At 64.6% G+C, this 220577-nt stretch carries 220 protein-coding genes, 3 tRNA genes, 5 pseudogenes and 1 riboswitch (2 of these 229 only partly in view); of the genes and pseudogenes, 109 read left to right on the top strand and 119 right to left on the bottom strand.

The features are described from left to right. On the bottom strand, window positions 1–183 hold the 5' end (the start) of the coding sequence (dnaK, locus tag ACVIN2_RS20675) for a molecular chaperone DnaK (protein WP_027566215.1). 1719 nt of this gene lie to the left of the window's left edge; the window shows 183 of its 1902 coding nt (coding positions 1–183); it begins with the start codon at window positions 181–183; its stop codon lies beyond the left edge, outside the window. Window positions 184–579: 396 nt separating this feature from the next. Between dnaK and ACVIN2_RS20670 the strand changes: the two genes are divergently transcribed. Together ACVIN2_RS20670 and pncA are read left to right on the top strand one after the other, a co-directional pair. Next, window positions 580–1521, top strand: coding sequence for a hypothetical protein (locus ACVIN2_RS20670; protein ID WP_456766947.1), 942 nt, complete (start codon window positions 580–582; stop codon window positions 1519–1521). Window positions 1522–1666: 145 nt separating this feature from the next. After that, window positions 1667–2389 (top strand): bifunctional nicotinamidase/pyrazinamidase, encoded by a 723-nt coding sequence (pncA, locus tag ACVIN2_RS20665; protein ID WP_456769772.1) that lies wholly within the window; start codon window positions 1667–1669, stop codon window positions 2387–2389. 141 nt (window positions 2390–2530) lie between these two features. Here the strand turns inward: pncA and grpE are convergent, their stop codons facing one another. Next, complete coding sequence (gene grpE / locus ACVIN2_RS20660; RefSeq protein ID WP_456766946.1) at window positions 2531–3145, bottom strand: nucleotide exchange factor GrpE; 615 nt, start codon at window positions 3143–3145, stop codon at window positions 2531–2533. A gap of 95 nt (window positions 3146–3240) precedes the next feature. Continuing rightward, complete coding sequence (gene hrcA, locus ACVIN2_RS20655; RefSeq protein WP_007598483.1) at window positions 3241–4329, bottom strand: heat-inducible transcriptional repressor HrcA; 1089 nt, start codon at window positions 4327–4329, stop codon at window positions 3241–3243. Window positions 4330–4509: 180 nt separating this feature from the next. On the opposite strand from hrcA, the gene rph reads away from it, so the two are divergent. The 3 genes and pseudogenes from rph to hemW all read left to right on the top strand — a co-directional run bounded on the left by rph (window position 4510) and on the right by hemW (window position 7073). Further along, window positions 4510–5223 (top strand): ribonuclease PH, encoded by a 714-nt coding sequence (gene rph / locus ACVIN2_RS20650; RefSeq protein ID WP_027514789.1) that lies wholly within the window; start codon window positions 4510–4512, stop codon window positions 5221–5223. 11 nt (window positions 5224–5234) lie between these two features. Continuing rightward, window positions 5235–5872, top strand: a pseudogene (rdgB, locus tag ACVIN2_RS20645) (RdgB/HAM1 family non-canonical purine NTP pyrophosphatase). 16 nt (window positions 5873–5888) lie between these two features. Further along, window positions 5889–7073, top strand: a complete 1185-nt coding sequence (gene hemW, locus ACVIN2_RS20640) for a radical SAM family heme chaperone HemW (RefSeq protein WP_456769771.1) — start codon at window positions 5889–5891, stop codon at window positions 7071–7073. Between the two features lie 147 nt (window positions 7074–7220). Here hemW and ACVIN2_RS20635 read toward each other — a convergent pair whose 3' ends face one another. After that, window positions 7221–8474, bottom strand: coding sequence for a penicillin-binding protein activator (locus ACVIN2_RS20635; RefSeq protein ID WP_456766945.1), 1254 nt, complete (start codon window positions 8472–8474; stop codon window positions 7221–7223). A gap of 346 nt (window positions 8475–8820) precedes the next feature. On the opposite strand from ACVIN2_RS20635, the gene rsmI reads away from it, so the two are divergent. The 7 genes and pseudogenes from rsmI to ACVIN2_RS20600 all read left to right on the top strand — a co-directional run bounded on the left by rsmI (window position 8821) and on the right by ACVIN2_RS20600 (window position 15898). After that, complete coding sequence (gene rsmI / locus ACVIN2_RS20630) at window positions 8821–9771, top strand: 16S rRNA (cytidine(1402)-2'-O)-methyltransferase (RefSeq protein WP_456766944.1); 951 nt, start codon at window positions 8821–8823, stop codon at window positions 9769–9771. Beyond that, window positions 9758–10159, top strand: a complete 402-nt coding sequence (locus ACVIN2_RS20625) for a YraN family protein (protein ID WP_456766943.1) — start codon at window positions 9758–9760, stop codon at window positions 10157–10159. Before rsmI ends, ACVIN2_RS20625 begins: the two co-directional genes overlap by 14 nt. 10 nt (window positions 10160–10169) lie before the next feature. Further along, window positions 10170–11114: a glutathione synthase gene (gshB, locus tag ACVIN2_RS20620; RefSeq protein WP_456766942.1), complete on the top strand. Its 945-nt coding sequence runs from the start codon at window positions 10170–10172 to the stop codon at window positions 11112–11114. A 373-nt stretch (window positions 11115–11487) separates the two neighbouring features. Then, the gene (gene cpaB, locus ACVIN2_RS20615; protein WP_456766941.1) at window positions 11488–12291 is read left to right on the top strand and encodes a Flp pilus assembly protein CpaB; all 804 of its coding nucleotides are present in this window, start codon (window positions 11488–11490) and stop codon (window positions 12289–12291) included. Between the two features lie 10 nt (window positions 12292–12301). After that, window positions 12302–13819, top strand: a complete 1518-nt coding sequence (locus ACVIN2_RS20610) for a type II and III secretion system protein family protein (protein WP_456769770.1) — start codon at window positions 12302–12304, stop codon at window positions 13817–13819. 57 nt (window positions 13820–13876) lie between these two features. Beyond that, window positions 13877–14612 (top strand): annotated as a pseudogene (locus tag ACVIN2_RS20605) (CpaD family pilus assembly protein). Continuing rightward, window positions 14609–15898 (top strand): AAA family ATPase, encoded by a 1290-nt coding sequence (locus ACVIN2_RS20600; RefSeq protein ID WP_456766940.1) that lies wholly within the window; start codon window positions 14609–14611, stop codon window positions 15896–15898. The pseudogene ACVIN2_RS20605 and the gene ACVIN2_RS20600 overlap by 4 nt, the downstream one beginning before the upstream one ends. A 23-nt stretch (window positions 15899–15921) precedes the next feature. Here ACVIN2_RS20600 and ACVIN2_RS20595 read toward each other — a convergent pair whose 3' ends face one another. Both ACVIN2_RS20595 and ACVIN2_RS20590 read right to left on the bottom strand, forming a co-directional pair. Then, the gene (locus ACVIN2_RS20595) at window positions 15922–16707 is read right to left on the bottom strand and encodes a tetratricopeptide repeat protein (RefSeq protein WP_456766939.1); all 786 of its coding nucleotides are present in this window, start codon (window positions 16705–16707) and stop codon (window positions 15922–15924) included. A 79-nt stretch (window positions 16708–16786) separates the two neighbouring features. Further along, window positions 16787–17032 carry a PilZ domain-containing protein gene (locus ACVIN2_RS20590; protein WP_007598461.1) on the bottom strand — a complete coding sequence of 82 codons (246 nt, stop codon included), beginning with the start codon at window positions 17030–17032 and terminating at the stop codon, window positions 16787–16789. A gap of 226 nt (window positions 17033–17258) precedes the next feature. Between ACVIN2_RS20590 and ACVIN2_RS20585 the strand changes: the two genes are divergently transcribed. The 6 genes from ACVIN2_RS20585 to ACVIN2_RS20560 all read left to right on the top strand — a co-directional run bounded on the left by ACVIN2_RS20585 (window position 17259) and on the right by ACVIN2_RS20560 (window position 23987). After that, entirely contained in the window at window positions 17259–18797 is a 1539-nt protein-coding gene (locus ACVIN2_RS20585; RefSeq protein ID WP_456766938.1) for a YifB family Mg chelatase-like AAA ATPase, read from the top strand. 53 nt (window positions 18798–18850) lie between these two features. Continuing rightward, window positions 18851–19192 carry a hypothetical protein gene (locus ACVIN2_RS20580; protein ID WP_456766937.1) on the top strand — a complete coding sequence of 114 codons (342 nt, stop codon included), beginning with the start codon at window positions 18851–18853 and terminating at the stop codon, window positions 19190–19192. A gap of 118 nt (window positions 19193–19310) precedes the next feature. Continuing rightward, the gene (locus tag ACVIN2_RS20575; RefSeq protein WP_456766936.1) at window positions 19311–19778 is read left to right on the top strand and encodes a hypothetical protein; all 468 of its coding nucleotides are present in this window, start codon (window positions 19311–19313) and stop codon (window positions 19776–19778) included. A gap of 140 nt (window positions 19779–19918) precedes the next feature. After that, window positions 19919–22144: an ATP-binding protein gene (locus ACVIN2_RS20570; RefSeq protein ID WP_456769769.1), complete on the top strand. Its 2226-nt coding sequence runs from the start codon at window positions 19919–19921 to the stop codon at window positions 22142–22144. A 102-nt stretch (window positions 22145–22246) separates the two neighbouring features. Continuing rightward, the gene (locus tag ACVIN2_RS20565) at window positions 22247–22876 is read left to right on the top strand and encodes a histidine phosphatase family protein (RefSeq protein WP_456766935.1); all 630 of its coding nucleotides are present in this window, start codon (window positions 22247–22249) and stop codon (window positions 22874–22876) included. 52 nt (window positions 22877–22928) lie between these two features. Next, window positions 22929–23987, top strand: coding sequence for an AI-2E family transporter (locus ACVIN2_RS20560; protein ID WP_456766934.1), 1059 nt, complete (start codon window positions 22929–22931; stop codon window positions 23985–23987). 61 nt (window positions 23988–24048) lie between these two features. Here the strand turns inward: ACVIN2_RS20560 and ACVIN2_RS20555 are convergent, their stop codons facing one another. From ACVIN2_RS20555 to hisB, 8 genes are all read right to left on the bottom strand, one after another. Continuing rightward, window positions 24049–24288: a hypothetical protein gene (locus ACVIN2_RS20555; RefSeq protein ID WP_456766933.1), complete on the bottom strand. Its 240-nt coding sequence runs from the start codon at window positions 24286–24288 to the stop codon at window positions 24049–24051. A gap of 105 nt (window positions 24289–24393) precedes the next feature. After that, window positions 24394–25350 carry a type I pantothenate kinase gene (gene coaA / locus ACVIN2_RS20550; protein WP_007598451.1) on the bottom strand — a complete coding sequence of 319 codons (957 nt, stop codon included), beginning with the start codon at window positions 25348–25350 and terminating at the stop codon, window positions 24394–24396. Between the two features lie 20 nt (window positions 25351–25370). Then, window positions 25371–25697 (bottom strand): phosphoribosyl-ATP diphosphatase, encoded by a 327-nt coding sequence (locus ACVIN2_RS20545; protein ID WP_007598445.1) that lies wholly within the window; start codon window positions 25695–25697, stop codon window positions 25371–25373. A gap of 99 nt (window positions 25698–25796) precedes the next feature. Beyond that, entirely contained in the window at window positions 25797–26573 is a 777-nt protein-coding gene (gene hisF, locus ACVIN2_RS20540) for an imidazole glycerol phosphate synthase subunit HisF (RefSeq protein ID WP_007604055.1), read from the bottom strand. A gap of 10 nt (window positions 26574–26583) precedes the next feature. Continuing rightward, window positions 26584–27324: a 1-(5-phosphoribosyl)-5-[(5-phosphoribosylamino)methylideneamino]imidazole-4-carboxamide isomerase gene (gene hisA, locus ACVIN2_RS20535; protein ID WP_456766932.1), complete on the bottom strand. Its 741-nt coding sequence runs from the start codon at window positions 27322–27324 to the stop codon at window positions 26584–26586. Next, window positions 27312–27962 carry an imidazole glycerol phosphate synthase subunit HisH gene (gene hisH / locus ACVIN2_RS20530; RefSeq protein ID WP_354064986.1) on the bottom strand — a complete coding sequence of 217 codons (651 nt, stop codon included), beginning with the start codon at window positions 27960–27962 and terminating at the stop codon, window positions 27312–27314. The genes hisA and hisH overlap by 13 nt, the downstream gene beginning before the upstream one ends. Beyond that, on the bottom strand, window positions 27959–28489 hold the full coding sequence (locus ACVIN2_RS20525) for a DUF2628 domain-containing protein (protein ID WP_247285043.1): 531 nt from the start codon (window positions 28487–28489) through the stop codon (window positions 27959–27961). Before ACVIN2_RS20525 ends, hisH begins: the two co-directional genes overlap by 4 nt. Before the next feature lie 66 nt (window positions 28490–28555). Further along, a complete protein-coding gene (hisB, locus tag ACVIN2_RS20520) occupies window positions 28556–29149 on the bottom strand; it encodes an imidazoleglycerol-phosphate dehydratase HisB (protein WP_456766931.1) in 594 nt (197 codons plus the stop codon). 202 nt (window positions 29150–29351) lie between these two features. Here hisB and hslV point away from each other — a divergent pair, with 202 nt between their 5' ends. The 5 genes from hslV to ACVIN2_RS20495 are packed head-to-tail and all read left to right on the top strand — an operon-like array spanning window position 29352 to window position 33523. Continuing rightward, complete coding sequence (gene hslV, locus ACVIN2_RS20515) at window positions 29352–29912, top strand: ATP-dependent protease subunit HslV (RefSeq protein ID WP_456766930.1); 561 nt, start codon at window positions 29352–29354, stop codon at window positions 29910–29912. Window positions 29913–29915: 3 nt separating this feature from the next. Beyond that, a complete protein-coding gene (locus tag ACVIN2_RS20510; protein WP_456766929.1) occupies window positions 29916–30401 on the top strand; it encodes a GNAT family N-acetyltransferase in 486 nt (161 codons plus the stop codon). Continuing rightward, entirely contained in the window at window positions 30398–31015 is a 618-nt protein-coding gene (locus ACVIN2_RS20505) for a DUF2585 domain-containing protein (protein ID WP_456766928.1), read from the top strand. Before ACVIN2_RS20510 ends, ACVIN2_RS20505 begins: the two co-directional genes overlap by 4 nt. 50 nt (window positions 31016–31065) lie before the next feature. After that, a complete protein-coding gene (gene hslU, locus ACVIN2_RS20500) occupies window positions 31066–32370 on the top strand; it encodes an ATP-dependent protease ATPase subunit HslU (protein ID WP_456766927.1) in 1305 nt (434 codons plus the stop codon). A 28-nt stretch (window positions 32371–32398) separates the two neighbouring features. Next, complete coding sequence (locus ACVIN2_RS20495; RefSeq protein ID WP_456766926.1) at window positions 32399–33523, top strand: hypothetical protein; 1125 nt, start codon at window positions 32399–32401, stop codon at window positions 33521–33523. On the opposite strand, the gene ACVIN2_RS20490 is transcribed toward ACVIN2_RS20495, so the two are convergent. Genes ACVIN2_RS20490 through ACVIN2_RS20480 form a run of 3 tightly spaced genes read right to left on the bottom strand, consistent with a single transcriptional unit; the run spans window position 33520 to window position 36306 of the window. Next, window positions 33520–34110: a Smr/MutS family protein gene (locus ACVIN2_RS20490; RefSeq protein ID WP_456766925.1), complete on the bottom strand. Its 591-nt coding sequence runs from the start codon at window positions 34108–34110 to the stop codon at window positions 33520–33522. The two genes, ACVIN2_RS20495 and ACVIN2_RS20490, sit on opposite strands and share 4 nt — an antisense overlap. Next, window positions 34107–35633: a murein transglycosylase A gene (mltA, locus tag ACVIN2_RS20485; RefSeq protein WP_456766924.1), complete on the bottom strand. Its 1527-nt coding sequence runs from the start codon at window positions 35631–35633 to the stop codon at window positions 34107–34109. The genes ACVIN2_RS20490 and mltA overlap by 4 nt, the downstream gene beginning before the upstream one ends. Then, the gene (locus ACVIN2_RS20480) at window positions 35611–36306 is read right to left on the bottom strand and encodes a Tim44/TimA family putative adaptor protein (protein ID WP_456766923.1); all 696 of its coding nucleotides are present in this window, start codon (window positions 36304–36306) and stop codon (window positions 35611–35613) included. Before ACVIN2_RS20480 ends, mltA begins: the two co-directional genes overlap by 23 nt. Window positions 36307–36720: 414 nt before the next feature. Here ACVIN2_RS20480 and secB point away from each other — a divergent pair, with 414 nt between their 5' ends. Further along, on the top strand, window positions 36721–37203 hold the full coding sequence (gene secB, locus ACVIN2_RS20475) for a protein-export chaperone SecB (protein WP_007598595.1): 483 nt from the start codon (window positions 36721–36723) through the stop codon (window positions 37201–37203). Here secB and dnaQ read toward each other — a convergent pair. From dnaQ to ACVIN2_RS20455, 4 genes are read right to left on the bottom strand one after another with little or no spacing between them, the layout of a single operon-like run. Then, window positions 37200–37916 (bottom strand): DNA polymerase III subunit epsilon, encoded by a 717-nt coding sequence (gene dnaQ, locus ACVIN2_RS20470; RefSeq protein ID WP_018459637.1) that lies wholly within the window; start codon window positions 37914–37916, stop codon window positions 37200–37202. The genes secB and dnaQ overlap by 4 nt on opposite strands. Window positions 37917–37944: 28 nt before the next feature. After that, a complete protein-coding gene (gene coaE, locus ACVIN2_RS20465) occupies window positions 37945–38544 on the bottom strand; it encodes a dephospho-CoA kinase (RefSeq protein WP_456769768.1) in 600 nt (199 codons plus the stop codon). Between the two features lie 23 nt (window positions 38545–38567). Beyond that, window positions 38568–39176 carry a Maf family nucleotide pyrophosphatase gene (locus tag ACVIN2_RS20460; RefSeq protein ID WP_456766922.1) on the bottom strand — a complete coding sequence of 203 codons (609 nt, stop codon included), beginning with the start codon at window positions 39174–39176 and terminating at the stop codon, window positions 38568–38570. Between the two features lie 31 nt (window positions 39177–39207). Beyond that, complete coding sequence (locus ACVIN2_RS20455) at window positions 39208–40047, bottom strand: pyruvate, water dikinase regulatory protein (protein WP_027514822.1); 840 nt, start codon at window positions 40045–40047, stop codon at window positions 39208–39210. 66 nt (window positions 40048–40113) lie between these two features. Here ACVIN2_RS20455 and ACVIN2_RS20450 point away from each other — a divergent pair, with 66 nt between their 5' ends. The 8 genes from ACVIN2_RS20450 to ACVIN2_RS20415 all read left to right on the top strand — a co-directional run bounded on the left by ACVIN2_RS20450 (window position 40114) and on the right by ACVIN2_RS20415 (window position 49138). Next, complete coding sequence (locus ACVIN2_RS20450; protein WP_456766921.1) at window positions 40114–40329, top strand: hypothetical protein; 216 nt, start codon at window positions 40114–40116, stop codon at window positions 40327–40329. Window positions 40330–40506: 177 nt separating this feature from the next. Continuing rightward, on the top strand, window positions 40507–40941 hold the full coding sequence (gene hemJ / locus ACVIN2_RS20445) for a protoporphyrinogen oxidase HemJ (protein WP_456766920.1): 435 nt from the start codon (window positions 40507–40509) through the stop codon (window positions 40939–40941). Between the two features lie 247 nt (window positions 40942–41188). Further along, window positions 41189–42454: a transcription termination factor Rho gene (gene rho / locus ACVIN2_RS20440; protein ID WP_007598612.1), complete on the top strand. Its 1266-nt coding sequence runs from the start codon at window positions 41189–41191 to the stop codon at window positions 42452–42454. Between the two features lie 311 nt (window positions 42455–42765). After that, window positions 42766–44124 (top strand): tRNA uridine-5-carboxymethylaminomethyl(34) synthesis GTPase MnmE, encoded by a 1359-nt coding sequence (gene mnmE, locus ACVIN2_RS20435; RefSeq protein ID WP_456766919.1) that lies wholly within the window; start codon window positions 42766–42768, stop codon window positions 44122–44124. Between the two features lie 442 nt (window positions 44125–44566). Beyond that, the gene (mnmG, locus tag ACVIN2_RS20430; RefSeq protein WP_456766918.1) at window positions 44567–46447 is read left to right on the top strand and encodes a tRNA uridine-5-carboxymethylaminomethyl(34) synthesis enzyme MnmG; all 1881 of its coding nucleotides are present in this window, start codon (window positions 44567–44569) and stop codon (window positions 46445–46447) included. A gap of 139 nt (window positions 46448–46586) precedes the next feature. After that, window positions 46587–47228, top strand: coding sequence for a 16S rRNA (guanine(527)-N(7))-methyltransferase RsmG (gene rsmG / locus ACVIN2_RS20425; RefSeq protein ID WP_456766917.1), 642 nt, complete (start codon window positions 46587–46589; stop codon window positions 47226–47228). A 29-nt stretch (window positions 47229–47257) separates the two neighbouring features. Next, complete coding sequence (locus ACVIN2_RS20420; protein WP_007598621.1) at window positions 47258–48112, top strand: ParA family protein; 855 nt, start codon at window positions 47258–47260, stop codon at window positions 48110–48112. A gap of 141 nt (window positions 48113–48253) precedes the next feature. Beyond that, window positions 48254–49138 (top strand): ParB/RepB/Spo0J family partition protein, encoded by an 885-nt coding sequence (locus tag ACVIN2_RS20415; RefSeq protein WP_456766916.1) that lies wholly within the window; start codon window positions 48254–48256, stop codon window positions 49136–49138. Between the two features lie 149 nt (window positions 49139–49287). Here the strand turns inward: ACVIN2_RS20415 and holA are convergent, their stop codons facing one another. Genes holA through leuS form a run of 3 tightly spaced genes read right to left on the bottom strand, consistent with a single transcriptional unit; the run spans window position 49288 to window position 53526 of the window. Next, entirely contained in the window at window positions 49288–50316 is a 1029-nt protein-coding gene (gene holA / locus ACVIN2_RS20410) for a DNA polymerase III subunit delta (protein ID WP_456766915.1), read from the bottom strand. Between the two features lie 47 nt (window positions 50317–50363). Beyond that, window positions 50364–50915, bottom strand: coding sequence for an LPS assembly lipoprotein LptE (lptE, locus tag ACVIN2_RS20405; RefSeq protein ID WP_456766914.1), 552 nt, complete (start codon window positions 50913–50915; stop codon window positions 50364–50366). Next, window positions 50902–53526, bottom strand: coding sequence for a leucine--tRNA ligase (gene leuS / locus ACVIN2_RS20400; RefSeq protein ID WP_456766913.1), 2625 nt, complete (start codon window positions 53524–53526; stop codon window positions 50902–50904). The genes lptE and leuS overlap by 14 nt, the downstream gene beginning before the upstream one ends. Before the next feature lie 192 nt (window positions 53527–53718). On the opposite strand from leuS, the gene ACVIN2_RS20395 reads away from it, so the two are divergent. Next, a complete protein-coding gene (locus ACVIN2_RS20395) occupies window positions 53719–54765 on the top strand; it encodes a GGDEF domain-containing protein (RefSeq protein ID WP_456766912.1) in 1047 nt (348 codons plus the stop codon). A 3-nt stretch (window positions 54766–54768) separates the two neighbouring features. Here ACVIN2_RS20395 and ACVIN2_RS20390 read toward each other — a convergent pair whose 3' ends face one another. Further along, complete coding sequence (locus ACVIN2_RS20390) at window positions 54769–56466, bottom strand: diguanylate cyclase domain-containing protein (RefSeq protein ID WP_027566259.1); 1698 nt, start codon at window positions 56464–56466, stop codon at window positions 54769–54771. A 108-nt stretch (window positions 56467–56574) separates the two neighbouring features. Between ACVIN2_RS20390 and ACVIN2_RS20385 the strand changes: the two genes are divergently transcribed. Then, window positions 56575–57264 (top strand): YggS family pyridoxal phosphate-dependent enzyme, encoded by a 690-nt coding sequence (locus ACVIN2_RS20385; protein WP_456766911.1) that lies wholly within the window; start codon window positions 56575–56577, stop codon window positions 57262–57264. A gap of 192 nt (window positions 57265–57456) precedes the next feature. Here the strand turns inward: ACVIN2_RS20385 and ACVIN2_RS20380 are convergent, their stop codons facing one another. Further along, on the bottom strand, window positions 57457–58230 hold the full coding sequence (locus ACVIN2_RS20380; RefSeq protein WP_456766910.1) for a 2-keto-4-pentenoate hydratase: 774 nt from the start codon (window positions 58228–58230) through the stop codon (window positions 57457–57459). A 6-nt stretch (window positions 58231–58236) separates the two neighbouring features. Then, complete coding sequence (locus ACVIN2_RS20375; RefSeq protein WP_456766909.1) at window positions 58237–58773, bottom strand: L,D-transpeptidase family protein; 537 nt, start codon at window positions 58771–58773, stop codon at window positions 58237–58239. Window positions 58774–59008: 235 nt separating this feature from the next. Between ACVIN2_RS20375 and ACVIN2_RS20370 the strand changes: the two genes are divergently transcribed. Further along, a complete protein-coding gene (locus ACVIN2_RS20370) occupies window positions 59009–59695 on the top strand; it encodes a response regulator transcription factor (protein WP_007598630.1) in 687 nt (228 codons plus the stop codon). A 58-nt stretch (window positions 59696–59753) separates the two neighbouring features. Further along, a complete protein-coding gene (locus ACVIN2_RS20365) occupies window positions 59754–60197 on the top strand; it encodes a cyclic nucleotide-binding domain-containing protein (protein ID WP_456766908.1) in 444 nt (147 codons plus the stop codon). A gap of 94 nt (window positions 60198–60291) precedes the next feature. Here the strand turns inward: ACVIN2_RS20365 and xth are convergent, their stop codons facing one another. The 12 genes from xth to ACVIN2_RS20305 form a co-directional block, all read right to left on the bottom strand. Further along, entirely contained in the window at window positions 60292–61107 is an 816-nt protein-coding gene (gene xth / locus ACVIN2_RS20360) for an exodeoxyribonuclease III (protein ID WP_456766907.1), read from the bottom strand. 153 nt (window positions 61108–61260) lie between these two features. Further along, complete coding sequence (locus tag ACVIN2_RS20355) at window positions 61261–62016, bottom strand: outer membrane lipoprotein carrier protein LolA (protein WP_456769767.1); 756 nt, start codon at window positions 62014–62016, stop codon at window positions 61261–61263. 152 nt (window positions 62017–62168) lie between these two features. Next, on the bottom strand, window positions 62169–64646 hold the full coding sequence (locus ACVIN2_RS20350; RefSeq protein ID WP_456766906.1) for a DNA translocase FtsK: 2478 nt from the start codon (window positions 64644–64646) through the stop codon (window positions 62169–62171). Window positions 64647–64655: 9 nt separating this feature from the next. Next, window positions 64656–65870: an aminotransferase class I/II-fold pyridoxal phosphate-dependent enzyme gene (locus ACVIN2_RS20345; RefSeq protein ID WP_456766905.1), complete on the bottom strand. Its 1215-nt coding sequence runs from the start codon at window positions 65868–65870 to the stop codon at window positions 64656–64658. Between the two features lie 284 nt (window positions 65871–66154). Continuing rightward, window positions 66155–66559: a GFA family protein gene (locus ACVIN2_RS20340; protein WP_456766904.1), complete on the bottom strand. Its 405-nt coding sequence runs from the start codon at window positions 66557–66559 to the stop codon at window positions 66155–66157. Between the two features lie 208 nt (window positions 66560–66767). Then, window positions 66768–68216 carry an ammonium transporter gene (locus tag ACVIN2_RS20335; RefSeq protein WP_027514843.1) on the bottom strand — a complete coding sequence of 483 codons (1449 nt, stop codon included), beginning with the start codon at window positions 68214–68216 and terminating at the stop codon, window positions 66768–66770. 38 nt (window positions 68217–68254) lie between these two features. Continuing rightward, the gene (locus tag ACVIN2_RS20330; protein ID WP_007598642.1) at window positions 68255–68593 is read right to left on the bottom strand and encodes a P-II family nitrogen regulator; all 339 of its coding nucleotides are present in this window, start codon (window positions 68591–68593) and stop codon (window positions 68255–68257) included. Window positions 68594–69028: 435 nt separating this feature from the next. Next, entirely contained in the window at window positions 69029–69631 is a 603-nt protein-coding gene (locus tag ACVIN2_RS20325; protein ID WP_247405217.1) for an ATP-dependent Clp protease proteolytic subunit, read from the bottom strand. 42 nt (window positions 69632–69673) lie between these two features. Further along, window positions 69674–70030 carry an SRPBCC family protein gene (locus ACVIN2_RS20320; RefSeq protein ID WP_456766903.1) on the bottom strand — a complete coding sequence of 119 codons (357 nt, stop codon included), beginning with the start codon at window positions 70028–70030 and terminating at the stop codon, window positions 69674–69676. Beyond that, a complete protein-coding gene (locus tag ACVIN2_RS20315) occupies window positions 70027–70341 on the bottom strand; it encodes an ArsR/SmtB family transcription factor (RefSeq protein WP_247285017.1) in 315 nt (104 codons plus the stop codon). The genes ACVIN2_RS20320 and ACVIN2_RS20315 overlap by 4 nt, the downstream gene beginning before the upstream one ends. 43 nt (window positions 70342–70384) lie before the next feature. Continuing rightward, a complete protein-coding gene (locus tag ACVIN2_RS20310; RefSeq protein ID WP_456766902.1) occupies window positions 70385–71686 on the bottom strand; it encodes an ammonium transporter in 1302 nt (433 codons plus the stop codon). Between the two features lie 125 nt (window positions 71687–71811). Beyond that, window positions 71812–72150 (bottom strand): P-II family nitrogen regulator, encoded by a 339-nt coding sequence (locus tag ACVIN2_RS20305; RefSeq protein WP_007598647.1) that lies wholly within the window; start codon window positions 72148–72150, stop codon window positions 71812–71814. Between the two features lie 239 nt (window positions 72151–72389). Here ACVIN2_RS20305 and ACVIN2_RS20300 point away from each other — a divergent pair, with 239 nt between their 5' ends. Beyond that, on the top strand, window positions 72390–73280 hold the full coding sequence (locus tag ACVIN2_RS20300) for a DUF4339 domain-containing protein (protein ID WP_456766901.1): 891 nt from the start codon (window positions 72390–72392) through the stop codon (window positions 73278–73280). Window positions 73281–73320: 40 nt separating this feature from the next. On the opposite strand, the gene tesB is transcribed toward ACVIN2_RS20300, so the two are convergent. After that, complete coding sequence (gene tesB, locus ACVIN2_RS20295) at window positions 73321–74184, bottom strand: acyl-CoA thioesterase II (RefSeq protein ID WP_018459668.1); 864 nt, start codon at window positions 74182–74184, stop codon at window positions 73321–73323. A gap of 149 nt (window positions 74185–74333) precedes the next feature. Between tesB and ACVIN2_RS20290 the strand changes: the two genes are divergently transcribed. Further along, the gene (locus tag ACVIN2_RS20290; RefSeq protein WP_456766900.1) at window positions 74334–75554 is read left to right on the top strand and encodes a ubiquinone biosynthesis hydroxylase; all 1221 of its coding nucleotides are present in this window, start codon (window positions 74334–74336) and stop codon (window positions 75552–75554) included. A gap of 118 nt (window positions 75555–75672) precedes the next feature. On the opposite strand, the gene ACVIN2_RS20285 is transcribed toward ACVIN2_RS20290, so the two are convergent. Together ACVIN2_RS20285 and ACVIN2_RS20280 are read right to left on the bottom strand one after the other, a co-directional pair. Continuing rightward, on the bottom strand, window positions 75673–75870 hold the full coding sequence (locus tag ACVIN2_RS20285; RefSeq protein WP_027514851.1) for a Trm112 family protein: 198 nt from the start codon (window positions 75868–75870) through the stop codon (window positions 75673–75675). 61 nt (window positions 75871–75931) lie between these two features. After that, window positions 75932–76462, bottom strand: coding sequence for a TetR/AcrR family transcriptional regulator (locus ACVIN2_RS20280; RefSeq protein WP_456766899.1), 531 nt, complete (start codon window positions 76460–76462; stop codon window positions 75932–75934). Between the two features lie 107 nt (window positions 76463–76569). On the opposite strand from ACVIN2_RS20280, the gene ACVIN2_RS20275 reads away from it, so the two are divergent. The 3 genes from ACVIN2_RS20275 to ACVIN2_RS20265 all read left to right on the top strand — a co-directional run bounded on the left by ACVIN2_RS20275 (window position 76570) and on the right by ACVIN2_RS20265 (window position 78075). Continuing rightward, window positions 76570–76920 carry a hypothetical protein gene (locus tag ACVIN2_RS20275; RefSeq protein WP_456766898.1) on the top strand — a complete coding sequence of 117 codons (351 nt, stop codon included), beginning with the start codon at window positions 76570–76572 and terminating at the stop codon, window positions 76918–76920. A gap of 219 nt (window positions 76921–77139) precedes the next feature. Next, complete coding sequence (locus tag ACVIN2_RS20270) at window positions 77140–77418, top strand: PepSY domain-containing protein (RefSeq protein WP_456766897.1); 279 nt, start codon at window positions 77140–77142, stop codon at window positions 77416–77418. Window positions 77419–77481: 63 nt separating this feature from the next. Continuing rightward, entirely contained in the window at window positions 77482–78075 is a 594-nt protein-coding gene (locus tag ACVIN2_RS20265) for a cytochrome b/b6 domain-containing protein (protein WP_456766896.1), read from the top strand. 19 nt (window positions 78076–78094) lie between these two features. Here ACVIN2_RS20265 and ACVIN2_RS20260 read toward each other — a convergent pair whose 3' ends face one another. Continuing rightward, window positions 78095–78772: an LON peptidase substrate-binding domain-containing protein gene (locus tag ACVIN2_RS20260; RefSeq protein WP_027514858.1), complete on the bottom strand. Its 678-nt coding sequence runs from the start codon at window positions 78770–78772 to the stop codon at window positions 78095–78097. A 31-nt stretch (window positions 78773–78803) separates the two neighbouring features. After that, window positions 78804–79727 (bottom strand): thioredoxin, encoded by a 924-nt coding sequence (gene trxA, locus ACVIN2_RS20255; RefSeq protein ID WP_456766895.1) that lies wholly within the window; start codon window positions 79725–79727, stop codon window positions 78804–78806. Between the two features lie 275 nt (window positions 79728–80002). Here trxA and ACVIN2_RS20250 point away from each other — a divergent pair. The 4 genes and pseudogenes from ACVIN2_RS20250 to ACVIN2_RS20235 all read left to right on the top strand — a co-directional run bounded on the left by ACVIN2_RS20250 (window position 80003) and on the right by ACVIN2_RS20235 (window position 83583). Then, window positions 80003–80077, top strand: a tRNA-Gly gene (locus tag ACVIN2_RS20250). A 76-nt stretch (window positions 80078–80153) separates the two neighbouring features. After that, complete coding sequence (locus ACVIN2_RS20245) at window positions 80154–81140, top strand: NAD-dependent epimerase/dehydratase family protein (protein ID WP_456766894.1); 987 nt, start codon at window positions 80154–80156, stop codon at window positions 81138–81140. Between the two features lie 374 nt (window positions 81141–81514). Then, complete coding sequence (locus ACVIN2_RS20240; protein ID WP_456766893.1) at window positions 81515–82795, top strand: PQQ-dependent sugar dehydrogenase; 1281 nt, start codon at window positions 81515–81517, stop codon at window positions 82793–82795. Between the two features lie 193 nt (window positions 82796–82988). Beyond that, window positions 82989–83583 (top strand): annotated as a pseudogene (locus ACVIN2_RS20235) (c-type cytochrome). 78 nt (window positions 83584–83661) lie between these two features. On the opposite strand, the gene panE reads toward ACVIN2_RS20235, so the two are convergent. From panE to ACVIN2_RS20215, 4 genes are all read right to left on the bottom strand, one after another. Continuing rightward, a complete protein-coding gene (gene panE / locus ACVIN2_RS20230; protein ID WP_456766892.1) occupies window positions 83662–84585 on the bottom strand; it encodes a 2-dehydropantoate 2-reductase in 924 nt (307 codons plus the stop codon). Between the two features lie 187 nt (window positions 84586–84772). Continuing rightward, complete coding sequence (locus tag ACVIN2_RS20225; RefSeq protein ID WP_456766891.1) at window positions 84773–85387, bottom strand: 2-hydroxychromene-2-carboxylate isomerase; 615 nt, start codon at window positions 85385–85387, stop codon at window positions 84773–84775. 86 nt (window positions 85388–85473) lie between these two features. After that, a complete protein-coding gene (locus tag ACVIN2_RS20220) occupies window positions 85474–86823 on the bottom strand; it encodes an MATE family efflux transporter (protein ID WP_456766890.1) in 1350 nt (449 codons plus the stop codon). An 88-nt stretch (window positions 86824–86911) separates the two neighbouring features. Then, on the bottom strand, window positions 86912–87508 hold the full coding sequence (locus tag ACVIN2_RS20215) for a DUF2239 family protein (protein WP_456766889.1): 597 nt from the start codon (window positions 87506–87508) through the stop codon (window positions 86912–86914). Window positions 87509–87658: 150 nt separating this feature from the next. Between ACVIN2_RS20215 and ACVIN2_RS20210 the strand changes: the two genes are divergently transcribed. After that, window positions 87659–88324 carry a glutathione S-transferase family protein gene (locus ACVIN2_RS20210; protein ID WP_456766888.1) on the top strand — a complete coding sequence of 222 codons (666 nt, stop codon included), beginning with the start codon at window positions 87659–87661 and terminating at the stop codon, window positions 88322–88324. A 10-nt stretch (window positions 88325–88334) separates the two neighbouring features. On the opposite strand, the gene ACVIN2_RS20205 is transcribed toward ACVIN2_RS20210, so the two are convergent. Together ACVIN2_RS20205 and ggt are read right to left on the bottom strand one after the other, a co-directional pair. After that, on the bottom strand, window positions 88335–89630 hold the full coding sequence (locus ACVIN2_RS20205; protein WP_456766887.1) for an MFS transporter: 1296 nt from the start codon (window positions 89628–89630) through the stop codon (window positions 88335–88337). A 112-nt stretch (window positions 89631–89742) separates the two neighbouring features. Next, window positions 89743–91494, bottom strand: coding sequence for a gamma-glutamyltransferase (ggt, locus tag ACVIN2_RS20200; RefSeq protein WP_456766886.1), 1752 nt, complete (start codon window positions 91492–91494; stop codon window positions 89743–89745). A 99-nt stretch (window positions 91495–91593) separates the two neighbouring features. Here ggt and ACVIN2_RS20195 point away from each other — a divergent pair, with 99 nt between their 5' ends. After that, window positions 91594–92979, top strand: coding sequence for an MFS transporter (locus ACVIN2_RS20195; RefSeq protein WP_456766885.1), 1386 nt, complete (start codon window positions 91594–91596; stop codon window positions 92977–92979). Window positions 92980–93079: 100 nt separating this feature from the next. Here ACVIN2_RS20195 and purH read toward each other — a convergent pair whose 3' ends face one another. The 3 genes from purH to ACVIN2_RS20180 all read right to left on the bottom strand — a co-directional run bounded on the left by purH (window position 93080) and on the right by ACVIN2_RS20180 (window position 98060). Further along, on the bottom strand, window positions 93080–94672 hold the full coding sequence (purH, locus tag ACVIN2_RS20190) for a bifunctional phosphoribosylaminoimidazolecarboxamide formyltransferase/IMP cyclohydrolase (RefSeq protein WP_456766884.1): 1593 nt from the start codon (window positions 94670–94672) through the stop codon (window positions 93080–93082). Between the two features lie 25 nt (window positions 94673–94697). Further along, a riboswitch (ZMP/ZTP riboswitch) is annotated at window positions 94698–94779 on the bottom strand. A gap of 59 nt (window positions 94780–94838) precedes the next feature. Then, on the bottom strand, window positions 94839–96557 hold the full coding sequence (locus tag ACVIN2_RS20185) for a heparinase II/III family protein (RefSeq protein WP_247285459.1): 1719 nt from the start codon (window positions 96555–96557) through the stop codon (window positions 94839–94841). A gap of 156 nt (window positions 96558–96713) precedes the next feature. Beyond that, window positions 96714–98060, bottom strand: a complete 1347-nt coding sequence (locus ACVIN2_RS20180; protein WP_456766883.1) for an RsmB/NOP family class I SAM-dependent RNA methyltransferase — start codon at window positions 98058–98060, stop codon at window positions 96714–96716. 187 nt (window positions 98061–98247) lie between these two features. On the opposite strand from ACVIN2_RS20180, the gene ACVIN2_RS20175 reads away from it, so the two are divergent. After that, window positions 98248–98457, top strand: coding sequence for a DUF1674 domain-containing protein (locus tag ACVIN2_RS20175; RefSeq protein WP_456766882.1), 210 nt, complete (start codon window positions 98248–98250; stop codon window positions 98455–98457). Window positions 98458–98514: 57 nt separating this feature from the next. Further along, a complete protein-coding gene (locus ACVIN2_RS20170; protein WP_456766881.1) occupies window positions 98515–99105 on the top strand; it encodes a thermonuclease family protein in 591 nt (196 codons plus the stop codon). Between the two features lie 55 nt (window positions 99106–99160). Here ACVIN2_RS20170 and ACVIN2_RS20165 read toward each other — a convergent pair whose 3' ends face one another. Both ACVIN2_RS20165 and acs read right to left on the bottom strand, forming a co-directional pair. Next, window positions 99161–99676 carry a L,D-transpeptidase gene (locus ACVIN2_RS20165; RefSeq protein ID WP_456766880.1) on the bottom strand — a complete coding sequence of 172 codons (516 nt, stop codon included), beginning with the start codon at window positions 99674–99676 and terminating at the stop codon, window positions 99161–99163. Window positions 99677–100126: 450 nt separating this feature from the next. Further along, a complete protein-coding gene (gene acs, locus ACVIN2_RS20160) occupies window positions 100127–102073 on the bottom strand; it encodes an acetate--CoA ligase (RefSeq protein WP_456766879.1) in 1947 nt (648 codons plus the stop codon). A 390-nt stretch (window positions 102074–102463) separates the two neighbouring features. Between acs and ACVIN2_RS20155 the strand changes: the two genes are divergently transcribed. Then, window positions 102464–103633 (top strand): DNA topoisomerase IB, encoded by a 1170-nt coding sequence (locus ACVIN2_RS20155; RefSeq protein WP_456766878.1) that lies wholly within the window; start codon window positions 102464–102466, stop codon window positions 103631–103633. Window positions 103634–103646: 13 nt separating this feature from the next. On the opposite strand, the gene ACVIN2_RS20150 is transcribed toward ACVIN2_RS20155, so the two are convergent. Next, window positions 103647–104102, bottom strand: coding sequence for an SRPBCC family protein (locus ACVIN2_RS20150; RefSeq protein WP_456766877.1), 456 nt, complete (start codon window positions 104100–104102; stop codon window positions 103647–103649). A 101-nt stretch (window positions 104103–104203) separates the two neighbouring features. Between ACVIN2_RS20150 and ACVIN2_RS20145 the strand changes: the two genes are divergently transcribed. Next, window positions 104204–105298 carry an adenylate/guanylate cyclase domain-containing protein gene (locus ACVIN2_RS20145; RefSeq protein ID WP_456769766.1) on the top strand — a complete coding sequence of 365 codons (1095 nt, stop codon included), beginning with the start codon at window positions 104204–104206 and terminating at the stop codon, window positions 105296–105298. An 81-nt stretch (window positions 105299–105379) separates the two neighbouring features. Here ACVIN2_RS20145 and ACVIN2_RS20140 read toward each other — a convergent pair whose 3' ends face one another. The 3 genes from ACVIN2_RS20140 to tsaD form a co-directional block, all read right to left on the bottom strand. Next, on the bottom strand, window positions 105380–105793 hold the full coding sequence (locus tag ACVIN2_RS20140) for an EVE domain-containing protein (RefSeq protein WP_456766876.1): 414 nt from the start codon (window positions 105791–105793) through the stop codon (window positions 105380–105382). 2 nt (window positions 105794–105795) lie between these two features. Then, complete coding sequence (locus ACVIN2_RS20135; RefSeq protein ID WP_456766875.1) at window positions 105796–106776, bottom strand: NAD(P)H-dependent glycerol-3-phosphate dehydrogenase; 981 nt, start codon at window positions 106774–106776, stop codon at window positions 105796–105798. A 188-nt stretch (window positions 106777–106964) separates the two neighbouring features. After that, window positions 106965–108038: a tRNA (adenosine(37)-N6)-threonylcarbamoyltransferase complex transferase subunit TsaD gene (gene tsaD / locus ACVIN2_RS20130; RefSeq protein WP_456766874.1), complete on the bottom strand. Its 1074-nt coding sequence runs from the start codon at window positions 108036–108038 to the stop codon at window positions 106965–106967. A gap of 164 nt (window positions 108039–108202) precedes the next feature. Between tsaD and ACVIN2_RS20125 the strand changes: the two genes are divergently transcribed. The 5 genes from ACVIN2_RS20125 (at window position 108203) to ACVIN2_RS20105 (ending at window position 112883) form a co-directional block, all read left to right on the top strand. After that, window positions 108203–108949: a uroporphyrinogen-III synthase gene (locus ACVIN2_RS20125; RefSeq protein WP_456766873.1), complete on the top strand. Its 747-nt coding sequence runs from the start codon at window positions 108203–108205 to the stop codon at window positions 108947–108949. 69 nt (window positions 108950–109018) lie between these two features. Continuing rightward, entirely contained in the window at window positions 109019–110275 is a 1257-nt protein-coding gene (locus tag ACVIN2_RS20120; protein WP_456766872.1) for a COG4223 family protein, read from the top strand. 36 nt (window positions 110276–110311) lie between these two features. Continuing rightward, window positions 110312–112111, top strand: coding sequence for a heme biosynthesis HemY N-terminal domain-containing protein (locus ACVIN2_RS20115; protein ID WP_456766871.1), 1800 nt, complete (start codon window positions 110312–110314; stop codon window positions 112109–112111). Between the two features lie 98 nt (window positions 112112–112209). Continuing rightward, window positions 112210–112285 (top strand) — tRNA-Thr (locus ACVIN2_RS20110). A gap of 211 nt (window positions 112286–112496) precedes the next feature. Then, entirely contained in the window at window positions 112497–112883 is a 387-nt protein-coding gene (locus ACVIN2_RS20105; protein WP_456766870.1) for a hypothetical protein, read from the top strand. A gap of 74 nt (window positions 112884–112957) precedes the next feature. Here the strand turns inward: ACVIN2_RS20105 and ACVIN2_RS20100 are convergent, their stop codons facing one another. Beyond that, on the bottom strand, window positions 112958–114004 hold the full coding sequence (locus ACVIN2_RS20100; protein ID WP_456766869.1) for a polysaccharide deacetylase family protein: 1047 nt from the start codon (window positions 114002–114004) through the stop codon (window positions 112958–112960). A gap of 253 nt (window positions 114005–114257) precedes the next feature. On the opposite strand from ACVIN2_RS20100, the gene ACVIN2_RS20095 reads away from it, so the two are divergent. Together ACVIN2_RS20095 and ACVIN2_RS20090 are read left to right on the top strand one after the other, a co-directional pair. Further along, a complete protein-coding gene (locus ACVIN2_RS20095; RefSeq protein ID WP_456769765.1) occupies window positions 114258–114569 on the top strand; it encodes a hypothetical protein in 312 nt (103 codons plus the stop codon). 165 nt (window positions 114570–114734) lie between these two features. Further along, window positions 114735–114947, top strand: a complete 213-nt coding sequence (locus ACVIN2_RS20090; RefSeq protein WP_007604145.1) for a hypothetical protein — start codon at window positions 114735–114737, stop codon at window positions 114945–114947. Between the two features lie 25 nt (window positions 114948–114972). Here the strand turns inward: ACVIN2_RS20090 and ACVIN2_RS20085 are convergent, their stop codons facing one another. Continuing rightward, entirely contained in the window at window positions 114973–116661 is a 1689-nt protein-coding gene (locus ACVIN2_RS20085) for an MFS transporter (protein WP_456766868.1), read from the bottom strand. 149 nt (window positions 116662–116810) lie between these two features. Here ACVIN2_RS20085 and ACVIN2_RS20080 point away from each other — a divergent pair, with 149 nt between their 5' ends. The 7 genes from ACVIN2_RS20080 to ACVIN2_RS20050 all read left to right on the top strand — a co-directional run bounded on the left by ACVIN2_RS20080 (window position 116811) and on the right by ACVIN2_RS20050 (window position 124682). Further along, window positions 116811–118178, top strand: coding sequence for a hydrolase (locus ACVIN2_RS20080; protein WP_456766867.1), 1368 nt, complete (start codon window positions 116811–116813; stop codon window positions 118176–118178). A 34-nt stretch (window positions 118179–118212) separates the two neighbouring features. After that, a complete protein-coding gene (locus tag ACVIN2_RS20075) occupies window positions 118213–119580 on the top strand; it encodes a cytochrome P450 (protein ID WP_456766866.1) in 1368 nt (455 codons plus the stop codon). A gap of 50 nt (window positions 119581–119630) precedes the next feature. Then, window positions 119631–121040 (top strand): DUF5939 domain-containing protein, encoded by a 1410-nt coding sequence (locus ACVIN2_RS20070; protein ID WP_456766865.1) that lies wholly within the window; start codon window positions 119631–119633, stop codon window positions 121038–121040. 291 nt (window positions 121041–121331) lie between these two features. Further along, window positions 121332–121820 (top strand): tellurite resistance TerB family protein, encoded by a 489-nt coding sequence (locus ACVIN2_RS20065; protein WP_456766864.1) that lies wholly within the window; start codon window positions 121332–121334, stop codon window positions 121818–121820. 226 nt (window positions 121821–122046) lie between these two features. Continuing rightward, the gene (locus ACVIN2_RS20060) at window positions 122047–122826 is read left to right on the top strand and encodes an SDR family NAD(P)-dependent oxidoreductase (protein WP_456766863.1); all 780 of its coding nucleotides are present in this window, start codon (window positions 122047–122049) and stop codon (window positions 122824–122826) included. A 127-nt stretch (window positions 122827–122953) separates the two neighbouring features. Beyond that, window positions 122954–123748 (top strand): glutamine amidotransferase, encoded by a 795-nt coding sequence (locus ACVIN2_RS20055; RefSeq protein WP_456766862.1) that lies wholly within the window; start codon window positions 122954–122956, stop codon window positions 123746–123748. A 121-nt stretch (window positions 123749–123869) separates the two neighbouring features. Continuing rightward, window positions 123870–124682 (top strand): enoyl-CoA hydratase, encoded by an 813-nt coding sequence (locus ACVIN2_RS20050; protein WP_456766861.1) that lies wholly within the window; start codon window positions 123870–123872, stop codon window positions 124680–124682. Between the two features lie 122 nt (window positions 124683–124804). On the opposite strand, the gene ACVIN2_RS20045 is transcribed toward ACVIN2_RS20050, so the two are convergent. Next, window positions 124805–124880 (bottom strand) — tRNA-Ala (locus tag ACVIN2_RS20045). 188 nt (window positions 124881–125068) lie between these two features. On the opposite strand from ACVIN2_RS20045, the gene ACVIN2_RS20040 reads away from it, so the two are divergent. From ACVIN2_RS20040 to ACVIN2_RS20030, 3 genes are read left to right on the top strand one after another with little or no spacing between them, the layout of a single operon-like run. Next, a complete protein-coding gene (locus tag ACVIN2_RS20040) occupies window positions 125069–125359 on the top strand; it encodes a YggT family protein (RefSeq protein ID WP_007598721.1) in 291 nt (96 codons plus the stop codon). 19 nt (window positions 125360–125378) lie between these two features. Then, window positions 125379–125723 carry a DUF167 domain-containing protein gene (locus tag ACVIN2_RS20035; RefSeq protein WP_456766860.1) on the top strand — a complete coding sequence of 115 codons (345 nt, stop codon included), beginning with the start codon at window positions 125379–125381 and terminating at the stop codon, window positions 125721–125723. A gap of 10 nt (window positions 125724–125733) precedes the next feature. Further along, a complete protein-coding gene (locus ACVIN2_RS20030) occupies window positions 125734–126618 on the top strand; it encodes a bifunctional methylenetetrahydrofolate dehydrogenase/methenyltetrahydrofolate cyclohydrolase (protein ID WP_456766859.1) in 885 nt (294 codons plus the stop codon). A 169-nt stretch (window positions 126619–126787) separates the two neighbouring features. Here ACVIN2_RS20030 and ppa read toward each other — a convergent pair whose 3' ends face one another. Then, complete coding sequence (ppa, locus tag ACVIN2_RS20025; protein ID WP_456766858.1) at window positions 126788–127324, bottom strand: inorganic diphosphatase; 537 nt, start codon at window positions 127322–127324, stop codon at window positions 126788–126790. Window positions 127325–127501: 177 nt separating this feature from the next. Next, complete coding sequence (locus tag ACVIN2_RS20020; RefSeq protein WP_007598725.1) at window positions 127502–128011, bottom strand: GNAT family N-acetyltransferase; 510 nt, start codon at window positions 128009–128011, stop codon at window positions 127502–127504. Between the two features lie 263 nt (window positions 128012–128274). Here ACVIN2_RS20020 and ACVIN2_RS20015 point away from each other — a divergent pair, with 263 nt between their 5' ends. The 4 genes from ACVIN2_RS20015 to ACVIN2_RS20000 are packed head-to-tail and all read left to right on the top strand — an operon-like array spanning window position 128275 to window position 131373. Next, a complete protein-coding gene (locus ACVIN2_RS20015; protein WP_456766857.1) occupies window positions 128275–129174 on the top strand; it encodes a dienelactone hydrolase family protein in 900 nt (299 codons plus the stop codon). Continuing rightward, entirely contained in the window at window positions 129171–129638 is a 468-nt protein-coding gene (locus ACVIN2_RS20010) for a DUF2269 family protein (RefSeq protein ID WP_456766856.1), read from the top strand. Before ACVIN2_RS20015 ends, ACVIN2_RS20010 begins: the two co-directional genes overlap by 4 nt. A gap of 8 nt (window positions 129639–129646) precedes the next feature. Further along, complete coding sequence (locus ACVIN2_RS20005) at window positions 129647–130966, top strand: DoxX-like family protein (protein ID WP_456766855.1); 1320 nt, start codon at window positions 129647–129649, stop codon at window positions 130964–130966. Then, window positions 130966–131373: a thiol-disulfide oxidoreductase DCC family protein gene (locus ACVIN2_RS20000; RefSeq protein ID WP_456766854.1), complete on the top strand. Its 408-nt coding sequence runs from the start codon at window positions 130966–130968 to the stop codon at window positions 131371–131373. Before ACVIN2_RS20005 ends, ACVIN2_RS20000 begins: the two co-directional genes overlap by 1 nt. 91 nt (window positions 131374–131464) lie before the next feature. Here ACVIN2_RS20000 and ACVIN2_RS19995 read toward each other — a convergent pair whose 3' ends face one another. From ACVIN2_RS19995 to ACVIN2_RS19970, 6 genes are all read right to left on the bottom strand, one after another. Further along, window positions 131465–132709 (bottom strand): flavin monoamine oxidase family protein, encoded by a 1245-nt coding sequence (locus tag ACVIN2_RS19995; protein ID WP_456769764.1) that lies wholly within the window; start codon window positions 132707–132709, stop codon window positions 131465–131467. Window positions 132710–132834: 125 nt separating this feature from the next. After that, window positions 132835–134661 (bottom strand): translational GTPase TypA, encoded by a 1827-nt coding sequence (gene typA, locus ACVIN2_RS19990; RefSeq protein ID WP_007598731.1) that lies wholly within the window; start codon window positions 134659–134661, stop codon window positions 132835–132837. A 256-nt stretch (window positions 134662–134917) separates the two neighbouring features. After that, window positions 134918–135187 (bottom strand): hypothetical protein, encoded by a 270-nt coding sequence (locus ACVIN2_RS19985; RefSeq protein ID WP_247357300.1) that lies wholly within the window; start codon window positions 135185–135187, stop codon window positions 134918–134920. Beyond that, window positions 135184–136614 (bottom strand): radical SAM protein, encoded by a 1431-nt coding sequence (locus tag ACVIN2_RS19980; RefSeq protein ID WP_456766853.1) that lies wholly within the window; start codon window positions 136612–136614, stop codon window positions 135184–135186. Before ACVIN2_RS19980 ends, ACVIN2_RS19985 begins: the two co-directional genes overlap by 4 nt. Beyond that, window positions 136595–137311, bottom strand: a complete 717-nt coding sequence (locus ACVIN2_RS19975; protein ID WP_456766852.1) for a prolipoprotein diacylglyceryl transferase family protein — start codon at window positions 137309–137311, stop codon at window positions 136595–136597. Before ACVIN2_RS19975 ends, ACVIN2_RS19980 begins: the two co-directional genes overlap by 20 nt. A gap of 79 nt (window positions 137312–137390) precedes the next feature. After that, complete coding sequence (locus ACVIN2_RS19970) at window positions 137391–138155, bottom strand: Crp/Fnr family transcriptional regulator (protein WP_456766851.1); 765 nt, start codon at window positions 138153–138155, stop codon at window positions 137391–137393. A gap of 154 nt (window positions 138156–138309) precedes the next feature. Here ACVIN2_RS19970 and ACVIN2_RS19965 point away from each other — a divergent pair, with 154 nt between their 5' ends. Continuing rightward, complete coding sequence (locus ACVIN2_RS19965; protein WP_456766850.1) at window positions 138310–138711, top strand: response regulator; 402 nt, start codon at window positions 138310–138312, stop codon at window positions 138709–138711. 10 nt (window positions 138712–138721) lie between these two features. On the opposite strand, the gene ACVIN2_RS19960 is transcribed toward ACVIN2_RS19965, so the two are convergent. Beyond that, window positions 138722–140263: an alkaline phosphatase D family protein gene (locus ACVIN2_RS19960; RefSeq protein ID WP_456766849.1), complete on the bottom strand. Its 1542-nt coding sequence runs from the start codon at window positions 140261–140263 to the stop codon at window positions 138722–138724. A gap of 106 nt (window positions 140264–140369) precedes the next feature. Next, window positions 140370–141815 carry a TAXI family TRAP transporter solute-binding subunit gene (locus ACVIN2_RS19955; RefSeq protein WP_456766848.1) on the bottom strand — a complete coding sequence of 482 codons (1446 nt, stop codon included), beginning with the start codon at window positions 141813–141815 and terminating at the stop codon, window positions 140370–140372. Window positions 141816–141969: 154 nt separating this feature from the next. On the opposite strand from ACVIN2_RS19955, the gene ACVIN2_RS19950 reads away from it, so the two are divergent. After that, the gene (locus ACVIN2_RS19950; RefSeq protein WP_456766847.1) at window positions 141970–142272 is read left to right on the top strand and encodes a 4a-hydroxytetrahydrobiopterin dehydratase; all 303 of its coding nucleotides are present in this window, start codon (window positions 141970–141972) and stop codon (window positions 142270–142272) included. A gap of 104 nt (window positions 142273–142376) precedes the next feature. Next, the gene (locus ACVIN2_RS19945) at window positions 142377–142766 is read left to right on the top strand and encodes a YkvA family protein (protein ID WP_456766846.1); all 390 of its coding nucleotides are present in this window, start codon (window positions 142377–142379) and stop codon (window positions 142764–142766) included. A gap of 159 nt (window positions 142767–142925) precedes the next feature. Here the strand turns inward: ACVIN2_RS19945 and ACVIN2_RS19940 are convergent, their stop codons facing one another. Continuing rightward, complete coding sequence (locus ACVIN2_RS19940) at window positions 142926–143900, bottom strand: NADPH:quinone oxidoreductase family protein (protein ID WP_027566338.1); 975 nt, start codon at window positions 143898–143900, stop codon at window positions 142926–142928. 230 nt (window positions 143901–144130) lie between these two features. Between ACVIN2_RS19940 and ACVIN2_RS19935 the strand changes: the two genes are divergently transcribed. The 6 genes from ACVIN2_RS19935 (at window position 144131) to argG (ending at window position 150033) form a co-directional block, all read left to right on the top strand. After that, window positions 144131–144970: an SDR family oxidoreductase gene (locus ACVIN2_RS19935; RefSeq protein WP_456766845.1), complete on the top strand. Its 840-nt coding sequence runs from the start codon at window positions 144131–144133 to the stop codon at window positions 144968–144970. Window positions 144971–145087: 117 nt separating this feature from the next. Beyond that, entirely contained in the window at window positions 145088–145750 is a 663-nt protein-coding gene (locus tag ACVIN2_RS19930; RefSeq protein WP_456766844.1) for an invasion associated locus B family protein, read from the top strand. Between the two features lie 207 nt (window positions 145751–145957). Then, on the top strand, window positions 145958–147151 hold the full coding sequence (gene rlmN, locus ACVIN2_RS19925) for a 23S rRNA (adenine(2503)-C(2))-methyltransferase RlmN (protein ID WP_456766843.1): 1194 nt from the start codon (window positions 145958–145960) through the stop codon (window positions 147149–147151). Between the two features lie 123 nt (window positions 147152–147274). Then, a complete protein-coding gene (locus tag ACVIN2_RS19920; RefSeq protein ID WP_027514939.1) occupies window positions 147275–147769 on the top strand; it encodes a hypothetical protein in 495 nt (164 codons plus the stop codon). A 56-nt stretch (window positions 147770–147825) separates the two neighbouring features. Beyond that, the gene (locus ACVIN2_RS19915; RefSeq protein WP_456766842.1) at window positions 147826–148602 is read left to right on the top strand and encodes a phosphatase PAP2 family protein; all 777 of its coding nucleotides are present in this window, start codon (window positions 147826–147828) and stop codon (window positions 148600–148602) included. A 93-nt stretch (window positions 148603–148695) separates the two neighbouring features. After that, on the top strand, window positions 148696–150033 hold the full coding sequence (gene argG / locus ACVIN2_RS19910) for an argininosuccinate synthase (protein WP_007598765.1): 1338 nt from the start codon (window positions 148696–148698) through the stop codon (window positions 150031–150033). Window positions 150034–150181: 148 nt separating this feature from the next. On the opposite strand, the gene ACVIN2_RS19905 is transcribed toward argG, so the two are convergent. The 11 genes from ACVIN2_RS19905 to sdhC all read right to left on the bottom strand — a co-directional run bounded on the left by ACVIN2_RS19905 (window position 150182) and on the right by sdhC (window position 162603). Next, window positions 150182–152371, bottom strand: a complete 2190-nt coding sequence (locus ACVIN2_RS19905; protein ID WP_456766841.1) for an OmpA family protein — start codon at window positions 152369–152371, stop codon at window positions 150182–150184. Between the two features lie 186 nt (window positions 152372–152557). Then, on the bottom strand, window positions 152558–152800 hold the full coding sequence (locus ACVIN2_RS19900) for a hypothetical protein (RefSeq protein WP_456766840.1): 243 nt from the start codon (window positions 152798–152800) through the stop codon (window positions 152558–152560). After that, entirely contained in the window at window positions 152800–153285 is a 486-nt protein-coding gene (locus ACVIN2_RS19895; RefSeq protein ID WP_456766839.1) for a pyridoxamine 5'-phosphate oxidase family protein, read from the bottom strand. Before ACVIN2_RS19895 ends, ACVIN2_RS19900 begins: the two co-directional genes overlap by 1 nt. A gap of 72 nt (window positions 153286–153357) precedes the next feature. Next, window positions 153358–153744 (bottom strand): VOC family protein, encoded by a 387-nt coding sequence (locus tag ACVIN2_RS19890; RefSeq protein WP_456766838.1) that lies wholly within the window; start codon window positions 153742–153744, stop codon window positions 153358–153360. A gap of 21 nt (window positions 153745–153765) precedes the next feature. After that, window positions 153766–154590 carry an FkbM family methyltransferase gene (locus ACVIN2_RS19885; protein ID WP_456766837.1) on the bottom strand — a complete coding sequence of 275 codons (825 nt, stop codon included), beginning with the start codon at window positions 154588–154590 and terminating at the stop codon, window positions 153766–153768. 164 nt (window positions 154591–154754) lie between these two features. Then, window positions 154755–156710 carry an ABC transporter ATP-binding protein/permease gene (locus ACVIN2_RS19880; RefSeq protein ID WP_456766836.1) on the bottom strand — a complete coding sequence of 652 codons (1956 nt, stop codon included), beginning with the start codon at window positions 156708–156710 and terminating at the stop codon, window positions 154755–154757. A 53-nt stretch (window positions 156711–156763) separates the two neighbouring features. Further along, on the bottom strand, window positions 156764–158938 hold the full coding sequence (locus ACVIN2_RS19875) for an ATP-binding protein (RefSeq protein WP_456766835.1): 2175 nt from the start codon (window positions 158936–158938) through the stop codon (window positions 156764–156766). A gap of 189 nt (window positions 158939–159127) precedes the next feature. After that, window positions 159128–159910, bottom strand: coding sequence for a succinate dehydrogenase iron-sulfur subunit (locus tag ACVIN2_RS19870; RefSeq protein ID WP_456766834.1), 783 nt, complete (start codon window positions 159908–159910; stop codon window positions 159128–159130). A 42-nt stretch (window positions 159911–159952) separates the two neighbouring features. Next, on the bottom strand, window positions 159953–161788 hold the full coding sequence (gene sdhA / locus ACVIN2_RS19865) for a succinate dehydrogenase flavoprotein subunit (RefSeq protein WP_456766833.1): 1836 nt from the start codon (window positions 161786–161788) through the stop codon (window positions 159953–159955). A gap of 3 nt (window positions 161789–161791) precedes the next feature. After that, window positions 161792–162208, bottom strand: coding sequence for a succinate dehydrogenase, hydrophobic membrane anchor protein (gene sdhD, locus ACVIN2_RS19860; RefSeq protein WP_456766832.1), 417 nt, complete (start codon window positions 162206–162208; stop codon window positions 161792–161794). Beyond that, window positions 162205–162603, bottom strand: coding sequence for a succinate dehydrogenase, cytochrome b556 subunit (sdhC, locus tag ACVIN2_RS19855; protein ID WP_456766831.1), 399 nt, complete (start codon window positions 162601–162603; stop codon window positions 162205–162207). Before sdhC ends, sdhD begins: the two co-directional genes overlap by 4 nt. A gap of 517 nt (window positions 162604–163120) precedes the next feature. Between sdhC and ACVIN2_RS19850 the strand changes: the two genes are divergently transcribed. Continuing rightward, a complete protein-coding gene (locus tag ACVIN2_RS19850; protein ID WP_456766830.1) occupies window positions 163121–163981 on the top strand; it encodes a sulfite exporter TauE/SafE family protein in 861 nt (286 codons plus the stop codon). Here the strand turns inward: ACVIN2_RS19850 and ACVIN2_RS19845 are convergent. Next, window positions 163974–164483 carry a hypothetical protein gene (locus tag ACVIN2_RS19845; protein WP_456766829.1) on the bottom strand — a complete coding sequence of 170 codons (510 nt, stop codon included), beginning with the start codon at window positions 164481–164483 and terminating at the stop codon, window positions 163974–163976. The two genes, ACVIN2_RS19850 and ACVIN2_RS19845, sit on opposite strands and share 8 nt — an antisense overlap. Before the next feature lie 28 nt (window positions 164484–164511). Next, on the bottom strand, window positions 164512–166041 hold the full coding sequence (locus ACVIN2_RS19840) for a malonate--CoA ligase (RefSeq protein ID WP_456766828.1): 1530 nt from the start codon (window positions 166039–166041) through the stop codon (window positions 164512–164514). A gap of 126 nt (window positions 166042–166167) precedes the next feature. On the opposite strand from ACVIN2_RS19840, the gene ACVIN2_RS19835 reads away from it, so the two are divergent. From ACVIN2_RS19835 to ACVIN2_RS19820, 4 genes and pseudogenes are all read left to right on the top strand, one after another. Continuing rightward, complete coding sequence (locus ACVIN2_RS19835) at window positions 166168–166929, top strand: SDR family oxidoreductase (protein ID WP_456766827.1); 762 nt, start codon at window positions 166168–166170, stop codon at window positions 166927–166929. A 365-nt stretch (window positions 166930–167294) separates the two neighbouring features. After that, a pseudogene (locus ACVIN2_RS19830) lies at window positions 167295–167850 on the top strand (fasciclin domain-containing protein). Between the two features lie 184 nt (window positions 167851–168034). Then, on the top strand, window positions 168035–168664 hold the full coding sequence (locus ACVIN2_RS19825) for a cytochrome b/b6 domain-containing protein (protein ID WP_456766826.1): 630 nt from the start codon (window positions 168035–168037) through the stop codon (window positions 168662–168664). Window positions 168665–168679: 15 nt separating this feature from the next. Then, window positions 168680–169462: a molybdopterin-dependent oxidoreductase gene (locus ACVIN2_RS19820; RefSeq protein ID WP_456766825.1), complete on the top strand. Its 783-nt coding sequence runs from the start codon at window positions 168680–168682 to the stop codon at window positions 169460–169462. Between the two features lie 91 nt (window positions 169463–169553). Here the strand turns inward: ACVIN2_RS19820 and ACVIN2_RS19815 are convergent, their stop codons facing one another. Beyond that, window positions 169554–170741: a YbfB/YjiJ family MFS transporter gene (locus ACVIN2_RS19815; RefSeq protein WP_456766824.1), complete on the bottom strand. Its 1188-nt coding sequence runs from the start codon at window positions 170739–170741 to the stop codon at window positions 169554–169556. A gap of 227 nt (window positions 170742–170968) precedes the next feature. On the opposite strand from ACVIN2_RS19815, the gene leuB reads away from it, so the two are divergent. Beyond that, complete coding sequence (gene leuB / locus ACVIN2_RS19810) at window positions 170969–172081, top strand: 3-isopropylmalate dehydrogenase (RefSeq protein ID WP_456766823.1); 1113 nt, start codon at window positions 170969–170971, stop codon at window positions 172079–172081. A gap of 149 nt (window positions 172082–172230) precedes the next feature. On the opposite strand, the gene ACVIN2_RS19805 is transcribed toward leuB, so the two are convergent. Continuing rightward, window positions 172231–172617 carry a hypothetical protein gene (locus ACVIN2_RS19805; RefSeq protein WP_027566362.1) on the bottom strand — a complete coding sequence of 129 codons (387 nt, stop codon included), beginning with the start codon at window positions 172615–172617 and terminating at the stop codon, window positions 172231–172233. 156 nt (window positions 172618–172773) lie between these two features. Beyond that, on the bottom strand, window positions 172774–173574 hold the full coding sequence (locus ACVIN2_RS19800; protein ID WP_456766822.1) for a hypothetical protein: 801 nt from the start codon (window positions 173572–173574) through the stop codon (window positions 172774–172776). A gap of 116 nt (window positions 173575–173690) precedes the next feature. On the opposite strand from ACVIN2_RS19800, the gene ACVIN2_RS19795 reads away from it, so the two are divergent. Next, window positions 173691–174725 (top strand): aspartate-semialdehyde dehydrogenase, encoded by a 1035-nt coding sequence (locus ACVIN2_RS19795; RefSeq protein ID WP_007598796.1) that lies wholly within the window; start codon window positions 173691–173693, stop codon window positions 174723–174725. Window positions 174726–174839: 114 nt separating this feature from the next. On the opposite strand, the gene ACVIN2_RS19790 is transcribed toward ACVIN2_RS19795, so the two are convergent. Then, the gene (locus tag ACVIN2_RS19790) at window positions 174840–175484 is read right to left on the bottom strand and encodes a carbonic anhydrase (RefSeq protein WP_456766821.1); all 645 of its coding nucleotides are present in this window, start codon (window positions 175482–175484) and stop codon (window positions 174840–174842) included. Between the two features lie 111 nt (window positions 175485–175595). Between ACVIN2_RS19790 and ACVIN2_RS19785 the strand changes: the two genes are divergently transcribed. Further along, window positions 175596–176477 carry an HpcH/HpaI aldolase/citrate lyase family protein gene (locus tag ACVIN2_RS19785; protein WP_456766820.1) on the top strand — a complete coding sequence of 294 codons (882 nt, stop codon included), beginning with the start codon at window positions 175596–175598 and terminating at the stop codon, window positions 176475–176477. Between the two features lie 55 nt (window positions 176478–176532). Here the strand turns inward: ACVIN2_RS19785 and ACVIN2_RS19780 are convergent, their stop codons facing one another. Next, window positions 176533–177504 carry an AraC family transcriptional regulator gene (locus ACVIN2_RS19780; RefSeq protein WP_456766819.1) on the bottom strand — a complete coding sequence of 324 codons (972 nt, stop codon included), beginning with the start codon at window positions 177502–177504 and terminating at the stop codon, window positions 176533–176535. Between the two features lie 269 nt (window positions 177505–177773). Then, window positions 177774–178169, bottom strand: coding sequence for a hypothetical protein (locus tag ACVIN2_RS19775; RefSeq protein ID WP_456769892.1), 396 nt, complete (start codon window positions 178167–178169; stop codon window positions 177774–177776). Here ACVIN2_RS19775 and ACVIN2_RS19770 point away from each other — a divergent pair. After that, window positions 178053–179681: a methyl-accepting chemotaxis protein gene (locus tag ACVIN2_RS19770; protein ID WP_456769763.1), complete on the top strand. Its 1629-nt coding sequence runs from the start codon at window positions 178053–178055 to the stop codon at window positions 179679–179681. The genes ACVIN2_RS19775 and ACVIN2_RS19770 overlap by 117 nt on opposite strands. A 179-nt stretch (window positions 179682–179860) precedes the next feature. Here ACVIN2_RS19770 and ACVIN2_RS19765 read toward each other — a convergent pair whose 3' ends face one another. After that, on the bottom strand, window positions 179861–180616 hold the full coding sequence (locus ACVIN2_RS19765; protein ID WP_456766818.1) for an SDR family oxidoreductase: 756 nt from the start codon (window positions 180614–180616) through the stop codon (window positions 179861–179863). Window positions 180617–180807: 191 nt separating this feature from the next. Here ACVIN2_RS19765 and ACVIN2_RS19760 point away from each other — a divergent pair, with 191 nt between their 5' ends. Next, window positions 180808–181701 carry an AraC family transcriptional regulator gene (locus ACVIN2_RS19760; RefSeq protein ID WP_456766817.1) on the top strand — a complete coding sequence of 298 codons (894 nt, stop codon included), beginning with the start codon at window positions 180808–180810 and terminating at the stop codon, window positions 181699–181701. A gap of 11 nt (window positions 181702–181712) precedes the next feature. Next, window positions 181713–182489, top strand: coding sequence for an N-acyl homoserine lactonase family protein (locus tag ACVIN2_RS19755; RefSeq protein ID WP_456766816.1), 777 nt, complete (start codon window positions 181713–181715; stop codon window positions 182487–182489). A 7-nt stretch (window positions 182490–182496) separates the two neighbouring features. Here the strand turns inward: ACVIN2_RS19755 and ACVIN2_RS19750 are convergent, their stop codons facing one another. The 4 genes from ACVIN2_RS19750 to ACVIN2_RS19735 form a co-directional block, all read right to left on the bottom strand. After that, window positions 182497–182916, bottom strand: coding sequence for a hypothetical protein (locus tag ACVIN2_RS19750; RefSeq protein ID WP_456766815.1), 420 nt, complete (start codon window positions 182914–182916; stop codon window positions 182497–182499). A 271-nt stretch (window positions 182917–183187) separates the two neighbouring features. Further along, a complete protein-coding gene (locus ACVIN2_RS19745) occupies window positions 183188–183973 on the bottom strand; it encodes a hypothetical protein (RefSeq protein ID WP_456766814.1) in 786 nt (261 codons plus the stop codon). Between the two features lie 80 nt (window positions 183974–184053). Next, window positions 184054–184659 carry a 3-isopropylmalate dehydratase small subunit gene (leuD, locus tag ACVIN2_RS19740; protein ID WP_456766813.1) on the bottom strand — a complete coding sequence of 202 codons (606 nt, stop codon included), beginning with the start codon at window positions 184657–184659 and terminating at the stop codon, window positions 184054–184056. An 89-nt stretch (window positions 184660–184748) separates the two neighbouring features. Beyond that, the gene (locus ACVIN2_RS19735; protein WP_456766812.1) at window positions 184749–185150 is read right to left on the bottom strand and encodes a metallopeptidase family protein; all 402 of its coding nucleotides are present in this window, start codon (window positions 185148–185150) and stop codon (window positions 184749–184751) included. Window positions 185151–185305: 155 nt separating this feature from the next. Here ACVIN2_RS19735 and ACVIN2_RS19730 point away from each other — a divergent pair, with 155 nt between their 5' ends. The 3 genes from ACVIN2_RS19730 to ACVIN2_RS19720 all read left to right on the top strand — a co-directional run bounded on the left by ACVIN2_RS19730 (window position 185306) and on the right by ACVIN2_RS19720 (window position 186611). After that, window positions 185306–185587, top strand: coding sequence for a hypothetical protein (locus ACVIN2_RS19730; protein ID WP_456769762.1), 282 nt, complete (start codon window positions 185306–185308; stop codon window positions 185585–185587). 41 nt (window positions 185588–185628) lie between these two features. After that, the gene (locus ACVIN2_RS19725; protein ID WP_456766811.1) at window positions 185629–185886 is read left to right on the top strand and encodes a hypothetical protein; all 258 of its coding nucleotides are present in this window, start codon (window positions 185629–185631) and stop codon (window positions 185884–185886) included. 155 nt (window positions 185887–186041) lie between these two features. Next, window positions 186042–186611, top strand: coding sequence for a hypothetical protein (locus tag ACVIN2_RS19720; RefSeq protein ID WP_456766810.1), 570 nt, complete (start codon window positions 186042–186044; stop codon window positions 186609–186611). A 109-nt stretch (window positions 186612–186720) separates the two neighbouring features. Here the strand turns inward: ACVIN2_RS19720 and ACVIN2_RS19715 are convergent, their stop codons facing one another. From ACVIN2_RS19715 to ffh, 7 genes and pseudogenes are all read right to left on the bottom strand, one after another. After that, window positions 186721–186930, bottom strand: coding sequence for a hypothetical protein (locus ACVIN2_RS19715; protein ID WP_456766809.1), 210 nt, complete (start codon window positions 186928–186930; stop codon window positions 186721–186723). 95 nt (window positions 186931–187025) lie between these two features. Further along, entirely contained in the window at window positions 187026–188432 is a 1407-nt protein-coding gene (leuC, locus tag ACVIN2_RS19710; RefSeq protein WP_456766808.1) for a 3-isopropylmalate dehydratase large subunit, read from the bottom strand. Window positions 188433–188757: 325 nt separating this feature from the next. Beyond that, on the bottom strand, window positions 188758–189144 hold the full coding sequence (gene rplS, locus ACVIN2_RS19705) for a 50S ribosomal protein L19 (RefSeq protein ID WP_007598824.1): 387 nt from the start codon (window positions 189142–189144) through the stop codon (window positions 188758–188760). A 110-nt stretch (window positions 189145–189254) separates the two neighbouring features. After that, window positions 189255–190011 (bottom strand): annotated as a pseudogene (gene trmD, locus ACVIN2_RS19700) (tRNA (guanosine(37)-N1)-methyltransferase TrmD). A 118-nt stretch (window positions 190012–190129) separates the two neighbouring features. Continuing rightward, entirely contained in the window at window positions 190130–190717 is a 588-nt protein-coding gene (gene rimM / locus ACVIN2_RS19695) for a ribosome maturation factor RimM (protein ID WP_456766807.1), read from the bottom strand. Between the two features lie 9 nt (window positions 190718–190726). Beyond that, on the bottom strand, window positions 190727–191059 hold the full coding sequence (gene rpsP / locus ACVIN2_RS19690; protein WP_143842481.1) for a 30S ribosomal protein S16: 333 nt from the start codon (window positions 191057–191059) through the stop codon (window positions 190727–190729). Window positions 191060–191145: 86 nt separating this feature from the next. Then, a complete protein-coding gene (gene ffh, locus ACVIN2_RS19685; protein ID WP_456766806.1) occupies window positions 191146–192693 on the bottom strand; it encodes a signal recognition particle protein in 1548 nt (515 codons plus the stop codon). A 386-nt stretch (window positions 192694–193079) separates the two neighbouring features. Between ffh and ACVIN2_RS19680 the strand changes: the two genes are divergently transcribed. Beyond that, window positions 193080–194144, top strand: a complete 1065-nt coding sequence (locus ACVIN2_RS19680) for an MBL fold metallo-hydrolase (RefSeq protein WP_456766805.1) — start codon at window positions 193080–193082, stop codon at window positions 194142–194144. Between the two features lie 200 nt (window positions 194145–194344). On the opposite strand, the gene ACVIN2_RS19675 is transcribed toward ACVIN2_RS19680, so the two are convergent. Further along, entirely contained in the window at window positions 194345–195061 is a 717-nt protein-coding gene (locus ACVIN2_RS19675) for an SIMPL domain-containing protein (RefSeq protein ID WP_456766804.1), read from the bottom strand. A gap of 5 nt (window positions 195062–195066) precedes the next feature. After that, complete coding sequence (locus tag ACVIN2_RS19670) at window positions 195067–195852, bottom strand: GyrI-like domain-containing protein (protein ID WP_456766803.1); 786 nt, start codon at window positions 195850–195852, stop codon at window positions 195067–195069. A 220-nt stretch (window positions 195853–196072) separates the two neighbouring features. Here ACVIN2_RS19670 and dapF point away from each other — a divergent pair, with 220 nt between their 5' ends. After that, window positions 196073–196948: a diaminopimelate epimerase gene (gene dapF / locus ACVIN2_RS19665; protein ID WP_456766802.1), complete on the top strand. Its 876-nt coding sequence runs from the start codon at window positions 196073–196075 to the stop codon at window positions 196946–196948. After that, window positions 196948–198201: a tRNA (N(6)-L-threonylcarbamoyladenosine(37)-C(2))-methylthiotransferase MtaB gene (gene mtaB / locus ACVIN2_RS19660; protein WP_456769761.1), complete on the top strand. Its 1254-nt coding sequence runs from the start codon at window positions 196948–196950 to the stop codon at window positions 198199–198201. The genes dapF and mtaB overlap by 1 nt, the downstream gene beginning before the upstream one ends. A gap of 162 nt (window positions 198202–198363) precedes the next feature. On the opposite strand, the gene ACVIN2_RS19655 is transcribed toward mtaB, so the two are convergent. Both ACVIN2_RS19655 and ACVIN2_RS19650 read right to left on the bottom strand, forming a co-directional pair. After that, window positions 198364–199473, bottom strand: a complete 1110-nt coding sequence (locus tag ACVIN2_RS19655) for a DUF2336 domain-containing protein (protein WP_456766801.1) — start codon at window positions 199471–199473, stop codon at window positions 198364–198366. A gap of 136 nt (window positions 199474–199609) precedes the next feature. Continuing rightward, window positions 199610–200311, bottom strand: a complete 702-nt coding sequence (locus ACVIN2_RS19650; protein ID WP_247284930.1) for an RluA family pseudouridine synthase — start codon at window positions 200309–200311, stop codon at window positions 199610–199612. A gap of 78 nt (window positions 200312–200389) precedes the next feature. Between ACVIN2_RS19650 and ftsY the strand changes: the two genes are divergently transcribed. Both ftsY and ACVIN2_RS19640 read left to right on the top strand, forming a co-directional pair. After that, the gene (gene ftsY / locus ACVIN2_RS19645) at window positions 200390–201337 is read left to right on the top strand and encodes a signal recognition particle-docking protein FtsY (RefSeq protein ID WP_456766800.1); all 948 of its coding nucleotides are present in this window, start codon (window positions 200390–200392) and stop codon (window positions 201335–201337) included. Between the two features lie 3 nt (window positions 201338–201340). After that, a complete protein-coding gene (locus ACVIN2_RS19640) occupies window positions 201341–201943 on the top strand; it encodes a septation protein A (RefSeq protein ID WP_007598838.1) in 603 nt (200 codons plus the stop codon). A 99-nt stretch (window positions 201944–202042) separates the two neighbouring features. On the opposite strand, the gene ACVIN2_RS19635 is transcribed toward ACVIN2_RS19640, so the two are convergent. The 5 genes from ACVIN2_RS19635 to ccmA form a co-directional block, all read right to left on the bottom strand. Further along, the gene (locus ACVIN2_RS19635) at window positions 202043–202636 is read right to left on the bottom strand and encodes a DsbE family thiol:disulfide interchange protein (protein ID WP_456766799.1); all 594 of its coding nucleotides are present in this window, start codon (window positions 202634–202636) and stop codon (window positions 202043–202045) included. 24 nt (window positions 202637–202660) lie between these two features. Continuing rightward, window positions 202661–202846: a heme exporter protein CcmD gene (ccmD, locus tag ACVIN2_RS19630; RefSeq protein WP_106945552.1), complete on the bottom strand. Its 186-nt coding sequence runs from the start codon at window positions 202844–202846 to the stop codon at window positions 202661–202663. Continuing rightward, window positions 202843–203631, bottom strand: coding sequence for a heme ABC transporter permease (locus ACVIN2_RS19625; protein WP_456766798.1), 789 nt, complete (start codon window positions 203629–203631; stop codon window positions 202843–202845). The genes ccmD and ACVIN2_RS19625 overlap by 4 nt, the downstream gene beginning before the upstream one ends. A 91-nt stretch (window positions 203632–203722) precedes the next feature. Further along, window positions 203723–204391 (bottom strand): heme exporter protein CcmB, encoded by a 669-nt coding sequence (ccmB, locus tag ACVIN2_RS19620; protein ID WP_007598845.1) that lies wholly within the window; start codon window positions 204389–204391, stop codon window positions 203723–203725. Between the two features lie 280 nt (window positions 204392–204671). Next, a complete protein-coding gene (gene ccmA / locus ACVIN2_RS19615) occupies window positions 204672–205274 on the bottom strand; it encodes a heme ABC exporter ATP-binding protein CcmA (RefSeq protein WP_456766797.1) in 603 nt (200 codons plus the stop codon). Between the two features lie 242 nt (window positions 205275–205516). Here ccmA and ACVIN2_RS19610 point away from each other — a divergent pair, with 242 nt between their 5' ends. From ACVIN2_RS19610 to ACVIN2_RS19595, 4 genes are all read left to right on the top strand, one after another. Beyond that, window positions 205517–207685, top strand: a complete 2169-nt coding sequence (locus ACVIN2_RS19610; RefSeq protein WP_456766796.1) for an aconitate hydratase — start codon at window positions 205517–205519, stop codon at window positions 207683–207685. After that, window positions 207636–208238 (top strand): hypothetical protein, encoded by a 603-nt coding sequence (locus ACVIN2_RS19605; protein WP_456766795.1) that lies wholly within the window; start codon window positions 207636–207638, stop codon window positions 208236–208238. Before ACVIN2_RS19610 ends, ACVIN2_RS19605 begins: the two co-directional genes overlap by 50 nt. A gap of 230 nt (window positions 208239–208468) precedes the next feature. After that, a complete protein-coding gene (locus ACVIN2_RS19600; RefSeq protein WP_456766794.1) occupies window positions 208469–209260 on the top strand; it encodes a DUF1223 domain-containing protein in 792 nt (263 codons plus the stop codon). Between the two features lie 623 nt (window positions 209261–209883). Next, window positions 209884–210252, top strand: coding sequence for a DUF2794 domain-containing protein (locus ACVIN2_RS19595; protein ID WP_007598853.1), 369 nt, complete (start codon window positions 209884–209886; stop codon window positions 210250–210252). A gap of 112 nt (window positions 210253–210364) precedes the next feature. On the opposite strand, the gene ACVIN2_RS19590 is transcribed toward ACVIN2_RS19595, so the two are convergent. The 4 genes from ACVIN2_RS19590 to ACVIN2_RS19575 form a co-directional block, all read right to left on the bottom strand. Then, window positions 210365–210895 carry an N-acetyltransferase family protein gene (locus ACVIN2_RS19590; protein WP_456766793.1) on the bottom strand — a complete coding sequence of 177 codons (531 nt, stop codon included), beginning with the start codon at window positions 210893–210895 and terminating at the stop codon, window positions 210365–210367. A gap of 224 nt (window positions 210896–211119) precedes the next feature. Next, a complete protein-coding gene (locus ACVIN2_RS19585; RefSeq protein WP_007598855.1) occupies window positions 211120–211911 on the bottom strand; it encodes a Bax inhibitor-1/YccA family protein in 792 nt (263 codons plus the stop codon). Between the two features lie 270 nt (window positions 211912–212181). After that, window positions 212182–214752 (bottom strand): ABC transporter permease, encoded by a 2571-nt coding sequence (locus ACVIN2_RS19580; protein WP_456766792.1) that lies wholly within the window; start codon window positions 214750–214752, stop codon window positions 212182–212184. Continuing rightward, window positions 214749–215471 carry an ABC transporter ATP-binding protein gene (locus tag ACVIN2_RS19575; protein ID WP_007604314.1) on the bottom strand — a complete coding sequence of 241 codons (723 nt, stop codon included), beginning with the start codon at window positions 215469–215471 and terminating at the stop codon, window positions 214749–214751. Before ACVIN2_RS19575 ends, ACVIN2_RS19580 begins: the two co-directional genes overlap by 4 nt. A gap of 55 nt (window positions 215472–215526) precedes the next feature. Here ACVIN2_RS19575 and ACVIN2_RS19570 point away from each other — a divergent pair, with 55 nt between their 5' ends. Together ACVIN2_RS19570 and thpR are read left to right on the top strand one after the other, a co-directional pair. Next, window positions 215527–216174: an arylesterase gene (locus tag ACVIN2_RS19570; protein WP_456769760.1), complete on the top strand. Its 648-nt coding sequence runs from the start codon at window positions 215527–215529 to the stop codon at window positions 216172–216174. Window positions 216175–216361: 187 nt separating this feature from the next. Then, on the top strand, window positions 216362–216898 hold the full coding sequence (gene thpR / locus ACVIN2_RS19565; protein WP_007598862.1) for an RNA 2',3'-cyclic phosphodiesterase: 537 nt from the start codon (window positions 216362–216364) through the stop codon (window positions 216896–216898). A 26-nt stretch (window positions 216899–216924) separates the two neighbouring features. Here thpR and ACVIN2_RS19560 read toward each other — a convergent pair whose 3' ends face one another. Both ACVIN2_RS19560 and ACVIN2_RS19555 read right to left on the bottom strand, forming a co-directional pair. Then, on the bottom strand, window positions 216925–217329 hold the full coding sequence (locus ACVIN2_RS19560; protein ID WP_456766791.1) for a type II toxin-antitoxin system VapC family toxin: 405 nt from the start codon (window positions 217327–217329) through the stop codon (window positions 216925–216927). Beyond that, a complete protein-coding gene (locus tag ACVIN2_RS19555) occupies window positions 217329–217583 on the bottom strand; it encodes a type II toxin-antitoxin system VapB family antitoxin (RefSeq protein ID WP_456766790.1) in 255 nt (84 codons plus the stop codon). The genes ACVIN2_RS19560 and ACVIN2_RS19555 overlap by 1 nt, the downstream gene beginning before the upstream one ends. A 191-nt stretch (window positions 217584–217774) precedes the next feature. Here ACVIN2_RS19555 and zapE point away from each other — a divergent pair, with 191 nt between their 5' ends. From zapE to sucC, 3 genes are all read left to right on the top strand, one after another. Continuing rightward, a complete protein-coding gene (gene zapE / locus ACVIN2_RS19550) occupies window positions 217775–218959 on the top strand; it encodes a cell division protein ZapE (protein ID WP_456766789.1) in 1185 nt (394 codons plus the stop codon). Window positions 218960–219161: 202 nt separating this feature from the next. After that, window positions 219162–220130 carry a malate dehydrogenase gene (mdh, locus tag ACVIN2_RS19545; RefSeq protein ID WP_007598869.1) on the top strand — a complete coding sequence of 323 codons (969 nt, stop codon included), beginning with the start codon at window positions 219162–219164 and terminating at the stop codon, window positions 220128–220130. Window positions 220131–220347: 217 nt separating this feature from the next. Further along, a protein-coding gene (gene sucC, locus ACVIN2_RS19540) for an ADP-forming succinate--CoA ligase subunit beta (protein ID WP_007604323.1) crosses the window boundary here: on the top strand, window positions 220348–220577 show its 5' end (the start). The gene runs 967 nt beyond the window's last position; the window shows 230 of its 1197 coding nt (coding positions 1–230); it begins with the start codon at window positions 220348–220350; its stop codon lies beyond the right edge, outside the window.

The following is a 220577-nucleotide window of genomic DNA, read 5'->3' as shown; positions in this document are numbered from 1 at the left end:
ATTGGTGACGGCCTGACGCTTGGCCGGCTGGCCGACGAGGCGCTCACCGTCGTCCGTCACGGCGACGATCGAAGGCGTCGTGCGCATGCCTTCGGAATTCTCGATGACTTTGGCGTTCTTGCCATCCATTACGGCGACGCACGAATTCGTGGTGCCGAGGTCGATCCCGATGACCTTTCCCATGGTCCTGTATCCTTGTTTTTGCGGCAGGCTGGCTGGGCCCAGAAGGCACCCGAACCGAAACCCCCTAAGATCAAACATTCGCGATATTGCGATGGTTGGGGGTCATATAGGAGGGGGGGAGGTGCCCGCAAGGACCGAACGCAAGTTTCGGCCGTGAAAACATTGGGTTTTGGAAGAACATATCCGGGCTGCACCGCCCTTGCGGGTGAGGAATTATTAACAGGTGCCGCGATCGGCCGACATCGGCTACCGCATTCCGCCCCGCCCTGTTGCGGCAAGTCCAAACCCGCTAAAAGGCGGGCAGCCGGCCGGGCTCGTCATCGGGCTGCCTCGCGCGACAAAAGGGGCCGGCTGGCCACCATCGAACGGCCTCAATGTGAACCAATCAGAGTGCCCATGAAGCTGATCCGCCCCCTTGCTGCGCTCGCCCTCCTCGTTGCCTCTGCGCTTCCGGCTCTGGCTGCCGACGCCGTTTTCCCACCCGGCTTGCGCCTCGGCATGGTGCCATTGGTCGGTCTCAACACGGCCAAGACCTTTCCCGGCTTCGAGAGCGAGGACGGCAGCGTCAAGGTGCTGATCACAGAGCTGCCGCCGGCGGCCTATGGCGAGGTGGTGAGCGCCTTCAACTCCAATACGGCCGGAGCCAACGGCGTCAAGCAGGACAAGATCGAGACGCCCGCGGGTCTTGCCTATTTCACGACCGAGAGCGGCAAGGCCGGCGAGACCCCGGTTCGGCGCTATTCGATGATCGTGCCGGGGGCCGGCTTCTCCGGCTATGTCGCGGTGCAGATTCCGGAGAATGCGGTCAAGATCTACACCGACGAGGCGGTGCGGCAGATGTTCGCGAGCGTCGTCACCCGCAAGCAGGTCTCGGCCGAAGAGCAGATCGCGCTGATGCCGTTCAAGATCACCGATCTCGCAGACTTCAAGGACGTTCGCACGCTGGCGCCGGGCTCGAGCATCATCTTGGCCGACGGCGACGAGAGCTCCGGCTATGAATCGAAGCCGTTCATCATCCTCGGCGTGATTGGCGCCACCCCGCAAGCCGCCGACGACCGCGCCCGCTTCGCCCAGGAGGCGGCGCTCCAGATTCCCGGCGTGCGCGAGTCCCGCGTCACCATGTCCGAGCCGATCCGCATCAGCGGCCAGCAGGGTTTCGAGACCCGGATCGACGGCGTCAGCGGCAAGGACAAGACGCCGGTGACCGTGGTGCAGTGGATCCGCTTCAGCAGCGGCGGCGCCTCGCTGCGCATCATCGCCAGCGCCCCGCGCGAGCAATGGCCGGCCGCCTTCACCCGCTTCCGCGCAGTCCGCGACGGCATCCAGCCGAAAGGCTAACCCGACACTCATCGTCGTCCCGACGAAGGTATCCGGTCAGCAGCCCAACCACTCACCAAAGCCGGCTGCATTTTCGGGCTTCTGTTCGTATACGAACGGAACTAGGCTCCCCTTCCGTTGAGTTCATCCTGGAGGGAGGCGAATGATGCTGGATCGGCGACAAGTCTTGGCGGCGCTCGGGACGAGCGCGCTCGTGGCGCTCGCGCCAACCGCGATTCTGGCGGCCACATCGATCAAGCCGGACGATGCATCCGCGCTGCTCGTGATCGACGTGCAGAATTGCTTCCTTCCCGGCGGCAGCCTTGCCGTGAAGGAAGGCGAGCGAGTGGTGCCCGTCATCAACAAGATCTCGAAAGCGTTTTCGAACGTGGTGATGACGCAAGACTGGCACACGCAAGGCCATGTTTCCTTCGCATCGGTCCACGCCGGCAAGAAGCCGTTCGAGACCGTCGATCTTCCCTACGGCAAGCAGGTGCTGTGGCCCGACCATTGCGTGCAGGGCACCGACGGCGCCGCGCTGTCGAAAGACCTTGCGATCCCGCACGCCGAGCTCATCATCCGCAAGGGGTTTCACAAGGACGTCGACAGCTATTCGGCCTTCCTCGAAGCCGATGGCAAGACCTCGACCGGCCTTGCCGGCTATCTGAAGGGGCGCAAGATCAAGCGCGTCTTCGTAGTCGGGCTGGCGACGGATTTTTGCGTCGCATGGACCGCGCTCGACGCGCGCAAGGCGGGCTTCGAGGTCTATGTGGTGGAAGACGCCTGCCGCGGCATCGACAATCAGGGTTCGCTCGCAAAAGCCTGGGCCGATATGGCCAAGGCCGGCGTGAAGCGGATCCAGTCCGCGGATATCGCGGCGAGCGCGTAGGCCCGGTCAAAAAACTGCAAGACCCTCATCCTGAGGAGCGCGCATTTTCGCGCGCGTCTCGAAGGATGAAGGCCCCGCTGCAGCAGTTCGGCCCGCATGGTTCGAGACGGCGCTGACGCGCCTCCTCACCATGAGGATCAACTAGTTCGCCGCGCCGTTCGGCTCGTTGCTGTTGGCGGGCGCGGCCTTGGCGCCGCCCTTGGCGACACCGACCAAGGCGGGACGCAGCACGCGCTCGCCGATGGTGTAACCGGCCTGCATGACCTGCACGACGGTGCCCGCGGGCACCGATGCATCAGGCACCTCGAACATCGCCTGCTGGAAGTTCGGGTCGAACTTCTGGCCCAGGGGATCGAACTTCTTCACGCCGTGTTTTTCCAGCGCGCTGAGCAGCGAGCGCTCGGTCAGCTCGACGCCCTCGATCAGCGAAGCGAGGCCTGCATCGGCCGCCGCACGGGCCTCGGCCGGAACGGCATCGAGCGCGCGCTGGAGGTTGTCGGCGATGTCGAGCACGTCGCGGGCAAAGCCCGTGACGCCGTAGAGCTTGGCGTCAGCGACCTCCTTGGCGGTGCGCTTGCGCAAATTCTCCATCTCGGCCAGCGTCCGCAGCATGCGGTCGCGCGCCTCGGCGACTTCCTTCTGCAGGAGCTCGACCGAGCCGGGCTCGGGATCGTCGGGCATGATGTAGGGTTTTGACACCACGGGCTCGCCGGCCGCAGCACTCGTGTCTTCGGGTTGCCGGTCTCGATCGGTCATCGGCTCTCTTTTCGCATTCATCTCAGGGGTTTCTGGCCCGGATATCGTGCTTCGGGCACCGAAAATCAAGCGCCCGTGATCGGGGGAGACGCCGGTCAGCCCCCCAGGAGCCGGCTGACGATGCGGGCAGCGTAGTCCACGGTCGGGATCACGCGGGCATAATTCAGTCGCGTCGGCCCGATCACGCCCAAAACGCCGACGATATGGCCGGCAGCGTCCCGATAGGGCGAGATGATGGTGGACGAGCCCGACAGCGAGAACAGCTTGTTCTCACTGCCGATGAAGATCCGCACGCCTTCCGCGGTCTCGGCCCGCCCGAGCAGGTCGATCACGCCGCGCTTGGTCTCGAGGTCGTCGAACAGCAGGCGAACGCGCTCGAGATCCTCCAGCGCATGCAAATCCTCGAGCAGATTGGCGTGGCCGCGGACGATGAGCTGCCGGTCCTCGTTCTCACCGCCGGACCAGCTGGCGATACCGGCCGAGATCACCTTGTGCGTCAGCTGATCGAGCTCGGTGCGCGCCTCTCCGAGTGCGGTCTCGAGCTCCAGCCGCGCCTCGGCCAGGGTCCGGCCCCGGATCCGGGCATTGAGGAAGTTGCCGGCTTCGGTCAACGCCGAGGATGGAACTCCCGGCGGCAGCGTCAAGACGCGGTTTTCGACCTGCCCGTCCTCGCCGACCAGGATCACCAACGCCTTTTCCGGTTCCAAGCGGACGAATTCGATATGTTTCAGCCGCGCATTGGATTTCGGCGTCAGCACGACGGCGGCCGCACGGGTCAGGCCGGAAAGCCGCGTCAATGCTTCCTCGAGCGCAGCCTCGACCGATTGCGCGTGGCCCACGGAGGTCAACTGGCTCTGGATCGCCTGCCGTTCACTGTCATTGAGGTCGCCGACCTGCATCAGGGCATCCACGAAGAAGCGCAGGCCGAGTTCCGTCGGCAGCCGGCCGGCGGAGGTGTGCGGGGCGTAGATCAGGCCGAGCTGTTCCAGGTCGGCCATGACGTTGCGGACTGAAGCGGGCGACAGCGGCATGGCGATCAGGCGCGAAATATTGCGCGAGCCCACCGGCTCCCCGGTCGCGAGATAGCTTTCGACGATTTGACGAAAGATGTCGCGGGAACGCTCGTTGAGCTGGGCAAGGCCCGCGCGCGGCGCGATCAGATGGATCGGATCGTGATGGGCCACAGACCGTAACTCCTCTCAGATACAGGTAATTTGTCTATCCCTGGGGCTTCTGACAAGCGTGGCGTTCGCGGATTGAAAATCGGGGGTGAATAAGGCCTCGATCTTCCCCCTTGCCGCCCACCCTTACCCCCCCTACAAGCACCGCCAACAGCCCTTTTCCGAGAGTTTTGGAGGATTCCCATGCGGCCAAGCCGCCGTGCGCCCGACGAATTGCGCCCCGTGACGCTGGAGCGCGGCGTGGTCAAATATGCGGAAGGCTCGTGCCTGGTGAAATTCGGCGACACCCACGTGCTGGTCACCGCCACGCTGGAAGACCGCCTGCCGCCATGGCTCAAGGGCCAGGGCCGCGGCTGGGTCACCGCCGAATACGGCATGCTGCCGCGCGCGACGTCGGAACGCACCCGCCGCGAGGCCTCCGCCGGAAAGCAGAGCGGCCGCACCGTCGAAATCCAGCGCCTGATCGGCCGCTCGCTTCGCACCATCATCAATCTCGAAGCGCTCGGTGAGCGCCAGATCACGGTCGATTGCGACGTGCTCCAGGCCGACGGCGGCACCCGCACGGCCTCGATCACCGGTGCCTGGGTCGCCCTCGCCGATTGCATCACCTGGATGAAGGCGCGCAACATGGTCAAAGCCAACGTGTTGCGCGACAACGTCGCCGCGATCTCCTGCGGCATCTACAAGGGCACGCCCGTGCTCGACCTCGACTATGCCGAGGACTCCGAAGCCGATACCGACGCCAATTTCGTCATGACGGGCGATGGCCGCATCATCGAAGTCCAGGGCACCGCGGAACGCGAACCGTTCACGGAAGCCGAGTTCCTGGCGTTGATGGCGCTGGCGCGCAAGGGCGTCGCGCGTCTCGTGGACTTGCAGAAACTGGCGGTAGCGTAGTCAATAGGCCGATGCATCGCCGAATCACCGGAAAGCTGGTCATCGCGACCCATAATCCCGGCAAGCTCGCCGAGATGAAGGAGCTGCTCGCGCCTTACGGCATCGAGGCGGTGTCGGCCGGCGAATTAGGCCTTCCGGAGCCGGAAGAGACCGGAAACGATTTCCGCAGCAACGCCGCGCGATCAAGGCGATCGCGGCAGCGCAGGCGACGAAGCTGCCGTCTTTCGCCGATGATTCCGGCATCGTGGTCGACGCGCTCGACGGCGCGCCCGGCATCTACTCGGCGCGCTGGGCCGGCCCGAACAAGGATTTTGCCGCGGCAATGGCGCAGATCGAACGGCTGTTGCAGGAGCGTGGCGCGACCACGCCCGCCAAGCGCAAGGCGCATTTCGTTTCCGCGCTCTGCGTTGCATGGCCCGACGACCATCGCGAAGAGGTCGAGGCGCGCGTGGACGGCACGCTGGTGTGGCCGCCGCGCGGCACCGCCGGCTTCGGCTACGACCCGATGTTTTTGCCCGACGGCCACAGCCGCACCTTCGGCGAGATGGAGAGCATCGAGAAGCACGGGCTGCCGCCGCTCGGTCTCGGCCTGTCGCACCGTGCCCGCGCCTTCGTGAAACTGGCGGAGATCTGCCTTGAGCCGCGCTAGAGCGTTTTCGAGCGAAGTGGATACCGGTTCGCGCCAGGAAAACGCGTCAACACAAGAATCCGAAGCCTTCGGCGTCTACGTGCACTGGCCGTTCTGCCTGTCGAAGTGCCCCTATTGCGACTTCAACAGCCATGTCCGCCACGCCGCGATCGACGAGGCGCGCTTTGCGTCGGCTTTCGCGCGCGAGATCGCTGCGACCGCCGAGCGCGCACCCGGCCGCGAAGTCACCTCGATCTTTCTCGGCGGCGGCACACCCTCGCTCATGCAGCCTGCAACCGTCGGCGCTGTGCTCGATGCCATCGGCAAGCACTGGATTGTGGCGAAAGACGTTGAAGTCACGCTGGAGGCAAACCCGACCAGCGTCGAGGCTACGCGCTTCGCGGGCTATCGCGCCGCCGGCGTCAATCGCGTCTCGCTCGGCGTGCAAGCGCTCGACGATGCCTCGCTGAAAGCGCTCGGCCGCATGCACAGCGCGCGCGAGGCCCTCGACGCGGTCGCCATCGCGCGCCGCTCGTTCGACCGTTATTCGTTCGACCTGATCTACGCCCGTCCCGACCAGACGCCGGCGATGTGGGCTGATGAATTGCGTCTCGCGATCGGCGAGGCGGCCGAGCATCTGTCGCTTTATCAATTGACGATCGAAGAAGGCACGCCGTTCTTCGGCCTGTATCAGGCCGGCAAGCTGAAAACGCCGGATGAAGCGGTCGCACGCGCGCTTTACGACGTCACGCAGGAGACCTGCGACAGGCTCGGCCTGCCCGCCTACGAGATTTCCAATCACGCGCGGCGCGGCGCCGAGTGCCGGCACAATCTGGTCTACTGGCGCGGCGAGGAATATGCCGGCATCGGCCCCGGTGCCCATGGCCGGCTCGACATCGACGGTATCAGGCACGCGACCGCCACCGAGAAGCGCCCCGAAGCCTGGCTGATGCGGGTCGAGACCAACGGCCACGGCGTCGTCACCGACGATCTCCTCAACAGCGAAGAACGCGCCGACGAATTTTTGCTGATGGGACTACGTTTGGCCGAAGGCATCGACCCCGAGCGTTACAAAGCGCTCTCCGGCCGCTCGCTCGATCCCAAGCGCATCACGCTGCTGCGCGAAGAAGGCGCGATCACGGTGGATGCAACGGGGCGGCTGCGCGTGACCAGCAGCGGTTTTCCGGTGCTCGATGCGGTGGTCGCGGATCTGGCGGCGTAAGGTCTCTCCATCGTCGTCCTGGCGAAAGCCAGGACCCATTACCCCAAAGAGCAGTTGCAGCGTAAAGCTGACAACCACGAGTCTTCGCAAAACCGCGTCCTGTGGTTATGGGTCCTGGCTTTCGCCAGGACGACGTCGAGGAAACAGCTACGCCCCAAAACTCTTCGGCGAGCCCGCCACCGCAACACCGCCGCCCGTCGTCACCTTCATCACCGCGAGGCCCCGCTCGTTGGTGCCGTCGGCGCGGAAGCGGAACAGGCCGTCGATGCCGGCGAATCCGGAAGGATTGGTGAGCACGTCCGGCGAGAAGCGGGTGGTGCCTTGCGTTCGCGCCAGCGCGGCGACGAGGGCAACCGCGTCATAGGCGAGCGTTGCGGTGCGCACTGGCTCCGCGCCATATTTGGTGCGATAGCGGCCGGAGAAGGCGCGGAAGCCGGCCGGATCGGGCGCGGCGTAGAGGCCACCTTGCAAGCTTGGGCTGGCATAGACGCGCGGACTGTCCCACAGGCCGGTGCCGAGCAGCTGGATATTGCGTAGATTCGCCCCCGCCGCGCTCATCGCATCGGCGACCGAGACGACGGCATCGCCATCATCGGCGATGAACAGCGCATCGGCGCTGCCAAGCTGCTGCGCCACGGTCCGGGCCGGCGTGGCGCGGTCGGCGCCGTATTTCTCGAACGCGACGATGCGCCCGCCGCGGCGCGGCACCGCCGCCTTCACCGCGGCCTCGACCACGTTGCCATAAGCATTGTCCGGCACCAGAACGGCGACGGAGCGCTTTCCGATGCTGCCGGAATATTCGACGATGCGGTTGACGTCGGACTCCGGCAGGAAGCTCAGCAGATAGACACCGCGGCCGGCGATGCTGGAATCGGTCGAGAACGCCATCACCGGGATGCCACGCGTGCGCGCGATTTGCGCCACCGCAGGCACCGACTGCGCGAACAGCGGCCCCAGGATGATCTCGGCGCCCTCGTCGACCGCCTGCTGCGCACTCGCCTGCGCGCCCTGCGGGCTGCCATTGTCGTCCTTGATCAGGAGCTGGATGTTGGGATTCTGGAACTCGGCCAGCGCCATCTCGGCGGCATTGCGCATCGACTGCGCGGCGAGGCCGGCATTGCCGGATGCCGAAAGCGGCAGGATCACGGCGACCTTCACCCCGCCGGTGCCGGCAGTCGTCGCCTGCTGCGGCGGGCCGGCCGGCTGGGCCGGAGGCGGAGAGGAACTGCTGAACGGATTGGAGAACTGGCTCAGGCTCTGCTGCACGCCGGCGCAGGCCGACAGCAGCGGCGTGCCGAGCAACAGGCCGAGCGCGCTTCGCCGGGTTGCCCCTGACATCAGGGATCCCTGAACGGGAGACTCCTCCGAAAAGGAGGATCTGGGATCACGTGGGCCCGTCATGACAGTTTTCTCTTCTGACCGACCGTCGCCAGCCGGTCACGACATTCTTTCCACGACACCGGCCATGGATTCAGGCATATTGTCGGCAAATAGTTAACTCAAACAAAAGGATAATGCCCGCTTAACGCGGCTTCCTCTCAAGTTCTGGCTAGCTGCCCGCCGTCCGTCACCCAGCATCAAGGCGGCGTTTCCGCCGCGAATATGGCGCTGACGCTTCATTCCCTGGGGAATGTGATGCCGAATGGATCACATTCCAGTCCTTCCTCGCCCCTTGCCTCGCCCAGGCACGATCTTTTTCCGGGGACCGGTTCCCAGTCCCGGGGATCATGCCTAAGTTCGTCTGATTATGCGCGTAAAGCCGTCCCCGATAAATACACCCGAGACGACGGAGCCCGCCTCGCGCGGTTTCTCCATCGACGCCCATCGGCTTGTCGCGCCGAAGGCCGCGCATGGCCTGCATTTGGTCGCGACCCCCATCGGCAATCTCGGCGACATCACGCTGCGGGCGCTGCAGACCCTCGCCGGGGTCGATGTCATCGCCTGCGAGGACACCCGCATCACGCGGCGTCTGACCGAGCGCTACGACATCTCCGCGCAGCTCAAGCAGTATCACGAGCACAACGCTGAAGCGGCCCGTCCGAAGATCCTGGAGCGGCTTTCGCAGGGCGGCTCGATCGCGCTGGTGTCGGACGCCGGCACGCCGCTGATCTCGGACCCCGGCTACAAGCTGGTGCGCGAAGTCTGCGCCGCCGGCCACGCCGTCTACGCGCTGCCCGGCCCGTCCTCGGTGCTGGCGGCGCTGTCGGTCGCAGCGCTGCCAACCGACCGCTTCTTCTTCGAAGGCTTTCTGCCTTCCAAATCAGCCGCGCGGAAGTCGCGCCTGGCCGAGCTTGCGCGCATCGATGCGACGCTGGTGATGTTCGATTCCGGTAACCGCGTGCAGGACACGCTCGCCGAGCTCGCCGAGATCATGGGGGCCCGTGAAGCCGCGATCTGCCGCGAGCTGACCAAACTGCACGAGCAGATTTCGCGCGCGACGCTGCGTGAGCTCGCGCGCGATGCCGACACGCTGGAGACGCGCGGCGAATTCGTGCTGGTGATCGCTCCGCCTGCGGCGGATGCCGAGATGCTGACATCGAATGCGCTCGACCACGTCCTGCGCGAGCAGCTCGCCGCGAACAGCGTCAAGGATGCGGTGGCGCATGCGGTCGCGCTCTCGGGCCGGCCGCGCCGCGAGGTCTATGCCCGCGCGCTCGAGCTTGCCAAAGATCTGCGGGGCGGCGATGGCGAAGACTGAGGCCCCCGCGGAACCGAAAATCGCCTCGCCCGAGCGCGTCGCCGCGTTCCGCACCGGCATCTCCGCGGAAAGCCGCGCCGCGGCCTATCTCATGGCCAAGGGCTACCGCATCCTCGCCAAGCGCTTCCGCACGCCGCATGGCGAGATCGACATCGTGGCGCGCCGCCGCAATCTGATTGCCTTCGTCGAGGTCAAGGCGCGCGCAACGCTGGACGATGCCGCCTTCGCCGTGACGCCGCGCCAGCAGCAGCGCATCATCGACGCCGCGCAAGGCTGGCTCGTCGCGCATCCCGAGCATGCGGAATTCGAAATGCGATTCGATGCCATGCTGATTGCGCCGCGGTCACTTCCACGCCATGTGTTGGCGGCATTCGACGCCTCGACCTGAAAGGCAGACCATGAAACTGAACGTCGCCGTCCAGATGGACCCCATCGCCCGCATCAACATCAAGGGCGATTCCACCTTTGCGCTGCTCCTGGAGGCGCAGAAGCGCGGCCACGGCCTGTCCTATTACACACCCGACAAGCTCTCGATGGTCGGCGAGGAGATCGTCGCTCCGGTTCAGCTGCTCACCGTGCGCGACGAGCCCGGCGATCATTTCACCCTGGGCGAGCCCAGGCGCGAGGCGCTCAACGGCTTCGACGTGGTGCTGCTGCGCCAGGATCCGCCGTTCGACCTCGCCTACATCACCTCGACGCACCTGCTCGAACGCATCCATCCGAAGACACTCGTCGTCAACGACCCCGCCTCGGTGCGCAACGCCCCGGAAAAGCTGTTCGTGATGAACTTTCCGCAGCTGATGCCGCCGACGCTGATCTCGCGCGATCTCGACGAGATCAACGCGTTTCGCGACAGGCACGGCGCCGTCGTCATGAAGCCGCTGCACGGCCATGGCGGCGCGGCGGTGTTCCGCGTGATGCCGCAGGACATGAATTTCGGCTCGCTGTTCGACATGTTCTCGGTGACATTCAAGGAAGCCTGGGTGATCCAGCAGTTCATCCCCGAGGTAAAGCACGGCGACAAGCGCATCATCCTGATCAACGGCGAGTTCGCCGGCGCGGTGAATCGCGTGCCGGCCGCCGACGACCTCCGCTCCAACATGGTGCGCGGCGGCGCAGCGCAGGAGACCGAGCTCACGCCGCGCGAGCGCGAGATCTGCGCCACCGTCGGCCCGGCGCTGCGCGAGCGCGGGCTGTTGTTCGTCGGCATCGACGTCATCAACGGCAACCTCACCGAGATCAACGTGACCTCGCCGACCGGCATCCGCGCCATCGCGCGGCTCGGCGGACCGGACGTTGCCGCAAAGCTCTGGGACGTGATCGAGCAGAAGCGGGCGAAGTAGGGAGCGGCCCGTAGCTCGTAGCCCGGATGGAGCGCAGCGAAATCCGGGATGCCACACCATGTTCAGCGGCCCCGGATTGCGCTCCGCTCCATCCGGGCTACGTAGTGTATGCGCGGCATCACCTCACCCATCACTAACCACGCATTCACCATGACGCGGCGCGCATCATTCGAACGCACGGGCCGCGACTGCGTGAAACTACGGGGCCAGTGGCCGACCGGCTAACGCGACGTTCACCATCTGCCGAAAGACCACAGCGCGGCCGTCGATCGCATTCGGCCTCGCAACACCGCTTATACTTTTACTGCCTACTCATCGACGTTGGGGAACCCGCCAGGTGCGGTTCGAGTGCCCCGCGTAAGAGTAGAAGCGTATGAACACCGCACGCATTGTCGTTCTCGTCATCGCACTGGGCGCCGGCGGCGTCGCTGCGTATCTGGCGAGCGGCTATGACAACAAGCCCGCGCCCGTTCTCCCCGTCGCCGAGAAGCTGCCGACGGTCGAGGTCCTGGTCGCCAAGAACGACATCCAGCTCGGTCAAGCCGTAAAGCCCGAGGACTTGCAATGGCAGGTCTGGCCGGCGGCGACCGCGAGCAGCGCCTTCATCCGCCGCGACAACAGGCCCGAGGCGCAGATCCAGATCGCGGGCTCGATCGCACGCGTGCCGCTGATGCAGGGCGAGCCGATCCGCGAGCAGAAGCTGGTCAAGGCCGACGGCTCCGGCTTCATGGCCGCGATCCTGCCGTCGGGCATGCGCGCCGTCTCCACCGAGATTTCAGCCGAGACTGCCGCCGGCGGCTTCATCCTGCCGAACGACCGCGTCGACATCGTGTTGACCCGTCGCCTGAAGAATCCCGACGGGGCCGCCGGTAACGACCTCATCCTGTCCGAGGCGATCCTGACCAATATCCGCGTGCTCGCGATCGACCAGGCGCCAAAGGAAAAGGACGGCCAGAACGCCGTCGTCGGCAGGACCGTCACGCTCGAGCTCAAGCCCGACCAGGTCGCCACTCTATCGGCAGCGCGCCAGGGCGGCACGCTGACACTCGCGCTGCGCAGCATCGTCGATGCCAACTCGCTCGACAGCACGCCCGAGGACCAGGCGAGCAAGCGGACCGGCGGGGTCAACGTGATCCGCTACGGCGTACAGGCGCGGCAACTGACGTCACAGAAGTGATGGGGATATGATGAACTTTGGGGATGATCGGACGGGCATGCGCATTCGGGGGAATCGCGCGCGCTCGGTCTGGACGGGGACGATGCTGATCCTGGGGCTGCTCGCAGCCCCCGATGTCGTCAGCGCCGCAGATGCGCCGGTCGGCGACCAGGCGCCCATGCAGGCAGCGGATCTCGATGTGTCGCCGGTCGGGACGATCGCACCGGCGAAGACGCGCTTCCTGTCGCTCGGCGTCGGCAAGTCCGCCGTCATCGACCTGCCGCGCGACGTCAAGGACGTGCTGGTCGCCGATCCCAAGATTGCCAATGCGGTGATCCGCTCGGCCCAACGCGCCTATATCATCGGTGGACAGGTCGGCCAGACCAACGTCGTGTTCTTCGCCGCCGACGGCCAGCAGGTGGCCGCCTACGACATCGCGGTGAAGCGCGATCTCAACGGCATGCGCACGGCGCTGCGTCAGTCGCTGCCGGGCGTGCAGATCGAGGGCGTCGGCGACAGCGTGATGCTCACCGGCTCGGTGTCGAGCCCGGTCGAGGCCCAGCAGGCCGGCGACGTCGCCGCCAAACTGGTCGGCGGCTCCGAGAAGGTGGTCAACAACATCGTCGTGCGCGGCCGCGACCAGGTGATGCTCAAGGTCGTCGTCGGCGAAGTGCGCCGCGATATCGTCAAACAGTTGGGCGTCGATCTCAGCGCCAGCCTGAACGCCGGCACCGCGGTGGTGAACTTCAACAATTCCAACCCGTTCTCGGTCAGCGGCGGACCGATCGTCAGCAACAACGGATTAGGTGTCGCCGGGCTCACCAAGGGCTTCGCGACCGTCAGCGCCACGATGCGCGCGATGGAAAGTGCCGGTGTCATGCGCACGCTCGCCGAGCCGAGCCTGACCGCGATCTCCGGCGAATCCGCCACCTTCATCGCCGGCGGCGAATTCCCCATTCCGTCGGGCTATGCCTGCGATCCCGTCACGCACGTTTGCACCACCCAGATCACCTACAAGAAGTTCGGCATCTCCCTGAACTTCACCCCGGTCGTACTGAGCGAGGGCCGGATCAGCCTGCGGGTGATGACCGAGGTGTCCGAGTTGTCGAACCAGAGCGCCATCACGGTGACCCAGGCGCTGTCGTCGAGCTCGACCAACTCGATTACCATTCCCTCGATCCAGACCCGCCGCGCCGAAACGACACTGGAAATTCCCTCGGGCGGCTCGATGGCGATGGCCGGCCTGATCCAGCAGCAGACCAAACAGGCGATCAACGGCCTGCCCGGCGTCGACCAGGTGCCGATCATCGGCGCGCTGTTCCGCAGCCAGGACTTCGTCAACAACGAGACCGAGCTGATGGTGATCGTGACGCCCTATGTGGTGCGCGCGGTGGCTCAGAAGGAGCTGTCCCGGCCCGACGACGGCTTTGCGCCGGCCTCTGACGCCCAGACGGCGCTGCTCGGCCGCATGAACCGCCTCTACGGCATCGCGCGCCGCGTCGATCCGATCGCGGGCACGCCCGGTGATTTCGGTTTCATCATCGACTGATGACGAACGGACGGCTTGGGGAACGGGACAAGAGACGGGGCACGAGGGGATGAAGCGATGACGAAGACCATGGCCGATCGACGTCGCAAGTTGAGCGTGGCGCTGGCACTGACGGGGCTCTCCGTCATGCTGGGCGCCTGCAACACCACCGGCGAGATCGTCACCCAGACGGTGCCGACCGACTATCGCCAGCGTCACCCGATCGCGGTGCAGGAAGCCAAGAAGTCGATCGTGATCTTCGTCGGCAAGGCTCGCGGCGGCCTCTCGGCCGCGCAGCACGCGGACGTCGCCGGCATTGCCCGGGACTGGGTGCGCGAAGGCACCGGCTCGGTCGTCGTCGACGTCCCCGTCAACGCCGCGAATTCGCGCGCGGCCGCAGCGACCTATCACGAGATCCGGTCCGTGCTCGCCTCCGGCGGCGTACCTGCGCGTGCCATCGTCCAGCATCCCTATCGGCCTGAGGATCCCGGACTGCTGCCCACCATCCGTCTGAGCTATTCCCGGATCGCCGCGGTCGCGGGCCCCTGCGGGCTGTGGCCGGAAGATCTCGGCCCCTCCATCCTCGACCCCGGCTACAACGAGAACGCGGCCCTATTTCAATCTGGGCTGCGCCAGCCAGCGCAACCTCGCGGCCATGATCGACAATCCGGCCGACCTCGAGCAGCCGCGGTCCGAGACGCCGGCCTATAACGCACGGCGCGACATGGCCTTCGAGCGCTATCGCAAGGGCACGCCGGTCGGGACCACCAATCCAGACGCCGACAAGGCAAAACTCAGCGACACAGGCAGATGACACGCGTCCACGACGAAGAAGCGGACGATCCGCAGCACCCCGAGGAACACATTGCGCCGGTTCCTCGTATCTCCGTGCAGGCGTTTTGCGAGACCGAGCAGACGCTCGCCGCGGTGACCGCGGCCGGGCAGGATCGCCGTCTCGCCAAGGCGCACCTCACCGCCAAGGATGGTGGCTTAGCTGCGGCAATCGAAGTCTATGAAACGATGCCGACGCCGAACGTCATCGTGATCGAATCCGACGGCACGCGCGACATTCTCGAGGGCCTCGACGACCTCGCCGGCGTCTGCGACCCCGGCACCCGCGTGGTCGTGATCGGCAATCCCAACGACACCGCGCCCTATCGCGAGCTGGTCCGCCGCGGCGTCAACGACTATGTGGTGGGACCGGTCGAAACGCTCGACGTCGTCCGCTCGATCTGCAGCCTGTTCTCGGCGTCTGAAACCATCATCACCGGCCGCGTCATCGCGGTGGTCGGCGCCAAGGGCGGTGTCGGTGCCTCCACCGTCGCGCACAATGTGGCCTGGACCATCGCCCGCGACCTCGCGCTCGATTCCGTCGTGATCGATCTCGACCTCGCCTTCGGCACCGCCGGTCTCGACTACAATCAGGACCCGGTGCAGGGCATCGCCAATGCGGTGCTGTCGCAGGATCGGCCGGACACGGCCCTGATGGAGCGTCTGCTCTCCAAATGCACCGAGCGTCTCAGCCTCCTTGCCGCGCCTGCCACCCTTGACCGCGTCTACGATTTCGGCGCGGAGGCCTTCGACGCGGTTTTCGACACGCTGCGCATGACCACGCCCTGCATCGTGCTCGACGTTCCCCACCAATGGTCGGGCTGGACGCGGCGTGCGCTGGTCAACGCGGACGACATCGTGATCGTGGCCGAGCCCGATCTTGCGAACCTCCGCAACACCAAGAACATGCTGAACGTGTTGAAGGCGGCGCGGCCGAACGACCGGCCACCGCTCTACTGCATCAACCAGGTCGGCATGCCCAAGCGTGCGGAGATCGAGGTCAAGGCCTTCGCCAAGACCATGGAGAGCCAGCCGATCGCGGTGATCCCGTTCGATTCGAAGCTGTTCTCGACCGCGGCCAACAACGGCCAGATGATCGCGGAGGTCTCCAAGAGCCACCGCACCACCGAGCTGTTCCAGAACATGGCGAACCGCCTCGCCGGGCGCGGCGAGGTGAAGAAGCCGAAGCGCTCGCTGTTCGGACCGCTGCTGAAGAAGCTGAAGGGCCGTTCGGGGCGCGGATCAGCCCCGCATCGCAAGGCGTCGTAACCAAGGCATCCTGACGCGCGCGGTTACTTCTCCGCCCGCTGCTGCTTCTTCACCAGCAATTGCCGCAGCGCCGTGACCTTTGCCGCCGCCTGATCCGGCGGCAGGTCCGCCTTGACGATGGTCTCGGCCTCGGCCTGCTTTCCTTCCAGTCCCAGCACGAGCGCGAGATTGGCGCGCACGCGGAGATCGGCGGGATTGCGCGCGTGCGCCCGGCGCATCGTTTCCTCTGCCCGCGGCAGATTGTTCTGCAGCATGTAGGACAGTCCGAGATTGGACAGCACCGACGGCTCGTCCGGCACGATCTTGAGCGCGGCGGCGTAATATTGCTGCGCTTCCTCGTTGCGGCCGAGCTGATCGAGCGCGGCGCCCTGCGCCGACAGGATATGCCAGTCGGGATCCTCGGGCGAATGCGCGCGGCCGAGGACGTCGAACGCCTGCTGGAAACTGCCGCTGTCGGCGAGCGCGCGGCCGTAGCCTGCCAGCAGCGCCTTGTTGCTGGAATGGGCGAGCACGGCCTGCTCCAGCACCGCGAGCGCCTGCGCGCGCTGACCTGTCTGGCGCAACGCCTTGCCGTATTCGAGCGCGACGTTGGGATCGCCAGGCTTGGCGCGATAGCGCTCGCGCAGCGCGTCCATGTCCGGCCTTGCTTCCGGCTTGGCGTCGGCCCTGCCAGCCGTGTCCGACTTTCCGCCGAGCGCGCCGGTGATGTCCTCAATGCCGGTGGTCTGACAGCCGCCGAGGGCCAGGATCAGAAGCGCGGAAAACAGATATCTCGCCGGAGGAGAGGCGACGGACAAACGCTTGGACATACTCTGATCACTCGGCGACTGATCAGAGATGCTTACCGATTAACGCTAAAGTCCCGTTAAGGCGGGGCGCTTGCGCGGCTCAGTCGGTGAATTCAGCGCCGAACTCGCAGCCGATGCGCCAGCGCAGGCGGCACTGCCGGGAATAGTCGGGCGCGAAGATGATGGTGAATTGCGGCGGCACTTCCAGGAACTCCGCCACCACTTTCACGCCGCCATCCGAAATATCCGTGATCGTGCAATCCCGCGGCAGCGAACCCGCGCCAAAGTGAATCTTGGCGAGCCGCGTGCACATCCGTCGTTCGCTTCTCCGGCGATTTGCAAGCATTTGAATTGTTCACCCGTTAGACCACGGCCCATCCCGCACCCCTAGGAGTAGCGGACATTCGTTGGGATGTGCTGAGCAGAGCAGCTTGCATTCGAGGCGTAGTGTCTTCGTCGCGTTTACGATCGGTTAGGGCCTTGCGGCCCCTGAGCATGTTCCTGTATTGTTCTTGCAAGAACCGGCCCGCTCTGCTACCCCTAATTGTGCAAAAGGGCAGGCTGGTTCGGGCATGGTTCAGCGGGTTTCTACCGTCGCCTTTGAGGGGATCGAGGCCCGCGCGGTCGACGTGCAGGTGCAGGTCGCGCCCGGTCTGCCGGCCTTCGCCATCGTCGGTCTCCCGGACAAGGCGGTGTCGGAGGCGCGCGAGCGGGTCCGCTCGGCGCTGATCGCCTCGGGGCTGGCGCTGCCGGCGCGGCGGATCACCGTCAATCTCGCGCCTGCCGATCTGCCCAAGGAGGGCAGCCATTATGACCTGCCGATCGCGCTTGGGCTGATGGGGGCGATCGGCGCGATCCCCCCGGATGCGCTGACCGGCTTCACCGTTCTGGGCGAACTTGGCCTCGACGGCTCGATCGCGCCGGTGGCCGGTGTTCTTCCCGCCGCGATTGGCGCCAATGTACGCGAGGAGGGGCTGATCTGTCCGGCGGCTTGCGGCTCGGAAGCGGCGTGGGCGAGCCCGGACATCCAGATCATCGCCGCAAGTTCGCTGATCCAGATCGCCAACCATTTCAAGGGAACGCAGGTGCTGTCGCGGCCCGTGCCGAAGGTGCATGAAGCAGCAAGCTCGCCGCTCGACCTGCGCGACATCAAGGGCCAGGAGAGTGCCAAGCGGGCGCTGGAGATCGCGGCCGCCGGCGGCCATCACCTGCTCATGATCGGCGCGCCCGGCGCCGGCAAATCGATGCTGGCGGCACGGCTGCCCTCGATCCTGCCACCGCTGTCACCGGGCGAATTGCTCGAGGTCTCGATGATCGCCTCTGTTGCCGGCGAGATCGAGGGCGGCGCGCTGACGGCGCGGCGGCCGTTCCGATCGCCGCATCATTCCGCCAGCATGGCCGCGCTCACTGGCGGCGGCATGCGCGCACGGCCCGGCGAGATCTCACTCGCGCATCAGGGCGTGCTGTTCCTCGACGAGCTCCCCGAATTCGATCCGCGCGTGCTGGATTCGCTGCGCCAGCCGCTGGAGAACGGCGAGGTCTCGGTGTCCCGCGCCAATCACCGCGTCACCTATCCCGCACGCTTCATGCTGGTCGCAGCAATGAACCCTTGCCGCTGCGGCAATGCGTTCGAGCCCGGCTATGCCTGCAAGCGCGGCCGCATCGACCGCTGCACCGGCGACTACCAGGCCCGCATCTCGGGACCGCTGATGGACCGCATCGATTTGCGCATCGAGGTTCCCGCGGTGACCGCGGCCGATCTGATCCTGCCGCCGCCGGCAGAGGGCTCGGCCGAAGTCGCCGCGCGCGTGGCCGCCGCCCGGGACATCCAGCTCGCCCGCTACGCGGACGCCGGCCTGCCGAAGGTTCGCACCAACGCCGAAGCCCCGGCCTCGGTGCTGGAGGAGATCGCCAAGCCGGATGCGCAAGGCCAGAAGCTGCTGCGCGACGCCGCCGAGACCATGCGGCTGTCGGCGCGCGGCTATCACCGGGTGCTGCGGGTGGCGCGCACGCTGGCCGATCTCGATCGTGCCGACAAGATCGGCCGGCTCCATCTCGCCGAGGCGCTGTCCTACCGCGCGCTCGCGGAGGATGTGCGCCAGCTGGCGTGAGCGATGCGCCGCCGCAGCTTTCTCAACAACATCACCATGCCCGAGATTGAATCATGACCGATGCCAATGCCTGCACCATCAGATTTGTTCGCGCATCCCAATATGCCGATTGGCTGAGGTCGTACGAGCTGTGGGTCAACGGGACCAGCGTTGGGAAGCTTGCACGCAACGATTTGTTGGAGATCACGCTGCCGGCCGGCACCTGCACGATCGATGCGAGCATTGATTGGGGCAGGAGCCAGCCGCTCGTCGTTCGCACCAGTCCCGGCCAAACCGTCGAGATCGAGGTCAGGAACAGGTGGGGTGCCTGGGCGGCGCTGTGGGCGATCAGCTTCGGCAGGAACAGCTATTTGGTTCTCACTGAGGTCGAGCGAAAAACCAACAAAAGCGCCTAACCGACCGAGACTCTCATCCCCCGATACCGGCATCAACCCGGCGGTAACGAGTTTCCTTTACGCTCTGCAAACCATAAGGCCCATCAGTTCCCGCACAGGGCCTGGCGAGTAGCGTGTCATGTTGCGTTTCAAGATCCTGGCCTCGGTTGTTCCCCTGTTGGCGGCCGCGGTGTTTGCCCGCAGCGAGATCGGATCGGTCTCGCATCCCTGCATCGCCCTCGGCGACACCTCGGTCGAGCTGACGTCGCTGTTCTGGACCGCTGGCGTGCATGTCGCCTTCACCGATGATCCCGCGCGCGCCACGGTGCGGGTTCAGATCACCGAGGACGCCGACGCTGCCGACTTCGCCGTCGTCGACGACGGCCCCGGTTCGGAATCGGAGTCCTGCCAGGCCAACCCCTCGACTCGCCTGATCTCGATTGCCGCGCACCCCGTCGACGGCGGTCAGGTGATCTATCTCTCCAGCGAGGGGCCGGCGGATTACCGCGTCTATGTGCGCTCGAAGACCTTCTCCCAGCGCGAGGCGGCGGCGCTGATCGTCGGCGCCCGCGGCGGCCACCGCCACCTCCAGGCCGCTTCGCTTTGAACCGCCTCGCTCTGCACCGTTAACACCTCGTCAACCCTGTTTGGAGGCGGTCGCAGGGCCTCAAACTGTTCGCAAGGTCGGCGGCACATCGTCGTCGACAGCGAGCACAGCGTTTTAAGAAAAGAGTCGGGTCGGTGGCGATGGATCGGACGTTCCGGATCAAGGTGCGCATGCGCCGCTTCAGGCGACAGTACCCCCGAGTCGCCTTCGCGATCCGCTCCACCATGATCTTTTCGGCGACCTTCGGCGGCGCCTATGGTTTCGTCTCCGGCAGCCGGTCAGAGAATTCCGGCTACGATCCCAATGCGTTTGCGATCGGCGTCAGCTTCCTGTTCGCGCTCGCCTGCCTCGGCCTCGCCACGCTCAGCATGCGCCTGCGCTTCGTCAACAAGCGGATGCGTGCGCTGGCTGCCCACAACGAAACGCTGATCGACCGCAATTGGGAGCTGAAGGAAGCGGAAGAACGCGCTCGCAGCCTGTTCGAACAGCAGGGCGATCTGATCGTGCTGCGCGACACGAGCGGCCGCATCACCTTCGCCAACGACGCCTATTGCGCGCTTGCCGGACAGGCGCGCGGCGCGCTGGTCGGCACGCGCTTTGATCTCGACGTACTGGAGCAGGGCGACAGCGCCCGCGAGAGCAACGGCACGCGCATTCACGACCAGAAGATCGCAACCCCGCTCGGCGCGCGCTGGATCGCCTGGCGCGAAGGCTATGTCCGCCTCGACGCCGGCCAACCCGCCGAATTGCAGAGCGTCGGACGCGACGTCACCGACCGCACCGAGACCGAGCGTGCGCTGTCCGAGGCCCGCGATCAGGCCGACGCCGCCAACCGGGCCAAATCGCGCTTCCTGGCGATGGCGTCGCACGAGATCCGCACGCCGCTCAACGGCATCATCGGCATGGGCGGGCTGCTGCTCGACACCACGCTGACACCTGAGCAGTCGACCTACGCCAGGGCCGTGAAGACCTCCGGCGAAGCGCTGATGGCCCTGATCGAGGAGTTGCTCGACTATTCCAAGATCGAAGCCGGCAAGCTCGATCTCGAGCAGCGTCCCTTCGCGCTCTCGGCCCTGATCGAGGACATCACCGAGCTGCTCGCGCCGCGCGCGCAGGCAAAGAAGCTCGAGATCGCCGCCTATGTCGACGAGCGGCTGCCGCTCGAAGTGGTCGGCGACGCCGCGCGGCTGCGCCAGGTGCTGCTCAACCTCGCCGGCAACGCCATCAAGTTCACCGCGAGCGGCGGCGTCGCGCTGATTGTCGAGCCCGGCATCTGGCCGAACGAGATCAGTTTTCTGGTACGCGACACCGGCATCGGCATCGCAGCCGACGCGCAACAGCGCATCTTCCGCGAATTCGAGCAGGCCGACGAACGCGTCGCCCGCACCTATGGCGGCACCGGTCTCGGTCTCGCCATCAGCGAGCGCATCGTCAAGCGCATGGGCGGCCGCATCACGCTCACGAGCGAGCCGGGCAAGGGCGCGACCTTCGAGGTCGCGGTACCGTTGGCGTCATCCCTCGTCGGCGCGGAACAGACGGCATTCCCGAGTCCCGACCTTGCAGGAAAGCCGATCCTGCTGATCGCCGACGGTATCGAAGCCTCGCTGATCGCGCGGCGGCTGGAGCGCTGGGGTGGCCAGACCTGCATGGTGACCGACGCGGCGGTGGCGGAAGCGCTGCTGCCGGAACGCTCATGGCATTCGGTGCTGATCGATCGCGCGCTCGGCGCTGCCATCGCCGACCGCCTCGGCGAAGCCGCACGCAGCCATGCGACGCAACGCCTCGTGCTGCTGACGTCGGGCTCGCGCCACGAGAAACTCTCGCCGGCCTTCACCGGCTTCCTGGTGAAGCCGCTGCGCGCAGCTTCACTCGCCGCACGCCTCGCGCTGCCTCCGGAGGTCGCCTCGCCCGATCTCGCGCCGGAGCCATCGGCCCCATCCGCCGGCGCGGTACCGGCGAAAGGCCTGTCAATTCTCGTCGCCGAGGACAACGAGATCAACGCGCTGTTGATGCGCTCGCTGCTGACGAAACTCGGCCACCGCGTCGTCATCGCCGTCCATGGCGAGGCCGCGCTGGAATCCTGGCTCGGCGCGACATCGGCCGGCACGCCCTATGATCTCGTGCTGATGGACATCCAGATGCCGCAGCTCGACGGCATCGAGACGACCAAACAAATCCGTGCGCATGAGGCAGCCAGAGGCGGCCACCACACGCCGATCCTCGCGCTCACCGCCAATACGCTGGTGGAAGACCGCTACGCCTGCTTTGAAGCGGGGATGAACGGGTTTTTGATCAAGCCGCTCGATCGCGAGAAGCTGGAAGAGGCGCTGGCCGGATTAGCGGCGGCGCGGCAGCTGGCGGTTTGATCCGGATTTCTTGGGAACCCGATCTCGGACGGCGATCGACAATTGAAATCGACCGCGTCACGCGTCACCATCCTCTGGGGCATTTTGAACAGAGGATTTCGCATGAACCTGCTGTGCCGCCTCGCCTTCGTGATCCTTCTCTGTGGTTCAACTCAAGCCACCGCGGCCGATAGCTCGGAACTGATCGCCTCGCTCAAGCAGGGCGGCTTCGTGCTGGTGTTTCGCCACACCGCCACCGACGACAGCCAAAAGGATGTCTACCCTTTCAAGTTCGACGACATGAGTGCCCAGCGTCAGCTCAGTGAAAAGGGCCGCGACATGGCGCGCCAGATCGGGGCAGCCATCAAGGAACTCGCGATTCCGATCGGCGACGTCTACACGAGCAAGCTGAACCGCGCGATCGAGGCGGGCAGACTGATCTCCGGTCGCGAGGTCAAGCCGGTCGATGCATTGACGGACAGCAGCAACGCGAGCGCGTCTGGCATGGCAAATCCCACCGGTGCCAATGCAAAGGCGGGCCAGGCCGTGCGGCAGCTCGTCGATGCGCCGCCCAAGGCCGGCACCAACACCGTCCTGGTCACCCACAAGACCAACATCGCCGATGCCTTCGGCAAGGAAGCCGGGGACGTGCAGGAAGGCGAAGCTTTCGTCTACAAGGCCGGCGGCTCGGGTCCTGCAACCTTTGCAGGACGCATCAAGTTCGCCGACTGGACCGCGAAAGCAGACAAGTGACGGCCCGGAATTCGGGTGAACATGCTCTGGCCACAGAAGGGTTGGCGAACACGTGAGAACATCGGAAGACCGCTCATTCCTCATCTTGCTTGCCGCGATCTCCCTTGCCTTCGGGTGGGTGCTTTGGCCGTTCTCCGGCGCGTTGTTGTGGGCCACGCTTCTGGCGATCATGTTCGCGCCACTCTATCGACGGGCCCTGGAAACGCTTCCGGGAAGGCGCAACTTGGTCGCATCGTTCACTGTCGTCGTCGTGATCGTCATGGTCCTCATCCCGGTGGCGGTCGTCATCACCTCGCTCATCGACCAAGGTGGGGAGCTGTATCAGCGCGCTCAGAGTGGAGAGATCAGTTTCGCTCATCCCCTGCAGCAGCTGAAATCCGCGCTGCCCGCCTGGGCTGCTTCCCTGTCGGATCGCCTGGCCGGCATCGATTTTTCGGCCCTGAAGGAACGTCTGTCGAGTCTGGTCGTCCCTGCCGGCCAACAGCTGGCGGGGCACGCCATCAACATCGGTCAGTTGACGCTGGAGTTCGTCGCAAGCTTGCTCGTGATGTTGTACCTGCTGTTCTTCCTGCTCCGCGATGGTGACGAGCTCAACGCGCGGATTCGCGACGCGCTTCCGCTGCGGCCGAGCCACACCACCGAGATTCTGAATGCATTCACCCTCGCGGTTCGCGGGACGATCAAGGGGATCGTTCTCGTTGCGCTGATTCAGGGAGCGCTTGGCGGGCTGATTTTCTGGGTGCTCGGCTTGACTGCCCCGCTGCTGGCGGGCGCCCTGATGGCGCTGCTCTCGCTTCTGCCCGTGCTCGGCTCTGCGCTAGTTTGGGTTCCGGTCGCGCTCTACCTGCTTCTGGCAGGCTCAGTCACGAAAGGGATCATCCTGCTCGTCTTCGGGATCTTCGTGATCGGTCTTGCGGACAATTTTCTCCGTCCGATCCTGGTCGGCCAGTCGATCCAAATGCCGAGCTATGTCGTGCTGCTCGCTACCGTAGGCGGCCTTGCGGCTTTCGGAGCGAACGGGTTCGTCATCGGCCCGCTCGTCGCCGCGATGTTTCTCACGGCGTGGCACATCTTCATCGGCTCGAAAGCGCGACAGGAGGCCCGGAAATGATCGTCATGTCGAGTTACTATCCGGCGGCCAGCCGAGCGCCGAATCCGGCTACCCCCGAATGCTACGCGGCGTGAGCAGCAAACCGCGGCGCGGACAGCTTGGCCGGCGGCGTTGGCGTGCCCTTGAATTTGGTGTCTGCCTGGGCCGCGCGCTTGCAATGTGGGCACACGAACAGATGCGCGATGATCGGGGCCGGCTCGTCCGCCAGCAGCTCGGAACGGAACCACTTCATCTCGATATGGCAATCCGGGCAGGTCGGTGCTTCCAGCTGCTCGGCAGCGCTTCTGAGACGATCAACCATGGGGCCCGTGTGCGTTTCCGAAAGCCATAATCAAATACCCCTCGCCGGTCTGCAACAAAAGATACTCAGCCCGAAATTTAACAAGGGCTGCGTTCATCAAGGCAGTTACAGCCGCCTGAGCGCCACGCTCGCCACCGTGTGGTCGGCGCCCTTCTTCAGGATCAGGGTCGCGCGGGGGCGGGTCGGCAGGATGTTGTCCTCGAGATTGGCGAGGTTGGTGCGTTCCCAGATCGCGATCGCGGTGGCGGTGGCTTCCTCGTCCGACAACAGCGCGTAGCGGTTGAAGTAGGATTTTGGATTGGTGAACGCGGTGTCGCGCAGCGACAGGAAGCGCCTGATGTACCACTGCCGCAGCGCGGCCTCGTCGGCGTCGATATAGACGGAGAAATCGAAGAAGTCGGAGACCACGGGCACGGCCTTGCCGTCGCGCGGCAGCTTGCCGGTCTGCAGCACGTTGACGCCCTCGACGATCAGGATGTCGGGCTGGTCGATCTCGGCCCATTGGTTCGGCACGATGTCGTAGGTCAAATGCGAATAGACCGGCGCGCGCACATGGCGGCGGCCGGCCTTGATGTCGGAGAGGAAGCTGAGCAGCAGCGGCAGATCGTAGCTCTCCGGAAAACCCTTCTTCTGCATGATGCCCTGCCGCTCCAGCACGGCGTTGGGATACAGAAATCCGTCAGTGGTGATCAGCTCGACCTTGGGACGCGGCGACCAGCGCGCCAGCAGCGCCTGAAGCACGCGGGCCGTGGTGGATTTTCCAACCGCGACCGAACCGGCGACGCCGATGATGTAGGGCATCTTGCGGTCGCGGATATTGAGAAATTGGCGCTCCGCGTAATAGAGCCGCTGCATCGCATCGACATAGATCGACAGCAGGCGCGACAGCGGCAGGTAGATGTCCTCGACCTCCTGCAAGTCGAGGCGGTCGTGCAGCGAGCGCAGCCGGTCGAACTCGCCCGGCTCCAGCGTCATCGGCGTGTCGTCGCGCAGTCGCGACCACTCCTCGCGCGTATAGACGCGGTACGGATTATACTGCTGCTCGGGTGCGCGGATATCCATGACGCGACTCTCCACCTCGGCTAGCTGCCGCCCTTGCGCGACGCCTTTTCTTCCAACCCTGACATATTGGTCCGCTTGTCCAATGCGGCCTCGACCTCTTCCAGCTTTACGCCGCGGGCCTTGAGCAGCACAAGGAAATGATAGAGCAGGTCGGCGCCTTCGGCGATCAGATGCGCGCGATCGTTTTCGACTGCAGCGATTACGGTTTCGACTGCCTCCTCACCGAACTTCTTGGCGCAATGTTCGGCGCCCTTGTCGAGGAGCTTGCGGGTATAGGACGCCTCGCCACCCGCCGCCGCGCGGGCGTCGATGGTCTCGGCCAGATCGTGGATCGTGAAACGCGGCATACAAATACTCGGAAAACGCGCCTCGGCCGGTATTGGCCGTCTATCCGGCGGGATAAGCCGTCCCCACCGATGATGTAGCATTTTTAGGGACGGGAGTCGTCAGGCATCGAGGCGCATGGGCAGCCCGCGCCGGGACATGTGCTCCTTGGCTTCCCGGATGGTGAATTCCCCGAAATGGAAGATCGAGGCGGCCAGCACGGCGGTGGCGTGGCCGTCGCGAATACCGTCGACGAGGTGATCGAGATTGCCGACGCCGCCCGAGGCGATCACGGGAACGGGAATGCTGTCGGCGATCGCCCGGGTCAGCGGGATGTCAAAACCCTGCCGCGTGCCGTCGCGGTCCATCGAGGTGAGCAGGATTTCGCCGGCGCCGAGCGAGACCACCTCCTGGGCGTATTCGATGGCGTCGATGCCGGTCGAGTTGCGGCCGCCATGGGTGAAGATCTCCCAGCGCTCTCCGCCACCGGCGCGCTTGACCCGCTTGGCGTCGATCGCAACCACCACGCACTGCCCGCCGAATTTTTCGGCGGCTTCCTTGACGAACTCACGCCGTGACACCGCGGCGCTGTTGATCGAGACCTTGTCGGCGCCCGCGCGCAGCAGCGTCTTGATGTCGTTGACCTCACGCACGCCGCCGCCGACGGTCACAGGCATGAAGCAGGCTTCAGCGGTGCGCCGGACCACGTCCAGCATGATGCCGCGATTCTCATGAGTCGCGGTGATGTCGAGGAAGGTGAGCTCGTCGGCGCCGGCTGCGTCATAGGCGATCGCCGCTTCGACAGGGTCACCGGCATCGCGCAAATCGACGAAGTTGACGCCCTTGACGACCCGGCCGTCCTTGACGTCGAGGCAGGGGATCACGCGCACCTTGAACATCGGAGGTCTCCTAGGCCGCGGCGCGGATCAGGGTGAGGGCGGACGCGGGATCGAGCCGCCCGTCATAGAGCGCGCGGCCGGCGATCGCGCCGGCGAGCTTTTTCGCGCGCGGCGTCAGCATCGCCTTGACGTCCTCGATCGAGGCGAGGCCGCCGGAGGCGATCACGGGAATCGAGATCGCATCCGCCAGCGCAATGGTTGCATCGAGATTCAGGCCCTTGAGCAGGCCGTCGCGCGCGATGTCGGTGAAGATGATGGCGGCGACGCCGGCGTCCTCGAAGCGCTGCGCGATTTCCAGCACGGTCACCTGCGAGGTCTCGGCCCAGCCTTCGACCGCGACCTTGCCGTCGCGGGCGTCGAGCCCCACCGCGACGCGGCCGGGAAATTTCCTGGCAGCAGCCTTCACCAATTCGGGGTCGCGCACCGCGGCGGTGCCGATGATGACACGGGTGATGCCCTTGTCGAGCCAGGCCTCGACAGTCGCGAGATCGCGAATGCCGCCACCGAGCTGCACCGGAATCGTGATCGTCTTCAGCATCGCCTCGACGGCCTGCGCGTTCACCGGCTTGCCGGCAAACGCACCGTCGAGATCGACGACATGGAGATACTCAAAGCCCTGCGCGACGAAGCTCTCGGCCTGCGCGGCTGGATTGAGATTGAACACGGTCGCGCGCGCCATGTCGCCCTGTTCGAGGCGCACGCATTGGCCGTTCTTGAGGTCGATCGCCGGAAAGAGAATCACGGTTTCCATCGCAAAAAGTTCGAGATCAGGGCCAAACCAAAGCGCTGGCTCTTCTCGGGGTGAAACTGCGTCCCGATCGCCGTATCCTTGCCGACGATCGCGGTGACAGGCCCGCCGTAATCGGCGCGCGCGAGCACGTCCGCCTCGTTGGCGGCGTTGAGGTGGTAGGAGTGCACGAAATAAGCGTGCTGGCCCTTGGGGCCGAGCGGCAGCCTGTCCAGCACCGGATGCTCGCGCAGCACATCGAGCGTATTCCAGCCCATGTGCGGGATCTTGAGGCTCTCGTCGCGCGGCGTGATCTTCTCGACATCGCCGCCGATCCAGTTCAGGCCTTGCGTGATGACATGCTCCTTGCCGCGGGTAGCGAACAGCTGCATGCCGACACAGATGCCGAACATCGGCCGCGCCTTGACCCGCACCGCTTCGGTGATCGCCTCGACCATGCCGTTGACGGCATCCAGCCCGCGCCGGCAATCGGCGAAGGCGCCGACGCCCGGCAGCACCAGACGGTCGGCGCTGTAGGCCTGGTCCGGATCGCTGGTGACGAACACCTTTTGCGGATTGTCCATGCTGCGCGCGGCGCGCTCGAATGCCTTGGCGGCCGAATGCAGATTGCCGGAACCGTAATCGATGATGGCGACGCTCATCTTGACCCTCCCGGTTCTGGAAACAAACCAATGATGCCACCCGCCGGCATCGGCGGCGGGTTGGAGAATTGCTGACCCGGCACGTTGCGGGTCGGCGGCGGGCCGCCGCGATCGACGGCCCATTGATCGTTGACGATGCCGCGCTGCTTCTGGCTCCAGCGCTCGAAGAAGCGGCGCTCGGCGGTGTCCTCGTCGTCGGAAATCACCACGTCTAGCTGCCGCCATTTTCCGCGCGACAGCGTCCAGCGGCGCAGGCTGGAGGCCTCGAATCCCATCAGCAGCGCGACGATGATGTCGGCGAAGAAGATCGACGAACGGCCGACGCCGAGGCTGGACAGCCCGACATTGAACGCGGCAACGAAGATCACCCAGCCGATCAGCGCCAGCCACAGCCGATTCCACAGCAGCCAGAACGGTCCGAAGATCATCGCCCAGAAATGGAAGCCGTCGCGCACGAAGACGAATTTGTCGGTCGCGCGCAGGTCGGCTCCGGCAGGTGAGGGAGCATGAACTGTGTAGACGGACATGGCGATGCCCCGTTCCCTAGGAATTCAGTGATACCGCAAACGGCACGGGCCGCGGGCCGAAAGATTTCAGCCGCCGAGCGAGCCCTTGGTGGACGGGATTTCGCCCACAGCCTTCGGATCGATCGCGACGGCGGTGCGCAGCGCCCGTGCCAGACCCTTGAAGCAGGACTCGGCGATATGGTGGCTGTTATCGCCATATAGGGTCTCGACGTGAAGAGTCACGCCCGCGTTCATGGCGAAGGCCTGGAACCACTCGCGCACCAGCTCGGTATCGAACTCGCCGATCTTATCGCGGGGGAAGTCGACCTTGAACACCAGGACCGGGCGGCCCGAGATGTCGATGACCACGCGCGACAGCGTCTCGTCCATGGGCATGTGCACGCCGGCATAGCGGGTGATGCCCGCCATGTTGCCGAGCGCCTGCTTGACGGCCTGGCCGAGCGCGATGCCGGTGTCTTCGGTGGTATGGTGATGATCGATGTGCAGATCGCCGACCGCCTTGACCGTGAGGTCGATGCGGGAATGGCGGGCGAGGAGATCGAGCATATGGTCGAAAAAGCCGATGCCGGTCGCGATATTGGACACGCCGGTGCCATCGAGGTTCACGGTGACCTCGATGTCGGTTTCCTTGGTCTTGCGCTTGATCGTCGCGGTGCGCATCAAAACTGGCTTTCATCCTCGTTCGGGGCCGAAAACGCCGGTCTTTTAACAGCCAAATGACGCCTTCGCTACTGCGGGAACGGCTGGCCGGGCCTCTACTTCTGCCTATGGTGAGCGAAATTGGGCCCGGAGCGGCCCGTTGTGCGCCAGTTGTCCCCTTGGCCCCGACCGCCTAAATCAGGCCGGACAACGAGGATCATTCATGCAGGACTCCCCAAACAGCTCGCCGGGCTGGCACGGCACCACGATTTTGACGGTCCGCAAGGGCGGCACGGTGGTGGTCGGCGGCGACGGCCAGGTCTCGATCGGCCAGACCGTGATCAAGTCCAACGCCAGGAAGGTCCGGAAACTCGGCAAGGGCGACGTCATCGGCGGCTTTGCCGGCGCCACGGCCGACGCCTTCACGCTGTTCGAGCGTTTGGAAGCCAAGCTCGAGCAATATCCGGGGCAATTGACCCGGGCCGCCGTCGAACTCGCCAAGGACTGGCGGACCGACCGTTATTTGCGACGGCTGGAGGCCATGATGATCGTGGCCGACAAGGACGTCTCCCTGGTGCTGACAGGCACCGGCGACGTGCTGGAGCCCGAAGCCGGCGTGATGGCCATCGGCTCCGGCGGTAATTACGCGCTGGCGGCCGCCCGCGCTCTGCTCGACACCGACAAGGACGCCGAGACCATCGTCCGCCGCTCCCTCGACATCGCTGCCGACATCTGCGTCTACACCAACCGTAATGTTACCGTCGAAGCGCTGTCGGCCGGCTAGGCCATGGCCCTCGCCTACACCTTCCGCCAGATGACCGCGGCCGACCTGCCGCTAATCCGGCGATGGCTGGGCGAGGCACATGTGCGGGAATGGTGGGGCGATCCGGACGAGCAGTTCGCGCTTGTGAGCGGCGACCTCGATGACCCCGACATGGACCAGTTCATCGTGTTGGCCGATGGCAAGCCGTTCGGCTATCTTCAATGCTACCGCCTGACCGCCTGGAATACGGGTCTTGGGCCGCAACCGGAGGGCACGCGTGGCATCGATCAATTCATCGGCGAAAGCGACATGATCGGGCGCGGGCACGGTTCGGCATTCATCCGCCAATTCGCCGACGCGCAGTTGCAGCAGGGCCTGCCCCGCATCGTCACTGATCCTGATCCGCTCAACGCGCGCGCCGTGCGTGCCTATGAGAAGGCCGGCTTTGTCCGCGACCGCATGGTCGAGACGCCCGACGGGCCGGCGCTCCTGATGGTGCGCGAGCCATGACCCTGGCAACCACGCATGAGAGCAGGGCCGGGTTTCCACCGCTCGCCTGGGTCGGCATCGCGCTGCTGCTGCTGGCGATGCAGGCCTCGATCCTGCTCGCGATGGGCCGGGTGCCGATCTGCACTTGCGGCTATGTCAAGCTGTGGCATGGCGTGGTGAACAGCTCGGAAAATTCGCAGCACATCGCCGACTGGTACAGTTTTTCGCACGTCCTGCACGGGTTCCTGTTCTACGGACTGACCTGGCTGCTGTTCGCGCGGCTGCCATTCGTGTCGCTGTCCTGGCCCGCGCGGCTGATCATCGCCATGCTGATCGAAGGTGCCTGGGAGATCGTCGAGAACTCGCCTTTCATCATCGAACGCTACCGCGCCGGAACGATCTCGCTGGATTATTTCGGCGACAGCATCGTCAATTCGGTCTCTGACAATCTGTCCATGATGCTGGGCTTCCTCGCCGCGCGCCTGCTGCCCGTGTCGGTGACCGTCCTGCTCGGGCTCGCCTTCGAAATCATGCTGGCGCTCCATATTCGCGACAATCTGACGCTCAATATCCTGATGCTGATCCATCCGGTCGAGGCCGTGAAACAATGGCAATCGGGCCCGCCGATCATCTGACGCAAAAAAGCGGCTTGTCCCGCCACGCATCTGATCCTAGCTAAGGTCCCATGACAGACTTTTCTCCCCGCGAAATCGTTTCCGAACTCGACCGTTTCATTGTCGGCCAGGCCGATGCCAAGCGCGCCGTCTCGATCGCGCTGCGCAACCGCTGGCGGCGACAGCAGCTCGAAGGCTCCTTGCGCGAAGAGGTGCTGCCGAAGAACATTTTGATGATCGGCCCGACCGGCGTCGGCAAGACCGAGATCGCGCGGCGGCTCGCCAAGCTTGCCAACGCGCCGTTCCTGAAGGTCGAGGCGACGAAATTCACCGAGGTCGGCTATGTCGGCCGCGACGTCGAGCAGATCGTGCGCGATCTCGTCGAGGTCGCAATCGCCCAGGTCCGCGAGCGCAAGCGCAAGGACGTGCAGGCACGCGCGCAGCTCGCCGCCGAGGAGCGCGTGCTCGACGCCCTGGTCGGTGCCAATTCCAGCGCCGCGACGCGGGACTCCTTCCGCAAGAAGCTGCGCGCGGGCGAGCTCAACGACAAGGAGATCGAGATCGAGACACAAGGCGGCGGCAGCGGCTTTCCGATGTTCGAGATCCCGGGCATGCCCGGCGCGCAGATGGGCGCGGTCTCGATCGGCGACATCTTCGGCAAGCTCGGCGGACGCAGCAAGATGCGGCGGTTGACGGTGGAGAGCTCGCACGAGATCCTGGTCAACGAGGAATCCGACAAGCTGCTCGACAGCGATCAGTTGACGATGGAGGCGATCAGCGCCGTCGAGAACAACGGCATCGTGTTCCTGGACGAGATCGACAAGATCTGCGCCCGTGAAGGCCGCGCCGGCGGCGACGTCTCGCGCGAGGGCGTGCAGCGCGACCTGCTGCCGCTGATCGAGGGCACCACGGTCTCGACCAAGCACGGCGCGGTAAAGACCGACCACATCCTGTTCATTGCCTCCGGCGCCTTCCACGTCGCAAAACCGTCCGATTTGTTGCCGGAATTGCAGGGCCGCCTGCCGATCCGCGTCGAGCTGCAGGCACTGACCCGCGACGACATGCGCCGCATCCTGACCGAGCCCGAGGCTTCGCTGATCAAGCAATATGTCGCGCTGATGCAGACCGAGGGCGTCACGCTCGACATCACCGACAATGCCATCGACGCGCTTGCGGACGTCGCGGTCGCCGTCAATTCCACCGTCGAGAACATCGGCGCGCGGCGGCTGCAGACGGTGATGGAGCGGGTGCTGGACGAGATCTCCTTCACCGCCCCCGACCGCAGCGGCGAGACCGTCAGGGTCGACGCCGATTTCGTGCAGAAGCACGTCGGCGACCTCGCCAAGAACGCGGATTTGAGCCGGTTCATTTTGTAATTCCGGGCGGTCGCGCTATGGATGCGGCGTGACCGCACGCATCCTGCAAAACCCCTGGCGCATCCTGCTCGCGGTCAACGCCGCGGTCATCGTCGGCGTGTTCGTTCACAAGATCCAGCTGCCGCCTTACGTCCCCTACATCCACCTCCTCGTCGACTATCATTTCGGCTTCATCAAGCGCGCGCTGATCGGGGCCATCGTCGCGCTGTTCACCGACAAGGTGCCGGTATGGCTGGTGTTCGCGCTCGGCGGCGCGACATGGCTGGCGACGCTCGGGCTGTACGCAAGGCTCTTCCAGACGACGTTCGGCTTCACCGCGAAGACATTGCCGCTGTTCGTCTTCATCGCGGGCTCGCCGTTCTTCCTCAAGAACTTCATGCACACGCTCGGCCATTTCGACATCTATGGCTGCGCGCTGGCAATCATCCTGCTGCTGGTGCCGGCTGGCTCGCTGCTGTTCGTGGCGCTCGCTGCGCTGTTCTCGATCGTTCTCGTCCTGATCCACCACATCCATCTCCTGATGTATGTGCCGACCATCGTCACCATCGTCGTGATCAGGCACTATCTGACGCACGGCTGCGATCGCACCAATGTCGCGTTCGGCATCATTGCCTTGGTTGCCGTCTCCGCGCTGTTCTTCGCCGCGCAATTCTGGGGAACGATGCCGATCCCGGAGGCGGATTTCGTTGCCTACCTGAAGAGCCGGATGGCCGATCCGTCGCGGGCCGACCTGCTGCAGTTCGCCTACATCTGGTATCAGCCGCTGGCGCGGGAGATTTCCGACACCTGGGGCCGCCTGCCCCACAACATTCTCGGCGTGCCCGTGTTCGCGCTGCTGATCTGGCTGCACACACCGCTGTCGCGCTATTTTGCGAATTTGATCGGCGCGCTCGCCAACGACACGCATCGCCGTCTCGTGGTCGCGGCGCTTGCCGGCGTCAGCCTCGCCTGCCTCGTGATGTTCGCGATGGTGTTCGACTATTCGCGCTGGATCTCGAACTGGGCGGTCTGCATGTTCCTGATCCTGCACGCGGTGAAGATGCTGCCCGCCGCGCGCGAGACGCCACTAATTCCGGCCGAGGATCGGAAGACAAATATCTTTGGCCTGATCCTCACCCTGATTCCCCGCGTCGGAATCGTGCGGCCGTTCTAATATCTCGCCCGCCTGATCCGCACGTAAAGCGCGCCCTCGCCGCCGTGGCCGATGCCGGCTTCCTCGAACCCCACGACGAAGGCGCGGAATTCCGGCAGGCTCAGCCATTCCGGCACCTGACGGCGCAGCACGCCGCTTTCGCCGCCGCTTCGGCCCTTGCCGGTGATGACGAGCACGAAGGTCAGGCCGTCATGATGCGCGCGGTGCAGGAAGCCGGTCAGTGCGCGATGGGCGCGCATCTGGGTCATGCCGTGCAGATCGAGCCGCGCCTCGATCTCGCTACGCCCACGCGACAGCTTTGTGCGCTCGCGTTTGCCGAGCGGCGCCAGCGGCGGCACCGCCGGTTTCGCTGCACGCGGTGCCGGGGCAACGGCCATCGGACGTGGCGATGACGCAAGCCGCGTGGCGGGCGCTGCGGGGGAAGGCTCAGTGCGCGGTGCGGCCTGCACCTTGGCGGCACGATGCTTCCTCAGCGGCTTGACCTGCTTGGCGATCGCATCCCACAGCGCGCGCTCTTCCTCGCTCAGCGCGCGACGGCGCGGCGAGGGACGAGGCTCCAGCACGGGCGGACGGGACGATCGCTTCATTGCTGCCGATGGGAACGATTTTTCACCGGCCGCCGCGGCTCCTGAACTGGCTCGATCACGGGACGCGGCACCGGTAGCGGGACTGGATCGGCGACAGCGACGGTCTCGCTCGTGCTCTGCGCCACGGCTGCCGCCGGCTTCTCCTTCGCGGTCTCCGTTTGCGGAAACAGCTTTGCGATCTTCTCCGAAGGCCTGGGGTCCGGCACCGGGAGCCGCGCGCCGCGCGCTGTGGGATCAAGGCCCTTCGGCACCAGCATCACGAAATGCATGGCATGGCGCAGCCGCCCGGAGACGCGGCCGGCCTCCTGACCCGCGCCGAAATAGAGATCGGCGCGCGCGGGCCCGATGATGGCCGAGCCGGTGTCCTGCGCGATCATCAACCGATGGAACGGCGTCTTCGCGCGTTCAGAATCGATCGGCAGCTCGCCTTCGATGAAGAACGGCGTGCCGTAGACGTGCAGCGATTTGTCCACCGCGATCGAGCGGCCGGCCGTCAACGGAATGCCCTGCGCGCCGACCGCCTCCTCCTTGTCCGACAAATTGACCTCGCGGAAGAAGATGTAGGAGCGGTTCTGGCGCCGCAGCTCCTTGGCGCCGTCGGGAGTCTGGGCCATCCACTCCCTGATCTTCTGCATCGACATCTCTTCCTTTGGAATGATGCCGCGCTCGATCAGGATGCGACCGACCGCCGTGTAGGGATAGCCGTTATAGGCATCGTAATTGAGCCGGACCGTGCCGCCGTCGTCGAACTTGATCCGCGCCGAGCCCTGGATCTGGGCGAACAGCAGATCGGTCGGGTCCTTCAGCCAGGCAATCTCGAGTCCGCGGCCGGCGATCTTGCCGTCCTCGATCTCGGCGCGATCGTAATAGGGCACGAGCTTGCGGCGACCGATCTTGCGATAGACCGGGCCCTTGTTGGGCAGGCTGACCGAATCCTGCTTGTAGCCGCGCACGAACAGGTTGGAGGGGCGGCGATAGACCGGGACGTTGTAGACGTCGGTCTGCGTGCGCGATCCCTCGAGCACCGGCTCGTAATAGCCGGTGACGAAACCGTCGGGCTCGCCGAGGCGCGAGATCCGTAGTGGCGCGAAATTCTCTTCGAAGAAGGTTTTTGCCCGAGCGTCGTCGGTTAGCTCGAGCGATTTGGCGACCCGGCAGGGTTCGGCCAGCGAGGCGCCCAAAGCCTTGGGTTCGGGAGCGCCGGTCTGCGCGCTGATCGGACGGCAGCTGGCGCGAAAGGTCTTGTAGGCGGCGAGATGATTGTCGTCGCCCCAGCCCTTCACGTCGGCCCAGGCCAGCGGCAGATATTGCGCGCCGGGAATCTCGAACGGCAGCGGAAGCTGCGGATACGGCAAGGCGCGCGCCGGCACGGCAGGCAATTCCGGGAGATGATGGTGATGGCTGCGATAGTGGCGCCGCGCCGCCTCGGCGCCGAGTGAAAACGACGACAGCGCGACGGCACCTGCGCAAAGCGCCGTCGCGCTGGTCTTCAGGAAAGCCTTAATTCGCGCTTCCGGTGCCAACCAGCTTCCAGTTCGGATCGCGAGAGGTGATGTCGCGGGCGAAAGTCCAGATGTCGGTGATGTCGGCGACCGTGTCGGCGCTGCCGTCGACGATGTTGCCGGACTTGTCTCGGGTGGCCGAGATCATCTGCGAGACGAAGCGGATCGTGAGCTGGGCGGTGCGGTCGCGCAGCTCGGCGCCGACGAGCTCGGCCTTGTCGATCGAGACAAAGCGCGTCTCGGTCTTCTGCTCGTTCTTCTCGCGCTCCTTGATCGCGGCATCGAAGCTGTCATAGACCTCCGACGACAACAGGTCTTTCAGCGAACGGCGGTCGCCATTGGCAAAGGCCAGCACGATCATCTCATAGGCTCCGCGGGCGCCGGAGATGAAATGGCGCGGATCGAAGGTGGAATCCTTTTCGACAATGGAGTCGAGACCCTGGGCGAGCACGGTGCCCGGCTCGGTCAGGCCCTTCCAGCGGTCGGAGGGCGGGGTCGGCTCGGCCGTCGGCGCCAAGGGAGCCTGGTCGATGACCTTGCCCGGCATGGTGACGACGTTCTTGTCCTGGGCACCCTGGAGCGCGTTGCGGTCGAACGGCGGCCGCTCGTTACCGGTGCGCTGCCCCAGCACACTGCGCAGCCTCAGAAAGATGAAGACCGCCAGCGCCAGGAAGATGATGGTGTAGATGTCCACGTCGTATTCGCTTTCTGGTCGTCTGTAGAAGGGGCCGTTCGAAGGGGTCGTGCCGGGAAAATCGATCCGGCCAGTAGACCGTTCCATACCGGAACGGCAAGTCTACATCACCATTTCGGGTCCGCGCGTCAGGTCCGTGGGATGTAGGCACGAAATCTTGCCCGGCCAATGGCGCCTTTTGGCACAGCACCGAGTGTAGCGCGTTTTATGCTTAAGGGGAAACCCGATCCTGCCCGGAAATCGCGCATCTTCAATCGTTTAAGCCGCGGTTACGCAGGATCGACGGGGTGAACGCCATAGTTGTGAGCGTGGCCGGAATTCCCCATCCGGGACCGTTCGTCCTTGTGGAACGAGGTAGCCCTATGTTAGCCAACCGCCGCGAAATTCAGCCCAATCGGGTAAGGAGACACTCTTATGACCAACGGTAACGGCACCCCTCCCGAGGCGGCCCAGGCTCCCCAGCTCAACGTCCTGGCGCAATATACCAAGGACCTCTCGTTCGAAAATCCGAACGCGCCCAGCTCGCTCCAGCAGCAGAGCCAGCCGCCCCAGATCAACATCCAGATCAATGTCAGCGCCAACAATCTCAGCGAACAGGAGTTCGAGGTGACGTTGTCGGTCGAGGGCAAGGCCGAGACCGCCGGCAAGATCATGTTCTCGTTCGAGCTCGCTTATGCCGGCGTGTTCCGCATCTCCAACGTGCCGAAGGACAATTTGCATCCGCTGGTCATGATCGAATGCCCGCGCCTGCTGTTCCCGTTCGCCCGTGAGATCATCGCCACTGCCGTGCGCGACGGCGGGTTCCCGCCTTTGATGCTGGACCCGGTCGATTTCGTCGGCCTCTATCGTCAGAACATGGAGCGGCAAATGGCCGCTCAGCCGAGCGGCCAGGCCTAACCAGCCAAAGGGGCAGCTGGAGCGGGCAGAAACTCGTTCCAGATCGCCTTGTCGCCGAGCGTTGCGATGAAGGCCCGGTGGGCCTCGCGCTCGGCGTCTGAAATCCGCGGGGTGAGCGGCGCCGGCCGTTGCCGCCGAGGCGCATCGGCAGCCCCATTGGCGCGGGTTTCCTCGGATTCCGACGCCAGCAGCAGCTGCGATTGCCGCGCCCCGACCAGGTCGACATAGACTTCCGCGAGCAGCTCGGCGTCGAGCAACGCGCCGTGCTTGGTGCGGCGTGAATTGTCGATCGCATAGCGCGAACAGAGATCGTCGAGCCGGTTCGACACGCCGGGATGCTTGCGCCGTGCCAGCAGCAGCGTATCGACCAGCCGCTCGCGCGGGATCGCCGGGCGCTTGATCCGGTCGAGCTCGGCATTGATGAAGCTGATGTCGAACGAGGCATTGTGGATCACCAGCGGCGCGTCGCCGATGAACTCCAGAAAATCGTCGACGACCTCGTGGAACAGCTGCTTGGTCGCCAGAAACTCGGCCGACAGCCCGTGCACCGCAAAGGCTTCTGCCGGCATGTCCCTTTCGGGATTGATGTAGACGTGGAAGCTTTGCCCCGTCGGCATGCGATTGAGCATCTCGACGCAGCCGATTTCGACCAGGCGATCTCCCCGCAGCGGGTCGAGGCCGGTGGTTTCGGTGTCGAGAACGATTTCGCGCATGATCTGAGAAGCCGTGTCAGGCGGCGAATCAGGTGCGCCGCTGCGGCATCTTAACGACCTCGGCGAGGATGTGCGCGATTTGGGCGCGCACGGGATCGAGTCCATGTGACGTATCCACCACGAAATCGGCACGCTTGCGCTTTTCCGCGTCAGGCGTCTGCTTGGCGATGATGGCGTCGAGCTTGGCCGCGTCCATCGTGCCGCGCGCCAGCACCCGCTCGCGCTGCAGTTCCGGAGACGTCGTCACCACGACCACGGCATCGACCCGCGTCTCGCCGCCCGTCTCGAACAGCAGCGGAATGTCCAGCACCACGACCGGCGCGTTGGTGGCTTCGGCGTCGGCGAAGAATTTTTTCCGGGAAGCGCCGAGCATCGGATGGACGATCTGCTCCAGCTGCTTGATGGCGGCAGCATCGTGCACCACACGCGCCGACAGTTTTGGCCGATCGACCTTGCCGTTCGCGGTGGTGCCGGGGAAAGCGGCCTCGATGGCCGGCGCAGCCTCACCCTCATAGAGCTGATGGACGGCCGCATCAGCATCGTAGACAGGGACACCAGCCTCCGCGAACAATTTCGCGGTGGTGGATTTGCCCATCCCGATCGAGCCGGTCAGTCCCAGGATCCGCATCAGCGCCCAGCCATCTCTGCCATTCACACCGCAACTAGCCGCTCGCGCCGCAGGAACGCAAGCAGCGGCAGCAGCGGCAGACCGAGAATGGTGAAATGGTCGCCCTCGATCCGCTTGAACAAATGGATGCCCAGGCTTTCGAGCTGATAGCCGCCGACGCTGGTGGTGACGGCATCGCCGGCGATGTCGAGATAGGCCGAAAGCTCGGCCTCGGTCATCTGCCGCATGGCGAGGCGCGCGACCGAGACGTCCTCGAAGATGATCTCACCGTCACGTGCGATCGCCACCGCGGAATTCAGCTCATGACTATGGCCGGAGAGATCGCGCAGTTGCGCCAGCGCTTGGGCGCGGCCCGCAGGCTTGTTGAAGAGACGATCGCCAAGCGCCAGCGTTTGATCGGCACCGATGACGGTGCTTCCGGCGTGATGGGCCGAGACTGCCTTGGCTTTTTCGCGCGCCAGCAGCAGCGCAATCTCGCGCGGACCAGAAAGCCCGGAGGCGGCCTGGATGCCGCGCTCGTCGATATCAGCCGTAATCGCCTTGAACTCAAGCCCGGCGTTAGCCAGCAGCATCTTTCGCGCGCTGCTCTGCGAGGCCAGGATCAACGAAGATTTGCCGAGCCACAGACCCATCGCGAAACCATTCCCAAGACTGTTCTCAAGTTTATTCAGAAGGCCGGTTACGCTGACGATCACTATAGAGTTTCATGATCGCCGCGGCGGTTTCCTCGATCGAGCGCCGCGTGACGTCGAGCAGCGGCCAATCGTGCTTGGCGCTCAGCTTGCGGGCAAATGCGACCTCTTCGGCGACCGACTGCTTGTCGGTATAGGTGTCGCTGCTGGAATCCGCGCCCATGGAGAGCAGACGGTTCGTGCGCACCTGAATCAAGCGTTCCGGCGTCGCATGCAAGCTCACCACCAGCGGTCGCGTCAACGTTTCCAGTTGAGACGGCACCGGAATGCCTGGAACCAGCGGCACGTTGGCGGTGCGGATGCCACGGTTGGCAAGATAGATCGAGGTCGGGGTCTTGGAGGTGCGGGAGACACCGACCAGCACCACGTCCGCATCATCGAGCCCTTCGACATGCTGGCCGTCATCGTGGATCATCGTGTAGTTCAACGCGTCGATGCGCTTGAAGTATTCGGCATTGAGCACGTGCTGGGCACCGACCCGGCCGGTCGTGGCAGCTCCGAGATACGCCTCGAACAACTGCATCACCGGGCCGATGATCGACAGGCTCGGAACATTGATCCCCTTGCACTTGTCCTCGAGCCTGGCGACCAGATCCTTCTCGAGCAGCGTGAACAGCACGATTCCCGGTGCTTCCTCGATCTCGTCGAGCACGCGATCAAGCTGTTTCTGGCTGCGCACCAACGGATAGACGTGCTCGACCGGGGTCACGTTGGCGTACTGGGCGGCAACGGCGCGCGCCACCGTGATCAGCGTCTCACCGGTGGAGTCGGAGACGAGGTGCAGATGGAAATAATTGCTCGAGGTCGGCACAAAAGCCCTTTGTATGAAACCGGTGTGGTTTGTGGATTTCTGTGGAGCTTAACCCCTTGGAAAGGGATGTGCGACACCGGGGGCGGGACAAGTGCCAATTTTCTTCACACCACTGCCCCTGAGAACAACTTCGGCGCCCTGCCGAAAGGGAAACGGGATTGCGTCGATAACCCTCTTGATAAGCTGCCGACAGAAACGCGCAAGCCTTTGAAGCTGACCGACTTATCGAAAGCGGACAGAGCGATCAGGGATATGTTGATGGATGTGAACAAGCGCGTGTGAACGGGCGGACGGAAATGTGTGAGTCCAATTCACCGTCACATAGACTCAAACCTTAAGAATCTAAGATTCTTATTGGAGAAGGGCGCTACGGACGGATATGTGTGCAGGCAAGACCTTAACGACTCCTTACTATCCCCAGCGTTCCCCCTCGGCTGGGCAGGAATCCGGACCCCAGACATGTTTGAAGACGTCTACCTCTGGATCAAGGCGCTGCATGTGATCGCCGTCATCTCCTGGATGGCGGGCATGCTCTATTTGCCGCGGCTGTTCGTTTATCATTGCGAGGCCGAGATCGGCTCGAAGCAGTCGGAAACGTTCAAGACCATGGAACGGCGGCTGTTCAAGGCGATCATCAATCCCGCCATGATCGTGACCTGGCTCGCCGGGCTCTACCTGGCCTGGGCTGGACATTGGTTCAGCTTCGGCTGGCTGCACGTAAAACTGGCACTGGTCCTGGCAATGTCGGCGGTCCACGGCTTTTTTTCGCGCTGGTTGAAGGATTTCGCGGCGGACCGGCGTCCCCGAAGCCAGAAATTTTATCGCATTATCAACGAGGTACCGACTGCCTTGATGATTCTGATCGTCATCATGGTGATCGTGAAGCCGTTCTAGGCAGGAGCCGCGAACAATCGCTCAGTGCTTCTGCTTGCGGAGTGTGAGGCGATTTTCTATATTAGCGATATCCCACCCAACGCAGGCGGATGTGGTCGTGTCTGAGCTTTCCAGAGGCCGGACACCCCATCAGGTTTGAAGCCTCACCGGCGCTCTCCTTGCCAGACCTGCGGACCTTACCTTTTCGCGTCCGCATTTCAGAGCCTCCTCGCACCCCCCTCCCAGGTTACCCCACAGGACCACCCCAATGCGGGAAATCAAACTCCAGGACCTCAAGTCGAAGACGCCGGCCGAGCTCGTCTCGTTCGCGGAAGAGAATGGGGTCGAGAATGCCAGCACCATGCGCAAGCAGGAGCTGCTGTTCGCCATCCTCAAGCAGCTTGCGCTCGCCGAGACCGACATCGTCGGCGAAGGCGTCGTCGAGGTTCTCTCCGACGGCTTCGGCTTCCTCCGCTCGCCCGATGCGAATTACCTGCCGGGCCCGGATGACATCTACGTTTCGCCCTCGCAGATCCGCCGTTTTGGCCTGCGCACCGGCGACACCATCGAGGGCCACATCCGCAGCCCGAAAGAGGGCGAGCGCTATTTCGCGCTGCTGAAGGTCAACACGCTTAATTTCGAGGACCCGGAAAAGGCCAAGCACAAGGTCAATTTCGACAACCTCACGCCGCTGTTTCCGAATCAGCGCTTCCGCATGGAAATCGACGATCCGACGCGGAAAGACCTGTCTGCAAGGGTGATCGACATCGTCGCGCCGATCGGCAAGGGCCAGCGCGCCCTGATCGTCGCGCCGCCGCGCACGGGTAAAACCGTGCTGATGCAGAACATCGCGCACTCGATCGCGCATAATCATCCCGAGTGCTATCTGATCGTGCTCCTGATCGACGAACGTCCGGAAGAAGTCACGGACATGCAGCGCTCGGTGAAGGGCGAGGTCGTCTCCTCGACCTTCGACGAACCGGCGGTGCGCCACGTCCAGGTCGCCGAGATGGTGATCGAGAAGGCCAAGCGTCTGGTCGAGCATGGCCGCGACGTCGTGATCCTGCTGGACTCCATCACCCGCCTCGGCCGCGCCTACAACACCGTGGTGCCGTCATCCGGCAAGGTGCTGACCGGCGGTGTCGACGCCAACGCGCTGCAGCGGCCGAAGCGCTTCTTCGGCGCCGCCCGCAACATCGAAGAGGGCGGCTCGCTGACGATCATCGCGACCGCGCTGGTCGATACCGGCAGCCGCATGGACGAAGTCATCTTCGAAGAGTTCAAGGGCACCGGCAACTCCGAGCTGATCCTCGACCGCAAGGTTTCGGACAAGCGGACCTTCCCGGCGATCGACATTTCGCGCTCCGGCACCCGCAAGGAAGAGCTGATCACCGATCCGGTGGTCCTGAAGAAGATGTACGTGCTCCGCCGCATCCTGAACCCGATGGGGACGATGGACGGAATCGACTTCCTGCTCGACAAGCTGCGTTCGACCAAGAGCAATTCGGAGTTCTTCGACTCGATGAACACCTGATTGCGGTGCAGCATGATCAAAGGGCGCCTTCGGGCGCCCTTTTTCGTTGTGCGGCTTTGCTGCAGCGAAGGTGCAGCATGGTGGGGTGTTTGCCGCTTGGAGCGGATCTCGCCTAACATATTGATATGATTTGAAAATAGCGAAATCGAGGGACATATCCCATTCCGTTGGAAGTGGTTCTTGCAGCAGACGCTCGCGAATTTATTGCGTCGCAACATCGGCTTTGCTGCGGGAATTGGTGCAGCATAATCGCGCGATTTGTCTGCCAAAACGGATATTTGCCTTTTCTCTTTCAGCCGGACAAATAGGCCATGCATCCGCGAGACCAGACCATCTTTGCGCTGTCGTCCGGCCGTCCGCCGAGCGCGCTCGCGGTGGTGCGCGTCTCCGGGCCAAGCGCCAGCCTGGTGCTGACGACGCTGGCGGGCAAGCTGCCGGCGCCGAGACAGGCCAGCCGCCGGCTCCTTCATGACGGCGCGGGCCGGCCGATCGACGATTCGGTGGTGCTGTGGTTTCCGGGGCCGGGCAGCGCGACCGGCGAGGACGTCGCCGAATTTCACGTCCATGGCGGGCGCGCGGTGCTGGCCGCACTCTTTGCCGCCATTTCCGTAATTCCGAAAACGCGCGCCGCCGAGCCCGGCGAATTCACCCGGCGCGCCTTCGAGAACGGCAAGCTCGACCTGACCGAGGCGGAGGGCCTCGACGATCTCATTCATGCGGACACCGACCGCCAGCGCCGCCAGGCGTTACGGCAGTTGCAGGGTCTCCTCGGCAATCGCGCGCGCGACTGGCGCGAGCGCATCATCGACGCCTCGGCCTTGATCGAGGCCGGCATCGATTTCTCCGACGAGGGCGATGTGCCCGCCGAGTTGATGGCGCCTGCGGTCAAGGCGATCGGCGCGCTGCATGCCGAAATTGCAGAAGTCCTTGCGGCACAGGGACAAGCTGAACGTTTGCGCGACGGCCTGGTGGTTGCGATTGCGGGCGAGCCGAATGTCGGCAAGTCGACGCTGATCAACCAGCTCGCGCGCCGCGACGTCGCGATCGTCTCGCCGCATGCCGGCACGACACGTGATGTGATCGAGGTGCAGCTCGATCTCGATGGTTATCCCGTCACGGTGATCGACACCGCCGGCATTCGCGAGACCGACGATCCGGTGGAGCAGGAGGGTGTTCGCCGGGCGCGAGCCCGAGCCGAAGATGCCGACCTCGTGTTGTGGCTGGTGGAGGCTGGGCGCGCTGTCGATCCGGCCGCGATACCGTCGCTGGGGAAGTCCGGCAACGCAGGCAGTTGCTCCGGCGGCTCGGTCTGGATCGTGCGCAACAAGATCGATCTCGGCGGCGTCGGGGACGTCCGACCGAGCGGTGAGTTCGGAATTGCGGCGAGCCGGGGGGACGGCATTCCCGAGCTGGTCGATGCCCTCGTGAAATTCGCCGCCGACTTCTTCGGAACGACGGAGGGCGCGTTGGTGACCCGGGCCCGGCAGCGGGATCTGCTGCGCCGGGCGTCGGACAGCTTGCGCCGGAGTCTGGAGCTAGTAGAAGAGGGCGAGGAGCTTGCCGCCGAAGAGCTGCGGGCTGCCGCCTATGCCTTGGGCCGGCTGCTGGGTCGGGTGGATGTCGAGGACGTCCTAGGGGCCATTTTCCAGAAATTCTGTGTTGGAAAGTAGCGCTAGTTCTTCATTGTAGAACTAGCCTTTGTTCCACTTCTTCAGTTTCACGTGAAACAAGGCGGCGCGGTGCCAGATGTTTCACGTGAAACCTCGCCGACTAAGTCGCCGGTTTGTGCGCGGGGGCGCGCTGCGAGCGGTAACACCTTAGGAGCGCGTGCGCGGAAAGATCTTGGATTGCGTCGGTCCGCTCGCAATGCCTTGGGGTACGGTCCTGCCGTCGCGGTCCGATCACTGAGCCGTTTTGGCCTTGGGACTACGCTTTCCCTCGTGACCCGTTTTTCTCTCACAAAAAAACGACAATGTTTCCAAGGGCCACTCTACTGTGCATGGGGTTGTTTTCGCGGAAAACGTTTGGGCTCCGCTTTGCTCCGTTTCACGTGAAACAACGCCTCTCCAGTTTCCGCTTCCGGCTTCCCCGCCTGTGAGTTAGAAGTCCGCCATGCGAACAGAGCGAGAGAGCTTCGACGTCATCGTGATTGGCGGCGGCCACGCCGGCTGTGAGGCCGCTTCTGCCTCTGCCCGGATGGGCGCGGCGACCGCTCTTGTCACGCACCGTTTCTCCACCGTCGGCGCGATGTCCTGCAATCCCGCCATTGGCGGTCTCGGCAAGGGCCATCTGGTTCGCGAGGTCGACGCGCTCGATGGTCTGATGGGCCGGGTCGGCGACGCCGGCGGCATCCAGTTTCGCGTCCTCAATCGCCGTAAGGGCCCGGCGGTGCGTGGTCCGCGTGCGCAGGCCGACCGGAAGCTCTATGCGGCCGCGATGCAGGCGGCGATCCGGGAGACCGAGGGTCTTTCCGTCGTCGAAGGCGAGGCGGACGAGCTGATCGTGGTCGAGGGACGGGTAATCGGCCTGCGCCTGGCGGATGGCCGTGAACTTCGGGCAGGGGCTGTCGTCGTCACCACCGGCACCTTCCTCCGCGGACTGATCCATCTTGGCGAGAAGAACTGGGCGGCCGGCAGGGTCGGCGAGGCGCCTGCGATGGGCCTTTCGACCTCATTCGAGCGCGCCGGGTTCACCCTTGGGCGGCTCAAGACGGGCACTCCGCCGCGGCTGGATGGCTCGACGATCGACTGGTCGGCGGTCGAAATGCAGCCGGGAGACGAGCCTCCGGAGCCGTTTTCCGTGATGACCGAGCGGATCACGACGCCACAGATCCAGTGCGGGATCACCCGGACCAATTCCGCCACCCACGACGTGATCCGGGCCAATGTCCATCGCTCTCCGATGTACTCGGGCCAGATCAAGAGCTCCGGACCGCGCTATTGCCCCTCGATCGAGGACAAGATCGTTCGCTTCGGCGATCGCGACGGTCACCAGATATTCCTGGAGCCGGAAGGGCTCGACGACAGCACCGTCTATCCCAACGGCATCTCGACGTCGTTGCCGGAGGAAGTTCAGCTCGCCATCCTCGCGACCATTCCGGGCCTGGAGCGGGTGAAGATGGTCCGGCCGGGCTACGCCATCGAATATGACCACGTCGATCCGCGTGAGCTCGATCCAACCCTCCAGACCAAGCGTCTGCGCGGCCTGTTCCTGGCCGGGCAGATCAACGGCACGACCGGATATGAGGAAGCCGCCGGTCAGGGCATCGTGGCTGGGTTGAACGCAGCATTGGCTGCGAGCGGCGCCGCGCTGACGGTGTTCGACCGGGCCGACGGCTATCTCGGCGTGATGATCGACGACCTCGTCACCCGCGGCATCAGCGAACCCTATCGGATGTTCACCTCCAGGGCCGAGTACCGGCTGACGCTGCGGGCGGACAACGCCGACCAGCGTCTAACCGAGAAGGGCATCGCGTTGGGTTGCGTTGGGAGCGCCCGGACCGCGCATCATCGCGCCAAGATGGACGCGCTGAATGCGGCTCGAGCGCTCTCGAAGTCCCTGACGATCACCCCGAACGAGGCCATCAAGCAGGGTCTCACGCTGAACCGGGACGGCCAGCGTCGCTCGGCCTTCGAGCTGATGGCCTATCCCGACATCGGCTGGAGCCAGGTCCGTGCGATCTGGCCGGAGCTCGCTGCCATTGATCCCGTCATTGCCACCCATCTCGAGATCGACGCGAAATACGATGTCTATCTGGAGCGCCAGAGCGCCGACGTTGAAGCCTTCAGGCGGGACGAGGGGATGGTGTTGTCGGACGTCGATTACCAGCAGGTCCCCGGTCTCTCCAACGAGGTGCGGGCCAAGCTGGAGAAGGCGCGGCCGTTCACCGTTGGCCAAGCCGGCCGAATCGACGGCATGACGCCGGCGGCGCTCGGCATCCTTGCGGCCTATCTCCGCCGCGAAGCGCGGAAGACTTCCAAAGCAATCGCATAGGTTTCACGTGAAACAGCGCGGGCCGGGCGGCGCCAGATCGTCATCAGAGAAACCCTCGGCGGGTGAGGGCGCCGGTCGTCGCTCCGAACCGGCGCCGACCAGGCCGAAGATCGACAAGGCCAGCGCCAACGATCGATCGTTGGACGCCGTCATCGCGGCCGACAAGATTGCGGCGCTCAAGCTCGCGCCCGTTTCACATGAAACCGAAACCCGGCTCGATCGCTACATCGCGCTGCTGCGGGAGTGGCAGGCCAAGACCAATCTCGTCGCGCCCTCGACATTGCCGCATCTCTGGACCCGGCACATCGCCGACTCGCTTCAGCTCGTCGCCCTCGCCCCGTCGGCCAAGCGCTGGGCCGACCTCGGCAGCGGCGGCGGCTTTCCGGGCGTCGTCCTGGCCTGCGCCATGGTGGGGACGGCCGGGGCGAGCGTCCATCTGGTCGAGCGAATCGCCAAGAAGGCAGCCTTCCTGCGCGAAGCCATCCGCATAACTACATCTCCGGGAGTCGTACATCTCGCTGAGATCGGGGATAATGTGGATAGAATCACCGGCCCGGTCGATTGCGTCACCGCGCGTGCACTGGCTCCGCTACATCAACTCATCGGCTTTGCGGAGCCGCTGATGCGCCAGGGCGCAAAAGCGCTGTTTCTCAAAGGTCAAGATGTAGAGTCTGAATTGACCGAAGCTACTAAATATTGGAATATTCAGCCGCAGCTCCACCAAAGCCGTACAGGTGACGGTTGGATCGTCGAGCTGGCTTCCGTCGAACGGCGCGGGTGAGGCGTCAGGGGCCGAGTGGGGAATTTGCGATGAGCGTGATTGACGAACCGCAGCAGGAACAGACCGCCGCCGTCCCGCAGGGTCATCCGCGCATCCTGGCGCTGGCGAATCAGAAGGGCGGCGTGGGAAAAACAACCACGGCGATCAATCTCGGCACGGCGCTCGCTGCGATCGGCGAACGTGTCCTGATCGTCGATCTCGATCCGCAGGGCAACGCCTCGACCGGACTCGGCATCGATCGCCGCAATCGCTCCTGCTCGACCTATGACGTTCTGGTGGGCGAGGCGAGCCTGCGGGAAGCGGTGGTGTCGACGGCAGTGCCGCGGCTGCATATCGCGCCCTCGACCATGGATCTCTCCGGCCTCGAGCTCGAGCTCGGCACCACGCCCGGTCGTGCGTACAAGCTGCGTGACGCGATCAGCGCGCTCAACAACAACGTCTCGCCCGACGCCGATTACACTTACGTGCTGATCGACTGTCCGCCCTCGCTCAATCTGATCACCGTGAACGCGATGGCGGCTTCCGACGCAATCCTGGTGCCGCTTCAGTGCGAGTTCTTCGCGCTCGAAGGTCTGTCGCAATTGCTCCAGACGGTGGAGCAGGTGCGCTCGACGCTCAATCCGAATCTGTCGATCCACGGCATCGTGCTGACCATGTTCGACTCGCGCAACAATCTCTCGAACCAGGTCGTTGCCGACGTCCGGCAGTTCATGGGCGAGAAGGTCTACAAGACCATGATCCCGCGCAACGTGCGCATCTCGGAGGCGCCGTCCTACGGCAAGCCGGTGCTGGTCTACGATCTCAAATGCGTCGGCAGCGAAGCTTATCTGCGGCTCGCCACCGAAGTGATCCAGCGCGAGCGCGAGCTGCGGACGACGCATTAGAGGTGCTGTAGGGTGGGCAAAGGCGTCTTCGTCGTGCCCACCATCTTCCGCACATGACTAACTGGTGGGCACGCTTCGCTTTGCCCACCCTACGACAATTCAGTTCTGGAGTGCTGCAGCGTGAATCCAAGGGAGCTGGCAATGGCCGACGAAGCGCGTTCGCGACTGGGCCGGGGTCTTGCGAGTCTGATCGGTGACGTCGGCGGTGAGGCTCAGCATGTCGATCGCCCGCGCGCGCAACGCAAGGTGCCGATCGAGTTCATCAAGCCCAATCCGCGCAACCCGCGCCGCACCTTTTCGGAAGGCGAGCTCAGGGAGCTCAGCGATTCGATCAGGCAGCACGGCGTGATCCAGCCGATCGTGGTCCGCCCGGTGAAGGGGGCGCAGGACCGCTTCGAGATCATCGCCGGCGAACGGCGCTGGCGCGCGTCGCAAATGGCCGGGCTGCACGAAGTGCCGATCGTTCCCGTCGACATCAGCGACAGCGATGCGCTGGAGTTCGCGATCGTCGAGAACGTGCAGCGCGAAGATCTCAACCCGATGGAAGAGGCGCTCGGCTATCACGCGCTCGCCAATGAGTTCAAACGCAGCCAGGACGACATTGCCAAAGTCGTCGGCAAGAGCCGCAGCCACATCGCCAACATGATGCGGCTGACGAAGCTTCCCGCCGAGGTGCAAGCCTTGATCACGAGCGGCGAGCTGACTGCTGGTCATGCCCGCGCGCTGATCGGCGTGCCTGATCCGGTCGCCGCTGCCAAGCGCATCGTCGACGAAGGCCTCAACGTCCGCCAGACCGAGGCACTGGCGCATGAAGAGGGCGTGCCGGAGCGCAGGCCGCAGAAGGCACGCACGGGGGGGAAGGAAAAGGACCCCGACACGGTCGACCTCGAGAAGCGCGTCAGCGACGCGCTCGGGCTCAAGGTCACGGTGAGCCACCGCGACCCCGGCGGCTCGGTCCAGATCAACTACCGCAACCTCGATCAGCTCGACGAGGTGATGCGGCGGCTGGCGAAGGGCGCGCTGTAGGCCCTTGGTGTCGTCCTGGCGAAAGCCAGGACCTCATGCCGATCCACACGTCATTGCGAGCGCAGCGAAGCAATCCAGAATCTTTCCACGGAGAGATTCTGGATTGCTTCGTCGCAAGGGCTCCTCGCAATGACGAGGGAGCGCGGTGCTCAGCCCCGCCGCTTCGCGTTCGCGGCGATCGCCATCAGCGTGCGCTGGGCGATGGCGGCGGCGAGAGTGGATTGCTTGCGGGTGTCGAGCGCGGCGGTCGCGAGCTGCTCGATGATGACGGCGAGCCGCGCCACGCTGAAATTACGCAGTGCAGTTTCGACCGCGGGCTTTCGTGAAAAATGCAGGCGCGGATAACCGCTGTCGAGCACGGCGGAAGCCGGCGTGCCGTCGGCGATCGCGAGCGCCGATTTGTGCAGCCACGCCGCCTGGCGCTGCGCCGCGGAGATGATCATGCCAGGATAGGTGCCGGCGATCATGGCTTTGGCAAACTCGTTCTCGACGATCTCGGGCCGCCCGGCGAAGGCGCCATCGACGATCGGATCGAGTTTCAGCTCCGACGCATCGGCGACCACGGCCATCACGTCATCCAGCGTGATCTCGCCCTTGCCGTGGGCATAGAGCGTGAGCTTGCGCAGCTCGTTGCGCGAGGCCTGGCGGTCCCCGCCGAGGAACGACATCAGCGCCGCGCGGGCGTCCTGCGCGATGCGCAAATTGGCGATGCGGAGCTCGTCTTCCATCAGCTTGGCGAGGTCGCGCTCGGTATCGGGATAGCAAGCGATCGCGACGGCCGCCTTGGCGCGTTCGCAGGCCTTGCGCAGTGGCGATTCCGGACGCAGCTCACCGGCCTCGATCACGATGCGGCAATCCCTGACGCCCATCTCCGCCAGCGTGTCGATAGCACTGGCGAAGCTGCGCGAGCCGGCGCGCACGCGGATGGCGCGGCGGCCGCCGAACAGCGGCACCGTCATGGCCTCGTCGACGAGGCGCGACGGCTCGGCGGAGAGCTCGTCGCCATCGACCTTGACCAGCGAGAACGGATCGTTGGGATCGTCAACAGCCGAGGCGATCAGCGCATCGGCGCGTTCGCGGACCAGTCCGGCGTCAGGACCGTAGAGCAGGATGATCGGACGGCCCGCATCGGGGCGGGCGAGATAGGCGTCGATCTCTTTTCCGCGCAGCGCGACCATGGTGCCTGGGATTCGTCAGTCCGGGCGAACCGGGATGACGGGATGAATTAAGTGCCCGCGGTGAAGAACGAGGCGAGGCGAGTCGTGATGTTCTCGGCGATCTCGTTGGCGGCACGATCCTCGGCATCACGTACCGCGCGGTTGCGGCTGAAACGCTGATAGGAGCCGGGCATGTCGTAGGTCACGCGGGAGAAGGTGGTGCCGGTCATCACCGATTTGCCGCTGACGACCTCGATCAGATTGTACTGGGCGTCGAGGCCGTAGTTTTCACTGCTCGGCAGGCCGGTGTTGGGATCGACGATCAGCGACGACTTGCCGCTCGAGAAGCGGATCTCCAGGCGGTGGGTCGGCGGCATGCCGGTGGCGGTGCCATAGAGCTTGAAGGCGAGAGCGTTGCGGACCTCGACGCCGACGCGGGCTTCGCGCGAGGCATTGGACTTGGCGATCGGGGGCAGATCGACCCCCATCAGCTTCTCGCGCAGGCCGGGCGTGCCGTCGGTGTGCTCGGCATACATCGGGTGGAAGCAGCCAGCCGTCATGGCCGCCAGTGCGGCGACCGCCAGCAAGCGGGCTGCGATGCGGATCCTAGCCGACAACATTCACGATCCTCTTGGGGACGATAATCACCTTGCGGACGGGCTTGCCGTCCAGGGCCAGTTTTACCGCATCGAGGGCCAAAACGGCAGCCTCGATTTCCGGATTCTCGGCCGCTGTTGCAACTGTGACCTCACCCCGCTTCTTGCCGTTGACCTGAACCACCAGGGTCACACTGTCTTCAACCAGCAAATCGCGTTCGATTTGGGGCCAATCGGCCTCGGAAACCAGCCCGCTGTGGCCGAGAACCTGCCAACACTCCTCGGCCAGATGCGGCATCATCGGGGAGAACAGCTGGACCAGGATCTGGCTGGCCTCCCGGATCGTCCAGGCCAAATCTGGGGCCGGCTGGCCGGGACGCTGCAATATCTCTGCGAACGCATTGCTGAATTCGCGGATATGGGCGAGGCAGACGTTGAAGTGCAGCCGCTCGATTCCGGTGGTGACCTTGTCCAGCGCGCCATGGGCGGCCTTGCGCAAGGCGATGGCGTCCGGGCCGAAGCTGGCCGGCCGGGCCGCCGGCGCACTCTTGCCGGGTTCCACGGAATCGTTCACCAGCCGCCACAGCCGCTGCACGAAGCGCGAGGCGCCCTGAACGCGCTCATCGCTCCAGATCACGTCCCGCTCGGGCGGGGAATCCGACAGCATGAACCAGCGCGCGACGTCGGCGCCGTAGGTCTCGATGATGTCGTCGGGGTCGACCGTGTTCTTCTTCGACTTCGACATCTTCTCGATCGGGCCGATCTGGATGTCTTCGCCTGACGTCAGCAGCGTCGCGCGGCGGCCATTGGCGCCGGTCTCGACCTTCACCTCGACCGGCTGGACGTAGGTGCCGTCGGCCTTCTGGTAGGTCTCGTGCACCACCATGCCCTGCGTGAACATGCCGGCGAACGGCTCGTCCAGTGCGATGTGCCCGGTCGCCTTCATCGCGCGCGTGAAGAAGCGGCTGTAGAGCAGATGCAGGATCGCGTGCTCGACGCCGCCGATATACTGGTCGACCGGCAGCATCCGGTTGGCGACCTCTGGCGTCGTCGGCGCGTTCTCGTTCCAGGGATCGGTGAAGCGCGCAAAGTACCAGGACGAATCCACGAAAGTGTCCATGGTGTCGGTTTCGCGCTGCGCCTTGCCACCGCATTGCGGACAGGTGACGTGCTTCCAGGTCGGGTGATGATCGAGCGCGTTGCCTGGCTTGTCGAAGCTCACATCCTCCGGCAGCACCACGGGGAGGTCGGCATCCGGCACAGGCACCACATCGCACTTCGGACAGTGGATGACGGGGATCGGACAGCCCCAATAACGCTGGCGTGAAATGCCCCAGTCGCGCAGGCGGAAATTGACCTGACGCTCGCCGACCGGCGCGTTGCCGCGCAGCTCGGTCTCGAGACGCTTCGCCACGTCGTCCTTGGCCTGATCGATGGTCATGCCGTCGAGGAAACGCGAATTGATCATGCGGCCGTCACCGTCATAGGCGGTATCGGTGATGACAAAGCTCTTGGGATCCTGGCCCTCGGGGCACACCACCGGCGTGTTGCCGAGAGCGTACTTGTTGACGAAATCGAGGTCGCGTTGGTCGTGGGCGGGGCAGCCGAAAATGGCGCCGGTGCCGTATTCCATCAGCACGAAGTTGGCGACATAGACCGGCAGCTTCCAGGAGGGATCGAATGGGTGGACCGCGCGGATGCCGGTGTCAAAACCCTGCTTCTCAGCCGTGTCGATGATCTCCTGCGCCGTGCCCATCCGCTTGATCTCGCCGATGAACGCGGCGAGCGCAGGGTTTTTGGCGGCGGCCGCCTGTGCCAGCGGATGATCGGCCGAGATCGCCATGAATTTCGCGCCGAACAGCGTGTCGGGGCGCGTCGTGAAAATCTTCAGCTCGCTCTCGCCGGCCGGCGTCGTCGCCGCGTCGAGCGCGAAGCGGATCAACAGCCCCTCGGACCGGCCGATCCAGTTGCGCTGCATCAGCCGCACCTTGTCAGGCCAGCGATCCAGCGTATCCAGCGCCGACAGCAGCTCCTGCGAGTACTTCGTGATCTTGAAGACCCACTGGTTCATTTCCCGTTGCTCGACAACGGCACCGGAACGCCAGCCTTTGCCGTCGATCACCTGCTCGTTGGCGAGCACGGTCATGTCGACGGGGTCCCAGTTCACCTTGCGCTTTTCGCGCTCGGCGAGGCCTTCGCGCAGGAAATCCAGAAACAGCTTCTGCTGGTGCTTGTAGTAGCTGGGATCGCAGGTCGCGATCTCGCGGCTCCAGTCTAGCGACAGCCCGATCGAGCGGAGCTGCTTCTTCATCGCGGCGATGTTGTCGTAGGTCCAGGCCTTCGGCGCCACCTTGCGCTCGATCGCGGCGTTCTCGGCCGGCAGGCCGAAAGCGTCCCAGCCCATCGGGTGCAGCACGTTGAAACCCTTGGCCCGCATGAAGCGGGCCAGTACGTCGCCAAGCGTGTAATTGCGGACATGGCCGATATGGATGCGCCCCGACGGGTAGGGGAACATCTCCAGCACATAGTATTTCGGCCGCGGATCGTCGTTCCTGGAGACGAAGATCGCCTGTTGGTCCCAGGCGGCTTGCCAGCGCGGTTCGGCGTCGCGGGCGTTGTAGCGTTCGGAGGTCATGGAATCGTTGGGTTTTCGTGGATTTGGCCGTCTAAAGACGGCGGACTAGGCCATAGAAGTCCTCAAGGGGTCAATGGGTTGCCGCAATTTGGGAACCATCGGTGCTGCACCGCATAACTACTGAGGCCGCGTTGGGGTGGGATTAAGGGGGCGATGCGAGTTTGCGACCAACCAGAATTCTCAAGACTTGTGATGGACGCCAGCTTCGACGATCCCGATTACGACTATGCCGCGTCCGTTGCCGAACGGGCGATGCGGAGCATGGCCGAACAGCGGATCCCTGCCACGCCGGCCAATTTCGCCGTCTGGTTCCAGTATTTCGCGGGAAGCCATGACGATCTGCGCAACGCGATCGATCTCCTGATCGATCACAATCGGCCCTTTGACGTCAGGACCAATCAGGATCTGTTCGAGACCTACGTCGCGCCCCAGGTGGGTGCTATCGTCGTCGACACGTCCGAGCGGCTCCACACCCTTATGGGCGCGGCGAAGGATTTTCTTGCAACTGCGATTGCCGAGAATCACTCCCAGATGCAGGCGATCAACGAGGTCGCGGACCAGGGCAAGGCCGGTGTCGATCCCAAAGCGCTGGTCGCCCAGCTCATGAACGAGCTGGGACGCGCGGCGACCCGCGCGACGCGGCTCGAGGCTGGCTTTGCGGAAAAGACCCGCGAACTCGACGTGATCCGCGCCTCCCTTTCCAAATCCGAGGAGCGTGCCCGGACCGATACGCTCACAGGCCTCGCCAACCGCCGGGCGCTCGACGAATTCCTGCGCAAGGCGCAGGCGACTGCGGACTGGGGCGAGCCGCTCAGCATGCTGATGCTCGACATCGATCACTTCAAGACCTTCAACGACAGTTTCGGCCATGGCGTCGGCGACCAGGTGCTGCGCCTGATGGCCAAGGTGCTGCGCGAAAAGGTCCGCGAGCAGGACCTGTCGGCCCGCTATGGCGGCGAGGAGCTGATCGCGGTGTTGCCGGATGCCGATCTCGCCGCCTGCGCCGAGATCGCCGAGCGCATCAGACACGCGATCGCGGAATGCAGGATCACGCGCCGGTCCACCGGCGAGGTCCTGCCCCATATCAGCGTATCGATCGGCGTTGCGCAGTACCGGAGCGGCGAAGCGATCACCGATTTCATCGAGCGCTGCGATCGCGCGCTCTATCTCGCCAAGAACAGCGGCCGCAATCGCGTGGTCACCGAGAGCGAACTCGATGCCGCCGGGGCTGCGGGTTAGCCCTCAACCCGCCATCATCATTTCCGCCGCGCCGTTGTCGATCACCGTGATGCCGTGTTCGACGACGTTGTTGCGACCGCGGTGCTTGGCGGCGTAGAGCGCGGCATCGGCGGCTTCGATCAAATCGCCCGGACGCAGGCTCTCGTTGGGCTTTGTCGCGGCAACACCGATCGAGACGGTGACGATCATGTGGTCGGAGGTGATGTGCGGCAGGCACAGCTTCAGCACGGCCGCGCGCGCCTGTTCGCCGATTTCAACGGCGCGCGCGACGTCGGTGTTCGGCAGCAACAGGCAGAATTCCTCGCCGCCGTAGCGGGCCGCGAAGCCCATCGTGTCGGCGGCGATGCCGGACAGCGATTCGCCGAGCCTGGTCAGGCAGGAATCGCCTTCGAGATGGCCATAGGTGTCGTTGAACAGCTTGAAATGGTCGACGTCGATCATCAGAAGCGCGAGGTCGCTGCCATATTGCTGCGCGCGCATCCATTCGAAATCTAGGCGACTCTGGAAGCCGCGGCGGTTGGCGAGCCCCGACAACATGTCGATCGAGGCCATCACCGTGAGTCGGTCATTGCTGGCCATCAGCTCGCGTTCGCGCTGGCTGAGCTGCGCGGCCATCGCGTTGAACGCACGGGCCAGCGGCACAAACTCGGATGGCAGGCGATTGCGTGCGGCGCGCGCCGACAGATCACCCTCGCCCAGACGCTTGGCCATGTCGGCGAGCATCCTGATCGGCTTGATCACCAGTTTCTCGGCTGCGATCAGTGCGCCGAGCAGCACGAATAGCACGACAAAGGCCAGCTGAAGATAGGCGGTGCGGATGTCGCGGCTCACAGCGGCGGACACCTTGTCCTCGTCGATGCTGGCGATCAGGCGGGCATTGGTCCCGGCGATGCGGATAAAGCTGACCGCGCGGCGGGAGCCGTCGGCTGCGAGGAAAGAGAGTGAACCTTCGTCCTGGTCAGACCTCAGCGCCTTGTCGGCGATCGCGGACATCAGCGGCATGTTATCGAGCGGACGTCCGATCGCGCTGTGCTGGTCGGCCGGTGCGGCCAGCACGGTACCCGCGCTGTCGACCAGCACGGCCGTGATGCCGGCGCGACCACCCAGATTGCTCATGACCTTCGACATCCAGTCGAGGTTGACGGTGGCGAGCACGACGGCATCCGCTACGCCGCTGAAGGCGGACACCGGGTAAACCGCCATGACGGTCGGTGTCGGCACGGGGCGCGACAGGATGAAGTCACTCAGCACGAAGCGGCCGGTTTCCTGCGCCTGCTGGAAGTAAGGCCGGTCACTGAGGTCGAGGCCGACATACATGTTGTTGGTGGCGCACTGGATGCGTCCGTCCTGGCCGGCGATCAGAAGCGTGCGGATCCAGGGGAGATTCGACGGCAGGCTCGCGCGCAGGACGTCGCAGCTCTTGCTGATGCCGCCGGCGGAGGCGCGGATGAAAGCTTCCGATTTCAGGATGGTCTCGACCGACGAGATCACCTCGCGCTGCGCATCGGCGCTGTGCCTTGCAACGGTGGTGAATTCGGTCGTGGCCTGCGCGATCTGCCGCGTGCGCGTGTCTTCGAGCGAGCGGATGCGCTCGAACATCAAAGGCGTCACCAGAATTACCGCGAGCAACGCAAGCCGCGCCCGGATTCCGAGAACCTGCTTGAGTTTCGCTCGTTTGCGGTTGAAACTGACGTTTGCCATCTTCGCTGCCCACCCCGCGGCTAAGGTAAAGCAAAGGGTTCAAAAACTCTTTCTTGAACTCGGTAAAATTAGAACTAGCTCCGCAACAATCAGCTCCGATGCGACATCATGACCGAAGCCAACGCCGCGCCGCTAACCGGCCATTCACCAAACGCGCTCGCCGCGGTCGAAGCCGAAATCGCGCGCGCCTGCAAGGATGCGCGGCGCGAACGTGGCTCCGTGACGCTGATCGCGGTGTCGAAAACTTTCGCCGCGGATGCAATTACCCCGGTCATCGACGCCGGACAGCGCGTATTCGGCGAAAATCGCGTGCAGGAGGCCAAAGGCAAGTGGCCCGCGTTAACTTCTGTTTACCCCGGTATCGCGCTGCATCTGATCGGGCCGCTGCAATCCAACAAGGCGAAAGAGGCGGTCGCGCTGTTCGATGCCATCCATTCTGTCGACCGCCCGAGTATTTGCCAGGCGTTAGCCAAGGAAATCGAATCCCAGGACAAGCACCCGGAATTGTTCGTCCAGATCAATATCGGTGAGGAGCCGCAGAAGGCGGGCATCGCCCCCGGCGAGGCCGATGCCTTCATCGCGAGCTGCCGCGCCACCTATGGACTGACGATCTCCGGGTTGATGTGCATCCCGCCGGTGGACGAGCCGCCGGCCGCGCATTTCGCGCTGACCGCCAAGATCGCCGCGCGCAATGGATTGAAAAAGCTCTCTATGGGCATGAGCGCGGATTATGCGACCGCGATCATGCTCGGCGCCACCCATGTGCGCGTGGGAAGTGCGATCTTCGGGCACCGGTGAGAGCCGGTGAAGTAGCGAAGTTGTTTTGGGTCGTCCCGGCCTAGTGCGCAATTGCGCACGGGGGCCAGGACCCATACCGCGTGATCTCTTGTTGGCGCGCGGTGTTGGTATCGGCGACATTCGCTAACTCCTAGTCTTCGCCAAACCTCTCCCTGTGGTTATGGGTCCCGGCCTTCGCCGGGACGACAGAGATCACTCAAACCCCACCGACACCGTTCCCAGCACGCCGAAATCCGCCACGAACTGATCACCCGCCTGGATCGGCAGCGGCGGATGGCACGTGCCCGTGGTCACCACCTCCCCTGCCCGCAAGGTGATGCCGAGGCCACGCAGCTCGTTGGCCAGCCAGGCCAGGGCAGTTCGGGGATCGCCGAGCACGTTCTTGCCGTGGCCGAGATAACGCTGGCTGCGCAACGTGATCTGCGGCCGCTCCTCGACGAGATCCATGGCGCGCCAGTCCGCATGCGTCGCTGCGCCCAGCACGAACAGATGCGCACAGGCGTTGTCGGCGATCAGCTGCGCCTCGCCGGCGCTGACAAAGTCGGCAAAGCGCGAATCGGGAATCTCGATCGCGGGATGCAAGCTGTCCACGGCGGCGAGCACCTCGTCGACAGTATACGGCGCCGTGCGCGGCGGCAGATCGCGTCCCATACGGAAAGCGAACTCGGGTTCGCCGACGCGCATCGCGTTGCCCTTCATCGAGGCGGTGCCGCCATCGGCGATCACGGTGTCGCTCATGATCCGGCCGGCCAGCGGTCCCGCGACATTGATGTGCTTCTGTCCGGACTCGCTCGTTGCCGCGATCTTCCAGCCGAACAATGTCCCGTTGAGCGCAGCCTGCACGGCATATCCCTCGGCGCGGCTCTGTGGCCGCAACCGTGGCTCCAGCGCATCAAGCTTGGTGCCGTCACGCCAATGTTTGACCAGGACCTGCGAAGCGGCGGCGATCTGATCCCTGTCGAGCATGTGTCCTCACCCGATGATGATTTTTGTTTTTGGTCCCAGCCGCCGCAGCAATTGTCGCATCGCCGCTTGGGTCATCGAGACGCAGCCTGCGGTCGGGCCGAAATTGTCGCGCGCGAGATGCAAGAACACCGCGCTGCCCCGGCCGGCGATCCGCGGCCTGGTGTTGTGGTCGATTTCGATGATGAAGTCATAGAGATGGTCGGCCCGCTTGAGCCGGTCACCGCCCTGCCCCTCGCCGAGGCGGATTCCCTGATTGTAGTGACGGTCTTTGGGATCCTCGCACCAGGCGTCCTCGCCGGTGATGATCCGGGCCGGCAGGAAGGTCTGCGGGCGGCTGTGCCGGTCGCCCCGCCACCACAATCGCCTGGGACGGAAGCTGCCCCTCGGGGTGCCGCCATCGCCCTCGCGCTTGTTCGCCAGAATGCCGCCGCGTCCGAGCGCCACCGGAATCGTCAGCGCTCCGGCGGTCAGCCAGCCCCGGCGCGGATTCCCGGCGGCAGCCTTAACGCGGATCGCCGAGAGCGGCCCGGCGCTTCGGTTCATGGTGTAACTAGCTGAAGCAGCTTTATTTTTCATGCGAACGTGCGATGTCGAATTCATTACAGGACATTCATCAAAACGGCCTGCTATTCTGGGTTAGAGTGGTTCTGGCTTGTGAATCGGTAACAGCCCACTACTTCAAGACGAACAACAATAATAATTTCGACCCCTAAACTTCCCTCTCGGCTGGGTGCAGCATGGATGCGCGCCGCGCCGGACCCCAAAAGGATGACCCCCTATGGCCAATGCCCGCAAGATCCTGATCGTGGATGACGATACCGATCTGCGCGATACGTTGGTGGAGCAATTGTCGCTGCACGAAGAATTTGAAGCCTCCGCGGTCGATACCGGCGCCAAGGGCGCGAGCGCCGCGAAGGCCAATGCCCCCGATCTCGTCCTGATGGATGTTGGCCTGCCCGACACGGATGGCCGCGAAGTGGTCCGTTCTTTGCGCAAGGGCGGGTTCAAGGCTCCGATCATCATGCTCACCGGGCATGACACCGATTCCGACACGATTTTGGGGCTGGAATCCGGCGCCAACGACTATGTCGCAAAACCCTTCCGCTTCGCCGTGCTGCTGGCGCGCATCCGCGCCCAGCTCCGGCAGCACGAAGCCAGCGAGGACGCGGTGTTCTCGGTCGGCCCCTACTCTTTCCGGCCCGGCTCCAAGATGCTGACCGCCGCCAACGCGCGCAAGGTCCGGCTGACGGAGAAGGAAACCGCGATCCTCCGCTTCCTCTACCGGGCCGGCCAGATGCCGGTCTCGCGCGAGACCCTGCTCCAGGAGGTCTGGGGCTACAATTCCGGCGTTACCACCCACACGCTGGAAACCCACATCTACCGCCTTCGCCAGAAGATCGAGAAGGACGCCGCCAACCCGGAAATCCTGGTCACGGAAGCCGGTGGCTACAAGCTGGTGCCGTGATACGCTTCTGGGGCGTGCGAATCGTTTTAGATTGCATGCCCTTGAGCCCCGGACCTGAATGTCAATCGACGACGATGTAGCGCTTCTCGAGCGTGTCCCGACACTGCGCCTGTTGGGAGACGCTTCGTTGCGCATGCTGGCGATCGGTTCCGAGCAGCGTGACTTCGTCCGCGGCGACGTCTTGTTCAATCTTGGCGACGATGCCGATGCGGGCTTCGTGGTCCAGCGCGGCGCCTTCCGGGTCGACGACGGCGCCGGCGCGGAGATGATCGCAAGTCCCGGTGCGCTGATCGGCGAGCTCGCGCTGATCGTGCCGATGAAGCGGCCGTCGAGCGCGATTGCGATCGAGCACGCCTCCGTCATCCGCGTCGCGCGCAGCCTGTTTCAGCGCGTGCTCGAAAGCGACCCCCCCGCCGCCGTTCGTCTGCGCGATGAATTCGCGGTGCGCTCCAGCCAGATCGCCAGCGATATATTGATGGCGGGCGCGAAGCTGACGTCGTGACTGTCGTAGCCCGGATGGAGCGAAGCGCAATCCGGGATTCGTGCCTCCGGAAAAACTGCCCCGGATTTCGCTGCGCTCCATCCGGGCTACAAGATCATACATCGAGCGTCACCGTCACCGGCACATGGTCCGACGGACGCTCCCAGCTCCGCGCCTCGCGCAAAATCCTGAAATCACTGACCGCATCTTTCAGCGCGCGCGAGACCCAGATGTGGTCGAGCCTGCGGCCGCGGTCGCCGACGGTCCAATCGGCGGAGCGGTAGCTCCACCACGTGTAGACCTTTTCCGACATCGGAATGCGCTCGCGCGCGACGTCGACCCACTCGCCGGCGGCGAGCGCGGCTTGCAGCTTCTCGGTTTCGATGGGCGTGTGCGACACCACCTTCAGAAGCTGCTTGTGCGACCAGACGTCGTTCTCATGCGGGGCGACGTTGAGATCGCCGACCAGGATGTGGCGATCCTCGCCGCGCGGATGCAACGGCTCGCACGCCTTCATCTCGTCGAGGAAGCGGAGCTTGTGGTCGAATTTCTCGTTCAGCGCGGGATCGGGAATGTCGCCGCCGGCCGGCACGTAGAAATTATGCACCACCAACGGCTTTGCGATCCCGGCCTTCTCACCGAACGACACTGAGATGTGGCGTGAATCCACCTTGTCGCAGAAGGTGCGAATGTCCTTCGACTCGAACGGAATCTTCGAGACGATGGCGACGCCGTGATAGCCCTTCTGCCCGTTCAGCGCGACATGCTCGTAACCGAGCCGCTTGAAGCGCTTCAGCGGAAAGGCGTCGTCGATGCACTTGGTCTCCTGGAGACACAGCACGTCCGGCCGCGCGCTCTTGAGAAATTTTGCGACCAGATCGATGCGCAGCCGCACCGAATTGATGTTCCAGGTTGTCAGGGAAAAACGCATGAGGGATGCGTCTTAGCATGGATTGGCGCGAGGAAAATGCTTGTCCACAGGGGCGGAATCGTAGGGTGGGTTAGCGCAGCGTAACCCACCATGCTTCCACATTTGCGGACCGAGATGGTGGGTTACGCCTTCGGCTAACCCACCCTACGGCAGCTAGCCCGGCGACGGGCCGTAATTGGTAAAATCGATCTTGAACATGCCGGGATCGAGCTTCTTGCTCGTGTCCAGATTATAGACCGCGATCGTGGTGTCGTAGCCTTGCGGGTCGGTGACGGTCCACTGCTTCAACTGGCCGTCCTTGGCGCCGAACATCAGCAGGAGGCGGCTGGTGCCGACCAGCGCCTGCTTCTCCTCGATGGTGACGCTGACGAAGACGTCGTCGGCCGAGACGTTGACGACGTTGGTGTCCTTCATCAGGTCGATGCGGTCGGACAGCAGGAAACGCAGCGGTGTCTGCGACAGCGGATAGACGTCCTGCGTCGCGAGCTTGCGGTCGCGCACCACCAGCGACGAGCCGTCGGCGACGATGTCGATCGGGCTCGGCGCGTCATATTCGAAGCGCACCTTGCCTGGCTTCTGGATGTAGAAGTCACCTTGCGTCTTGCTGCCGTCGGGGCCGACCTGGACGAAATTTCCGACCAGCGTCGACAATGACGACAAATAGGCGCTGACCTTGGCGGCCTGGGCCTTCTGGTTCGCATCGAAGGTCTGGAAGATGCTGCTCGGCACGTTGCGGCGCGGATCCGGGATCACCGGATTCGGCGGCGTCTGGGTCGCGCCGGTGACAGCGGGTCCTCCACCGGCCGGACCGCCATCGCGGCCCTTCGGCGCGGGCTTCGGCACGGGAACGGTCTGCGCGAACGAGGCCGCACTCACCATTGCGGCGGTGACGAGAATCACGCCGGCCATGCGCGCGCTTCGCGCAGCGACGATGGCAGCGAATCGAATGTCCTTATGTCTGATCAACGCGTCGTCCTGTGTGGCTGGGCGCCCTTTTAGCGTGATTTCGGCCAAAAGCAGATAACGTTTTTGCGTGAAATGGTGGTCTGAGGCGGCTCGCCTCACATATGGCTGTCTTCTTCCTCGACCAGAATCTCGCGCTTGCCGGCGTGGTTGGCGGGTCCGACGATGCCCTCCAGTTCCATGCGCTCCATCAGCGATGCGGCGCGGTTATAGCCGATCTGCAGGCGGCGCTGGATGTAGCTGGTCGAGGCCTTGCGGTCGCGTTTGACGATCGCAACAGCCTGCGAGAACAAATCGCCGCCGCCATCCGCGCCCATGGCGGAGGCGTCGAACACCGCGCCGTCCTCGTCCTCGCTGGGTTCTTCGGCCGTGACGGCTTCGAGATATTCCGGCTGTCCCTGCGTCTTGAGATGGCGCACCACCTTCTCGACTTCCTCGTCCGACGCGAAAGGTCCATGCACGCGGCTGATGCGACCGCCGCCGGCCATGTAGAGCATGTCGCCCTGGCCGAGGAGTTGCTCGGCACCCATCTCGCCCAAAATCGTGCGGCTGTCGATCTTGGACGTCACCTGGAAGGCGATGCGGGTCGGGAAGTTCGCCTTGATGGTGCCGGTGATGACGTCGACCGACGGACGCTGCGTTGCGAGGATCACGTGCAGGCCGGCGGCGCGCGCCATCTGCGCCAGGCGCTGCACTGCGCCTTCGATGTCCTTGCCGGCGACCATCATCAGGTCGGCCATTTCGTCGACGATGATGACGATGTAGGGCAGCGGGTCGAGCGAGAGCTTCTCTTCCTCGTAGATCGCCTTGCCGGTTTCCTTGTCGAAGCCGGTGTGCACCGTGCGGGTCGGCTCTTCGCCCTTGGCCTTCAATTCGAGCAAGCGCGTGTTGTAACCGTCGATGTTGCGCACACCGAGCTTGGCCATGTTCTTGTAGCGCTCTTCCATCTCGCGCACCGCCCATTTCAGCGCGACCACCGCTTTCTTCGGGTCGGTCACGACGGGCGTGAGCAGATGGGGAATGCCGTCATAGACGGAGAGTTCGAGCATCTTCGGATCGACCATGATCAGGCGGCACTGGTCCGGGCGCAGCCGGTAGACCAGGCTGAGGATCATGGTGTTGATGGCGACCGACTTGCCGGAGCCGGTGGTACCGGCGATCAGCATGTGCGGCGTGCGTGCGAGGTCGATGATGACGGGATCACCGCCGATGGTCTTGCCGAGGCAGAGCGGCAGTTTCGCAACCGAATCGACGGTCTCCTTGGCGACCAGCAACTCGCGCAGATAGACCTTTTCGCGATGGGCGTTCGGCAGCTCGATGCCGATCGCATTGCGTCCGGGCACGACGGCGACGCGCGCCGACAGCGCGCTCATCGAACGCGCAATGTCGTCGGACAGTCCGATCACGCGCGACGATTTGATCCCCGGCGCCGGCTCCAGCTCGTACAGCGTGACCACGGGACCCGGATGGGCCTTCACGATCTCGCCGCGAACGCCGAAATCCTGCAGCACGCCTTCGAGCGCGCGCGAATTGGTTTCCAGCTCGGCCTTGCTGAGCGGCTGGCGATCGCCGGCCTTCGGCGCGGCCAGCACCGACACGGACGGAAGCTCGAACTTGTCGGAGGATTTCTTGGAAGCGGCCTTGGGCGCAGCCTTCTTGCGCGGCGCGCGAGCGGCGGGCTCCTCCTCCTCTTCCTCGTCTTCCTCGACCTCTTCGTGCTCGTCGTCGTAGTCCTCGTCCTGGGCCTGCGGCGAGATCGACGGCGCGGCGCGGCCGCCACCGAGCTTCGGCTCCTGGCGGCTGAATGCAACGGCCTTGGTCTTCGGTCCGCTCGAGACCAGCGAGCGGTAGGCCGCGCCAAGCAACCAGATCAGCCGCGCCTTCGTGCTCATCAAGGCGTGGAACAGCCAGCCCAGCGATACCGAACCGCGATCGCCCTCATCGTCCTGGTCGAGCGGCTTGTCGTCGTCCTCGATCTCCGCGAGTTCGTCGTCATGCTCGCGTGCGCCAAGGCCGCAGGCGATCAGGAAGGTCGCCGCCATCGCGGCGAACAGGATCGTGCCGAGCACGATGCGATAGATCATGCCCGGCGGTCCGAAGATCACCGCGGGCGCGCGAACCAAGGCATCGCCGACCACGCCGCCGAGGCCGGTCGGCAGCGGCCAGGCGCCGCCATGTGGCCAGCAGCTGACGAAGCCCGCCGCGATCACCGTGCAGAGAACCCAGGAGCCGAGCCGCAGCGCCTCGCGGTCGAACGGGCGATGGGTCAGCATGCGCCAGCCCCAGACCGCGACCGTCAGGACCAGCATGATCGCGCCGAGCCCGAGGATCTGCATCGCAAGGTCGGCGCCGATCGCGCCGGCATAGCCGAGAATGTTGCGGATCGGCCGCGACGTTGCGTGGCTGAGGCTGGGATCCTGGACCGACCAGGTCATCAGAGCCGCAGAGGCGACGCCCGACAATGCGATCAGGCCGAGACCGCTGAGCTCGCGCACGCGCCGCGCCAGCCCCTCGCGGATCGAGGGCGGCAGATGGCCGACCAGGGGAATGACACGTTCGATTGTCGACATGCTCACGGGCCCCGCCTAACCCAGAGTCTCGACCAGGCGGTGCAGCGCCTGCGCCGTGGTCTCGCCATCCTGCACCAGCGCAAGGCGAATGTAGCCTGCGCCGGGATTGAAGCCGTCGGGCTGGAGCCGCGCCAGATAGCTGCCGGGCACCACGCGCACGCCTGCTTCCTTGAAGAGTTTCAGGCACACAGACACGTCATCGCCGATTTCGGACGTGTTGAGCCAGACGCAGAAGCCGGCGTCGGGCCGGCGATAGCCGTAACGACCGCCGATGATCTGGTCGGCGAGATCGAACTTGATCCGGTACAGCCTGCGGTTCTCCTCGACATGCGCTTCGTCGCCGTAAGCGACGGTCGCGACATGCTGGAGCGGCACCGGCACCTGCGGCGCCGCGATGTTGCGCAGCTCGAGGAACATGCCGATGAGTTTTTTGTCGCCGGCGGCGAAGCCGACACGCAGGCCCGGCAGGTTTGAGCGCTTCGACAGCGACTGGAACGCCACCACGCGGGTGAAATCAGGGCCGGCGCATTCGAGCGCGCTGCCGGGCGCTTCGCGGGTGTAGATCTCCGAATAGCACTCGTCGCTGAGGATCACGAAGCCGTAGCGGTCGGCGAGCTGCTTCAGGCGCGTGAAATAATCGCGCGAGGCGACCGAGCCCTGCGGGTTGGCGGGCGAAGCCAGATAGAACGCCACCGTGCGCGCGAGCGTCGCCTCGTCGATGGCGTCGAGATCGGGCAGGAAGCCGTTCTCGGCCGTGGTCGGCAGGTAGACCGGCTCGCAAGCGGCGGCGCGGGCGCCGGCGCCATAGACCGGATAGAACGGGTTCGGCATCAGGATCGCGGGCTTGCCAGGACGTGGGCCGACATAGCGCGCGGCCGCGATCGCGGCGAGGAACAGGCCTTCGCGGCTGCCATTGAGGACGAGTATCTCGCTCTCGGGATCGAGGGTGCGCGGCAGCTTGAAGCGCGACGACAGCCAAGCGCCCGCAGCCTTGCGGAACGGGTCGGTGCCCTTGTTCGCGGGGTAACGGCCGAAATCGGCGATGTGCTTGGCCAGCACAGGGCCGACGAAGTCGGGCACGGGATGCTGCGGCTCGCCGACGGCAAGCGAAATCAAAGGCTTGCCGGGCTGATGCGGCGCCAGCAGCTCGTTGAGCCGGACGAAGGGAGAGCGTTCGCTATCGGAGCTTCCACTGTCCTGCGGCGCACGGGATGAAGCGGTCATAGCCATTCTGGACGCCAGCACTCTTGGAACAGCCGGTCGCGACCAAGGCGCCGGCGGGAAGCGGTTCAGTTCACCATAGATAGGGCGAGGTTAAGACGCGATTAACCATCGGCAGGCGGGCTCGTCCAGAGCAGGAATAATCAGGCCGGATCACGACGGGATGCGCGGCGCACCTGAGGCTCGTCATGGCCGGGCTTGTCCCGGCCATCCACGGCCTTTCCTGCCGTGCCCAAGAACGTGGATGCCCGGGGGACAAGCCCGGGTATGACGGGCTCTGTGACGAGGCGCGACTAGTGCGCCGGCAGCTTCTCGAAGGTCGCCATGCCCGCGGGGATCGCGTGGAAGTCCTGCTTGTCGCAGGTGTAGATCGCCATCTGCGGATGGAACTGTTTGGGATCGTCCAGCGTGCCGACCTTCAGGATCGCGGCCGGCAATCCGGGAACCCTGGTCACCAGATGGGTGCCGCATTCGCCGCAGAACTCGCGCGTGACCGCGCGTTCGAGGTCCTTGCGCGTGAATTGCTTGGGTTGCCCGGTGATGTAGCTGAAGCCGGCCGCCGGCATCGCGATGAAAGTGTTGGGCGCGCCGCCCGAGATGTACTGGCACTCGCGGCAATGACACTGCGCCTGCATCATCGGGTCGCCCTCGGCGACATACCGCACCTCGCCGCAATAGCATCCGCCTTCCAAACGCATGACGACCTCCCGGTTTGTTATTTGTTGTGGTCGATATTTCTGCGCGGGCCGCCTGGAATGGCAATCTTTTTCTTCAGCTCCGGCCGGACAAAAAGAAAGGGGCTCCAACTTGCGCTGGAGCCCCTCAACGGTCGGGACATTGCCGGGTATGTGCCCCAAACCGTAGTTGTGAGCGCGACCTCCGAGGAGGCCGCGCCCGGGAGGAGACTTACATGTTGTAGGCGCGCTCGGTGTGCTCGGTGATGTCGAGGCCTTCACGCTCGCTCTCGACATTGGCGCGGAGGCCAACGATCACATCGACGACCTTGTAGAGAATCGCCGAACCGATACCCGACCACACCAGCGTGGTGCCGACGCCCCAGACCTGGGAGATCATCTGCGCCGCGAAGTCGTAATCGGCAACCTTCGGCGGGATCGCGGTGTAGTCGATGATGCCCGCACCACCCAGCGCCGGATTGACGAGGATGCCGGTGCCGAGGGCGCCGACGATGCCGCCGACGCAGTGCACGCCGAACACATCGAGGCTGTCATCGTAGCCGAGCGCGTTCTTCACGACGGTGCAGAAGAACAGGCAGACCACGCCGACCACGAGGCCGAGGACGATCGCACCCATCACGCCGGAGAAGCCGGCGGCAGGCGTGACGGCCACGAGGCCCGCGACAGCGCCGGAGATGACGCCGAGCACCGACGGGTGACCCTTGATGATCCACTCCGCGAACATCCACGACAGCGCGGCGGCTGCGGTGGCGACGAAGGAGTTGGTCATGGCGAGGGCCGCGCCGCCGTTGGCTTCGAGGTTGGAGCCGGCGTTGAAGCCGAACCAGCCGACCCAGAGCAGCGAGGCGCCGATCATCGACATCGTCAGCGAGTGCGGAGCCATCAGCTCCTTGCCGTAGCCGACGCGCTTGCCGATCAGCAGGGCGCCGACGAGGCCTGCGATGCCGGCGTTGATGTGCACCACGGTGCCGCCGGCGAAGTCGATCGCGCCCTTCTTGAAGATCCAGCCTGCGTCGGCGTTGATCTCGTCGAGCTTGGCCTGCGCCGCGGTCTTCGCTGCGCCATCAGCCGCAGCAGCCAGAGCCTTGGCTGCGTCCTGGATCATGTCCGGGCCGGGCCAGTACCAGACCATGTGCGCGATCGGGAAGTAGATCAGGGTGACCCAGAGCGGGACGAACAGCGCGAGCGCCGCGAACTTCATGCGCTCGGCGAAGGCGCCGACGATGAGGGCGGGCGTGATCGCCGCGAAGGTCATCTGGAAGCACATATAGATGAGCTCCGAGATGTTGGCGTCGACCGAGAAGGTCGCGGCCTTCGAGTCGGTGGTGACGCCCATCATGAAGGCCTTGGAGAAGCCGCCGATGAAGTCCGAGCCGCCGGTGAAGGTGAGGCTGTAGCCGTACACGGCCCAGATCACGGTGACGACGCAGACGGTGTAGAACACCTGCATCAGGACCGAGAGCATGTTCTTGGAGCGGACGAGGCCGCCGTAGAACAGCGCGAGGCCGGGGATCGTCATCAACAGCACGAGCACTGTCGATGTCAGCATCCAGGCGTTGTCTCCCTTGTTGACCGTTGGCTCGGCGTAGGCTGCGGTCGCAGCGAACAGGCCGACTGCGAGAGCCGCCAATCCCGCGCCATAGGGACGCTTAAACGTCATTTCATTTACTCCTGATTGAATTTTGATTGAGCGCGAAATCAAAGGGCCGCAGCATCGGCCTCGCCGGTGCGGATACGAACCGCATGGTCGAGATTGATGACGAAGATCTTGCCGTCGCCGATCTGCCCGGTTTTCGCGGCGGTCGTGATGGCGTCGATGGTCTTGTCGACCTGGTCGGAGGCGACTGCGACCTCGATCTTGATCTTGGGCAGGAAGCTCACGGCATATTCGGCGCCGCGATAGATTTCCGTATGGCCCTTCTGGCGGCCATATCCCTTGACTTCCGTCACCGTGAGACCGTGAACGCCGATGGCGGTCAGGGCGTCACGGACTTCTTCCAGCTTGAATGGCTTAATAATCGCCATAACAATTTTCATGGGTCCTATCCCCGCTTGGGCCCGGTCCGGACGTGGCCGGGCGTTTCTCGACTGGTTCGCCACGAGGGAGAAAGTTCACTACGCGGGCACAGCCAGGACCCATAGAATCAAATGCCGTGCCAGATCGGGCGTGTTGCCTAACGGACTATGAAAACGGGTGTTTTCGCGTTTGACGCGTATTGCGGTGCAGTGCGCCATTACGCCGCGCTCAATACCTGACCATGGCTGATTAAAATAAAGGCACGTCAAGCTGCCGACACATTGGTGCTCATGCGTCGGGCAGCAGAAAGGTATTTCCGTAAGGCGGACGCCTATTGCAGGGCTTGTCGTGCTGCGAAATATCGGACCCTTCGCACTTGTGCTCACGGAATGCGCGCAACCGGCCAAACAGCCTAAGCGGGGCGAGGCTCGCCCGACGGTTGCAGGCAGAGACCGTCAGGCGGCGCTGCGTTCCGCGAACACCCGGTCGATCAGCCCCCAGTCGACCGCCTGCTGCGCGGTCATGAAGTGGTCGCGGTCCAGGGTCCGTTCCACGTCCGGCTCGGGCCGCCCGCAATGTTGGGCATAGAGCCGGATGATGCGCCGCTTGGTTTCCTGCATCTCGGTGGCATGGATCAGGATGTCGGACGCCTGGCCCTGAAAGCCGCCGAGCGGCTGATGCACGTGAAGGCTCGCATTGGGCAGGGCGGCGCGGTGACCGGGCTCGCCCGCCATCAGCAGGAACGAGCCCATGGAGCGCGCGGTGCCCATGCACAGCGTATGCACCGGCGCCTTGATGAATTGCATGGTGTCGTACATCGCGAGGCCAGCGGTGACCACGCCGCCATAGGAATTGATGTAGAGATTGATCGGCTTGTTCGGATTCTCCGCCTCCAGGAACAAGAGCTGCGCGCAGACCAGTCCGGACATCGCATCATTGACCTCGCCGTTGAGGAAGATGATGCGCTCGCGCAGCAGGCGCGAATAGATGTCGAACGATCGTTCGCCGCGGGCGGATTGTTCGACGACCATGGGGACGAGCTGAAGCATGTCGCGCATCGGCGACCTCCGTTTCTGCGGGGTGATGAAGTGGAGTCGGTGTCAGGCGGCCGCGCGCATCAGGCAGCCATTGCTGTTGGCCGGCTGCGGCAGCTTCATGCCGATCTCGCAGGCTTGCTGGATGATGCGGAAGCGGGTGCCGCCGTCTTCGTTCGGCTCGATCCGGAAGATGACATGGCTTTCGCGAAACGGCGGTTCGGAATCGCGAAGCCGGTAGCGCACCTCTTGGCCTGGGATCGACGTCTCCGGCTCGGCGCCCGCAAGATCGCAATCCGGCAGCCAGCGCTCGCGCAAAGCCGGAATGGTCACCGCGCGCCAGACCTTGGCCGGCGGCGCATCGAATTCATATTCGAGCACGAGCGCTGCGTCGGAGGGATCAGGCTTCACGGCGTCACTCATTGATCCATCTCCTTCAAGAGATCGGCGAGGGCATCCATGCGTTTCGGCCAATAGGCGCGGTAGCGCGCAAGCCAGGTCCCGATGGCGGAGATTCCTTCGGGATCGACCTCGTAATTCACAAAGCGGCCCTGCCGCTGTTCGCGCACCAGGCCCGCCCCGCGCAGCACCGCAAGATGCTGCGACATCGCCGGTTGGCTGATCTCCAATCCGTCGCGCAAGGCGCTGGCATTCAGGCTTCCGCCAGCGAGCTTTTCAAAGACCTTGCGGCGGGTCGGGTCGGCCAGCGCCTTGAAGATGTCGGCTTCGATCATGGCGACACATAAGCATACGCTTATGTGTCGCGCAAGCCCCCGATTACTGCAGCGCCTCGCCGTGCTGCGAAATATCCAGTCCTTCGAGCTCGTGCTCGCGTGAGACGCGCAACGGCACGAACAGGCCGACCAGCTTGAGCAGGACGAAGCTCACGCCCGCCGACCAGGCGAAGGTGACGGCGACCCCATACAGCTGGATCAGAAGCTGCTGCGGATGGCCTTCGAGCAGGCCGGCGGTGCCGCCGATCGCGCTGGTCGCGAACACGCCGGCCAGCAGGGTGCCGGTCAGCCCGCCGATGCCGTGGACGCCGAACACGTCGAGCGAATCGTCATAGTCGAAGCGGTGCTTCAGCCAGGTGCAGGCCCAGTAGCAGACGAGGCCCGCGATCACGCCGATGACGATACCGTGCCAGGGCGCCACGAATCCCGAGGCCGGCGTGATGGTGCCGAGGCCGGCGACCGCGCCGGAGATCATGCCGAGCACGGATGGCTTGCGCCGCGTCGACCATTCGATCGCACCCCAGGTCAGCGCGCCGGAGCAGGCTGCGAGATGGGTCGCGATGATCGCCAGCACCGCGCGCGAATTGGCTGCGCCGGCCGAGCCGCCGTTGAAGCCGAACCAGCCGACCCACAACAGGCCGGTGCCCATCACCGCGAGCGACAGATCGAACGGCGAGAGATTTTCGGTGCCGTAGCCATGACGGCGTCCCATCACCTTCGCCGCGACGAGGCCGGCGGTGCCGGCCGACAGATGCACCACGAGGCCGCCGGCGAAATCCAGCACGCCCATGCTGGCGAGGAAGCCGCCGCCCCACACCCAATGCGCCAGCGGAATGTAGACGAAGATGAACCAGGCCACGGAGAACAGCAGATAGGCCGAGAACCGCATCCGGTCGGCGACCGCGCCCGCGACCAGCGCCACCGTGATAATCGCAAACGTCATCTGGTACAGCATGAACAGCGCTTCCGGGATCGTCTTCGCCGCCGGGTTGACGCTGTCCATGGTCATGCCGGCGAGAAACCAGCGGTCGAGCGTGCCGATCCACGGGCCGTCGCCGACGAAGCACAGCGAATAGCCGAACGCGACCCAGAGAATGGAGATGATCGTCACCGCGGCGAGGCTCTGCGCCATGGTAGCGAGCACGTTCTTCTTGCGCACCATGCCGGAATAGAACAGCGCGAGCCCCGGGATCGTCATCATCAGCACCAGCGCGGTGGCGACGATCATCCAGGCGGTGTCGGCAGTGTTGATCTCGGAGCCCGCGGCACGCGCCGGCGAAGCCATGATCGACACAAGCCCGATCGGCGCGGCGATAGCAGCCGCGCGGCGCAACAATCCCGCCATGTCGTTTCCCCCAGCTATTGATTGCGTCGCACGCTGTGGCGTCGTTGCCCGGTGCGATCGAAGAAGAGCGTTTTCGAGCGAAGCGGATACCGGTTCGCGAAAAGAAAACGCGTCAAAGCAAAAATCTAGAGCGCGTCGCTGTCGGTCTCGCCGGTGCGAATGCGGGTCGCGTGGTCGATCGGCGTGACGAAGATCTTGCCGTCGCCGATCTGGCCGGTGCGCGCGGTCGCGGTGATCACGGCGACGGCCTTCTCGGCGATATCGGAGGCAACCGCGATCTCGATCCGCAGCTTCGGCAGGAAATTCACGACATATTCGGCGCCGCGATAAATCTCGGTGTGGCCCTTCTGGCGGCCATAGCCCTTCACTTCGGTCACGGTCATGCCGTGGACGCCGATCGCCGTCAGCGCCTGGCGGACTTCATCGAGCTTGAAGGGTTTGATGATCGCGACGACGAGTTTCATGGTCAGGCCTATTCCCCGGGGATGCGCTGCGCCGTATGTCCCCGGCGCAGCGTCAATCTGGCATCTTTCCGGGCAAATGGCATAAAAATGTTGCAGATTGAAGCGGAAAATCGTTGTTCGATGTGAACGACCGCCTCTGTACAGGGCAGCCGTTCATCCTCCACAATGCGTTTTTGGAATGGATGCGATGAACCCAAGCGTCGCGGCCGGTACAAAACTATGTTCGAGGGGGACGTTTCATGGCGAGTTGGTTCTACGCATCCGAGGGTAAGCAGCAGGGACCCTATCAGGAAGGGCAATTCCGCGATCTCGTTGCCCAGGGTGTCGTGCGTCCGGATACGCTGGTGTGGTCGGAGGGCATGGCCGGCTGGCAGAAGGCGGCCGAAATCCCCGGCCTGCTCAGCGGCGGCGGTGCGCCCCCGATGATGCCCGCTGGCGGCCCGCCGATGATGGGCTCCGGAGGCTACGGCGGCGGTGGCGCCGGAGGATCGCTGGCGGTCGATTTCGGCATCCTCGAGTTCACGTGGCGCAGCATCGTGATGCTGATCGGTATGTGCTTCATCATCCCAGTGCCGTGGGTGTTCGTCTGGTACACGAAATGGATCGTGTCCTGCGTGAAGGTCCCCGGACGTCCCAATCTCAGCTTCACCGGCACTGCGATGGCGCTGGTGCCCTGGTATTTCGGCTTCATCGTTCTGGCGATCGTGATCGGGTTGATCGGCGTCCCCTTGCTGAGCAATTTGCTGTTCATCGCCCAGATCGTTCTCTACTGGCTCCTGATCAAATGGATGGTCGCGAACCTCGCCTCCAACGGGCAGCCGCTCGGCCTGAGCTTCACCGGCACGGTCTGGGCCTATGTCGGCTGGAGCCTGCTGTTCGCGATCTCCATCATCACCATCATCGGCTGGGCCTGGGTCGCCGCGGCTCAGATGCGCTGGTTCTGCCGCAGCATCGAAGGCACGCGGCGCGAGATCGTCTTCAACGGCAGCGGGCTCGGGATTCTCTGGCGGGGCATCGTGGCCGCATTCCTGTGCGGCTTCATCATCCCGATCCCGTGGGTGTATCGCTGGATCATGAACTGGTTCGCGTCGGAGACGGTCCTGGCTCCGCGAGGATCGCTCCGGGCCTGACCTCGAGAGGCATAGGCGCGATCGATCGTGCTTATGCCTCCTAGGCTCTCCGCTCGCGCACGGAGCCTTCCTGCGCGACGGAAGCCACCAGCGTGCCGTCGGGCTTGAAGATCGAACCACGGGTCAAGCCGCGGCCGCTTCGGGCGCTCGGCGAATCCTGTGCGTAGAGCAGCCATTCGTCGGCGCGGAACGGGCGGTGAAACCACATCGCGTGGTCGAGGCTCGCGGGCATCATGCGCTTGTCGAACAGGGTGCGGCCGTAACGCGCCATGATCGCATCGAGCAGTGAAAAGTCCGACGCATAGGCCAGCGCGCACATGTGCAGCGCCGGATCGTCCGGCAGCGTTGCCGCGGTCTTGATCCAGACATGGATGCGGCCGTCCTCGATCCTCTCACCGAAATAGCGCCCGAGCTCGACCGGGCGCAGCTCGATCGGACGATCGGATTCATAGTAGCGGCGGATGAACTCCGGCATCTCCTTGAACATCGGCTGCTTCGCGACCTCCTCCGCCGTCAGCTTTTCCGGCGGCGGCACGTCGGGCATCTTGTCCTGATGATCGAACGCGCTCTCTTCCTCCGCGTGGAACGACACCATGATCGAGAAGATCGCGTTGCCGTGCTGAATCGCGGTGACGCGCCGCGTCGAGTAGCTCTTGCCATCGCGCAGACGCTCGACCTGGTAGATGATCGGGATCTGCGGATCGCCCGGCAGGATGAAATAGCAATGCAGCGAATGCGGCAGCCGGCCCTCGACCGTGCGGCACGCCGCAACCATCGCCTGCCCGATCACCTGGCCGCCGAACACCCGCTGCCAGCTGGTCTTCGGACTGTTGCCGCGGAACAGATTCACCTCGAGCTGTTCGAGGTCGAGGATCGAGATGAGGTCGATCAGGCTCTTGGACATGGAATTCAGCTTTCGCCTTGCCGCCCCGGCTTCGCTGCTCCGGAATGACACAATGGGGGCTCTCCGCCCTTGTTTCACCGCACTGTTTCGCCCACCTCAAGTCTGGTAGCAAGACCAAGAAAACGCGAAGACTTAGCCGGGAATTGGGTATGTCGGTACAGGGTAGCATTGTCATCGGTGGCGGCGCGTTTGCGGGCCTGGCGCTGGCCCTGGCGCTGCGCCAGGGGCTCGGCCCCGAGATTCCCGTCATCGTCGCCGACCCCGCGCTCGGGACACGGCCCAGCCGCGACCCGCGCGCGACCGCGATCGTGGCCGCCTGCCGCCGCCTGTTCGAGGCGATCGGCGCCTGGGACGACGTCAGGGGCGAGGCGCAGCCGATCCTCGACATGATCGTCACCGATTCCAAGCTGGAAGACGCCACCCGTCCGGCGTTCCTCAACTTTGGCGGCGATGTCGCGCCGGGCGAGCCCTTCGCGCATATGGTCGAGAACCGCCGCCTGATCGATGCGCTGGTGGTGCGCGCCGAGGCCGAGGGCATCGATCTCCGCGCGACCACAGTGTCGTCTTACGACGCGCAGGCCGAGGGTATCGACGTGACGCTCGGTGATGGCAGCGTGATTGCGGCGAGCCTCCTGGTTGCGGCTGACGGTGCGAAGTCGAAACTGCGCGAGCGCGCCGGCATCGCCACCCATGGCTGGGAATATGATCAATCCGGCATCGTCGTCACCGTCGGGCATGAGCGCGATCACGAGGGACGCGCCGAAGAGCATTTTCTGCCGGCGGGTCCGTTCGCGATCCTGCCGCTTTCAGGCAAGCGCTCCTCGCTGGTATGGACCGAGCGCCGCAGCGAAGCCGCGCGTATCGTTGCGTTGAGCGACGAGGAATTTCACGGCGAGCTCGAGCAGCGCTTCGGCCTGCATCTCGGCGAGGTGAAAGCGCTCGACAAGCCGCGCGCGTTTCCGCTGTCCTATTTCGTCGCACGCTCTTTCATTGCCCAGCGCCTCGCGCTGGTCGGCGATTCCGCCCACGTCATCCATCCCATTGCGGGCCAGGGTCTCAACATGGGGCTGAAGGACGTCGCCGCGCTGGCCGAGGTCGTGGTCGATGCGGCGCGGCTCGGCATGGATCTCGGCGCCGCCGACGTGCTCGAACGTTACCAGCGCTGGCGCCGCTTCGACACCATGGCAATGGGCGTTGCCACCAACTCGCTGAACTTCCTGTTCTCCAACCAGTCGACCTTGCTGCGCACCGTGCGCGACATCGGCCTCGGCCTCGTCGATCGCGCCCCGCCGCTGAAGAACCTGTTCATCCGCCAAGCCGCGGGTCTGACCGGTGAGATACCGCGGTTGTTGAAGGGCGAAGCGTTGTAGAATTTTCGGTAGCCCGGATGGAGCGCAGCGTAATCCGGGGCCGCTGCGTCACACGAAGAACCCCGGATTTCGCTGCGCTCCATCCGGGCTACAAGTCTCTCAACCGGCCACAAGTCTCTCAATCGATCTTGCGGGCCTCTTCCGGCAGCATGATCGGGATGCCGTCGCGGATCGGATAGGCGAGCCTGGCACTGCGCGAGATCAGCTCCTGCTTTGCAGAATCGAACTCCAGCGGACCCTTGGTCAGCGGGCAGACCAGAATTTCCAGCAATTTGGGATCGACGCTGGCTTCGGGGCGTTCGGTGGGCGCGTTCATGGGGGTCTCCGGCGGTCGGTTGCCTCTAGCATAAAAAATCGTAGCAGCCCATCGCGTCGCCTCAAGCGGAAACCATCCGCAGGATCTCGTCGAGCAGGCCCTCGAGCCGCGCGGCCGGCGATGGCGGGCCCGACAGGGCGAAGCCGAGAAACGTCCAGTACAGGATTTGCGCGCGGGCTCGCGCCGTCGCCGCCTCGAACCCGCGCTTCCTCAGCAGCTCCTCGATATAGTCGAGCCTGCGCCGGTCGATGGCACGCACCGCCGATTGTGCCGCCGCATCGAAGGCCGCCCAGTTCCGCACCGCGCGCTCGAGGTCGAGCCGCGCGCCAAAGGTCCTGCGCAGCAGCGCTTTCAGCGGCTCGTCGCTGTCCGCCTCGACATCGGCGATGATCTGCTCGGCCGCGATCTCGCGCCAGCGCTTCAAGAGAGCAGCATGGAACGCGCCGAGATCGGCGAAATGCCAGTAGAAGCTGCCGCGCGAGACCCCCATGGCTTTCGCCAGCGGATCTGCCTTCAGCGCGGTGAAGCCGTCTCGCGCGAGCGCCTTCAGGCCCTGTTTGATCCAGTCGTCGGCAGTCAGCTGTTCGGCCATGTCGGGTTCCGGATGCAAACCATACATTAGTGTATTGACAGCCGGCAGGCCAGCGCCTATCTCACCATACAGTGATGTATGGACCAGATTTGCAGGGAGCTTTGACGATGCGTGATCTCTTGCTCCAGTGCGCCGGGGTCGTGACCATCGCCGTGGCCCTCATCCATGGCATTCTCGGCGAGACCAAGGTCTTTGCGCGCGCCCGCATCGAGCCGGAACGGCTCCGCACCCTGATCCGCCTGGTCTGGCAGGCCTCGACCGTCGCCTGGATCGGCGGCGGTGTGCTCCTGATCGCGGCGCCCTGGATGCAATCGGAGCCGGCGCGTCACTGGATCGTCGTCACCATGGCCGGTGTGTTCGGCTTCTCCGCTCTCGCCAACGCATGGGCCACGCGCGGCCGGCATTTTGGCTGGATGGCGCTCAGCGCCGTCGTCGCGATGGCGGTTGCCGGCTACTGAGCGACGCGCCCGATCAGCCTGCCATCAAACCGTGAGACGTAAGGCCGCAGCGTCGTCTCAAATGCGCGCTGCATACGGAGAGCGCTGATCTTTTTCGGATCGTTAGAATAACTCTAAAGCGCGCCGGCCGCGAACCGCATTGACTTCATCATGTGCTTTGCTTCCTTCGGTCCCGCTTCGCCCTAGGGCGTAGCGCCCACGACAGAAGAGGAGACGTTCGTGAAGGTTATTCGTGTTGTTGCCGTTGCATTGACGATCGGAATTGGCATGGGATCGGCAGCCTTGGCCGATGGTTACAAGGACTGCACCAAGCTCGACAAGGCGTCGTGGAAGCCGGCGAGCGACGCCGAAGCCAAGGCCAAGGCGCTCGGCTACGAGGTCCGGCGCTCCAAGATCGAAGGCTCGTGCTACGAGGTCTACGGCGTCAAGGAAGGCAAGCTTTATGAGCTGTTCTACAGCCCTGAAGATCTCAGCCTGAAGCACACGATTGCGAAGTAGACCGCGCCAGATGGTCTGCGCGCAAATGGTCTGCGCAAAGTCATGCCTGAGGGTGGCCCTCGCTTGATCGAAGAAACGGTACCGCACGCACGCGGGGAGTCCAACCGGACCCCCGCGGATCGAACCGCTTCGCGGACAGTCGCAGTCTGGGACCTTCCGCTGCGGCTCTGGCACTGGGCGCTCGCGGCTTGCGTCCTGGCCGCATGGCTCACGCCGACCGTCTATGACGGACTTCACCGCATCGTCGGTTACACCGTACTCGGGCTCGTTGCGTTCCGTCTGGTCTGGGGTCTTTGGGGAAGCCGCTATTCGCGCTTCCGCATGGTCGGCGTCAGGCTTCGGGCCGCGCCGAATTATCTCTGGAATCTGCGCCGCGGCATCACCGGCCGCTATATCGGGCTCAATCCCGCCGGCACGTTGATGCTGGTGGCGCTGCTGGTCTCGCTCGCGGTCTCGACGATATCAGGCGCGATGTCGGTGACGGTGACCTTTTTCGGCGTCTGGTGGGTCGAGGACACCCACCACTATTCATCCGACGCGGTCATCGTCCTGGTCGTGCTGCACGTCTTGGGCGTGCTGATGATGGGACGTCTTCAGCGCGAGAACCTGATCAGCGCGATGATCACCGGACGTAAGCGCATCCGCGGTCATTCCTGAGCAGGCGCGCAGGCGCCTGTCACTGCAGCGGCGGATCGCCGCTGGTGCGCTTCTTCGCGAGATCCATCTCGGTGACCGCGATCAAAATTTCGGCGCGGGTCTTCAGGTCGGGCGCTTCCAGCATCGCCTGCTTCTCGGCCACGCCGTAGGGCGACATCATCGCCAGTGCGTTGACCAGCGCTTCGTTGGGGGCGGTCTCGACGCCCTCCCAGTCGACCTTGAGGTTGTTGGCTTTCAAAAAATCCGCCAGCACCGTCAGCAGTGCTTCGCGATCGACCTCGTCCTCGCCCATACGCGGCGTGAAGTCGTCGACGAAGGCGAAAAAATCCACCTTGCACTGGCGGTAGGCGGTGAGCACTTCGAGCTCCTCGAGCACTTTGAAGCGCGAGACACCGGTGAGCTCGAGGATGTAGCGGCCGTCGCCGGATTCGGCGAGCTGGGTGATGCGGCCGACACAGCCGACGCTGAACAGCGAGGGCTTGTCGGAGTTCTTGGCCGAATGCGCGATGTCGGGCTGGATCATGCCGATCAGGCGATGACCGTCGCGGAAGGCATCGTCGATCATCGCGAGGTAGCGCGGCTCGAAGATGTTGAGCGGCATCTGCCCGCGCGGCAGCAGCAGCGCGCCCGGCAACGGAAACACCGGAAGGATCTCCGGAAGGTCGGCGGGCCCGCGATATTCGATGTTGATCGGCATCTGCCGGGTCCCCTGGCCTTGCCAGCGTGCGTCAGGAAAACAGGATGATCGACAAGCGCTTGCGTCCCTCGACCGTTGCATCGTCCGTGCCGCCCCAGGCCTCGAAGAACTGCACCAGCTGCTTGCGGGCGCCGTCGTCGTTCCATTTGCGGTCGCGCTTGATGATCGCGAGCAGCTGCTCGGTGGCCGCTGCCCGGTTGCCTTGGGCGTTGAGCGCGATCGCGAGGTCGAATCGGGCCTGATGATCGAGCGGGTTTGCGGCGACTTTCTGTTCCAGCTCGGCGACGGGTCCAAGCTGCTCCGCTTGCTCGGCCAGATCGATCGCGGTCTGCACGGCTTTCACAGCCGGGTCGTTGCGCTTGGATTCCGGCACCATGGCGAGCGTCTGCTTGGCCTGCTCCATCGCGCCGGAGACGGCGTAGCATTTCGCGAGCCCGGCAAGGGCTGCGATGTTGGTCGATTCGAGCTGCAGCACCTCCGCGTAGATCTGGGCGGCCGCGGCGGCATCGCCCTCGGCGAGCACGGCCTCGGCTTCCTGGAGGATTTCCGCGATATTCGGCTCACCCGGCGCGGTCACGCCCTTGGTCAGTTTTTCGATGAAGGCGTTGAGCTGGCTCTCCGGGACCGCACCCATGAAGCCGTCGGCCGGCTGGCCGTTGACGAAGGCGATCACCGCCGGAATCGACTGGATGCCCATCTGCCCCGGGATCGCCGGGTGCTGGTCGATGTTCATCTTGACCAGCTTGACCCTGCCCTTGGCGGCCTTGACCGCTTTTTCCAGCAAGGGCGTGAGCTGCTTGCAGGGGCCGCACCACTCCGCCCAGAAGTCGATCAGCACCGGCTGGCGCTTCGATTCCTCGATCACGTCCTTCACGAAGGTCTGGGTGGTCGTGTCCTTGATCAGATCGGCGGCAGCCGGGCCCGCTGCTCCGTTACCCTGGTCGATGATCGTCACGGCATCCCCTCGTCTGATGTCTGGAATTGGCGGGTCTTTAGCACGTCGCCAATTCATATGCTTCGCTGTTGGCCCTAAATTGGGCCGGGACGGCCGAATTTCAATCCGTGCGGGCCGATTCGCCGGTTCCGGGGCCTTTTTGGGTCATTTGGCCGCGTTCGGGTCGATATCGGACCTCCGATTGCGCATCTATGCCGCCGGTAGCTGTTGCATTCCCCTCCCGCTTTTGGCATAGGACAGCCGTTGCCGGCGCAGTCATGCGACCGACACAGGATGCGGGTGTAGCTCAGTGGTAGAGCACGACCTTGCCAAGGTCGGGGTCGAGGGTTCGAGCCCCTTCGCCCGCTCCAATTTTCTCCCAAAGCATCCAGCTGGACCGAACGGGCACGTGTCTTCCACGCGGCTGGCGGCTGTCTTGGGTCGCGAATGACAATTCTGGTCACAGGCAGCGCGGGCCATCTCGGGGAAGCGCTTCTCCGCACGCTCCGCGGGCGCGGTTCGCCTGCGCGTGGGGTCGACCTGAAGCCATCGCCCTTCACCGATGCCGTCGGCTCGATCGTCGATCCCGATTTCGTGCGGGGCCAGATGGACGGTGTCACCGCCGTGGTCCACACCGCGACGCTGCACAAGCCGCATGTGGCGACCCACAGCAAGCAATCCTTCATCGACACCAACGTCACCGGCACGCTCAACCTGCTTGAAGCGGCCGTAGCCGCCGGCGTGCGCAGTTTTGTTTTCACCAGCACCACCAGCGCGTTCGGCTCGCAGCTCCGCTCCGACGCGGGCCAAGCCGCGGTGTGGGTCACGGAGGACCTGCCACCGATTCCGAAGAACATCTACGGCACGACCAAGCTGATGGCCGAGACCCTCTGCGAGTTGTTCCATCGCGAGCGCGGCCTGCCTGTCGTGGTCTTGAGGACCTCGCGCTTCTTCCCGGAAGACGATGACGATCCGGCGATGCGGTCGGCTTACGCGCCGGAGAATGCGCAGGCCAATGAGCTGCTCTATCGCCGGCTGGATATCGCGGACGCGGTGAGCGCCCATCTGCTCGCCGCCGAGCGCGCGCCGGACATCGGGTTTGCCCGCTACATCGTGTCGGCCACGAGCCCGTTCGAGCAGCGCCACCTTACTGCGCTGGCGCGCGATGCGGCCAGTGTGGTGCGCGAGCTCTATCCAGATTGTGCGGAGCTCTATGCGGCGCGCGGCTGGCGGCTATTCCCCGCGATCGACCGCGTCTACGTCAATGAGCGTGCGCGGCGCGAACTGGGCTGGCAGCCCGAATTCGACTTCGCGCATGTCCTGAAGTGTCTTCGCGATGAGCGCGATTTTCGCAGCACGCTGGCGCGCGATGTCGGCTCGAAAGGCTATCATGAGACGGTTTTCGACGACGGTCCCTACCCCGTCGCCCCGTAGTCGCCACCTTTGCTAATTCGCTCGACGCGCCAGATGCCTACCCGGCGTCACCGGCAGCAAGATGGCCAGAGCATTTCTACTGTGCATGGGGTTGTTTTCGCTTTTTTTCCGGACCTCCTGCTGCCTGTAAATTAGCCGCGCGCGATCTTGATTCCGCGCTGCAGCGAGAGCGTTGTCGTCGCCGCGTTCGCCATCATTGACTTTCCGTCTCAATTTTTACTTAGCGCTATCGCGGCGCACGCGGCGCGCTTCTCACCGCTCGCAGATGTGCTAACCTTCCGCGTCTGTCTTCTCGACAGAGTCCGAACTTCGCCTCTCGATAGCAAAATAAAATAAATGTGCAGCCCTGACGGCTGCCTTAGGGGAGTGACGCGATGAAATTCCATCGATCCGTCTTTCAATCCGTTCTGGCGCTTGCAGCGGTTGCCCTTCTCGCGGGGACAAGCGTCGGTCACGCGCAGCAGCAGGACAAGAACAAGCCGCTGAAGAAATACGAATCCGGCACCAAGGAGTTCTGGACCCATCCGCCGGACGATTGGTTCCTCGGCGACGAGACCGAGGCGCAAAAGGGCCTCGCACCGCCCTCGGGTCCGCCGACCGGCGCGTCCGATTCCGAGCTCGCCAACATCGTCAAGAAGGTCAAGTTGCCGGCGGGCTTCAAGATGGAGGTCTACGCCTCCGGCGTGCTGGCCGCGCGGCAGATGGCCTGGGGCGACAAGGGCACGCTGTTCGTCGGCTCGTTCGGCCTCGGCAACGTCTACGCCATCAAGGACAACAACGGAAAGAAAGAGGTCAAGACCATCCTCAAGGGGCTGAACATGCCCACGGGGCTGGCCGTCAAGGACGGTGCGCTCTACGTCATCGCGGTCGACAAGCTGATCCGCTACGACGACATCGAGAACAAGCTCGACAGTCCCGGCGAGGGCAAGGTCGTCTATGACGACATGCCGTCCTATGCCGCGCATGGCTGGAAGTACATCGCGGTGGACAAGGAAGGCTGGTTCTACATTCCGTTCGGACCGCCCTTCAACATCGGCGTGCCCCCGACCAGCGTGTCGCAGATCCGCCGCGTCGATCCCAAGACCGGCAATGCGGAAATCTACGCGCTCGGCGTTCGCAACTCGGTCGGCGGCGACGTCGATCCGCGCACCGGCAAGTTCTGGTTCACGGAGAACGCCCGCGACTGGATCAGCGACGATCTGCCCTCAGACAAGCTGAACATGATCAGCAAGATCGGCGAGCACTTCGGCTATCCCTACTGCCACCAGGGTGACCTGCCGGATACCAAGTTCGCGATGGGCCATAAATGCTCCGAGTTCACGCCGCCCGTGCTGAACCTCGGCGCTCACGTCGCTCCGCTCGGCATGAAGTTCTATACTGGCGATCAATTCCCGGCCGAGTACAAGAACAACATCCTGATCGCCGAGCACGGCTCCTGGAATCGTCACAAGTACCAGGGCGGCCGCATCATGCGCGTGATCGTCGGTCCCGACGGCAAGAACGCCAAGCAGGAGGTGTTCGCCTCCGGCTGGATCGAGGGCGACCAGGGCTATCTCGGCCGTCCCGACGACATCATCCTTGCCAAGGACGGCTCGATCCTCGTCGCCGACGATTGGGCCGGCGCGATCTACCGCATCAGCTACAGCAAGAAGTAGCGTAAGACGACGCGAGGCTGCGGTGCCGAGGGGCACCGCAGCCTTTTCTTTTCAATTTCGCACGCTGTCGTTCCTGATCGCGCGCCGCTGGCACGCAAGTTCGGAACCCATAGTGACGAACGGGGGTTATCGAACTCCGGGCTCGCGCTTCGCCGCCCCGGAATGAACGTTCGACAGATCGGAAATTCCAATCATGCGCCGGCAGTTCATCTCGCACGCAATCAGCGCGGTTGCGCTTCTCGCGCTCGGTTCTCTCCCCACAAGCGCCGCGGACAATGCCGCGATCAAGGAGAAGGCCGCCGTTTGCGCCGGCTGTCACGGCGAGAACGGCATCTCGCAGACCGAGAATATCCCTTCGCTCGCCGGCCAGCCCGATCAATTCCTGCAATGGCAGCTGGTGTTTTTCCGCGCCGGCTCGCGCAAGAACGACCAGATGCAGTCGATCGCCGAGGAGATCACCAACGAGGACGTCCGCAATCTCGGCGCCTATTTCGCCGCGCTGACGCCGCCGACTGCGGCGGAAGACAAGGATCCGGACCTGTCGAAAAAAGGCGCGCAGGTTGCCGTCGGCCGCCGCTGCGCCTCATGTCATACGGATAGCTTTGCCTGGCACCAAGGCGGTCGCGCGGCTCGCGGGCCAGCGCGAGGAATACCTGGTCAAGGCGCTGCACGACTACAAGAGCAGCCAGCGCGTCGGCGGTGGCGGCGCCGCGATGGCCGATGTCGCCTATCACATGAGTGATGAGGAAATCACCGCCGTCTCGCACTATCTCGCGTATTTCAAATAGCGAGTGATGTAGCTGCGAACTCCACTGTTGTCCCGGGCTCGCGCTAGGCGCGCCCGGGGATGACGATCGAGCGAGGGCCTACCCCGCCCGCTGCTTCTCATACGCCTTCAAATGCGTGTAGGCGATGCGCAGCTTCGGGACCGGCACCTTGGCGGCGTCGGCGCGCGCGATGAGGTCGCCGATGACGTGATCGGCCTCGACCGGCAGGCCGGCCTTGACGTCGCGGAACATCGAAGCCGTCATCGGCGAACCCTCGGTGGTGAGGTTGCCTTTCACGCGCTCGAAGAACGGCCCGCCCGGCGTGTAGCCTGAGGCGGCGGCGATCGCGCTGGTCTCATCCAGCATGCCGAGCAGGAAATCCCTGCCGCCGGGAGCGGCGAGGATGTTGCCGACAGAGGTGCGCATCAGGCTGGTGGACGCCGCCAGCGAGGACAGGAACACCCACTTCTCCCACATGTCCTGCATGATGTTCTGGCTGGCGGTGGCACCAGCGATGCCGCTCTTGAAGGCCTCGTCGATCGCCTTGACCCGATCCGACAGCTTGCCATCGCGCTCGCCGTAATTGATCGACTGCATCGGCTGGAGCTGCACCACCTCGCGCTTCTCGTTGAGCGTTGCGGCGATGGCGCAGAGGCCACCGAGCACGCGCTCCTTGCCGAACTTGTCGTCGAGGATGTCGAGATGCTTCATGCCGTTGAGCATCGGGATGATCGCGGTATTCGGCCCGACTGCTGCCGCGAACGACTTGATTGCGTCGTCGAGGTCGAAGGCCTTGCAGCTGAGCAGCACGACGTCGAACTTGTCCTTGAGCGCGTCGGCCTGGACGGTCGGCGGATTTTTCAGCGTGACGTCGCCGTTCGGGCTCTTGATGACGAGGCCGGCGCTCGCGAGCTCGCTGGCGCGCCGTGGCCGGACCAGGAAGGTGACGTCGCGACCGGCCTGCAACAGCCTGCCACCAAAATAGCCGCCGATGGCGCCAGCGCCGACCACGAGGATACGCATGGGATCGTCCTTGTTGTTCGTTCTTTTTCGTCGTCCTGGCGAAAGCCAGGACCCATTACCCCGACTGCCTCTTGTCGGACACGTCGGAGCCCCAGTCTATCGCCAAACGCGATTCGATGGTTATGCGTCCTGGCTTTCGCCAGGACGACGTCGGAGATGATGGCTCGATCCGTCCATCATACGAAAATCACTTCCCCGATACCATCTCTTCGACCTCGCGCAACTGCTCCTTGCCGAAGAACATCTCGTCGCCGACAAAGAAGGTCGGCGAGCCGAACGCGCCGCGCGCGACAGCCTCCTCGGTGTTCTTGATCAGTCTGCCCTTCACCTCGGGTTCCCCGGCGCGGGTGAACAGCTTTTGCGCGTCGAGGCCGGAGGACGCCAGCGCCTTCGCCGCGATTTCCGGATCGTCCATTTTCTTCGGCTCGCGCCACATGTGATGGAAGGCGGCCTCGACGTATGTTTCGAACACGCCTTCGAGCTGCGCCGCGATCGCCGCGCGCATCAGGTTCAGCGTGTTGACAGGGAAGAAGGGATTCCAGACATAGGGCTGCACCTTGAAGCGCCTGACGAAGCGCTCGGTCTCGACCGCCTGGAATTCCCGCTTGTTCTTGACGCCGGCGAGCGTCTCGGCCGGCGACTTGTTGTTGGTCGACTTGAAGATGCCGCCGAGCAGGATCGGCACGTACTCGAACTTGACGCCGATGCGCTGCTCGATCGCGGGAATCGCGAGATGACTGAGATAGGCATTCGGACTGCCGAAATCGAACAGGAATTGCGGGGCTGTGCGGGTCAAAATCATCCTCCCTGACGTCGCTTTTTCGCATTGTGGCGCAGCGCGCGCCGCGGGTCCACCTTTTAATGACGGTCATAATCTCTTTGATGTCGTCAGGTCAGACGCCGGATCGTTCGCTTGCGCCACACCAGAAGGTAATAGCCCATCTGCAAAAGGAACATGGAGCAGAACACGATCGGATAGGCGGCCCACACACCCTCAAGGCCGATCGTGCGGCTCAGGATCACCGCGGACGGCAGTTCGATTGCTCCAATGGCGAAGATCGCGAGCAGCATTGGCGTCAGTGCCACGCCGGCGGCGCGCATTGCGCCGGAAAACACCGTCGCCAGGCCGAACGGCACCGAGCTCCACAGTGCGATGTTGATCAAGCCCTTCGCCAGATCGAGCACGGCGTCATCAGTGATGAAGATACCGAGCACGGCGCGCGGCGCGAGATAGATCAGCGCCACCAGCCCGCCCGTCAGGACGATGTTGAACGCAAGTCCGGTGCGCACGATGCCGTCGAGCCCCGTTCTGTCGCCGCGGCCAACCGCCTGCGCGCCGAGGATCGAGACCGCGATTGAAATCGACATCGCCGTGAACTGCGTGTAGCCCATCACCTGGTTGACCGCGCCATAGGCTGCGGTTGCGCTCGAGCCGAAGCTGTTGACGAGGCCGAGCAGCACCAGCTCGGCGATCGCCATCACCACCATGCCGATTGCGCTCGGCAGTCCAATGCCGAGAATTTGCCCCAGTACCACACGATTGAGCTGCAGATGACGCAGCAGTGCAGCGTCCGGTGCCAATGCATGTTTTCTTCGCAGCAGATAGGCGGTCAGCGCGACCAGCGTCAGCGCGTTAGCGATCGCCGCCGCCCAGGCCGGGCTGGTGATGCCGGCCGCCGGAAATCCGAACGACCCGCGGATCAGCATCGGCGTCAGGATCAAGCCGATCGCGGTCGACAAGGCCAGCGCCAGCAGCGGCGTCAGCGCGTCGCCGACGCCGCGGATCATCGCCGTCATCAGCAGGAAGACGAAGCCGAGGGGCATGGTGAGCAGCATGATGCGGGCATAGGCGCTGGCTTGGTCAAGAATGTCCGCGGGCGTTGCGAGCATCATCATCAATTGCCGGCTAAAGATGCCGCCGGTCAGTGCAATTGGAATCGAGAGCAGCAGGCCGATCGCGAGCGTCGTGCCCACAATGAGCTTGATCCGGCCCTGCTCGCCAGCACCATAGGCCTGGCCGATCAGCACCGTGGCGCCGGTGCTCAGGCCCATGACGAAGGCGAACAGGAAGAACATCACCGGAAAGAACACCGAGACCGATGCGAGCGCGTCGATTCCGATCATCTGGCCGAGATAGACGTTGCTGACGGTGCCGAACAACGATTGCAGCGCGTTGCTCAGCATCAACGGTGCGAGGAAGCGCAGAAAAGTCTTCCAGAGCGGCTTGGCGGCGGACATGGATCGGCCTTTCATCAGGGCGTGCGAAACCGTCGCCACGCGAAGCGCGCGCGGCCCGGCCGTCGATAGGTTGTGAGAAGGCGTGCGCCTAAGCGCGGTCGCTGTAGGCGAGCTTGACGATGTGGTCGCGGATGTCGGCGGGCCAGTCTGCGATCAGTCCGGTGAAACGCCGCCGGTCATCCGCAAACAACGCGCGCGATGCTTCCTCGAACTGCGGCAGATTGCCGGCCATGGTCGACATGAAGTGATAGGCCGCATCGCGCGCCTGCCGCTCGCGGTCCTTGTCGCCGCTGGCGCGCCGCGCCTCTTCGACAAGTTTCCGCAGCGCGACCGAGGCGCCGCCTGGCTGCGCGCTGAGCCACTCCCAGTGCCGTGGCAGCAGCGTCACCTCGCGCGCGACCACGCCGAGCTTCGGCCGGCCGCGGCCGCGCGGCTCGCTCGGCGATGCGGTCTCCTCAACCGGGGGCGGCACAAGCTTCGCCAGCCGCGCCAGCACCTCGCGGTCTCCGCCGCGCAAATCGAAGTCGATCGTTCGGCCCGTGGCGTCCTCGAAGATGACGATGGGCTGGTCCGGCCGCTCCGCCATCCGCTTGATGACCAGCGCGACCTCTCCTGCCGGCCCGGAGACCAGACGGCGATGCCCTTGGAAAGCGGTGAAAGTCTTCTGCATTGGAATCATTGCCATATTGGTCACGGTGACGACTTTAATACCCGGGTGAATTACAAAGGTCAATATACCCGGGTGAAAATATCTGACCGGATGGCTCGACATTGCGTTCCCGGGCTGGCACGAACGCGCGGCCGATCGACCATGCCTAGCCCCGGGGACCACGCGATGCTGACCGTTCATCACCTCAACAATTCCCGCTCCCAGCGCGTGCTGTGGCTGCTCGAGGAGTTGGGCGTGCCCTACGAGATCGTGCGCTATCAGCGCCAGCCGGACATGCGCGCGCCGAAGGAGCTCCGCGCCATCCATCCGCTCGGCAAGTCGCCCGTCATCACCGACAACGGCAACACCATCGCCGAGTCAGGCGCGATCATCGAATATCTCATCGCGACCCACGGCAACGGCCGGCTGGTTCCGCCGCCGAACACGTCGGAGCGGCTGCGCTTCACCTATTGGCTGCACTATGCGGAGGGCTCGGCGATGCAGCCGCTGCTGCTCAAGCTGCTGTTCACGCTGATGCCGAAGCGCGCGCCGGCGTTGCTGCGCCCGCTGGTGCGCAAGGTTTCGAACCAGGCGCTCACCGCATTGGTCAATCCGCAGCTCAAGCAGCACATGGACTATTGGGAAGGCGAGCTTGCGAAGACCGAGTGGTTCGCCGGCAACGAGTTCACTGCCGCCGACATCCAGATGAGCTTTCCGCTCGAAGCAGCCCAGGCGCGCGGCGGCCTCGAGCTCGGCCATCCCAAGGCGATGGCGTTCCTGGAGCGCATTCACGCGCGGCCAGCATACAGCCGCGCCCTCGAAAAGGGCGGGCCGTATCAGGTCGGACGATAGCTAGCCTGTATCAGTCCGCGTGCAGCACGCGCCCGCGCGTCTCCGGCAGCGCGAAGGCGGCGATGAAGAACAGCACGTAAGCCGCCACCGCGAAGATCGCGATCGCATTCGCAAGCGACGTCGTCGCCGACAGCGCTCCGACCAGGAACGGAAACAGCGCGCCGATGCCGCGGCCGAAATTGTAGCAAAAGCCCTGGCCCGAGCCGCGCAGCCGCGTTGGATAAAGCTCGGTCAGGAATGCGCCGACGCCGGAGAAATAGCCCGAGGCGAAAAAGCCGAGCGGGAAGCCGAGCACCCACAGGATTTCGTTGGTGAGTGGCAGCTGCGTGTAAAGCAGTACAACCGCCATCGCGCCGATCGAGAAGGTCAGAAAGAGATTGCGCCGTCCGATCCGGTCGGCGAGCCAGGCGCCGGTGAGATAGCCGATGAAGGAGCCGATGATCAGCGTCGAGAGATAGCCGGTCGAGCCGACGATCGACAGATGCCGCTCCTTGGTCAAAAACTGCGGCACCCAGAAGGTGACGGCGTAGTAGCCGCCCTGGCAGCCCGTCGCCATCAGCGACGCCAGGATCGTGGTCTTCAGGATTGGACCGGAGAAGATTTCCCAGAGCGCCGGACGATTGCCGCTCGCGGCCTGCTTGGCGCGGGCCTCGGCAGCGATCTCGGGCTCGGTCACGGAGCGGCGGATGTAGAACACCAGCAGCGCCGGCAGCGCGCCGATCACGAACATCCAGCGCCACGCCGTCTCCGCTGGCAAAGCCGAGAACAGGATCGCCTGCGACAGCACTGCAAGGCCCCAGCCGACGGCCCAGCCCGACTGCACCGAGCCGACCGCACGCCCGCGATATTGCGGCCGGATCGCTTCACCCATCAGCACGGCGCCCGCCGCCCACTCTCCGCCGAAGCCGAGGCCCAGCACCGCGCGTGCGATCAGGAGCTGTTCGAAATTCTGCACGACCGCGCAGACCAGCGAGAACAACGAGAACCAGATGATGGTGATCTGGAGCGTTCTGACCCGGCCGATATGGTCGGAGAGATAGCCGCCGAGCCAGCCGCCGATCGCGGAAGCCAGCAGCGTCACGGTGCCGGCGAGTCCGGCTGATCCTGCATCGACCTTCCACAGCGCGATGATGGTGCCGATCACCAGCGGATAGATCATGAAGTCCATGCCGTCGAGCGCCCAACCTGCGGCGCAGGCCCAGAACGTCCGCCGCTCCGGCGCGTTCATGTCGCGATAGAAGGCAAGAAGGCTGGTGTCCTCGATCTCGGCGCGTTCGATGCGCTGGTTCGGATCAACTGTGGTCATGTGCGTTTCCCGACAGTATTTTCTTTGGCAGTTTCTTCTGGCCTCGCGGTGGTAGCACGCGCGGCGGCGCGCGCAAGCGGGCCGCCGGCCTTCGCGCCATGCAAGGACAGAGTTACTGCCCCGCTGCTTCCGCACCTCGGCTACGCGGATCGGGCGCGCCGAGCGGCCCGTTGGCGGTCACCGCGATCGAATTCGCCGAGGTCTGTCCCATCGGCGCGACGATGAGATGATCCATCGCCTTCAGCTCGAGCAGCACATGATCCGGGAAGCCGCTCTCGACCCGGACCTCGTCGGGCAACCATTGGTGATGCAGCCGCGGTGCGGCCACGGCGGCCGCGACGTCCATCTTGTAATCGAGGACGTTGACGATCACCTGGAGCACGGTCGAGATGATCCGGCTGCCGCCGGGCGAGCCCGTCACCAGCACCGGCTTGCCGTCCTTCAGGACGATGGTCGGCGACATCGAGGACAGCGGCCGCTTGCCCGGCCCGGGCAAATTGGCCTCGTAGCCGACAAGGCCGTAGGCATTGGAAGCGCCGACCGCCGCGGTGAAATCGTCGAGCTCGTTGTTGAGCAGCACGCCGGTGCCGTCGGCGACGAGGCCGAGGCCGTAGCTGAAGTTCAGCGTATAGGTGTTGCTGACCGCGTTGCCGCTGCCGTCGACGACGGAAAAATGCGTGGTGTTGCTGCCCTCATGCGGCGAGGTCGCGGTGGAAACGAGCTGTTTCGACGGCGTGGCGCGATCGGCGGAGATGGTTGCCCGCAGCTTCGCGGCGTAGTCTTTGGCGGTGAGCGTCCCGATCGGCGCGTTGACGAAGGCGGGATCGCCGAGATAGCGCGCCCGGTCCGCATAAGCGCGCTTCATGGCCTCGATCAGCAGATGCAGCGAGGCCGGCGATCCCTGCTTCAGATCAGCGAGCTGAAAACCTTCGAGAATATTGAGTGTCTCCACCAGCACCACGCCGCCCGACGACGGCAACGGCATCGACACGATGTCAAAGCCGCGATAAGTGCCGCGCACCGGCGCGCGGATCACCGCCTGATAGGATTTCAAATCGGCCGGCGTCATGATGCCGCCCGCGTCAGCCACGGCCTTGGCGAGTTTCTCAGCGACCGACCCCTCATAGAAACCGCGCGGGCCCTGTGCGGCGACAGCCGACAACGTTTCGGCGAGATCGCTCTGCACCAGCCTGTCGCCTTCGCCGAGCGGCGTGCCATCGGGCCGCGAGAAGATCCTGGCCGAGGAGGGCCAACGCACCAGCCGCTTGTGCCAGCCCGGCAGCGTGTCGGCGATGTCGTCGCCGACGAGGAAGCCATCATGGGCGAGCGCGATCGCGGGCTCGAGCAGTTGCGCCAGCGTGAACCGGCCCGAGCCATATTTTTCCAGCGCCAGCGCAAGTCCCGCGACGGTGCCGGGGACGCCGACGCCGAGCGCGGAATCCCGCGACTTCGCCGCGTCGGGCTTGCCGTCGGCGCCGAGGAAAATCTGCGGCGTGGTCGCAGCCGGCGCGGTCTCGCGATAGTCGATCGTGATGTCTTCGTTGCGCTCCGTGGAATGAATCACCATGAAGCCGCCACCGCCGATATTGCCGGCGCGCGGATAGGTCACGGCCATCGCAAAGCCGGTCGCGACCGCGGCGTCGACGGCATTGCCGCCGCGCCGCAGGATGTCGGCGCCGACCTGCGCAGAGATTTTCTCCTGCGCCACCACCATGCCGTGCTCGGCGGGAACGGCATGCACCGTGTCGAGCGCGGGCGGCACATAGGCCCGCCGCGCATCCTGCGCGGTCGCGGCCGGAAGTCCGAACGCCAGAGTGGCAAGGAAGGCGAAAAATGTCCGCCGTGTCGAGAAAGACGACATCATCAAACTTCCGCAATGGCCATGGGCAGTTCACATGCAGCGCTGCAATGCTATACGGTTTGCCCCGACAGAGGCAAAACTGTTCGTGATGAGGATTGTGCAGTGACGACGATCGCCCCGGATGCGCGCATCGCCGGCGCGCAGCGGACCTATCCGCCGCGCAGCGCCGTCGTCAGCTGGATCTTCTTCGACTGGGCCGCGCAGCCTTACTTCACGCTGATCACGACCTTCGTGTTCGCGCCCTATTTCGCCACCGGCATTGCGCCGAATCCCGCCGCCGGGCAATCGCTGTGGGGCTTTGCGATGGCTGCCGCGGGCCTCGCGATCGCGCTGATGTCGCCGGTGCTGGGGGCTATCGCCGATGCTTCCGGCCGCAGGAAGCCATGGATCGCCGGATTCGGTGCCGTGCTGGTGCTGGCATCCTGCACGCTGTGGATCGGCAAGCCCGGCGATCCCTCGATCATCCCGCCGTTGCTCACCGCGGTCGCGCTCGCCAGCGTCGGCGCGGAATTCGCCACCCTCTTCAACAATGCGATGATGCCGACGCTGGTGCCGCCGGAGCGTATCGGCCGGCTCTCCGGCACCGGCTGGGCGACGGGGTATGTCGGCGGCATCGTCAGCCTGATCATCGTGCTCGGCTTGCTCGCAGCCAATCCCGAGACCGGCCGCACGTTGCTCGGTCTCACGCCTCTGTTCGGGCTCGATCCGGTCAGCCATCAGGGCGATCGCGCCGCCGGACCGTTGACCGGGCTTTGGTTCATCATTTTCGTGACGCCGATGTTCCTGTTCACGCCGGACTATCCGGCGAAGCGTCCGGTGCGCGAGGCGCTGCACGAAGGCCTGTCGGAGCTGAAGCAATCGATCAAGAGGCTGCCGCAGCAGAAATCGCTTGCGGCGTTTCTGCTTGCCAACATGATCTACACCGACGGTCTGGTGTCGCTGTTTGCCTTCGGCGGCATCTATGCTGCTGGCACGTTCGGCTGGCACACGATCCAGATCGGCACGTTTGGCATCATGCTCGCGATCGCCGGCGCGTTTGGCGCGTGGTTTGGCGGCAAGCTGGACGATCGCTTCGGGCCGAAGCGCGTGATCGCCGGCAGCATGCTGATCCTGCTGCTGGCGCTGGCGGCGATCCTGCTGGTCGACAAGGATTCGATCTTCTTCATCAAGGTCGCGCCGCCCGCGCCCGGTGGCGGATTGTTCGCCGCTGCGTCAGAGCGCGCTTATCTGGTGCTGGGCTGCCTGATCGGTGCAGCCGGCGGTCCGCTGCAAGCTGCCTCACGCACGCTCCTGATCCGTCTCGCACCGAAGGACCGCATCGCGCAGTATTTCGGTCTGTTCGCACTGACGGGGAAAGTGACGTCCTTCATCGGCCCGCTGCTGATCGGCGTGATCACCGCGGTGACGGCGAGCCAGAAGGCCGGCATGGCCGTGCTGGTGGTGTTCTTCGTCGCGGGGCTGGCGCTGTTGATGCGGGTGCGGGAGTAATTTCGTAGCCCGGATGGAGCGAAGCGCAATCCGGGAAAGTCTCTCCGAGAGGCGAGAACCCGGATTTCGCTTCCGCTCCATCCGGGCTACCGCCAATCAATCAATGCCTGAAGTGCCGCGTGCCCGTGAACACCATGGCGATGCCGTGCTCGTCGGCGGCCTTGATGACCTCGTCGTCGCGCATGGAGCCGCCGGGCTGCACCACGGCGGTGGCGCCGGCCTCGATGCAGGCGAGCATGCCGTCGGCAAACGGGAAGAACGCATCCGACGCCACCACCGAGCCCTTGGTGAGCGGTTCGGCGAGCTTCAGCTCGGTGGCCGCATCCTGAGCCTTGCGTGCCGCAATCCGCGCTGAATCGACCCGGCTCATCTGGCCGGCGCCGATGCCGACGGTGGCGAGATCCTTGGCGTAGATGATGGTGTTGGACTTGACGTGTTTTGCGACACGGAAAGCAAACTTCAGGTCGTGCATCTCGGCGTCAGTGGGCGCACGCTTGGTCACGACCTTGAACGTCATGTCGTCGACCACGGCGTTGTCGCGGCTCTGCACGAGGAGACCGCCCGCCACCGTCTTGGCGGTGAGGCCGGGCGCGCGCGGATCGGGCAGGCTGCCGGCGAGCAGAAGCCGAAGGTTCTTGCGCGCGCCGATGATGGCGATCGCTTCCTCGCTTGCGTCCGGCGCGATGATCACCTCGGTAAAGATCTTCGTGATCTCGCGCGCGGTGTCGGCATCGAGTGCCCGGTTCATCGCGATGATGCCGCCGAAGGCCGAGGTGGAATCGCAGGCCAGCGCCTTGCGATAGGCACTGACCAGGTCGGAGCCCTCCGCGACGCCGCAGGGATTGGCATGCTTGACGATGACGCAGGCCGCGGTGCGCTTGGCGTCGAACTCGCCGATGCATTCATAGGCGGCATCGGTGTCGTTGATGTTGTTGTAGGAGAGCTCCTTACCCTGGAGCTGCCGCGCGGTCGAGACGCCCGGCCGCTTGTCGGGCGTCGCATAGAACGCCGCGGTCTGGTGCGGATTCTCGCCATAGCGCAGCGACTGGATCAGCCGGCCGCCGAAGGCGCGGAAATCGGGCGCGTCGATCTCGAGCTGGCGGTTGAACCAGTTCGAGATCGCGGCGTCATAGGCGGCAGTGCGCGCGTAAGCCTTGGCGGCAAGGCGCCGGCGCAACTTCAGCGTGGTCGCACCTTTGTTGGCGGTGAGCTCGTCGAGCACGGCCTGATAGTCCTGCGCCTCGACCACGACGGCGACGTCGTCATGGTTCTTCGCGGCGGCGCGGATCATCGCGGGGCCGCCGATATCGATGTTCTCGATGCAATCCTCGAAGCCCGCGCCTTTGTCGACGGTCGCCTCGAACGGATAGAGATTGACGACGAGCAGATCGATCGGCGCGATGCCATGCGCCGTCATCGCGTCCGCATGGTCATTGTTGTCGCGGATCGCGAGCAGGCCGCCATGCACCTTCGGATGCAACGTCTTGACGCGGCCATCCATCATTTCCGGGAAGCCGGTCAGTTCGGAGACGTCCTTCACCTCGAGGCCGGCCGCGGCGATCGCCTTCGCAGTGCCGCCGGTCGAGACCAGCTCGACATCGTGCGCGGCAAGCGCCTTTGCGAAGTCGATCAGGCCGGTCTTGTCGGAAACGGAGAGAAGGGCGCGAGTGACGCGGCGGGGATGGTCAGTCATGAGCAAGATCCTCTGTCTGAAGGAGTGTCTATGCCCAGGCGCGCGGCTTCTCAGTCTCGCGCTTCCCGATGGTGCTCCATCCAAGGTCGCCAGTCGCGCGAGCGAGGGCTCGATAGCAGTTTTCGATCGCTTTCACAACGTTCAGATCGGGCCGAATCACATGCGTCTACAGCGGAAGTTCCGGCTCCCGCCGCGCATTTCTGCGGGCATTCGTGATCGCCGGCGAGGCGGTGGAGCGGACAAAACTCCAGCGGATCGAGGGCGCCTGCCGCGCATCCTGACGGATCACGATCTGCGCGGTGCGGCGCGGGCCGTCATTGCCGGCCAGGGATACGCTGTCCTCGAGCTCGACCTTGTCGTCGAGCGCCTCGAAGGTCCAGACGTCGCGGTTCGGCAGCACCAGCATGACCCCGCGGGCATCGGACAGCCGGCTCGCCTTCACCGCCGGGTGCAGATGGAATCGGAGCGCGAAGTCGGCATCCGGACCCTTGAAGCGTCCGCCTTGCGGCGGCGACAGCGTGTCCTCGCCGTCGATGCGTGCGCCGTCATTGGCGATCATCAGCACGCGGCGGTGGATCGCGCCGAATTTTGTCAGGTAACCGTCATGCGACGTCGTGAGCAGCGTGCCGTTCTGCACGATTTCGCGATAGCTCTCGACCTCGACGGGGCCGCTGGTGACCGGAGCACCGTGCAAGAGCCGCTTCATCGCCGACATCTCCACGAACTGGCATGACGAGGTGTCGTGATAGGTCAGCGTCGAATGCGCCGCCGTGCCGCGTGCGAACGGCCGCCAATTGTCGCGGCCCGTGGTCGGCATGCCGCAATTGGTGACGATGCGGCTGATGCCGGAGGATAGTTCGAACGACAGGCAGCCGGCATGGGCGTCGTGGCTGACGCCGGCCGCCGGCGGCGGGCCGGTGTCGATGATCAGCGTGGTCTGGCCGGCATCGAGGCGCTGGAAACCGGTATGCGGCATGTTCGACATCGGCGCGCCGTGGGTGTCGTCATAGGCAAGCAGCGTCGCGAGCAGGTCAGAGGGCGTCGCGCTCATGCCGTTGAACAGCGCGAAATTGCCGTCGCCGTGGCGGAAGAAGCGGAGCATCGGCATCATGCGGTCGATCGCGTTGAGCAGCGCGGGCGGCGGCGCGATGTTGCGGGCGGCAAAGGTCTGCCGCAGCGGCAACAGGTCGATCAAGAGCTCGATCAGCGCGCCCGGGTTGCGCGAGACATGCCCGCCGTCGGGCAGGATCTGCCGCTGCAATTCATCCGAGAGCTTTTTCGAGGTGCTGCGGATGTGACTTGCCTGGTTGGCGAGGCACAGCGCCGCATAGCACAGCGCGATCAGCACCTGGAGCTTCGGCACTCCGTCGGGAATGTTGACCATGGTGTAGCGCAGCAAGCGGATCTCGCGCGCCAGCGCGCGCAGATAGCGGCGGTAGAATTTGTTGTCGGTATCGTTGAGCACCAGCGGCGCCTGCGACAGCAGGGAGATCACGCGTCGCGCCAGCACGTCGGCGCGTCGCGCGACGGGACGGCGCTTGCTGGCAGGGTTGCCGATCCAGTCCTCGATCAGCGAGCGCGCATTGGCGCGCGTCAGCGCGGTGTCGGCGGCGCGCAAATGGCGCAGCCAGCCGAAGCCGAGCAGCGCAACCTCCCAATCCTCCGACGGCGGCTCGAGATCGAAGATCGAGCGGCCGTGGCAATTGACGATCTTGCCGGCGAAGACGAAGCGGCCGGCATAGATCTCGGCGGCGCGGGTCGCATCCGCGGTGCGCAGATCATGCGGCGCGATGATCAGCCGGTCGGCGCGGCCGGGCCAGACCCGCGACAGGGCGACGGAACCGCCGCTCGCGCGCGCGAGCATGTTCCGCGCGAAGCGGTTCATCACCAGCGTCGAGATACGTCTGCGTTGAGCGACCGACACGCCTTGCCTTGATGGGGGAGAGGATTCCGACGAATCCTTATTAATCCCAAAATCGGACGGCCGACACCACCTTGAACGACGCGAATCAGCGCCGTGGTTGCAAAATCCAGTGCAAAATCAGGATTTAACGAGCCGGGCCGCGAAAAATCCGTCGAGCCCGCCGAGCTTGGGATCAGCGTTCGGCAGATGGCTGGGCAGGGTGCGCAAATCGCCCTCGGCGGTGATGATCTCGCTGAGTCCCGACACCTCGGACGCATCGATCGGAACCCGGCGAAGCCCAGGCTCTGCGGCCAGCAGCGCGGCGACCGCATGCTCGCCCTCTTCGGGTTCCAGCGAGCAGGTACAGTAGACCAGCGTTCCGCCGGGCTTGAGCAGCGAGACCGATTTTTGCAGCAGCCGCCGCTGGAGCGCGGTCATTGCGGCGATGTCGGATTCCTGCCGAAGCCAGGATACGTCGGGATGGCGGCGGATCGTCCCGGTCGATGTGCAAGGCGCATCGATGAGGATGCCGTCGAAGCCATCGGCAGGGCCGGCCCATTCCGCGGCGTCGGCGACGACGGTCTCGGCCTGGAGCGACAACCGCGTCAGATTCTCGCGCAGCCGTGCCACCCGGGCGGGCGAACGGTCGATGGCGGTGACATGGGCGCCAGCCTGCGCCAGCTGCGCGGTCTTGCCGCCGGGAGCGGCGCAGAGATCGGCGATGGATTTGCCCGTGATGTCGCCGAACAGCCGGGCCGGCAGCGCAGCGGCGGCGTCCTGCACCCACCATTGTCCTTCGGCGAAGCCGGGAAGCATGGTCACTGCGCCGTGCAGCACCGTACGCACCGATCCGGTCGGCAGGACTTCGCCATGGAGCCGGCTCGCCCATTGCGCGGCGTCCGACTTCACGGTCAGATCCAGCGAAGGATCGTGGCTGAGTGCGAGCGCCATGTCTCTTGCGACTGTTTCGCCGTAATGCGCGCTCCAGCGCGCGACCATCCAGGGCGGCAGGTCCAGCGATTGCGCGGCAACCTCGTCCACCAGCGCCTTGCCCTCGCGGGCGCAGCGGCGCAGCACGGCGTTGACGAGGCCGGCATAGCGTGCGGCGCGCCGGTCGGATTGCACGAGGCGAACGGAGAGATCGACGGCTGCGTGATCGGGCACGTCCATCCAGAGGATCTGGGCGGCGCCGATCAACAGCGCGCTCTGCGCGCGCGGCGCGTCGGAGGGAATGCCCTTGTCGAGCAGGCGGGACAGCACATGGCCAAGCGTGCCGAGCCGGCGCAGCACGGTGGCGACCAGGCGGCGCATCAGCGCGCGGTCGCGGTCGGGGAGCGTCTTCAGTCCGGGATGGGCGCCGCTGCCGTCGAGCTGCTCGTCAAGCGTGCGGTGCTTTTGCAGCACGCCGTCGACGATGTCGGCGGCAATCCGCCGCGCCGCGAGACCGGGCACTTCGGATGGAGGAGCGAAACGTTGAGAAGGCATGCGGAAACAAGGTTCTGAGCGAGCGGCAGTTCGCCGTAATGGGCGCATGCCTTGAGGAGACGATCTCTGGCACGCGAATATGCCAAATGTAAGAATCGCTTCCGGGTTTTTCAGCCCTTTCGGAGCCATTTCAGGAATGCGTTATTGGGCGTCGCGCCGCGGGCCATCACGCGCTAGAAAGCCGACGATGAGTGACCAGCCTTCCGTTCCCGACCGCAAGCAGCTCACGCCGGCCGCCCAGCGTGCGCTGGCCGAGGCCGAAGCGCGCCGGCAGGCTGCGGCAGTCCGAGCCAAAAACGACGGCCAGGCAGCGCCAAAGGAGTTGCAGGGGCCAAAAGGACCCGAGCCGACCCGCTATGGCGATTGGGAGCGCAAGGGCATCGCTTCCGACTTCTGAAGCTTGCCTTGCGAGGCTCGCTTGCCGGACTGCCCGACTCAGCCCTAGCGTGCGCGGATGTCGCGCTTCGATCCAAGCCATCCGTCTCGGCCTTCGTACAGCGGCTCGCCGTTTGGTCGCCGGTTCTCAGGCCTGTTGCCGTGGATGTTCGTGGTCGGAATCGTGGTGGCCGTGGTGTTCACGTTTCGGCACGGGATGAACTGGCCCTTCCCTCGTGCGACTGACGGTCAATCGCGGGACGCCGAAATTGTGCTCCAGCAAGGCCGCCATCCCGATGCTCGCCAGCCCGTCGACGTCATCCGCACCATCGACGGCGACACCTTTCTCGCGCGCGTGCATCAGCAGAGCGGCCGCGATCTCGTCGCGCGCGTTCGCCTGCGCGGCATCGATGCACCTGAGATGAAAGCCTCCTGCCAGGAGGAACTGGACAAGGCCGAAGCCGCGGCCCGCGCATTGCGCGATCTGCTCGGGCAGGGTGGCGTGACGATCACCAATCTCGGACCCGACAAATACGGACGCGTTCTCGCCGACGTCGCGACCAAACGCACGGCCAATGTCTCGGCGGCGTTGCTCGCCGGCGGCTACGCGCGGAGCTACAATGGCGGCCATCGCGACGGCTGGTGCGCGCGGAGCTGGCGCTTCTGGTAACAAAAAAGCCGCGTCGAAAGACGCGGCTCCTGCCGTCTCGCCTTGATGCCGGCGATCAGCGCGTCACGACCACCGTCGTGCCGACCGAGACGCGGCTGTAGAGATCGGTGATGTCGTCGTTGAGCATGCGGATGCAGCCATAGGAGACGAAGCCGCCGATCGAGCCCGGCACGTTGGTGCCGTGGATGGCATATTCACCGCCGGACAGCGTCATCGCCGCGACGCCCATCGGGTTGCGCGGCGACCCGCCCGGGATGACGTCCGGGATGCTCGGCTTGTCGCGCTTCACCTCGGCAGGCGGCGACCAGGCCGGATTGCGGTACTTGCCATCGATACGGGTGGTGCCGGCCCACTGCTTGCCGGACTTGCCGACGCCGACCGGGTAGCGCACGGCGTGGCCGTTATCGAGGACGAGATAGAGCCGACGCTCGTTGGTTTTGACAACGATAGTGCCCGGCGAATAGTCGGCCAGGTGGGTCCCCACCATTTCCGGCCGCGCCTGCGCCGCCGTCGAGATCATCACCCCAGCCCCGACGGTGGCGGCCAGCGCCACAGCAATCCTCATCGACATCGATTTTCCCCTTGCCCCGAACGGACCGTCCAAAATTACGCAAAACCGGCAATCGCTGGCTCGCAAGTCCTTGTTGCAAGTCCTTGTCAGGGGACATTCTTAACCGCGCTTGTTAACCGGATGGTTTCCACGCACGGCCGCCAAGGGCCAGCCAGCAGGGGGAACAAAGGAAATGTTCGAAACAAAGTAAATGACCTGAAAACAACACTCGCCCGGAAAGATGCCCGGCCGCCGGGGCGCGCCCTGACAAGTGCGTGAGGGTATGAACGGCTGTTGTTCGGGGGAGCGCGAACGCGGGGATGGGTCTGGTGTCCCGGACGCGGCGCAGCGCGAAGCGGTGCGACGCAGAGCGGGACCCAAAAAGCCTCAGAGTCTGGCTGTTGCATGGGCCCCGGCTCTGCAGCGCACCGCTAAAAAGCGCTGCGCTGCGTCCGGGGCACGAGACATGGGTCAGACCGACTTCTTGTTCTGCCGGTTCTTGACGAGGTCGTCGACCACGCCGGGATCGGCCAAGGTCGAGGTGTCGCCCAGGCTGCCCGGCTCGTCCTCGGCGATCTTGCGCAGGATGCGGCGCATGATCTTGCCGGAGCGCGTTTTTGGCAGACCCGGTGCGAACTGAATCTGGTCGGGCGAAGCGATCGGGCCGATCTCCTTGCGCACCCAGGTGACGAGCTCCTTGCGCAGATCCTCGGTTGGCTCGATGCCGGCCATCAGGGTCACATAGGCGTAGATGCCCTGGCCCTTGATGTCGTGCGGGAAGCCAACCACGGCGGCCTCCGAAACCTTCTCATGCGCCACCAGCGCGCTTTCGACTTCGGCGGTACCCATGCGGTGGCCGGAGACGTTGATGACGTCGTCGACGCGGCCGGTGATCCAGTAATAACCGTCGGCATCGCGCCGGCAGCCGTCGCCGGTGAAATACTTGCCCTTGTAGGTCGAGAAATAAGTCTGCTCGAAGCGGGCGTGGTCGCCATAGACCGTGCGCATCTGGCCCGGCCATGACCGCGTCAGGCACAGATTGCCTGATGTCTCGCCGTCCAGCACGTTGCCGTCGGCGTCGACGATCTCGGGCACCACGCCGAAGAACGGCTGCGTCGCCGAGCCCGGCTTGAGCTTGGTGGCGCCGGGCAGCGGCGTGATCAAAATGCCGCCGGTCTCGGTCTGCCACCAGGTATCGACGATCGGGCAGCGGTCGTCACCGACGACGCGGTGATACCATTCCCAGGCTTCCGGATTGATCGGCTCGCCGACCGAGCCGAGCAGGCGCAGGCTGGCGCGCGAGGTCTTCTTCACCGGCGCGTCGCCGCTCTGCATCAGCGCGCGGATCGCGGTCGGCGCGGTGTAGAAGATGTTGACCTTGTGCTTGTCGATGACGTTCCAGAATCGCGAATTATCCGGGTAATTCGGCACGCCTTCGAACATCAGCGTGGTCGCGCCGTTGGCGAGCGGTCCGTACAGAATGTAGCTGTGGCCGGTGACCCAGCCGACGTCGGCGGTGCACCAGTAGATGTCGCCGTCGTGATAGTCGAAGACGTATTGATGCGTCATCGCGGCGAACACGAGATAGCCCGCGGAGGTGTGCAGCACGCCCTTGGGCTGCCCTGTCGAGCCCGAGGTGTAGAGGATGAACAGCGGATCCTCGGCGTGCATGTGCTCGACCGGGCATTCCGTCGTCACCATTTTGGCGGCGTCGTGGTACCAGAGGTCGCGCGAGGGATTCATTTCGACCGCGCCGCCGGTGCGCTTGACCACGACGACCCAGTCGACGCCGTCTGCCTTGGCGAGTGCCGCGTCGACATTGGCCTTCAGCGGCACCTTCTTGCCGCCGCGCAGGCCCTCATCCGCGGTGATGATCACCTTGGACTGGCAGTCGTTGATGCGCTGGGCGAGGCTGTCGGGCGAGAAGCCGGCGAACACCACGGAGTGAATCGCGCCGATCCGCGCGCAGGCCAGCATCGCGTAGGCCGCCTCCGGAATCATCGGCAGGTAGATGGTGACACGGTCGCCCTTCTTGACGTTCCGGGTGCGCAGGATGTTGGCCATCCGGCAGACCTCGTCGTGCAGCTCCTTGTAGGTGATGTGCCGGGATTGTGAGGGATCGTCGCCTTCCCAGATGATCGCGGTCTGGTTGGCGCGGCTGTGGAGATGCCGGTCGATGCAATTATGGGCGACATTGAGAACGCCGTCCTCGAACCATTTGATCGAGATGTTGCCAGGCGCGAAGGAGACGTTCTCGATCTTCGTTGGGGCGTGCATCCAGTCGATGCGCTTGGCCTGCTCCGCCCAGAAGGCGTTCGGGTCCGAGATCGAGCGGGCGTACATGTCCTTGTACTTGGCCTGGTCGACCCAGGCGCGCTTCGCCCATTCTGCGGGGACGTCGTAGATCTTCTCGGACATGTTTCCCTCCACATACGGCAAGCCGAGCACAGGCCAGCCGACTTGATCGTTGAACCGATTATGCGTCGGGCTAACCGGACCCGACAAGGTGCACAAGCTGGACCTTCGGCGAGCAGCCGGCCATGCGGAGGATCAAGCCGCTTCGTGCGACTGTCGCAGTTTTGAAACAGGGCGACGGGGCTTTCGGGTCTTTACCGAGATCCTCGGAATGGGCCGGCGCAGAGCGCCATGCTCCCGGCAGCGGTATTTAGAAACCGCCCTCACTGATTCGGGACTCGCAATGCGGTTCGGAACACCCTAAGTGGCTAACCCGGGTCCAACGAGACCCCTTGGAACAAAAATCAGAACAGCGGCATTGACCGATAACAAACAGGGCTAAGGCATAAGACTATGATGGATCAGCAGAATCTCGGGACTTTGCGGCCCGCTTCAGCCGATCCTGCTGCCATTGCACTGGCCAAAGCCCTCGGACAATGGCCGAAACCGGCCGGTTCCGGCCGTCCCAGCCCGAAAAAAGCGTTCGACACGGCCCCTGCAGCGACGGTCGAGGCCCTCGCCAAGGAACTGGGCCTGCGGCTCGGCGACCAGAACGAGCTGACCATTCGCCGCATCAGGCGCGGCAAGGGCTATTCCTTCGTGCGGCCCAACGGGGTCCACATCCGCGATGCCCGCACTATTCGGCGGCTGCATTCGATGGCGGTGCCGCCGGCCTATCGCGAGGTGCGCTACTCTGCCGATCCGAGCACGCATCTCCAGGCGGTGGGACGCGATGCCGCGGGCCGGCTGCAATATCGCTATCACGCCGATTGGGAGAAGGTCCGCGAGCAACGCAAGGCGCATCGTCTGGAGAAGCTCGTCGGCGCGCTGCCCAAGATCCGGCGCAAGGTTTCGGCGTTCTTGTCGGGCGACGAGCCGACCCGCGAGTTCGCGCTCTCGGCCGTGATCGAATTGATCGCGCGCACCGCGATCCGCCCCGGCAACGAATCCTATGCCCGTCTCAACGGCACCCGCGGGGCCACCACGCTGCTGAAGTCCAACGTCTCGCTGGAAGACGACAGCTTCGTGCTGACCTTCAAGGCGAAGGGCGGCAAGGCGGTGCGCAAAGAGTGCGACGCGGCCAAGCTCGTGCGCGCCATCGGGATTTTGCAGGGCGTTCCGGGCAAGCGCATGTTCCAGTATCGCGATGCCTACGGCATCGTGCGCGCCGTCAGCACCACGCAGGTGAATGCGTTTCTGCGCGAGATCGCCGGCATCAAGATCTCGCTGAAGGATTTCCGCACGCTGATGGCCTCAGCCGTGGTCGTGGAATCGCTGTCGCGGATCACGCCGGCGACCAGCCAGCGCGGCCGCAAGAAGCAGGTGCTGGAGGCGATCCGCGGCGCGGCCGACCAGCTCTCCAACACGCCGGCGATCTGCCGCAAGAGCTATGTTCACGACACCATCGTCACCGCGTTCGAGGACGGCATCCTCGAACGCTTCGCCGCGACCATGAAGGGCCAGCGCTCGCAGGCCAGGCGGGAGCAGCTTTTGCAGCAGGTGGTGGCGACCGCGGCGGTCTGATCCGCTCCCGTCGCTACGTCTTGTTGGAAACGCCGTTGTCGGGACCGGGATCGCTGCCCGCGGCTGCCGCCGTGAGCCGTCCCAGATAATGCGCCCATCCCGTCGCGTGTGCGGCAGCCTGTTCCTCGGTCGGCAGCCCGCTATGGGTCATGCGCAGCAATGTGCCGCCGTCGCGTTCGATCAGGTCGATCTCGATCAGGCTCGAGCCGGGCGGCACTTCCTGGCCGCCCTCCCATCCAAACGTGTAGGCGAGACGATGCACCGGCACGACTTCGCGGAACGCGCCGCGGGCAACGCCGCCGCGGGGGCCGATGCCTTTGAGCAGATACAGCCCGCCGGGATGTGGCTCCGTGGTCGCATCGGAACCCATCCAGCTCAAAATCTTCTCGGGGTCGGTCAGGTAAGCGAAAACGGTGGCGCGTGGGGCGGCGATCTGGGTCTCGCGTCGCACTATGAACGGTTCGGTCATCGGCGATCATCCCTGGGCTGACCGTTGGACATGGCGGCGCTCGGGCGGCCCGTCAAGGATTGCCCGTGACAAAGACCGCCTGCGTTCGTCATGATCGGCCCATGCACCTCTCGCCGACGCTCGCCTGGCTTGTCGATGCCGCCGCCGATAGCACCGGGGCCGACCGCCTGCTCGCGGATCTCGGCGCACATCTGGTCGCCGACGGCGTGCCGCTTGCGGCAGGCAGCCTGACGCTCGAGGTGCCACATCCGCTGATCGCGAAGCGGACATGGTTGTGGCGCGCGGAGAACGGCCGGGTGATCGAAGCGCTCGGCTTCGCACCAGGCGGCCTTGCGCCCGACCCGCCTAACGATGCCGGCCGCCGCTGGCTGCGCGACATCGCGGAGGGTGAAGTGCACGAAGATGTGGTCGGACGGCCCGACGGGCCGTTGCTCGGCTGGATCGGGCCGCGTCCGTTCACCGCGGCCGAGACCGAGCAATTGCGCCAGGCCGCGCGCTTCGCCGCGACGCCCCTTGCGGTGCTTGCCGCGCGTGCAACCTTGCGCGCGACGTTGGATGCTTATCTCGGCAAGCGTAGCGCGGAGCGGGTGCTGGCGGCACCCCTGCGGCGCGATCTCGGCGAGACCATTCAGGCCGCGCTGCTCTATGCCGATCTACGCAATTTCACGCTCCTGTCGGAAACCAATCCGCCTGCCGACGTCATCGCGGCGCTCGATGCCTGGTTCGATCGCATCGCCGGCGCGGTCCACGCCTTCGGCGGCGAGGTGCTGAAATTCATCGGCGACGGCGTGCTCGCGATCTTTCCGGTCGTCGGGGCGTCACCGCGCCAAGCGTGCGATGCGGCGCTGCGTGCCGCGCGCGCAGCCGAAGCCGGGATGGCGTATCTCAACGCGGAGCGTCGTGCCCAAGGTCTGCCGCCGCTCGCGTTCGGCGCGGCGCTGCATCTTGGCGAGATGCTGTGGGGCAATATCGGCGCCGCCAACCGGCTCGATTTCACGGCGATCGGTCCCGCCGTCAATCTCGCCAGCCGGCTCGAAGGATTATGCAAGCCGCTCGGCAGAACCGTGCTGGTGTCGGGCGCGCTCGCCGCCGAAACCGACATGCCTCTGATCGCGCTCGGATCGCACTCGCTGCGCGGCATTGCCGCGCCGTGTGAGGTGTTTGCACTGCCGGAGAAGCAAGCTCCGCTATCGTAGCCCGCATGAGCGTAGCGACATGCGGGATCGCAGCAGTAGTCCCGGATATCGCTTCGCTCATCCGGGCTACAGCGCCTAAGCCTACATCCCGCCCATCTTGCAGACGAGCTTCCATTCCTCGGCCGTCACCGGCTGCACCGAGAGGCGCGAATATTTCACCAGCGCCATGTCGGCGAGCTTCTTCTCGGCCTTGATCGCGGCCATTGTCACCGGAATGTTCAACGGCTTGTCGGCCTTGATGTCGACGCAGACGAATTTTTCCGTCTTGTCGGTCGGATCGAGGTAGGCTTCCTTGATAACTTCCGCGATGCCAACGATCTCCTTGCCCTCGTTGGAATGATAGAAGAACGCCTTGTCGCCCTTCTTCATGGCGACGAGATTCTGGCGCGCGGTGTAATTGCGCACGCCGGTCCAGGCTTCGCCCTTGGCGCCTTTCGCCACCTGCTGGTCCCAGGACCACACCGATGGTTCGGATTTCACCAGCCAGTACGCCATGTTCATTCCTCTGCCTTGAAAGGTCGCGCCATCAGCCCCGAGATCGCGGCGTCGATCGTGCTTCTGCCGGTCAAAATCGACGCGACGGCTTCCGATACCGGCATTTCGATGCTTTGCGAAGCCGCGAGCTCGATCAGTACCGGCGCGGTGAATTCGCCTTCGGCAAGCTTGCCGGCGGGCGGCTGCTCGCTGCGGCCAAGCGCCAGGCCGAGCGCGAAATTGCGCGATTGTGGGCTCGAGCAGGTCAGGATCAGATCGCCGAGGCCAGACAAGCCCGTGAGTGTTTCGCTGCGTGCGCCGAGCGCGCGGCCGAGGCGTGTCAGCTCGGCAAAGGCGCGGGTGGTGAGTGCGGCCTGGGCGGAAGCGCCGAGCTTGCGCCCGACCGCGATGCCGACCGCGATCGCTAGCACGTTCTTGGCGGCGCCGCCGATCTCGACGCCGCGGACATCGGTGGAGTGATAGGGCCGAAACGTCGGCGAGCCCAGCGCCTGCACCAGGTGGTTGGCCAGCGTTTCTTCCCTCGCCGCCAGCGTGACCGCAGTCGGCAGGCCACGCGCGACATCGTCGGCAAAGCTCGGACCCGACAGGATCGCCGGCTGCGCGTGAGGCGCGGCCTCGACGATCACGTCGGTCATGAATTTATGGGTGCCGTGCTCGATGCCCTTGGCGCAGGCAATGATCGGCACCGGTCTCGCCAGGTGCGAGGCGAGCATGTTGACAGCACCGCGCAGATGCTGCGCGGGCACTGCGATCAGCAGCATATCCGCGCGCGCGGCGAGCGCCAGGTCGCTCGTGACGATGATCTCCGGGGCAAGCCGCACGCCGGGCAGCCGCGGATTGTCTCGGGTCGATGCGATCCGCGTCGCGTGCTCGGGATTGCGCGCCCACAGCGTCACGTTCCGTCCGGCCCGCGCCGCTACCATCGCCAGCGCCGTGCCCCAGGCACCCGCGCTGATCACCGAAACCGATTGCAACGCTGTCATTGCCAGATCTCTCCACTCCCTCGCCCCGCTTGCGGGGAGAGGGTCGGGGTGAGGGGGAGTCTCCGAGAGGACGGTGACAGAGAGACTCGCGGAGAATCCCCCTCACCCGGATTGCATCTCCGATGCAATCCGACCTCTCCCCGCAAGCGGGGCGAGGTGAAGCGGAGCGCGTGGCGACAGCACGGCATTCAATATCCCGCGCGTGTCTTGCCGTATCCGGCCGGTGCCGTCGCGTTCGCATCGAGCAGCCAACGCGCGCGGGGCTGTGCTTCCATCGTGTCGGTCATGCCGAGTGCGAGACGTTCGGCGCCGGCCCAGGCGATCATCGCGCCATTGTCGGTGCAGAGCGCCGGCGGCGGCATGATCAATTGTGTACCGGCTTTCCTCGCAACCTCATGCAGGGCGCCGCGGATCGCCTGATTGGCGGCAACGCCGCCGGCCGCCACCAGCGCACGTGGCGCACCGAACTGCTCGCGGAAGAGTTTGAGACCGACGCTCAACCGGTCGGCTGTGGAGTCGAGCACGGCAGCCTGAAAGCTCGCGCAGAGATCGCTGACGTCCTGCGGTGTGATCTCGGCCAACCGGCTCGCTTCGTTGCGCACCGCCGTCTTCAATCCCGATAGCGAGAAGTTGGCGTCGGGGCGTCCCTGCAGCGGCCGCGGAAACGCAAATCGCGCCGGATCGCCGTTGGCTGCCGCGCGCTCGACCTGCGGCCCGCCCGGATAGGGCAGCCCCAGCATCTTCGCGACCTTGTCGAAGGCCTCGCCGATCGCATCGTCGACGGTGGTGCCGAGCCGCACATACTGGCCAACGCCGGTGACGGCGACGATCTGGGTGTGGCCGCCAGAGGCGAGAAAAAGGCAATAGGGAAATTCGAGTGCGTCGGTCAGGCGCGGTGTCAGCGCATGCGCTTCCAGATGGTTCACCGCGACCAGCGGCGTGTCGTGCACCATCGCGATCGCCTTCGCGGTGGTGAGCCCGACGATGACGCCGCCGATCAGTCCCGGGCCCGCGGCGGCCGCGACACCGTTGAGCTGGGCGAAGTCGATGCCGGCCTCAGTCATGGCGCGGTCGATGATGCCGTCGAGCAGGTCGACATGGGCGCGGGCCGCGATCTCCGGTACCACGCCGCCGAAACGGGCATGCTCCTCGACCTGCGACCACACGATATTGGACAGGATCTTGCCGCTGCCGTCAGGCGCACGCTCAATTACCGCCGCGGCGGTCTCGTCGCAGGTGGTTTCAATGCCCAGTACCAGCATTGGCGAATTGTTATCCAATTTGCGCCCTTCTCACGCCCCTTGCGCTCATCCGCAAAGCAGAGTTCTGGTACGTCCGGTAGCATTCCGGGGTCGGCCAACGCAATCGTCACGCGCGGCCGTCCCTCGTGAAAGCGCCACCGCCACGTGGTTCGGGAACACAAGCGATGTCCATTCTTGTCACACGGCCGCATCCCGACAATGAGGCGACGTCGGAAAATCTACGGGCGCGGGGGCATGTGGTGCTGCTGGCGCCGGTGCTCAAGTTCGAGCCGGTCGCCTTCCATGCCGAGAGTGAAACAAGCTACAGCGCCGTCATTGTCACTTCGGCCAATGCAATTCGTGCCGTCGCGCCGCAATTGCAGGAACTTGGTCTCCTGGAGCTGCCGCTGTTTGCCGTCGGCGAGCACACGGCCGCCGCCGGGCGCGATGCCGGCTTTGCCGAGGTGATCGTCGCTGGTGGCGACGGTGCTGCCCTGCGCGACAAGGTGATGCAGAGCGCGCGCGACAAGCGGCTGAAGAAAAAGGGCACGTTGCTCTATCTCGCGGGCGCGGATCTGTCGCGCGACCTCGGTGGCGAGCTGAGCGCCGAAGGCTTCAACGTCGTCACGCAGACGACCTATCGCATGGCGCCGGTCAAGCTGTTGCCGCGCGATGTCTGTGAGGGCTTTGCCGCCCATGGGATCGAGGCGGTGCTGCATTACTCCCGGCGCAGCGCGCGGGCTTTCCTGGAGGCCGCGCGGGGCGAAGGCGTCGAAATCTCGGCTCTGGCGATCCCGCAATGCTGCCTGTCCGAGACGGTCGCGGGCGTGCTGCGCGAGGCCGGTGCCTCGCAGGTTCTGGTGGCGGCGACGCCGGACGAAAATGCCTTATTTGACACCTTGGAGCGTGCTTTGCGCACCCGTTTGGCGTAAGAGGTCGGGCCGAATCCGACGCAATCGGATCCGTTCGTTCAGGGCATGTAAGTGTGAGGAACCGTCACGATGGCCGACGACAAGCCTGAAGACGCAGGATTGGCTCCCGAGTCCGGCCGCGCCAAGCGCATCCCGCCCACCATCGACCTCCAGGCAACCGAGGTCTCGACCCAGCCGCAGGAGGTGGCGGGCGAGCCTGAGGCAGCGACCGAACAGGCCGCGCATGAGCAGGCCAATTCTGAAGAGGGCAAGTCTCAGGAGGAAATGTCTCAAGAGGCAAAGTCCGAAGAATCTCATGCCGAGCCGCAGCCCGAACCTGCAGAGGAAGAGTCTTCCGTTGCGTCCGCGTCGGTATCGCCGTCGATTTCACCCTGGGTTATCGCTCCGTTCTCCGGCGCTGTCGCAGCCGCCATTGTGATCGCCGTCGGCTGGATGCTGGGCTGGCCTGCGGTGCAGGCGCCGCCCGCTGCTCCGCAAGTGACGGGCGCATCCGTCGACGCGCTGAGCGGGCGCGTTGCTGCGGTCGAAGCCAAGGCGGGCAAGCCTGCCGCCGATCCGGCCGTAATGGCGCGGATCGATGCGCTGGAGAAATCCGCAACGAGCCTGCGCAGCGAAATCGCCAATCTGCGCGCACAATCCGACAAGACCGCGAGCGCCCTGAACGACGCGAAACCGGCGCCGTCTGCTGCCGCGCCCGATCTTGCCGCTCTCAACGACCGCCTCGCGCAGCTCGAGCGTGCCAGCAAGACCGAACGTGCGGAACTCGCGCAGCAAAGCGAGAAGATCGCCGACGCGAAGATGATGGACGACAAGCCGTTGCGCCATGTGGTGGCGGCCGCCTTGCTCGACGTCGCCGTTCGCCACGGCGATGCTTACGCATCGCAGCTCGCCGCCGCGCGGTCGCTGGCGGCAAAGCCGGATATGCTGAAGCCGCTCGACACTTTTGCATCGTCAGGCATTCCGACGCCGGTCGCGCTCAGTCGCGAGCTCCTCAACATCGTGCCGAAATTGTCGCCGCCTGCGGAAGCCCCGGCCAGCGGCACCGGCATCGTCGAGCGCCTTCAGGCGGGGGCGTCGAAACTCGTCCGCATCGAGCGGACCGACGGGGTCGGCAACGATCGCGGCGCGATCGTTGCGCGGGTGACGGCGGCTGCGTTGCGCAACGATTTCGTCGAGGCACGGCGCGAGTTGAAGACGTTGCCCGAGGCCGATCGCGCACCGGCGCAAGCCTGGCTCGACAAGGCCGATGCCCGTGACGCCGCGCTCGCCGCCTCACGCAAATTCGCCGACGCCGCCATGGCGGATCTCGTCAAGCCTGGTCAATAAAGGTTCGCGCAACCATCAGCGCGTATAGGGATCGTCATGCTTCGCATCGTCCTCTTCCTCGTCCTGATCGCGCTGGCGGCGGCCGGCGCGGCCTGGGTCGCCGACCAGCCCGGCGACCTCGTCCTGACCGCGGGCGCCTTCCGCGCCACAACGACGCTTCCCCGATTCGTGTTCTTGCTTGGCCTCTTTGCCGCGGCAGTCGTGCTGGTCTGGAGCCTGCTGACGATGGTCTGGCGCGCTCCGGGGCGTCTGCGCCGCCGTCGTCACGAAAAGCGTCATGCGCGCGGCCGCCACGCTATTACCCACGGCCTGCTTGCGATCGGCCATGGCGACACCGCGCTTGCCCGTCGCCACGCCGATACCGCGGGGCGGCTGGCTGCAAACGATCCGCTCGCGCTTCTCTTGCAGGCGCAATCGGCGCAGCTCGAGGGCAATCGCGACGAGGCCCAGCGCGTCTTCCGTGCCATGGCCGAGCGCGACGACACGCGCCTGCTCGGCCTGCGCGGTCTGTTCATCGAGGCGCAGCGCGCCGACGATGCGGTCGGCGCGGTGATGATCGCCGAGGAAGCGATCAAGCTGTCGCCGTCCTCGACCTGGGCCTCGCATGCGGTGCTCGGCTTCCGCTGCGCGCGCGGTGACTGGAGCGGCGCGCTCGCGATCCTCGATTCGAATCTGTCCGCGGGCCTGATCGACAAGCAGGCCTATCGCCGCCAGCGCGGCGTGCTGCTCGCCGCACGCGCGCTGGAATTGGAAACGATGGACCGCGACGTCGCGCGTGAGAGCGTGATGCAGGCGGTCAAGCTCGCGCCGACCCTGGTTCCTGCCGCAGTGCTTGCTGCAAAATTCGAGAGCGAGGCGCATCAGGTGCGCCGCGCCATGAAGCTGGTGGAAACCGCTTGGCTCGCCAATCCGCATCCTGATCTCGCGGATGCCTATGCGCATGTGAAGCTCGGCGATTCCGCGCGGCAGCGTTTGCAGCGGGTCGAGACGCTTGCGGCCAAGATTTCTGCCGACAAGGCCGGTTATGTCGAGGGCCAGCTGGCGATCGCGCGCGCCGCGATCGATGCGTCCGAGTTCGCCCGTGCGCGCGAAGTGCTGTCGCCTTACGTCAACGATCCCACCCAGCGCGTTGCGCTGCTGATGGCCGAGATCGAGCGTACCGAGCATGGTGACGGCGGCCGGGCCCGCGCCTGGACCTTGCGCGCGGTGCGCGCCCGGCATGATCCGGCCTGGACCGCGGACGGTTATGTCAGCGACCGCTGGCGTCCGGTGTCCCCGGTCACCGGCCGGCTTGACGCGTTCCAGTGGCAGACGCCGGTCGCTAGTCTTCCTTCCGACAGGGGCGCGATGATCGAATCCTCAGCCTTCGAGGAAGCCATGCTGGCGGCTCCGCCGCCGAAGCGGGTGACGGCGGCCCCAAGCGAAGGCCCGGCGGAACCGGTTGTCACGGCGCCGGATCCGGTGCCTGCCGCGCAGGACAATTCGCCGCCTCTTGAGGCCCAGGAAATCTCAAAGGAGGCCGTCCAGGAGGTCGTCCAGGAAGCCGCCAAGGAAGAGCCGGTCGTCGCGCCCGCTGAGCCGGTCCAACCGGCCCCTGAGATCGTCGAATCATCGCCGGCTGCGGCAACGCCCGTGTTCCGGACCCGCGCCGACCTTGGCAAGCCCGCACCAGCCCCCATTCCCGCCGTCATCCCGATCGTCCGTGCACCTGATGATCCCGGGATCGACGACGAGGGTCCGAGCGATGAATTTACGGAACAAATCGGTACGCCCAGGGACCATGCAAAGGCCCAGGCCGGCGGCTGGCGCGGATTCTGGTCTCGCTGGGGCGGGTGAGCGGCATTTGGGAGCCGGCGCCACCTTGCCAATTCGGGCCATGCCCGATATCAGGAGCGCGTAACGGGACCGGCCTCGCGCGGGCCCCGGCAAGGTTCGCCGCAATAGCTCAGTTGGTAGAGCACGTCATTCGTAATGACGGGGTCGGGGGTTCGAATCCCTCTTGCGGCACCAGCGCCCCAGCTCATTTGATCTCCGCGAGCCAGACGTTCTGAGCATTCGGTCATCATGTGCGCACTGCGCAGATGAGTCCGGTCGAGCGCAGCCATTGCATCACCGTGACATCACGTCGGATATCGCACGCCAGTCTGGGTGATCGTGATCACATAAACTCGCGATCGGCTCTCCTAGTGTCCAGCTCACACCAAACACGGGGAGATTTCATATGCGCAAGATCATTCTGGTGGCCGCCATGGTGCTGGTCTCTGCATCTGCCCAGGCCGGAGGCCCGCGCAGCCTGTCGCTGTCCGCGGTGAGCGAGCCGGCTTCGGTTCAGCAAACGGCGCCGGCGCTTGCTGCCGCGCCGACGCAGGTGAGCGAAGCAGCGCCAGCCGCCGAAGCTCCGAAATATCTCGATCGCCCGCCGGCGGTTTCGCTTGCTGCGCCTGCGGCGGCCACACCCGCACCCACGACCACGACGACCTCAGCGCCCGCGACGACGACCCAACCCGCCGCGAAGACGACGGCCAAGGCAGACAAGCCGAAGCACAAGCGCAGCTGGACCGAAGGCCGCATCATCGGTGAGCTGCATCGTCACGGCATCTACTGGTAAGATGCCTGCTCTCAAAAAGCATATGGCCGGGACAAGCCCGGCCATGACGCGAGAGTTTTGGATTTGATCGGCGCTTACTGCGAAACCGTCTGCACCACGCTTCCGATCGGGCGTGCGCTCGAGGTCGGCACCTTCAGGTCCTTCAGCAGCGCCTCGTCATATTCCGGCAGCGTCTGGAAAGTCGTCTTGGCCTTCATCTGCACGATCTTGTAGCCGCCGGCCTTCAACCGCGCGAGCAGCGCCGGCATGGCTTCCCCGGTGTGCTTCTGGAAGTCGTGCATCAGGATGATGCCCTTGCCGAGCTTGTCGAGCCTGGTCATCACGGTCTCGATGATCTTCTCCGGCGTCGCGCCCTTCCTGAAGTCGAAGGAGTCGATGTCGGTCGAGAACATCGCGACGTTGCGAGTACCGAAATAGCTCACGATCGCCGGATTGTGCTGAAGCTGCGGGAAGCGGAAGAACGGTGCGGGATTGGTGCCGAGCGCAAACCTCACTGCGCTGAAGCCCTTCTCGACCTCGTCCTTGGCCATCTGCTCCGTCATCTTCTTGCCGTTCAGATTGACGTGCGACCAGGTGTGCGCGCCGACCGTGTGGCCCTGGGCCAGCACCTGACGCAGGATTTCCGGATGGTAGGTCGCATGCTTGCCGACCGAGAAGAACAGCCCCTTGGTGCATTCATCCGCGAGCGCCTTCAGCACGGCGGGCGTGTTGACCGGCCAGGGGCCGTCGTCGAAGGTCAGCACGACCTCCTTGTCGGTGAGGAAGTCGAACTGCTTGAAATGATCGAAGCCGAAGCCCGGACCGCCGGTGGTGTCGATCTCGACCACGCGGGAGACGCCGAGCGCGTTCGGATTGGCGCAGGTCGATTTCTGCTGCACCGGCATCGGCGCGGGTGCGGGCGCCGGGGCGGCTGCCGCCGGCTTGGCCGCAATCGCCGCCGTGGTCGCGACGTCGTCCTTGGCGGCGAGCTTCGCCTGTGCCGGCAATTGATCTGCGGCACGGGCGGCAATTGTCTTGGGAGCGGCCTGGTCGGCGCGCGAGGAATAATAAAACCAACCGCCGGCGGCGATCACGACCGCCGCAACTACACTGGCCAGCATCAGGCCCAACGCATTACGCATCGCCATTCTTTCCAATTACGCAACCAAACCGGCGGAATTTCCCGCTCGCCGAGCCATTAATGCGAAGGAACAGTTAACGTGACACCAACACGACAGCGGATATGAAGGAATTTCAGCGAGGTGCGCCAACGTGACCGAAGTCACAGAGGGTGGGCCTCCCGTGACCGTCATCACAGTGGAAACTGTTTTGCTGGAGCATGGTCAGTCCCATCAACAACGGGCCCGCTTCCAGCGGTGCCAATGGGAGCTTCAAATGACCAACTCGCTGAACATCAAGTCCTTGAGTAGCAAGATCCGCGACACCAGCCTGGCTCTGGGCTTTGCCGCCATCCTCTCGATCGCCTCGACCGGCTCCAGCTTCGCCTTCTCGTCCGAAGCGCAGCAGCAGTGCACCGGCGACGCCTTCCGTCTGTGCTCATCGGAAATCCCGAACATCCCGAAGATCACGGCGTGCATGATGAAGCATCGTTCGGATCTGAGCGCCGGTTGCCGTGCGGTGATGGACAAGGACCTCGCCAAGGGCGGCGCGTCACGCAAGGTCGCTGACGCCCAGGACGGTCAATAACAGCAACGATAGCGTCGTTGCGTTGGTTAGCTCCCCTCGCGATGTGCCCCGGCGTGAATGCCGGAGCCACGCGGCGGCGCAAGCCCGCCTGCCAATAAAGCGTTGCGGCTTCGGTATCGTCGCTCTAGCTTCCCCGCACATCTTCCGGGTAAGAGGCATTACGCGATGACCAGATTTCTTTTCATTATTCCATTGATCCTGTTTGCATCGGCCGCGTCAGCGCAGCAGCCCGGTCACGACGCCTGTGCGCGCGATGTGACGCGCTTCTGCCGCCCGGTGATGAACAATGGCGATCAGGCTGTGCTCGCCTGCCTCAAGCAGAACCGTACGCGGCTCACCAAAGGCTGCGACAAAGTGCTGACGGATCACGGGCAGTAAGACGTCGCTACGGACTCGCAAAAACCTACGTGCTGCTTCCCGCCGCAGTGGCGACCACGGGCAGCACCTCACTTGCGGCCTGGTCCGGTGTCTCCTCTTTCCAGCGCACCGAGCCGAACGGACGCTCCAGCATGCGGCGGATCCGCACCGGGTCGGGACCGATGTGGAAATCGATCGCCTCCTGATGCAGAGCGCGTTCGGACTGGGTCGAGCGGTTGCGCTGGCGCAGATAGTCGAGCCAGGTCGGACAGTGGTAGCGCTCGGTCCACAATTCGGGATCGGCGATGTCGCGCGCGATCGACCAGCCATAAGCACCGTTGCGCTGACGAGAGAGCTGCACGTCCTGCATCACGTTGTGAAAGGCGCGCGCGTTCTCTTGGGCGACGCGGTATTCGATCTCGACCACCAGCGGCCCGCTGCGTGCCGTGAGCGACAGCTTGACTTCCGGATCGGCCAGCAAATCGGCGTCTTCGTTACGGGCGCCGACGCGCGGCATCGTGAGCCAGATCCCCAGCACCGGCGAGATCAGCATCAGGCTGGCCGCCGTCAGCAAGGCGACCTCGACGCCGGCATAGTCGGTGAGATGGCCCCAGCCCCAGGCGCCGACCGCGATGCCGCCGGAAATCGAGGCCTGGAACGCCGCAAGCGAGCGGCCGGCGACCCAGCGCGGCGCCGAGAGTTGCACGCCGATATTGAACAGTGCGACGGCAGCCATCCAGACCGCGCCTGCGAGCACCAGCGCAGCCGCGGTCAGCACCGGCTCTGTGCTCACGGCGAGAGCGGCCATCGCAAACGCCATCGAGATGGTGCAGGCACGGATCGCGGCTTCGCCGCTCATGCGCTTGCGCAATTCGTGGATGTTGAGTGCACCGACTACGGCGCCCATCCCGAAGGCGCCGAGCATGATGCCGTAAGTCTGCGCGCCGCCATGCAGCAGATCGCGCGCGACCAGCGGCATCAGCGCCATGATGGCACCGCCGATCAGGCCCATCACCAGCGTGCGCAACAGCACGATCTTGATCGGCGGCGAATTGGTGATGTAGCGGAAGCCGGACACCATGGCGCGGTTGAGCTTCTCCCGCGGCAGCCGCGAGGGCTCGGTGTTGCGCCGCCAGAGCAGCAGCACCACCAGCAAGGGCAAATAGAGGATCGCGTTACACGCAAACGCCGCCACCGCGCCGAGCGCGGCGACGATCACACCGCCGACGGCCGGACCGAAGCTGCGCGCGATGTTGTAGCTGATGCCGTTCAGCGCGACGGCCGACGGCAGAGCATCGGGCGGCACCTGCTCGCTCACCGAGGATTGCCAGGCCGGACCGAACAGCGCGTTGCCGCTGCCGACCACGAAGCAGAACGCGAGCAGCGTTTCCGGGGAGATGTAGTTGAACCAGGCCAGGACCGTGAGCGCGGTCGCGCCAGTCAGCGCGATCATGAGCGCGATCAGGGTGACGATACGGCGGTCATACATGTCCGCGATGGCGCCTGCCGGCATCGAGATCAGCATGATCGGCAGCATCAGGGCGGTCTGCACCAGCGCCACCTTGTCCGCCGAGGCCGCCATCTGCGTCATCGCCCAGGCGGCGCCCACGCCCTGGATCAGCAGGCCGAGATTGGAGAGCAGGCTGGCGAGCCAGATGCGCCGGAACACGGTGTACCGCAGCGGCGCCATGATGCCGTCGGCCGCAATTTTCTGGCGATTCGTCTGCTCGGTCATATCCCCTTCCAAATGGGTGGCAGAAGTGGTCTTGAAGTTGTCTTTGGGCGATTCCGGCAAGTTCAGTGATGCCTGTGAAAGTCCTTCGCTGTCCAGTGGTTAGGCCGGTATAAGCGGTGCACAGAGATGGTTTTGCGGGGGAGGAACAGATGAAGCTGTCACGACGGATGATCTTGCAAGGGGCCGGCAGCTTGCCCTTCGCAGTTGCGAGCCTGCGGACGGGCGCATTGGCTCAACCTTCACCTGCCGGGCCGAGCGAGGTGCCTCCGATCCTGTTCGTCCACGGCAATGGCGATTACGACGCGCTCTGGATGACGACCTTGTGGCGGATGGAATCCAACGGTATCGCGCGCGACCGCATGGTGGCGATCAATTTCACCGATCCCAATGCACGAAGTGACGACAAGGTCGAGCAGGCGGGCCGCTCCTCGACTGAGGACCAGCGCCGCGAGCTCGCCGCCGCCATAGCCGAACTGAAGCGCCGCACCGGCGCCGCCCGCGTGGCGCTGGTCGGCAGCTCGCGCGGCGGCTATGCCATCCGCAACGTCATCAAGAACGGCGGCGCCGGCGATGTCAGCCACGCCGTGCTGTGCGGCACGCCCAATCATGGTGTGTTCGCGACCGACGACCAGCCCAACAGCGAGTTCAACGGCCGCGGCGCGTTCCTGCGCAGCCTGAACGAGGGCGAGAGCGAGGTCACGCCGGGTGTCGCCTTCCTCACCTTGCGCAGCGACGGCATGGACAAATACGCGCAGGCCGATGGCCGTTTCATCGGCAAGCCCGGTACGCCGACCGGCGTCAGCGTCGAAGGTCCGGAGTTGCAGGGGGCCACCAACCTCGTGCTCGGCGCACTCGATCATCGCGAGGTGGCGTTTCACCCCCGGGCCTTCCGCGAGATCTACAAGTTCATCGCCGGCCGCGAGCCCGCGCGCATCGCGATTGTGCCGGAGCAGGGCGTGAAGTTGAGCGGCCTTGTTACCGGCACGCCCGGCGGCGTGTCGACCAATCGCCCGGTGGCGGGTGCAACCGTCGAGATATTCCGCGTCGACCCTGATACCGGGGAGCGCAAGGGTAGCGCCGTGCACAGCGCGAAGACCGGCGCCGACGGCCGCTGGGGACCGGCGCAGGTCGAGCCTTCCTGGTCGCTCGAATTCGCCCTCGCAGCGCCGGATGTGCCGACCACGCACATCTACCGCTCGCCCTTCCCGCGCTCGTCCGACCTGGTGCATCTGCGCGCTGCGCGTCCGCTCGGGCCCGCGGACAAGGACGCCGGGGCTGTCGTGATCATGTCGCGTCCGCGCGGTTATTTCGGCCTGCCGCGGGACGTGGTGCTGCTCGACGGCAAGGAGCCGGCGGACGTCAAATCGGGGGTGCCCACGGATTCGACAGCAACGCTGCGCCTTCAGGCCGGCGAGGTCGGGCGTAACATCGTGGCCCAATTTGGCGAAGAACGAATTGTGGCACGCGCCTGGCCTGCCTCCGAGAACAGGATTGCGATTGCCGAGCTGACTTACTAGCTAATTGCCTGCGTCACCTCTGCGGGAGCGAGCCATGAACATCGCCAGCGTGCGTCGGCCCATCGTCCCTCCGACGCCGCCCCGTGCGCCCGACGACATGTCGTTCCTCGGCCGGCTTGCCGTGATCAAGCGGAACATGATCGCGACCTGGGGGCAGCGCGCCTACGAGGAAGACGTCATCGAGGGCCGCTTCTTCTTCCGCAACAGTTTCATCCTGAACCGGCCGGATGCGATCCGGCACGTCCTGCTCAGCAATTACGAGAATTATTCGCGCACCCCCGCGGGCATCCGCATGCTTCGTCCCGTGCTCGGCGACGGTCTTCTGATTGCGGAGGGCCATTCGTGGACGTTTCAGCGCCGCACTCTCGCACCGGCGTTCACGCCGCGTGCGACGGCAAATCTCGTTCCGCACATGACGGCGGTGCTCGACGAGACCATCGCGAAGCTCGACGCTCGCACGAGCGAGCCGGTCGATCTGCGCGAGATCATGCAGCGCATGACCCTGGAGATCGCCGGACGCACCATGTTCTCGTTCGGCATGGATCGCCATGGCCCGACCTTGCGCAACTTTGTCATGGAGTATGGAGCCCGGCTTGGGCGGCCGTACTTGCTTGACATGGTGCTGCCGCTGTCCTGGCCGAGCCCGATGGATTTTGCCCGCGCCCGTTTCCGCAAGCGCTGGACCGAATTCGTCGCGATGCTGATCGCCGAGCGGCGTGAGATGGGCAAGAAGGAGGGCGCGCCGCCGCGCGATCTGTTCGACCTCATGGACGAGGCGCGCGACCCCGAAACCGGCAAGGGCTTTTCGGACGAGCAACTCGTCGACGAAGTCGCGACCATGATCCTCGCGGGCCACGAGACCACGGCCACCGCGCTATTCTGGGCGCTCTATCTGCTCGCGCTCGATCCGGATACGCAGGAGGAGATCGCCTCCGAGACCCGTGGCGAACATCTCGACAGCATGGCCGATATCGATCGCCAGAAGTTCACCCGCGCCGCGATCGAGGAGACCATGCGGCTTTATCCGCCGGCCTTCCTGATCGCCCGGGCCGCGCGCGAGAAGGACAACGCGGCCGGCGTCGCGATCGGCAAGGGCGACATCATCATGATCGCGCCGTGGCTGCTGCACCGGCACGAGAAGCTGTGGGATCAGCCGAACGCGTTCATTCCAAAACGCTTCATGTCGACGGAAGCGCCCGATCGGTTTGCCTATCTGCCCTTTGGCGCGGGTCCGCGGGTCTGCATCGGCGCGCCATTCGCGCAAGCCGAATCCGTGCTGGCGCTGGGCCGGCTGATCGGCGCGTTCCGTGTCGAGCTTGCCGATACCAGCCCTGTCATTCCGCTCGGCGTCGTCACGACCCAGCCGGACCGTTCGCCGCTGTTCCGCATCACGCGTCGGTGACAGGCGTTCGCTTGGCCGACGGCGTGATCCACACCAGATAGAGTTACGCCATGAGCGACATTCAGGCCCAGTTTTCCGTTCTGAAGCAGACCGCGGATGCGAAAGTGGTCGACGCGATCGCGCGCCTTATCGACGATGGCGAAGATCACGAGCTCAACCGCGTCAATGTCCTCGATTTCGCGAAGCAGCACGGTCTCGATGAAGAGCACGCGATCTCGGCATTCCTGCATTCGGCGCGGCTCGGTCTATTCGATCTGGGCTGGAATGTGCTGTGCCCGGGCTGCGGCGGCGTGTTGGGGGCGCACTCGACCCTGAAGGCGCTCAAGCCCGACGATTATCACTGCGCGCTGTGCGCCTGCGGCTATAAGGCCTCCGTCGATGACCAGGTCGAAGTCTCCTTCACCGTCAATTCACGTGTCCGGCGCATTGCGGCGCATGATCCCGATACGCTTCCGGTGTGGGAGTACTTCAAGCAGGTGTTCTGGAGCTCCGGCGTCGACTTCAACAAGGAATCGTTTGCGACGCTCGCCAATGAGGTGACGCTGGATACGATGGAGCTGCCGGCCGGCGAGAAGGCGACCATGTCGCTGCAGCTGCCGAACGACTTCATCATCATCTTCGAACCGGTGACGCACGCCGCCCATTTCATCGACGTGCAGGGCGAGCCGACCAAGGACCGTCAGCAGCTCGCCATCATGTACAACAGGGTGCAGGCGCCGACGGGAACCACGACCATGCGGCCGGGCCCGCTGCGGCTGTCGCTGGAGAACCAGGCTGGCGTGCGCGTGCTGCCGTCGGTGTTCATCGCGGCCGAGGCGCTCCACCACCTCATCGGCAAGCGTAAGCCGTTTCTTACCGCCAAGCGGATGCTGTCGAACCAGACGTTTCGTGATGTGTTCAAGGCGGACAATCTCAGTCTCGACCAGCGGCTCCAGATCACCTCGCTGACCTTCCTGTTCACCGATCTGAAGGGCTCGACCGCGCTCTATGAGCGCGTCGGCGATCTCGCCGCCTTCGACCTCGTGCGCGCGCATTTCCACGCGCTGCTCGAGATCATCTCCTCCGAGAAAGGCGCGGTAGTGAAGACCATCGGCGACGCCGTGATGGCGACCTTCGTCCGTCCCGAGCATGCGATCGCAGCGGGTTTGCGGATGCGCGCGGCGATGGACGAGCTCAACAAAAAGCGCGGCACTGCCGATCTCATCGTCAAGATCGGCATCCACGAGGGTCCGTGTCTCGCGGTGATGCTGAACGAGCGGCAGGATTATTTCGGCCAGACCGTCAACATCGCCGCCCGCGTGCAGAGCCTCTCGACCGCGCAGGAGATCCACATCACCGGCCCGGTGCTGGATGCACCGGCGGTCGCCGAAGTCCTCAAGCAGCGCGAGATCAGGCCGATCCAGAAGCAGGCCGCACTGCGCGGCATCGCCGACAAGATGGTGGTGTACGAGATACCGTGACTGGGTGTCGTCCCGGCGAAGGCCGGGACCCATACCGCGTGATTTCCGAAACGGGCTGGATGGTCGTTGCCAAAGCCTTCGCCAAACCGCAGCCTGTGGTTATGGGTCCCGGCCTTCGCCGGGACGACATGTGCGCACTTGCCTTGCCCTACTCCAAAATCACAGCGCTCCAGATTGCCGAAACGTAATGCAGCGCGCGGAACTGACGCACGTTGCGCCGGTTGAGTTTCCTGCTCATATAATGCTGGTAGCGGCCGCGCTCTGCGGCTTCATCGATTTCGGTAGGACCTTATGCTCGACGGCCTGCGCCAATTCATCGCCGACATTGTTGCTCCCCATGCCCAGGACCGCGCATTCGGTGACAGTGATTACCGGCTGGCGGCGACCGCGCTGCTGGTTCACGTGATCTCGCTGGACGGCCAGCCGACGGCTGCCGAGCAGCGCAAATTGCACAGCCTGATCGAAAGCCACTTTGGGCTCGATCGCGGCACTGCCGATCGTCTGATCGCGGATGCGACGGAGGTCGAGGGTGAGGCGGTCGACCTCTATCACTTCACCAGCGTCATGATGCGCTCGCTCGACGAAGAGGGCCGCAAGCGGATCGTCCAGATGATGTGGGAGCTGGTCTACGCCGACGGCCAGGTCACGGAGTTCGAGGACAATGTGGTCTGGCGCGCCTCGGACCTGCTCGGGATCGCCCAGCGCGACCGGATCGACCTGAAGCACGCGGTCGCAGATCGTGCCGGTGGTCAGGTCAAGGACAGCGCGCTCGGTGGGTGATCTCTGCCAGCACCGCCAATTGACGGTTGTGGCGACACATGACGAAACTTTAATGTAGCCCCCGGCCGTCTCGACTCCGGATTCGTCCGTAAAATCCCGGTTTTTTTCGCCCCCTGTCACCCGCTCAAGTGGCCATGCTGTCAGCGCCGCTTGCCTGTCGCGCTCGGCCTATGCTCTGGTTCCAGCATTGCGGGGCCAAAAAACTTCAATTCAAGAGACTTCGATCGTGACTGAGCGGGTAACGTTGATCACCGGTGCCTCGGCGGGCATCGGCATGGAGCTGGCGCGTGTGTTCGCCGCGAACGGACATCGTCTTGCGCTGACGGCGCGACGCGCGGACCGGCTCGAGGCGCTCGCGAACGAGCTCGCCGCCAAGGGCGGCAAGAAGCCGATCGTGATCGCCTGCGATCTTGAGGACGCGGATGCCGGCGAGAAGATCGCGGCCGCACTCGCCGCTGAAGGCGTCGAGCTCGACAATCTCGTCAACAATGCCGGCTTCGGCGTATTCGGTGACGCAATCGAGCGCGACCGCGTCGAGCAGCTCGGCATCGTCGATGTCAATGTCCGGGCCCTGACGGATCTGTCGCTGCGCTTTGCCGATCAGCTCATCAGGAACAAGGGCGGTCTTCTCAACGTCGGATCGGTCGCGGGCTATCTGCCCGGCCCCGGCATGGCGGTCTATTACGCGTCCAAGGCCTATGTCATTTCCTTCACCGAGGCCTTGCGGGCGGAGCTTGCACCGCACGGCGTTCGCGTCACCGTCCTTTGCCCGGGCCCGGTGCCCACCGAATTCCAGGCGCGCGCCGGCGTCGGGTCCGGCCATGATACGGCCCTTCTCAATGTTCCTGCCGCCGATGTCGCACGGCAGGCCTATTGCGGGCTGATGGCCAATAAGCGGGCAGTGCTCCCTGGTCTGGGCATCAAGGTCGTGCCATTTGCGCTGCGCTTCTTCCCGCGCGGCTTCATCCTGTCGGCTACCAGCCGGTTTCAGAGGCAAAGACAGTAAAGAGAGCTCTCGGTCCGTCGTGGCCCGGAGCTTGCTTTCTATCGGGCGTGTGTGTGCGCAAACTCACACGAAATTAACGATCGCTTAGTTATGCTGGCGGTCTGAACCGATAGCACTCGCAGAGACCATGTCGTTCCGGACGAACAGGTTTGGTGGCGCAGAAGTGGTGCCCTTCCCCAGAAGGACGCCGAACGTCGCCGCCTCCGAAACCCGGTTGCCGGTTCTGATCATCCTGCATCAGGAATCCTCGACGCCCGGCCGCGTCGGCAATGCGCTGCGCGCGCTCGGCCATCGCCTCGACGTCCGCCGTCCCCGTTTCGGCGATCCGCTGCCCGAGACCCTCGACCAGCATGCGGGCGCAGTGGTCTTCGGCGGTCCCATGAGCGCAAACGACCCCGACGACTACATCCGTCGCGAGATCGACTGGATCGAAATTCCGCTCCGCGAACAGCGGCCCTTTCTCGGCATCTGCCTCGGCGCGCAGATGCTGGCGAAGCAGTTAGGGGCCCGCGTCGCGCCGCATGCGGATGCGCTGACCCAGATCGGCTACTACCCGATCCGCCCGACACCCGCGGGACACGGGCTCTGCCCGAATTGGCCGGCGCGGGTCTATCACTGGCATCGCGAAGGCTTCGAACTGCCGGTCGGCACCGAACTGCTTGCGGAAGGCGATGATTTTCCGGTGCAGGCGTTCCGCACCGGCAACGCTTTCGGCGTGCAGTTTCATCCTGATGTGACCTACGCAATGATGCATCGCTGGACCACGCGCGGCTATGACGGCCTCAGCGCGCCCGGCGCGCGGCAGCGGCATCATCATTTCGCAGATCGTGCCGTCTACGATGCCGCCGAACGCGCCTGGCTCGATCACTTCATCGACGGCTGGCTGACCCGCCGGCCGGTTCTGGCGCAAGCCGCCGAGTGATCGCGCCTTAGCAGGTCCTTAACGCAGGTCCTTGGCGCAAGCTCTTCTCATCCGTTTGTATGCTAGGCTCATTGTCAACGAGCGCGCGCGAACGCGTGCCGGCAAACAAAGGGAGAGCGCCATGGCCTACGAACACATTCTGTATGATGTCAGCGACAAGGTCGCGACCATCACGCTCAACCGTCCCGACCGCATGAATGCGTGGACGCCCATCATGGAGCGCGACGTGCGCCATGCAATGGAAGCATCGAGCGCCGATGACAATGTCCGCGTCATCGTCATCACCGGCGCGGGCCGCGCTTTCTGCGCCGGTGCCGACATGGACGCATTGAAGGGGCTCGACCCCGATGATGTCAGGCGCGCGTCGAACCTTCCGCCCTTCGACATGAACCGGCGGCCCGATTGGCAGACGCGCTATGGCTTCTATCCCTCGATCGGAAAGCCCGTCATCGCCATGCTCAACGGCGCGACCGCCGGCATCGGCCTCGTCCACGCGCTCTATTGCGACCTGCGCTTTGCCGCCGACAACACCGTGTTCACCACCGCCTTTGCGCGGCGCGGCCTGATTGCCGAGCACGGCATCAGCTGGATGCTGCCGCGAATCGTCGGCCACGCCAACGCGATGGATCTGTTGCTCTCGGCGCGGCGCGTTTCGAGTGACGAGGCGTTGCGGATCGGGCTGGTCAACCGGCTCTGTTCGCCGGAAAGACTCCGCGAGGAGACCTATGCCTATGCGCGCGACCTCGCCGATTTCGTCTCGCCGAGCGCGATGGCCGTGATCAAGCGGCAGCTCTACGAGGTGCCGTTCCAGACGCTGGCGGAGGCGACGATCGCGGCCAACCGGGACATGATGGTGGCGCTGAACGGCAGCGATTTCCGGGAGGGAGTCGCAAGCTTCATGGAGAAGCGGCCGCCGAGGTTTACGGGGAAGTAGGGGGAGGGATTCGGATGGAGCCCGCCGTCGCCCTTCGGGCTATGGCGCGGCAGCCTTCGCTCACTTCGCTGCGAGAGACCTTCCGGGCTTGCCTAGCCGTAGCTCGCGAAGCGAGCGAAGGCTGGTGGAGCCAGGCGGGATCGAACCGCCGACCTCGTCATTGCGAACGACGCGCTCTCCCAGCTGAGCTATGGCCCCTTTTGTAGGCCGCTCTGGTCAATGCGGCCGACAACCGGGCGCCATTTAAGTCCCCGCCAAGGTCAAGTCAAGGACGGCTGTAACCCGGTTTTAGCCATCCCGGCACCGACTTCCCTTGTTTGGACCGGGGGGAACCGATATCTAGCAAAAGACGTCAATCCCGACCGAAGCCAGAGTCTTTAAAAGCCATGCGTGCCGTTCTCGACATCGTCATCATCGTGCTCGACCTCTACGTCTGGCTGCTGATCGCGTCCGCGATCCTGTCCTGGCTGATCGCCTTCAACGTCGTAAACACCCGCAACCAGTTCGTGTCGGCGGTGGCGGAGTTCCTGTACCGAATCACGGAGCCGGTCCTGGCGCCGATTCGCAATTTCCTGCCCAGCCTCGGCGGCCTCGACATCTCGCCGATCATCCTGATCCTGCTCATCATGTTCATCGAGCGGGTGATCCTGTATTACATCTACCCGAACGTGATCTAGCAGGCTGGAGCGTCCTGGATTGCCAAAGAACCTTGTCATCAAGGAACCTTGGCGTTACGGGTCCGCAGGAATCAGCATCGCGCTGCGGGTAACGCCGCGCGGCGGCCGCGACGACATCGACGGGATCGAGCAGCTAGCCGATGGCCGTAGCGTGCTCAAGGTGCGTGTGCGCGCCATTGCCGATGGCGGCGAGGCCAACAAGGCAGTTCTGGTGCTGCTGGCGAAATCGCTGGGCGTGCCCAAGGCCAGCGTCAAACTCCTGTCGGGAGCGACCTCGCGGCTGAAGCAGATCGCGGTCGACGGCGATCCGGCGCGGCTTGGCGAAGCCCTGCGCCAGCTCGCATCAGCCAAATCGACTGATTGAGGGAACTGACATGACCGCCAGGATCATCGACGGAAAAGTCATCGCTGCGGAACTTCGCGCCCGGGTCGCGGACGAGGTCGCACGCGTCAAACGCGAGCACAATCTGGTACCGGGCCTTGCGGTGGCCTTGGTCGGCAGCGACCCCGCGAGCGAGGTCTATGTCCGCTCGAAACACACCCAGACCCAGGCCGCCGGCATGGCCTCGTTCGAGCACAAACTGCCGGCCGACGTCTCGCAGGCAGATCTCCTGGCGCTGGTCGCAAAACTCAACCGCGATCCCGCCGTGCACGGTATTCTGGTGCAATTGCCGCTGCCCAAGGGCCTCAATACCGAGGCCGTCGTCAATGCCATCGATCCCGCCAAGGATGTCGATGGGCTGCATCCGAACAATGCCGGCCGCCTCGCCGGCGGTTTCGAGGCGCTGTCGCCCTGCACGCCGCTCGGCTGCATCATTTTGACCAAGAGCGTGCATGCTTCGCTCGAAGGCATGAACGCCATCGTCATCGGCCGCTCCAACCTCGTCGGCCGCCCGCTGGTGCAGCTGTTGCTGAACGAGAACGCCACGGTGACCATCGCGCATTCCCGCTCGCGCGACCTGCCCGGGCTCGTGAAGCGCGCAGACCTCGTCTACGCCGCGGTCGGAAAGTCCGAGATGGTGCGCGGCGACTGGCTGAAGCCGGGGGCGACCGTGATCGACGTCGGCATCAACCGGATCCCGAAGGACGACGGAAAGACGCGTCTCGTCGGCGATGTTGCCTATCAGGAAGCGCTCACCGTAGCCGGCGCCATCACGCCGGTGCCGGGCGGCGTCGGTCAGATGACAGTCGCCTGCCTGCTGGTGAACACGTTGCGCGCGGCCTGCGCGATTGCAGGGCTGCCGAAACCGGCGGTGTAGGTTTTCTTCACCTCGCCCGCTTGCGGGGAGAGGTCGATCGCGAAGCGATCGGGTGAGGGGGCTCTCCGCGAGTCCGACTGTTGCCGTTTATGCGGCAGCAGCCCCTCACCCCAACCCTCTCCCCGTAAGAACGGGGCGAGGGAGCGCACCATCGCTCGACGCGGTAGCTTTACGCCTTCTTCTTCTTCTCGCGATCTATGCCTTCGAGGATCAGCTTGTGCGCATCCTCGGGGCCGCCCCAGCGCAGGATCTTCACCCACTTGCCGGGTTCGAGATCCTTGTAGTGCTCGAAGAAGTGCTGGATCTGCTGGAGCGTGATGTCCGGCAGGTCGGAATACGACTTCACCTTGTCGTAGCGCTGGGTGAGCTTGGACGAAGGCACCGCCAGAATCTTCTCGTCACCGCCGGCTTCGTCTTCCATGAACAGCACGCCGACCGGGCGCACGCTCATGACGGCGCCGGGGATGATGGCGCGGGTGTTGATGATGAGGACGTCGCAGGGATCGCCGTCATCGGACAGCGTGTGCGGGATGAAGCCGTAGTTTCCGGGGTAACGCATCGGAGTGTAGAGGAAGCGGTCGACCACCAGCGTGCCGGCTTCCTTGTCCATCTCGTATTTGATCGGTTCGCCGCCCACGGGGACTTCGATGATGACGTTGATGTCGTTGGGTACGTTCTTCCCGATCGAGATCGCATCGATACGCATTCAAGGCTCCGTTGTTGCCGAGGTTAAATCGCACCCGGCAGCGATTTTGGCGCTGTCATACGCGGGCTTGGCCCGCCGATCCATCGCGTTTTTGTGAAATAATGAATCCGGCGATCACCGGCTCAAAAGGCAGCGGTATCGACGGAAGGGATATGCTGCCGGCCGGACTTCAGCAGCTCAATTGGTCCAAGCGAAGGCAACCTTGTCGAGCGATTTCGGCCCGAAACGCTCCGAGGAGCGCGCCACCATGCGGCCGCCCAGGGCGCGGTAGAACTCGGTGGCCGGATCGTTGTCCGAGAGCGCCCACACCACCATGCTTTTCAGGCCGCTCTGCATCAGGTCGCGGCGGGCCGCAGTGAACAGACGGCGGCCAAAGCCCAAACCCTGGAATTCGGGACGCAGATAGAGCTCGTAGACCTCGCCGTCGAAATGCAGGCTGCGGGCGCGGTTGCGGCCGTAATTGGCGTAGCCCGCGATCTTGTCGCCGAACACCAGCACGCTGACGCGGCTGCCCTTGCGGATCGCGCTGTCCCACCATTGCGGACCGCGGCGGTTGATCAGCTTTTCCAGTTCGGCGCCGGGAATGATGCCCTGATAGGCGGAGCGCCAGGCTTCGTCATGGGTGGACGCCACCGCAGTTGCATCTGCGGCTTTGGCCGGCCGGACCTCGATCAGGGTTGTGCTCATGGACGTGATCAAACCAAGTCGCCGCGCCGGCGGCAAGACCTATCCTTAATTATCGGTTAACCTGTGGACTTTCTGCATCAGTATTTGAACCATGTTGTACCGAAAAAAGACAAGACGCCGATTCGAATGGCATCGGGGTGCTCTGCGTCGGTGCAAAACTGCTTTGCGGCAACGAATGAACGGCAATGGCAACGCAGAAAGTCTGCCGATATTGATTCGTTCCTACTAGTGTGACCGTCGCAGTTTCTCGCCTCCGGCCATTCATGCGGCTTCTCAACATTCTCGTGCTTCCGGCTCTGCTGGCCTTGCTGACTGCGCCGCCCGTGTGCGCTCAGGTCATTTTTGGTTCGTCCGGAGCGGAGGGCGATCCGTTTCGCCGGCAGCAATGGCGCGTGCCGTCGCCGGATACCGACATCGCCGCTCATGCCCTGCTGTTTCGCCCGCCGGGTGCCGGCCCGTTCCGGCTTGCGGTGATCGCGCATGCCTCGACGCAAAATGGCTTGCGGCGCGCGCAAACGCCACAGCCGGAATACCGCGCACTCGCTGCGTTCCTCGTCGCGCGCGGCTTCGCCGTGCTGGTGCCGCAACGGCTCGGCCATGGCGTAACAGGCGGCCGCTATGTCGAGGACCAGGGTGGCTGCGACGAGGCGAACTACGTGCGCTCGGGCCGCGCAACGGCCGACGAAATCGCGCTCGCGCTGGACGATGTGCGAAAGCAGGATTTTATCCGCAAGGACGCCGCAATCGTGATCGGACATTCCGCCGGCGGTTGGGGCGCGCTGGCGCTCGCGAATGCCGATCCGAAGGCGATCTCCGCCATCATCGCCATTGCGCCGGGCCGCGGCGGCCATGCCAATGACGAGCCGAACCGGATCTGCGCGCCGCATACGCTTCTCGCGGCGGCGGCTGAGTTCGGCAAGGCCGCGCGCATCCCCGTCACGTGGCTCGTTGCCGCCAATGACAGCTACTTTGCACCGGCATTTTCGCTTGCGTTGGTCGATGCGTTTCGCGGCGGGGGTGGCAGGGTCGACTTCCGCACGACACCGGCCGTCGGTAGCGAGGGCCACTGGATGATCGAAACCGAGGCCGGCGTCAAAGCCGCGAGCGGCGAACTCGCGCGTGGGCTGAACCTGCCCAAGCCTGTGGTGACCAAGAGGCCATGACGCTGTATTTCCTCATCAAATACCTGCATGTGCTCGGCGCTATCGTCATCCTCGGCACCGGAACCGGTATCGCCTTCTTCATGCTGATGGCGCATCGCACTGATAACGCGGAGTTCATCGCGCGCACCGCTTCGGTGGTGGTGGTCGCGGATGCGATCTTCACGTTGTCCGCCGTGATCCTCCAGCCGGTCACGGGCGGCCTGCTGATGATGCTCTCGGCAACGTCGGCCGCCGAGCGCTGGCTGCTCGCATCGCTTGCGCTCTACGCAATTGCTGGCTTGTTCTGGATCCCCGTGATCTTCATGCAGATCGAGATGCGCGATCTCGCGCGGAAGGCCGCCGAGCAGCGTGGCGCGCTTCCGGAGCGCTATTTCGTCCTGTTTCGCCGCTGGTTCGCATTCGGTTTCCCCGGCTTCGGCGCCACGATGCTGATTCTCTGGCTGATGATCGCAAAACCGTTTTGAGGGAGGTCATGAGCCAGCGAACCATTCTCGTGCTCGGTGCCTCAGGCCTGATCGGCCGCTACGTCACCGACGATCTTCGCGCGCAGGGATTTCGCGTGATCGGGGTGGCGCGCAGCCTGTCGCCCGCCCAGAAGATGAGCGCGCTGGACGTCGAGCTGCCGATCCTCTCGCTCGACGTAGCCGCGCTGGCGCACCTCTTCGGCGAGCACGCGGTCGATGTCGTCGTGAACTGCCTCGGCGTGCTCCAGGACGGACCCGGCAGCGACACCAACGCGGTGCATCGGGATCTCGTTGTACGATTGCTTCAGGCGATTGGCGGCAGCGACCGTGCGATCCGGTTGGTGCACATGTCGATTCCCGGGACCGCGGGCAAGGATCGAACCGCGTTTGCAACGACAAAGCGCGAGGCCGAACGTTTGATCGCGGCTTCCGGCATTCCCCACGCCATCCTGCGGCCTGGCTTCGTGGTCGCGCCGTCGGCCTATGGCGGCAGCGCGATGCTCCGCGCGCTTGCGGCCTCCCCGCTCGACCTGCCGGAGAAGGAGATGACGACGCCATTCCAGCCCGTTGCTGTCGAGGATATTTCCGCCACCATTGCCTGGCTTGCCGCGCGCGATATCGACGACGCATCGGTGAAGGCCGTGAACTGGGACCTGATGCAGGTCGAACCGATCACAATGGCTGGCGTCATCGAGCAGTTTCGTATCGCATTCGGCACGGCCGGCTGGCTGCGCGTCGCGATGCCGTCCTTACTGCTCGATCTCGGCGCGAAAGGCGGCGACGTCGCCAACTATCTTGGCTGGATGCCGCCGATGCGCTCCACGGCCATCGCCGAGCTGCGCCGCGGCGTGAGCGGTGATCCCTCGGCGTGGATCGCCGCCACAGGTATCGCGCCGAAATCACTGGCTCAGACCGTCGGGCGCCACCCCGCCACGATCCAGGACAAATGGTTCGCGCGGCTGTTCCTGGTCAAGGCGCTGATCTTCGCCAGCCTGGTTGCGTTCTGGTCCGTCTCAGGCTTCATCGCGTTGTTCGTGTCCTATCGTGCCGCGGCCGGCATCCTGAGTGCGCACAATTTTCCCTCGGCGCTGGTCGATCCCATCACAATCGGCACCAGCCTGATGGACATGAGCATTGGGGTGCTGATCGCCTTCCGCCGCACCGCCGCGATCGGACTCGTTGCGGGCATCATGGCTTCGCTCGGCTATATGTTTGGTGCCGCGATCCTGACGCCGGATCTCTGGATCGAGCCGCTCGGTGCACTGGTGAAGACGGGACCGGCGATCGTGCTGATGTTTGTCGCGCTTTTGATGTTGGACAATCGCTGATGCCCAAATGGCCTGACGATGACGTCATCCTGTTCGACGGGGTCTGCATTTTTTGCTCGGGCTGGGTCCGCTTCGTCGCCGCGCGCGACACGGGGAAGAGGTTTCGCTTCACTCCGATCCAGTCCAACTATGGCGCCCAGTTCGCGCGCGCGTTCGGCATCGATCCGGATGATCCCGACACCAATGCCGTGGTTCATGGCGGCGCGGCGTTCATGAAATCCGACGCTGCGCTGACGGTGCTGTCGCAGCTCCCTGGTTGGAGCTGGGTGCGCGCGTTGTTCGCCGTGCCCAAAGCGTTGCGCGACCCGGTGTACGGCCTCATTGCGCGCAACCGCTACCGCATTTTTGGCAAGTACGATGCGTGCTTCGTGCCTGATGCCGATTTGCGAGCACGGGTGATCGAGTAATCCGTCATTGCGAGCGCAGCGAAGCAATCCAGGCTGCCGCGGCGGAAGGATTCTGGATTGCTTCGCTGCGCTCGCAATGACGAGCGTGCGGTTACGGTTTGCCCAGAACTCCCAGCACTTCCCTCGCCGTCCGCTCCCCTGAGTCCCTCGCGCCATGCGCCGTGGAGAAAAAGTTCGGCGACGTCGCCTCTCCCGCAAAGAACAGCCGCCCATCGACCGGTGCCGCCAGCACGGCGCGATCACCGGCGTGGCCCGGCAGCGCGTGCGAATAGGAGCCTCTCGCGAAAGGGTCATGCGCCCAGCGCGACTCGCAGAGCGGCTTCAGCTTTCGCCTGATGTCGTTGCCGAGCAAGCCTGCGATCTCGTCGATGCTTTGCGCGGCAAGAGCGCCTTCGCCGGCGTCCTCCAGCTCGCGCGCAAAGCTGCCGCCGAAAAAGCCTTCGATGCAGGGCTGGCCGAACGGGCGGATATGATAGGTGCCCATGTCGGTGCGCATGGTGGCGCCGCGCAAATTCCCTTCTTTGGGGAAGGCTTCGGCACCGTCGAGCGCCAGCGTCACCTTGTCGTCGACCCCGAGCGGCAGGCCGGCTGCGGCATCGACCTTGGCGGGGAGAGGTGGCGAGAACCGGATCGCCTCATTGGCGATGAGGTTGGTCGGCACGGTGACGATCACCTTGTCCGCGATCAGCGTACCCTGCGATGTCTCGATGCGGATGCGCTTGTTCGAATGATCGATCAGCGTGACGCTGCAGTTCAGCGCCACCGGGCAGGGCGCGCCATAGGCCGCGATCAGAGCGCCGTAGCCGCGGCGAACGCGCCAGTTGAGGTCACTGTCCTCATAGGCGTCCCAGTCCAGCGTCGACATGTCCTTCAGTTCGCAACCGTTGATGTAGGTCGAGATCGCGTCGATCATGGCGTTCCAGCGATTGCCGGGCTCCAGGCTCAAGCTCGCGGGGACATCCTGGCCCTTCTGGGCGGTCTTCCACAGCCGCTGATAGAAGGCGTCCATCGCGTGCATGAAATCGTCGCGCTCGGCTTTCGGAAACGCGTTGCCATAGGCGCGCTCGCGCCAGGGCGGCAGGTCCTTGTTGACCTCGAAACCGAGCTGTTTCGCAATCGCGACAAAGGAGTTGTTGTCCGCCGAATGCAGCCAGCCGCAGCCGACGTCGAAGGTGACTTCGGGCGAGGCCTGCACCGTCCAGGCCCGCCCCCCGAGCCGGTCGCGCGCCTCGAGCACGATCACGGAGAGGCCGGATCCTGCCAGCGCATGCGCCGCGCCGAGGCCGGCGGCGCCCGCACCGATGATCGCGACGTCGACGGAGGAGGGCAGGGACATAGCGGTCAATTTCATCGTCATGCCCGGGCTTGTCCCGGGCATCCACGTCATTGACACCAGTATCGAAGACGTCAATGGCCGGGACAAGCCCGGCCATGACGCATTCGTCGTGTGTCCGAGTGGCCTTAAGCCACCGCTTCCTTGGACTTTTCCGCGCGCTTGCGCTCGTTCGGGTCGAGGTGCCGCTTGCGCAGGCGGATCGACTTCGGCGTGATCTCGACCAGCTCGTCGTCCTCGATATAGGCCAGCGCCTTTTCCAGGGTCATGCGGATCGGCGGGGTCAGGCGCACCGCTTCGTCCTTCGACGTGGTTCGGATGTTGGTGAGCTGCTTGCCCTTGAGCACGTTGATCTCGAGGTCGTTGTCGCGGGTATGCTCGCCGACGATCATGCCCTTGTAGACCTTCCAGCCCGGCTCGATCATCATCGGGCCGCGATCTTCCAGCTTGAACATGGCGTAAGCCACCGCTTCGCCTTGGTCGTTGGAGATCAGCACGCCGTTGCGGCGGCCCTGGATCTCGCCCTTGTACGGCGCGTAGCCGTGGAACAGACGGTTCATGATCGCGGTGCCACGCGTGTCGGTGAGCAGCTCGCCCTGGTAGCCGATCAGGCCGCGTGTCGGCGCGTAGAACACCAGGCGCAAACGGTTGCCGCCGGACGGCTTCATCTCGATCAGCTCGGATTTGCGCTCGCTCATCTTCTGCACGACGACGCCGGAATGCTCCTCGTCGACGTCGATGACGACTTCCTCGATCGGCTCCAGGGTTGCGCCGGTGGCCTCGTCCTTCTGCAGCACGACGCGCGGACGCGACACCGAAAGCTCGAAGCCTTCGCGGCGCATGGTCTCGATCAGGATCGCGAGCTGCAATTCGCCGCGGCCCGAGACTTCCATCGCGTCCTTGTCCGAGGCTTCGACCACGCGCAGCGCGACGTTTCCTTCGGACTCGCGCAACAGGCGGTCGCGGATCATGCGGCTGGTCACCTTGTCGCCTTCGGTGCCGGCGAGCGGCGAGTTGTTGACGATGAAGGACATCGACACGGTCGGCGGGTCGATCGGCTGCGCCACCAGCGGGGTGTCGACCGACGGATCGCAGAAGGTGTCGGCGACGGTGCCCTTGGTCAGGCCGGCGATCGCGACGATGTCGCCTGCCTCGGCTTCGTCAAGCGGGGTGCGCTCGATGCCGCGGAAGGCGAGGATCTTGGTGATGCGGCCGGTCTCGATGGTCTTGCCGTCGGCGCCCAGCACCTTCACGGCCTGGTTCGGCTTGATCGAACCGGAAGAGATACGGCCGGTGATGATGCGGCCGAGATAGGGGTTGGCTTCGAGAATGGTGCCGATCATGCGGAACGGGCCCTCCTCGACGGTCGGCGGCGCGACATGGCGCACGATCAGGTCGAACAGCGGCTGCATGCCGGCTTCGTGCGACCCGTCCGGGCTCTCGGCCATCCAGCCCTGCTTGGCCGAGCCGTAGAGGATCGGGAAGTCGAGCTGCTCCTCGCTGGCATCGAGCGCCGCGAACAGGTCGAACACCTCGTTGATGACTTCGGTCGCCCGCGCGTCGGGACGGTCAACCTTGTTGATCACGACGATCGGCTTCAAACCGACCTTGAGCGCCTTGGAGACCACGAATTTGGTCTGCGGCAGCGGGCCTTCGGCGGCGTCGACCAGCACCAGCGCGCCGTCCACCATGTTGAGGATGCGCTCGACCTCACCGCCGAAATCGGCGTGGCCGGGGGTGTCGACGATGTTGATGCGAGTGTCCTTCCACTGCACCGAGGCCGCTTTGGCCAGAATGGTGATGCCGCGCTCGCGCTCCAGATCGTTGGAGTCCATGGCGCGCTCCGTCACCTTCTGGTTCTCGCGATAGGTGCCGGATTGCTGGAGGAGGCGGTCGACCAGGGTCGTCTTGCCGTGGTCGACGTGGGCGATGATGGCGATGTTGCGAAGGTTCATGAGTGGGCTTCTTTGCGGTCGGACAATGGGTTAAGCGCGATCTCGCCGGTCAGACCGGGACCTCTTCTCGAAACAACGCTTGAAGACTGGAAACGGGGCGCTTTCCGCCCAAAAGGGAAAGCCCGGCATATCGACCGGGCACCCTACGCGTTGCGGCGCAATATAGGCAAAAACGGCCAAAAAACAATGTGTTCTTTGGCCGTTGGTTGACTGAATTTTGTCCGGGGATTCCCGGGGGTTAGGCGAAAAGCCCGGCTCAGCCGCGCCGGCCCTTGATGGCGGCCCAGATCAGGGCGACCCCGCCCAGCCCCACGACCAGGCCCAGGAACACCAGGGGCGCGACGTCGGAATCGATCCGGCCTCTGTCGGATATCGATATTCCGCCGAACAGGAGTGCACAGGCGCCGGGCAGCAGAAGGATGATCCCGAAGATCGCCATGAGCGCGGTCAAGCAGCCGCTGCGCTTGTTCGGCGGAGCAGGAGGCGGTCCCGGCGGGGCTGGCGGCGGCGTGTCGCTGATGCTCATGCCTGCAGGGCTCCTTCGGTTGACTGCGCCGCCAGTTCGGCACGGATGCCGTCGATCTTTCCGTTCCGGTAGAACAGATTGTAGGTGTCGAACGGGATGATCGCGCCGTTCTCCGTGACGAAATGGATGCAGCTGCGCTTGACGTTGCCGACGCAGAAATTGAAGCGGTCGAGAAACTGCACGATGGTGACGCGGAATACGTTCTCGTACGTGATTCCCTGCGGCACCTCGAAGCTCGGCAGGCAGCACAGCAATTCGCAGACGCGCTCGCTGGTGTTCAGCGGTCCCGAGGACAGCGAAAACAGATCGATGAATTTCTCCCTCAGCGCCGGATGCTTCTCCGGGCTTATCGTATTGGGCAACAATGCGACGAGCTGCTCCTGTGGGATCAGCGAGGTCAGCGGCAGCACTTTCTCGCCGTTGCGCAGGCCGTAACCGATCGAGATGCTTTCGGGGTTGCAGGGCAGCGGGATCATGTCCTTGTCGCCGAACACGCCGGTTTCGACCACGCGCTTGCGGATCTCCGACAGCATGATGCGGTCGGTGTTCTTGTCGAAATTCTCGTTGCGGCCGGCATCCTGCACCGGCTGCAGCGTGACGCCGCGCACGCATTTCCAGGTCAGAGCGTGGCGAACGATGTCGCCGATCTCGGCATCGTTGACGCCGCGCTTGATGGTCGCGACCAGCGTGGTCGACACGCCGTAATGCTCGAGATTTTCCAGCGCCTGCTGGCGAATCTTGCGCAAATCCGCGCCGCGCAGATTGATCAACGCGTCGCGTTCGAGCGAGTCGAACTGGAGATAGACCTCGAGCCCGCGCTTGTTCTCGGCGAGCCGCGCCACGAAATCCTTTTCGCGGGCGATACGCAGGCCGTTTGTGTTGATCATGACATGGCGGATCGGGCGGGCGCGCACCGCATCGAGGATCGCGAAGAAGTCCGGATGCAGCGTCGGCTCGCCGCCGGAGATCTGCACCAGGTCAGGCTCGCCCTCGCTCGCGACCAGCGCGTCCAGCATTCGCTCGATCTTGGCCAGCGGCGTGAAGCTGGTCCGCGCCGGCGAGGAATCGGCAAAGCACACCGGGCAGGTCAGATTGCAATGCTCGGTGATCTCGATCAGCGCCAGGCAGGAATGTTGCTCGTGGTCGGGGCACAGGCCGCAATCGTAGGGGCAGCCGAATTCGGTGTGCCGTTGAAAGGCCAGCGGCCGGTCGCCGGGCTTGATGAAATCCTTGCACAGGCGCCAATAGGCTGCGTCCGTCGACACAAGCGTGGATTGGACGCCATGCTCCTTGCAGCGCTTCTCGTACCAGACCTCGTTGTCGAGGATCTGGATCTTGGCGGGCACCAGCTTCAGGCAGGTCTCGCAGAGAGATTGGGTCTGGCCCCAGAAAATATAGGGGCGTGACTTACGCAACGGCGCGTTCATGCATGGGTCTCGCTTTGGGCGCCGTCGCCAGCATGACGACGGCGTAGAGCAGGATGGACAGCGACAGCAGGTGAAACAGCGTGAAGGGGCCGATCAGCGTGCCGTAGGGCTTGAGGAATTCCCACAGGAAGCGCTGTGCGCCATAGTAGACGAGGACGAGGTAGAAACCATTGGTGATCACAAACGCGCTCCGGTTCAAGACCGCCAGCACGTAGAGCAGCGCGAAGACGCCCATCGCGGCGCTTTCGTAGAGCTGCACGGGATGCCGAAGGATGCCGTCGCCGAAATCATGGCCCCAGAGCCATGCCGTCGGCGTGCCGTAGGTGAAATCGTCGAGGCCCGCGAAATAGCAGCCGAGCCGGCCGATCGCGATGCCGATCGCCAGCGGCAGCGCAAAACGGGCGCCGGTTCGTACCGCGATCCCTGCGGACCATTTGTAGAGCTCGATCGCCGCGATGCCGCCGGCAAGTGCACCTTCCACGGAGCGCGCGATGCCGCTCTGGCCCGACAGCCACAGATTGGCGGAGCCGAACAGATAGGCGCCGAGGCCCGCACCGAACACCAAAGCGGCGAGGTAGGACCGCTCGAATGATTGCGCCGGAAACCGCAATCCCTGTCGCGACAGCCAGTAGAGGGCGACTGCCGCCACCAGCCACGCTGCGATGTCGAAGAGAGTGTGAAGGAAAGCCCCGCTCATGCGGGGACATTAGCCCAGGTTCCCGCCCGGCGGGATAGTGCGGCCGCTTCTTATCCCCGAAGAGGAGCGAGGCAGGCGGCTAGCCGGCTTGCCGCTCTTCGGTCGGATAGACGCCGCGCAGCACCTCCTCGAAGTGCAACTTCACGGCCTCGTTGCACAGGCAGGCGCGCAGGCGCAGGCCCTCGCGGTTGCGGACCAGGATCGATCCGCGCCGCGTGTCGAGCACGCCTTCCGCCTTGAACGACTGGAGCACGCGGCTGGCATAGCTGCGGCCGACGCCGAGCAGCGTCGCGAGCTGTTCGTGCGTCAGCGGCACGCTGCTCTCGTCGCCGGTCCGCTCCATCGCCGCCAGCATCCATTTGGCGGTGCGCTGCTCGATCGAGTGAATGGCGTTGCAGGCGGTGGACTGGAAGATCTGCGCCAGCATGCAGTCGGCGTAACGAGCGAAGACATGGCGCAACGAGGACGAGCGCTGCTTGGCAGCCTCCAGCTTGCCGACGTGAATTCGCGCAAACGGCCCGCCGAATTTCACGCAGATCCGGGTATAGGCCGGCAGATAACCCTCGCTGACGATGCCGCCCACCGCGCCTTCGCGGCCGACCAGGATGGTCTCGACATCGCGGCCGTCCTCATTTGGAACGAGGAAGGTTGCAAGCGATGGTCCGCAGGGAAAGTGGACCACCTGGACGTCGTCGCCGGGGTTGTAGAGCAATTCATTCGCCGCGGCGCTTTCGAGCATGACATGTGGCGCAAGCAGGGCGAAGTCGGCCGCGCTCAAGCGCCGCAGCAGATTGTTGGTCGGCCGGCTGTCGATCTCGGTGGCGTTGCTGGTCCGTGCGTCCATCTCAAACTCCCATCCGCCTCCACATTAGCGAGTTCCGACGAGGTCCTGTGTGCACAAGTAGACAGACCTGACAACTGTGATGTGGTGGTTTCGTTCCGGGAACCCTCCGCGCCGGGTGCAGGCGTCGTGACCGGTATCCCAGTCAGAGAACCCCATGCTGCAAGTTACGATGATGGCACCCGCTGTTTCCGATGGTTCAAACTGTCCCGCCGATGTCCTCATCGTCGAGGACGATCCGATCATCGCGATCGACTTCGAGGATCGCCTGCTCGGATTTGGCGTGAAGAGCGTCCGCACCGTAGGTTCAGTGGCGCAGGCGCTGGCCGTCATCGCGGCGCGCGCCCCCGAATTCGCCTTGCTCGACGTCGGCTTGAGTCGCGAGAACAGCTTTGCGGTCGCCGAACGGCTCGCGGTCCTGAAAATTCCGTTCGTCTTCGTCACCGGCTACGGCGCTGACGCGCGCATCCCGCCGGAATTCGCCGGCCAGCCGCGACTGCAGAAGCCGTGTTCGAGCGACGCGCTGGAGGCGGCGCTCCAGCTACGCGCGGCGGACTAGCGATACGGCGTCAGGCCTGTTTCGGATCGAGCGTGGTTGACCACAGCGCGACGTCGGCGCGGTCGCGCAAGGTCACCGTCATCTGGCCGGAAGCGCCGTCGATCTTGACGTGACCGAAAAACTGCATGCCGGCGGACGGCGGCAGGTTCTGGTTGTCTTTCCCCGGCGCCTTGACGAAACGCACCTCCGGCCCAAACGTATTGTCGAGCGCGTTCGGACCGAATGTGCCGGCGTGAAGCGGGCCCGACACGAACTCCCAGAACGGCTCGAAATCCTGGAATTGGGCCTTGTTCGGATCATAATAGTGCGCGGCGGCGTAATGCACGTCCGCCGTCAGCCACACGGTGTTGCTGATCGGCGCCATGTTGATGAAACGCAGGATATCGGCGATCTCGAACTCGCGGCCGCGCACCGGGCCGTCGCCCTGCGCAATGGCTTCCGATCCACCCTTTGCCGTATCTGACACGACGAGGCTGAGCGGCATGTCGGAGGCGATCACCTTCCAGGTCGCGCGCGAATTCAACAGGCCGCGCTTGAGCCAGGCGATCTGGTCCGGGCCGAGGAAATAGCTGGCCGGGCCGTAAGCGGTTTCGAGGTTGGGGCCGTTCGGGCCGCGATAGCTGCGCTCGTCGAGCACGAACACGTCGAGATGGGGACCATAGGAGATCTGGCGATAGACGCGGCCGGGCTCGACGATGCTTTCGCGCATCGGATACATCTCGTGGAAGGCACGGCCTGCGCGGGCCGCAAGCAGCGCGATGTCGCGCTCCTTGTAGGTCGCCGGCAGCTCCTTCGAAAGCGACCAGTTGTTGGTCACCTCATGGTCGTCCCACTGCACGAAGATCGGCACTTCGGCATTGAAGGCGCGAAGATTGTCGTCAGTGAAATTGTATTTGTGCGCGGCGCGGTACTCGTCCAGCGTCTCGGCGACCTTGGCCTTCTCGGGGATCGTGACGTTCTTCCAAATCTTGCCGTCCGCGAGCTTCACCTCGGGCTGGATAGGGCCGTCGGCATAGATGGTGTCGCCGGAGTGCAGGAAGAAATCCGGACGGTGCTTGCGCATCGCCGAGAAGGTGAACATGCCGCCGTCATCGGGATTGATGCCCCAGCCTTGTCCTGCGACATCGCCGCCCCAAACGAAGCTGACGTCGCGGCGGTCGGCGGGCGCGGTGCGGAAGCGGCCGGTTACCGGCTCGCCCGCCACCGCGGTGTGCGAAAGATCGCGGAAGCGGACGCGATAAAAGATGTCCTGTCCGCTAGGCAGGTTTTCGATCAGCATCTTCGCGGTGAAGTCGCTCTCGGGCAGCGCCGCGATTGGCGGCAGCGCACGGGCATCCCTGAACGACTCCGTCGTCGCCACCTCGACCAGCATCTGCGCGGGCCGGTCGGTGCGCGCCCAGACCACGCCGCCGTCGACGGTGACGTCGCCCGACTGCACGCCGTGGGTCACCGCCGGCCGGTCGGCCGCGCGGGAGAGATGGGGCATTGCGACCGCGCCGAGCGCGCCGGCACTGGTCGTGAGGAAACGGCGGCGGGAGAATTTGATGTTCATGAAGGCGGTCTCGATATCGCGTGAAGCGATCGCCCTGGGCGGCCGCCACGGTGAAGCTTGACGCTATATTGAGACAATGTGACGCAGCGATTACGCGCGCAAGCGCTTACGCGTTGCCGGCGGCCCGGAATTGGGCACCGGCGCGCTGCAGGTTCTGCGGCAGGCTGAACAGCACCGCCTTGCGGTCGGCAACCGCCGCATGGAACTGGTCGAGCGCGATGTTGAAGGCGGTCAGCGCACCTTCCTCGATCGCGCCGTGGTCGTAGCAGCGCAGCGTGTCGCGCAGGATCTCGTCGGCCTCGGTCTGCATCTGGTCGAGATCTTCGGTCGTTTCGCTCTTTCGAGCGGCGGTAATCATGTCGAGCAGCCGCTCGCGCAGATGGCTGTTGTTGTCGCGTTCGTCCTTCTTCAAATAGCCTGCAAACCAGGCGCCGATCGACCCCATGGCGGAGAGCGCCATCAGGGTCCACCAGATGTAATCGCTGTATTTGTCGAGGAAGGTCTTTTCTTCGCCGTCGACGAAAGCGGCGGCGCCAGGATGCACGGGAATTACCGCATCCTTGTCGGTGTCGGGCGTTTCAATCTTCGCCGCCAGCGGGAATTCCGTCACCAATTGCTGGCGCACGGCGAACAGCTGGCGCGTGAACGCCGCGATGGTGGTTTCGGACACAGCCTTGCGCGCCACGATGTGGTGCGAGAAGCTGATGGTCTTGACCTCGTCATCGGGACGATCCGGCGAGCCGCCGTAAGTGCCCGCGGGAATCTCGGCCGCTTCATAGACCGGATGATTTTGCGCGATCGCATCGGCGGAATCGATCGCAAGGAAAGTCGGCGTGCCGAACTCCTTGGCGGAAGTGGCGATCGCGTCCGCAGTGATCTTGCTGTTGACGGGACCGGCCGCGAGATAGGCATCGACCTTCTGGGACTTGATCGCCTCGGCAACTTCATTGGCCGGGAATTGCACGATCTCGACCTTGGCGGGATCGACACCGTATTGCTGCAGGATCACCTTGAGCAAATTGACGTTGGCCTGGGTGCGGCCAACCACGCCGACCCGATGTCCGGCGAGCTGCGCGATCTTGGTGATCTTCGCGCCCTTCTTCTTGCCTTTGACGGGTATGGACCACAACACCACGACATTCTTGCGCAGGGTCGCAACGGCTTGCGCGTTTTTCGGCACGTCGAGATCGCCGCGCACGATGGCGAGGTCGGCCTTGCCTTCCGCGAGCAGATTGGCGCTGGCGGTGGCGCCGTCGGTCTGGATCGGCCGCAACCGCACGGAGCTCTTGTGCTGCGCGAAGGCCTGGGTCAGTGCCTGCACGACCTTGACGTCATCGCTGTTGGCGGGGCCGACCGCGATCTTCAGCGTCACCGGCCGCATGGCAAAATAGTAGCCGCCGGCGAGCGCGCCAACGATCGCGAGCACCAGTGCGAGAGTCACGAGCGCCGTCTTCCGCGCCGATGATCGCGGCGAGGGCGGGGTGGGCGCTTCGGCCAGGTCCAATCCCCCGGTCATCGATCTCCCGAACAGTCGCTTGAGGCTCAGTTTCATCTTGGCCGGCGATTTACGCCCGCAAGTGTAGCAAATTTCTTGTCCGGCAGGGTTACATCTCCGTCATGGTTAGCGGATGGGGTCTAATCCCGTATGAACCCGGGGCGTCAGTGCGGTGTTAGGGTAAAGTTCCCCTGAAAGGACGGAGGCGACGATGGCAGAACGGCTCTCGGCGGAGGCGCGCAGGCAGGCGCTGGGCGGACTGTCTGGCTGGACCGAGGTTCAAGGACGCGACGCGATCGGGAAAACCTTTGTCTTCAAGGATTTCAACGAGGCGTTCGGCTTCATGACCCGCGCGGCGCTGGTCGCTGAGAAGATGGACCACCACCCCGAATGGCGCAATGTCTACAAGACGGTGGAGGTGGTGCTGTCGACCCATGACGCCGGCGGCGTCACCGCGCTCGACATCGAGCTCGCCAGGGCGATGAACGCCATCGCCAAGCTGACACCAGGCTGACGCCTTGCGGGGACCGGCCGAGTCCCCATCTTGGGATCAGCACGGGATGCGGCGATCTGCCACCCCCGATGCCGCCCTTGGCTGGAACGGGGAGTTTGTCGAACATGGCTGCCGAACACAGCGTCGGTTTCGAGCCGGCCGACCGGCTCGCGGAAGATCGTGAGAGCGTTCGGCGCCGCTTCTGGCGCAAGCTGAAGCGTGTCGCCGCGCATCTGCCGTTCGCCGAAGACCTGCTCGCCGCCTATTACTGCGCCTTCGACCGGCAGACGCCGCGCCATGTCCAGGCCTCGCTGCTCGGGGCGATCGCCTATTTCATCCTGCCGTTCGACTTCGTTCCCGACGTGATGCCGATCATCGGCTTCACCGATGACGCCGCCGTGCTCGCCACTGCGATCCGCATGGTCGCCAGCCACATCACGAACGAGCATCGCGAAGCCGCCCGCGCCGCGCTGAAGCGCGGGGTGGATGAGGGTGAGGCGGAAGCCGCGCAGTAGCTGTCGCTGCATCCTCCGCTGTCATTCCCCGCGAAGGCGGGGAATCCAGTACATCGATTCAACAACACTCGTGACGGAGTACTGGGTCGCCCGGTCAAGCCGGGCGACGACAGCTGAATGTGTGGTGACGATGTCGCGACACTCTACGCGCCGACACCCTCACGGACGCAAAATCACCTTGCCCATGGCCTGACGTCCCGCCAGCACCTTCAGCGCATCCGCCGTCTGCGCCAGCGGGAAGACGCGGTCGACATGCGAGGAGATCTTTCCTTCCGCTGTCCACTTCACGAGCTTCTCGAGATTGGCGCGGTTCTTTTCCGGGTTGAGACGGGTCCAGGCGCCCCAGAACACGCCGCGGATATCGCAGCCCTTCAGCAGCGCGAGATTCAGCGGCATCTTCGGAATGTCGCCGGCGGCAAAGCCGATCACGAGGAAGCGGCCTTCCCAGGCAATCGAGCGCAGTGCCTGCTCGGCATAGGTGCCGCCCACGGGATCGAAGATGATGTCGACGCCCTTGCCGCCGGTGAGCTTTCGCAAGCCTTCCTTCAAATCTTCCTTGCCGTAATTGAGCGTGAGTTCTGCGCCGTGCGCCTTCGCGAATTCGAGCTTCTCGTCCGACGAGGCGCAGGCGATCACCTTCAGGCCCATCAGCTTGCCGAGCTCGCACGCGGCAAGTCCGGTGCCGCCGGCGGCGCCGAGCACCGCGAGCGTCTCGCCCGGCTTCGGGCTCGCGCGATCTTCCAGCGCATGCAGCGCGGTGCCGTAGATGATGATGATGCCGGCCGCGCGGTCATAATCGAGATTGTCGGGGATCTTCACGATCGATGCCGCCGGCAGCGCGATCTTTTCGCGCGCGCCATTGTGGCCGCAGGAGGCGACGACGCGATCGCCGACCTTCAGATCGGTCACGCCGGGGCCGATGCTCTCGATCACTCCAGCCACTTCGGCGGCCGGCGAGAACGGAAACGGCGGCTTGATCTGGTACTTGCCCTGGATCATCAGGATGTCGAAAAAATTCAACGCCGCAGCCTTGATCGCGATCACGGCTTCGCCGGGACCCGCCACCGGATCCGGCACGTCGGCCAGAACGAGATCGTCGGGCTGGCAATATTGCGAGCAGAGGATGGCTTTCATGGCGGCACCTTCTTGAGAGCACTTGGCGTTTCGAGGCAGAATTATAGTTGGGCTGGTTCTGCCGGATTTGGCGCGGTCCCACAATCCGGTTTCTTTGTCTGAAATTGCATTCGGCCCTATCCTCGTCATTGCGAGCGCAGCGAAGCAATCCAGAATCCGTGCCGCGGAAATAGCCTGGATTGCTTCGCTTCGCTCGCAATGACGGAAGAAGAAAAGGGAGGATTCAAACCATGTTTGAAACAGGCCTGCTCAAGGACAAGCGCATCCTCGTCACCGGTGGCGGTTCGGGCCTTGGCGCCGCGATGGGGCGCCGCTTCCTCACGCTCGGTGCCGAGCTCGTGATCTGCGGCCGCAAGCTCGATCGGCTCGAGGCAGCGGCGAGCGAGATGCGCGAAGAGACCGGCGGCAAGGTCACGACGATCGCCTGTGATATCCGCGACGGCACCGCCGTCGAGAGCATGATGGACGCCATCTGGCGCGAGGCGCCGCTCGATATTCTCGTCAACAACGCGGCTGCGACTTTCATTGCGCAGAGCGAGCATCTCTCATTCCGCGCCGCGGATGCGATCCTCGCACCGACGCTGCACGGTGCGATGTATTGCACGCTTGCCGCCGGCAAGCGCTGGATCGACGGTAAGCATGGCGGTGTCGTTCTCTCAATTCTCTCGACCTCGACCATCACCGGTCGCGCCTTCACCGTTCCCTCGGCGATGGCGAAGTCCGCGGTGCTGGCGATGACCAAAAGTCTCGCCGTGGAATGGGGCCCGAAGGGCATCCGCACCGTCGCGATCGCGCCCGGACCATTCCCGACCGCCGGCGCCTCGGGCCAGCTCCGCCCCGAGGGTCGCGACGAAGGATGGGCCGCGCGCAACCCGATGGGACGCGCCGGCGAGCACGGCGAGCTTGCCGACCTCGCCAGCTTCCTGGTCTCCGACCGTGCCGGCTACATCAACGGCGAGATGGTGGTGATCGACGGTGGCGCGCATTTGCGCAGCTCCGGCGCCGAGGATTTGTTGCGCTGGACCGACGCGCAATGGGCGGAGCAGCGTGCGGCGCGATCCAGGGCCTAGTCGCCGCGAGCTTCGCTAACTGCCTTCCCAAATTGGACTTTCCCGGCTATCCCTGCCGCGGGGACAATGCGCGACCGGGCCATCTTCCAGTCACAATATTGAGGGAACCACTCCAGCATGTGGCGGGTGCTGATTTTAGCTTTGATGACGGGCGTGGCGGCCTGTGGGATCATCGATTCCGCGCGGGCGCAGACGGCGCAACCTGCGCCCAAGGCTGCACCGAAAGAGGCTGCACCGAAACCGGCCGCGCCGGTGGCCAATACGACTGGAAAGACGGTTGCCAAGCCCGAGAGCAAACCGACGGCCCCTCACGCGGCGGTTGCGGGCGGCGCCGAGCCGACCCTGATCGGTCAGTTCGGCACCTGGGGCGCCTATTCGGCTGCGCCCAATGGCAAAAAGGTCTGCTTCGCGCTGGCCAAGCCGTCGTCGTCGAAGACCAACCCGCCGAATCGGCCGCGCGATCCTGCCTATGCCTTCGTCTCCACCCGCCCGGCGGAGAAGGTCAACAACGAAGTCTCGGTCATGATCGGCTACGCGCTGAAGCCGGGCTCTGAATCCTCGGTCGAGGTCGGCGGCGCCGCGTTCGCCATGTACTCGCAGGGCGACGGTCTCTGGATCAAGAACGCGGCCGAGGAAGAGCGGATGGTCGAGACCATGCGCAAATCCGCCGATCTCGTGGTCAAGGGCATCTCGTCCAAGGGGACCGAGACGACCGACACCTTCTCGCTGAAGGGCCTTGCCCAGGCGCTTGACCGGATCTCCCAGGATTGCAGGCGTTAAGCCTGCGGTCGATAAGGTCGCAATCGGCGGTTCCGGTTGCTATATAGGGGCGGTTCCAAAGGTACAGACGTCATGGCCGGGCTAGAGCGCGAAGCGCGTCTTAGTCCAGATATCCCGGCCATCCACGCGCTGGCTACGGACGGAAAAGAACGTGGATGCCCGGGACAAGCCCGGGCATGACGAGACAGCAGCAATCTCAGGCAACCGATGACCGAGCCGCACAACGCAACGCTGGTGGAGAAGACTCCGCTCGAAACCTATGTGCCGCCGGCGAGGCCCTCGCTGATCGGCCTGTCGCGCACCGAGCTTGCCGATCGCCTCGGCGAGATCGGCGTTGCACCGGCGCAGCGCAAGATGCGTGTGCAGCAGCTGTGGCACTGGATGTATTTCCGTGGCGCCCAGAATTTCGAAGAGATGACGTCGGTCTCGAAGGGCATTCGCGCCGAGCTCGCGCAACATTTCACCGTCGACCGGCCCGAAGTCGTGGCCGAGCAGATCTCCAACGACGGCACACGCAAATGGCTGCTGCGGCTGCCGAGCGGCGACAATGTCGAGCGGGCGCATGAAGTCGAGTGCGTCTACATCCCGGAAACCGATCGCGGCACGCTGTGTGTCTCCTCGCAGGTCGGCTGCACGCTGAACTGCTCGTTCTGTCACACCGGCACGCAGCGCCTGGTGCGCAACCTCACCGCCGGCGAGATCGTCGGACAGGTGATGGTCGCGCGGGATCGTCTGAACGACTGGGCCGATCGCGAAGACGGTACGCGTCGCGTCACCAATATCGTGATGATGGGCATGGGCGAGCCGCTCTACAATTTCGACGCGGTGCGCGACGCGCTGCTCGTCGTCGGCGACAACGAAGGCATCGGCATCTCCCGCCGCCGCATCACGCTGTCGACCTCGGGTGTGGTGCCGAACATCGTGCGCGCGGGCGAGGAGATCGGCGTGATGCTCGCGATCTCGCTGCATGCGGTGCGCGACGAGCTGCGTAACGAGCTGGTGCCGCTCAACCGCAAATATCCGATCAAGGAATTGCTGCAGGCCTGCCGCGATTATCCCGGCGCCTCGAACGCGCGCCGCATCACCTTCGAATATGTGATGCTCAAGGGCGTCAACGACTCGCTCGACGACGCCAAGCTGCTGGTGAAGATGCTCAAGGGCATTCACGCCAAGATCAACCTGATCCCGTTCAACCCCTGGCCCGGCACCGCCTATGAGTGCTCGGACTGGGACCAGATCGAAAAATTCTCCGAATACGTCTTCAACGCCGGCTATTCCTCGCCGGTGCGCACCCCGCGCGGCCGCGACATCCTCGCCGCCTGTGGCCAGCTCAAGTCGGAGACGGAAAAGCTCTCGGCCCGTGAACGCCAGACGCTGCGCGCCATGGCGATGACGGATTGAGTTGATGCGCGCAAATGCTCTCGCATCCTCGTCATTGCGAGCGCAGCGAAGCAATCCAGAGTCTTTCCGCAGAGGCAGACTGGATTGCTTCGCTACGCTCGCAATGACGGCGAGGGTGGTGTGATGTCCCTGATCGGCCGCCTCATCGTCATCTTCATCGGCTTTCTCGCCGCCTGCTTCATCGGCGGCATGATCGTCGTCGTCGCGCTGTTGTTTCCGGAATTCGCCGATCTCGGCGCCGGTCCCGTCGATCAGGGCACGATCGATATCGTGCTCGGGTTCGGCTTCATCTTCGTCTCCGGCTTTGCGCTGGTGCCGGCGGCGGTGATCGTCGCGATCACCGAGGCGCTCTACATCCGCAGCGCGCTCGCCTATGCCGTGGGCGGCGGCGTCGTAGGGCTCGCCTGCTATCTCGGCTTAGTCCCGTTTCATTCCGACACGCTGCAATTCGAAGGCATCGTGCGCCGCCATCTCGAGATCATGACCGGCGCGGGCATCGTCGCCGGTGTCGTCTACTGGCTGATCGCCGGCCGCAACGCCGGCGCCTGGCGCAATCCGCCGCTGCCGCGCAAACCGCCTCCGCCGCTGCCGTCGAATTCAAGACCGGACGTGCGGTGAGTTTCTGACTTGCCACGGGGTTTTCATCCCCTTCCCACTCGGCTAAACCGCGCGCCATGAACCGGACTGGACTCTTCATCGCCCTGGCGCTCTGGCTCGTGATCGGCGTCGTTTTCGGCCTCTATCCCGAGCTTGATCTCAAGCTCGCCGCGCTGTTCTTCGACCCCGCGACGAAGTCGTTTCCGCTCAAGCTGAACGATTGGGCCGGCTTCGCGCGGGATGCCGCGATGTGGGTCGCCTGGGCGTTCGTGCTGCCTACGCTGGTCGCGCTCGTGGTCAAGATGGTCAGGCCAGACCGGCCACTGATGGTATCCGGGCGCGCGATCGTCTTCCTTCTGGTCACGATCATTCTGTCAGCCGGCATCCTTACCAATCTCGCCTTCAAGTCCTATTGGGGCCGACCGCGCCCGGTGGTGGTGACGCAGTTTGCCGGCGACCAGCAATTCGTGCCGTGGTGGGATCCGCGCGGCGGCTGCGCGCGCAACTGCTCGTTCTTCTCGGGCGAGGGCGCGACCGCGTTCTGGACGCTGGCGCCGGCCGCACTGGCACCGCCGCCGTGGCGGCCGCTCGCTTATGCCGGAGCCGTGGTGTTCGGCCTCGTGACCAGCGGGCTGCGGATGGCCTTTGGCGGCCACTTCTTCACCGACGTGTCGATCGCCGGCCTCGTCACCTTCGTCGTGATCTGGTTTGCCTACGCGCTGATCTACCGCTGGCCGCGGACCCGGTTTTCGGACGAGGCGGTCGATGCCGCCCTGACCCGGCTGAACATGCCCGCCTACCGGCTTCGCCAGCGCCTGTTCAGCCGCAAGGCGGGCCCCGAGCCGTCGGTTTGAGCCATTAAAGGGGTGCCGAGCCCCGCGAAATTTGATATTCGCGCGGTCAACCCGTGAAACGACACCCGCCCTTCGAGACCGATTGGAAGCCCCATGACCACGATCCTGAAAAGCCTGCCCAAGGGCGAGAAAGTCGGCATCGCGTTTTCGGGCGGCCTCGACACGTCGGCGGCGCTGCTCTGGATGAAGCAGAAGGGCGCGCGCTGCTACGCCTATACCGCCAATCTTGGCCAGCCCGACGAAGCCGATTACAACGAGATCCCACGCAAGGCGATGGAGTTCGGCGCGGAGAAAGCGCTGCTGGTCGATTGCCGCACGCAGCTCGTCCATGAAGGTATCGCCGCGATCCAGTCCGGCGCCTTCCATATCTCCACCGGCGGCATCACCTATTTCAACACCACGCCATTGGGGCGCGCCGTCACCGGCACGATGCTGGTCGCGGCGATGAAGGAGGACGGCGTCAACATCTGGGGCGACGGCTCGACCTTCAAGGGCAACGACATCGAGCGCTTCTATCGTTACGGCCTGCTGACCAATCCGGGCCTGCGCATCTACAAGCCCTGGCTCGATCAGCAGTTCATCGACGAGCTCGGCGGCCGCGCCGAGATGTCGGCGTTCATGACCGCGCAGGGTTTTGCCTACAAGATGAGCGCCGAGAAGGCCTATTCGACCGACAGCAATCTGCTCGGCGCGACGCACGAGGCCAAGGATCTCGAAAGTCTCGACAGCGGCATCAAGATCGTCAACCCGATCATGGGCGTGCCGTTCTGGCGTGACGACTGCAACGTCAAGGCCGAGAAGGTCGTGGTGCGTTTCGAGGAAGGCCAGCCGGTCGCGCTGAACGGTCAGACCTTCTCCGATCCCGTCGCGCTGTTCCTCGAAGCCAACGCGATCGGCGGCCGCCACGGCCTCGGCATGAGCGATCAGATCGAGAACCGCATCATCGAAGCCAAGAGCCGCGGCATCTATGAAGCGCCCGGCATGGCGCTGCTGCACATCGCCTATGAGCGCCTCGTCACCGGCATCCACAACGAGGACACCATCGAACAATACCGCATCAGCGGCATGCGTCTCGGTCGCCTGCTCTATCAGGGCCGCTGGTTCGATTCGCAGGCCCTGATGTTGCGCGAGACCGCGCAGCGCTGGGTCGCCCGCGCCGTCACTGGCGAGGTCTCGCTCGAGCTGCGCCGGGGCAACGATTATTCGATCCTCAACACCGAGAGCCCGAACCTCACCTATGCGCCGGAGCGGCTCAGCATGGAGAAGGTCGAGGACGCGGCGTTCACACCGGCCGATCGCATCGGTCAGCTCACCATGCGCAACCTCGACATCAACGATACCCGCGCCAAGCTGAAGCTCTACAGCGACACGGGCCTGCTCTCGGGCAGCGAAGGCTCGCAGATCTTCCGGCTGGAGAACGACAAGGGCTGACGCGCTCGTAGCCCGGATGGAGCGAAGCGAAATCCGGGACTTTCGACCAAGCCGATAGAACCCGGATTGCGCTTCGCTCCATCCGGGCTACGAAACAAAACAAAAATGGCCGGGATTGCTCCCGGCCATTTTGCATTTGTGCTTCGCCTCAGCGCGGCGGCGCGGTGCCGGGCGGGGGCGGCGGCAGCGAGGCCTGGCCGCCGTTGAGCAGCGGCGTGATGTTGCGGACGGTCACGCGCCGGTTGATCGCGCTCGGTCCTTGCGTCTGCTCCTTCAGGTACTGCTCGCCGTAGCCCTGCGACGTCAGGTTCTCAGACGGCACGCCGAATTGCTGGGTCAGCAATTCGGCTGCGGACTGCGCACGACGGTCCGACAATGACAAATTGTCGACGTCGTTGCCGACCGCGTCAGTGTGTCCCTCGATCAGGAACACCGCGCGCGGGTTGGCTTGGATCGCCTGATTGAGACCGTCGGCGATCACTTGCAGCTTGGCCGCCTGATCCTGGGGGATCGTCCACGAACCCGTCTCGAAGGTGATCGAGTTGACGTCGACGCTCGGCATCTGCATCCGAACATTGGGGCTGTAGCGGATTTCGTCGAGCGTATAACGTCGATCGATCCGCTGCACCGGCGGTGCCTGCATGGTCTGGTAGATCACGTCCGGCGACGCCTCCTGGGCGTCGACGATATAGCGGTCGTAGGGAATGTTCACGACCGGCGGCGGCGCGTCGACATAGAAGCCGCCGACCGACTGCGGATCGCGGTAGCTGTTGTCGATGATGATGAGCTCGCGCCCGCGGGGATCCCTGCGGATGCGTCGCAGCAATCGACCGTCCGGACCGACCGTCGTGATGATCTCGCTGCCGTCGGGACGGATCACCACGGTGCGGGTATCCGCGCCGACAGTCTCGGTGCGGATGTCGCGGGCGCCATAGCGGAAGCGATAGAGATCGTTGCCGCGGACGTAGGCCTGCCCGCCCGGATCGCGGATGATGATGCGGTCCGGCTCGGTGTAGACGGTGCGACCGCCTTCGACGGATTCGCGCCGCTGATTGTGGAGGTCGGCGATGGTGGCTCCGATCACGGCGCCGGCCACCACGCCTGCACCGATCGCGAGCGGCGTGAGGTCACGCTGCGGCGGACGCGGTGCTGGCGGCAGCGGTGCTGCGATCCTCGGCGCGGTTCGGAAAGCCGGTGCAACCGTCGGCGGCGCGTATTGCGCCCTGTTGGGCGGAGGCGTTGCGGCCGCGGAGCCCGAGACGGTGCTCGGTGCCGCGGCGCCGGCGGGGGGAGCCGGCGGCCGGGGCGGGGCGCCTGCCTGCGGCTGGGTCGGCGGAGTTCCGGCAGCGGGCGCGCCAGCAGGAGGCGTTCCTCCCTGCTGGCCTGGGGTTGGCGTCGCGGCTGGAGCCGGGGTCGCGCCAGGAGCGGGCGTGGGTCCCGCACCGGGACGTCCGGGCGGGGGCGTCGGAGCGCCACCGGGGGTCGGGGTGGCCGTCGGCGCGGGCGTGGCGCCCGGAGCAGGTGTCGCTGATCCTGCAGCCGGGGGTGCGCCAGGACGTCCGCCGGGGGGCGGCGCACCGGGGCGTCCAGTCGGCGGCGTGCCTGGTGTGCTGCCCGGAGCCGGCGTTGCGGTCGGCGCAGGTGTTGCTGTCGGAGCAGGCGTGGCGGTCGGGGCAGCAGGCGTTGCCGGGCGCGCTGCGGGAGCAGCAGATGCCGGAGGCGTTGCTGTCGGCGCAGGCGCAGGCCGTCCCGAAGGACCGGCCGCAGGAGGCGGCGGAGGTGTCGGTGCGTGCTGCTGCGGAGCAGGAGGTGCGGGAGCCGGACGAGCCGCGGGCGGCGTCGGAGGCGGAGGTGTGGGTGCGTGCTGCTGCGGTGCCGCGGCGGGCGGCGGTGCCGGGGGCGTGGGAGCCGGGCGTGCCGCGGGCGGTGCAGGAGGCGGCGCATGCTGTTGCGGAGCCGCAGCCGGGGGCGGCGACGGCGGCTTCGGGGCCGCAGGCGGTGGCGGTGGCGGTGGCGGTGCCGGGCGGGCCGCAGGTGGCGGCGGAGGCGGCGGCGGAGCTACGGGGCGCGGCGGTGCGGCAGCCGGCGGAGGTGCCGCGGGCGGATGGGGCGGTGCAGCTGCGGGCGGCGGTGCGGCCGGGCGCGCGGGCGCCGCAGGCGGCGCGGCCGCTGGCGGTCCCTTCGGCGGCTGCTTCGGTTTTCCGTCAGGGCCGGTCTCTTGTGGCTGCGCCTGCGCGACGACGAGCGGCGGCGCGCCTTGCGCATGCGATGCGGAGCTTGCGAATTGCATCGCGGTCAGAGCCGTGGTGGCAAGCAGCACGAAACGAAGATTAGTCATGATGGTGAACTTCCCCGGAAGGTTCTTTGACGAAGTGTTGGGATGAACAGCTACGCGTTAGGCCGGATTGTGGCGGACGAAGCGCACGCGGCCCGATTTATTTCTGCACGCAAATCACCTCACTATGGTGACGTTCATTGCGCATTCAGACGCAGGTTGCAATTGCCTTGGATGTGATGCGTCGCCTCATGCGAGATCCCGCGGCGGACTTGCGTCCGTCGCGGGATTCGGCGTGAGCGGTCCGTTCGGTCCGCGTGATGGAATCTCTTCGGGCATGCGGCCCGGCAATTCGTCGGGCGGCGCAGGCGAGCCGGGCTCGCGCACTGGCGGGGCGATTTCAGGCTGCGGATTGCCCGGCGGAATCCCCGGCGGCGGCTCGGTGGGCGTGCCCGGTGTCGAAGGTGGAATCTCGGGCGGCTCGATCGGCATTACATCGAGACCTTGCGGTTGTCGCCGAGATCGGGCCGCGTGTTCGTCACCGCCGCGGCTGCCATCTTCACATAGGAGATCACGGTGCCGGGCGAGTCCCAGAACTCGGCATCGTCGGGCGTGACCTTGAGCACGCGGATGTTGGGATCCTCCGCAGAATCCCACCACGCCTTGGCCGGCGTCGAGAACAGCTCCTTGATCTTCGCGCGGTCATTGGAAACGACAGCGGTGCCCGTCAGCGACACGTATTTCTGGCTGCCCGCATCCGCGAACGACAGGTTGATGGACGGATTGCGCGCGATCTCCTCGTCCTTGTGACGCCGCGCGTCGGTGAGGAAATATATCGTGTCCGCGTTGCGATCGAGATATGCGCTCATCGGCCGCGCGCGGAGCTTGTCGCCATCGCGCGTCACCAGCATCGCGAATCCGATCGTCTTCATCAGATCCCATACGCGATCGATATCGCGGGCATTGTCGTTGGCCATGTCGTGCTCCTTCTTGCAAGGGACGACAACGGCGCGCGCGGAACGAGGTTCCGGCCGGAAAATGGAACTTATCTATTCTGGCGCGTGGCAAACCGCCTCGATGTTGTGGCCATCAGGGTCGAGCACGAAGGCGCCGTAATAGGTCGGATGGTAATGCGCCCGGATGCCCGGCGGCCCGTTGTCGCGCCCGCCTGCCGCAATCGCCGCCTTGTAGAACGCATCCACCGCGGCGCGGTCCTTTGCCAGGATCGCGACATGCACCGGCTTGTTCAGCGCGCCCTCGCCGCCGATCCAGAAATCCGGCTTGCCGTCGGCGCCGAAGCCGGCGGCCGGATCGTGTCCGGTCTGCTCCTGCGTAACTTCCATGATCAGGCCGTAGCCGAGCGGGGCCAATGCCTTGGCGTAGAACGTCTTGGCGCGCTCATAGTCGGAGACCGGGAAGCCCATATGGTCGATCATCGTAACCTCCGTCGTTCGTCGTCAGCGCGACAGGAACGTATTGCTCCGCGTCTTGCGCGCAACCACAAAGCCGCGCGCGACCATGTCAGCGATACAATCTTCCCGCCAATCCTTTTGTGACAAATGCTCGATCACCACCGCGCGCGGCCATAGCGATTGCGGCGCGTCGCGGAAGAAGCCGATCAGCACGCGATCCTCGAAGCCCTCGACGTCGATCTTCAACGCGTCCACCTTGGTGACGCCGGCTTCGTCGAGAATGCGCGTCAACCGCAGCGAGGGCACTTTGATCGCCTCCGCGCTGGCCGTGCCGATGACGACATGCGTAGCGCCGAGATTGCCGCCCCCGCTCTCGATCATCAGCTCGCCGTCGCTGTCGCCGGCGGCCGCCTGCACCAAGCGCACTTGCGTCGCTTTCGACGCGGCCTGGTTGAACGACAGCCGTCCAAACGTCATCGGATGCGGCTCGATCGCGACCACTTTTCCCGATGGCCCGACCTGTCGCGCCATCACCAGCGCGAAGGTGCCGACATTGGCGCCGACGTCGACGAACACGCCGCCGTCCGGGGTGTGCTGGCGCAGGAAGTCGAGCTCGTCGAGATTGTACTCGGGATTGAACAGCGCGCCGCGCTCGGTCGCGCTGCCCTGGTGATAGAAGCGGAACGATGCGCCCTGGTACTGCACGTCGATCGGACCGCCGCGCAGCAGGTTCACCAGCCGCGACAGCCACGGCCGGAATGCGCCGCGCTTCAGCCGCGATTGTGTCGCGAGGCGAATGATCGCGGCCTGCGCCGCGTTCGGCGCAAACGCGCCGAACGGCGCGGACGAAGGGGCATTGTCAGTCGCCAAGTCAAAGTCCTCATTGCAAGCGGCGCATGCATAGCCGGTTTTGAAGAGGACTCCAATCGTTCACGAGAGGTCGGTAGCCCGGATGGAGCGCAGCGTAATCCGGGGTTCTCGCCTTACGGATAGACCTTCCCGGATTGCGCTTCGCTCCATCCGGGCTACGCCCCTCACGCCGCCTTTTTCGCCGGCTTGCGTTGCCTCAGGAATCGCCCGAGCAGCTTGCGCTTGCCCTTGCGCGGGATCAGCTCGATGTCGCTGACGAGTTTTGCGCCGCCCTTGCGGCGCTCCAGCACGATCTTGCGGCTGTGGAAGGCCTCCAGCTCGACGCGATGCGCGACGCTGACGATGGTGGCCTTCGGCAGCTCGTCGGTGATCATCTTCATCATCTTGTCCTGGCTCTTCTCGTCGAGCGCCGAGGTCGCCTCGTCGAGCACGACGATGTCAGGGCTGTGCAGCAATAGCCGCGCGAAGGCGAGGCGCTGCTTCTCGCCACCGGACAGCGTCTGGTCCCACGGTGCTTCTTCTTCGATCTTCTCCTTGAGATGGTCGAGGCCGACCTTGTGCAGGGCCTCGCCGATCTCCTCGATGGTCCAGTCGTCTTCCGCGCCGGGATAGGCGACCGCGCGGCGCAAGGAGCCCGAGGGAACGTAGGGTCGCTGCGGCAGCATGAACAGCCGCCGGTCGGGATGGAAATTGACGCTGCCGCCACCCCAGGGCCAGAGCCCGGCGATGGCGCGCACCAGCGTGCTCTTGCCGGTGCCGGACTCGCCGGCCACCAGCAGCCGCTCGCCAGCCTCGACCACCACCTCGGTCTCGCCGACCACGGCGGTGCCGTCGTCGAGCGTGACGGAGAGATCGTTCAGCTCCAGCATGGCGTCGTCGCTGGTTTCGCCGCGCTTGATGCGGCCGAAGCCGTCGCCCTGCTCGGCGCGCTCGAGGCCGTCGAGCGACATCATCAGCGAGGCGATGCGGCGAGCGCAGGCATTCCAGTCGGCGAGCCGCGGATAATTGTCGACCAGCCAGCCGAACGCGCTCTGTACGATGGTGAAGGCGGAAGCCGCCTGCATCACCTGCCCCAGCGTCATGCTGCCGTCGAGGAATTTTGGCGCGCAGAGCAGCAGCGGCACGACCGGCGCAACGAGGCTCGATCCCTGCGACACCAGCGTGGTGCGCATGTGCTGACCCGCGAGCCGCGCCCATTGCCGCAGCACGTTGGTGAAATTGCGGTCGATGCCGTCGCGCTCTTCTTCCTCGCCGCCGAGCAGCGCGATGCTCTCGCCGTTCTCGCGCACGCGCGTCAGCGTGTAGCGAAAATCGGCCTCGGCCTGGTTCTTGTCCTCGGAGACCTGCACGAATTGGCGGCCGATCACCAGGATCGAGCCCGATGCGAGTCCCGCATAAAGCATCGCGGCGATCACCAGGAAGCCGGGAATCGTCACCGACGATCCCGCAAGCGTGACGGTGAGCGCGCCGCCGATGGTCCAGAGCACGACGATGAAGGTCGCGGCCGACAGCAGCGCGGACGTCACGCCGGCGAGAAAATCCACCGGCGAATCGGTCGCGACGCGCAGATCCTCCGCGATCCGGTATTCCGGATTCTTGTGGTCGCCGCTGACGAGATTGAGCTGGTAATAGCGGCCGTTGCCGAGCCAGCGCGTCAGCACGCTTGCCGTCAGCCAGGCTCGCCAGCGCCGCTGGATGCCCATGCGCGCGAACACCTGCGCCACGCCGAGCACGATGCTGCCGATCGCGAGCGGGAAGAACACCGCGGTGAGATGGAAGACGGTGGACGCCTCGCGTTTTTCGATCGCGTCGAAGATCGCCCGATTCCAGACATTGATGCCGTATTGGAAGCCGACGGTCAGGACAATCAGCACGCCGAGGCCGATGGAGTAGAGCCATGCCAGCCGGTCGCCGTTGCGGCCCCAGAAGCCGCGCGCGCTGATCCAGAAGCGGGTGAGGAGATAGTCCTTGCGGGCCTGCTCGGCCTCTTCCGGCGACAGCTCCGGGTCGGGCTCGACCAGCTCGGGCGGCGGCGGAGCCACTTCCCCGCCGGTCTCGCCGACGATTTCGACGATGGGCGGCTTCTTGCCCGATTCGCGTTTTCTGGCCGGCTTTTGCATGGCCGGATAACGCAAGCTAAATCAAAAGGTTCCCGCAGGTTCCGAGCGTCAGTTCACTCGGCCGCGCCGTCGCGGACCCGGCGGCGACGTGCGAGCCGGTGCAGCACGCGCGATAGCTGATCGATCGCGTAGGGCTTTTGCACGAGCTCGAAATCGATCTTGCCGTCCTGGGACAGCGCCTCGCTGTAGCCGGTGGTCAGCACCACCGGCACGCCGATGCCGCGGTCGCGGACCGCCTGCGCGAGATCGAGACCGGTCATGCCGGGCATCACGATGTCCGAGAAAACGACATCGAAGCGATCGGCATCCATGACCAGCTCGGCGAGTGCGTCGGTTGCATTGTCGACCAGCGTGATGCTGTAGCCGAGCTCGGTGAGGCCGTCGGCCGCGAAATTGGCGAGCTCGATATTGTCCTCGACCAGCAGCACCGACATGCCGCTGCCGGCCACAGCGGGGGCCGTGTTCGGTGCCTGCCGCTGCGGCAACAAATGCGGCGCCACGCGCGGCAGATAGAGCGAGAAGGTGCTGCCGTGGCCTACCTCGCTGGTGACTGTCACCTCGCCGCCGGACTGCCGGGCGAAGCCGAATACCTGCGACAGGCCGAGACCGGTGCCGTGGCCGACCTGCTTGGTGGTGAAGAACGGCTCGAAGATGCGCTCCAGCCGCGCAGCCGGAATGCCGATCCCGGTGTCGCTGACGGCAATGCCGACGAAACCGTGTTTGCCAGGAAGGTCATGCTGGCCTGAAAGATCAGGGTTGCCCGAGACGGGAGCCCGCGTGTCCGCAATGGTCGCCGCGGCCTGGACGTTGAAGACGATCCTGCCCTTGCCGTGCATGGCATCGCGCGCATTGGTCGCCATGTTGATCAACGCCGTCTCGAACTGGCTCGCATCGGCATTGACGAGGCAGGGCTCGGCCGGCAGCCGCATCGCGATTTCGATCGCGGGCCCGAGCAGCGTCGCGAGCATGTCGTGCAGCGACTGCAGCCGCGCGCCGACGTCGAACACCTCCGGCTTCAAGGTCTGGCGCCGCGCGAAGGCAAGCAGCTGCGAGGTCAGCTTGGCCGCGCGCCCGACCGCGTCCGCGATGGCGGTGATGTAGCGCTGGCGCCGCTCCTCGCTCAGCTGCGGCCGGTTCAACAGGTCGACCGAAGCGCGAATCACGGTCAGGAGGTTGTTGAAGTCGTGCGCGACGCCGCCGGTGAGCTGGCCGAGCGCCTCCAGGCGCTGGCTGTGCTTGAGCGCCTCTTCGGCTTCGCGCCGCGCGGCGGCCTCGGCCTGGAGATGCTGGGTGCGCCGGAACGCGAACGCCAGCAGCAGAAACAGCAGCGCGGTCGCGGGAATGCCAAACACCAGATGCTGGCCCATGGTGGCGAGCCAGCGCGCGCGGATTGCCGAGGTCTCCAGCCCCGCGCTGACATAGATCGGGTATTCGGCGATGCGTCGGTAGCCGATGCGGCGCTCGACCTCGTCCGATGGCCAGGCGATGGTGATGAGGCCATGCTCAGGATGAGCGGCGATGCTGCGGCCGACCGGCCCGTTGGGATCGAGCCTGAGGTCGCGGTCCAGCCGTGGAAGATGCGCCAGCACCACGCCGTCGGTGCGTGCCATGGCGAGGAAGCTGCCGGGATCAGAGCCGATCCGGGCATAAAAGCTCTCGAAATATTCCGGCAGGACAGAGGCCTGGATCACGCCGATGAAGCTGCCGTCGTCGGAGCCGCGGCGGCGGCTCACCCCGAAGAAGCGCGCGCCCTGATAAGGCTGGCGCGGCGTCAGCGGGACTCCGATGTAGCTGCCGATGGTCTGGTCGACATGGGCGGCAAAATAGTCACGATCCGCAAAGCTCTGTGCCGGCGGCGGCGAGGCCAGGCTGTTGACCAGCGACTTTCCGTCCGCATCGAAGATCCATGCCGATTTCAGCTGTGGCAGCGAATCGGTCAGCTGCTTCAGGCGGCGGTGCAGGGCCGGCTCGCGCGAGCGGATGATGTCGTCGGGCATGCCGCGCACCACTTCGTTGATCTCGGCGAGGCTACGGTCGATGGTCTCGAACACCTTGAGCGCATGCTCATGCGCGACATCGAGGGTGCGCTCGATCTCGCGGTCGGCGATGTCTTTGGTCGAGGTGTAGGAGATCGAGGCGGCGATCGCGAACAGCGCAATCGGCAGCGCCAGGGACGCAGCCATCATCCACTGCAGCAATCTCAGCGAATTGCGTTGTGCGCCCTGCACGGTCGCTCCGGTCCCACACCGGAGAGCTTACTTGAATTTCGCGCCGGGAAGGAAGCGGCTTGTGGCGGGAACCAGAGGTTGCAACCCGTCGGCTTGCCCGCGCAGGGGCGGAGGCAAAATCTGCTCGAATACGCGCCCGCCGTAGAATGCCCCGGCCATTCCGGCCGGGGATCGCAGCATGAATGACGCCTAGATCTGGCGCTCGACCATCTTGAGCTTGAGCTCGGCGATGGCTTCCGCCGGGTTGAGGCCCTTCGGGCAGGCTTTGGCGCAGTTCATGATGGTGTGGCAGCGATAGAGGCGGAACGGGTCCTCGAGATTGTCGAGCCGCTCGCCGGTGGCTTCATCCCGCGAATCCGACACCCAGCGGTTGGCCTGGAGCAGCGCGGCCGGACCGAGATAGCGCTCGCTGTTCCACCAATAGCTCGGGCACGAGGTCGAGCAGCAGGCGCAGAGGATGCACTCGTAGAGGCCGTCGAGCTTCTCGCGGTCTTCGTGGCTTTGCTTCCATTCCTTCTGCGGCGTCGGCGAGGTCGTCTTCAGCCACGGCTCGACCGAAGCGTACTGCGCGTAGAAATTGGTGAGGTCGGGAATGAGGTCTTTCACCACAGGCTGGTGCGGCAGCGGATTGATCTTCACCGCGCCGTCCTTCACGTCGTGCATCGAGCGGGTGCAGGCCAGCGTGTTCTGGCCGTCGATGTTCATCGCGCAGGAGCCGCAGACGCCTTCGCGGCAGGAGCGGCGGAAGGTCAGCGACGGGTCGATGTGGTTCTTGATCCAGATCAGGCCGTCCAGCACCATCGGCCCGCAATCATGGGTGTCGACGTAATAGGTGTCGACGCTGGGATTCTTGCCGTCGTCCGGGTTCCAGCGATAGACGCGGAATTCGCGAGTTTCAGTCGCGCCCGCGGGCTTCGGCCAGGTTTTGCCGCCGCTGATCTTGGAGTTCTTCGGAAGTGCGAATTCAACCATTTCGATAAAGCTTTCGCTGTTCGCTCAGTACACGCGCGCCGTTTAGTAAACGCGAGCTTTCGGCGGGATGTACTGGACGTCGTTGGTCATGGTGTAGTCGTGAACCGGGCGGTACTCGATCTTGACCTTGCCGGAATCTTCCAGCCAGGCCAGCGTGTGCTTCATCCAGTTCTTGTCGTCGCGGTCGGAGAAATCCTCGCGGGCATGCGCGCCGCGGCTCTCGGTGCGGTTGGCGGCCGAGTTCATCGTCACCACGGCCTGCGCGATCAGATTGTCGAATTCGAGCGTCTCGATCAGGTCGGAATTCCACACCAGCGAGCGGTCGGACACGGCGATGTCGGTGATGCCGCTATGGACCTTTTCGATCAGGTTCTGGCCTTCGCTCAGGATGTCGCCGGTGCGGAACACCGCGCAATTGTTCTGCATCACGTGCTGCATGCCTTCGCGCAGCTTGGCGGTCGGCGTGCCGCCGGAGGCGTAGCGATAGTGGTCGAGGCGGCCGAGCGCCAGGTCGGACGAGTTCGCCGGCAATTCCGGCTGGCTGGCGTTCGGCGTGAGCTTCTCGGCGAGGCGCAGCGCAGCGGCGCGGCCGAACACGACGAGATCGATCAGCGAGTTGGAGCCGAGGCGGTTGGCGCCGTGCACGGAGACGCAAGCGGCTTCGCCGATCGCCATCAGGCCGGGAATGATGGCGTTGTCGTCGCCGTCCTTCTTGGTCAGGACTTCGCCGTGATAGTTCGTCGGGATACCACCCATGTTGTAGTGCACGGTCGGCACGATCGGGATCGGTTCGCGGGTCACGTCGACATTGGCGAAGATCTTTGCGGATTCCGAGATGCCCGGCAGGCGCTCGGCCAGCACGGCGGGATCGAGATGATCGAGATGAAGGAAGATGTGGTCCTTCTTCTTGCCGACGCCGCGCCCCTCCCGGATCTCGATGGTCATCGCACGCGAGACGACGTCACGCGAGGCCAGATCCTTGGCGGAGGGCGCATAGCGCTCCATGAAGCGCTCGCCCTCGGAGTTGACGAGATAGCCGCCTTCGCCGCGCGCCCCTTCGGTGACGAGGCAGCCGGAGCCGTAGATTCCGGTCGGGTGGAACTGCACGAACTCCATGTCCTGCATCGGCAGGCCGGCGCGCAGCACCATGCCGCCGCCGTCGCCCGTGCAGGTGTGCGCCGAGGTGCAGGACGCATAGGCGCGGCCATAGCCGCCGGTCGCCAGAATCACGGACTGGGCGCGGAAGCGGTGCAGCGTGCCGTCGTCGAGCTTGAGCGCGATGACGCCGCGGCAGGTGCCCTGGTCGTCCATGATCAGGTCGATGGCAAAGAACTCGATGAAGAACTCGGCCGCGTGGCGCAGCGACTGGCCGTACATCGTGTGCAGCATGGCGTGGCCGGTGCGGTCGGCGGCGGCGCAGGTGCGCTGCGCCTGGCCCTTGCCGTAGTCCATCGTCATGCCGCCGAACGGACGCTGGTAGATCTTGCCGTCTTCGGTGCGCGAGAACGGCACGCCCCAATGCTCGAGCTCGTAGACTGCCTCGGGCGCGTTGCGCACCATGTATTCGATCGCGTCCTGGTCGCCCAGCCAATCCGACCCCTTCACGGTGTCGTACATGTGCCAGCGCCAGTCGTCCTTGTGCATGTTTCCGAGCGACGCCGAGATGCCGCCCTGCGCCGCGACGGTGTGCGAGCGGGTCGGAAACACTTTGGTGATGCAGGCGGTGCGGAGGCCGGCTTCGCTGCAGCCGACCACGGCGCGCAAGCCCGCGCCGCCGGCGCCGACCACGACGACATCATAGGTGTGGTCTTCGATCGGATAGGCTTTGCCGTTGGTGGCGGGAGCACCGTTGCCCTTGCCATTGGTCTCTGTGGCCATGGGTTAGACTCCGGAGGAAAGTTTCAGGATCGCGTAGATCGAGGCGAGCGCCACGGCGAACGAGAAGAAGTTGTTGAGCATGATCGAGATGAGCTTCAGCTTCTCGTTATGGATGTAGTCCTCGATCACGACCTGCATGCCGATCTTCATGTGCCAGGCGCTGGCGAAGATGAAGAGCAGCAGGATCACCGCGACCGGCAGCGAGCCCAGGATCTGTGCGGCACCGGCCTGGTTGCGGCCGAGGAGCATCATCACGATCACGATCACAGGGATCATCAGCAGCGTCATGGCGACGCCGGTGATGCGCTGGCGCCAGAAATCGGACGTGCCCGAATGCGCCGCGCCGAGATTGCGCACGCGGCCGAGCGGGGTGCGCATGGAGGAGCCCTTCGGAGAGCCGTGGGATTCGTCGAAACTCATCGTCCGCCTCCGATCGCGTAGGCGATGATCCAGACGAGGACCGTGAGCACCATGCCACCGATTAACGCGCCCCAGGTCAACGCTTCGCGCTCATTGGCCTTGAAGCCGTAGCCGAGGTCCCAGACGAAATGCCGGATGCCGCTGAGCATGTGGTGCATCAGCGCCCAGGTGAAGCCGAACACGATCAGCCGGCCGATGATGCTGCCGGTGAAGGCCTGGACGTGGCTATAGGCGGCGGGGCCCGAGGCCGCCGCAATCAGCCACCAGGCCAGCAGCAGCGTTCCGGCGTAGAGGGCAATCCCGGTGGCGCGATGAACGATGGACAGCGCCATCGTCAACGTCCAGCGGTAGACTTGCATGTGTGGCGAAAGCGGTCGTTCGATCCGTGCGGTCATGGGCTTCGATTTGCTTTATTGCGGCCCAGCATGGGCGCGCGGGGATCGCGAAAGGTCGGCTCTATTTACGGAGTCGATTTCACCTGCGCAATCACCAAATCGCCATAGATCGAACTTGGGTTCAGCTCTAGGCCCTTGATGTAACAAGGCCAATCGGCGGCTTGGTATACCAGGGCCATGGCGCACCGACTAAAGACAGAATCTAAATTCATGACTTGTTGCCGAGCTGCGGCGCATTGAAATTACTATTGGAACGGCTCTAAGCCGCCGCAGGCCAAACAGGGTTCGAACCAGTCATCCATGACGTTCGACCCGGCAGGGCTGATCAGCGAGCAATTTCCAATTTCCGCGAAGCGCACCGATTTTTCGCGAGACGGGCGGATATGCGCAGCCTGCATCCCACCCCAGAGCGCCGATGCGGCGGTCGACCCGACAAATCAGATCGCCTAGAGCATTGCGGGCAGCTGTCCGAGCGATGCATCGGAGAAGTTGCGACCACCGCCGGGGCAGGTCAGGGGTGATTGCAGGACTCGATATCAAGGAGATCGTCGAACTCGCGCTGTTGCTGATCGCAACCGGCGCGCTCTCCGGATTTTTGGCCGGCGTGTTCGGCATTGGCGGCGGCGCGATTCTGGTGCCGGTGTTCTACGAGTGCTTCCGCATCGCCGGTGTGCCGCTCGAGGTGCGCATGCCGCTGTGCATCGGCACTTCGCTCGCTGTCATCATTCCGACTTCGATCCGTTCGTTCCAGGCCCATTACAAGCGCGGCGCCGTCGATCTTGCTATCCTTCGGGTCTGGTGGCTGCCGATCCTAATCGGCGTCGTCGCCGGCAGCGTGGTCGCGCGCTACGCGCCGGAGCGGCTGTTCAAGATCGTGTTCGTCGCCGTCGCCTGGTCGGCCGCGGTACGGCTGATCTTCGCGCGCGAGAGCTGGAAGCTCGGCGATGATCTGCCGAAGGGGCCGCTGATGCGATTCTACGGCTTCTGCGTCGGCATTTTGTCGACGCTGATGGGCATCGGCGGTGGATTGTTTTCGAACCTGCTGATGACGTTCTATGGCCGCCCGATCCATCAGGCCGTGGCGACATCGTCGGCGCTCGCGGTGCTGATCTCGATCCCCGGTGCGCTCGGCTACATCTATGCCGGCTGGCCTGCGGCGGCGCACTATCCCGGCGTTGCAGCCCTGCAAGTCCCATTCGCGCTCGGCTACGTCTCCCTGATCGGCGCCGTGCTGGTGATGCCGATGAGCCTTGTGACAGCACCGCTCGGCGTGAGAGCCGCGCATGCGATGTCCAAGCGGAGGCTGGAGGTCGCGTTCGGGTGCTATCTGTTCATCGTCGGCAGCAGGTTTGTGCTGAGTCTGGTGGGCGCTAGTTAACCGACCGGTCCTTCAATCTCACTTCGCTGTGGCCCCACATTTGAAGATTGCCTTGCGCCTCCAGAAGATCGGCCTCAACCAACGCCTGAATGCGGGCCGCAAAGACCTCAAAATCGACGGGAGCCGCTAACGCTTCTTCCTTTTCGACCCTCTCAACCGCGCAGTACAGGACCATTGCGACCTTCTGCCATCGCGGCTTCATGACAGAGAAAATGACGCGATCCAAATCGGTCTCCAGCACAGAGGACGGAAGTGAAACGTCTTCCCACCGGAGTGTGCTGTCGATGGTGGCAGGCCGTCCCGGCGGTTCAAGATCCGGAAATCGCTTGTAGATCAGTCGCAGAAGCTTGAATTGCAAATGGAAAACCGCCGTTACGAGCGGGTCTGCAAACAGCTTTCGACCGTCATCGCCAACATCGACGATCGCGGCCTCCGCTCGCCGGAATGCTGCGGCAGCATCGAGCAGGTGCTTGTGTATCTTCTTAGCTTGCTCTCGGTTCATGTCCCCCAAGCCCGGAGCGATTGCGCCCCTACTTCTTCGCGTAAAGATCCTTGTAAATATCCCGCAGCACGTTCTTCTGCACCTTGCCCATGGTGTTGCGCGGCAGCTCGTCGACCACGAAGACGCGTTTGGGCATCTTGAACTTCGCCAGCCGGCCGTCGAGCGCCTTCAGCACCGCGGCCTCGGTCACATCGGCGCCCTTGTTGCAGACCAGCACGGCCGTGACGCCCTCGCCGAAATCGGCGTGGGGCACGCCGATCACGGCGGATTCGATCACGCCGGGCATGGCGTCGATCTCGCTCTCGATTTCCTTCGGGTAGACGTTGAACCCGCCGGAGATGACGAGATCCTTGCCGCGGCCGAGAATGTGGACGTAACCCTTGGCGTCGATCTTGCCGAGGTCGCCGGTGATGAAGAAGCCGTCGTCGCGGAATTCCGCCTTGGTCTTCTCCGGCATGCGCCAATAGCCCTTGAACACGTTGGGGCCCTTGACCTCGATCATGCCGATTTCGTCACGCGGCAGTTCCTTGCCAGTCTCGGGCTCCGTGACGCGCACGGAGACGCCGGGGAGCGGAAAGCCGACTGCGCCGGGCACGCGTTCGCCGTCGTAGGGATTCGACGTGTTCATGTTGGTCTCGGTCATGCCGTAGCGCTCGAGCACGGCATGCCCCGTGCGCGCCGACCATTCGCGATGGGTTTCGGCGAGCAGCGGCGCCGAGCCCGAGATGAACAGCCGCATGTGTTGTGTGGTTTCGCGCGACAGCGCGGCGTTCTGGAGCAGGCGGGTGTAGAACGTCGGCACGCCCATCAGCACCGTGGCGCGCGCCATCAGCTTGATGATCAGATCCGGGTCGAGCTTCGGCAGGAAGATCATCGACGCGCGCGCAAACAGCGTCACGTTGGTCGCCACGAACAGGCCGTGGGTGTGGTAGATCGGCAGCGCGTGGATCAGCACGTCCTTTTCGGTGAAGCGCCAGAAGCCGACGAGCGAGAGCGAGTTCGACGCCAGATTGTCGTGGGTCAGCATCGCGCCTTTGGAGCGGCCGGTGGTGCCGGACGTGTAGAGGATCGCGGCGAGATCGTCGTTTGCGCGCGGCACCGTGGTGAATTCGCTGCTTGCCTTGTCGGCGGCATCCGTCAGCGAGCCCTTGCCGTCAGGCCCGAGCGTCTCGATTTTCGCCGTCACCTTGGCGGCGATGGGGGCGAGGCCTTCCGCCTTGGCGGGATCGCAGACCACCAGCGAGGGCTCGGCATCGCCGATGAAATAGTCGAGCTCGTTCAGCGTATAGGCGGTGTTGAGCGGCAGGTAGACCGCGCCGGCCCGCACCGTGGCCAGATACAGCACGATGTTGGCCACGGATTTTTCGACCTGAACCGCAACGCGGTCGCCGGGCTTCACGCCGCGCGCGACCAGCACATTGGCCATCTGTCCGGCCCGGGCGATCAGATCGCCATAGCTGATGCGGCCGCCGTCGTGCGTCTCGATCGCGAGGCGCTTCGGATCGTCCAGGCCGTCGAACAGGCGGGAAAACAGATTGGCGTTGGCAGCTTGGTTCATGCAAGATTTCCTCGACCGCAAGGCTTGACTGCAAGGCTTGACCACAAGGCTCGTCAGACAAGGCCGGTCAAAACCGAGGGCTGGATTAGCAAAAACCGCCCCGATGAAGCAACGGAGACAGTTTGCATGACCAAAAACGGGAAACGCGTGGCCTGGGTGACAGGCGGGGGCAGCGGGATCGGGGAGGCCGGCGCCGAGGCGCTGGCGGCCGACGGCTGGACGGTGGTGGTCTCGGGCCGGCGCAAGGACGCCCTCGATACCGTGGTCGCGAAGATCACTGGGGCGGGTGGAGCCGCTGAAGCCATCGCGCTGGACGTGTCGGTCGCCGCTGCGGCCCAGAAGGCCGCCGATCAAATCGTCGCGAAGCACGGCCGGATCCACCTGCTGGTGAACAATGCCGGCATCAATGTCCCCAAGCGCAGCTGGCAGGACATGGAACTGGAGGGCTGGGACAAGCTGGTTCAGGTCAACCTCAACGGCGTGCTCTATTGCTTGCGCGCGGTGCTGCCGACGATGCGCAAGCAGCAGGACGGCTCCATCATCAACGTCTCGTCCTGGGCCGGCCGCCACGTCTCGAAAATGCCGGGCCCGGCCTACACCACGACCAAGCATGCGGTGTTGGCGCTGACCCATTCCTTCAATATGGACGAATGCGTCAACGGCTTGCGCGCCTGTTGCCTGATGCCGGGCGAGGTGGCGACCCCGATCCTGAAGCTGCGCCCGGTGGTGCCAAGCGAGGAGGAGCAGGCCAGGATGCTGCAATCCGAAGATCTCGGCCGCACCATCGCCTTCATCGCGAGCATGCCGGCGCGAGTGTGCATCAACGAACTGCTGATCAGCCCGACGCATAATCGCGGGTTCATTCAGACGCCGCACAACAGGGATTGAGGGGAGGCGCGCGCGACAATCTCAATTCGTCGTCCCGGCGAAGGCCGGGACCCATAACCACTGGAAGTAGTTTGGCGAAGACTCGTGGTTACCTGTCTCGCGCTACGACTGCCTTTCGAGAGTATGGGTCCCGGCCTTCGCCGGGACGACAGTAGAGCGTGAGGCGCGCTCGCCCCTCCCCACGAACACACCCGCACTTAGTTTCACGCATCACAAAGAAGTTTTATTCGAAACCGCTTCGCGAACCCTCCCGTAATTCGAGCCAACGACGTCGCTGCTGCTTCACGCTCACAGGTCGCAGCCACCGTTGTTGCCCAACTCGAACGCCGGCCATCGCCGGTCATCATCCAATCGGGAGACTCTCCATGTCGAAGCGCATTGCCTATCTTACCGCTGCAGCTTTCAGCGCGCTGGCCATCACCGCGACCGTCGTCGCGCCCGCCCGCGCCGAGGAAAAGACCGTCATGGTCGGGCGGCGCCGCGATGTTCCCGTCCAAGAACATCGTCCAGAACGCCGTCAACTCGAAGGACCACACCACGCTGGTGGCGGCGGTGAAGGCGGCCGGCCTGGTGCCGACGCTGGAAGGCAAGGGCCCGTTCACGGTGTTCGCGCCGACCAACGCTGCCTTCGGCAAGCTGCCGGCCGGCACCGTCGACACCCTGGTCAAGCCCGAGAACAAGGCGACGCTGACCAAGATCCTCACCTATCATGTCGTGCCCGGCAAGCTCGAGGCGTCCGATCTCACCGACGGCAAGAAGATGAAGACCGCCGAAGGCGAGGAGCTGACGGTGAAGAAGATGGACGGCAAGGTCTGGATCGTCGATGCCAAGGGCGGCACCTCGATGGTCACCATCTCCAACGTCAACCAGTCAAACGGCGTGATCCATGTGGTCGACACAGTGCTGATGCCGGCGACGTAAATACCGCGCGACCCGGCTTCATCCCCCGAATCGGATGCGACGAAATGGCGAGCCGGGGGTCCCCGGCTCGCTTTATTGTGACCATGATAGCCCGCCGGTATCGATTCGATGCCGGGCAGGGCGTAACGAAAGCGGAAGCATCGGCGTATAATTGCTGTCAGACGATGTTCAGGACGGAACCGCCATGTCGAGCCTCACAGTCACCGACGAGCAGGTCAGCGCCACCCCGGCCAAAGTGATCCAGCCGGCCTGGGTCCGGGTCATGCACTGGATCAACGCCCTCGCCATGATCCTGATGATCCTGTCGGGTTGGCAGATCTACAACGCCTCGCCGCTGTTCGGTTTCAGCTTTCCGCGCGACTACACGCTCGGCGGCTGGCTCGGTGGCGGCCTGCTCTGGCATTTTGCGGCGATGTGGCTGTTGATGATCAACGGCCTTGCCTATCTCGTCACCGGTTTTGCCACCGGCCGCTTCCGGAAAAAACTGCTGCCGATCACCCCGTCCGGCGTGCTCCACGATGTCAGGGCTGCGCTGACCTTCAAGCTCGGCCATGCCGATCTCACCGTCTACAATTACGTCCAGCGCGTGCTGTATGCCGGCATCATCCTGGTCGGCGTGATCATCGTGCTGTCGGGGCTGGGAATGTGGAAGCCAGTGCAGCTGCACTGGCTCGTGAGCCTGTTCGGCGACTATCCGACCGCGCGCTACATCCATTTCTTCTGCATGGCCGCGATCTGCGCCTTCCTCGTCATTCACGTTTTACTCGCGCTGCTGGTGCCGAAGAGCCTGCGCGCGATGATCATCGGCCGCTAGAGCGGAGAGAGAACCATGGCCAAGCGCTCATTCCTGATCCCCGGCGTCGACAAGCGGCTGCTGATCAAGGACTCCATCAAGACGATGCCAGAGGTCAGCCGCCGCCGCTTCATCGCGGGCGGCGCCAGCCTCGGCGCGCTGACGCTGCTCACCGGCTGCGACGTGATCGATTCGTCCTCCGCCGAGGAGATGCTGAAGTCGGTTTCGAAATTCAACGATGCCGTGCAGGCCTTCATCTTCAATCCCGATGCACTGGCGCCGACATTTGCGGAAAGCGCGATCACAAAACCGTTTCCGTTCAACGCCTATTACGATCTCGACGACGCACCTGAGGTCGACGGCGCCGACTGGAAGCTCGAAGTCCGCGGCCTCGTCGACAACAAGAAGTCGTGGACGCTTCCGGAATTGTACAAGCTCCCGCAGGTCACGCAGATCACCCGTCACATCTGCGTCGAGGGCTGGAGCGCGATCGGCAGCTGGACCGGCACGCCGATGCGCGACTTCCTCAAGCTGATCGGGGCCGACACGCGTGCGAAGTACGTCTGGTTCCAGTGCGCCGACAAGGACGGCTACAATTCCCCGCTCGACATGCGCACCGCGCTGCATCCGCAGACCCAGATGACGTTCAAATACGCCGGCGAAATCCTGCCGCGCGCGTACGGTTTCCCGATGAAAATCCGCGTGCCGACAAAGCTCGGCTTCAAGAATCCGAAATACGTGGTGTCGATGGAAGTCACCAACGACTACAAGGGCGGCTATTGGGAAGACCAGGGATATAATTCGTTCAGCGGGAGCTGATCGTCGCTCCGGCTAACCCACCTGTTTGGTTTCCGCGGCGACAGAAGTGGTGGGTTACGCCTTCGGCTAACCCACCCTACTGCACCGTTTTTTAGGCCGGCCCCACTTTGCGCTGGCATAGCGCCGCAACCGCTCCCAGCGCCAGCAGCGCTGCGGACACGTTCAGCGCGTAACTCAAGCTCCCCAGTGCGTCCGTGATGGCGCCGACCACGATCGGGCCGAGCGTCTGGCCGACGCCGAACGAGATCGTCATCGCGGCGATCGCGGTCGGCCACACCTCGGGCGGATAGTTGAAGCGCACGAAGGCGGTGGTCGAGCCGACTACGGCGAAGAAGGCGACGCCGAACACGATTGCCGAGACCGCGAGCCATGCCGGCGAATGCCCGAGCATCGGCAGGGCGGCGCCGAGCGCGTTGGTGCCGAGGATGATGGCGGTGGCCAATCCGCCGCGATCGAGCGCGAGCACGCCGCGCCAGGCCCACGGTGTGACGAACGCGCTTAGGCCAATCAGGCTCCAGAATCCGGCCTGCGCCGCGGCGCCGCCGCCGCCGTCGCGCACATAGGCGATCATGAAGGTCATGTAGGCGATGTAGCCCGCGCCAAACAGGAAGTAGCCGGCGAGATAGATCAACACGGGAAGAATCGCGAAGGCGCCGTGGCTGCCTTGCGAGAAACGCACGCCGCTCTCGATGCGGACCAGGAACAGCGGCACGGTCATGACGACGGACAGCAGGGTCATCGCCCACCACACGATCCACCACGAACCCGGCCCGAAATATTGCAGCGTGAACGGGGCGATCAGGCCCGAGGAGAGAATGCCGATGCCGGGCCCTGCATAGAACAGGCTGAGAAGGAAATTGGCCCGCTCCGGGCGCGACTGCGCGATGGAAGCGGCCAGCGCGCCGCCGGCGACGAAGCCGGCCGCGGCGCCAACGCCCAGCACCAGACGCGCCAGGCTCAGCGCAACGAAATTCCCGGTTAGCGCGCAAGTCGCGAGCGCGGCGACGCAGGCCAGGGTTCCGCCGCGGATCGCGGCCGACCAGCCGACCCGTTCGATCAACCGGGATGCCACCAGGGCGCCGACGAGGTAGCCGACGGCGTTGATGGTGTTCATGAAACCGGCCGCCGAGTAGGACCAGCCGAGGTCCTCCCGCATGTCGGGCAGCACCAGCGAATAGGCGAAGCGGCCGATACCCAGCCCAACTGTCGCGGCCAGCGACAGGGTCAGGATCAACCGTGCGGGGTGGGCATCGGGTGGAGGGCGGTCAGGTGCGTGCAAGGGGTACTCCGGCATGCGCAGTGTGGCAGGCCCTGCCCGCCTTGCACAGAACCGAAGCGGCAATGGTGTCTTGCCAAGCACGCATCGCCGCTCTAGCACTCCGGCCGAAATTCACGAGATGCCGTCATGCCCGGCCTTGTGCCGGGCATCCACGTTCTTCTGCACCCGAGGCAAGACGTGGATGGCCGGGTCAAGCCCGGCCATGACGAAACGGAGGAAGAACGACCATGGCGACCCACAAACTGCTGCTGCTTCCCGGCGACGGTATCGGCCCCGAGGTGATGGGCGAGGTGAAGCGGCTGATCGACTGGCTCAATTCGGCGGGGATCGCCAAGTTCGAGACCGACACCGGCCTCGTTGGCGGTTCGGCCTATGACGCGCACAAGGTGTCGATCTCGGAAGGCGACATGGCCAAGGCCAAGGATGCCGACGCGATCATCTTCGGCGCGGTCGGCGGTCCCAAATGGGACGCGGTGCCCTACGAGGTGCGTCCGGAAGCCGGCCTGCTGCGCCTGCGCAAGGATCTCGGTCTGTTCGCCAACCTGCGTCCCGCCGTGTGCTACCCGGCGCTGGCGGAGGCCTCCAGCCTCAAGCGCGAGGCGGTCGAGGGCCTCGACATCATGATCGTGCGCGAGCTCACCGGCGGCGTCTATTTCGGCGAGCCCAAGACCATCACCGACCTCGGCAACGGCCAGAAGCGCGCCATCGATACCCAGGTCTACGACACCTACGAGATCGAGCGCATCGGCCGCGTCGCCTTCGAGCTTGCGAAGAAGCGCAAGAACAAGGTGACGTCGATGGAGAAGCGCAACGTCATGAAGTCTGGCGTGCTCTGGAACGAGGTCATGACCCAGGTCCACAAGCGCGAATATCCCGACGTCACGCTCGAGCACCAGCTGGCCGATTCCGGCGGCATGATGCTGGTGAAATGGCCGAAGCAGTTCGACGTCATCGTCACCGACAATCTGTTTGGTGACATGCTGTCCGACATCGCGGCGATGCTGACGGGATCGCTCGGCATGCTGCCCTCGGCCTCGCTTGGCGAGGTCGACGTCAAGAGCAGGAAGCGCAAGGCGCTGTACGAGCCCGTGCACGGCTCGGCGCCTGATATCGCAGGCCAGGGCCTCGCCAATCCGATCGCGATGATCTCGTCGTTCGGCATGGCGCTACGTTACTCCTTCGACATGGGCGCGCTCGCCGACAAGGTCGACGCCGCGATCGCCGCGGTGCTGGCCAGCGGCCTGCGCACCGCCGACATCAAGTCGGAAGGCACCATTGCCGCCTCGACCACGCAGATGGGCGAAGCGATCCTGAAGGAATTGCAGAAGCTGCACGCCTAGAGTGGTAGCCCGGATGGAGCGAAGCGAAATCCGGGGGTCTTGCGGCGCGTCGAAAATCCCGGATTGCGCTTCGCTCCATCCGGGCTACACGACAAACAAAAATGGCCGGGCGCGAGCCCGGCCATTTTGATTCGGTCGATAATTCCGCCTCAGTACAGCGGGAAATTCTGCGGATAGCCGCCGACATCCTGCGGCGTGCTCAGCGGCTGGCGATCGATCGGGCGGTTGAGATTTTCGCGTGCGAAGGTCGGATAGCCCACCGCCGGCGGGAAGGCGTAGTCGGAGAACTTGCGGTCGCCCGGATTGACCTCGGTGCCGCCGTCGAGCCAGGAGCGCTTGCTCACATAGATGCGGGTGCGGCCCTGCTGATAGCTCGCATTGGGGCCGCTCGGGCCGTAATAGTGACGGCCGCTGTCATAGCGCTGCTTCTTGGTGTCGGCCGAGGCGGGTGTCGCGAAGGCTGAGGACATGGCAATCACGGCGCCGGCCGCAAGCCACATCGCCAGTTTGTTCGCGGCAGAGAAATTCGAGCTCATCACGTCCCCTTCAGGCGGCAAGCCGCCAATCAATTTCGCCCTCATACTAACCCGGCCGGGGCGGCTGCAACTAGGTCTATTGGGTCACACCAGCGCTGAATAATCGTGCGCGCCGGCAAAAGTTGCATGGATACAGCCACTTGAGCTTGATGCCGGTCAGAGCGCGCCGCGCAATTGCGCATTGGCGGCGCCGAGCAGCCAGTCCGACGAGACCGGGGGCGCGCAGGGACGGCGCTTCAGCTCCGCATGGGCGAACAATTCGGCCAGCCTCGGCTCGTTGCCCGAGGTCAGCAGCGTCAGCCGGTTCAGCGTGCAGGCGATCGCCGCGCGCCGGGCGGGCAGGCTGTCGCCCTGACAGACGAAGCCGGAAATCTGGAGCGCCGGCTCCTCGCTGCGCTTGAGGTAGCCGAGGCAGGCCCGCGCGCCCTCCGCGGTGCCGGTCGGCCGGAACAGGGCGACGGGGCCGAATTTCGTGTCGATCAGGCCGGCTTGCTCCAGCGGGGTCGTGCTGCCCAGTCCCATCCGGGCGGCCAGATCGGCGGCCGCCGGACGGGTGACGTCGAATTCGCCGCCCTCGCGATAGATTTCGAGCTCGGCCATGAACTCGGCCATGGGCTTGTCCGCCTCGCCCGCCCAGCGCATCACGTCCCTGCGGCCGCCTTCGGGGTGCCTCAAGATGGTGTAAGAGGCTGTTTTTTCTGTCGAATCGAGCCGACTGAGGGCGAAACCCGGAGGCGAGCGGTCGGCCACGCTCCAACCCGGCTTCAGCGCCGGATCGTCGTCGCGCAAGGTTGGCAGCTGGCCGAGTGCCGCAAGCCCGAGGATGGCAAACAGCACCAAAGCCCCCACATAGGCGAACAGGCGCGCCAGCGTGCCGACGACCTCGTCGGCGAAGGCTGCAAGCGCAAGATGGATCTGGGTGGGGTTTGCGGCCGTGCTGGCCTCGGGCGACTGCATCCACGTCCCTAAGGCATGGTCCAACGTTGTCTTGAGGCCGGTTCTCGCATAGAAGCGCTGCTCTTCCTGTTTAAGCCTCAGCTTCAGGAAAGAGCTTTTTCGTCGGAGAGTGAACGATGGGTTACAAAGTCGCAGTCGTCGGCGCGACCGGCAATGTCGGACGGGAAATGCTCAACATTTTGGATGAGCGCAAATTCCCCGCGGACGAGGTGGTGGCCCTGGCCTCACGCCGCAGCATGGGCGTCGAGGTCTCCTACGGCGACCGCACGCTGAAGGTCAAAGCGCTCGAGCATTACGACTTCTCCGACGTCGACATCTGCCTGATGTCGGCCGGCGGCGAGGTGTCGAAGGAATGGTCGCCCAAGATCGGCGCCGCCGGCACGGTCGTGATCGACAATTCCTCGGCCTGGCGCATGGACCCGGACGTGCCGTTGATCGTGCCGGAAGTGAATGCGGACGCGACCGCCGGCTTCAAGAAGAAGAACATCATCGCCAATCCGAACTGCTCGACCGCGCAGCTCGTGGTCGCGCTCAAGCCACTGCACGACAAGGCGACGATCAAGCGCGTCGTGGTCTCGACCTATCAATCGGTATCGGGCGCCGGCAAGGATGCGATGGACGAATTGTTCTCGCAGACCAAGGCCGTCTACACCAACCAGGAGCTGGTCAATAACAAGTTTCCCGCGCGCATCGCCTTCAACGTCATCCCCCAGATCGACGTCTTCATGGAGGACGGCTACACCAAGGAAGAGTGGAAGATGATGGCGGAGACCAAGAAGATTCTTGATCCCAAGATCAAGCTCTCCGCGACCTGCGTGCGCGTGCCTGTTTTCGTCGGCCATTCCGAGGCCGTCAACATCGAGTTCGAGAACCCGATCAGCGCGGACGAAGCGCGCGACATCCTGCGCAAGGCGCCGGGTTGTCTCGTCATCGACAAGCATGAACCCGGCGGCTACGCCACGCCGTATGAAGCCGCCGGCGAGGACGCCACCTATATCAGCCGCATCCGCGAGGACGCGACGGTAGAGAATGGTCTCGTGCTGTGGTGCGTGTCCGACAATCTGCGCAAGGGCGCCGCGCTCAACGCGATCCAGATCGCGGAAGTCCTGATCAACCGCAAGCTGATCAGCGCGAAGAAGAAGGCGGCGTAACTCCGCTGCCGTAGGGTGGGCAAAGGCGCGAAGCGCCATGCCCACCATCTCTCCGCAGTGGCTATAGAAGTGGTGGGCACGCTTCGCTTTGCCCACCCTACAAGAACTGCGGACTTACGCCACCTCGCGCGCGTTCCTGAATTCCTTCGCGCCCTTGTCCAGCACGAACAGCGATCCCTCCGCGACGCCGAAATAGGCGCCGTGGGTCTGCATCTGGCCGCTCTCGACCGCCTTCTGCACGAACGGGAAGGTCATCAGGTTTTCCAGGCTGCGGAACACCGCGGCCTTCTCGATGCGCTCGACGAATTGCGCCATGGTCTCGTGGTCGCGCTGCTCCACCACCTCGCCCGGCTTGATGAACATCTGCATCCATTTGCCGATGAAGTCGCCGGGCGTGAGCGGCTCGATCTTGTCGACGAAAGCGCGGATGCCGCCGCACTGGGCGTGCCCGAGCACCACGATGTGCTTCACCTTCAGCACCGTCACGGCATATTCCAGCGCCGCCGAGACGCCATGCGCGTTGCCGTCGGGTTGATACACCGGCACCAGATTGGCGATGTTGCGAACCACGAAGAGTTCGCCCGGCCCGACGTCGAAGATCACTTCGGGCGAGACGCGGCTGTCGCAACAGCCGATCACCATCACTTCAGGGAACTGCCCCTTCACCGACAGCTCGCGGTAGCGGGTCTGCTCGGTCGGCAGCCGCTGGGTGGCGAAGGCCTTGTAGCCTTCCAGCAAATGCTCTGGGAATGTGGTCATGGCCTATGCCTAATCATATACCGCTGGGACGAACAAGCCTTTCGAATAGGCAGGCCAGATGCTATCGGCTTCGGTCGGAAGTGAGACGAGGAAACCGGAAGGAACGCTTGCATGACCCGCCCGCGCCGCAGCCATTTGTTCATGCCCGGCTCCAACCCCCGCGCGCTGGAAAAGGCGCGTAATCTCGGCGCCGACGGCCTGATCCTCGATCTGGAAGATTCCGTCGCGCCCGATGCCAAGGCGGTGGCGCGCGACGGCATCGCGGCCGCAATCGCAGCCAAAGGGTTCGGCAAGCGCGAGATCCTGATCCGGACCAACGGCCTCGACACGCCCTGGTGGGCCGATGATGTCGCGATGGCGGCGAAGGCCTCGCCGGACGGCATCCTGGTTCCAAAAGTCTCCAGCGTGGAGGACCTCGACACGATCGGCCGTCGTCTCGCCGAGCTCGGCGCGGCGCCGACCGTAAAAGTCTGGGCCATGATCGAGACCGCACGCGCCGTGCTGCATGCGGAGGAACTGGCCGCCGCGGGGCGCGATCCCAAGAGGCGCCTGTCAGGCTTCGTGTTCGGCCCCAACGACATCTCCCGCGAGACGCGCATCAAGATGCTGCCGGGCCGCGCCGCGATGATCCCGATGATCACCCATTGCATCCTGGCAACGCGCGCCCATGGCCTCGAAATTCTCGATGGCCCCTATAGCGACATCAACAATCCCGATGGTTTCGCCACCGAATGCGCGCAGGGCCGCGATCTCGGTTTCGACGGCAAGACGCTGATTCACCCCTCGCAGATCGAAGCCTGCAATGCGATCTTCACCCCGCCCGAAGAGGACGTCGCGCGCGCCCGAAAGATCATCGCCGCGTTCGAATTGCCGGAGAACGTCTCGCGCGGCGCGATCCGTCTCGACGGCGCCATGGTGGAGCGGCTGCACGCCGACATGGCACGGCGCACGATCGAGATCGCGGATGCGATTGCGGCGATGGCGAAGGGTTGAGGGCTCGCCGCTTGCGACAGCGCTTTGCTGCGAATTCAGGAACTGCGTCGTCGCGTCACTGCCTTCGTCTCGCATTCTTTAGGGTTTCGGATGGCAGCTCACCGACCGCTCGCCGATATTCCGATGCAAAGCGGCCGAGATTTTGAAAGCCGCATTTGAACGCGACGGCAACCACGCTGGTCTGCTCATCGGGATGGCGTAAGAGCTCCGTCGCCCGCTGCAGCCGGAAGCGCCGCGCGAACTGACCCGGTGATCCCCGCCCCGCTAGGGAGAATTCCCGATAAATCGTCCGCACGCTGACGTTGGCGATTGCGGCAATCTTCTCCAGATCGATTGGTTCGTCCCAATGAGCCTCGATGTAGGATTCGACGATGTCGATGACGGATCGGTTGGCGCCGGGTGCCGGGCCCTGAAACCGGTCAGTGAAATTGTGCCGGTGCGCCAGAAGGATTCGAACCATCAGCGCCCGTTCAAGCTCGCCGATGGCTATGGGGGAGTAATCCTGGCCGAACCTGTCTAACTCCTCCGCGAATCTAAAGACGTCCTGACGAACATGAGTCATAACCGACGGATCAGCTTCGCCCGGGGCGAAACGCAGCTCCGTGTCGCTATCATCGCCCAGGATTGTCTTGAGCAACCGCTCGAGTGCGCCGGCATCGATCCTCAGCACCAATTGGCGATAGCCCGGCGCAAACTCGAGATCCAGCCTGGCGTCTCCGGAGATGATCGGACTGAAGGCCTCAATCAGCTCGCTGCTCCCATTGGTCCTGAAGCTCGCAGCCCCCTGGATGGAGAAGAACTGGCGGAGAATCTCCGATTCTGGAAAGGAGAGCGACGCCGCACCGTCGTAGCCGCAGAACGCGAGGCCGATCGATTGCAAGCGAGCAAAATTGGCATGGATACCGAACTCGCCGCCGTACTTGTCGAAGCGGTCGGCGCCATATTCGGCGAACAGGCGGTCGCGCGCGAACTCGCTGTCGCGCGACTGAAGCAAAGGATACCGGTCGAGATAAGAGACGCCGCCCAAATCAGATTCCTCCCCGCAGAGACTAGCGTATCGCCTCCCCGGCGCTGCCAATGCGAGACTGAATGAAACGGCTGTCGGACGTGACTGGATCACTCGAGGAGGCATGAACGCGCTCATGTCGGCTGCGACCAATTGTCCGATCCCCATACGCATACCTGATCCTCGGGACCATGGACTCGTGATCGATCGTTGCCGGCCGCATTGCCGACTATCGATAACGATCTTTAGGCCTTTCTTCGCAATTCAAAGCCGATGGCCTGTTCGGCGAGTCAGCAAAGGTCGGGAAGTTTCTGTCCGGCTAATCGCGTTGGCGGAATCCGGCCATTGTGTCTTCGATCGGACAAATACTCTGATAATTCGATTCGTATAGCCCGTTCATGTGCTGGGTCGCAGAGCCGACGAACGGTCGGTCCTCGTGAGATTCCGAGCGAGATCATGAATTCTGCGATCGCTTGCAAGCCCACGCGCTGCAAACGGGCCATCAATTTCGGAGCGATGAAATGTTCGGTCGTAAATCCCGTGTCGATGCACAAGCTCAGATTGAGGCAATCGGCCGGTCGCAAGCCATGATCGAATTCAATCTTGATGGGACGATCATCACGGCTAACAAGAATTTTCTCGACGCCCTCGGCTATCGGCTCGATGAAATCCAGGGCAAACATCATTCCATGTTCGTTCCCGCCGAGCAACGCGATAGCGCCGAGTACAAGGCGTTCTGGGCCGCATTGAACCATGGCGAGTATCAGGCGCGCGAGGTCAAGCGCATCGCGAAGGGCGGCCGCGAGGTCTGGATCGAAGCGTCCTACAATCCGGTGCTCGACGGCAACGGCAAGACGGTGAGGGTCGCCAAGATTGCGACCGACATCACCGGGAAGAAGATCCGCAGCATGGCGGACGCTTCCAAGATCGCCGGCATCAGCCGTGCGCAGGCCGTGATCGAGTTCACGCTCGATGGCACCATTGTCACCGCGAACGAGAATTTCTGCAACGCGCTTGGCTATTCGCTCGCAGAGATCCAGGGAAAGCATCACAGCCTGTTCGTGCCCCAGAGCGAGCGCGACGGCGCGGCCTATCGCGAGTTCTGGGCCAAGCTCAACCGGGGCGAATACCAGGCTGGCGAGTTCAAGCGCATCGGCAAGGGCGGCCGCGAGGTCTGGATCCTCGCCTACTACAATCCATTGCTCGACGAGAATGGCAAGCCGTTCGGCGTCGTCAAGTTCGCCACCGACGTCACTGCCGAGAAGCTGAAGACCGCCGATCTCGCCGGTCAGATCGCGGCGATCGAGAAGGCGCAGGCGGTGATCGAGTTTAACATGGACGGCTCGATCATCACCGCGAATGCCAACTTCCTGAGCGCGCTCGGGTACTCGTTGGCCGAGATCAAGGGCAAGCATCACGGCATGTTTGTCGAGCCGTCGGAGCGCGATAGCAATGGCTATCGCGAGTTCTGGGCGGCGCTCAACCGCGGTCAGTACCAGGCGGCCGAATACAAGCGCATCGGCAAGGGCGGCAGGGAGGTCTATATCCAGGCCTCCTACAACCCGATCATGGATCTCAACGGCAAGCCGTTCAAGGTCGTGAAATATGCGACCGATGTCACGAAGCAGGTGCTGGTCCGCATGGGCAACGAGCGGGTCCGCGGCATGATGGAATCGGTCGCCGCGGGTTCGGAGGAATTGAACGCCTCGGTGCGGGAGATCTCCGAGGCCATGACCAAGTCCCGCCAGACTGCCAGCAGTGCGGTCGATCAGGTCGCCGCCGCCGACGCCCAGGCCCAGCGCCTCACTGAAGCGGCGCTGGCGATGAGCGGGATCGTCGAGCTCATCAACAACATCACCGGGCAGATCAACCTCCTGGCACTTAACGCCACCATCGAATCCGCCCGCGCCGGTGAAGCCGGTCGCGGCTTCGCCGTGGTCGCCTCGGAGGTCAAGAGCCTCGCTAACCAGGCCAAGCAGGCGACCGACAAGATCGGTGCCGAGATCGGCAGCCTCAACGGCATCTCCGGCGACGTCGTCACCGCCTTGGCTTCGATCAAAACGGCTATCAATAACGTCAGCGAATATGTGACGTCGACGGCCGCGGCAATCGAAGAGCAAAGCACGGTGACGAATGAGATGTCGACCAGCATGCAGCGCGCGGCAGCGGAAGCCGCCGCGATGGCCGCTGGTGCATGATCTTCGCGCAGACCGCGTTGACGGTCTGCTACGGGATTTGCAAGGCCGGTATGGTCGGCACGATCGAGCGAGTCCAATGTCGACGCATTGGCGCAGTAGCCGTGGGAAATCAAAAGGCGATGCTGCGGGCGGCAGCGGCGCCGGGGACGCGCTCGCTTCTTAGCCCAATCGCGCCTCGCTCAGATCGTCTGGCCGCCGGACACCTCGATCCGCTGCGCCGTGACCCAACGATTGTCGGGACCGAGCAGGCTCGCGACCATCGGTCCGATATCGTCGGGCAAACCGACGCGGCCCAGCGCGGTCATCTGCGCAAATTGGCTGTTCAAATCCGGCATGTCCCGAACCGCGCCGCCGAGAAAATCGGTTTCGATCGCGCCCGGCGCGACGACGTTGGCCGTGATGCCGCGTCCGCCAAATTCCTTGGCCATGTAGACGGTCAGAACCTCGATGGCGCCCTTCGCAGCCGCGTAGGCCGAGAAGCCGGGGAAGGACACGCGCGTCAGCCCGCTGGAGAAGTTGATGATCCGGCCCTTGTCGGCGAGCAAGGGCAGCAAGGCCTGCGTCAGGAAGAATGGTCCTTTGACGTGCGTGGCGAACAGGGCATCGAATTGTTGCTCCGTCGTCTCTGCGATCGCGGCCATCTCGCCCTGACCGGCATTGTTGACGAGGTGATCGAATCTCTCGGCGCGCCAATGCTCCGCCAACGCGGATCGAATTTTTGTGAAGAACGCGGGAAAGCTCGACACGGCGGTGACATCAAGCTCCAGCGCGATGGCCTTGCGCCCCAGCGATTCAATCTCGGCGACGACTTCGCGTGCTGCGGCGGCCCCGTTGCGATAGGTCACGATCACATCGCCGCCGTGACGTGCGATGGCGATGGCGGTGTTGCGGCCAAGGCCGCGACTGGCCCCGGTGACGAGAGAAATGGTGGGCATCAGAGATTCCTCGAAGCGTTGCGGTGATGTCCGTTTGCCCGCGATCGATCGTCCGGTGTTGCCGGATCCTCGGAGTGTCTTGCCCAACACTCCGGGATGCGGCGCCGGCGGGCTTGCCCAAAACTCCGGATTTTCTGCCTGAACGGCCGGCGCCGATTGCCTGTGCGCCGGGCTCGGCCTAAAATTGGCGCGTGACCGAAACGCTTCTCCAGATCGCCAGTCGTTATTCCGCGGCTCACGCCGACGACAGGGGCGTCGCCTCCACGCCCTTCGCCGGCGTCTCGATCTTCCGCGAGACCGCGCCGAGTGCGCTCCTGTACGCGATCTCCAGGCCTCTGGTCGCACTCGTCTTGCAAGGCGCCAAACGTGTGGCGACCGGCCGGACGTCCTTCGACTTCGGCGCTGGCGCTTCCTTGTTGATTGCGAGTGATGTGCCGACGGTCAGCCAGATCACGCGTGCGACGGCGGCCACGCCCTATCTTTCGCTCGTCGTCGAACTCGACCCCACAATCATCGAGGGACTGGTGGTCGAGATGGGTTCGCTCCCGTTCATTCCGTCCCGCCCGCTGCGAGTCGAGCCGACGGAGCAGGAGCTCGCGGACGTAGCGCTCCGGCTGTTGCGCCTGATCGACCGTCCCTCGGCCTTGCCGATCTTGCGCGGCCAGCTGATGCGAGAGCTGCATTATTGGCTGCTGGCCGGCCGCCACGGCGGGGCCATCAGGGCGCTCGGAATTGCCGATAGCCATGCACAGCGGATCGGCCGCGCGGTTGCGCTCATTCGCGCCGGCTATGCCAAGCCGTTGCGCGTCGATCGATTGGCCAAGGCCGCGGCGATGAGCCCGTCGGCATTTCACGCGCACTTCCGGAGCGTCACTTCGCTGACTCCGCTACAGTTTCAGAAACAGCTTCGCCTGATCGAAGCCCGTCGCGCGATGCTGGCCGACGGTGCGCAGATCGCGACCGCGGCTCATCAGGTCGGCTACGAAAGCATCACGCAGTTCACGCGAGAATATTCCCGGCTGTTCGGCATGCCGCCTGGGCGCGACATGCGCGAGGCGAAGCGGCGGATGGAATCGGCGGCTTGATGAGTTCCCCAATGGCGACGGTTGACAGACTCTACATCCTCGATGGCGGTATTGCGCAGGTCTCGGACGGTTCGATCTATTCTCCGGGCATCAATGTCGGGATACCCATGACGTTGAGCTGCAATGCCTACCTCGTCAGTCATCGCGGCGAATGGCTGATCTGGGATACGGGAATCGAGGATAAGCTATCGAAGCATCCGGAAGGACGCATTATCGCGCATGGCATACGCGGCATCGTGCGTCGTCCCATCGCGGACCAACTGGACGAAATCGGGGTGGTGCGGCCCCGCGACATCGGCACGATCCTGCTTTCCCACGCGCATTTCGATCATATCGGAAATGTCGATCTGTTCGAGAATGCAAGATGGATCGCCCAGCGGGCTGAATTCGAGGCCATGTTCGGACCAGACCCTGAAGAATTCGGCTATTCGCTGCAGCACTACAAATCGTTGAAGGAGCGGCCGTACGAGATCGTCGATGGTGACCACGACGTATTTGGCGACGGCGCTGTGCGCATGATCTTCACGCCGGGCCATACCCTCGGGCATTGCTCGCTCATGGTGAGGCTACCGCGGCGCGGCGCCGTGCTGCTGAGCGGCGACGTCGCGCACAATCGCGAGAACCTGCGGCACATGCGCGTGCCGTCCTTCAACGCCGATCCGCAGGCAACGGTCGCGTCCATGGCCAAAGTGGTCGAGCTGCTTCGCTCCGAGAATGCCGAAATCTGGATCAATCACGATACGGCTGAGAGCGATGAGCTGCCTCACGCGCCAGACTGGATCGTGTAAGCGCGCGTTACCGCGGCGCGACGTCCGCGCGATCGAGCGACTCCAGCGTTGACGCATTGGCGCAGAAGCCGTGATAGTTCTCCGCGGCGGTGCCGTCGGCCAGCTCGCGATCGCACTGGCCCTTGTGGCTGCAAAGCGCGCACACCCGCTCCATGTCGCGCAGCAGCAGCGGATGCGCGCGGCCGAGCCCTTCGGCGTTGATGCCGAGCTGCTCCAGCATCTTCGGCAATTCGTCGGCGGAGTGCTTGCCGTGGCGGACCAGCTCCTCCAGATCGTCAGGCGCGATCCGCAGATCTTGCGCGATCCGATCGAAATCGGCGCGGTCGAGCTGCCGGATCTCGTTCAGCTCGCGGCGGTGCTTCAGCCAGCTTGCGAAGGACTCGATGAGGTCCTGGACAATGGGATAAGGCCTGGTTGCGGTGCTCATGCGAAGCTCCATTCGAACGGTGGAATTGGAGCGAGATTAGGCACAATGGTGCAGGTGCGCGTTGCGCTGGATCAAATAGCGATGAGGGAGCCCCGGGCTCCGCTGCACCTCTCCTGCTTGCGGGAGAGGTCGGCGCGCCCGGGCGATGCGAAGCATCGTTCCGCGCGCCGGGTGAGGGCTCTCTCCTCTAGGGGATTGTCCCGTTGTGGAGACACCCTCTCCCCGACCCTCTCCCGCAAGCGGGAGAGGGAGCGCACCTCTTGCGCGGCAGTTAACCGAACCGCTCCGCCGCCCACGCATACAGGCTGTCTGGGATCGGTTTCTCGCCGCCGCGGCCCTTGGGCGAGATGTGCAGGCCGATGATGTCGCGGTCGGTGACGAGGCCGAGATAGTTCGAGGCATCGAAGAACAGTTTTGGCTCGGCATGCACGGCGTAGAACGACTGCTTCGGCAAGGCGCAGTGCAGCTCGCCGGTGCGGCGCGCGAGCGCGGTGAGTGCCGCCGGCCCGAAGATCGCGACGCGGATGTCGGAGAGCCGGTTCGAGCCGCCGCGCAGGCGGCGCATCGCAAAGGTGACGCGATGGCGCAGCGACAGCCAGTTTGGCGTCAGTTCCTCCTGCTCCATCAGCTCTTCGAAGGCGGCGACGATGCCGTGCCGGGGCGGAAGGTAGATCACGGAATTGCCGAGCTGGCGCGGCCGCTCCCACGCGAAATAGGGCTTTGCCGGATCGATCTCGACGGGCCTGAGCAACAGCACGTCGGCATCGAGCCACAGGCCGAGGCCCTTCGCCATCAGCTTCATGCGGAAGAAGTCGCTGAACTGGAGCGTGGTCCAGTCGCGCCAGCTGCCGTCCGGCTGCGGCGGTCGCAATCGTTCGGAGAACGCATGCGGCAGGATCGCCTCGGCATCCGCGTTGCCGATGCCGGCGGGCAGGCCGGGAATGGTGTCAAAACTGTAGACCGTGACGTTGTGGCCGGCAGCCAGCTGCGAGCGCAGACAGGTCTGGCGCAGGGCGTCCATCGGGCCGTGCCAGAAGGTGACGATGTCAGGCAGCATGGGCGCAAGCTATAGAGGACAACGCTGGCAAAGAAAAAGCCCCGGCGCTGTCAGCACCGGGGCTCAAACAAAACTTGAGATCAGGCCCAGGCGCGTTCGTGCTTGAGCTTCTCCTCATAGGTGTCGATCGAGGCCTTCTTCTCCATCGTCAGGCCGATGTCGTCGAGGCCGTTGATCAGGCAGTGCTTGCGGAACGGGTCGATCTCGAACTTGACCTTGCCGCCGTCGGGACCGCGGATCTCCTGGTTCGGCAGGTCGATCGTCAGCGTTGCGTTGGCGCCGCGCTCGGCGTCGTCGAACAGCTTGTCGAGGTCTTCCTGGGCCACGCGGATCGGCAGAATGCCGTTCTTGAAACAGTTGTTGTAGAAGATGTCGCCGAACGAGGTCGAGATCACGCAGCGGATGCCGAAGTCGAGCAGCGCCCAGGGCGCATGCTCGCGGCTCGAGCCGCAGCCGAAATTGTCGCCGGCAACCAGCACCTTCGCATTGCGATAGGCGGGCTGGTTGAGGACGAAATCCGGATTCTCGCTGCCGTCGTCCTTGTAGCGCTGCTCGGAGAAGAGCCCCTTGCCAAGGCCGGTGCGCTTGATGGTCTTGAGGTACTGCTTCGGAATGATCATGTCGGTGTCGACATTGATGATCTTCAGCGGCGCCGCGACGCCTTCCAGCGTGGTGAACTTGTCCATGGTTGCGCTTTCCCGGGGTGGTCTAGGGAACCGGTATTTATCGCGATCGGGGCGGAAATCCTAGGCCGAATTCGGCAGATCTCGTCTGCCTAACCGGGCTCTTGAGCCTCGATCGCGGCCATATCGTCGTCCGACAGGCCGAAATGATGGCCGATCTCGTGGATCAGGACGTGGCGGACGATGTGGCCGAGGCTTTCGTCGTGCTCGGCCCAATAGTCCAGGATCGGCCGGCGGTAGAGCCAGACCATGTTGGGCAGCCGCGCCACGTCGCCAAAACTCTGCTGCGGCAGGCCGACGCCCTGGAACAGGCCGAGCAGGTCGAACTCGCTCTCGCATGCCATCTCGTCCAGGACGTCCTCCGTGGGGAAGTCGTCGACGCGGATGATCACGCCCTCGCAGAGGCTGCGAAACTCCGCCGGCAGGCGTTCGAACACTTCATGCGCCATCGCTTCCATCTCGGCCAGCGAGGGCGCTTTCAATTCCGTCCACATGGGCTTCTCATAGCGTGGGTTTCGCGGCGATGCATCCGGCTTTATAAGCGCGGCGAGGTTGACGGGCGCCGTCAAAACGGGGAGCCTAGGGCCTCGAAATGGACGGTCAAATGGGCGGAAAAATGCGAGCGAAAACAGCGCTGACGCTACTGTGCATGGGGTTGTTTTCGCAGTTTTGCGTTGGCGCGGAGGCCCAGACCGCGGCTCCCGGGATCAGGCTGGCCCAGGCGGCCTCGCGAGACGATCTCCCGCCGCCGCGCAAGCGGGCCCCGGCGCGCCTGCGCGTCACGCCCTATTACAGTCCGGATGGCGTCTATCCCCGCTACAATCCCGGTCCCGATGCAGTCCGCGAGTGCAACGCCACCTATGTGCAGGAATATCGCCCCAGCGGCACGGTGATCGTGCCGCATATGAGCTGCTACTGGCGCCGGGGCTGATACGAGCGCGATGCCGTCGCGCGCCTGAGGCGGAGGTCGTCATGACGAGATGGTTCGCATTGGCGGTTGGCGTCGGGCTTGCCGCAGGCCTGTCTCACGCGTCCGCTGCGCACAGGGTGACGAAGCTGCCCGATGCGTCGGCCGGGCGCGCGGTGTTCGACGGGCGCCGACATGTGCGGTCCGACGTCGTGCGATACGCCCCGCGTCCTGATCCGCATTACTACGCGCGGCCGGTCTACTACCGTCCTTATCCCTACGGCGTGCCCGCACCGTTCGTGCTCGGCTTCGGGCCGTGGTGACGACGTCGCGGCGCGGCGCAGTGCCCGTCGTTCATTCATGAGGCATTCACGTCGCTGTCCCTAATTTAATCTTGGGAGCGACTGCCAATGAACAGGGATGACGCGCGCCGGGAGCGAGCGTCGCAACTCCGCTGTCCAGATTCAGGGAGAAGTCGATGCTGAGGATATTGGGTCTCAGGGCAAGCCCGATGCGCTTGCTCGGAATTGCGACCGCCGCGACGCTGATGCTGTCGGCCGGAGCCACGCGTCCTGCCGAAGCGATGACCCCGATCAATCCGACGGCGTTGCCTGCGGCGAAGGCCGCAAGTGACGACATGATCCAGGTTCGCCACGGTGGTGGTGGCGGCGGTGGACATGGTGGTGGCGGTCATGGCGGCGGCTTCCATGGCGGCGGCGGCTTCCACGGTGGAGGTGGCTTCCACGGTGGCGGAGGACATATCGGTGGCTTCCGCGGCGGTGGTTTCCACGCGGGTGGCTTCCGCGCCGCGCCGGCGTTTCACGGCGGCGGCTATCGCTACGGCGGAATTCACCATTACGGCGGCTATCACCGCTATGGCGGCTATCGCCCCGCCTATTACGGCCATCGCCATTTCCACCGACGCTACTATGGCGGCTACTATCCCTATTACAGCCATCCGCGCCGCTGCCGGGTCATCTGGACCTATTACGGCCCGCGCCGCGTCTGCCGCTGGCATCGCTGGCACCATCCGTACCGCTATTGGTGATGTGAGTTGTGTCGTCATGCCCGGGCTTGTCCCGGGCATCCACGATCCTTCTGTGCAAGTCTAGAACGTGGATGGCCGGGACGAGCCCGGCCATGACGGAGAACGTCGGTTAAATCCAATCCTTCAGTTTCCACGTCGCCGACGTCCAGCGCGTGAGGTTCTCCAGCTTCCATTGCTTGAACATCGCCGGCGGCCAGCGGCTGAGCTTCGAGGCCTCCTCGACCTCGGGCTTGGCGATCATGCGCAGCGGTGCCGCGCGCCGCCGGTGCTGGGGCGTCGCCGCGCTGATCAGATCGACATATTCAGGCTTGCTGGCCATGAGCTCGTGTCCTCGCGAAATGTTCGCGAGGACGCAGTGTCGGCGCTACCGATTAACGGCGGTTTGCCGCGATCGCTCAAATTGCAGGGAGCGGCTTACCGCCACTCCCTGATGTCGACGAAGTGGCCCGCGATCGCCGCGGCTGCGGCCATCGCCGGCGACACCAGATGGGTGCGGCCCTTGAAGCCCTGGCGGCCCTCGAAGTTGCGATTCGAGGTCGAGGCGCAGCGCTCTTCCGGAGCCAGCTTGTCCGGGTTCATCGCGAGGCACATCGAGCAACCGGGCTCGCGCCATTCGAAGCCGGCCTTGATGAAGATCTTGTCCAGACCTTCAGCCTCGGCCTGCTCCTTCACGAGACCGGAGCCCGGCACGACCATGGCGTTGACGCCGCCTGCGACCTGCTTGCCTTCCGCGATCTTGGCGGCGGCGCGCAGATCCTCGATCCGGCCGTTGGTGCAGGAGCCGATGAAGATGCGGTCGAGCTTGATGTCGGTGATCTTCGTTCCCGCGGTCAGGCCCATATATTTCAGCGCGCGGTGCTTCGACAGGCGCTTGGCCTCGTCCGCGATCTTGTCGGGATCGGGTACGCTGCCGGTGACCGAGATCACGTCTTCAGGGCTCGTGCCCCAGGTCACGATCGGCGGCAGCTTTGCCGCATCGAGCCGCAGCTCGTGGTCGAAATGCGCACCCTCGTCGGAGCGCAAGCGCTCCCAGTAACGCATCGCCGCGTCCCAATCCGCGCCCTTCGGTGCCTTCGGGCGGCCGCGCAAGAAGTCGAACGCCTTCTGGTCCGGCGCGACCAGGCCGGCGCGCGCGCCACCTTCGATCGACATGTTGCAGACCGTCATGCGGCCTTCCATGCTGAGCGCGCGGATCGCGTCGCCGGCGTATTCGAGCACGTAGCCGGTGCCGCCCGCGGTGCCGATCTCGCCGATGATGGCCAGGATGATGTCCTTGCCCGTCACGCCGTCAGGCAATTTGCCGTCGACGGTGACGCGCATGTTCTTCGCCTTCTTCTGGATCAGCGTCTGCGTCGCCAGCACATGCTCGACTTCCGACGTGCCGATGCCGTGCGCGAGCGCGCCGAACGCACCGTGCGTCGAGGTGTGGCTGTCACCGCAGACGATGGTGGTGCCGGGCAGCGTGAAGCCCTGCTCGGGGCCGATGACGTGGACGACGCCCTGGCGCTTGTCGAACTCGTCGTAATATTCGATGCCGAATTCCTTGGCGTTGTTGGCCAGTGCCTTGATCTGCTCGATGCTTTCAGGGTCGGGGTTCGGCTTGCTGCGGTCGGTGGTCGGCACGTTGTGATCGACGACGGCCAGCGTCTTCTCCGGCGCGTGGACCTTGCGCCCGGTGGCGCGCAGGCCTTCGAACGCCTGCGGTGAGGTGACCTCGTGCACCAGATGGCGATCGATATAGAGCAGGCAGGTGCCGTCCTCGGCTTCGTGCACCAGATGGTCGTTCCAGATCTTGTCGTACAATGTGGTCGGCTTGGACATGAGCGTCAGCTCCAGGAATGTTGTGTCGAGCGGGTTGCGCGGCTGGCGCGCGGGGCAACAAAATCGTCAGCGCAGCTTTTAGGCTGCGCGCGTAAGCTCTGACGTTGCCGAGGTCGCGAAGCGTCCGAAGAACCGGCCGGGCAGCCGCGAGCGATCGTCGATGACGACGCGCTTGACGGGCGAGAGGCTGGTCAAATCTGGAAACATTCCAAGAATATATAGCAGGCCGAACCGGAATCGCGAGGGCTTTGACGCGCACGGCTGACGCAACAAAAAAGCGCGGGGTTTGGCCCCGCGCTTTCGGTAACTCGTCTGTAAGCGGAGCTTACTCGTTGACGGCAGCAGCCGGGCGGTCCTGCTTCTTCTCGACGATGCGGGCCGACTTGCCGCGAAGGTTGCGGAGGTAATAGAGCTTGGCGCGACGCACCTTGCCGCGGCGCACCACCTTGATCGAGTCGATCATCGGCGACATCACCGGGAACACGCGCTCCACGCCTTCGCCGTACGAAATCTTGCGCACCGTGAAGCTCTCGTTGAGACCGCCGCCGGAACGGCCGATGCAAACGCCTTCATAGGCCTGCACGCGGGTGCGGTCGCCTTCGACGACCTTCACGTTGACGATCACGGTGTCGCCGGGGCCGAATTCCGGAATCTCCTTGTTGGCGGAGAGCTTGTCGAATTGCTCTTTTTCGAGCTGTTGGATCAGGTTCATGGGTAAATCTCCATCGGCGCGCCCAGCCTTGGAAAACGGGGGCTGCGCGAAATTCGTTTATCCAGCCATTGCGGATGTGGCCGCTGCTATAAGGCAAGCCGGAGCGTTTGTCACCCGTCTGTCTTGTTTTTTGGCGTTTTTTGGCGTCCGGCCCGATTCGGGACTTTGCTCCGGATTTGGGCCCACAAATCCGGTCGCCGGGCCGCCGTCAGGACCTCGGATTCCGCCCGCCGCCAGCTGGCGACTTTGGCATGGTCGCCGGAGGTCAGGATCTCCGGAATCGGGGTTCCCTCGAACAGCTGCGGCCGGGTGTATTGGGGGTATTCGAGCAGGCCCTCCGAAAAGCTTTCTTCGGTTCCCGAGGCTTCCTTGCCCATCACGCCCGGCAGCAGCCGAACACAGGCGTCGATCAGGGCCAGGGCTGCGATTTCACCACCCGAGAGCACGTAATCCCCGATCGAGACCTCCTCCAGACCCCGCCCGTCGATCACGCGCTGGTCCACCCCCTCGAACCGCCCGCAGACGATCAGGGGACCCGGGCCCGTGGCCAAGTCCGTGACCCGGACCTGGGTCAATGGCCGACCCCTCGGGCTCATCAGCAGTTTCGGCCGGTCCGGGCCGATCCCGGCGGCATCAATCGCTGCCGCGAGAACATCGGCCCGAAGCACCATGCCCGGTCCGCCGCCGGCCGGGGTGTCATCGACGCTGCGGTGGCGGTCGGTGGCCGAGGCCCTGATGTCCCGCGCCTCCAGCTCCCACAAGCCCGCCAGCCAGCGCCCGGCCGGCCAGGCTCACACCGAGCGGTCCCGGAAACATCTCCGGAAACAGCGTCAGCACCGTCGCGCGCCAGGGTGAGGAGGTGGTCATCGGGTTCAAAGAAATCCGTCGTCCCGGCGAAGGCCGGGACCCATAGCCACCGCAGCTCGTTCTGCGATGATTGGCGCTAGCAGCTTACCCAAAAACCACGGCCTGTGGTTATGGGTGGTTATGGGTCCCGGCCCCCCGTGCGCAAGTTGCGCACTAGGCCGGGACGACTCGGGGAGGAATCCTCCTCTTCGTCATCGCCGTCGTCACCCGCGATTTCCTGCGGCAGCGCGATCACGACGCGGCCGCCGGCGATATCGACCTCCGGCACCACCGCGTCCGTGAACGGCAGCAGCAGCGTGGTGCCCGTGGGCGGCGCGATCTCGATGATGTCGCCGGCACCGAAATTGTGGATCGCGAGCACGCGGCCGAGCGCATCGCCCGCCGTGGTCACGGCGGCGAGCCCGATCAGATCGGTGTGGTAATATTCGCCCTCGTCCGTCGCGGGCAGCTTTTCGCGCGCGACATAGAGCTCGATGCCGTTGAGGCGCTCGGCGTCATCGCGGGTCGTGACGCCCTTGAACGTCGCAACCAGATGATCCTTGGCCGCGCGCGCCGTTGCGACCTCGAACTGGCGCTTGCCGTCCTTGGACGAGAGCAGACCATAGCTCCGCACGGCAAAGGGATCTTCCGTGAAGGTCCACAGTTTGACCGCGCCGCGCACACCATGCGCGGCGCCGATCCGCGCGACGCAGACCAGCGCCGGCATGATCTCGCCTTAACCCTTCGCGGCGGCTTCGGCCTGCGCCTTGCGCTCCTTGCGCGGCACGGCCTTTTCCGGATTGCTGCGCGCTTCGCGCTTCTTGACGCCGGCGGCGTCGAGGAAGCGCGACACACGGTCCGACGGCTGCGCGCCCTTGGCGAGCCAGGCCTTCACCTTGTCCATGTCGAGCTTCAGCCGGGTCTCGTTGTCCTTCGGCAGCAGCGGATTGAAATAGCCGAGACGCTCGATGAAGCGGCCATCGCGGGGGAAGCGCGAATCGGCGACGACGACGTGATAGACGGGGCGCTTCTTGGTGCCTGCACGGGCGAGACGGATAACGACGGACATCTAGGTTCTCCTTTAAAGTGCATTTTGTTCGGTTGATTGGTATTCCGCGTTGCGCGAGACCGTTGCGATCTCCCGCGACGAATTCCTCATTTCTTCTTGCCCGGGAAACCGCCGAGGCCCGGCAGCATCGGTTTGCCGCTGAGCCCGGTCAGGCCTGGAACGTTCGGCAGACCCTGGCGCAGCCCGGCAGGTAGATCCTTCGGCAGGCTGGGCAGACCTTGTCCGCCGCCACCCTGCATTTTTTCCTGCAGCGCCTTCACCTCTTCCGGCGAAGGCGGCTTCATGCCACCGCCAAAGCCCATGGCCTGCGCGATGCCGGCGAGCGGACCGCGCTTGCCGGAGCCCATGGCCTTCATCATGTCGGCCATGTTCCGGTGCATCTTCAGCAGCTTGTTGACCTGCTCGACACTCTGGCCGGAACCTGCGGCGATGCGCTTCTTGCGGCTGGCCTTGAGCAGATCGGGATGGCGGCGCTCGTCGCGCGTCATGGAATCGATCACCGCGACCTGGCGCTTCAAGATCTTGTCGTCGATGCCGGCGGCCGCGATCTGGTTCTTCATCTTGGCGATGCCGGGCATCATGCCCATCAGCCCGCTGATACCGCCCATATTGGCCATCTGCGACAGCTGCTCGCGCATGTCGTTGAGGTCGAACTGACCCTTGCGCATCCGCTCCGCGGTGCGCGCGGCCTTTTCGGCATCGATGTTGGCGGCAGCGCGTTCGACCAGCGACACCACGTCGCCCATGCCGAGGATGCGGCCGGCGATACGATCAGGGTGGAAGTCCTCCAGCGCATCGGTCTTTTCACCGGTGCCGAGCAGCTTGATCGGCTTGCCGGTCACCGCGCGCATCGACAGCGCGGCGCCGCCGCGGCCGTCGCCGTCTACACGCGTCAGCACGATGCCAGTGAGGCCGACGCGCTCGTCGAAGGCGCGGGCGAGGTTGACGGCGTCCTGGCCGGTGAGGCTGTCCGCCACCAGCAGCACTTCATGCGGATTGGCGGCGGCTTTGATCGCCGCTGCTTCGGCCATCATCTCTTCGTCGAGCGTGGTGCGGCCGGCGGTGTCGAGCAGCACGACGTCGTAGCCGCCGAGCTTGCCGGCCTCGAGCGCGCGTTTCGCGATCTGGGCCGGCTGCTGGCCGGCGACGATCGGCAGCGTCGGAATGTCGAGGTCGCGGCCCAGTACGGCCAGCTGCTCCATCGCCGCGGGACGGTAAATGTCGAGCGAGGCCATCAGCACCTTGCGCTTGTCGCGCTGGACCATGCGACGGGCGAGCTTTGCGGTGGTGGTGGTCTTTCCCGAGCCTTGCAGGCCGACCATCATGATCGGCACCGGCGGCACGGAATTGATGTCGATGGTCTGGCTTTCGGCGCCGAGCGTGTTGATCAGCTCGTCATGGACGATCTTGACCACCATCTGGCCTGGCGTCACCGACTTGACGACGGTGGCGCCGATCGCCTGCTCGCGGACCCGCTCGGTGAAGCTGCGCACCACTTCGAGCGCGACGTCGGCTTCCAGCAGCGCGCGGCGCACCTCGCGCATGGCCGCGTCGACGTCCTTTTCGGTCAGCGCACCGCGCCCCGTCAGACGATCGAGAATGCCGCCAAGCCGTTCCGACAGATTGTCGAACAATGCCGTTGTCCTGTTGCTGTCCTCCCGATGGGAGGAGCACCCCGTTACTCACCGCTGTCATGCCCCGCGAAGGCGCGGGGGATGACCACCCACTTGGGCAAGCGATCTTCCAAACACCTTTACGCCCGAGGGCGCATCGCGCTGTCGGGCGTTGGCCTCTGGCCTCCGGGGCCAGTGGGCGGGTCGAAAAGAAAGCCTTTCCGAGAAAGTGGCCGGGTTAAACGCCGCTGCCGCCTGAAAGTCAAGGAAAGTTAGGGTGGCCGGGGCCGCTTTGGGAGGCAAAGCCTTGAAAAGATGAACTTTCCGGCGGCGGGTTCCTTTTCATCTGGGCCGGCCCATATGACAGATGATGTCCTGCCCCTCCGACCATCCCTGAAGCCAGATCCGTGCCGATCACCCGCCGCCGCCTTTTCGGACTGTTCGCCGGTGCCGGCGCATTGGTCGGCGTGCCCTCCCTTTGGATGTCCCGCATGAAAACCTATGACGGCCCGGTCTCCGACCATTTCGACGGCCTGAACTTCTTCGATCCGGACGGCGTGCCGCCGAAATCGCTTCGTGAGGTCCTGCGCTGGCAATTCGGCGGCAAGCGGCAGCGCGCGAGCTGGCCGGATTGGGCGCCGAGCCCCCATACCGACACCCCGCCGGACCGCGTCGACGGCGACAAGGTGCGGCTGTCCTTCGTCGGCCACGCCAGCTGGCTGATCCAGGCCGGCGGCCTCAACATCCTCGTCGATCCCGTCTGGTCGACGCGGGTCTCGCCCGTCAGCTTCGCCGGGCCGAAGCGGCACAACGATCCCGGCATTGCGTTCGACAAGCTGCCGAAGATCGATGTCGTGCTGGTCTCGCACGGCCATTACGATCATCTCGACATGGCGACGCTGTCGCGGCTCGCCAAGAATTTTGCCCCGCGTGTCGTGACCCCGCTCGGCAATGACGTCACGATGCGCAGCACCGATGCGACGATCAAGGTGGAAGCGTTCGACTGGCACGATCGCGTCGAGCTCGGCGGCGGCATCGCCGTGACGCTGGTGCCGACCCGGCACTGGTCGGCGCGCGGCATGTTCGATCGCAACAAGGCGCTATGGGCGAGTTTCGTGCTGGAGACGCCGGCGGGGAAAATCTACGTCGTCTGCGATTCCGGCTATGGCGATGGCCGGCATTTCCGCCGCGTCGCCGAGAAGCACGGCCCGTTGCGCCTGGCGATCCTCCCGATCGGCGCCTACGAGCCGCGCTGGTTCATGCGCGACCAGCACATGAATCCGGAGGACGCAGTGAAGGCGCTCGCGGATTGCGGCGCGCAGGAAGCACTCGGGCATCACCACGGCACGTTTCAGCTGACCGATGAAGCGATCGATGCGCCGGCGAAGGCGCTGGTCGAGGCGCTCGACGCCGCCAAGGTTCCGCAGGAAAGGTTTGTGGCGATGAAGCCGGGACAGGTGGTGGAGATCTGACTCCATCAAGCAAACAACTCGTCGTCCTGGACAAGCGAGCGGAGCGAGCGCTGATCCAGGACCCATTACCACAGGGAGTAGTTTGGCGAACACTCGGAGTTAGCTGCTTCGCGCTATAACCACGCCTTGGGGTAATGGGTCCTGGCTTTCGCCAGGACGACGCCTGAAATTGGCGCCGCAGCGTGCCTCTTGCGAACGCGCTACTGCCCCTGCTTGATCGCCCAGCTCACATTCACCGTCACCGCCAGCGTTTCCTCGCCGGGCGCAACGGCCGCGCCGCCTGCGGCCATCGGCGCTGCGGCCATGCGTCCCTTGAACAGCGGCATTGGGGCGCCGCCTTCGGACACGCTGAGCGGCGCGCCGAGCGTGACGCCGGTGGCCTTGGCGTAGATCTCCGCTTTGCGGCGGGCGTCTGCGACCGCCTTCTCGCGGGCATCGTCGAGCAGTTTCGAGGCCTGCGTCACCTCGAAGGAGATGTTGCCGATATCGTTGGCGCCGGCGCCGACCAGCGTGTCGATGATGGCGGCGACCTTGGTCACGTCGCGGATCTTCACGGTGACGCGGTTTGAGGCGCGGAAGCCGACCACGGGCGAGGCGCCGGTGGATTTGTTCTGGCCGTATTGCGGCTGCAGCGACAGCCGCGAGGTCTGGTAATCCTTCTCGTCAATGCCTGCGCCCTTCAGCGCCAGCAGCACCTTGCCCATCGCGGCGTTGTTGGCGTCGGACGCTTCTTTCGCAGACTTGGCGTCGTTGGCGACGCCGGCGTCGATCTGCGCCAGATCAGGCGCGGCGGAGATCGTCGCTTCGCCGCTCACCGTAATCGCGGACGGAAAATCGTCGGCAAGCGCAGGCATTGCCAGCAGCGCGGCGGCAAAGGACGTAACAAGGGAGGTCAAAAGGATAGCAGGCTTTTTCATCGGTCTCACTTCAGCGGCACGAATACATTGATCACGAGCTTGTCCTCGGCCGTCTTCAGGGGATCGGTGAGGTACTCCTCGATGAAGGTGTCCTTGGCTTCCAGCTTCTTGTCGTCGAGGTGATTGGTGATCGCCTCGTAGGTGTTGTCCATGTTGTCGTAGGAGCCGCGATGGACGAATTTCAGCGCCTTGCCCTCCGGCGATTTGCCGACGCTCATGTCCTTGGGCAGGTTCTTCGGGTCCTGCTCGACCGGGATCTCGGCAAGGAAGGTGAAGCCGGTATCGTCGGTCGAGGTGTAGACGATCATCGAATTGCCGGCGTGCTTGATGCCCTGCTTGTCCAGCAGCGTGTTCAACGCCTTGAAGGCGTCGATCAGCGTGTCGAAGGCCGAGTCCCAATTGGCAGTGCCCTTGACCATCACGACCTTCTTGGGCTCGAGCGTGGTCTCCTGGCCGAAAGGATCGGCCGTCTGCACGGGAGCCGGGGTTGCGGCCGCAGCGGGCGGCGGGGCGGCGGGGCTCGGTGAGGCACTGGCGGCGGGCGAGGGCGAGGTTGCAGGGGACGTTGCAGGCGACATTGAGGGGCTTGGCGAGGCGCTTGCCGCCGGCGAGGGCGTGGCCGCGGGTGCAGCGCTCGCGGCCGGGGAGGGCGAAGCTGACGGGCTCGGCGAGGGGCTCGCTGATGCGGCCGGCGCCGGGCTCGGCGTCTGGGCCAGCGTGGCCGACAGACCAAACGACAAGGCCGCTGCCGGAATCAGCGCGGCCAAAGCGAGACGACGAAACCTGAACATTTTTATTCTCCCCAATAGCTTATCCGCCAAGGCCTTACGTCCCCGAGGCCTTAACCCGGCCGCATGTCCCGGATCGCGCGAATTTCGCCGTTCTAACACGCGAGCGCCGAATTCGTCCCATGACAGATGCGTCATGGCAGCGTCCTGGCTCTCGGCGGCAAATCACTGGCCAAGAGGGCCAAGGATCGCCATATAAGGCAGGCGAAATTCGGGAATTTTCATGAGCGCGCTGGCCAACCACGCATTTGCCAAGATGAACGGCATCGGCAACGAGATCGTCGTTGTCGACATGCGCGATTCCACCTCAAAGGTCACCCCGGACGATGCCCGCGCGGTGGCGTCGGCGCGAGGCGGCGTGGCCTACGACCAGCTCATGGTGCTGCAGAAGCCGCGCTTCGACGGCACCGAAGCTTTCATCAGCATCTACAACAGTGACGGCTCCGAGGCAGGTGCCTGCGGCAACGGCATGCGCTGCGTGGTGCGCCGCATCTTCGAGAAGACCGGCCAGACCAATGCGACGTTCGAGACGGCCGCGGGCCTGCTCAATGCCTGGCAGGGTCCGGCGCCGGAGCTTTATACGGTGGACATGGGTGCGCCAAAATTCGGCTGGCAGGACATTCCGCTCGACCAGGAATTCCGCGACACCCGCTACATCGAATTGCAGATCGGCCCGATCGACAATCCGATCCTGCATTCGCCCTCGGTGGTCAGCATGGGTAATCCGCATGCGATCTTCTGGGTCGATGACGTCAATGCCTACGACCTCGAGCGTTTCGGTCCGCTGCTGGAAAACCACCCGATCTTCCCGGAGCGCGCCAACATCACGCTCGCCCATATCGTCGATCCCCAGCACATCACGATCCGCACCTGGGAGCGCGGCGCCGGCCTGACCAGGGCTTGCGGGTCGGCCGCATGTGCCACGGCGGTCGCGGCGGCGCGGCTGAAGCGCGCCGAGCGCAATGTCGAGATCACGCTGCCCGGCGGCAAGCTCGGGATCGAATGGCGCGAGCGCGACGATCACGTGCTGATGACGGGCACGGCGACCTTCGAATATGAAGGCCGTTTCGATCCGGCGCTGTTCGCGCCGGTCGGATGATGAGCGTCGACATCGTCACCTTCGGCTGCCGCCTCAATGCCTTCGAGGCCGAGGTGATCCGCCGCGAGGCGGAAGGCGCGGGGCTCTCCGACACCATCGTCATCAACAGCTGCGCCGTCACCAATGAGGCGGTGGCGCAGGCGCGCCAGTCGATCCGCAAATTGAAGCGCGAACGGCCCGGAGCGCGTATCGTCGTCACCGGTTGCGCGGCGCAGACGCAAAGCGGCATGTTCGCCGAGATGGCCGAGGTCGACCGCGTCGTCGGCAATGACGACAAGATGCGATCGTCTGCGTGGCGCGAGGCGCGTGCGGCGTTCGATCTCGGTGCGGGCGAAAAAATCGCCGTCAGCGACATCATGGCGGTGAAGGAGATGGCGCCGCATCTCATCGACGGCTTTGCAAGCGGCCTGCCGCGCGTGTTCGTGCAGGTGCAGAACGGCTGCGACCATCGCTGCACTTTTTGCATCATTCCGTTCGGGCGCGGCAATTCGCGCTCGGTGCCGATGGGCGCGGTGGTCGATCAGGTCCGGGCATTGGTCGAGCGCGGCCATGCCGAGATCGTGCTGACCGGCGTCGACCTCACCAGTTACGGCGCCGACCTGCCGGGCGCGCCGAAACTCGGCCTGCTGACGAAGCAGATTTTGCGGCATGTGCCGGAGCTCAGGCGCTTGCGCATCTCCTCGATCGATTCGATCGAGGCAGACAGCGATCTGTTGGATGCCATCGCCGAGGATTCGCGGCTGATGCCGCATTTGCACCTGTCGCTGCAGTCCGGCGACGACATGATCTTGAAGCGCATGAAGCGGCGGCATACGCGCGGCGATGCCATCGCGTTCTGTGACCAGGTCCGTCGCCTGCGCCCGGATATCGCGCTGGGTGCCGACATCATTGCGGGCTTTCCGACCGAGACCGAGGAGATGTTCTCGCGTTCGCTCGATCTGGTCGAGGAATGCGGCCTGACATTCCTCCACGTCTTCCCCTATTCGCCGCGTCCCGGCACGCCGGCCGCGCGGATGCCGCAGGTCGCGGGCGGCGCAATTAAGGAGCGTGCGAAGCGGCTGCGCTCGGCCGGTGAGGCCGCGCTTCTGCAGCGGCTGCAAGCCGAAATCGGCGCCACGCGCGAGGTGCTGATCGAGAGCGAGGAGCAGGGACGGACGGAGCATTATCTGCCGGTGGCGATTGCGGGCGAGCGTATCGGCAGCGTCGTGCCGATGCGGATCGCCGGTTGTGATGGCGCGCGGCTGACGGTGTGACGGTTCCTTCCCTTCTCCCCTTGTGGGAGAAGGTGGCGCGAAGCGCCGGATGAGGGGTTGCTTCCGCGTACTCAACTCAATGTGGACTCGCGGAGAGAGACCCCTCACCCGTCTCGCCGCTGCGCGGCGAGCCACCCTCTCCCACAAGGGGAGAGGGAAAAACTACAACGCCCGCACCTGCCAGAACCGCAGCGTCCGCCGCGCATTCTCCGGGGTCATGCGGGCGTAATGGCTTTGAGCCCTTGCGATATCGGCTGGCTTCATCGCGCCGCTCGCAAAGCGGCTCTGAAGCACGGCGGCGGTGGTTTCCCAGCTGAGCTGCGCCGCCTTGCACGGCACCAGCAGGCCGTCCTCGCGCAGGCTTTGCATCAGCGGGCGTATCACTTCGACGGTCGATCCCGACAATGCGGCCAATGCGGCCACTGCTTCTTCATAACGCCGCTGCGTGGCGAAACCGAGCAGCGTCGCTTCGCTGAGCTGGCCGGCCGTCTTGAGGCCTGCGACGGCGCGCTTGGCTCCTTCGAAATCGCGGACCCCCGACATCTCGCGCTCGACACCGACGGTGACGGCAGCGATCGCGGTCTGGATCTCCTCGAACAGATGCGGCGGCGCGCGCGACAACAGGCGGGTCCGCACGGCATCCGTAGCGGAGCGCAGCAATTGGCGGCGCAGGTCTGACGGCAGATCGACGCGGACGCCGACGCTGACCGCGAGGTCGGGATCGGCCTCGGCCTGTCCGACGATGACGGCAAATCCGTTGCCGGACACGCGCGCGCCGGGATTGGCGGCGAGCCGGCGGCTGACACTGGGATAGCGCCGCGCCAGCAATGCATCGGTGACGATCTCCTTCAGCCACCAGCGCCCGGCGACCGCGAGCAGATGCGGCTCGCCCTTGCTGGATGCGATCTGCACCAGCGCGCCGTCATCGAGGCGCGCGGATTCCTGCAGCACGGGACCGGCGATGCGGATTTCATCATTGTTAGCGAGGCGGCGAATGACCGATGGCGGCGCCTGCGCGATCGGCGCGAGCTGCGCGCTGATCTCGGCGAGCGCTACGCGCGCGCCCATGTCGGCGATGGCCCGGAGCTCGATGGTGCCGATCAGGCGATCCAGCACATCGTCAAACAGCGCGATCTGCTCGTCATCGAAACTGCCGGCGGAGGACAGGAACAGGTCGGTGACACGGCGGGCGGTCGCCAGGCCCTTTTCCGCGGAGCCAGTCCGAAGCGCGGACTCGACCTCGTCGATGATCGATAACTCGGCCGTGGACATGACGCGCAGCTCGTCCTGAGCAGATTGACGGAAGCTTGTTCTAAGCAACCGCTATCATTAGAGACGAGCACTGAACGTTTCGTAAACTATAGGGAGCGCTGCGCGGCCTCCTCACCATGAGGAGCGAGCAGTTGGGCTACTCCCCGTTCCACCCGCAGGCGCGGAGCCGCTCGTGCATGTGGGGCGGGGCCGGCGCCACCACGCGAACCGGCTCCTTGTTGCGGGAGATCGGCACCACGATCTCGCGGGAATGCAGGTGCAGCTTCGGCTCGCCGAAGCGCGGGCCGTTGCCGTAAATGTTATCGCCGAAGATCGGCCAGCCGGTCGCCGACGAATGCACCCGCAATTGATGGGTCCGTCCGGTCACCGGTTCCATGGCGAGCCAGGTCAGGCCGTCGCCCCGGCCCATCACCTTCCAGTTGGTGATGGCCTTCTGGCCCTCGGGATCGGGCTTCTGCCACCAGCCGCGCTCGGCGTTCAGCCGTCCGAGCGGCATGTCGATGGTGCCTTCGTCCTCGGTGGGGCCGCCCTCGACGATGGTCCAGTAGGTCTTGCCGATCTTGCCATGCTTGAACAGCAGGCCGAGCGAGGCCGTCGCCTTGCGATGGCGGCCGAGCACGAGGCAACCGGAGGTGTCCTTGTCCAGCCGGTGGGCCAGCACCGGCGGCCGCGGCAGGCCGAAACGAAGCGCGTCGAACGAGGTTTCCAGATTGGCACCGCCCTTGGGTCCGCGATGCACCGGCAGGCCGGCCGGCTTGTCGATGACCAGCATCAATCCGTCGCGATGGAGCACGCGCGCTAAGATTTCCTCGGCGGTCAATTCGGGAACATCGAGCAATTGCAAGACTTTCGTTATCGGCGAGACTTTCGGTCAAGACTTTCGTTTGCGAGCCGGAACGGCTAACACACCGCCACCATGAACGATACCACCCCCGAGACCCCCAAGCTGAGCTGGTGGCGCCGCCTGTCGGACGGGCTGAAGCGCACCTCGTCCTCGCTCGGGACCGCGGTCGCCGACCTCGTCACCAAGCGCAAGCTCGACCGCGCCATGCTCGACGACATCGAGGACGTGCTGCTGCGCGCCGACCTCGGCACCTCGGTCGCGGTGCGGATCGCGGATGCGGTTGGCACCGGGCGCTACGACAAGGCGATCTCGGCGGACGAGGTCAAGGATGTCGTCGCGAGCGAGGTCGAGAAGGTGCTGGCGGCGGTGGCCAAGCCGCTCGAGATCGACGCCGGCAAGAAGCCTTTCGTTATCCTCGTGGTCGGCGTCAACGGCTCCGGCAAGACCACGACCATCGGGAAACTCTCGCAAAAATTCGCGTCCGAAGGCCGCAAGGTGATGCTGGCCGCCGGCGACACGTTTCGCGCCGCGGCGATCGAGCAGCTCAAGGTCTGGGGCGAACGCACGAAGACGCCCGTCATATCGGGTGCGCAGGGCTCGGATTCAGCGAGCCTCGCCTTCAACGCGCTGACGGCGGCGAAGGAGCAGGCCACCGACGTGCTCCTGATCGACACCGCCGGGCGGCTTCAGAACAAGGCCGAGCTGATGAACGAGCTCGAAAAGGTCGTGCGCGTCATCCGCAAGGTGGACGCGACTGCGCCGCATGCGGTGCTGCTCGTGCTGGACGCCACCGTCGGCCAGAACGCGCTATCGCAGGTCGAGGCCTTCCATCGCACCGCAGGGGTCACCGGCCTCGTGATGACGAAGCTCGATGGCACCGCCCGCGGCGGCATCCTGGTGGCGCTCGCGGAAAAATTCAAACTGCCGGTGCACTTCATCGGCGTCGGCGAAGGCGTCGACGATCTCGCGCCGTTCACCGCGCGTGATTTCGCCCGCGCGATAGCCGGAATCGAAAGCTGAAGAATGGACAAGACCCAGCCGCATCCGCTGTTCAAGCTTGCGACCGAGCTCGGTCCGCTGCTCGTGTTCTTCTTCGTGAATGCGAAGTTCAATCTGTTCGCCGCGACCGGCGCCTTCATGGTCGCGATCGTCGCGGCGATGATCGCCTCCTATGTGGTGACGCGGCACATTCCGATCATGGCGATCGTGACAGGCGTCATCGTGCTGGTATTCGGCACGCTGACGCTGGTGCTGCACGACGAGACCTTCATCAAGCTCAAGCCAACCATCATCTACGCTTTGTTCGCCGCGATCCTCGGCGGCGGCCTGTTGTTCGGCCGCTCCTTCATCGCGGTCATGTTCGACCAGATGTTCAATTTGACGCCGCAGGGCTGGCGCATCCTGACGCTGCGCTGGGCGCTGTTCTTCGCCGGCATGGCGGTGTTGAACGAGATCGTCTGGCGCACCCAGAGCACGGACTTCTGGGTCAACTTCAAGGTGTTCGGCGTCACGCCGATCACCATGATCTTCGCCATCGCCCAGATGCCGCTGACCAAGCGTTATCACCTCGAGCCGGCGTCGCTGGAAGCGAGCGAGGCCGAGGCGGGGGATGTGAGGAAGGGCTGAGCTCTTTCAACTCGTCATTGCGAGCGCAGCGAAGCAATCCAGAGTCTTTCCGAGGAGACAGTCTGGATTGCTTCGCTGCGCTCGCAATGACGGTCTTGGCTACGACCCCGCTCTCAACGCCTTCTCCATCTGCGGCAACAACACGGTCCGCAAATTCTCGGGCGTGATCGGTCCGACCAGCTTGTAGACGATGGTGCCTTCGCGACCGACGACGAAAGTCTCGGGCACGCCATAGACGCCCCATTCGATCGAGGCGCGGCCGTTGGCATCGACGCCGACGTGGCCGAACGGGTTGCCGTAGCGCCCCAGGAAGCGCCGCGCATTGTCGGCAGCATCCTTGTAGTTGATGCCGACGAGCTGGAAGCGCTTGTCTTTTGCCAATTCGGTCAGCAGGGGCGCCTCGTCGTGGCACGGCACGCACCAGGACGCCCAGACATTGACGAGGCTGACCTTGCCCTTGAACGCGGCGGGATCGAGGCCGGGGATCTGGGCGTTGTCAGCCTGCAATCCCTCGAGCGGCGGCAGCATGGTTTGCGGCACGGGCCGTCCGATCAGCGCGGACGGGATCCGCGAGGGATCGCCGCTGCCGAGCCGGAACCAGAACAACAGCGCCAGGCCGATGAACGCAATCAGCGGCAGCACCATCAGGAAGGTGCGGCGCTGCGGCGGAGCGGACGTCGATTGCTCGCTCATGATTGATCTCTCATGCTTGATCTCTCATGGCCGATCCGTCGCGCTACGGCCGGAGCGGCGGGTCACGCCGCTGCGCTCGAGCTCGCGCAGGCGCTGTGTCTGGCTACGATAGTCGAGCACGATCCAGCCGATCAGGATCACGACCACAAGGGCGGCCGCGGCATAGGATGTCACGATGAACGACGCATAGGGACCGAGCGACATGATCATGCAGCCCCAACTTCTTTCGACGCGTTCGCTTCACGCGAACCGGTGCCGACTTCTGAAAACGCCACACGGCTCGCCTGCATCATCTGCAGAGACCGCACGCGCCGACGCAAAATCTCGTTGCGCATCGCAGCCAGATGCAGCGTGACGAACAGCAGGGTGAACGCGATCGCCATCACCAGCAGCGGAATCAAAAAGGATTTATCGAGCGACGAGCCGCCCATCCGCATCACCGATGCCGGCTGGTGCAGCGTGTTCCACCAGTCGACCGAGAACTTGATGATGGGCAGGTTGAGCGCGCCGACCAGTGTCAGCACGGCGGCGGCGCGCGCCGCGCGGGAGGGATCGTCGACCGCGCGCCACAGCGCCATCAGGCCGAGATACATCAGGAACAGGATCAGCACCGAGGTCAGCCGCGCGTCCCATTCCCAATAGGTGCCCCACATCGGCCGGCCCCACAGCGATCCCGTCAGCAGCGCGAGGAAGGTGAAGCTGGCGCCGATGGGCGCTGCCGCTTTGGCGGCGACGTCGGCGAGCGGATGCCGCCACACCAGCGTGCCCAGCGAGGCAATGCTCATCACGCCCCACACGAACATCGATAGCCAGGCATTGGGCACGTGGATGAACATGATCTTCACCGTCGCGCCCTGCTGATAGTCGTCGGGCGCGGTGGCGGACTGATAGAGCCCGATCGCGAGCAGGACGATGGTCGCGGCCGCAAGCCATGGCAACAGCCGCGCCGTCAGCGCGAGGAACCGTGTGGGGTTGGCGAGGTCGATCAGCGTCATGGTATCCTGATAATCACAGGTAAGCGCTCACGCAATCAGCACGAAAGTCCGCAGCGAAAGTTGATCGGGGTCAAGGTCAGTCCCGTCCATCTCAATCCAGTCCATGCTTCAGGCTCGCCGCAGCCGCGAAGGGGCCGATCACGAGGCTGACCAGCGACAGCGCGCACAGGATCGAGAACGGCGCGCCGAACGTCATGGGTCCGACGATCACCGCCTGCGAGGCCGCGACGCCGAAAATTAGGACGGGTATCGATAGCGGCAGTACCAGGACCGCCATCAGCAAGCCGCCACGATGCAACGTCACCGCCAGCGCTGCGCCGATCATGCCGGTGAACGTCAGCGCCGGGGTGCCGGCGAGCAGCGTCAGCGCCACCGCGCCGGTTGCGACCATGTCGAGGTTGAGCAGCAGGCCGAGCACGGGGGTTGCGACGATCAGCGGCAGGCCGGCGGCCAGCCAATGCGCCAGCGCCTTCGCCGCGCAGGCGAGTTCCAGCGGCGTCCGGCTCATCGTGATCAGGTCGAGCGAGCCGTCCTCATGGTCGGCCATGAACAGCCGGTCCAGGGTGAGCAGGCTCGCCAGCAGCGCCCCCAGCCACAGGATCGCCGGCCCGAGCCGCGACAGCAGTGCCAGATCCGGCCCCACCGCAAACGGCATCAGCACCACCACGGTCAGAAAGAACAGCACGCCAATCAACGCCCCGCCGCCGACGCGGAGCGCGATCCGGATGTCCCGGCGAATGAGGGCAGACAGGGCGGTCATGGGGTGGCTCTTTCCACGGCGAGCCAGCCATAAGAGCCCGGCACGTGCCCAGGGCAAACTGCGCTCCCTCCCCCCTCGTGGGGGAGGGCGGGGGAGGGGGGTAGCCCCGGGAGAGATGGTTGTTGGATCCGTGGCGCCAGCAACAGAGCGCCCGCCTGCCGAACGCCAGAACCGAAAGAGCGCGCCGCGTGGCGCCCCCCTCCCTGCCCCTCCCCCACAAGGGGGGAGGGAACGGAGAGGGCGGAGCCAAGCCGCTTGGAAAACTGAGGGTCCACGGGAATCATGCCGTCCCCCCGATCCGCAGCTCCCGCGAATCGATTCCGAGCGGGGCGTGGGTGGCGGCGACGATCAGGCCGCCCCGCGCCAGATGCTCGCGCATCAATCCGGAAAACATGTCCTGTCCCGCGACGTCCAGCGCCGTGGTCGGCTCGTCCAATAGCCAGACCGGTCGGCGGACGGTCAGCAGGCGGGCCAGCGAGAGCCGGCGGCGTTGGCCGGCGGACAGGAAGGCGGCGGGCAGATCGGCGGCATGGTCGAGCCCGACCGTGACGAGGCTGTCGCCGGCATCGAAACGCTCGCCACCCAGAAAATCGGCCCAGAACGTCAGATTTTCCGCCACGCTCAGGGCAGGCTTCAAGGCGTCGCGATGGCCGAGATAGTGGCATTGCTCCGGCAATGTCAGCTCGGAATCGCCTCCGTCCAGCGCGATCGTGCCGCCCGCCGGAATGAGCAGGCCCGCGATCAGCCGCAGCAGCGAGGTCTTGCCCGATCCGTTGCGGCCGACGACCGCCACGGCTTCGCCGGAGCCGGCCCCGAAATCGAGCCCCGCAAACACCTCGCGGCCGCCCCGCACGCATGTGACCCCATGTCCGGAAAGCTGCATCTCGCCTCGTACCAACCCGCTCAACGTCAGGCCTCAGGAAAACTTGGGGTAGCGTATGGGAATTTTTGGCTCGCGGATTGCCGCGGCACGTTTGTGGCTGTGGCGGCGCGGTTAGAAAGCTTCTATAAGCCCGGAACTACTTGATGCAGCAACTCAACCTGCCCCTGCAAGCGACTCAGCCTGCCTACGCTGACGGTGTTAAAATACCCTGCCGGGTATAACTGACAATTGGGATTTCCTACATGACCTCGCTCGACAGCTTCAAATGCAAAAAGACCCTCAAGGTCGGCGCCAAGACCTATGTCTATTACAGCCTGCCCACGGCCGAGAAGAATGGTCTGAAGGGAATTTCGAAACTCCCCTATTCGATGAAGGTCCTGCTCGAGAACCTGCTCCGCAACGAGGACGGCCGCTCGGTCAAGAAGGCGGACATCGTCGCGGTGTCGAAGTGGCTGCGCAAGAAGTCGCTGGAGCATGAGATCGCCTTCCGCCCGGCGCGCGTGCTGATGCAGGACTTCACCGGCGTGCCCGCCGTGGTCGATCTCGCCGCGATGCGCAACGCGATGCAGAAGCTCGGCGGCGATGCCGAGAAGATCAATCCGCTGGTGCCGGTCGACCTCGTCATCGACCACTCCGTGATCGTGAACTTCTTCGGTGACAACAAGGCCTTCGGCAAGAACGTCACCGAGGAATACAAGCAGAACCAGGAGCGCTACGAGTTCCTGAAATGGGGCCAGAAGGCGTTCTCGAACTTCTCCGTCGTGCCGCCCGGCACCGGCATCTGCCACCAGGTCAATCTCGAATATCTCTCCCAGACGGTCTGGACCAAGAAGGAGAAGATGACGGTCGGCAAGAAGACCGGCACCTTCGAGGTCGCCTATCCCGACTCGCTGGTCGGCACCGATTCCCACACCACCATGGTCAACGGTCTCGCCGTGCTCGGCTGGGGCGTCGGCGGCATCGAGGCGGAAGCCTGCATGCTCGGCCAGCCGCTGTCGATGCTGTTGCCCAATGTCGTCGGCTTCAAGCTGAAGGGCGCGATGAAGGAAGGCGTCACCGCGACCGATCTCGTGCTGACCGTGACGCAGATGCTGCGCAAGCTCGGCGTCGTCGGCAAGTTCGTCGAGTTCTTCGGCCCCGGCCTCGACCATCTCTCGGTCGCCGACAAGGCGACCATCGCCAACATGGCGCCCGAATATGGCGCGACCTGCGGCTTCTTCCCGGTCGACGCCGCCGCGCTCGATTATCTCAAGACCTCCGGCCGCGCCTCGGCGCGCGTCGCGCTGGTGCAGGCCTATGCGAAGGCGCAAGGGCTGTTCCGCACCGCCAAGTCGCCCGATCCGGTGTTCACGGAGACGCTGACGCTCGACCTTGGTGACGTCGTGCCGTCGATGGCCGGCCCGAAGCGCCCCGAAGGCCGCATTGCGCTGCCGTCCGTGGCCGAGGGCTTCTCGCTCGCCCTCGCCAGCGAATACAAGAAGGCCGAGGAGCCGGAGAAGCGCTTCGCCGTCGACGGCAAGAAGTTCGACATCGGCCATGGCGACGTCGTGATCGCCGCGATCACCTCCTGCACCAACACCTCGAACCCGAGCGTGCTGATCGGCGCCGGTCTGCTGGCGCGCAACGCCGCCGCGAAGGGCCTCAAGGCAAAGCCGTGGGTGAAGACCTCGCTCGCCCCGGGCAGCCAGGTGGTGGCGGCCTATCTCGCCGATTCCGGTCTCCAGGCCGATCTCGACAAGGTCGGCTTCAACCTGGTCGGTTTCGGCTGCACCACCTGCATCGGTAATTCCGGTCCGCTGCCCGAGGAGATCTCGAAGTCGATCAACGACAACGGCATCGTCGCGGCTGCCGTGCTCTCCGGTAACCGCAACTTCGAAGGCCGTGTCTCGCCGGACGTGCAGGCGAACTATCTCGCCTCGCCGCCGCTCGTGGTCGCTCACGCGCTCGCGGGCACCGTCACCAAGAACCTCGCGGTCGAGCCGCTCGGTGAAGGCAAGGACGGCAAGCCGGTGTACCTCAAGGACATCTGGCCGACGACAAAGGAGATCAACGCCTTCATGAAGAAGTTCGTGACCGCGGCGATCTTCAAGAAGAAGTATGCCGACGTGTTCAAGGGCGACACCAATTGGGCGCAAGATCAAGACGGTCGAGAGCGAAACCTATCGCTGGAACATGAGCTCGACCTATGTGCAGAACCCGCCCTATTTCGAAGGCATGAAGAAGGAGCCGGAGCCGGTCACCGACATCGTCGAGGCCCGCATCCTCGCCATGTTCGGCGACAAGATCACCACCGACCACATCTCGCCGGCCGGTTCGATCAAGCTCACCTCGCCCGCCGGCAAATATCTCAGCGAGCACCAGGTGCGTCCAGCCGACTTCAACCAGTACGGCACGCGGCGCGGCAACCATGAAGTCATGATGCGCGGCACCTTCGCCAATATCCGCATCAAGAATTTTATGCTCAAGGGCGCGGATGGAAATATCCCTGAGGGCGGTCTGACAAAACACTGGCCAGACGGCGAGCAGATGTCGATCTACGACGCCGCGATGAAGTACCAGCAGGAGCAGGTGCCGCTGGTGGTGTTCGCCGGCGCCGAATACGGCAACGGCTCCTCGCGCGACTGGGCCGCGAAGGGCACGCGTCTGCTCGGCGTGCGCGCCGTGATCTGCCAGAGCTTCGAGCGCATCCACCGCTCCAATTTGGTCGGCATGGGCGTGCTGCCGCTGACCTTCGAGGACGGCACCTCCTGGTCCTCGCTTGGCCTGAAGGGCGACGAGAAGGTCACGCTGCGTGGTCTCATCGGCGATCTGAAGCCGCGCCAGAAGCTGACCGCCGAGATCGTCTCCGGCGACGGTTCGCTGCAGCGCGTTTCGCTGCTCTGCCGCATCGATACGCTGGACGAGCTGGAATACTACCGCAACGGCGGCATCCTGCACTACGTGCTGCGCAAGCTTGCGGCGTAAGCGCGGATTTGTGAACGGTGGCTCACTGCGAAGTGAGTAGTAGGTTACACGAAGGCGGCCTATCACAAGGCCGCCTTCACGCGTTTGCGGCAGGCTTCAGATGGGCCCGCCGGCAGAGAACCTCGCCTTGCACGGTTCTTGGTCGGACGAATGTGTGAGGCCCGTAAGACTACGGTGACCATCCGGCGGTAAGATTTCCCTCTCACGAGCAATGGTGTGCGGCGTTCGACATGACAACAATGACGGCTTCTCATCTGGTTTCACGCAACGTGATCTCGAGGTGGTCCGGCGCCCTCTGGTCGGGTGCTCTTGGTCTCTGTGCGATCGTCGCCGTCATTCGTCCTGCCGAGGCTGACCCCCGCGCCGTTGTCGAATTGTTTACCTCGCAGGGCTGCTCCTCCTGCCCGCCGGCCGACAAGATCATCGGCGACCTCGCCCGCGATCCCTCGATCATCGCGCTGAGCATGCCGATCGACTATTGGGACTATCTCGGCTGGAAGGACACATTGGCCGATTCGCGCTTCTCTGCACGGCAGCGTGCCTACTCGCGCATGCGCGGCGACCGCGAGGTCTACACGCCGCAGGTCGTGGTCAACGGCTCCACGCATGTCGTCGGCAGCGACCGCACCGGCATCGAAAGCGCGATCGGCAAAACCGACAAGGGCACGGGCGTGATGAGCGTGCCGGTGACGATGTCGCTCGCGGGCAAGCAGATCAACGTCTCGGTGGCCGCGAGCAACGAGCCGACAGCGTCCCACGGCGAGGTCTGGATCTGCTCGATTGCGAAGTCGGTGCCGATCGCGATCAGCCGCGGTGAAAATCGCGGACAGCAGGTCATCTATCACAACGTGGTGCGCAACCTGCTCAAGGTCGGCGACTGGACCGGCCGTCCGGAAAGCTGGACGGTGCCGATCGAGAACCTCACGCGCGACGGCGTCGACGGTGCCGTGGTCTATGTCCAGGACGGCAGCCGGGAAAAGCCAGGGCCGATGCTGGGCGCGGCTTACACGTCGCTGCACTAACGCGCACACTTCGAATCTTCCGATTCAAGCACACTCTCAACCCTCATGGTGAGGAGCGCGCTCTTGCGCGCGCGGCGGACGATGCTGCGCATCGCCGCGAGAACCATGCAGGCGCCGCTGATGCAATTCGGCCTCGATCCTTCGAGACGCCGCTTCGCGGCTCCTCAGGATGAGGGGAGGGAGCGTTCTCGCTGATGAGGAAGAAGTCCGTCGAAGCAGAAACATCCCGACCCAAACAAAACCGACCCCAAACAAAAAAGGACCAACTCGCGTTGGCCCTCCTTGTCGTGCGAACAGACCCGATCCTGACGGCCCCGGGGGGCTGGGGGCTGAGGAATCCGGAACCGAAAGGACCGGGTCAACGCACATAGGTCTTTTCGCAATGCAGGGCGGCAGTCGCTTGGCGGAAAAGCGGCGACACTATGATTCCTGCTAACGATCCCGTGACGGTTTGCCGCGACAGAGTTCCACCGCTGCGTGTGGGCGGTTTGCTCCGGTCCAGCGTCCTTACAGGGGCCCCTTGCAGTGGGGAACAGTTGGCGCGATCATGCAACTGTCATGATCCGCGGTTCCGGGGACGGTCTTCGCGGACGCGGTCATGCTGATGCGACAGGAGGCGGCCTATGAGTCTGTCGGAGGATGCCGATCCGAGCGAACAGCGCGCGGCGGCGCGCCCCGCCGCTTCGAATGCGCAGCTGAGCCGCGTGACGTTCAACCGGCTCGAGCTGCACCGTATTCTCAATCTCTACGGTCGGATGGTCGCCGACGGCGAGTGGCGCGACTACGCCATCGACTTCCTCAGGGATCGCGCCGTGTTCTCGGTCTTTCGCCGCGCCTCGGAAGTGCCGATCTATCGTATCGAGAAGGATCCGCGGCTCGCGCGCAAGCAGGGCATGTACAGCGTGATCTCGGCGACGGGCCTCATCCTGCGCCGCGGCCACGAGCTGGAGCGCGTGCTCCTGGTGATCGATCGCAAGCTGGCGGTGGTGTAGCGGCGCGCTCGGTGCTGTAGGGTGGGCAAAGGCGCATCGCGCCGTGCCCACCATCTTTCGTCAAACGCGTTGGCTATGGTGGGCACGCTTCGCTTTGCCCACCCTACGAGACCTATTTTGCCGGCACGCTCTTCGCGCCCTCGCCGAGATCCCGCTGCATCATCACCGTGTCCAGCCAGCGGCCGAATTTCAGCCCGACGCTGGGATGCGTGCCGATCATCTTGAAGCCGCCCTTGGTGTGCACGCCGATCGAACCGGCATTGGCGGAATCGCCGATCACGGCGATCATCTGGCGGAAGCCGCGCGCCTCGCATTCGACGATCAGCCGCTCCAGCAGGAGCGCTCCGACGCCGCGGCGGTGGAAAGAGGGATCGAGATAGATCGAGTTCTCGACCGTGAAGCGGTAGGCTGGCCGCGGCCGGTAGGCGCCGGCATAGGCGTAGCCGGCGACGCGCCCGTCGAGGATGGCGACGAAATAGGGATAGCCGCCGTCGATCAGCGTGCGGTAGCGGCGCGTCATCTCGGCGAGGTCGGGCGGCTCCAGCTCGAACGTCGCGGTGCCCTCGCGGACGGCCTGCTGGTAGATGGCGGTGATGGCGGGAAGGTCGGCCTCAGTGGTGGGCCTGATATCGGGTGCGGACATGCCGCAAGATTAGAGCCTTCCCGGGACGGCTGGAAGAGGCGAACGGCCTCCGCACGTCGTCATTGCGAACGAAGCGAAGCAATCCAGAAATGCATCCCTGGAGGGGCTCTGGATTGCTTCGTCGCAAGAGCTCCTCGCAATGACGGTGGTTCAGGGAACATCACGCCCAAACAAAAACCCCGGCCTTTCGGCCGGGGCTGGTGTCGTTCGCTCTGGTCTGGCGCTTAGTCGCGCTGGCCGAGGAGCTGCAGGAGCAGCGTGAACAGGTTGATGAAGTTCAGGTACAGCGACAGCGCGCCGGTGATGGCCGCACGCTCTGCGATGTCACCGCCGGCCGAGGCGTAGCCGTAGATGTAGTCGTTCTTCAGCCGCTGGGTATCCCACGCGGTGAGGCCCGCGAACACCAGCACGCCGACCACCGACACCACGAACTGCAGCACCGAGCTCGCCAGGAACAGGTTCACCAGACTCGCGATGACGATGCCGATCAGGCCCATGAACAGGAACGAACCCATTCCGCTCATGTCACGCTTGGTGGTGTAGCCGTAGAGGCTGAGCGCGCCGAAGGTCGCCGCGGTGATGAAGAACACCCGCACGATCGAGGTGTGGGTGAACACCAGGAAGATCGAGGACAGCGAGACGCCCATCAGCGCCGCGAACACCCAGAACAGGATCTGGGCGGTCGAGGGAGCGAGACGGTTGATGCCCGCCGAGATCACGAACACCATGGCGAGCGGCGCGAGCATGAACAGCCACTTCAGCGGGCTGACGAACATCGCGTAGCCGAACGGCGTCAGGAACAGCTTGCCGACGCGGACGGCTTCCGGGGTCGGAACATCCGTCACGGCGGCCATGTAGACGCCGAGCGCGGCCAAGCCGGTGATGGCCAGGCCGATGCTCATGTAGTTGTAGATGCGCAGCATGTAGGCGCGCAGGCCGGCATCGACCGTCGCGGCGTCAACACGCCCGGCGGCCCTGCCGAAAGGAGAAGCGTAATTGCGGTCTAGGTCCGACATGGTCGAATTCCCGTTGGTTGGTCCGGTCCGGCATGAGGGTCGCCATGCCGCCGGTTCGTCAAATTCTATCTCGGATACCGATGTCTGCCGACTAAATTTTGGCTAACAATCGGGACTCCGAACCCATTCGATATGTGGGAAACTAACACATCCGCTGCAACCGTCCACGCGCGGCTGAATGTCGCCCTTCCCTGCAATCCTGGCGAGCGGACGTGGTTAATCGCTGGAATCGTGCGATTCCGCTCCCGCGCAGCCGCCCGCTACCATTTGTCACAAATTCCGCAACACCGTGGCGGGCTTTTTGTTCAACGCCAGCAGCGTGCCGGCGAGTCCCAGGCCGACCGTGACGACCAAGGCAGCCGCGACCACGCCGGCGGCGCTGCCGCCCTGCCAGACGAAGGTGAGGGTCATCAGCCGGGTCACGATCATCCAGGCCGCGACGCTGCCGGCGAAAACGCCGAACATTGCGGTGGCAAGTCCGATCAGGAGGTATTCGAGGGCATAGGCGCCGAGCAGCCGCAGCCGCGTCGCGCCCAGGGTCTTGAGGATCACCGCATCGTAGACCCGGTGGCGATGGCCGGCGGCGAGTGCGCCGCCCAACACCAGGATCGCCGAGATCAGGGTCACCGCGCTGGCGCCGCGGATTGCCAGCGCCAGGTTGGTCACGACCGAGCCGACCGTCTCCATCACCTCGCGCACGCGCACGCTCGTCACCATCGGATAGGCGTCAGCGACCTCCTTGATGATCTTGCCGTCGCCGGCCGCATCGCCGCCGGCTTCCGTCAGCGTCGCGATGTGGGTGTGCGGCGCGCCCTTGAATGCGTTCGGCGAAAACACGAGGACGAAATTGATGCCAAGGCCCTGCCAGTCGATGGTGCGCAGATTGCTGATCTTCGCGGGGATGTCGCGGCCGAGGATATTGACCACGACCTCGTCGCCGAGCTTGAGGCCGAGTCCGTCCGCGATCTTCTTCTCCATCGAGACCAGCGGCGGCCCGGAATAATCGGCGCTCCACCACTCGCCCTCGACCACCTTGGAGCCTTTCGGCAGCTCGGCGGTATAGGTCAGGCCACGATCGCTCTGCAGCACCCACTCGGAATCGGTGCTGGGTTTGAGCTCCTCGGCGCGGACGCCACGGGCTCCGACGATCCGCCCGCGCAGCATCGGCACGTCGTCGACCGTCGCGCCGGGGGCGATCTGGCGCAGATATGAGTCGAACCGCTCGGCCTGCGTGCTCGGAATGTCGATGAAGAAGAACGATGGCGCGTGCTCGGGCAGTGCCGCCAGGAACTGCCGGCGCAGATTGCCGTCGATCTGGGTGATGGTGACGAGCACGGCGAGCCCGAGGCCCAGCGACAGCACGACCGAGGGTGTCAGCGCGCCCGGCCGGTGGATGTTGGCGATCGCAAGTCGCAGCATCGGCCATCGCGTGCGCGGCAGCCGCCGCGCGATCGTCATCAACAGCGCGGCAATGCCGCGCAGCAGCGCGAACACGACCACGGAGGAGGCCACGAACACCGCAGCGATGCGCTTGTCGAAGGACAGCCCGATCACCACCGCGATCAGCAGCGCGATCACGACGGCCATGAAGACGAGATAACTCCAGCGTGGCCGGTGCCACTCGGAGCTGATGGTGTCGCGGAACAGCGCGGCCACAGGCACGTCGTGCACGCGGCCGAGCGGCCACAGGCCGAAGGCAAGCGCCGTGAGCAGCCCGTAGACGAACGACAGCGCGAGCTCGTCGGCATGCACCGCCGGCACCACCGGCAGCGGCAGCAGCTTGCCGAACAGGCCGACGATCGCGAAGGGCATGGCGGCGCCGAGCGCGAGGCCGATCGCCGAGCCGATCGCGGCGAGCAGGAGAACCTGAGCCAGATAGATGCCGAACACGTCGCGCCCGGTGGCACCGACGGCCTTGAAGGCCGCGATCACCTCGAGCTTGTGGTCGATATGGGCCTTGACGGCATTGGCGACGCCGACGCCGCCGACCAGCAGCGCGGCGAGGCCGACCAGCGTCAAAAACTGCGTGAAGCGGTTGATGTTGCGCTCGAGCTGCGGCGAGGCATTGGAGCGGCTGCGGACCTCCCAGCCGGCCTGCGGCGCAGCGTTGCGGGCGTCCGCGATGAAGGCGTCGGTGGCGCGCTCGCTATTGGCGATCTCCGGCAGCTTCACCCGGTAGACCCAGCGCACCAGGCTGCCGGGCTGGACCAGCCCGGTGGCGCGCAGGCCCGCTTCGCTGATCAGGAAGCGCGGGCCGAAGCCGATGCCGCCGGCGAGCTTGTCGGGCTCGCCCTCGACGGCGCTGCGGATCTGGAACGTCGCAGCCCCGACGGTGACGCGATCGCCGGTCTTGAGCGACAGCCGCGCCAGCAGTGTCGGATCGGCGGCCGCTCCGAACGCGCCGTCGCGCTCCGCGAGCAGGTCGGACATCGGCAGCGGTGGCGCCAGCGTCAACTGGCCCAGCATCGGATAGGTGTCGTCGACGGCCTTCATCTCGACCAGCGCCAGCTTGCCCTCGGCCGAGCGCGCCATGCCGCGCAGTGTGGCGGCGCTCGAGACGGTGCCGCGCGAACGCAGGAAGGCGACTTCCTCCGGCTTCGCCTCGCGCTGAAACAAGACGAACGACACGTCGCCGCCGAGCAGCGTACGGCCCTCGCGGGCGAGGCCGTCGCTCAGGCTCGCCGAGACCGAGCCGACGCCGGCGATCGCCATCACGCCGAGCGCGATGCAGGCAATGAAGACGTAGAAGCCGCGCAAGCCGCCGCGCAATTCGCGCAGCGCGTAGCGTAGCGACAGCGCGACGCCGTTGGGCTTCGCGAACGGTTCGGCAGCGATGCTCATGCCGGCGCCGATTGCGTGTCGATGCGTCCGGAGCGCAGGCGGATCACGCGATCGCAGCGATGCGCGAGCGAGGAATCGTGCGTGACCAGCACCAGCGTCATGCCGCGCTCGGCATGCTTGCTGAACAGGAGGTCGACGATCTGTTGTCCCGTGGCTTCGTCGAGATTGCCGGTCGGCTCGTCGGCAACGAGGATCGCGGGATCGGGTGCCAGCGCGCGGGCCAGCGCGACGCGCTGCTGCTCGCCGCCGGAGAGCTGCGTCGGATAATGATGCAATCGGTCGCCGAGCCCGACCGATTGCAGCTCCTGCGCCGCGCGCTTGGCGGCGTCGGGATTGCCCGCAAGCTCGAGCGGCACCGCGACGTTCTCCAGCGCGGTCATGGTCGGGATCAGATGGAAGGACTGGAAGACGATGCCGACCTGGCGGCCGCGGAAGCGGGCCAGCGCGTCCTCGTCGAGGGCATTGAAAGGCGTGCCGCTGACCACCACCTCTCCGCTATCAGGACGCTCCAGCCCCGCCATCACCATCAGCAGCGTGGATTTGCCCGAGCCTGACGGGCCGATCAGGCCGATCGTCTCGCTCCGGCCCACGCGCAAGCTGATATCCTTGAGAATGTGAACGCGTGCCGCGCCCGTACCCAATGACAGATTGACGTTGGAGATGGCGATGGTGTCCGCCGAGCTGTCGGCGAGCGAAGAGGAAGAGATGCGAGTATCCATGGTCCGGTCATATGGCAACTCCGCACGCGCGGTCGAGAGGCGTTACGGATTGTTTATGCACATAGCCGTGTTGATGCTCGCTTTGATGACGGTCGCAAATCCGGCATGGGCTCCGGCATGGGCCGAGGCGGCGAAGCCGATCAAGCTGGTGGTTCTCGGCGATTCCTTGAGCGCCGGCCTCGGCCTCCCGGCTCAGGAAGCATTCCCCACTAAGCTTCAAAAAGCCTTGCAAGACAAAGGCATGGAGGTCGCTATGACCAATGCCGGGGTCTCCGGCGACACCTCCTCGGGGGGCCGTGACCGGCTCGACTGGTCGGTCCCCGACGGAACCGACGGTGTGATCATCGAGCTCGGCGCCAACGATGCGCTGCGCGGCATCGATCCCGATTTGACGCGCGCCGCGCTGAGCGAGATCGTCCAGCGCCTCAAGGCGCGCAAGATCGCGGTGATGCTGTGCGGCATGCTGGCGCCGCCGAATTACGGCGCGGATTACGCCGCTCGCTTCAATTCGATTTATCCGGATCTGGCGAAAACATTCGGCGTGCCGCTCTATCCGTTTTTTCTCGACGGTGTCGCGGCCGATGCCAAGCTCAACCAGGCCGACGGCATTCATCCGACCGCGGCCGGCGTCGACATCATCGTCAGGAATATCTTGCCCACGGTTGAGGCATTCATTGGCACGATAGCTGAGCAGCGGCGTTGAAAAGCAGGCAGCGCCGCCCGCAATTCCCAGGGTTTTACCGGGGTGAGGCGCGCGATGCTTCGCAGAGTCACACAACTGCGATAGGAATTAAGGTACCGGTGATTCGTCGCCGGCTCTAAAATTTGGATATGATCTTGCCTTGGGGTCTTGCCCTCGGATCATGCCTAAGCATCGGGAGTGCGAAACGATGCCGCGTTTGTTCACTGGTCTGGAAATTCCGGCCGAGATTGGCCAGTCGCTTTCCAATTTGCGGGGCGGCCTTCCCGGCGCCCGCTGGATCGATCCCGAAAATTACCACGTCACCCTGCGCTTCATCGGCAATATCGACGGCATGTCCGCCAACGAGATCGCCTCGATGCTGTTTCGCGTCGACCGCAAGCCGTTCGAGGTGAAGGTGCAGGGTTTGCAGAGTTTCGGCGGACGCAAGCCGCGCGCGGTCGTCGCCACCATCGTGCCGAGCAAGCCGCTGATGGAATTGCAGGCCGAGCTCGAGCGCCTGATGCAGCGGATCGGCCTCGACCCTGAAGGCCGCAAGTTCATCCCGCATGTCACGCTGGCCCGGCTGCACGACGCCACCGACCGTGACGTCGCCGACTATCTCTCGCTGCGCGGCTATTTTCCCAGCAAGGCGTTCACGGCCGAACGCTTCGTGCTGTTCTCGTCCCGCGCCTCCACCGGCGGCGGCCCCTATGTGGTCGAGGATGCCTACGAGCTGTGTGAGTGAGTCTTCGTCGGGCTCGTTGCGTCGCGCTATCGCGGCGGGGCCACGCCAGGTCGGGCGACGTCGGTCTTCGCGAAGTCCGCGCCCTTGAACAGCAGCGGCTCACTGCGAGTTGTCGCTAGCGCGTAGGAAAAGCAGTCGCCATAGTTCAGCGACGCGGCGTGACGTCCCTTGCCGTAGCGACGCCAGGCGCGCCGTGCCGCATCGGCTTGTCGTGCATCGACCGGCACGATCTCGGCGCCGATCTTGACGAGCCAGAGATCGAACTCGCGCCCGCCCGTGTCACCTAGCCGTGTCTCGATCACCATCGTTGCTTCAAGCACCGTTGCCGCAGAGATCAGGCGGATTGAATCGTCCGCAATCAGTCGCTCGATGTCCGCTGCATCGTTTTCGTTGAGCGCGATTGCCACGATCGCCGATGTGTCGATCACCATCAGCGCGGCAATCCATGCTCGTCGTATCCGAGAATTTCCTCAGGCGTGTGGTTATCCAGGACGCGCATTTCGCTCCAGCGCCGCCTGATCTCGGCCATGTCTTGAAGGAGCGCGTCTTTGTGAGCTTGACCGCCGAGCCGGCGCAATCGCTCCTCGATGGCGCGCTTGGTTGCCGTCGTGATGTTCTCGCCGGTCAATTGCGCCAGACTCCGCGCCAATTGCTCCGTTTCGGGGTCTTTGATGCTAAGGGCCATGCCGAGGTTCCTTGGTGCCTTAATAGGTATATTCTAGCCCGCCGAGCGCAACAATAGATACTGGTGGCGACCTAGCGCCCATACTTCGCGCTTCGACGCATGCAGGCGACCCTGTCTGCGAAGGGCCGAGCGCATAAGCCTTTGCGCCAATACGGAGTTGCAATTTCCGCTCATCTCTGGCGGTAAAGAGCATGCTCTCGACCCCCAGTTCCTCATTTCGCGAGGCCTATCAGGCCCAGATCGCGTCCGGTGCGATCGAACCCGACGCTGCGCAGGCCGAAATCGCCGACGCCTATGGGGCGCTCGACCAGCGGCTCGCCGATTACAAGCCGCAGCGCAAGCAGGGCCTGCTCAGCCGCCTGTTCAGCAGCGACAAGGACGAGGCGCCGCACGGGCTCTACGTCCATGGCGAGGTCGGCCGCGGCAAGACCATGCTGATGGATCTGTTCTTCCAGCACTCGACCGTCGAGCACAAGCGGCGCGCGCATTTCCACGAATTCATGGCCGAGGTGCACGAGCGCATCTACGATTATCGCCAGGGCATCGCGCGCGGCGAGATTGGCGACGGCGACGTCATCGCGCTGACCGCGCATGCGATCTTCGAGGAGAGCTGGCTGCTTTGTTTCGACGAATTCCACGTCACCGACATTGCGGACGCGATGATCCTCGGCCGCCTGTTCGCAAAGCTGCTGGAGCTCGGCACCGTGGTGGTCGCGACCTCCAACGTCGCGCCTGACGACCTCTACAAGGGCGGCCTGAACCGTTCGCTGTTTCTGCCCTTCATCAGGCAGATCACCGACCACATGGACGTGCTGCGGCTCGACGCGCGCACCGACTTCCGGCTGGAAAAGCTTCAGGGCGTGCCGATGTGGCTGACGCCGGCAGACGCTGAGGCGGACACCGCGCTCGACCGCGCCTGGTCGAAGATGTCAGGCGGCGCCAAATGCAAGTCGCGCGATATTTCGATCAAGGGCCGCATCCTGCACGTGCCGTGCTCGGCCCACGGCGTGGCGCGCTTCGCGTTCGCCGATCTCTGCGAGAAGCCGCTCGGCGCATCGGACTATCTCAGGCTGGCGCACGATTATCACACCATCCTGGTCGACCATATTCCAGTGATGGACATCTCCCAGCGCAACGCCGCCAAGCGTTTCATCACGCTGATCGACACGCTCTATGACAATGCCGTGAAGCTGATGGCCTCGGCCGATGCCAACCCGATCTCGCTCTATCTTGCCAACGAGGGCAACGAAGCCAACGAGTTCAAGCGCACCGCCTCGCGCCTGATCGAAATGAGCTCGGAATCCTATCTGGCGCTGCCCCACGGGCGCAAGGATTCCACCGCCAGCGGCTCGACCAAAGGCTTGGTTGAGACTTAAAGGGTCTGGCGGAGACTTAAGTCCTATTTGCCAGCGCTGTCATTCCGGGCTCGGCGCTTCCCAAGCCCCGGAATGACGGGGTTGCGCTTGAATACGCGGCAAGCCCGACAATTGGGCAACCCGTGACTTGAACGGGGGAGGCGAAAGGGATAACCACCCGTCTCAGTTTTCCCCTCCTTACGTGTCTAAAGGACAGGCTCACATGGCGCGCGACAAGATTGCTTTGATTGGCTCCGGTCAGATCGGCGGAACGCTGGCTCATCTCATCGGCCTGAAGGAGCTGGGCGACGTGGTGATGTTCGACATCGCCGAGGGCGTGCCGCAGGGCAAGGCGCTCGACATCGCGCAGTCCTCGCCGGTCGACGGCTTTGACGCGCACTACACCGGCGCCAACTCCTACGAGGCGCTCGACAACGCAAAGGTCTGCATCGTCACCGCCGGCGTGCCGCGCAAGCCCGGCATGAGCCGCGACGACCTCCTCTCCATCAACCTCAAGGTCATGGAACAGGTCGGCGCCGGCATCAAGAAGTACGCCCCCGACGCCTTCGTCATCTGCATCACCAACCCGCTCGACGCGATGGTCTGGGCGCTGCAGAAGGCTAGCGGCCTGCCGCACAAGAAGGTCGTCGGCATGGCCGGCGTGCTGGATTCGTCACGCTTCCGCTACTTCCTGGCCGACGAGTTCAACGTTTCGGTCGAAGACGTCACCGCCTTCGTGCTGGGCGGCCATGGCGACACCATGGTGCCGCTGGTAAAATACTCCACCGTCGCCGGCATCCCGCTGCCCGATCTCGTCAAGATGGGCTGGACCTCGCAGGCGCGCCTCGACGAGATCGTCGACCGCACCCGCAACGGCGGCGCCGAGATCGTCAACCTGCTCAAGACCGGCTCGGCCTTCTACGCGCCGGCGGCTTCCGCGATCGCGATGGCCGAGAGCTATCTGCGTGACAAGAAGCGCGTGCTGGCCTCGGCCGCCTATTTGAACGGCGAATACGGCGTGAAGGACATGTATGTCGGCGTGCCCGTCGTGATCGGCTCCAAGGGCGTCGAGCGCGTCGTCGAGATCGAGCTCGTCGGCAAGGACCGCGAAGCCTTCGACAAGTCCGTCGGCGCGGTGCAGGGTCTGGTTGACGCCTGCAAGAAGATCGCACCCGATCTTCTGGGCCGCTAAGGTCAAAACATTCCGCCGAAGACCGAAACCCGGTCTTCGGCGGTTTCATTTCCGGGGTCCGCCAAACCTTGTTCAAGGTTCGGGCGGGTCCTGGTCCGCAAGTCCAGAGATCGATGTCAGAGAATCCGGGTTGCAGTTCCTGTGGTATATGGTATGCCAGCCACAAGACTGAGGTGGGCCTACGAGGTCACCGCCCGCGGGTTCAGGGAGCGACCATATGAATATCCATGAATATCAGGCCAAAGCGCTGCTGAACGAGTTCGGCGTCGCCATCTCCAAGGGCGTTCCGGTCCTGAAGGCGGCCGATGCGGACGCGGCGGCAAAGGCCCTCCCGGGCCCGGTCTGGGTCGTGAAGAGCCAGATCCACGCCGGCGGCCGCGGCAAGGGCAAGTTCAAGGAAGCATCGGCCGGCGACAAGGGCGGCGTGCGCATCGCCAAGTCGGCCGC

The sequence above is a fragment of the Bradyrhizobium sp. USDA 3650 genome, from assembly GCF_054057395.1.
Note: the sequence above shows the minus strand (reverse complement) of the source record. Positions and strands in the feature narration are given on the sequence as shown.

What these genes read in the sequence shown, in the direction of transcription:
- ACVIN2_RS20345 (WP_456766905.1), bottom strand. Translation starts at nt 65,870, where the DNA reads ATGGCTATGACCGCTTCATCCCGTGCGCCGCAGGACAGTGGAAGCTCC.
- ACVIN2_RS19920 (WP_027514939.1), top strand. Translation starts at nt 147,275, where the DNA reads ATGTCCCTGATCGGCCGCCTCATCGTCATCTTCATCGGCTTTCTCGCC.
- ACVIN2_RS20450 (WP_456766921.1), top strand. Translation starts at nt 40,114, where the DNA reads ATGTGCGACACCGGGGGCGGGACAAGTGCCAATTTTCTTCACACCACT.
- rimM (WP_456766807.1), bottom strand. Translation starts at nt 190,717, where the DNA reads ATGCCGGCGCTGGTCTGCGTCGCGCGGATCGGCGCCGCGCATGGTGTG.
- dnaQ (WP_018459637.1), bottom strand. Translation starts at nt 37,916, where the DNA reads ATGCGCGAAATCGTTCTCGACACCGAAACCACCGGCCTCGACCCGCTG.
- ACVIN2_RS19610 (WP_456766796.1), top strand. Translation starts at nt 205,517, where the DNA reads ATGACCTCGCTCGACAGCTTCAAATGCAAAAAGACCCTCAAGGTCGGC.
- ACVIN2_RS19805 (WP_027566362.1), bottom strand. Translation starts at nt 172,617, where the DNA reads ATGAGCTCGAATTTCTCTGCCGCGAACAAACTGGCGATGTGGCTTGCG.
- coaE (WP_456769768.1), bottom strand. Translation starts at nt 38,544, where the DNA reads ATGCGGATCCTGGGACTGACCGGCTCGATCGGGATGGGCAAATCCACC.
- ACVIN2_RS20170 (WP_456766881.1), top strand. Translation starts at nt 98,515, where the DNA reads ATGTCGCGCTTCGATCCAAGCCATCCGTCTCGGCCTTCGTACAGCGGC.
- rplS (WP_007598824.1), bottom strand. Translation starts at nt 189,144, where the DNA reads ATGAACCTGATCCAACAGCTCGAAAAAGAGCAATTCGACAAGCTCTCC.
- leuD (WP_456766813.1), bottom strand. Translation starts at nt 184,659, where the DNA reads ATGGACAAGTTCACCACGCTGGAAGGCGTCGCGGCGCCGCTGAAGATC.
- ACVIN2_RS20595 (WP_456766939.1), bottom strand. Translation starts at nt 16,707, where the DNA reads ATGTCCAAGCGTTTGTCCGTCGCCTCTCCTCCGGCGAGATATCTGTTT.
- ACVIN2_RS19955 (WP_456766848.1), bottom strand. Translation starts at nt 141,815, where the DNA reads ATGAAACTGAGCCTCAAGCGACTGTTCGGGAGATCGATGACCGGGGGA.
- ACVIN2_RS20285 (WP_027514851.1), bottom strand. Translation starts at nt 75,870, where the DNA reads ATGAACGCGCCCACCGAACGCCCCGAAGCCAGCGTCGATCCCAAATTG.
- typA (WP_007598731.1), bottom strand. Translation starts at nt 134,661, where the DNA reads ATGAACCTTCGCAACATCGCCATCATCGCCCACGTCGACCACGGCAAG.
- ACVIN2_RS19950 (WP_456766847.1), top strand. Translation starts at nt 141,970, where the DNA reads ATGGCAGAACGGCTCTCGGCGGAGGCGCGCAGGCAGGCGCTGGGCGGA.
- ACVIN2_RS19715 (WP_456766809.1), bottom strand. Translation starts at nt 186,930, where the DNA reads ATGGCCAGCAAGCCTGAATATGTCGATCTGATCAGCGCGGCGACGCCC.
- purH (WP_456766884.1), bottom strand. Translation starts at nt 94,672, where the DNA reads ATGACTGACCATCCCCGCCGCGTCACTCGCGCCCTTCTCTCCGTTTCC.
- ACVIN2_RS20260 (WP_027514858.1), bottom strand. Translation starts at nt 78,772, where the DNA reads ATGCCGATCAACATCGAATATCGCGGGCCCGCCGACCTTCCGGAGATC.
- ACVIN2_RS20050 (WP_456766861.1), top strand. Translation starts at nt 123,870, where the DNA reads ATGGCCTACGAACACATTCTGTATGATGTCAGCGACAAGGTCGCGACC.
- hisF (WP_007604055.1), bottom strand. Translation starts at nt 26,573, where the DNA reads ATGTTCAAGGTGCGCGTGATCCCCTGCCTCGACGTCAAGGACGGCCGG.
- ACVIN2_RS19600 (WP_456766794.1), top strand. Translation starts at nt 208,469, where the DNA reads ATGACAACAATGACGGCTTCTCATCTGGTTTCACGCAACGTGATCTCG.
- ACVIN2_RS20670 (WP_456766947.1), top strand. Translation starts at nt 580, where the DNA reads ATGAAGCTGATCCGCCCCCTTGCTGCGCTCGCCCTCCTCGTTGCCTCT.
- ACVIN2_RS20580 (WP_456766937.1), top strand. Translation starts at nt 18,851, where the DNA reads ATGACCGATGCCAATGCCTGCACCATCAGATTTGTTCGCGCATCCCAA.
- leuB (WP_456766823.1), top strand. Translation starts at nt 170,969, where the DNA reads ATGGCGACCCACAAACTGCTGCTGCTTCCCGGCGACGGTATCGGCCCC.
- ACVIN2_RS20370 (WP_007598630.1), top strand. Translation starts at nt 59,009, where the DNA reads ATGGCCAATGCCCGCAAGATCCTGATCGTGGATGACGATACCGATCTG.
- tesB (WP_018459668.1), bottom strand. Translation starts at nt 74,184, where the DNA reads ATGTCCAAGAGCCTGATCGACCTCATCTCGATCCTCGACCTCGAACAG.
- ACVIN2_RS20280 (WP_456766899.1), bottom strand. Translation starts at nt 76,462, where the DNA reads ATGGCCGAACAGCTGACTGCCGACGACTGGATCAAACAGGGCCTGAAG.
- ACVIN2_RS20365 (WP_456766908.1), top strand. Translation starts at nt 59,754, where the DNA reads ATGTCAATCGACGACGATGTAGCGCTTCTCGAGCGTGTCCCGACACTG.
- mdh (WP_007598869.1), top strand. Translation starts at nt 219,162, where the DNA reads ATGGCGCGCGACAAGATTGCTTTGATTGGCTCCGGTCAGATCGGCGGA.
- ACVIN2_RS20610 (WP_456769770.1), top strand. Translation starts at nt 12,302, where the DNA reads ATGAACTTTGGGGATGATCGGACGGGCATGCGCATTCGGGGGAATCGC.
- ACVIN2_RS20185 (WP_247285459.1), bottom strand. Translation starts at nt 96,557, where the DNA reads ATGAACCGCTTCGCGCGGAACATGCTCGCGCGCGCGAGCGGCGGTTCC.
- ACVIN2_RS20180 (WP_456766883.1), bottom strand. Translation starts at nt 98,060, where the DNA reads ATGCCTTCTCAACGTTTCGCTCCTCCATCCGAAGTGCCCGGTCTCGCG.
- holA (WP_456766915.1), bottom strand. Translation starts at nt 50,316, where the DNA reads ATGGTCGCGCTGCGCGGAAAAGAGATCGACGCCTATCTCGCCCGCCCC.
- zapE (WP_456766789.1), top strand. Translation starts at nt 217,775, where the DNA reads ATGCTCTCGACCCCCAGTTCCTCATTTCGCGAGGCCTATCAGGCCCAG.
- ACVIN2_RS20340 (WP_456766904.1), bottom strand. Translation starts at nt 66,559, where the DNA reads ATGCGTTTGGAAGGCGGATGCTATTGCGGCGAGGTGCGGTATGTCGCC.
- ACVIN2_RS20105 (WP_456766870.1), top strand. Translation starts at nt 112,497, where the DNA reads ATGCGCAAGATCATTCTGGTGGCCGCCATGGTGCTGGTCTCTGCATCT.
- sdhA (WP_456766833.1), bottom strand. Translation starts at nt 161,788, where the DNA reads ATGGCCACAGAGACCAATGGCAAGGGCAACGGTGCTCCCGCCACCAAC.
- rlmN (WP_456766843.1), top strand. Translation starts at nt 145,958, where the DNA reads ATGACCGAGCCGCACAACGCAACGCTGGTGGAGAAGACTCCGCTCGAA.
- ACVIN2_RS19560 (WP_456766791.1), bottom strand. Translation starts at nt 217,329, where the DNA reads ATGGTGATCGACACATCGGCGATCGTGGCAATCGCGCTCAACGAAAAC.
- tsaD (WP_456766874.1), bottom strand. Translation starts at nt 108,038, where the DNA reads ATGCTGGTACTGGGCATTGAAACCACCTGCGACGAGACCGCCGCGGCG.
- ACVIN2_RS20225 (WP_456766891.1), bottom strand. Translation starts at nt 85,387, where the DNA reads ATGATTTTGACCCGCACAGCCCCGCAATTCCTGTTCGATTTCGGCAGT.
- rsmI (WP_456766944.1), top strand. Translation starts at nt 8,821, where the DNA reads ATGCGCGTAAAGCCGTCCCCGATAAATACACCCGAGACGACGGAGCCC.
- ACVIN2_RS20570 (WP_456769769.1), top strand. Translation starts at nt 19,919, where the DNA reads ATGGATCGGACGTTCCGGATCAAGGTGCGCATGCGCCGCTTCAGGCGA.
- ACVIN2_RS20545 (WP_007598445.1), bottom strand. Translation starts at nt 25,697, where the DNA reads ATGCCGCGTTTCACGATCCACGATCTGGCCGAGACCATCGACGCCCGC.
- ACVIN2_RS19820 (WP_456766825.1), top strand. Translation starts at nt 168,680, where the DNA reads ATGGCCAAGCGCTCATTCCTGATCCCCGGCGTCGACAAGCGGCTGCTG.
- ACVIN2_RS20315 (WP_247285017.1), bottom strand. Translation starts at nt 70,341, where the DNA reads ATGATCGAAGCCGACATCTTCAAGGCGCTGGCCGACCCGACCCGCCGC.
- ACVIN2_RS20015 (WP_456766857.1), top strand. Translation starts at nt 128,275, where the DNA reads ATGCGGCTTCTCAACATTCTCGTGCTTCCGGCTCTGCTGGCCTTGCTG.
- ACVIN2_RS19570 (WP_456769760.1), top strand. Translation starts at nt 215,527, where the DNA reads ATGCACATAGCCGTGTTGATGCTCGCTTTGATGACGGTCGCAAATCCG.
- coaA (WP_007598451.1), bottom strand. Translation starts at nt 25,350, where the DNA reads ATGGATATCCGCGCACCCGAGCAGCAGTATAATCCGTACCGCGTCTAT.
- ACVIN2_RS20300 (WP_456766901.1), top strand. Translation starts at nt 72,390, where the DNA reads ATGGCGAGTTGGTTCTACGCATCCGAGGGTAAGCAGCAGGGACCCTAT.
- ACVIN2_RS20330 (WP_007598642.1), bottom strand. Translation starts at nt 68,593, where the DNA reads ATGAAAATTGTTATGGCGATTATTAAGCCATTCAAGCTGGAAGAAGTC.
- ACVIN2_RS20590 (WP_007598461.1), bottom strand. Translation starts at nt 17,032, where the DNA reads ATGCTTGCAAATCGCCGGAGAAGCGAACGACGGATGTGCACGCGGCTC.
- ACVIN2_RS20020 (WP_007598725.1), bottom strand. Translation starts at nt 128,011, where the DNA reads ATGAGCACAACCCTGATCGAGGTCCGGCCGGCCAAAGCCGCAGATGCA.
- ACVIN2_RS20460 (WP_456766922.1), bottom strand. Translation starts at nt 39,176, where the DNA reads ATGGGTCTGTGGCTCGGCAAATCTTCGTTGATCCTGGCCTCGCAGAGC.
- ACVIN2_RS20575 (WP_456766936.1), top strand. Translation starts at nt 19,311, where the DNA reads ATGTTGCGTTTCAAGATCCTGGCCTCGGTTGTTCCCCTGTTGGCGGCC.
- ACVIN2_RS19635 (WP_456766799.1), bottom strand. Translation starts at nt 202,636, where the DNA reads ATGAGCGAGCAATCGACGTCCGCTCCGCCGCAGCGCCGCACCTTCCTG.
- ACVIN2_RS19915 (WP_456766842.1), top strand. Translation starts at nt 147,826, where the DNA reads ATGAACCGGACTGGACTCTTCATCGCCCTGGCGCTCTGGCTCGTGATC.
- ACVIN2_RS19845 (WP_456766829.1), bottom strand. Translation starts at nt 164,483, where the DNA reads ATGAACCGAGAGCAAGCTAAGAAGATACACAAGCACCTGCTCGATGCT.
- dapF (WP_456766802.1), top strand. Translation starts at nt 196,073, where the DNA reads ATGAGCGCGCTGGCCAACCACGCATTTGCCAAGATGAACGGCATCGGC.
- ACVIN2_RS19935 (WP_456766845.1), top strand. Translation starts at nt 144,131, where the DNA reads ATGTTTGAAACAGGCCTGCTCAAGGACAAGCGCATCCTCGTCACCGGT.
- ACVIN2_RS20065 (WP_456766864.1), top strand. Translation starts at nt 121,332, where the DNA reads ATGCTCGACGGCCTGCGCCAATTCATCGCCGACATTGTTGCTCCCCAT.
- ACVIN2_RS19670 (WP_456766803.1), bottom strand. Translation starts at nt 195,852, where the DNA reads ATGTTCAGGTTTCGTCGTCTCGCTTTGGCCGCGCTGATTCCGGCAGCG.
- ACVIN2_RS20090 (WP_007604145.1), top strand. Translation starts at nt 114,735, where the DNA reads ATGACCAGATTTCTTTTCATTATTCCATTGATCCTGTTTGCATCGGCC.
- ACVIN2_RS19965 (WP_456766850.1), top strand. Translation starts at nt 138,310, where the DNA reads ATGCTGCAAGTTACGATGATGGCACCCGCTGTTTCCGATGGTTCAAAC.
- ACVIN2_RS19750 (WP_456766815.1), bottom strand. Translation starts at nt 182,916, where the DNA reads ATGAGCACCGCAACCAGGCCTTATCCCATTGTCCAGGACCTCATCGAG.
- ACVIN2_RS20600 (WP_456766940.1), top strand. Translation starts at nt 14,609, where the DNA reads ATGACACGCGTCCACGACGAAGAAGCGGACGATCCGCAGCACCCCGAG.
- ACVIN2_RS20040 (WP_007598721.1), top strand. Translation starts at nt 125,069, where the DNA reads ATGCGTGCCGTTCTCGACATCGTCATCATCGTGCTCGACCTCTACGTC.
- ACVIN2_RS19755 (WP_456766816.1), top strand. Translation starts at nt 181,713, where the DNA reads ATGGCGACGGTTGACAGACTCTACATCCTCGATGGCGGTATTGCGCAG.
- ACVIN2_RS20005 (WP_456766855.1), top strand. Translation starts at nt 129,647, where the DNA reads ATGAGCCAGCGAACCATTCTCGTGCTCGGTGCCTCAGGCCTGATCGGC.
- ftsY (WP_456766800.1), top strand. Translation starts at nt 200,390, where the DNA reads ATGAACGATACCACCCCCGAGACCCCCAAGCTGAGCTGGTGGCGCCGC.
- pncA (WP_456769772.1), top strand. Translation starts at nt 1,667, where the DNA reads ATGCTGGATCGGCGACAAGTCTTGGCGGCGCTCGGGACGAGCGCGCTC.
- ACVIN2_RS20380 (WP_456766910.1), bottom strand. Translation starts at nt 58,230, where the DNA reads ATGCTCGACAGGGATCAGATCGCCGCCGCTTCGCAGGTCCTGGTCAAA.
- ACVIN2_RS20010 (WP_456766856.1), top strand. Translation starts at nt 129,171, where the DNA reads ATGACGCTGTATTTCCTCATCAAATACCTGCATGTGCTCGGCGCTATC.
- ACVIN2_RS19890 (WP_456766838.1), bottom strand. Translation starts at nt 153,744, where the DNA reads ATGATCGACCATATGGGCTTCCCGGTCTCCGACTATGAGCGCGCCAAG.
- ACVIN2_RS19625 (WP_456766798.1), bottom strand. Translation starts at nt 203,631, where the DNA reads ATGACGCTGATCGACCTCGCCAACCCCACACGGTTCCTCGCGCTGACG.
- ACVIN2_RS20030 (WP_456766859.1), top strand. Translation starts at nt 125,734, where the DNA reads ATGACCGCCAGGATCATCGACGGAAAAGTCATCGCTGCGGAACTTCGC.
- thpR (WP_007598862.1), top strand. Translation starts at nt 216,362, where the DNA reads ATGCCGCGTTTGTTCACTGGTCTGGAAATTCCGGCCGAGATTGGCCAG.
- ACVIN2_RS19970 (WP_456766851.1), bottom strand. Translation starts at nt 138,155, where the DNA reads ATGGACGCACGGACCAGCAACGCCACCGAGATCGACAGCCGGCCGACC.
- ACVIN2_RS19870 (WP_456766834.1), bottom strand. Translation starts at nt 159,910, where the DNA reads ATGGTTGAATTCGCACTTCCGAAGAACTCCAAGATCAGCGGCGGCAAA.
- ACVIN2_RS19790 (WP_456766821.1), bottom strand. Translation starts at nt 175,484, where the DNA reads ATGACCACATTCCCAGAGCATTTGCTGGAAGGCTACAAGGCCTTCGCC.
- xth (WP_456766907.1), bottom strand. Translation starts at nt 61,107, where the DNA reads ATGCGTTTTTCCCTGACAACCTGGAACATCAATTCGGTGCGGCTGCGC.
- ACVIN2_RS19720 (WP_456766810.1), top strand. Translation starts at nt 186,042, where the DNA reads ATGCTGAGGATATTGGGTCTCAGGGCAAGCCCGATGCGCTTGCTCGGA.
- ACVIN2_RS19975 (WP_456766852.1), bottom strand. Translation starts at nt 137,311, where the DNA reads ATGAGCGGGGCTTTCCTTCACACTCTCTTCGACATCGCAGCGTGGCTG.
- argG (WP_007598765.1), top strand. Translation starts at nt 148,696, where the DNA reads ATGACCACGATCCTGAAAAGCCTGCCCAAGGGCGAGAAAGTCGGCATC.
- ACVIN2_RS20320 (WP_456766903.1), bottom strand. Translation starts at nt 70,030, where the DNA reads ATGAGTGACGCCGTGAAGCCTGATCCCTCCGACGCAGCGCTCGTGCTC.
- ACVIN2_RS19595 (WP_007598853.1), top strand. Translation starts at nt 209,884, where the DNA reads ATGAGTCTGTCGGAGGATGCCGATCCGAGCGAACAGCGCGCGGCGGCG.
- ACVIN2_RS20510 (WP_456766929.1), top strand. Translation starts at nt 29,916, where the DNA reads ATGGCCCTCGCCTACACCTTCCGCCAGATGACCGCGGCCGACCTGCCG.
- ACVIN2_RS20075 (WP_456766866.1), top strand. Translation starts at nt 118,213, where the DNA reads ATGAACATCGCCAGCGTGCGTCGGCCCATCGTCCCTCCGACGCCGCCC.
- ACVIN2_RS20415 (WP_456766916.1), top strand. Translation starts at nt 48,254, where the DNA reads ATGGCCGACGAAGCGCGTTCGCGACTGGGCCGGGGTCTTGCGAGTCTG.
- hemJ (WP_456766920.1), top strand. Translation starts at nt 40,507, where the DNA reads ATGTTTGAAGACGTCTACCTCTGGATCAAGGCGCTGCATGTGATCGCC.
- ggt (WP_456766886.1), bottom strand. Translation starts at nt 91,494, where the DNA reads ATGATGTCGTCTTTCTCGACACGGCGGACATTTTTCGCCTTCCTTGCC.
- ACVIN2_RS20290 (WP_456766900.1), top strand. Translation starts at nt 74,334, where the DNA reads ATGTCGGTACAGGGTAGCATTGTCATCGGTGGCGGCGCGTTTGCGGGC.
- ACVIN2_RS20220 (WP_456766890.1), bottom strand. Translation starts at nt 86,823, where the DNA reads ATGTCCGCCGCCAAGCCGCTCTGGAAGACTTTTCTGCGCTTCCTCGCA.
- ACVIN2_RS19735 (WP_456766812.1), bottom strand. Translation starts at nt 185,150, where the DNA reads ATGTGGACGGAATTGAAAGCGCCCTCGCTGGCCGAGATGGAAGCGATG.
- ACVIN2_RS19555 (WP_456766790.1), bottom strand. Translation starts at nt 217,583, where the DNA reads ATGGCCCTTAGCATCAAAGACCCCGAAACGGAGCAATTGGCGCGGAGT.
- ACVIN2_RS20055 (WP_456766862.1), top strand. Translation starts at nt 122,954, where the DNA reads ATGTCGTTCCGGACGAACAGGTTTGGTGGCGCAGAAGTGGTGCCCTTC.
- ACVIN2_RS19585 (WP_007598855.1), bottom strand. Translation starts at nt 211,911, where the DNA reads ATGTCGGACCTAGACCGCAATTACGCTTCTCCTTTCGGCAGGGCCGCC.
- ACVIN2_RS20305 (WP_007598647.1), bottom strand. Translation starts at nt 72,150, where the DNA reads ATGAAACTCGTCGTCGCGATCATCAAACCCTTCAAGCTCGATGAAGTC.
- sdhD (WP_456766832.1), bottom strand. Translation starts at nt 162,208, where the DNA reads ATGAGTTTCGACGAATCCCACGGCTCTCCGAAGGGCTCCTCCATGCGC.
- ACVIN2_RS20215 (WP_456766889.1), bottom strand. Translation starts at nt 87,508, where the DNA reads ATGGCAATGATTCCAATGCAGAAGACTTTCACCGCTTTCCAAGGGCAT.
- ACVIN2_RS20155 (WP_456766878.1), top strand. Translation starts at nt 102,464, where the DNA reads ATGATGGATCAGCAGAATCTCGGGACTTTGCGGCCCGCTTCAGCCGAT.
- ccmB (WP_007598845.1), bottom strand. Translation starts at nt 204,391, where the DNA reads ATGACCGCCCTGTCTGCCCTCATTCGCCGGGACATCCGGATCGCGCTC.
- ACVIN2_RS20565 (WP_456766935.1), top strand. Translation starts at nt 22,247, where the DNA reads ATGAACCTGCTGTGCCGCCTCGCCTTCGTGATCCTTCTCTGTGGTTCA.
- rpsP (WP_143842481.1), bottom strand. Translation starts at nt 191,059, where the DNA reads ATGTCCGTCGTTATCCGTCTCGCCCGTGCAGGCACCAAGAAGCGCCCC.
- hslU (WP_456766927.1), top strand. Translation starts at nt 31,066, where the DNA reads ATGACAGACTTTTCTCCCCGCGAAATCGTTTCCGAACTCGACCGTTTC.
- rph (WP_027514789.1), top strand. Translation starts at nt 4,510, where the DNA reads ATGCGGCCAAGCCGCCGTGCGCCCGACGAATTGCGCCCCGTGACGCTG.
- ACVIN2_RS19945 (WP_456766846.1), top strand. Translation starts at nt 142,377, where the DNA reads ATGGCTGCCGAACACAGCGTCGGTTTCGAGCCGGCCGACCGGCTCGCG.
- mtaB (WP_456769761.1), top strand. Translation starts at nt 196,948, where the DNA reads ATGAGCGTCGACATCGTCACCTTCGGCTGCCGCCTCAATGCCTTCGAG.
- cpaB (WP_456766941.1), top strand. Translation starts at nt 11,488, where the DNA reads ATGAACACCGCACGCATTGTCGTTCTCGTCATCGCACTGGGCGCCGGC.
- ccmD (WP_106945552.1), bottom strand. Translation starts at nt 202,846, where the DNA reads ATGATCATGTCGCTCGGTCCCTATGCGTCGTTCATCGTGACATCCTAT.
- grpE (WP_456766946.1), bottom strand. Translation starts at nt 3,145, where the DNA reads ATGACCGATCGAGACCGGCAACCCGAAGACACGAGTGCTGCGGCCGGC.
- ACVIN2_RS20375 (WP_456766909.1), bottom strand. Translation starts at nt 58,773, where the DNA reads ATGAACCGAAGCGCCGGGCCGCTCTCGGCGATCCGCGTTAAGGCTGCC.
- ACVIN2_RS20115 (WP_456766871.1), top strand. Translation starts at nt 110,312, where the DNA reads ATGCTTCGCATCGTCCTCTTCCTCGTCCTGATCGCGCTGGCGGCGGCC.
- ACVIN2_RS20390 (WP_027566259.1), bottom strand. Translation starts at nt 56,466, where the DNA reads ATGGCAAACGTCAGTTTCAACCGCAAACGAGCGAAACTCAAGCAGGTT.
- ACVIN2_RS20505 (WP_456766928.1), top strand. Translation starts at nt 30,398, where the DNA reads ATGACCCTGGCAACCACGCATGAGAGCAGGGCCGGGTTTCCACCGCTC.
- ACVIN2_RS20245 (WP_456766894.1), top strand. Translation starts at nt 80,154, where the DNA reads ATGACAATTCTGGTCACAGGCAGCGCGGGCCATCTCGGGGAAGCGCTT.
- secB (WP_007598595.1), top strand. Translation starts at nt 36,721, where the DNA reads ATGACCAACGGTAACGGCACCCCTCCCGAGGCGGCCCAGGCTCCCCAG.
- ACVIN2_RS19825 (WP_456766826.1), top strand. Translation starts at nt 168,035, where the DNA reads ATGTCGAGCCTCACAGTCACCGACGAGCAGGTCAGCGCCACCCCGGCC.
- ACVIN2_RS20310 (WP_456766902.1), bottom strand. Translation starts at nt 71,686, where the DNA reads ATGGCGGGATTGTTGCGCCGCGCGGCTGCTATCGCCGCGCCGATCGGG.
- panE (WP_456766892.1), bottom strand. Translation starts at nt 84,585, where the DNA reads ATGCGTATCCTCGTGGTCGGCGCTGGCGCCATCGGCGGCTATTTTGGT.
- lptE (WP_456766914.1), bottom strand. Translation starts at nt 50,915, where the DNA reads ATGTTGTCGGCTAGGATCCGCATCGCAGCCCGCTTGCTGGCGGTCGCC.
- ACVIN2_RS20135 (WP_456766875.1), bottom strand. Translation starts at nt 106,776, where the DNA reads ATGACAGCGTTGCAATCGGTTTCGGTGATCAGCGCGGGTGCCTGGGGC.
- acs (WP_456766879.1), bottom strand. Translation starts at nt 102,073, where the DNA reads ATGTCCGAGAAGATCTACGACGTCCCCGCAGAATGGGCGAAGCGCGCC.
- ACVIN2_RS19905 (WP_456766841.1), bottom strand. Translation starts at nt 152,371, where the DNA reads ATGACTAATCTTCGTTTCGTGCTGCTTGCCACCACGGCTCTGACCGCG.
- ACVIN2_RS20335 (WP_027514843.1), bottom strand. Translation starts at nt 68,216, where the DNA reads ATGACGTTTAAGCGTCCCTATGGCGCGGGATTGGCGGCTCTCGCAGTC.
- ACVIN2_RS20525 (WP_247285043.1), bottom strand. Translation starts at nt 28,489, where the DNA reads ATGTCCGTCTACACAGTTCATGCTCCCTCACCTGCCGGAGCCGACCTG.
- ACVIN2_RS20125 (WP_456766873.1), top strand. Translation starts at nt 108,203, where the DNA reads ATGTCCATTCTTGTCACACGGCCGCATCCCGACAATGAGGCGACGTCG.
- ACVIN2_RS19895 (WP_456766839.1), bottom strand. Translation starts at nt 153,285, where the DNA reads ATGGCCAACGACAATGCCCGCGATATCGATCGCGTATGGGATCTGATG.
- ACVIN2_RS20385 (WP_456766911.1), top strand. Translation starts at nt 56,575, where the DNA reads ATGACCGAAGCCAACGCCGCGCCGCTAACCGGCCATTCACCAAACGCG.
- ACVIN2_RS20140 (WP_456766876.1), bottom strand. Translation starts at nt 105,793, where the DNA reads ATGGCGTACTGGCTGGTGAAATCCGAACCATCGGTGTGGTCCTGGGAC.
- ACVIN2_RS20395 (WP_456766912.1), top strand. Translation starts at nt 53,719, where the DNA reads ATGGACGCCAGCTTCGACGATCCCGATTACGACTATGCCGCGTCCGTT.
- ACVIN2_RS20585 (WP_456766938.1), top strand. Translation starts at nt 17,259, where the DNA reads ATGGTTCAGCGGGTTTCTACCGTCGCCTTTGAGGGGATCGAGGCCCGC.
- ACVIN2_RS19775 (WP_456769892.1), bottom strand. Translation starts at nt 178,169, where the DNA reads ATGATGTTTGCCCTGGATTTCATCGAGCCGATAGCCGAGGGCGTCGAG.
- leuC (WP_456766808.1), bottom strand. Translation starts at nt 188,432, where the DNA reads ATGTCCAAGCCGACCACATTGTACGACAAGATCTGGAACGACCATCTG.
- ACVIN2_RS20240 (WP_456766893.1), top strand. Translation starts at nt 81,515, where the DNA reads ATGAAATTCCATCGATCCGTCTTTCAATCCGTTCTGGCGCTTGCAGCG.
- ACVIN2_RS19730 (WP_456769762.1), top strand. Translation starts at nt 185,306, where the DNA reads ATGGGGTTGTTTTCGCAGTTTTGCGTTGGCGCGGAGGCCCAGACCGCG.
- ACVIN2_RS20070 (WP_456766865.1), top strand. Translation starts at nt 119,631, where the DNA reads ATGAGCGACATTCAGGCCCAGTTTTCCGTTCTGAAGCAGACCGCGGAT.
- ACVIN2_RS20325 (WP_247405217.1), bottom strand. Translation starts at nt 69,631, where the DNA reads ATGCGCGACATGCTTCAGCTCGTCCCCATGGTCGTCGAACAATCCGCC.
- mnmE (WP_456766919.1), top strand. Translation starts at nt 42,766, where the DNA reads ATGCATCCGCGAGACCAGACCATCTTTGCGCTGTCGTCCGGCCGTCCG.
- gshB (WP_456766942.1), top strand. Translation starts at nt 10,170, where the DNA reads ATGAAACTGAACGTCGCCGTCCAGATGGACCCCATCGCCCGCATCAAC.
- hslV (WP_456766930.1), top strand. Translation starts at nt 29,352, where the DNA reads ATGCAGGACTCCCCAAACAGCTCGCCGGGCTGGCACGGCACCACGATT.
- ACVIN2_RS19580 (WP_456766792.1), bottom strand. Translation starts at nt 214,752, where the DNA reads ATGAGCATCGCTGCCGAACCGTTCGCGAAGCCCAACGGCGTCGCGCTG.
- ACVIN2_RS19995 (WP_456769764.1), bottom strand. Translation starts at nt 132,709, where the DNA reads ATGTCCCTGCCCTCCTCCGTCGACGTCGCGATCATCGGTGCGGGCGCC.
- ACVIN2_RS20085 (WP_456766868.1), bottom strand. Translation starts at nt 116,661, where the DNA reads ATGACCGAGCAGACGAATCGCCAGAAAATTGCGGCCGACGGCATCATG.
- ACVIN2_RS19675 (WP_456766804.1), bottom strand. Translation starts at nt 195,061, where the DNA reads ATGAAAAAGCCTGCTATCCTTTTGACCTCCCTTGTTACGTCCTTTGCC.
- ACVIN2_RS20625 (WP_456766943.1), top strand. Translation starts at nt 9,758, where the DNA reads ATGGCGAAGACTGAGGCCCCCGCGGAACCGAAAATCGCCTCGCCCGAG.
- hisA (WP_456766932.1), bottom strand. Translation starts at nt 27,324, where the DNA reads ATGGAAACCGTGATTCTCTTTCCGGCGATCGACCTCAAGAACGGCCAA.
- ppa (WP_456766858.1), bottom strand. Translation starts at nt 127,324, where the DNA reads ATGCGTATCGATGCGATCTCGATCGGGAAGAACGTACCCAACGACATC.
- hisB (WP_456766931.1), bottom strand. Translation starts at nt 29,149, where the DNA reads ATGCGCACCGCGACGATCAAGCGCAAGACCAAGGAAACCGACATCGAG.
- ACVIN2_RS19940 (WP_027566338.1), bottom strand. Translation starts at nt 143,900, where the DNA reads ATGAAAGCCATCCTCTGCTCGCAATATTGCCAGCCCGACGATCTCGTT.
- ACVIN2_RS19575 (WP_007604314.1), bottom strand. Translation starts at nt 215,471, where the DNA reads ATGGATACTCGCATCTCTTCCTCTTCGCTCGCCGACAGCTCGGCGGAC.
- ACVIN2_RS19980 (WP_456766853.1), bottom strand. Translation starts at nt 136,614, where the DNA reads ATGAACGCGCCGTTGCGTAAGTCACGCCCCTATATTTTCTGGGGCCAG.
- ACVIN2_RS19745 (WP_456766814.1), bottom strand. Translation starts at nt 183,973, where the DNA reads ATGCTGCCTGACATCGTCACCTTCTGGCACGGCCCGATGGACGCCCTG.
- rho (WP_007598612.1), top strand. Translation starts at nt 41,189, where the DNA reads ATGCGGGAAATCAAACTCCAGGACCTCAAGTCGAAGACGCCGGCCGAG.
- hisH (WP_354064986.1), bottom strand. Translation starts at nt 27,962, where the DNA reads ATGAGCGTCGCCATCATCGATTACGGTTCCGGCAATCTGCATTCGGCC.
- ACVIN2_RS20095 (WP_456769765.1), top strand. Translation starts at nt 114,258, where the DNA reads ATGACCAACTCGCTGAACATCAAGTCCTTGAGTAGCAAGATCCGCGAC.
- ACVIN2_RS19795 (WP_007598796.1), top strand. Translation starts at nt 173,691, where the DNA reads ATGGGTTACAAAGTCGCAGTCGTCGGCGCGACCGGCAATGTCGGACGG.
- ACVIN2_RS19930 (WP_456766844.1), top strand. Translation starts at nt 145,088, where the DNA reads ATGTGGCGGGTGCTGATTTTAGCTTTGATGACGGGCGTGGCGGCCTGT.
- ACVIN2_RS20275 (WP_456766898.1), top strand. Translation starts at nt 76,570, where the DNA reads ATGCGTGATCTCTTGCTCCAGTGCGCCGGGGTCGTGACCATCGCCGTG.
- ACVIN2_RS20100 (WP_456766869.1), bottom strand. Translation starts at nt 114,004, where the DNA reads ATGCGTAATGCGTTGGGCCTGATGCTGGCCAGTGTAGTTGCGGCGGTC.
- ACVIN2_RS19835 (WP_456766827.1), top strand. Translation starts at nt 166,168, where the DNA reads ATGACCAAAAACGGGAAACGCGTGGCCTGGGTGACAGGCGGGGGCAGC.
- mnmG (WP_456766918.1), top strand. Translation starts at nt 44,567, where the DNA reads ATGCGAACAGAGCGAGAGAGCTTCGACGTCATCGTGATTGGCGGCGGC.
- sdhC (WP_456766831.1), bottom strand. Translation starts at nt 162,603, where the DNA reads ATGACCGCACGGATCGAACGACCGCTTTCGCCACACATGCAAGTCTAC.
- ACVIN2_RS20175 (WP_456766882.1), top strand. Translation starts at nt 98,248, where the DNA reads ATGAGTGACCAGCCTTCCGTTCCCGACCGCAAGCAGCTCACGCCGGCC.
- ACVIN2_RS20145 (WP_456769766.1), top strand. Translation starts at nt 104,204, where the DNA reads ATGCACCTCTCGCCGACGCTCGCCTGGCTTGTCGATGCCGCCGCCGAT.
- ACVIN2_RS20080 (WP_456766867.1), top strand. Translation starts at nt 116,811, where the DNA reads ATGAAGCTGTCACGACGGATGATCTTGCAAGGGGCCGGCAGCTTGCCC.
- ACVIN2_RS20490 (WP_456766925.1), bottom strand. Translation starts at nt 34,110, where the DNA reads ATGAAGCGATCGTCCCGTCCGCCCGTGCTGGAGCCTCGTCCCTCGCCG.
- ACVIN2_RS19985 (WP_247357300.1), bottom strand. Translation starts at nt 135,187, where the DNA reads ATGAGCATCAGCGACACGCCGCCGCCAGCCCCGCCGGGACCGCCTCCT.
- ACVIN2_RS19840 (WP_456766828.1), bottom strand. Translation starts at nt 166,041, where the DNA reads ATGAACCAAGCTGCCAACGCCAATCTGTTTTCCCGCCTGTTCGACGGC.
- ACVIN2_RS20120 (WP_456766872.1), top strand. Translation starts at nt 109,019, where the DNA reads ATGGCCGACGACAAGCCTGAAGACGCAGGATTGGCTCCCGAGTCCGGC.
- ACVIN2_RS19725 (WP_456766811.1), top strand. Translation starts at nt 185,629, where the DNA reads ATGACGAGATGGTTCGCATTGGCGGTTGGCGTCGGGCTTGCCGCAGGC.
- leuS (WP_456766913.1), bottom strand. Translation starts at nt 53,526, where the DNA reads ATGACCTCCGAACGCTACAACGCCCGCGACGCCGAACCGCGCTGGCAA.
- ACVIN2_RS19655 (WP_456766801.1), bottom strand. Translation starts at nt 199,473, where the DNA reads ATGTCCACGGCCGAGTTATCGATCATCGACGAGGTCGAGTCCGCGCTT.
- ACVIN2_RS19900 (WP_456766840.1), bottom strand. Translation starts at nt 152,800, where the DNA reads ATGCCGATCGAGCCGCCCGAGATTCCACCTTCGACACCGGGCACGCCC.
- ACVIN2_RS19785 (WP_456766820.1), top strand. Translation starts at nt 175,596, where the DNA reads ATGACCCGCCCGCGCCGCAGCCATTTGTTCATGCCCGGCTCCAACCCC.
- ACVIN2_RS20150 (WP_456766877.1), bottom strand. Translation starts at nt 104,102, where the DNA reads ATGACCGAACCGTTCATAGTGCGACGCGAGACCCAGATCGCCGCCCCA.
- ccmA (WP_456766797.1), bottom strand. Translation starts at nt 205,274, where the DNA reads ATGCAGCTTTCCGGACATGGGGTCACATGCGTGCGGGGCGGCCGCGAG.
- ACVIN2_RS20165 (WP_456766880.1), bottom strand. Translation starts at nt 99,676, where the DNA reads ATGTCGATGAGGATTGCTGTGGCGCTGGCCGCCACCGTCGGGGCTGGG.
- ACVIN2_RS19640 (WP_007598838.1), top strand. Translation starts at nt 201,341, where the DNA reads ATGGACAAGACCCAGCCGCATCCGCTGTTCAAGCTTGCGACCGAGCTC.
- ACVIN2_RS19590 (WP_456766793.1), bottom strand. Translation starts at nt 210,895, where the DNA reads ATGTCCGCACCCGATATCAGGCCCACCACTGAGGCCGACCTTCCCGCC.
- ACVIN2_RS20555 (WP_456766933.1), bottom strand. Translation starts at nt 24,288, where the DNA reads ATGGTTGATCGTCTCAGAAGCGCTGCCGAGCAGCTGGAAGCACCGACC.
- ACVIN2_RS20420 (WP_007598621.1), top strand. Translation starts at nt 47,258, where the DNA reads ATGAGCGTGATTGACGAACCGCAGCAGGAACAGACCGCCGCCGTCCCG.
- ACVIN2_RS20210 (WP_456766888.1), top strand. Translation starts at nt 87,659, where the DNA reads ATGCTGACCGTTCATCACCTCAACAATTCCCGCTCCCAGCGCGTGCTG.
- ACVIN2_RS20635 (WP_456766945.1), bottom strand. Translation starts at nt 8,474, where the DNA reads ATGACGGGCCCACGTGATCCCAGATCCTCCTTTTCGGAGGAGTCTCCC.
- ACVIN2_RS20205 (WP_456766887.1), bottom strand. Translation starts at nt 89,630, where the DNA reads ATGACCACAGTTGATCCGAACCAGCGCATCGAACGCGCCGAGATCGAG.
- ACVIN2_RS19880 (WP_456766836.1), bottom strand. Translation starts at nt 156,710, where the DNA reads ATGCAAAAGCCGGCCAGAAAACGCGAATCGGGCAAGAAGCCGCCCATC.
- ACVIN2_RS19800 (WP_456766822.1), bottom strand. Translation starts at nt 173,574, where the DNA reads ATGCAGTCGCCCGAGGCCAGCACGGCCGCAAACCCCACCCAGATCCAT.
- ACVIN2_RS20000 (WP_456766854.1), top strand. Translation starts at nt 130,966, where the DNA reads ATGCCCAAATGGCCTGACGATGACGTCATCCTGTTCGACGGGGTCTGC.
- ACVIN2_RS19960 (WP_456766849.1), bottom strand. Translation starts at nt 140,263, where the DNA reads ATGAACATCAAATTCTCCCGCCGCCGTTTCCTCACGACCAGTGCCGGC.
- ACVIN2_RS19765 (WP_456766818.1), bottom strand. Translation starts at nt 180,616, where the DNA reads ATGCCCACCATTTCTCTCGTCACCGGGGCCAGTCGCGGCCTTGGCCGC.
- ACVIN2_RS20355 (WP_456769767.1), bottom strand. Translation starts at nt 62,016, where the DNA reads ATGGCCGGCGTGATTCTCGTCACCGCCGCAATGGTGAGTGCGGCCTCG.